This window comes from Pseudomonas sp. 2822-17, from assembly GCF_002742485.1.
In the GTDB taxonomy this organism is placed as follows: domain Bacteria; phylum Pseudomonadota; class Gammaproteobacteria; order Pseudomonadales; family Pseudomonadaceae; genus Aquipseudomonas; species Aquipseudomonas cyclaminis.
This window is the reverse complement of record NZ_LJRZ01000455.1, coordinates 1-226,285: the sequence shown is the minus strand read 5'-3', so window position 1 is coordinate 226,285 and position 226,285 is coordinate 1. Positions and strand designations below refer to the sequence as shown.

The following is a 226,285-nucleotide window of genomic DNA, read 5'->3' as shown; positions in this document are numbered from 1 at the left end:
GTGCGATACTGCCCGCCCGTTGGATTTCACCCCTTCTATATATGACGCAGCGCAAAATCATCCACGTCGACTGTGATTGCTTCTACGCCGCCATCGAGATGCGCGATAACCCGAGCCTGGCGCAAAAGCCTCTGGCGGTGGGCGGCTCGGCGGACCGACGGGGCGTGATCGCTACGTGCAATTACGAGGCGCGGGCGTATGGCGTGCGTTCGGCCATGTCGTCGCGCCATGCCTTGAAGCTCTGCCCGGACCTGACCATCGTCAAGCCGCGTATGGATGCCTATAAGGAAGCGTCGAAGGAAATCCAGACGATCTTTCGCGACTACACCGACCTGATCGAGCCATTGTCCTTGGATGAGGCCTATCTGGACGTGTCCGACAGCCCACATTTTGGCGGCAGCGCCACGCGCATCGCCCAGGATATTCGCCGTCGCGTGTCCAACCAGTTGCATATCACCGTGTCGGCAGGCGTGGCGCCGAACAAATTCCTGGCCAAGATCGCCAGCGACTGGAAAAAGCCCAACGGTCTGTTCGTGATTACGCCGGACCAGGTCGAAGATTTTGTCTCTCAGTTGCGCGTCAGCAAGTTGCACGGCGTGGGCAAGGTCACGGCCGACAAGCTGGCACGTTTGGGTATTGAAGACTGCCTGCAACTGCGCGAGTGGAACAAGCTGGCGCTGGTGCGCGAATTCGGCAGTTTTGGTGAGCGGCTTTGGAACCTGGCCCGTGGGATTGACGAGCGCATTGTGCAGAACGACAACCGTCGGCAATCGATCAGTGTGGAAAATACCTACGATGTGGACCTGCCGGATCTCTCAAGCTGCCTGGAAAAACTCCCTGAGCTGCTGGAAACCCTGGCGGGGCGCATGGCGCGCATCGACAGCAGTTACCGTGCGGGCAAGCCATTCGTTAAGGTGAAGTTTCATGACTTTACCCAAACGACCTTGGAGCAGGCCGGGGCGGGCAGGGATCTGGAGAGTTATCAACAGCTGATGACCCAGGCGTTTAATCGCGGAGGGAAACCGGTGCGGTTGCTGGGGATCGGGGTGCGGTTGCTGGATGTGAGCAATGGCAACGAACAGCTGGAGTTCTCCTGGTAGAAACCGGGAGCAAAATGTGGGAGGGGGCAAGCCCGCTCCCACATTTGGATCTTCACATGGCCTAAGGCTTAGCGTGCGCCGGGATCTGCCACCAGTCGCCCTGCATCCTTGGTCAACGCCTGCAGAAATTCCTGCTGCAACTCTGGATCATTGCGGGTCAGTTCGATCAGGCTTTGTTCCAGTTCACTGGCCTCTTCTTCCAGGCCCAGCTCCGACAGGCGCTTGACCCGGTGCACCCACTGGCTGACTTCGTCATCTTCCAGGTCGTCGTAGATCAGGCCGTGGGCTTCCAGCAGCTTGCCACGCAAGGTGCTGCTGATGGCCAGGGTCGAGTCCGAATGCACGTCGTCCTGGCCATCTTCCACGCTGATCTTCAAGGTCGTGACGCGGTTCAGGTCTTGCTCGGCAAACGGGCTGTCCAACAGGTTCAGGCGCAGCACGCCGTTGCGGTCGGTGGTCAGCTCGTGGATCTTTTTGCCGGCAGTCACCTGTACCGGTCGTTCGCTCCAGGGCAAGCTTGAATACTCCACGCGTTTATCACGCTGGACTTCATCGATACCCGCCAGGTTCTGTTGCGCGCGGCCGTGGGATTGCACGTTCATGAACGGGTTGAGGCCGTCCACGCCGTAGCTCAGCCAGTCGTGGGTCATGCTGGTCGGCAAGTTGCCGAGGGCGAAGATATTCGCCACGTTGGCACCCGCGCCCGCCACCAAAGCCACCGCACCCAGGGGCAGCTCATAGAGTTTGCGCCAGGGCTGGTAGGGCGTGTAGCGGTCGTAACGACGGGTGACTTCGAACTCGGTGACCTCGAAGGTCTTCTGCTCGTGAATGCGAACCCGGCGTTGCGGCAGCTCCAGCACTTTAGGCTCGCCTACATCGATCTGCAGGCTGTGGTCGAGCAACTTACGCTCGACCCGCTCCTCGTGCTCACTGCGTTGTGACATCTGGTTGGCGCAGCCGCTGACCAGCAGGGCGCCGCACAAGGCGGCGCCCCCCAGGGCTCTGGTGTTTCGCTTGAACATGACTTCTCTTGATCTGGTTTTCAGCGACGAATACGCGCCTGAAGGAAAGACAGCACGTCAGCCACCGGCAACGGTTGGGCTTCGGCTTCGGTCCGGCTCTTGTATTCCAGATTGCCATCGGCCAGGCCGCGGTCACTGACCACGATCCGGTGCGGGATGCCAATCAGCTCCATGTCGGCGAACTTGATGCCCGGGCTGGTTTTCTTGTCCCGGTCATCGAGCAACACTTCAAAACCGGCGGCCGTCAGTTCGGCATACAGTTTGTCGGTGGCTTCGCGTACTTGCTCGGTTTCATAACGCAGCGGTACCAGGGCGATCTGGAACGGCGCCAGGGTGTCGCTCCAGATGATGCCTTTCTCGTCGTTGTTCTGCTCGATGGCAGCTGCAACCACGCGGGATACGCCGATGCCGTAGCAGCCCATGTCCAGGGTGATCGGCTTGCCGTTCTCGCCCAGCACTTCGCACTTCATCGCCTTGCTGTACTTGTTACCCAGCTGGAAGATGTGCCCGACTTCGATGCCGCGCTTGATTTCCAGGGTACCCTTGCCATCCGGGCTCGGGTCGCCTGCAACCACGTTGCGCAGGTCGGCCACGGTCGGAACCGGCAGGTCACGTTCCCAGTTAACGCCGAAGTAGTGCTTGTCGTCGATGTTCGCGCCGATGCCGAAGTCGCTCATCAGCTCGACCGAACGGTCGATGATGATCGGCAGCGGCAGGTTCAGCGGGCCGAGGGAGCCGGCGCCGGCGCCAATGGCGTTGCGCAGTTCGTCATCGGTGGCCATGACCAGCGGGCTGGCTACGCCAGGTTGCTGGGCAGCCTTGATTTCGTTGAGTTCGTGGTCGCCACGGATCACCAGGGCGATCAGCTTGCCTTCTTCCTCGGCGCGCACGATCAGGGTCTTGATGGTCTTTTCAATCGGCAGATTGAATTTTTCCACCAGGGCCGCGATGGTCTTGGTCTCTGGCGTGTCCACCAGGCGCAGCTCTTCAGCCGGTGCTGCACGCGAGGTTTCACGTGGCACGGCTTCGGCTTTCTCGATGTTCGCCGCGTAGTCGGAACCGTTGCTGAACGCGATATCGTCTTCGCCGGACTCAGCCAGTACGTGGAACTCGTGGGAACCAGCACCGCCGATGGAGCCGTTGTCCGCTTCAACCGCGCGGAACTTCAGGCCCAGGCGCGTGAACACGTTGCAGTAGGCCTGGTGCATGCGGTCGTAGGTGGCCTGCAGCGATGCCTGGTCAGCGTGGAACGAATAGGCGTCCTTCATGATGAATTCGCGGCCGCGCATCAAACCGAAGCGTGGGCGGATTTCATCACGGAATTTGGTCTGGATCTGATACAGGTTCAGCGGCAGCTGCTTGTAGCTGCTCAGCTCGTTGCGCATCAGGTCGGTGATCACTTCTTCGTGGGTCGGGCCGGCGCAGAAGTCGCGGCCGTGACGGTCCTTGAAGCGCAGCAACTCAGGGCCGTACTCTTCCCAGCGCCCGGATTCCTGCCACAGCTCAGCCGGTTGTGTGCTCGGCATCAACACTTCGAGAGAGCCGGCGGCGTTCATTTCTTCACGAACGATGGCTTCGACCTTGCGCATCACCTTCAAGCCCATGGGCAGCCAGGTGTACAGGCCGGAGGCCAGTTTGCGGATCATGCCGGCGCGCAGCATCAGCTGATGGCTGATCACAACCGCGTCGGAAGGCGTTTCTTTCTGTGTGGCGAGCAAATATTGACTGGTACGCATGGTAGGCCGTTGTCGGTTGCTTGGACTTGAAATGACTTGGGATTGTACGGGCGCAAACTGCTGGAGTACAGGCATCAGAATGCAGAGGGGTGTGCAGGCTAATGTGGGAGGGGGCTTGCCCCCGATTGCGGTGTGTCAGCTATGTATAAGCTGACTGACACTCTGCCATCGGTGGCAAACCCCCTCGCACATTGTCCGGCTGGTGTCAGTCTTCCTGCGGGGGATTCAACCGAATCCGCCGATTTTCCTGATACCAGTGCAGCGCAATCAGCAGCAGCGTCGGCACGCCCAGCATGCAGGTGATCAGGAAGAAGTTGTGGTACCCGAACTTCTCAACCATCACCCCCGAATACCCACCGATCAGGCGCGGCAGCAGCAGCATGATCGAACTGAGCAGCGCATATTGGGTGGCGGAAAACTTGAGGTTGGTCAGGCTCGACAGATAGGCCACAAACGCCGACGTGGCGAGGCCGGAGCTGAAGTTATCCAGGGAGATGGTGAAGATCAGCATCTGCAGGTCCGGGCCCATGTCGGCGAGCATCACGAACAGCAGGTTGGTACCGGCCGACGCCACGCCGCCGATGAACAGGATCGGCAGGATGCCGAAGCGCACAATCAGCAGGCCGCCCATGCCGGCGCCGAGCAGGGTCATGATCAGGCCGAAGATCTTGCTGACCCCGGCGATCTGGTCCTTGGTGAAGCCCTGGTCGATATAGAACACGTTGGCCATCACGCCCATCACCGTGTCGGACATGCGATAGGTGGCGATCAGTCCGAGCAACAGCAATGCCTGCCAGCGGTAGCGCAGGATAAAGTCGTTGACCGGCGTGAGCACGGGCGCCAGGCCGCGACGGCCCATGGTCGAGAGGCACAGGGCGGTGAGGGTGATATAGAGAATGGCGCGCAGGAATGCGCGGTCTTCCATCAGCAGGTCCCACACGCTGGTGTCGTGGAACAGCACGCTAGCGAAGTCGGTGTTGTACAGCTGGGTAAACATGGCGGGTACGGACACCAGCAGCACGATCAGCACAAACACCGACATCAGTTGATGCATGAAGCTGTAGCGCCCGGCCTGCAACTGGGTGCGCAGTGGCACATTCGGTTCGCGCATGAACAGGGTGGTCAGCAGCGCGGGGACCATCAGCACGCCGAACAGCACATAGGTGCCAGTCCACGCCGAGTGTTTATAGTTGAAACCGGTGGAGCCGAAGCCTTCGGCAAAGAACAGCGCGCCCGCCGTGGCCAGCAGGGCGGCGATGCGGTAGCCGGACATATAGCTGGCGGCCAGTGCGGCCTGGCGGCTATCGTCGGCGATTTCCAGGCGATAGGCGTCGACCGCGATGTCCTGGGTGGCGGACGCGAAGGCAACGACGACGGCAATCGCGATCAGCCAGGACAAGTGTTTCTGCGGGTCGCAGAAACCCATGCCAATCAATCCGAGGATCACCAGCGATTGGGCCAATACCAACCAGGAACGACGTCGTCCAAGTTTGCCGAGCAGCGGCAGGCGCCATTGGTCGAGCAGCGGCGACCAGACCCACTTGAAGGCGTACGCCAGGCCGATCAGGCTCGCGTAGCCAATGGTCTCGCGGGCCACACCGGCCTCGCGCAACCACACCGAAAGCGTCGAGAACACCAACATGTAAGGCAGGCCGGCGGCAAAGCCGAGCAACAACAGGACTAACGTCGAGGGGCTGGCATAGGCGGCGAGCGCGGCGCGCCAGGTTTTACGGGGCATGGGCTGGAGTCTGCCTCAGGTTCGCGGAAACAAAGCGCGCACTCTAACCGCTGTGCTCTACCGGGCGCCAGCCATGGCGCTGAATATCCACGCGATTATTGCGGACAGTCACGCCTTCATCGCGCAAACGCGCGCGCTGCTCGTCGCCCGAGACGCTGCCCACCGGCAGACTTATCCGACCACCGGCACCCAGCACGCGGTGCCAGGGCAATGTGGTGCCTTCGGGAAGCTGGCTCAAGGTGCGTCCCACCCAGCGGGCAGCGCGTCCCAAGCCCGCCAGTTGCGCCAGCTCGCCGTAGCTCACCACGCAGCCGGCGGGGACTTGCGCCAAGGTCAGGTACAGCGCGGTGCGGCGCATCTCGGCGGGGCTTTGCGGGGTGTCGGCAGAGAGGTTCACTGAGCAGCTATCCGTTGAAATCGTCTGTCTATCTGTAAGAAACGTCTGTAAACATGGCGATGAGAATTGAACTCAACACAAAACCTTGAGTCAGTCCTAGCTATCTAACACGATAACCGCCCCTTTTCGCCAACCCTGAGCTCCTTATCCGCTTATGTTGTCCAGAACCCTGCTGTGCCTCGCTGTCCTCAGTGCCTCCACGCCCTTGCTTGCCGATACGGTCTGGTTGAAAAACGGTGACCGCCTGACCGGCAAAATCAAGGTCTTCGACGGTGGCAAATTACTGATCCAGACTGACTATGCCGGCGCCATCCCGGTGGACTGGAAGCAGGTCAAGACCCTGGAAAGCGACCAGGAATTGCTGGTCAAGCAGGACGCCTACACCGGCGAAAAGGCGAAATCCCTGAAGGCCGCAGACGATGGCAAAGTGGTGTTGGCCAATGGCGAGGCGCCGAAGACCGTTGACCTGGCCAGCATCCAGCAGATCATCAAGCCAAAGCCTGTGATCGAAGACCTGGTGTGGAAGGGTAATGTCGACCTGGCGCTGGACTACAAGCGTGCCGAAAACGACACCAACGACTACGACATCGACTTCAAGACCACGGCGCGTCATGGCCAATGGCGTCACACCGGCCAGGGCGAATACAACCGCGAGTTTCAGGACGATGTCACCACCACGGACAACTGGGCCCTGGAATACGACCTGGACCGATTCCTCACCGAACACTGGTTCTGGCAGGGGCGCCTGACCTACAAGCGCGACAAGGTTGAAGACCTCGCGCGCCAACGCACAGTCGGTACCGGTCCGGGCTATCAGTTCTGGGATGATGAGCTGGGCGCGTTCTCCCTTGGCTCGCTGGTCAACCGCACCGACTATGAATACGCCACGGGCGGCAAGGACAATTTCTACTCGGTGGCCATGAAGTGGAATTACAACCGCTATCTCGTGGGCAAGACAGTCGAGTTCTTTACCACCGGTGAATTGGGCCGTCCTATCGACGGGCCTGTGGATTATTCCCTGGATGCCGAGATGGGCCTGCGCTACAAGGTCACCGAATGGGCTTCCCTCAATCTCAAGGCCGAGCGCGACGTCATCAGTGGCGATTCGGAAAGCAGCTTGAGCAAGACCCGCTACACCGCAGGCTTCGGCGTGGCCTGGTAACACAGAGCCGCTGGCAACCTGCGCGTATATTGATTACCTTGTGTTGAGATCCATTCCCATATGCTGTGGGCGGCTGAATACCCGAGGAGTCATACGTTGAGCGCGCACGTTGCCAAGAACGCCCGAGAGCTGTTGCTCAAGGAATACCGTGGGGCTCTCGCCACACAATCCAAAGCCATGCCAGGATTCCCCTTCGGCTCGGTCGTGCCGTACTGCCTGGACGAGCAGGGCCGCCCACTGATCCTGATCAGCCGTATTGCCCAGCACACCCACAACCTGCAAAAAGACCCGAAGTGCTCGCTGCTGGTCGGCGAACGCGAGGCCGATGATGTGCAGGCAGTGGGGCGCCTGACCTACCTGGCCGAAGCCGAGAAGCTGGAGGAGGGCGCCGCCATCGAAGCCGCCGCCGAACGCTATTACCGCTACTTCCCCGATTCCGCCAACTACCACAAGGCCCATGACTTTGACTTCTGGGTGCTCAAGCCGGTGCGCCACCGTTACATCGGCGGCTTTGGCGCGATTCACTGGGTCGATCAGTTGAACCTGACCAATCCATTCGCGGGCAAGGCCGAGCGCAGCATGATCGAACACATGAACAGCGATCACACCCAGGCTATCGCCCATTACGTTCAGCTTGCCGGCCTGCCGACTTCCGAGCCCGCGCAACTGGCCGGCATCGACAGCGAAGGCATGCACCTGCGCATCGGCCAATCCTTGTACTGGCTGCCGTTTGCCGAGTCTTGCAACACGCCGACACAAGTGCGCGAAGCCTTGGTTTCATTGGCTCACGCCGACGTCTGGCCGAAAAAAGCCGCGGCTGACGCTTGAATTCACATAATGGCGACGTCATCTAAGGTGGACTGGCAAGGCATTCTTGCGTTGAGGAACCTTTTGATGCGCCCTTTTTTATTGCTCTTTCTGCTGTTCCCGGTGTTGGAGCTGTTCGTATTCGTTCAAGTCAGCAGTGCGATCGGTTTTTTCCCGGCCCTGTTGCTGATCATTCTCGGCTCGATGCTCGGCGTCCTGGTGCTGCGCGTCGCCGGCCTGGCCACGGCACTGCGTGCCCGTGAAAGCCTGAACCGCGGTGAACTGCCGGCCCAGACCATGCTTGAAGGCCTGATGATGGCCCTGGCCGGTGGCCTGTTGATCTTGCCGGGTTTCGTCAGCGATGTGCTCGGGCTGTTCCTGTTGTTGCCGTTCACCCGCAAGCTGCTGGCCGGCAAGATGCGTCAGCGCGCCGAAGAGGCGGCGATCCGCCAGCGTGCGTTTGCCGACGACCTGCAACCCCGTGGCGGCCCGGCTCCGCGCCAGCCGTTGGGGCGTGAAGGTGATGTGATCGAAGGTGAGTTCGAACACCGCGACAGCAAATAACCGCTTGATTGGCACGGCACCTTGGGGTGCCGTGTTGCTTTTATTGCTCGGCAGCTGCAAAAAAATTCCGCCGAGCGCCCTTGTAATAAGCTTACGCGCCCTTATGTAACGGTCACCGCAAGGTTTCTGGTGGCAACACCAGACAGACTTCCGCGTCTTGCCTGGCGAGGCGCGACCGGCACCGCCGGATAACAACCTGCCGGTACTGACACCGGCCGATGAAAAACACAATTAGGAGAGATCGACAATGAGCAAGCTTCGTCCTCTGCACGACCGCGTCGTAATCCGTCGCAGCGAAGAAGAAAAGAAAACCGCTGGCGGTATCGTTCTGCCAGGTTCGGCTGCTGAAAAAGCCAACCACGGTGTGATCGTCGCTGCAGGCCCAGGCAAGACTCTGGAAAACGGTGATGTGCGTGCGCTGGCCGTTAAAGTCGGTGACAAGGTTGTATTCGGCCCTTACTCCGGCAGCAACACTGTGAAAGTTGATGGCGAAGACCTGCTGGTTATGGCTGAGAACGAGATTCTCGCTGTTCTGGAAGACTGATTTCCCCGCTCATTTTCCCGTTACTACAAAGTATTTAAGGAATATCGATCATGGCTGCTAAAGAAGTTAAATTCGGCGATTCCGCCCGTAAAAAAATGCTCACCGGTGTCAACATCCTGGCTGACGCAGTAAAAGCGACCCTGGGCCCTAAAGGCCGTAACGTGATCATCGAGAAGAGCTTCGGCGCTCCGACCATCACCAAGGACGGCGTTTCCGTAGCAAAAGAAATCGAACTGGAAGACCGTTTCGAAAACATGGGCGCGCAGCTGGTCAAAGACGTTGCCTCCCGTGCCAACGATGACGCAGGCGACGGCACCACCACCGCTACCGTCCTGGCTCAGTCGATCGTCAACGAAGGCCTGAAAGCCGTCGCTGCCGGCATGAACCCGATGGACCTCAAGCGCGGCATCGACAAGGCGACCATCGCCGTTGTTGCCGAGCTGAAAAACCTGTCCAAGCCATGCGCTGACACCAAGGCTATCGCTCAGGTAGGCACCATCTCCGCCAACTCCGACAGCTCCATCGGCGACATCATTGCCGAAGCCATGGAAAAAGTCGGTAAAGAAGGCGTGATCACCGTTGAAGAAGGCACTGGCCTGGAAAACGAACTGTCGGTTGTAGAAGGCATGCAGTTCGACCGTGGCTACCTGTCCCCGTACTTCGTCAACAAGCCAGAAACCATGGTTGCCGAGCTGGAAAGCCCGCTGATCCTGCTGGTCGACAAAAAGATCTCCAACATCCGCGAAATGCTGCCAGTGCTGGAAGCCGTTGCCAAAGCCGGCCGCCCACTGCTGATCGTTTCCGAAGACGTTGAAGGCGAAGCCCTGGCGACGCTGGTTGTGAACAACATGCGTGGCATCGTCAAGGTTGCAGCCGTCAAGGCTCCAGGCTTCGGCGACCGTCGCAAGGCCATGCTGCAGGACATCGCTGTCCTGACCGGCGGTACCGTTATCTCCGAAGAGATCGGCCTGAGCCTGGAAAGCGCCACCCTGGAAAACCTGGGTAGCGCCAAGCGCGTGACCATTTCCAAGGAAAACACCATCATCGTTGACGGTGCTGGCGTTGACGGCGACATCCAGTCGCGCATCACTCAGATCCGCGCCCAGGTTGCCGAGACTTCCTCGGACTACGACCGTGAAAAACTGCAAGAGCGTCTGGCCAAGCTGTCCGGCGGCGTAGCAGTGATCAAGGTTGGCGCTGGTTCCGAAGTTGAAATGAAAGAGAAAAAAGCCCGCGTTGAAGACGCCCTGCACGCAACCCGTGCAGCCGTTGAAGAAGGCGTGGTACCTGGCGGTGGCGTTGCGCTGATCCGTGCTCTGGAAGCCCTGGTTGACCTGAAAGGCGACAACGCTGACCAGAACGTCGGTATCGCTGTTCTGCGTCGCGCCGTTGAATCCCCACTGCGCCAGATTGCTTCCAACAGCGGCGACGAGCCAAGTGTTGTGGTCAACGAAGTGAAGAACGGCAAAGGTAACTACGGTTACAACGCTGCAACCAGCGAATACGGCGACATGGTCGAAATGGGCATCCTGGATCCAACCAAGGTGACTCGTTCGGCCCTGCAGGCAGCCGCTTCGATTGCTGGTCTGTTGCTGACCACCGAAGTTGCGATTGCTGACAAGCCGAAGGCTGAAGGCGCTGGCGGCGGTATGCCAGACATGGGCGGCATGGGTGGCATGGGCGGCATGATGTAAGCCAGCCTTACCCGGCTAACCTAAAAGCCCCGCCTGCAGTGATGCAGGCGGGGCTTTTTTTGCCTGTTTTTTGCCAGGCATGACGACGACATCCTGACAGCCTTCGTGTGGGTGCCGGGTGAAGCGATAGTGAAAAACTCGTGAAGCCCTCCAGTTGGTTGAAAAAACTTATAGAGTGGTCGCACCGCCCTAGCCGTAGGCCACACTTGGCCTTAAGCTGCGCGAGCCAACACGGCCGTTACCGCGTACGGAGACACTGCCCATGCGAATTTTATTGGTTGAAGACAACCGCGATATTCTGGCCAACCTGGCTGATTACCTGGGGCTGAAGGGCTACACCGTTGACTGTGCGCAGGACGGCTTGTCGGGCCTGCACCTGGCGGCCACCGAGCACTACGACCTGATTGTGCTCGACATCATGCTGCCCGGTATCGATGGCTACACCCTCTGCAAACGCCTGCGCGAAGACGCACGCCGCGACACGCCGGTGATCATGCTCACCGCTCGCGACCAACTGGATGACCGGCTGCAGGGCTTCAAGTCCGGCGCCGATGACTACCTGCTCAAACCGTTTGCCCTGTCGGAGCTGGCCGCGCGCATCGAAGCGGTGCTGCGCCGTGCCCAAGGCGGCGGACGCCGTGCCCTGCAAGTGGCCGACCTGAATTATGACCTCGACACACTGGAGGTCACCCGTGAAGGGCGTCTGCTCAAGCTCAACCCGGTCGGCCTCAAGCTGCTGGCGGTGCTGATGCAGAAGAGCCCGCACGTGCTGCGTCGGGAAGTGCTCGAAGAAGCGTTGTGGGGCGATGACTGCCCGGACAGCGACAGCCTGCGCAGCCACGTCCACCAATTGCGCCAAGTGATCGATAAACCCTTTGCCAAGCCGTTGCTGCAAACGGTGCACGGCGTCGGCTATCGCCTGGCCGAGGGTCGTGATGGAGTTTAAGCAAAGCCTTGCCCAGCGGATCATCATTGCCTTTGCCCTGATGAGCGCGTTAGTGGCGGGGGCCTTCGCCATGGGCATCGTCGCCACCGTGCATCTGGTGGAAGAGAAGCTGATTTCGGCGGGTTTGGGTGGTGACCTGCAGCGGCTGCTGTTGATGGACAGCGTCGAGGACTGGAACCACCGGCCGGAGCCGGACCAGTTGTTCTACTTCAGCGGTGGTCCGGGTGATTTCGAGTTGCCCAAGGACCTGCGGCACCTGGAGCCGGGCTTTCATGAGGTGTTTCGCGAGTCGCTGTCCTACCACGCCATGGTCGAAGTGATCGACGGCCGTCGCTATGTGCTGCTGCAAGACCAAAGCGATTTCGAAGAGCGCGAGCGCGTGCTGTTCGCCGTGGTGCTGGTGGGCTTTGTGCTCAGCCTGGCGCTGGCGGTATTCCTCGGTTGGGTGCTGGCGCGCAAAGTGATGGCACCGGTGGTGCGCCTGGCGCGCCAAGTGCGGCATCGCGACCAGTTGCTGGGCCTGGCGCCGCCCCTGGCGCCGGACTATGCCGCCGATGAAGTCGGTGAGCTGGCCGTGGCCTTCGATGCCACCCTGGGGCGCCTGCGCCAGGCGCTGTCCCGTGAGCAAATGTTTACCAGCGACGTAAGCCACGAATTGCGCACGCCCTTGATGGTGCTGGCCAGCTCCTGTGAGCTGCTGTTGGAAAACCCAGCCATCGACCAGCGCGGGCGTAACCAGGTGCTGCGTATTGCTCGGGCCTGTGAAGAAATGCGTGAACTGGTGCAGACCTTCCTGATGCTGGCCCGTGCCCAGCATAACGATGCGGCCATGTCGCCTCAGGTCACCCTGACGCAAGTGGCGGACGATTTGCTCGGCATCTGGCGTGAGCAAATCGAGCGCAAGGGCCTGGAGCTGATCTACCAGCCGGGCAACCCGCTGGACACGCGTTACAACACCACCTTCCTGCATGCGGTGATGGGCAACCTGTTGCGCAATGCCTTGCACTACACCGAGCACGGTTTTATCCGGCTCACACTCGAACCCAATGGTTTTGTGGTGGAGGACTCGGGGGTCGGCATTCCCGAAGACAAGCGCGAAGCGATGTTCGAGCCGTTCGTGCGCGGCAGCGAAAAACGCGGTGAGGGCCTGGGGTTGGGTTTGTCACTGGTCCAGCGCATCTGCGAGAACCAGGGCTGGAGCGTCAGCCTCAGCACCATGGAGCCCAATGGCTGTCGCTTTCATGTCGAGTTGAGTCAGGTCAAGGCCTGACCGCTCACCCTGCCGCTATCCTGCCAGACATTCCCGCCATTCGGCGAAGATGGCCCCATGCTACTGAATGTGTCTGTAAAGTCTTGAAATGTATGGGATTGGACAGGACAAGTTTTTCACACACGGTTGACCTGTTGATCACAGTTCGCTGCCTAAGGTGGTAGGCATCAGTCACTGGAGACCTGTGATGTCTGACCCCATCAAGCTCGAATTTTCCGAAAAGTACGACGACGAACACGCCCACGAATATTTGCTCAAGCATCAGGACAATCTGGCCCGCCGGTTGTCCCACAAACGCGACGAGCAATTGGCCCGTGGCGCGCTGGCGATGGCGGGTGAGCCTGGCCTGGTGCTGGACTTGCCCTGTGGGGCGGGGCGCTTCTGGCCGTTGCTGGCGGAAAAACCCAACCGTGTGATTATCGGTGCGGACAATTCGGCATCGATGTTGAAGGTTGCAACCGTCGCCCAACCTGCGGATGTGGTGAAACGGGTACGACCCTTGCAGACATCTGCCTTTGATATCGATTTGCCGGATAACTCGGTCGACAGCATTTTCTGTATGCGCTTGTTGCACCACATTGGTGATCCGGCGCACCGACTGGCGATATTGCGGGAGTTTCAGCGTGTTACCCGCGACAGCGTGATCATTTCGCTGTGGGTCGATGGCAATTTCAAAGCCTGGAAACGCAAGCGCCTCGAAGATCAGCGGCGCAAGAAGGGTGAGCAGGAAGGTTACCAAAACAGATTTGTGTTACCGGCTGCTACTGTTGAAGCAGAGTTTGAGCAAGCCGGTTTCCGTGTCCAGGAGTCCCTGGACTTCATACCGCTGTACGCCATGTGGCGTGTGTATGTATTGCGCAAGAGGTAACAGGATGGCAGTTGAGTGCGTAGCAGGCAGTCACGTAACTCCCGAAGAAAGGTTTGACTATTTCTGGCGCCAACAAGGCGAATGGGTTGAAGAACCCAATCGTCGGCGCGGCGGTGAAAGCGGTGTGCAGCGGGTGATGAGCGCCAACGGGCGTCTGCTCTATAGCAAGCGCCAGACCGGCCATATCTACCGCAGTTGGCTGCATCCGTTTGGGCGCCCCACCGTGCTGCGCGAGCGTGATGCCCTCAAGGGCCTGCGCCTGCTCGATGTGCGGGTACCGGAACTGGTGTTCTGCGAGGCCCGCCGTGATGCCGAGCATCATTGGCAGGCGTTGCTGGTCACGGCGTCTCTCGACGGTTTCGACGAAATTGAAAACTGGTACTCGGTCGGTGGCCGTGAACGCTACGGCGAGCGGGTTCACGAGCGCGTACTCAAGGAATTGGCCGGCACCCTGGCGCGCATGCACAAGGGGCGTTGGCAGCATGGTTGCCTGTACATCAAGCATATCTTTGTACGGGTGACGGGCGAGGGCGACTCGGCCAACGTGGAAGTGGCACTCCTGGACTTCGAGAAGTGCCGTCAGCGAATGACCGCTCATCAGGCGGCATCCCATGACATGCGGCAACTGCGCCGCCATTCGTCGTGGAACGATAGCGACTGGGCAAAACTCAGCTACTTTTACGAGACGGCGTTTGGCAGCGCTATCAAGGGTTTAACCAAATGAAGCTAGAAATAGCACGAGGTGTGTTCCTGGTGGGGGCGTTAGGCGTTGCAGCCTTGGCCCTGGCCGCATGGGAGCAGCCTCGCACACAGGTACTCAGTGCGACGCAGGGCGGGGCGCAATGCCTGTTGCCGCGTGTCGCCAAGGCGAGTACGGCAGCCAAGCCTGATCATGAGTTGCTCCTGTTCATGTTCGGCATGTCTCAAGGGATGAGGCCGCAGAGTTGAAGCGATTGAAACCACCGGGAAAGGGCCTTGCGATGCGAGGCCCTTTTTTTTGCGAATGAATTCCAGCGGGGCGCGGCCTTCAGTCAGATCAGATGCAGGTGGTTATCCCAAAGCCCCGCCGGCAATTCCAACGGTTTCGCGACCAACTGCTTCTGGCGGCAATCGTAGAAACGGCACCGGCCCTGGCCCGATGTGACGACAAACCCATCTGCCACCGCACCGACGCCGGCGCAATCGGGCAACGGCCCGTCCAGGCGCAGTTCGCCGCTGTCCATGTCCCAGATAAAGAAGCGATTGCCACGCGGCGCCGTCAATGCCACCAGGCGCAACTCGCTGTGCACTGCGACGCTGGCGGTGTAATGCCCCATGGCCTGCAACTGCTCATCCGCCACCGGGAACGCCACGAACGGCTGCCCCGGCCGCTTGATCGCCAGCAACTCGGAACGCTCCTGTGACGGCCCCATGAACTGTTGCCCGGTAAGGATGGTGCCATCGCTGGCGATGCCCATATGGCGCACGCTGTTCATCTGCTGGGCCAGGGTTTCCTTGCTGATCAGCGTGCCGTCGCGCTGCATCAACACCAGGCTTGGCTCCATGGCGTTGAGGTTCATTTCCACTCGGCTTTCGGCTTCGGTACGAATGCCGCCGTTGGCCACGATCAGCGTTTCGCCATCGGGCATCCACGACACCTGGTGCGGGCCGATGCCGTGGGTAGAAATCTCGCCGCTGTGCACCAGCCGCTCGCCTTCGAACTTATACACACCGAGCAAACCTCGGCCGGGATCGGACGTGTCGTTCTCGGTGGCGTACAGCCAGTCGCCGCTCTTGTGGATCACCGCATGGCCGTAGAAGTGGCGATTGGCGTTCGAGGTGATGGTTTGCAGCAACGCGCCATCACGCAGGTCGATCAGGTAACTCTCGGTGCCCGGACGACGGGCGACGAACAGCGCAATCGGCAGCGTCGGGTGGTTGATGATGTCGTGGCAGCGTTGGCCGACCTGGGTGGCAAACACTGGCTTGCCGTCCAGGTGATAACCCACGGCGTAGTGCTTGCCGTCTGCATCATCGCGCGCCGACAGCAGCAGCGGGCCCTTGTCTTTTTGCTTGAACAGCGTCCAGCCACCCAGCGTGAGTGCGCTGAGCAGCACGCTGCCAACCGCCAAAGCCTGTCGCCTGAGCATCATCAGTCACCGTCGTTGGCGTTAAAGCCCAGTTGAATGCCCAGCGCCTTGGCCAGTTCGCCTTCGTGCAGGCGGTGGACGACGTTGAGGCTGTCGTAGAGGTCGTTGAGTTGCTGGCGCCCGGCGTCATCGTTCAACAGTTCGTTGAGGGTGCGCTGGTTGCTGGCGAACAGTTTCAGGGACGCGGCGTAGGCGGCGTCGATCTTGTCGGCCAATGGCTTTTGATCCGACGGCAACAGACCACGCAGGCCTTTGTTGTCGACGCCGACCCATACGGTCTGGGCGGCGGCGAGGCTGGCCTCCAGGCTTTGCAGGGACGACTGGCTGCGCCACGCATCAGCCTGGAACGGCTGCGGGATACCCTTGGTCTGGCGACCCATGGGCGTGCCGAGTTTCTTCTTCAGGCTGTCCAGTGCGGTCACTTGGACACGCAGCAGATCGGCGATGGCTTCGTGGGAATCAGCGTAGCGCTGGTTCGGAAACTTGGTCATCTGCGCGAGCATGCCGTCGGTGCTGTTCCAACTGGCCAGGATCTCTTCGGCCAGGACTTTCTGGCGGTCGCCGATGGCCACCAACAGAGGGCAATAACGGGCTTTGTTCGCGTCGTCGGCGAGGTCGGTCTTGGCGTCGTAGAGGATGTATTCGTAGGCCGACAGGCCTTGCACCACCACGCTGGACTTGGCCAGTGCGGCGCCGTCGATCTGCGGCTGGCTGGTGACCAGTTGCTCGACCTGGCGACCGACCAGGTTTTTCTTGTCCGGCCAGAACTGCACTTGCCAGGCACGGTTGCCCTCGGCCAGCGGGCCGATCAGCAGCGGCTGCAACTCGGCCCAGGCTTTTTGCGCGTGGAGGAAGTCGGCGCGGGCGGTGTCCAGGCTCTCCTTGCCCTGGCAGTAGGCAAGGGCGCTGACGGCCAACTGACGGTCGGCTTCAACCCAGCGGCTGTAGGTCGGCAGGATCACTTGTTTGGCGATCGCCGCCGAGGTCACGGCTTGCGGGTCTTGTGGCGAGCAGGCGCCCAGGGCAAGGGCGGCCAGGCTGGTGAACAACAACTTGGGACGGAACATGTCGAGCTCCCTTCGGTAAGTGGGGCGAAGCTTATAAAGAATTCAGGAACGCCAGCAACGCAGCGCGCTGTTCGGCATTAAAGGACAACACATGCTGCTGCGCCGCTTGGGCTTCACCGCCGTGCCAGAGCACGGCTTCGAGCAGGTTGCGGGCGCGGCCGTCATGCAGGAACTGGGTATGGCCACTCACGGTTTGCGTCAGGCCGATGCCCCACAATGGCGGCGTGCGCCAGTCGCGGCCACCGGCCTTGAATTCGCTGCGGTTGTCGGCCAGGCCATCGCCCATGTCGTGCAGCAGCAAATCGCTGTAGGGGCGGATCACTTGGTTGGCCAACTCAGGTTCGGCGGCATTCGCGGCGGTGGTGAACGTCGGCTTATGGCAACCCTGGCAACCGGCCTGGTAGAACAGGTTTTTCCCGGCCAGCACCTGCGGATCCTTGACGTTGCGACGCACGGGCACGGCAAGGTTGCGGGTGTAGAACAGCACCAGGCGCAGGATGTTATCGCTGACTTCCGGCTCGCCATCGGCGCCATTGCCGTTGGGCGCCTGTTTGCAGGCCACTTGGGCGTCGGTGCAGTCATCGAAGGGTCTCAGGGACGTGGTGAGGCCCATATCACCAGAAAACGCGTGAACATTTTGTTGATTGAGGTTGGGTTGTCCGGCTTTCCAGCCAAAACGCCCGAGGACAGTTTTTTGCTGAGCGTCATCCCAGACCTGATTGGCCCGGCCGACGATGGCTTCTTTATCGGCGGTTTTCGGATCGGTGTTGCGCAGGATATCCGCGTCGCTGATCGCTTCGAGCAGGCCCAGGCCGATCATCGGCGGGGCGATGCGCGCCGAGACGCGGGTGTCTGGGTGCATTGGGCCGTAGCCGAGCTGGGTGATCTGCAGGTTTGGCTTGCGCAACTCGACGACGGTGCCGTCCTTGAACGTGACGTTGACCGGCGTGTAGTCGACCCGCACCTTGCCTTCCGGTGCCACGCCCGGCACGGCCATGTCTTGCAGTTGCCCGCCGTAGACGGGCTCGGGCACGACGCCGATTTGCTCGATGAGTTTGGCGTAGGGTGGTGCATCAGGGATCGATAGGCGTACCAGCATCGACACCGCATTGGCCGCATCGGGCAGCGGCGGGTGGCCACGGCCGTCCTTGATATGGCAGTTCTGGCAGGCGTTGGTGTTGAACAGCGGGCCGAGACCATCGCGGGCGGTGGTGGTGGACGGCGCGATCACCCAGGGGTTGCGAAAGAAGCTGTTGCCGACGCTGAAGTCCAGGCGGCGCGTCGGCGACAGGTTGGCCGACGGCAGGGAAAATGCGTTCTGGTCGCGCTTGTTCACCGTCGTCGCGCCGCCGGCCCGCGATTCACCCGGCTCGGCCTTGGTGAATCTGGGGGCGTCATCGCACGCAGTCAGGCCCAGGGCCATGCATGCTACAGACAGACGAAGAAGCGAACGGAACATCAGGTTTCCTGAACGAAGGCGAAAAACAGGGCCACAAAGTTTAACAGGGCCGGGGGGAATGAATAAGAGCAATTATCGTTTGGTGGTAGCCGATTCATTCCCGCTAGAATGGCCATACATTTTTTTCTGGAGGTGGCCAATGCAGGCTCTCGACGCTTTGCTCAACCGTGTTTCCGTACCGCGTTTGCTGGAGCCGGCACCGACCCAGGAGCAGCGCGACGTGCTGTTCGCCGCTGCCATGCGTGCGCCCGACCATGGTCAACTGCGTCCTTGGCGTTTCCTCACCGTAGAAGGCGCCGCCCGTGAGCAGATGGGTACGCTGCTGGCCGAGGCCGCACGCCTGCAAGACGCCGACGCCCCGCAAGCCGCCATCGACAAGGCCCAGAATGGCCCGTTGCGCGCCCCGCTGGTGGTGGTGGTGATTGCCCGTTTGCAGGAGCACTTCAAGGTGCCCAAGTCCGAGCAACTGCTGGCGGCGGCGTGTGCGGCCCATGGCATATTGCTGGCGGCGTATGCACAGGGGATTGGTGCGGTGTGGCGTACCGGGGAATTGTCGTACTCGGCCCATGTGGCCAAAGGTTTGGGGCTGACGGCGGATGAGGAGGTGATTGGCTTCCTTTACCTGGGCACCCCGCAGAACCCGCCGCGTACGGCAGCTAAAGAAGACCTGACGCAGTTTGTCAGTACCTGGACCGGTCTTTAAGACACAGGTGATCCAAATGTGGGAGAGGGCTTGCCCCCTCCCACTTTTGATCTGTGGTGTTTCTTAAACCTTGAACTGATCCATGAGTTTCATCTGTTGGCTGGCCAACGCATTCAGTTGACTGCTGATAGCCGCCGATTCGGTAGCCTGGCCGGTCAGGGTTTCGGTCACCGTGCGAATCGCCGAGACGTTGCGGTTGACCTCTTCTGCCACCGCGCTCTGTTGTTCGGCGGCGCTGGCGATTTGCAGGTTCATGTCGCTGATCACCGTCACCGCATCGCTGATCTTGCCCAACGCCTGCACGGCGTGATGGATCTGCCCGGCATTGCTCTGGGCCTGGCTTTGGCTTGAGTGCATGGTCGCGACCACGCCACGGGTGCCGCTCTGGATGCGCTCGATCACCAGGCGGATTTCCTCCACGGAGTCCTGGGTGCGTTTGGCCAGGTTGCGCACTTCATCGGCCACCACCGCAAACCCACGGCCGGTTTCGCCGGCGCGGGCCGCTTCAATCGCCGCGTTGAGCGCCAGCAGGTTGGTCTGCTCGGCGATGCTGCGGATCACTTCCAGCACCGAACCGATCTGCTCGCTGTTGACCGCCAGGGCTTCGACTTCGCCCACTGCCTTGCTGACCTCTTCGGCGAGGGTGGTGATATCCCGCGTACTCTTTTCAATGATCTGCATGCCTTCACGTGCCGACTGATCGGCGCCGCGTGCCGCGCTGGCGGCATTGGAGGCGCTGTTGGCCACGTCGTGGGCGGTGGCGCTCATTTCGTTGGACGCCGTGGCCACTTGGTCGATTTCACGGAACTGCACCTGCATGCCTTCGCTGGTCTGACGGGCGATGGCTGAGGATTGATCCGCTGTGCCGCGGGCCTCGGTGATGCTTTGCTTGATCTGCGCGATAGTCGGTTGCAGCTTGTCGAGGAAGCGGTTGAACCAGTTCACCAGTTCGCCCAGTTCGTCTTTCTTGGCATAAGCCAGTCGCTGGGTGAGGTCGCCGTCGCCGCTGGCGATGTCCTTGAGCATGGCGGCGACGCTGTTGATCGGGCGGGTCACGCCGGTGGCGGTCAGCCAGATCAGCAGCAGGCCGAGCAGCGCTGCGGCGGCCGCCACCAGCAACGCTTTAAGCGTGCCAGCGGCCTGGGCATCGTCGAGCACGGCTTGCAGCTTGACGTTATCGGCCAGCATCACGGCTTTTGGCAGCTTGATCACCACGCCCCAGGACTTGGCATCGCTGATCGGCTTGACCGGGTACACGGCCCGGATGGTGTCGCCCTGTTCGCGGATCATGCGGCTGTCACTGGCCAGCAGTTGCACGATTTCCTTGCCTTCGGCGCCAAGGGTGTCGATCAGGTTCTTGCCGACCTTGGCCGGTTCGCCACTGTAGGCGGCGATCAAGCCGGTACTGGAGAGAATTTCCAGGTGTGCCGCGCCGTTGAACAGGTCTTTTTGCGCGGCATCGGTAGTCGCTTGCAGGGCGGTGAGGGCGATGTCGACGCCGACAATGCCAATGACCTTGCCGTCCACGATCAGCGGCAGGGAAATAGTGGTCATCAGCACGGGTTTGCCGGCCACCGTGTCTTCATACGGGTCCAGCAGGCAAATGCTGCGGGTGTCGCGTGGGCAGGTGTACCAGATGTTGTAGGGCGTGCCGCTGAGGTTGAGGGCGGTTTTGTTGAGGTCGTCCTCGACCATGATGGTGTTCAGGCCTGCGCCACCGGCCCGGCTCCAGTAGCTGGAGAAACGGCCTTTTTCATTGGACACGCGGGCCTTGTCATCAATGAATTCGCTGTCCTTGCCATCGAGGCCGTTGGGCTCGAACGACAGCCAGATCCCCAGCACCTTATTGTTGCGCTCGAATGCGGTTTTTACGCTTTGGTTGAGTTCTTCGCGCAGGGCTCCGGCGTCTAGGCCGCGATGGGTCCCCAGGTTGCGCAGGTCTTTGATCTGGTCAGCCAGGGCGGTCAACGCCACCTGGCTGTCGCCGAAGGTTTTCTGCAATTGCACGGCCTGTTCGGCGGCCTTGGCTTGCAGCAGCTGTTCCACGCTGGCGGTGAGCATTCGTGAGCTTGAATCGCTGACCAACTGATCGTTCTGGTTGGTGGTGTAGATATTGATGCCGACCACCAGCGCAATCACGCCCAGTAGGCAGAGCCCGGAGAGCAGCACGATTTTCAAGCGGATAGAGAGGGTGTCGAACATAGGTTCACTCACGAATGGACTTGTTGGAATGCACAGCACGGCCAAGTCCATTCAGCGCTATATCCGGAGCATCGGCGCGGTAGGAGGTTTCATGAGAGGGGGGCGATGAGCGGTAGGAAAATGCCTACACGCTGCGTTATACGGGCTGTGCGAGCCGTTCGGGGCGTGACCAGATCCACAGGTTGCCCAGGCCCATCCCGGCCATCGCCAGGTAGATCGGCCAGCCATGGTCGAGCATCACCAGCATCAGGATCGCGCACAGCAGCATGCTCACGGTGGCGCTGACTTTGGCCCGGCGGGCAATGATCTTGCCGTTGCGCCAGTTGAACAGGATGGGGCCGAACAGGCGGTGGTTTTCCAGCCAGGCGCTGAGGCGCGGCGAGCTTTTGGTCGCGGCCCAGGCGGCCAGCAGGATGAATTCGGTGGTGGGCAAACCAGGTATCACAATCGCCACCAGCCCAATGCCCAGGCTGACGTAGGCCAGCAGGCCGAACAGGATCTGCGCGATTTTCGAGGTGGATTGGGTTTTGCCGGTCATGGGTCGGGTATCAAAGAAAATCAGTTTGGAACGAGGGGGAAATGCAGGAGGGGCCTTGCCCCTCCCACAAAGTTGGCAGGCTCAGGCCACTTCAGGGGCGCTAGCGTACGCCTGTTCCAGCAACACGGTGAAGCGCACAAACGCATCCACCGCGCCTTTTTCCACCGCCGCTTCTTCTTCGGCGCTCAATTGCAGGCCGTCGAGGGTGCGGGTAAAGCTCTTCCAGCCTTCAGCACGACCACCGGCCGGCTCACCCAGGTGACGGGCCCCGAAAGTTTCGCTCAGGCCCAGGCCCACCGCACGCTTGATCAGGAATGCGGCGCCCAGCTTGGAACCTTCGGACACGAACAGCCAGCCCAGGGCTTGGGCTTTGCTCGGGTTGCTCACGGCACCGGCCACCGGCGCCGGCACGTCGGTGTCCAGGTCGGCGAGGTCCAGCTTGGCGGCTTCGGCGCGGCAGCGTGCGGCCAGGTCAGGGACGATCTTGATCAGTTCGGGATCGTTGTACAGGGCCACCAGTTCGGACTGGAACAGGTACTGCGCCACCACGAAACGGGCAAAGTTGGCCGGGGTTTCGAACGGGGCGTGGGCCTTCACCAGGGCATCGAGCTTGGTGTGTGGCTCGTTGGTGATCTGGTTCAGGCGCTGGGAGCGCAGGCTTGGGCGTTCAGCGGTAGAAGAAGCGGTCATGAAAAAGTCCTTGAGAAGGGGAGCGCCTTGGTGCCCGAAAGAGAGCTGTTATCAACTAGACGAACAAGAAGACGCGGCACAGTAAAAAATCCTCACCCCGCCGGTGAATAATTCCGGCGCGGCAAGGCGGCTGCCGTCAGATGTCCCAGATCACATTGATCGCAAAGTTGCGGCCGGGCTGGGTCAGGCGGTCGAGGTTGGCCGGGCCGGTCACCGCGGCTTCGCCGACGCTGTCGTAGCTGCGTACGTCGTCCCAGTTCCAGTACTTCTTGTCGGTGAGGTTGTAGAGGCCGCCGTTGAGGGTCACGTCGTTGGTGACTTTGTAGTAGGCCGTCAGGTCGATGACGCCGAAGCCGGGCGTTTTGAAGGGGGCGCTGGTGTCGCCGTCCGGAGCGTGGAAGGTGGAACTGTCAACGCGATTCTGTTTCTTCACCAGGGTCCAGCTCAGCAGGCCGCCGTAGTTGTCTTGATCGTAGCCCAGGCCGAACACGCCTTTGAGCGGGTTGACGCTGTTCAGTGGCTCTCCGTTTTCGTCGTTGCGACCGTAGGCGTAGGAGACAGAACCCTGGGTGTACAGGCCGTGTGGCGCACCGAATGCGTCCAGGTCCAGACGGCCCTTGGCTTCGGCACCTTTGATGGTGGCGCGCTTGATATTGACGGCCTGGAACTGCTCGACAGTGCCACCGACCACGGCGTTGTCTTCGTCGATAAAGTCGCGGTATTTGTTATAGAACACTGCGATCTCGAAGGAACCCTCGTCGAAATTGCCGCGAAGGCCGGTTTCGATGCCTTTGCTGGTTTCCGGCTTGAGGTCCGGATTGGGTTCGACGGTGTAGCCCAGGTTCAGGTTTTCAAATCGGCCGTACAGCGCCTTGGCGGACGGCGTGCGGAAACCTTCGGCGTATTGGCCGAACCAGGTGTATTGATCGGTCAGCGCGTAGGTCAGGCCAAACTTGGGTGTTACGCGGTGCCAGGTTTTTTCCTTGTCGCTGACAGAATCCGCACCGGTAGGGTTCACCGTATTAAGGAATTCCTGGGTGAGTTTGGGCTTGAGCTGGGTGTAGTCGTAGCGTACCGCGGGCAGGAAGGTCCACTTGTTCCAGGTGATCTGGTCCTGTGCAAACAGCGAATACGTGTTGATGGTCGGGTCTGGGAAATCGCTGGATTTCTTCACACTGTCGGTGGCGATTGGGCTGGGTGCTCCAATGGCGGTGCAGCCACTGCCGACGGCCACGCAGGTCGCGCTGCCTTCGCGCGACCCCGTCACTTTTTGTTGCTTGAGCGTGGTGCCGTAGGTTACTTGGTGGCCGGTTTCACCGAGGCTGAACGCTTTGTCCAACTGCGCATCGAAGATCCACTGTTTTTCCTGGTAAAGCGTGTCGCGGGTGCGCAATACGCGACGCCCAGACTGATAGATCTCGGCTGTGGTCTGGTCGGTCTTGGCGATCTGGTAATTGAAACTGGTCTTGATGCGGTCAGCTATGGGGGACTCAAGGACGAAGGTGTTTTCCAGGCCGAAACGTTCACGGGTAATTGTGTCGTTACCCCGACGGTCTCGGTAGAGGTTAAAGCCTCTGCCACCGATAAACGGGCCACCCACCGCGTTCTTCAGGTTGACGTCTCGATCATCCTTGTACTTCTCATAGGTCAGGCCCAGACGGTTGTCATCGCCATAGTTCCAGCCGAGTTTCGCCAGGACATTGGTGGTGCGCGCTTCTTCCGGGTTGGCGCCAGTGCGGTCCAGGCCGGTGGCGTTGTTGCCGTTATAGGATTCGGTTTCATGGCCATTGCGCTGGCTCAGGTGCAACAAACCGTCGAAGTCCTGTACGCGGCCGGCGAAGGTGCCGGAGGTCAACCAGCTTTCGTCGGCGGAGCTGTAACCGGTCTTCAGGCGGGCGCCGACGTCCTGGCCGGGCTTGATGATGTCATCCGGGTCGAGGGTGAAGTAGCTGACGGCGCCGCCGATGGCGCTGCTGCCGTAGAGCGCCGAGGCCGGGCCGCGCAGGATTTCCACGCGCTTGACGATTTCCGGATCGACATAGTTGCGACGGGTCTTGGCGTAGGGGCCGTTGAAGAAATTGTCCGGCACTTCCACGCCGTCCACCTGGGTGAGGATACGGTCGCCATCGATGCCGCGGATGTTGAAGCCGGCGTTACCTGCACGGGTGCCGGCCCCGCCCACCGAGACGCCGGGCTCGTAGCGCACCAGCTCACGGATGTTATTGACGTTCTGGCGGTCCAGCTCTTCGCGCTCATGCACGCTGACGGTGCTTGGTACGCTGTTTACGTCCTGCTCGTTACGGGTGGCGCTGATGGTCACCTGTTGCAGATTGAGGGTGCTGCCGGCTGCGCGCTTTTCCAGCACGATGTTGTTGCTGCCCAGTTTGCGGTAGCTCAGGTTGGTCCCCACCAACAGCCGGTCCAGGGCTTTTTCCGGCGACAACGGGCCGCGTGCACCAGGGGACGACACGCCCTGGCCCAACTCTGCTGGCAGGCCGACTTGCCAGCCGGTCACGGCGGTAAAAGCGTTGAGGGCCGAGACCAGCGGCTGCTGTTCGATGCTGAAGGTGTAGTTGCCCTGGCTGCGCGAAACCGGTTCGGCGGCGGTGGCGGCCATGACCGGCGCGCTGGCCAGCAGGATGGCGGCGGTCAACAGGGATAGGACGGGCGAAGAAGACCGGCGGTTGAAACGAGAGGACATCGAGAGCGCTCCGGGGTACGAATCTTATAGTTGCGAACCGAATCAAATAGGAATCAGTTGCATTGGCTAAGACGAGACGTACCGCCGAAGGTTATCGAGTAAAAATAATTCTCATTTAGTTCAGGATGACCAACGCCGGGTATTCCGACAGCTTGGCCGAGGTGATGTGCGCCAGGGAGCGCACCACGTCCAGCGGTTGATCGAGCCGGTAATTACCGGTGACCGCGACGCTGGCGAGTTGGTCGTTGGTGTTGACGATCCAGCCTGGGTAATAGCGGCGCAACTCGGCGAGCACCTCGCTCATCGGGCAGTTTTCGAAAATCAGCCGACCCTGCACCCAGGCCAGGTCCTTGCTGGCATCCAGCTTGGCCGGCTGGCCGAAGCCTTTGGGGCCGATGCGGATACTTTCACCAGCGCGCAGGCGTACACGGGCGTCATCGAACGTGTTGCTCAGGTCCACATCACCGCGCTGCACCTGCACCTGGGCCTCGCCATTGAGGTAACGCACGGCGAAGGCGGTGTCGCGCACGCTGGCACGCACCGGGCCGGCGTCGATTTCCAGGGGCTGGCCATGACTGGGCGCGATCTCGAAAAAAGCCTCGCCCTGGTACAGGCGGGCGATGCGCTGTTGATCCTTGATGCTGCTGGAAAACGCCGAGTTGGTGTTCAGCAATACTTTCGAGCCATCGTCCAGTTGCAGGCGCTGGCGTTCGCCCACCACGGTCAGGTGATCGGCTTGCAGGCGTACTGGCAGATTGCTGAAACTGAACAGGCCAATCAGCAGCACAGCGGCGGTGGCCAGTGGTTTCCAATGGGGTTTGATCCGGCGCCAGGCGCTGGGCTTGCGTGGCGCGGCCAAAGCCATGGCAGCACTGTGCACGGGCGCGCCACCCCAGGCGGCCTGGGCCTTGGCGAAAGCCTGGACGTGGGCCGTGTCGTGGGCCAGCCAGGCTTCAAACTCGGCCTGCTGCCCGGGCTGCGGGCACTGCAAGGCGATCAGCCAGTCGAGGGCCTGGTCCATAGCCGTGTCTTGCAACACCTCATGAGCCAGCTCATGGGGGCGCAGTTTATTCGGGTCCGTCACGGTGTGCCTCGGGTCTTCGCCACGTTTTATTCATTAATCCTACAGCCTGGGTCGACACTTCTGTCGGGTGCAGCTTAAGGCCGATCCAGCCGTTCGGCCACACCTACGCAGATGGCCATGATCAATTTCAGTTCCTTTTGCACGGTGCTCAAGGACACGTCCAACTGATCGGCGATCTCCTGGTAGCTGCACCCGTGCAGGCGGCTGAGGATGAAAATCTGCTGCTGGCGGGCGCTCAACTGGCCCAGGCTGACGCTCAGGTGTTCAAGCAGTTGCTCGGCCTGGGTCGCATCTTCGGGGGTGCTGATGGGCGCTGCGACGCTTTGCAGGATGTCGAATGGGACATCTTCCTGCAGCGTTCGGGCCTGAATCCTGCGCGAACGCAGATGATCCAACGCCAGATTGCGCGCGGTTTGGTAGACGAAAGGTTCAAGGTGATCGATCGGCCGCTCGCTGAGGGCCCGGGTGACGCGCAGGTAGGTTTCCTGCAACAGGTCCTCGGCGGTGCTGGGGTTATTCACCATCCGCTGCAAGGTGCGTAGCAGAATCACCCGTTGGGTGAGAAAGACTTGATTGAAGCGAGATTGGCTCACAGTGATACCAGACCGATTTGCAGTTAATGATAATGCTTATCATCAACTGAAATGGCAAGTGGCTATTTCTGCAGGCCTGCATCGATCAAATGTGGGGGGGCAAGCCCCTCCCACATAAGCTCATCACAAGACGGGTTTACTCGGCGTTGCACAACGCCAGGCAGTTATCCAGCATGCGGTTGGAGAAACCCCACTCGTTGTCATACCACGCCAACACTTTGAGCAACTTGCCACTCACTTTGGTGTGATTGGCGTCGAAAATCGACGACAGCGGGTTGTGGTTGAAGTCACTGGATACCAGCGGCAGGGTGTTGTAACCGAGGATCTTCGAGTGCTGGCTGGCTTCCTTGAGCAGCGCATTGACTTCTTCGGCGGTGGCTTCTTTCTTCAGTGTAACGGTGAGGTCCACCAGCGACACGTTGATCACCGGCACCCGCACGGCCATGCCGGTCAGTTTGCCCGCCAGTTCCGGCAGCACCAGGCCGACCGCTTCGGCGGCACCGGTCTTGCTCGGGATCATGTTCTGGGTGGCCGAGCGCGCGCGGTACGGGTCGGTGTGGTAGACGTCGGTCAGGTTCTGGTCGTTGGTGTAGGCGTGGATGGTGGTCATCAGGCCGCTTTCGATGCCCAGCTCGCGGTGCAGCACCTGGGCGACTGGCGCCAGGCAGTTGGTGGTGCACGAGGCGTTGGAGATGATCTGGTGGGATTGACGCAGAATGTCGTGGTTCACGCCATACACCACGGTAGCGTCCGCGCCTTTGGCCGGTGCCGAGATGATCACCTTGCGCGCGCCGGCGCTAATATGGGCGGCAGCCTTGTCACGGTCGGTGAATAGACCGGTGCATTCAAAGACCACGTCGATCTTGTGTGCAGCCCATGGCAGGTCGGCCGGGTTGCGAATGGCACTCACGGCAATCCGGTCACCGTTGACGGTCAGGCTTTCCTGATCGTGAGCGACCTCTGCGTCGAATGTGCCATGTACGGTGTCGTATTTGAGCAGGTGGGCATTGATCGAGCTGTCGCCCAGATCGTTGATGGCGACGATCTGCAAATCCTGGCGGTAGCCTTGGGTATACAGTGCGCGCAGGACATTACGGCCGATACGGCCAAAACCATTGATTGCGATACGAAGAGTCATTGGAGAGTGCCTGTCGTCGATTTGTTGTAAGAATTACAAGATTATTCGCATAAAAATAGAAAACAAGCCTTTTTAGTGGCAATATTTTGTTCAATCTACAACGAGTGACCTGAATCAACTGGTCCGATGATTTAAACGACACCCTGCCATCCCATGAGCTGCGGGCGTTTGATCAGCATAGACACTCAGGTCGCCACATCCGTTAGCCTGGAGTTCTACACATGCATCCCCGCGTTCTTGAGGTCACCGAACGGCTTATCGCCCGCAGCCGCGCCACCCGCGAGGCTTACCTTGCGCTCATTCGCGGCGCCGCCAGCGACGGTCCGATGCGCGGCAAGCTGCAATGCGCCAACTTTGCCCACGGCGTGGCCGGTTGCGGCACTGAAGACAAAAACAGCCTGCGCATGATGAATGCCGCCAACGTGGCAATTGTTTCGTCATATAACGACATGCTTTCGGCGCATCAGCCGTACGAACATTTCCCTGAACAAATCAAGAAAGCCCTACGCGAAGTCGGCTCGGTCGGCCAGTTCGCCGGTGGTACGCCCGCGATGTGCGACGGCGTTACCCAGGGCGAGCCGGGCATGGAGCTGAGCCTGCTCAGCCGTGAAGTGATTGCCATGTCCACGGCGGTAGCGCTGTCCCACAACATGTTCGACGCCGCACTGATGCTGGGCATCTGCGACAAGATCGTCCCCGGCCTGATGATGGGTGCGCTGCGCTACGGCCACCTGCCGATGATCTTCGTGCCGGGCGGCCCAATGCCGTCGGGCATCTCCAACAAGCAGAAAGCCGATGTGCGCCAGCGCTATGCCGAAGGCAAGGCCACCCGCGAAGAGTTGCTGGAATCGGAGATGAAGTCCTACCACAGCCCCGGCACCTGCACGTTCTACGGCACCGCCAACACCAACCAGTTGCTGATGGAAGTGATGGGCCTGCACTTGCCGGGCGCCTCGTTCGTCAACCCGTACACGCCGCTGCGTGACGCCCTGACCCGCGAAGCCGCGCATCAGGTCACGCGACTGACCAAAGCCAACGGCAACTTCACGCCGATCGGCGAGATCGTCGACGAGAAATCCATCGTCAACTCCATCGTCGCCCTCAACGCCACCGGCGGCTCCACCAACCACACCCTGCACATGCCGGCCATCGCCATGTCGGCGGGCATCATCCTGACCTGGGACGACATGGCTGACCTCTCCGAGGTAGTGCCGACCCTGTCCCACGTGTATCCAAACGGCAAGGCCGACATCAACCACTTCCAGGCGGCGGGCGGCATGTCGTTCCTGATCCGTGAGTTGCTGGAAGCCGGGTTGCTCCACGAAGACGTCAACACCGTAGCCGGCAAGGGCCTGAGCCGCTATATCCAGGAACCGTTCCTGGTCGACGGTGAGCTGGTCTGGCGCGACGGCCCTATCGAAAGCCTCGACGAAACCATCCTGCGCCCGGTGGCTCGCGCGTTCTCGCCAGAAGGTGGCCTGCGCGTGATGGAAGGCAACCTGGGGCGCGGCGTGATGAAAGTCTCCGCCGTGGCGCCGGAACATCAAATCGTCGAAGCACCGGCTGTGGTGTTCCAGGATCAGCAAGACCTGGCCGACGCCTTCAAGGCTGGCCAGTTGGAAAAAGACTTCGTCGCGGTGATGCGCTTCCAGGGGCCGCGCTCCAACGGCATGCCGGAATTGCACAAGATGACGCCGTTCCTTGGCGTGTTGCAGGACCGTGGTTTCAAGGTGGCGCTGGTGACAGACGGGCGTATGTCCGGCGCGTCGGGTAAGATCCCCGCCGCGATTCACGTCAACCCCGAAGCCCAGAGCGGCGGGCCACTGGCGCGGGGGCGCGATGGCGATATCATTCGTGTGGATGGCGTGACCGGCACCTTGGAGCTTAAGGTGGACGCCGAAGCATTTGCAGCGCGCACGCCTGCCACGGGCCTTCTGGGCAATAACGTGGGAGCCGGTCGCGAGCTGTTTGCATTTATGCGCTTGGCCGCAAGCTCCGCAGAGCAGGGCGCCAGCGCCTTTACCTCTGCCTTGGAGACGCTTAAGTGAAGTTAGCGCTGGTCGGTGATATCGGGGGCACCAACGCCCGTTTTGCAGTGTGGCGAGATTCGGCGCTGCACTCGATCCGGGTGCATGCCACGGCGGATTACCCAAGCCCTGAAGCGGCGATCAAGGTCTATCTGAAGGAAGAAGGCCTGGAAATCGGGGACATCGGTGCGGTGTGCCTGTCGGTGGCCGGGCCGGTGAGCGGCGATGAGTTCAAGTTCACCAACAATCACTGGCGCTTGAGCAAGACGGCGTTTTGCAAGACGTTACAGGTGGATGAACTGCTGCTGGTCAATGATTTCTCGGCCATGGCCCTGGGCATGACCCGCCTGCAGCCCGACGAATTCCGCGTGGTCTGCGAAGGCACGCCGGAGCCGTTGCGCCCGGCGGTGGTGATCGGGCCGGGCACTGGGCTGGGCGTCGGCACACTGCTGGACCTTGGTGCTGGTCGTTACGCGGCGTTGCCAGGGGAGGGCGGCCATGTCGACCTGCCCCTGAGCAGCCCGCGGGAAACCCAGCTGTGGCAGCACATCTACACCGAAATTGGCCACGTCAGCGCCGAAACGGCGTTGAGCGGCGGCGGCTTGCCGCGTTTGTACCGGGCGATTTGCGCGGTCGATGGCCACGCGCCGGTACTGGACACGCCCGAAGCCATCACGGCGGCAGGCCTGGCCGGCGATCCGATCGCCATGGAAGTGTTGGACCAGTTCAGCATTTGGCTGGGCCGGGTTGCAGGCAATAATGTTCTGACCACCGGTGGGCGCGGTGGCGTGTACATCGTGGGCGGGGTGATACCGAGGTTTGCCGACTTCTTTATCGCCAGCGGTTTCGCCAAAAGCTTCAGTGACAAAGGCTGCATGAGCGACTACTTCAAAGGCATTCCGGTGTGGTTGGTGACCGCGCCGTATTCCGGGTTGACCGGGGCGGGTGTGGCATTGGAACAGGCATTTGCTTAGGCAGTGATGGCCCTATCGGGGGCAAGCCCCCTCCCACATTTGGAACGCGTTCAAAATGTGGGAGGGGGCTTGCCCCCGATAGGGCCATCAAGAACACCCATAACAACAAGGAGGACCCCGTGAGCGTAATCAGTAAATCGATTCTCCTCGTCGACGACGACCAGGAAATCCGCGAATTGCTGCAAACCTACCTCAGTCGCGCCGGTTTCCAGGTGCGTGGCGTGCCGGATGGCGCGGGGTTCCGCCAGGCGATGAACGAGGCGCCGTGCGACCTGGTCATCCTCGATGTGATGTTGCCGGACGAAGACGGCTTCAGCCTCTGCCGCTGGATTCGCCAGCATCCGCGCCAGGCGCAGGTGCCGATCATCATGCTCACCGCCAGTTCCGACGAAGCCGACCGTGTGATCGGCCTGGAGCTGGGCGCCGATGACTATATCGGCAAACCGTTCAGCCCTCGCGAGTTGCAGGCGCGGATCAAGGCCCTGTTGCGCCGCTGCCAGTTCGGCCAGGAGCGCAGTGGGAATGCTGATGTGCTGGTGTTCGATGAATGGCGCCTGGACATGATCAGCCACCGCCTGTTTCACGTCGACGGTGAGGAAGTGATCCTCTCCGGTGCCGACTTCGCGCTGCTCAAGTTGTTTCTCGACCACCCGCAACAGATTCTCGACCGCGACACCATCGGCAACGCCACCCGTGGCCGCGACCTGATGCCGCTGGACCGCATCGTGGACATGGCAGTGAGCCGGCTGCGCCAACGCCTGCGCGACACCGAAAAACCCCCGAGGCTGATCCGCACCGTACGTGGCAGCGGTTATCAACTGGCAGCCAGCGTGGTTGCCGGCAATGTCCAATGAGCCGGTGACAGAACGCCGTCGCCGCTTCCCGGTACCGCGCTCGCTGTTGGGGCGCATGCTGCTGTTGACCTTGCTCGCGGTGTTGTTCGCCCAAGCGTTGTCCAGCGTGATCTGGGTCTCGCAGTTGCGCGCCACCCAGCTTGAGGGCCTGGTCACCAGCGCGCGCAGCCTGGCGCATTCGATGACCGCCAGTGTGAGTTACTTCCGTTCGTTGCCCGTGGCCTATCGCCCGCTGGTCCTGGACCAGTTGCGCAGCATGGGCGGCACCCGGTTTGTGGTGACCCTCAATGACCGCCCGCTGGACATGCAGGTCTTGCCCGAAACCCCGCGCAAACAGGCGGTGCTGGTGGCGGTGGACGAAGTGCTGCGCCAGACCCTGGGCGCCGACGTGCATATCTCGGTGGAGTTCGTCAGCGCCGAAGACCTGCGCATCTTCAACGCCGGCCTCAAGCTCGATGAGCTGCCGCGTTCCTGGGCCCATTACGCATTGACCCTGGAACCGGTAAACCCGCCGGTGCTGGTGACCCAGATCCAGCTCGCCCCCGGCGAATGGCTGTACATCGCTTCGTTGCTGCCTGAGCCTTATACCAGTCTTGAAGAACAGGGCCTGCCATCGCAGCAGGTGTGGTTTATCGTACTGACCAGCGGTTTTCTGCTGTTGTTTATTGGCCTGCTGGTGCACTGGCAAAGCCGGCCGCTCAAGCGCCTGGCGCGGGCGGCGCGGGATATGTCCCTGGGCGCCGACGTAGAGCCTGTGGCCGAAGGTGGCGGTAGTGAAGTGGTGGAAGTGGGGCGCGCATTCAATGCCATGCGCGAGCGCATCAGCCGCTACCTGACCGAGCGCAGCCAGCTGTTCAGCGCGATTTCCCACGACCTGCGCACACCGATCACCCGTCTGCGCCTGCGCGTGGAGCTGCTGGAAGACGAGAATCTGCAAACCAAGTTCGGCCGCGATCTGGATGAGCTGGAACTGCTGGTGAAGGGCGCGCTGCAATGCGTGAAAGACACCGATATCCACGAGAACATCCAGCCCGTCGATCTGAACCATGTGCTCGAATGCCTGGTGGAACCTTATGTTGCGCCCAACGGTAACGGCCGCGTGACCCTGGATGGCGCTGCATTGGTGGCCTATCCGGGCAAGCCGCTGGCGCTCAAGCGTTGCATTGGCAACCTGATCGACAACGCCTTGAAGTACGGGCAGAACGCGCATTTGCATGTCGAGGATGATGGCGCGGAATTTGTCCTGCACGTCGACGATGAAGGTCCTGGCGTGCCGGAGCAGCGCTTGGAACAGGTGTTCGAGCCGCACTTCCGCCTGGCCGGGCAGCAGCAGGGCTACGGGTTGGGTCTGGGGATTGCGCGCAATATTGCCCACAGCCATGGTGGCGAGGTGAGCTTGCAGAATCTGCGCGAGGGTGGGTTGCGGGTCACCTTGCAGCTCCCGCGCACCCTGGACTGAAAAACACTGAAGATCAGATGCTTTGGCGCAGTCTGGCTAGATCCCGCAACGGCGGCGCACCAAATAGTCGGCTGTACTCCCGGCTGAATTGCGACGGGCTTTCATACCCCACCCGATAACCGGCTGCCGAGGCTTCAAGCCCTTCGGCAATCATCAACCGCCGCGCTTCCTGCAAGCGCAGTTGCTTCTGGTATTGCAGCGGGCTCATGGCAGTGATCGCCTTGAAGCGGTGATGCAGGGTCGAGACGCTGAGGTTCACTTCCCTGGCCAGGTCATCGATGCGCAGCGGTTGCTCATAGTTGCCATTGAGCCACTTGATCGCCTGGCTCACCCGATGGCTCTGACTATTGGCCACGGCAATTTCATACAGGCGATACCCCTGCGGCCCCCGCAACAGGCGGTAGAGAATTTCCCGGTTGATCAGCGGCGCCAGCATGGCGATGTCTTTGGGCGTATCCAGCAAGCGCGCCAGGCGCAGCACGGCGTCGAGCAATTGGGTGTCGATGCGGTCCACGTACATGCCGCGTGATGTCGGGCGCGTAGGGACGCCCATGGGGCCGGCCTCTGCAATCAGGGCTGTGAGTTGCGCCGGGTCGATGTTGATGCGCACCGACAGGTTCGGATCTTCCGGCGTCGCATCGATGATCCGCCCGGCCACCGGCATCGCCACCGAGAACACCAGATAGTTGAGCGGGTCGTAGGCAAAGATTTCATCGGCCAGGCGCACTTCCTTGCTGCCGTTGGCGAGGATGCACAGCGCGGGCTCCACCAGCACCGGCATAAAGTCGCGCGGTGTGTTGTGGCGGTTCAGGTACAGCGAGGTGATCGCGGTGCCGTAGGAGCCATCTTCCCAGGTATGCCGGTGCACGATACTGGCCAGTTCGGCGCGCTGTTTTTCCATCTCGGCATCGAGGGGAATGGGCTGATGTTCGGGCGACGACATGAAGCGTCCTCTGCAGGCGGCTTTGATGGGGTCAGCTTAGCGGCGGCTTTTCAAAGAGTGTTAGGTCGATTCTGCATAATCCTTGCCTGATCCTGCGCCATGTGGGCAATCAGGCAAGCGCGAGGCCTGTCATCTCCCTGAAACACGGCGTTCGCGCCTGCGTAAAACCGCTGGGCAGAACACCCGGTTTACGCTTCTCGCAGGATTGTGCAATAAGCCGGCAGGAATCGACTAACCGCGTCCACCCCCGCGCCGTTATCGTTGATCCTGTGGCAACACACCCTCACAGTGCTTGCCGAGCATCACTTCTCAACGGGAGAGTCGAACATGTCCACCCCCATTCCCGCGAGCCATATGGCCTTTATCCGTGCCCGCACCGGGTGCAGCACCGAACTCGGTGCACGTTTGAGCAGTTTGATCGAACCAGGGCGTCAGGCTCAGGGTTGTCTGCAATTCTCGTTGCAGCATTCCCAGGTCGACCCCGATGTGTGGCTGGTCTCGGGTTTCTGGAGCAGCGAGCAGGCGATGAGCGCCTACTTCAGCTCGCCGGCGCTGATGATCTTCACCGAGTTGTTGAACGACATGGTGGTGCGCAGCATGGACTTTCAGACCTTCACCGATGCATCCGCCGCCCACGCCTATGGCGAGTACCTGCAACTCGCCGGTTGAACCGGTTTAGAATGGCCGCCTTTCCATTGGCCAGGACCTGCAACATGGCACGTAAACAATTTGCCCACCACGAAGCCGTTTCCGCCGTAGTACCGGGTGAAGGAGGCTACAGCGCCGCCGTCGCCGTCAAGGCACTGGATGGCATGGGCGCACCGCAGTTTCACAAGATCCTCGATGGGCAGACGTTCAAGACCGCTTCGGATGCCGATGATGCGGCGACGCTGCAGCTTGCAGGCTTGGTCGACGTGGATGCAGAGGGTCAACTGATTTGGGCGCCTGCCGCTGACTAAATGTGGGAGGGGGCAAGCCCCCTCCCACAATTGATCGCATTCCGATCAGCGTTGGGTGGCGCCTGGGCGGTGCATCTTGAACAGTGCCTCTGGCCCTAGCTGGAAGTAATCCGCCGGGCCACCGCCGCGCAAAATCGGCTCGGCGGCGGCGGTGTCGTAGACGCCGTCCTTGAGCAGCCACTTGGCAATATGCACCGCAACCACCTCGCCCAGCACCAGCCAACTCGGTACCAACCCTTTGTCGGCGCGTTGCAGCTGGATGATCTGCGTCACCTTGCATTCGAATGACACCGGGCTTTCGCCCACCCGTGGCACGGCGACGATTTTCGAGGCCACCGGCGTCAGGCCTGACAACTCGAACTCATTCACGTCTGGCGCGACCGCTGCGCAACTCTGGTTCATCTGCTCGGCCAGCGGGCGGGTAGCGAGGTTCCACACGAACTCGCCGGTCTGTTCGATGTTGTTCAGGCTGTCTTTGCGCCCGACACTGGAAAACCCAATGATTGGCGGAATGTAGTTGAACGCATTGAAAAAACTGTAGGGCGCCAGGTTCAGGCGGCCTGCGCTGTCGTGGGACGAAATCCAGCCGATAGGCCGTGGGCCGACGATGGCGTTGAACGGATCATGGGGCAGGCCGTGGCCGTTGGCGGGTTCGTAGAAATGGATATCGTCAGACATGGGCCGGGTTCCTGCTACGCAATTCTGGGAGGCGGTCATAGTGCAACCCGTGGCAGCGAATTTCCATTGGCCCATGGAATTTTCATTCATCGCCCACCTATTTTTCACAGCGCCCCGTTCAGTCTGCGCCCAAGGTCGACACCCCCATAAGTCGGCCATCGAAAGACTGAATCTCGGAGCCTTCTACCCCATGAATAAACTTCCTCAGATCACCCTGGCGTTCTGGGTCATGAAAATCTGCGCAACCACCTTGGGCGAAACCGCCGGGGACTTGTTGTCGATGACCCTGAATGTCGGTTATGCGATCAGTTCGATGATTTTGATCAGCGTGTTCCTGGTCACTCTGGTGACGCAACTCTGGTCGAAAACCTACAACCCGGTGCTGTACTGGATCGTGATTTTATCCACCAGCACGGCCGGCACCACCATGTCCGACTTTATGGACCGCACCCTGGGCTTGGGTTACGCCACGGGGTCGATGATCCTGATCGTGATCCTGATGATCATTTTCGCGCTGTGGCACCTCAGCGGTGACTCGCTGAACGTGAACAAGGTGCAGACCTTCCGGGGTGAGTTGTTCTATTGGATGGCAATTCTGTTTTCCAACACCCTCGGCACGGCGTTGGGCGATTTCCTGGCGGACGATTCGGGGTTGGGGTTTGCTGGCGGGGCACTGTTGATCGGCTCGACCATCGCCGCAGTGGTGGCGCTCAAATACTTCACGCAGATTTCGTCGGTGCTGTTGTTCTGGGTAGCGTTTGTGCTGACCCGGCCGTTTGGCGCGACGTTGGGGGATTTCCTGACTAAGCCCCATGAGCAGGGTGGCCTGGATTTTGGCACCATTGGTTCATCGGCGGTGTTGGCGGGAATATTGGTGGTGATGATTGCAGGGGCGTCGTATGCGCAGCGGCGGTATGGGCGTAGTGAGGTGGCGGAACTGCGCTGATTAACTAAGCGATGTAAAGCCAATGTGGGAGGGGGTAAGCCCCCTCCCACATTTTTTAGTCCGTGGTAATGCGCGAATGCTTGCGGGTGTCCTTCATGGTCACGTAGACCACCAGCGACACTGCGATACACGCAGTCACATACCAGTAGTAACCGGTTTCCATGCCGATGCTCTTGAACCACAGCGCGATGTATTCAGCGGTGCCGCCGAAGATCGATACGGTCAGTGCATACGGCAGGCCCACGCCCAAGGCACGGATTTCGGTTGGGAACAGTTCGGCCTTCACCACTGCGTTGATCGAGGTGTAACCGCTGACGATGATCAGCGCCGCCATGATCAGGAAGAACGCGCCCCACCAGGATTGGATGGTGTGCAGGGTGGTGAGGATCGGCACAGTGAACAGCGTGCCGAGGATGCCGAAGGCGATCAGGATTGGACGACGGCCGACTTTATCCGACAGCCCGCCGACGATCGGTTGCAGGCACATGAACAGAAACAGCGTAGCTGCCGAGATGGTGGTGGAGTCGGAGATGCTCATGCCGACCGTGTTCACCAAGTACTTCTGCATGTAGGTGGTGTAGGTGTAGAAGGCCAGGGTGCCGCCCATGGTCAGGCCGACCACGGTCATCAGTTCCTTGGGGTGACGCATCAAGGTGCGCATCGCGCTTTCCTTGGCTTTTTCTTTCTTGGTGAACGACTCGGTTTCTTCCATGCCACGACGCAGGTAAAGCGCGACCACTGCGCACAGGGCGCCGATGGCGAACGGGATACGCCAGCCCCAGGCATACAGTTGCTCGGTGGTGAGCACCTGTTGCAGCACGATCAGCACCGCCAAAGCGATGAGCTGGCCGGAGATCAGGGTCACGTACTGGAAGCTGGAGTAGAAACCACGGCGTTCCTTGGTCGCCATCTCGCTGAGGTAGGTGGCGGAGGTGCCGTATTCGCCGCCGACTGACAGCCCCTGCAGCAAACGGGCAAACACCAGCAGGATGGGCGCACCGATACCAATGACTTCATAGCCTGGGCTCAGGGCAATCAGCAACGAGCCGAAGCACATCAGGTAGACCGAGGCCATCAGTGCTTTTTTACGCCCGACCTTGTCGGCGTACAGGCCCATCAGCCAGCCGCCGATCGGACGCATCAGGAAGCCCACGGCGAAGATCGCGGCGGTGTTGAGGAGTTGGGCGGTAGTGTCGCCTTTCGGGAAAAAGGCTTTGGCGAAGTACAGTGAAAAAGCGGCGTAGACGTACCAGTCGTACCACTCGACCATGTTGCCGACTGATCCGCTGAAGATCGACTTGATGCGGCTGGAAGTGGTGCGTGGTTGTGCCGGCGCGGCCGCCGACCCCAGAGGCAAGGTGTTGGAGTTATCCATTGAAGGATCCTTCATCTAGTTGTTTTTATGGAGCGGCGCGAGCGCTGCCTGGCTGGGGCTGTAGCAGGAGCTGTGCCAGTTAGATGAAGGCCCGGTCTAGAAGGGTTTGTGGTTTTTTTTGAGCGGAATATCGCTGGTTATTCTGGAGTGATGAGCGGAAATCCGCTCATTCATCCTTGATGAACATGTCGCGTGCCAGGCCATGGCGTTGCATTTTTTCATTGAAGGTACGGCGGGGCAGTTGCAATTCCGCCAGCACGGCCTTGATGTCGCCTTTGTGCCGGGTCAGCGCTGCCTTCAGGCAATGGGCTTCGAAGGCTTCTTGCTGTGCCGCGAGGGATTGCCCGGCCTCGATGCCTTCCGGTTCCGGGTCGCCAAGGCCCAACACCTGGCGCTCGGCGACGTTGGCCAGTTCACGCACATTGCCGGGCCAGTCATGGCTGAGCAGGCGCCCCAGCGCCGGCCCGCTCAATGGCTCGGCCGTACGCCCCAAACGTTCAGCAGCGCTCTGGGCAAAGTGCTCGTACAGCAGCGGAATATCTTCACGGCGCTCGCGCAACGGCGGCAGGCGCAATTGTGCGACGTTGAGGCGATAAGCCAGGTCTTCGCGAAACCGCCCCGCTCGGGCCTCTTCCAGCAGGTCCGGCTTGGTCGCGGCGATGATGCGCAAGTCCACGTGGATGCTCTGGTTGGAGCCCAGTCGCTCCAGCTTCTGTTCTTGCAGCACCCGCAACAACTTCACTTGCTGGGCCAGGGGCATGCTTTCGATTTCATCGAGGAACAGCGTGCCGCCGTGGGCGTATTCCAGCTTGCCGATGCGCTTGCCCTGGGCGCCGGTGAACGCGCCGCTTTCGTGGCCGAACAACTCGGCTTCAAACAACTGCTCGGGAATAGCCGCGCAGTTGAGCGCCACAAACGGCTTCTTGGCCCGAGGGCCGAAATCATGCAGGCAGCGGGCAACCAGCTCCTTGCCGCTGCCGGTCTCGCCACGGATCAGCACGTTGACCGGCAAGCTCGCCAGGTCGAGCACCTGGCGGCGCAGGTTTTGCAAGCCGCGGGACACGCCGAGCAGGCTGGATTCGAGCTTCGAACGGTGGTCGGCCTGTTGGTGCAGGCGACGGTTTTCCAGGATCAGCCCACGTTTGTCCAACGCCCGGCGCAGGCTGTTGAGCAGGGCTTCAGGGCTGAAGGGTTTTTCCAGAAAGTCGTAGGCGCCGTCGCGCATGGCTTCGACAGCCATCGGCACATCGCCATGGCCGGTCAGCAATATCACCGGCAAGTCGGCGTCGCGACGCTGCACCTCGGCCAGCAACTCCAGGCCGCTGAGCCCTGGCATGCGTACGTCGCTCAAGATCACGCCGGGAAAGTCCTTGGGCAGGTGTGCCAGGCATTCTTCGGCGCGGCTGAACAGCTGCACCTCAAACCCGGAGAGGCTCAACCACTGCTCTACGGCCGTGCGAATGCTGGCTTCGTCATCGACCACAATCACCGCATTCAGCATAGGTCCGGCGTCTCCAGCGCGATGGGCAGGGTCAGGGTGAATATCGCGCCGTCGCCGTGGTTGCCGGCGATCAGGCGTCCACCGAGTTCATGCACGATAGCGTAAGACACCGCCAGTCCCAAACCGAGACCATCACCCACCGGCTTGGTGGTAAAGAACGGGTCAAACACGTTGTTCAGGTGTTCCTCGGCAATCCCGCCGCCGCTGTCGCTGACGGTCAAAAGCCAAAGCTGCTGGTCGGCGTGCAGGCGGATTTCCAGGCGCTTGCGCGGCTTGTCGGCCATGGCGTCCAGGGCGTTGCGCAGCAGGTTGATCAGCACCTGCTCCAGACGAATCGCGTCGCCGCGCACCCAGGCCGGGCGGGTCAGGTCCATCACCACGCCGATGCCTTCATCGCGCAGGCGTGCGTCGAGCAGGTGCAGGGATTGGTCGACCACCGTGGCCAGGTCCAGGCGTTCGCGCAGGCCGCTGGGGCTTTTGCGTGCGAAGGTCTTGAGGTGGCCGGTGAGCGCGGCCATGCGCGTGAGCATGTCGTCCAGCGGCGTGAGCGCCTTGTAGGCGTCGTCCACGCGGCCGTGATCCAGCAACAGGCGCAGGGTGGCAAGCTGCATGCGCTGGGCAGTCAGTGGCTGGTTGATTTCGTGGGCGAGGGCGGCGGACATTTGCCCCAGCGCCGCCAGCTTGGCCGATTGCACCAAGCCGTCCTGTGCGGTGCGCAGGGCCTGGGTGCGTTCTTCCACCAGTTGCTCCAGCTCTTCGCGGCTGCGCTGGCGCAAGCGGGCCAGGCGCCAGCGTTGGCTCAGGAACAGCACGAGGAACACCAGCGCCAGCCAGGAGCCCGCGGCGGCCAGGCCCGCGTTGCGTTGGTCTTCAAACGGCAATTGCGGTTTGCGCAGCAGGTGCAGGGTCCAGCCTTCTGCCTTCAGCGGCAGCGATTCCCAGATGTACCGGGCACTGCCGTCGGGGCCGTTGACGCGCATCAGGTGGCTGTTTTCGTCAAAGCGCTGCAGGGTTTCGGTTTCCAGCGGCTGCAGTTGTTTCTTGTCGTATTGGCGAGTGGCCTTGAGCTCGGCGAGGTCATTGGCCGATAGCGGCCTCAGATTGCGATAACGCCAGCCCGGCTGGTTGGCAATAAACACGATGCCACGTGCATCACTGACCAGCAGCAAGTCATCGCCCTGGGCCCATTCGCGCTCCAGCTCGGGGAACTCCAGTTTCACCACCATGGCGCCCAGGAACTGCTCGTTTTCATCGAGTACTGCGCTGGAGAGAAAGTAACCCGGAATCCCGGTGGTCACCCCCACCGCATAAAAGCGCCCGGTGCCCTGGCTCTTGGTCTGGCTGAAATACGGCCGGAATGCATAGTTGTGGCCCACATAACTGCTCGGCAGCGCCCAGTTGCTGGCGGCCACGGCGAGGCCGCTGCGGTCCATCAATTCCAGGGTGGACGATTGCGCGGCACCGTTGATGCGTTCCAGTTTGCGATTAAGCACGTCCTGGGTAGCGGCATCCAGCGGGCCTTTGAGCGCGCTGATCATTTCCGAGTCCAGCGCCAGCACGGCGGGCAGGGCGCGGTAGCGTTCGATCAGGGTGTGCAGCGAGTTGGCGTACAGCGCGAGCTGTTGATTGGCGCGTGCGGCATCGTCGGCCAAGGCCTGGCGCTCGGCATGACGCGTGGCCAAGGCAGCGGCCAGCACCGCTCCGGCGATGATCAATAACGAGTAGAAGGTCAGGCGCAGGGGGCGAGGGATCGCGATCATACGGATATGAACAGCTGCAATAAGGGGCGAGCACCATACCATGAGCCATAAAAAAGGCGACTGGGCCATGGGGCCGCAGTCGCCTTTATCCTTGCAGTAAAGTGCTTACTGCACTTCTACCGCCAGGCTTTCACTGATCTTTTTCTGCCAGATGGCAGGACCGGTGATGTGCACGGATTCGCCTTTGCTATCAACGGCAACGGTGACCGGCATGTCTTTGACGTCGAACTCGTAGATCGCTTCCATACCTAGTTCGGCGAACGCGACAACCCGCGACTTCTTGATGGCTTGCGCCACCAGGTAAGCAGCGCCGCCCACGGCCATCAGGTACACGGCCTTGTTGTCCTTGATCGCTTCGATCGCAGTCGGGCCGCGCTCGGATTTGCCGATCATGCCCAGCAGGCCGGTTTGCTCAAGGATCTGGCGGGTGAACTTGTCCATCCGCGTGGCGGTGGTCGGGCCAGCTGGGCCAACCACTTCTTCGCGCACCGGATCTACCGGGCCGACGTAGTAGATGAAGCGACCCTTGAGGTCCACCGGCAGGCTTTCGCCCTTGTTCAGCATCTCGACCATGCGCTTGTGCGCGGCGTCGCGGCCGGTAAGCATCTTGCCGTTGAGCAACACGGTTTCGCCCGGCTTCCAGCTCTGCACGTCTTCCGGGGTCAGGGTGTCGAGGTTGACGCGACGGGCCGACGGGCCGGCTTCCCAGACGATTTCCGGGTAGGCGTCCAGCGGTGGTGCTTCGAGCGACGCCGGGCCGGAACCATCGAGCACGAAATGCGCGTGACGGGTGGCGGCGCAGTTGGGGATCATGCACACCGGCAGCGAAGCGGCGTGAGTCGGGTAGTCCATGATCTTCACGTCGAGCACGGTGGTCAGGCCACCCAGGCCCTGGGCGCCGATGCCCAGTTGGTTGACCTTCTCGAACAGCTCCAGGCGCATCTCTTCGATACGGTTGGACGGGCCGCGCTTGATCAGCTCGTGGATGTCGATGGATTCCATCAGCACTTCCTTGGCCATCACTGCGGCCTTCTCGGCGGTGCCGCCGATGCCGATGCCGAGCATGCCCGGCGGGCACCAACCGGCGCCCATGGTCGGAACAGTCTTGAGCACCCAGTCGACGATCGAGTCGGACGGGTTGAGCATGGCCATTTTCGACTTGTTCTCGGAACCACCGCCTTTGGCAGCCACGTCCACTTCCACGGTGTTACCCGGGACGATGGAATAGTGGATCACCGCTGGGGTGTTGTCCTTGGTGTTCTTACGCGCACCAGCCGGGTCGGCGAGGATAGACGCTCGCAGGACGTTTTCCGGCAGGTTGTAGGCGCGACGCACGCCTTCGTTGATCATGTCGTCCAGGCCCATGGTGGCGCCATCCCAACGTACGTCCATGCCCACGCGCACAAACACGGTGACGATACCAGTGTCCTGGCAGATCGGGCGATGGCCGGTGGCGCACATGCGCGAGTTGATCAGGATCTGCGCCATGGAGTCACGGGCTGCTGGCGATTCTTCGCGCAGGTAGGCCTCGTGCATCGCCTGGATGAAGTCAACGGGGTGGTAGTAGGAAATGAATTGCAGGGCGTCGGCAACGCTCTGAATCAGGTCGTCTTGCTTGATCACGGTCATGAGTCGCGCTCCTCTATAAGGGAACATTCAATAAAGGTGGCTTCAGTGGGGTGTATCGGTCGGCTGAAGCCACCTTTCCAAGGCACGCCAAGTGGTGCAGGCGCGACGCTAAAAAGGCGCGGCAGTATAACCCGACGCGGTGGCCGATACACCCGACTATGGTCAAACTGTCGCAGGCATGATTCCCTGTGCGCCTCCCCTGTGATTGAGCCCTTATATGCCTGAACTGTACGTCGGCGAACGCCATTGGTCGGTAACTGCCGGCAGCAACCTGCTGGATGCCTTGAACCAGGCGGGAGTGGCCGTGCCCTACAGTTGCCGCGCCGGCAGTTGCCATGCATGCCTGGTACGTTGCCGGGGCGAGGTCGAGGACAGACAGCCCGATGCCCTGAGCCCTGCGCAACGCCAGGACGGTTGGCGGTTGGCCTGCCAGTGCCATGTGACGGGTGATCTGCAGGTCGAAGCGTTTGATCCGCAACGCGATGGTCTGGCGGCTCGGGTGGTGGGCGCCGACTGGCTGAACTCGAATGTTGTGCGCGTGCGCCTGCAACCCGAGCGCGGCCTGCGATATCGGGCCGGGCAGCATATGGTGCTGTGGGCCGGGCACGTGGCGCGGCCGTATTCCTTGGCCAGCTTGCCTCAGGAAGATGCATTTCTGGAGTTTCATATCGATTGCCGGCAGCCCGGTCAATTCAGTGATCTCGCTCGGCAGCTGCAGGTCGGCGATCCATTGCGCCTGGGCGAGTTGCGCGGCGGCGCTTTGCAATACGATCCAGACTGGCAATCCCGCCCGCTGTGGCTGCTGGCCTCCGGCACTGGCCTCGGTCCGTTGTGGGGCGTGTTGCGCGAGGCCTTGCGCCAGAATCATCAAGGCGCCATCCGTGTGATTCACGTGGCCCATGATACCGACGGTCATTACCTGGCCGAACCCCTGGCAGCGCTGGCCGCGCAGCATTCAAACCTGTCGGTGGAGTTGTGGACTGCGGCTGAGTCGACCCAGGCATTGGCGCAACTGCGGCTTGTTTCCCGGCAAACGCTGGCCTTACTCTGCGGACACCCCGCGAGTGTCGAGGCGTTTTCCAAGCGCTTGTTCCTGGCGGGACTGCCGCGCAATCAACTGCTGGCCGATGTGTTCCTGCCCCGTGGTTGAGCGCTGAACCCTACAGCCGCGAGACGCACCATGACCGACGCCATCCTGCTGCACCGCGAGCGCGGGTTGCTGACCCTGCAGCTCAACCGCCCGGACAAGAAAAACGCCCTGACTCGCGCCATGTACACCCAACTCGCCGAGGCGCTGGAGTTGGCGGATGCCGATTCAGCGATCAGCGCCGTGCTGATCCAGGGCAGCAGCGAGTGTTTTACCGCCGGTAATGACATCGGCGATTTTCTTGAACAGCCGCCCAGCGACCTCGACAGCCCACCGTTTCACTTTATGAAAAGTCTGCTCAACTGTCGCAAGCCCGTAATCGCTGCGGTGGCAGGAGCGGCGGTGGGGATTGGCACAACCCTGCTGCTGCACTGTGACCTCGTGTATATCAGCCGTGATGCGCGCTTGCGTATGCCGTTCGTCAACCTGGGGCTGTGTCCTGAGTTTGGTTCGAGCCTGATCCTGCCGCGTTTGCTGGGGCATGCGAAGGCGGCTGAACTGTTGTTGCTGGGCGAGGGGTTTACCGGGGAGCAGGCTGCTGCATGGGGGATCGCCACCGAGGCGTTGGGCAGTGGCGAAGCGGCGTTGGCCAAGGCGCGGGAAATCGCCGAGCGCTTTGAAACGCTGGCGCCGGGGGCGGTGCAGGTGACCAAGCAATTGATGAAGAGCGTGGATCGTGAGCAGTTGCGACAGGTGATTGAGGAGGAGGGCGCGTTGTTCGTCCAGCGTTTGAAGTCACCGGAGGCGATTGCGGCGTTATCGGGGTTTATCACCAAACGCTGAGCCACATCAAAAACAAAAAGCCCTGCCATTCACATGGCAGGGCTTTTGTTTTTCAGCGTTTGACTCAGACCATTGGATCGCCAACGTGCAGGATTTTCATGCCGTTGGTGCCGCCGATGGTGTGGTAGCTGTCGCCCTTGGTCAGGATGACCCAGTCGCCTTTCTCCACGACGCCACGCTTGATCAACTCGTCGATGGCCGCCTGGCTGACTTCATGGGGCGGCAACGAAGCCGGATCGAACGGTACGGTGTACACGCCACGGAACATCGCCGCGCGGGCCTGGGTTTCGCGGTGTGGGGAGAACGCGTAGATCGGCACCGAGGAACGGATGCGCGACATGATCAACGGCGTGTAGCCACTTTCGGTCAAGGCGATGATCGCTTTAACGCCCGGGAAGTGGTTGGCGGTGTACATGGCGGCCAGGGCGATGCTCTGGTCGCAGCTTTCAAAGACCTTGCCGATACGGTGGCTGGAGGTCTTGCTGGTCGGGTGCTTTTCGGCGCCGACGCAGATGCGCGCCATGGCCTGCACGGCTTCCAGCGGGTACGGGCCAGCGGCGCTTTCAGCCGAGAGCATCACGGCGTCGGTGTAGTCGAGCACGGCGTTGGCCACATCGGACACTTCGGCGCGGGTCGGCATCGGGTTCTGGATCATCGACTCCATCATCTGGGTCGCGACGATCACCGCTTTGTTGTGGCGGCGTGCGTGCAGGATGATCTTCTTCTGGATACCGATCAGCTCGGCGTCGCCGATTTCCACACCCAGGTCACCACGGGCAACCATCACGGCGTCGGATGCCTTGATCAGGCCGTCGAGGGTTTCGTCATCGGCCACGGCTTCGGCGCGTTCGATCTTCGCCACCAGCCAGGCGGTACCGCCGGCTTCGTCGCGCAGTTTACGGGCGTATTCCATGTCCGCGGCGTCACGCGGGAAGGACACGGCGAGGTAGTCCACTTCCATTTCAGCGGCGAGCTTGATGTCGGCCTTGTCTTTTTCAGTCAGGGCTGGAGCAGTCAGGCCACCGCCGCGACGGTTGATGCCTTTGTGATCGGACAGCGGGCCGCCGATGATCACGGTGCAGTTCAGTTCGGTCGGGGTGGCAGTGTCGACACGCATGACTACGCGGCCGTCATCCAGCAGCAACTCGTCACCGACGCCACAGTCCTTGACCAGGTCCGGATAGTCGATACCCACGACGTCCTGGTTACCTTCGGTCAGCGGATGGCTGGTGGAGAAGGTGAACTTGTCACCGATCTTCAGCTCGATACGCTTGTTGGTGAATTTGGCGATACGGATTTTCGGGCCTTGCAGGTCACCCAGCAATGCGACGAAGCGACCGTGCTTGGCGGCCAGGTCACGCACCAGCTTGGCGCGAGCCTTGTGCTCGTCCGGGGTGCCGTGGGAGAAGTTCAGACGGGCAACGTCCAAACCAGCCAGAATCAGCTGTTCGAGGACTTCCGGCGAGTTGCTGGCCGGGCCAAGGGTGGCGACGATTTTGGTACGACGGACGGACATGCACAGACTCCTGAGTTCAAGCGCTGAGGAAGGCTACTATGCTCTTTGGTTGTAGTCATTGTTCGTTTGCACTACTTATCGACGATTCGCTTGTTTTCGTTCCGATTGAATAGACCAACATCCTTGAAGATTTTCGACGAGGGGTCGATACACTGCACAAGACAGGAGAACCCTCATGCGAATTTTGCTCATTGCTGCCCTGGCCGTCAGTGTTGTCGGCTGCACCCGCTGGTCGATGGACCATCATTTGAACAACGCTTACCGTGCGTACAAGGTCGGTGACTGCGAGCGTGTCACGCTGGAATTGTCCCAGGTCGACCGCGAGAGTCGTACCCGGCGCTATGTGCAGCCGGAGGTCTCGATGTTGCGCGGGCAATGCCTTGAACGACAGAAGCTGTTCGTCGATGCGGTGCAAACCTACCAATTCATCATTAATCAGTACCCGTCGAGCGAATACGCCTACCGTGCACGCGCAAGGTTGGACACCTTGCAACAACTGGGGCATTACCCCGGTGCAAGCGTTGCAAAGCCGCGTCCGGCCTCGTTGTAATGGCGTTCGTCATTTAATAACTGGCCCCTTGCCAGTCTTGGGCTATCCTTTGAATGGGCGTTTGTATAGGTTTTCTATTCGAACGAATGCGGGGCCCGGATTCGGCAGCTGTCTAGTGACAAGGCGTTGTCTTTCGTCACACCGAGATCCAGGGAGAGCGAGCAATTGCGCTCGTTCCGAATTACTGGCACGGCCAGAGTCATGGCCACTGGATGGCGATCTCACCATGTTTACCGACCGACGGATCGAGCGGCATCAACTTCCTTATTTCCTGCAGGTGTTTAACCGCGTCACCGACAAGCCCATCGGATATTTGGGTAACCTCTCTGACGACGGGCTGATGTTGATCAGCCAGTTACCCATGATGGTCGACGCAGAGTTCGAGTTGCGCTTGAAAATTCCTGGGGCTGACGACACCTTCCATGCCATTGACCTCACGGCGACCTGCCTGTGGAGTCATGAAGATATCAACCCGCAGCATTACGATTCCGGGTTCAGCGTGCTTCAGGCGCCCGAGGAATATGGGCAGCTCATCAAGGTGCTGTTGCATTACTTCAGCTTCGATCCCTTGGAGGCCTCGGCCTAGAAGCAGCATGCAGTCGACATGTCCGGGGGAATGGTGCTGTCCCCCAGCAATCGTGCGCTTTTTTCAGAAGACTCCAGCTTTTTTCCAGCCCAGGTAGCGTGTTACCAGGGCGGCGCCCATGGCTGATGGCAGCGTATCCAGCACCGACAGGCCGTGTGCGTTCAAACGGTCATGCAATTCGTCCCGCATGTTGAGGTAGTCGACAGTGCCGCTGTAGGCCAAAGCCTCGGGCAACGTCTGTACGGGAGACTGGCGCAGTAGATCGAGAACTTCCTCCCGCATACTCGCCACCAGCACCCGATGTTGACGGCTGATGCGTTTGACGGCGCTGAGTAGTGCTTCATCGTCCTCATCCCGCAGGTTGCTGACTACGATCACCAATGCCCGCCGCTTTTGCCGGGCCAGCAGTTGGCTGGCCGCCGCCTCGTAGTCGGCAGTTCGGCGGGTGGTGTCCAGGTCATAGACCGCATTGAGTAACAGGTTCAACTGACTACTGCCCTTGACCGGCGCCAGGTAGCGTGGGTGGTCGCAAGCGAAGGTGCACAATCCCACCGCATCGCCCTGGCGCAAGGCTACATAACTGAGCAACAGGCAGGCATTGAGGGCGTGGTCGAAGTGTGACAGTTCATCATCCTGGCTGCGCATGCGTCGGCCGCAATCGAGCATGAACACGATCTGCTGGTCGCGCTCGTCCTGATACTCTCGTGCGATGGGAGTACGTTGCCGCGCAGTGGCTTTCCAGTCGATCTGCCGCAGGCTGTCACCCTCACGAAATTCGCGCAGTTGATGAAACTCCAGCCCCAAGCCCCGTCGTTGGCGTTGACGCACCCCCAGTTGGCTCAGCCAGTTATCCACCCCCAGCAGCTGTGCCCCGTACAGTCGGGCAAAATCCGGATAGACGCGGGTGGCATCCTCGACTTCGATAAAGCGCCTGGCGGACCAGAGGCCCAATGGGCTGGGCAGGTGGACTTCGCATCGACTGAACGTGAAATGCCCGCGCCGTAAAGGCCGTAGCCGATATCCCAGCTCGCTGCGTTCACCGGGGCGTAACTCGATGGACTGGGGCAGGTTTTCCAGGCTCAGCCCGTCGGGAACGTGATCGAACACCTGCACCGTCAACGCTTGTGGAGAGCCATGTTCCAGGACCAGGCGTACTTCGCCCCAGCGTCCCAGCGCCAGGCTGCCGGGCATATGCCGATGCACGTTCGGTGATGGTCTGTGGCGCAGTCGCAGCGCATCCAGCAACGCCAAGAGGAACAGCGCCAGGAGCAGACCCCACGCCACCGAGTGCAGGGTGTCGGGCACCTTGAACTGCAAGGCTGCCGCAGTGCCCAGCAGGATGTTCAAGCCCAGCAGCACGCCAAGCCAGACTAATAACAGACGGGTCGGTTTCATGGGCGCTTCATTGCCGGGGTGCCGGAATCTGGTCGAGCAGTTGCTTGAGCACCTGGTCGACCTCCAATCCGTCGATGTCCAGTTCTGGTGCAAGGCGTACCCGATGACGCAGTACCGCAAGGGCGCAGCTTTTGATGTCATCCGGCGTGACGAACTCGCCCCCACGTAGCAGTGCACGGGCGCGGGCGCCGCGTACCAGGGCGATTGACGCTCGTGGGCCGGCGCCGATGGCCAGGCCTGGCCAACTGCGTGTGGCTCGCGCCAGGCGCACGGCATAGTCGAGTACGTGTTCATCCAGGGCCAGTTCACTGGCGATCTGTTGCAGTTGCAACACGTCTTCGGCCTGCAGCACTGTACGCAAAGGTTGCACATCCAGCATGTCAGCCCGTGACGAGCGCGTCACTTCTCGCACCATATCCAGTTCCTGCTGCGCGTCGGGATAGTCCATGCGTACCTTGAGCATGAACCGGTCCAGCTCGGCTTCCGGCAGGGGGTAGGTGCCTTCCTGCTCGATTGGGTTCTGCGTGGCCAGCACCATGAACGGCTGGCCGATGGGCAGGGCTTCACCTTCGAGGGTGACTTGCCGCTCCTGCATGGCTTCGAGCAGGGCCGCCTGGGTCTTGGCTGGGGCCCGGTTGATTTCGTCGGCCAACAAGAGGTGGGTGAACACGGGACCCTTGCGCAGTTTGAACTGCTCGGTATGCAGGTCGTACACGGCATGGCCGGTGACATCGCTGGGCATCAGGTCCGGAGTGAACTGGATCCTCGCGAAGTCCCCGCCAAAGCAACGGGCCAGGGCGCGCACCAGCAAGGTCTTGCCCAGCCCGGGTACACCTTCGAGCAAGACGTGGCCGCCGGCGATCAGTGCGGTCAGTACGTCATCGATCACCTGATCCTGCCCGATCACCGCCTTGCGCAGTTCAATACGCAGAGCTTGGGCTTGCTTGCTGGCGCGTTGCAGGGGTTCGCCGGTCGAGGCTGTGGTGCTGGGGAAATCGCTCATAGGGCATTCCTGAGGGTTTGCAGGCATGCCACCTGCCGGCTGAAATCGGCGCTGGAAAGCCGTTTTGCCGGGAGTGGGCCGAGGGCCTGGCTGATGACGTGAGAGGGTTGGCGCGTCAGGTGTTCCAGTACCCGCCATTGTTCTGCTGTGTCGAGATGTTCGAAGCCTGGATGGCGACGTCGGGCCGCACGCAGAATATCGTGCTGCAAAGCCTGCAATAGCGTGCCTTGACCGCTGCGGCGCAGCAGAAAGTCGGCGCTGGCTTTCAAGTGCTCCTGCAATTGCCGGCGCGCCTTGGAGGCTGGGGCCTGGATCGGGCCCAGGCGCATCCAGGCCTGCCAGAGTGCCAGGGCTATCAGTGCAATGAGCGCAACCACTGCCTGGGGGAAGTAACGCAACAACAGGGTGAACAGATCATCCACGTTGCTGTTGGACAGCAAGGTGACGGCAGTGCCCTGGTTCAGATACCACAACAGCCAGGCATTATCGTGTTTGCCGATCTCGGGTGTTTTCCACAGTTCGCTGTCGGTGATGACCGTAACGCGGCCTTGCCCGAGGTCAAGTTGCATAAGGTGACTCGACCTGGCGCTATTGGCTGAAAATTGTGCGAGGTGCCTGGGGTCGATAAGGTTGAAGTCGGTATCGAAGCTGAAGTAGGCCGGGGCGGTGTCATTGTCGATATAGAGTTTCGTCAGGTCCGGCGCTTTCTTTTTACTGGCGGGTGCGGGCTCTTCGGGTTCGTCACTCAGCACTTGGTGGATATGCAGGCGATCGAGCAACAGGTCGCCGCTTTTGCCGGTCTCTTCATCCCAGAGTGCTTCGGCCACTAACAACAGATGTCCACCGGACTTGGCCCAATTCAGCAACTGTTCGACCTGGCGTGGCGACATGTTGCTGCGTTCTTCCAGCAGCAACAGACTGTTGCCTGCGGCCGGCAGGGTGGCCAGGCGTTCGAGGCTATTGGCATGTTCCACGGGCAAGCCTTGCTGGCGCAGAAAGTGTTCGGCAGCCAGGTAGGGATTGGCCAGGGCTTGCGGAGCGGGCCCGCGGTCCACCACCTCTTCATAGGGGATCGCCTTGCTCCAGGCATAAAAGCCGCCCGCAGTGATCAGGCATGCCAGCAGCAGTCCTATCCCTAGTAACCATCGGTTCATTGGGCGCCCCCCGAACTGAACAGTGCACGCCAATCGTTGCATAGTTTTTGCTGGGCCGAGGCGGGTGGGAGTTGATGACCGTAGGCCAGGTTTTGCCAGTGTCGGGTCAACTCATCGCTGAACGCCATCAGTTGTGGTTGCTGTAACAGGTGAACGCGTTCCAGCACCTGGCCTTCAGTGTCCGCGCTTTTAAGGGGCAGGTTGAAGTCATGCAGCAAGCGGCTCAGCAGGCCGCGATACAACAGGCCAAGGGCTTCCCGGGGTTGGCTCGACCAGAGTTGCTCGGCAGTGCTGGCGATGTCCCTGGGCAGGCTCTCTGTGCCCAGCTCCAGACCGAACAACTGGGCGGGTACTGGTTTGGCGGCTTTGGGTTTCCCTGGCCCGCGCCGGCTGACAAAAGTACGCAGCCATTCTCGATAACGCCATATCAATAGGACCAGGCCGCCGATCAGTACGCTCCACAACAGCACTTCCAGGCCTTGGGCGACATGCTTGAAAGTATTGCCGTTGAAGTTGTCCAGCAGTGCCTGCAGCCACGCCGGAAGTTTGCCGTCACTGTGTGTCTGGTTTTTAACGGCGGGCTTTTCTTCGCCAAAGCGATAGCGAGTGACGGTCTCCGGGTTTTTGAAGGGGGGCTGGTCCAGAAGCGACTTGATGGATTGGCTTGCGCTTTCATGGCTCAGTGTTTTGCCTTCCTCTGCCATGGCGTGCGGGCTGTATGGCAGGACTGTCAGCCCGAGCGCCAGCAGTAAAAGCGACGCTACGTTGCTCAGGCGCTGGCGCAGGCGGCGGAATACAAGCTCCAGGTCCCACGCTTCCAGCACGGTGCGGCGATTGAGATAAAGGCTGAAACCACAGGCGACATAAATGGGCTCCCAAAACACCAGTATCAAGGCATAGAACGCGTTGCCCAGATGCTCCAGCCACAAGGCTTCGGAACCCGTAGCCAGCGCCAACCGTTGCCAGTCCCAATCCAGTTCAAGTTGCTGCGGAATGAGTAGGTAGAACAGCGCCATGCAGCCAAACCACAGCCCGATTTCCAGGTGCACCCCGACAGTGGTCAACCAGCGCGCGGCACCGGCGTTACGTTGCAGCAGCACGCCCAGGCGTTGTTGACGCGCCTGGCCGTCGAGGCCTTCGAGCTGACTGACCGGCATCACAAAACTGCGGCTGAGGCTTAGCCTGCGCCAGGTCAGGCTGGCCAGCAGTTGGCTGTTAAGCAGTTTTGGCCATTGGCGCACAGCCTGCTTGAGGCTAGGCGTTTCACCGAACAGGGCTTTGGAGAGAATGAATAAAGGCAAGCGGTCGAACGCCGGTTTGAACCACCAGAACAGGAACATGGCCGTGGATGGGTAGTTCCATAGCAACGCGGTGAGCACGGCAAACACCGGCAGGGTCACCAGCGCCCAGCTCCCCATCAACAGCAGGCGATGCTCCCGGGCCATTGATACGCCAAGGTCCATGGCCTCCCATGCGGTTCGCGGGCGAATCGCCACGCTGGCATCACTCAGGCGCATGGCGAGTCCGTCCGGCAAAGGTCAGGTAAGCAGCCACCAACAGCCAAAGTGCAGTGCCCACAAGGTATTTTATCCAAGGGTCGATTTGGGTGGTGGAAGACCAGTAGGCTTCGATAAAGGCTGCGATCAGCAGGAACACCATGACACCGCACAGCAGCTGCACGCTCTTGCGAGCGGCAAGTCGCAAGGATTCGCTGCGTGTCAGTTGCCCAGGCGCAATCAGCGCCCAGCCCAGTTGCAAGCCTGCGGCGCCAGCGAGGGCGATAGCCGTCAGTTCAAATGCACCATGGCCGATGACAAATGACCAAAAGGTCTGCCCATAGCCGATTTCGGTCAGGTGCCCGGAAATCGCGCCGATGATCAGCCCGTTGAATATCAGGAAAAACACACTGCCCAAGCCGAACAGCAACCCCGCGGCGAATGTCTGGAAGGCGATGCCTACGTTGTGCATCACGTAGTAGCCAAACATCATCCAGTCTTCGCTTGACGCCCGTTCGGCGGCGCGACCCAGGCGGCTGGCATCGGGGTCATACATGCCCTGCATTTCGGCTACCTGCTGTGGGCTGACAATGCTGTAGATCAGGTCGGGAAACAGGTAGACCAGCAGGGCAATGCCCAGCAGGCTGCCAAAGAACAGCAGGCTGGCAATCAACACGAAGCGCCATTGTTCCCTTACTTGTCGCGGAAAGTCGGCCAGTAGGAAACTCAGTACATTCGCCGCCAATTGGCTGCGGTGGCGATAGAGTTGTTGATGGCCGCGCAATGCCAATTGTTGCAGCGGGTCCACCAGGTAACTGCTGTAACCACGCTCCTGGGCCAGGGCCAAGTGCTGGCATAGACGGCGGTATTGATGAGGAAAGTCGGCGAGGTCACCGGCCTTGGCCTTGCCTTGTTCCAACTGCTTAAGTTGTTCGGCAAAGGCTTGCCATTGGGGCTGGTAACGGCTTTCGAAGAGGCTCTGTTTCATGTTGGCCCCAGCAGGCCACGGGCCACGCCATTGAGTTGCTCCACGGCACGTGCTGGGGATACTTGCAGCGGTGTCGCGAGGATGGAGGCGAGTTCGTGTACCCGCTCGGGGGACAGCTCAGCCTGGCGTTCGGCGAAACCCAGGATCGCCCGCTGCTCACTCAGGTCCAGGGCAAACGGTAGGCGCAGTGCTGCAGCTTGAGGTATCTGGGGGCGTGCCAGGGGCTGCTCGCGATAGACCACCAAGGTGCCGGCGGCCAGGTCGCCAAGGCGTTTGAAGTGAGGGTGCTGCAGGCAACTGATGGCGCCGAGGAAGTAGCCGAACGGAAGCATGTCGACGAACCGCAGCAGGTTGCGGATCAGTGACGCTGACCAGCCTATGGGCGTGCCATCGTCCTGCACTACCCGCAGGCCCATGACCTGTTTGCCCGGTGAACAGCCCTGGTTGAGGACCTCGAACAGCACCATGTACCACCAACTGACCAGGAACAGCAGCAGCGAGCCCAGGCCGATCCCAATATTGCCGAGCAGGGCTAATGGCACCATAAATACGCCCATGATCACTGCGCGTGCGCCGAGGTCGAAGGCAAATGCCAGCACCCGTGGCACCAGGCCGGCGGGGCGCAGTGGCAGGTCGATGCCCTCTGGGGTTTCGATCTGGTAGCGGGTATCCAATGGGGCTGATGGCATCGCGATCCTTGGCAGTGCAGAGCGGCTGGGTGACACGGATGCTAACAGCGTCGGCGATGGAAGCAACCACTCAAGGTTTTGCTGGATGTTTGTACAGTTGATTTGGTGCTGGCCCCGAACCAGGCCCAGCGCCTAGACTTTGTCGATCTTCAGCACAGGAATAGCCCGTGACCACCATTTTCTGGTACGACTATGAAACCACCGGCATCAACCCGCGCAGTGATCGACCGCTCCAGGTAGCGGGGATTCGTACGGATCTCGAACTCAACGAGGTCGGCCCGCCGGTCAACATCTACTGTCAGCCCAGCGACGATATCCTGCCCCATCCCGCCGCGTGCGCGATTACAGGGATCACCCCCGCCATACTGGCCGAAAAGGGTCTGGCCGAAGCTGATTTCATGACCCGCGTACATGCCGAACTGGCAACTCCGGGAACATGCGGTGCCGGCTATAACACATTGCGGTTTGACGATGAAATGACGCGCTACAGCCTGTATCGCAACTTCTTCGACCCTTACGCGCGCGAATGGCAGGGCGGTAACAGTCGTTGGGACTTGATCGATGTGGTTCGCACCGCCTACGCCCTGCGTCCGGAAGGCATCGAGTGGCCGCAGCAGGACGGGCGTGTGACCCTCAAGCTTGAACGTTTGACGGCTGCCAACGGCATCGATCATGGGCAGGCCCACGATGCGTTATCCGACGTGCGCGCCACGATCGCCCTGGCTAGACTGGTGCGCGAGAAGCAGCCCAAACTGTACGACTGGCTGTTTCAATTACGCAGTAAACAGCGAGTGATGGACCAGGTTCGCCTGTTGCAACCAATGGTGCACATATCAGGGCGGTTTTCCGCCGAGCGTCATTACCTTGGCGTTGTCCTGCCCTTGGCTTGGCATCCGCGCAACCGCAACGCGTTGATTGTCTGCGACCTTGGCCTGGACCCTCAGGGGCTGCTTGACGCTGACGCCGCCACCTTGCGCCAACGCCTGTACACCCGTCGTGATGACCTTGCCGAAGGTGAGTTGCCGGTGCCGCTGAAGCTGGTGCATATCAATCGCTGCCCGGTTGTCGCGCCCTTGCACGTATTGCGGGTCGAAGATCGTGAACGCCTGCAATTGGATATGGACATTTATCAGGCGCGGGCGCTGCGGCTAACTGACGCACAGGAACTGTGGCGCGATAAGTTGGCGGTCATTTATGCCGACGAAGATTTTTCAGGGAATACCGACCCGGAACAGCAGCTTTACGACGGCTTTATTGGCGATCGTGATCGACGCTTATGTGAACAAGTCCGGATGGCAGAGCCCGAGCAATTAGCAAGACAGCAGTGGCCTTTTGATGATCATCGATTGCCGGAATTATTATTTCGCTACCGAGCGCGTAACTTCCCCGATACGCTGAATAGCGAGGAGCTACAACGCTGGAAACTTTTCTGTCAGCAACGTTTGTCCAGCCCTGAATTTGGCGCACCCAATACCCTTGAGGCATTTAATCAGGCGCGGCAGGAGTTGGCTGTTAGTGTGACGCCGTTGCAGCAGCAGGTGCTGGTGCAGTGGCAGGAATATGCCGATGCTTTAGCGGCCCGTGTGAATCTGTAATTAGGTTGTGCAGAATTGACGGCCAATAAAAAACGCCAGCAAGCTGGCGTTTTTAATGTGTTGCGTATCAGGCGCAGGCCTGGCAAAGCTTAGCCCAGCAGGGTAGCCCAGCCTTCAACCACGTCACCGCCCCACTTGGCTTTCCACTCTTTCAGCGTTTTGTGGTTGCCACCTTTGGTTTCAATCACTTCGCCGTTGTGCGGGTTTTTGTATTGTTTGACCTTGCGAGCACGCTTGGTACCGGTAGTTTTCACGGCGCCACGAGGTGCTTTAACTTTCGACTCTGGATCCAGCAGCGCGATGATGTCACGCAGGGATTTGGAGTATTCACCCATGAGGGTGCGCAGTTTGCCTTCGAATTCCAGCTCGGTTTTCAGCTTGTCGTCTTGGGACAGGTTCTTCAAACGGGCTTGCAGCTCTTTGATAGCTTCTTCGGTGGCACGGTATTCGTTGATCAGAGACATGTGGACTACCTTATGTAGAACGCTGATTGACAGGGACAGTGGCCCAATAATAGTCAGGCAGTTTCCCCAAGTAAACATTTAGGTCGCATTTATGTGAATTACTTTGAATGTTTTTAGCACACCTAATGCAATCGAGTTAATTATCACGGTGTAAACCTAAAGATAATATTGCTGACATCAGGGAACAGCCTTGGGGGGACAGTAAATTCATAGTAGCGGTGGTAATCCTTGGGTTGGCGAGGGGGAGGTCGCGGGCAGGTGAACAGAATAAGCGCTAACGAATACTGCAGTTTTCCTGCGTAATCGCTAGAATGGCGGCCTTTGCGAAGTTCTGGAGTTTCCCCCTAATGCGCACTTTTCGGCTGGTGATTGCTTGCCCGGACCGGGTCGGCATCGTTGCCAAAGTCAGTAATTTTCTGGCCTCCCACAACGGTTGGATCACCGAGGCGAGCCATCACTCGGACAATCTCAGCGGTTGGTTCTTCATGCGTCATGAAATCCGTGCCGACACGCTGCCCTTTGGCCTTGAGGCTTTTCGCGAGGCCTTTGCGCCAATCGCCGAAGAGTTTTCGATGACCTGGCATATCACCGACACCGAGCAGAAGAAGCGCGTGGTGTTGATGGCCAGTCGCGAATCCCACTGCCTGGCCGACTTGCTGCACCGCTGGCACAGTGATGAGCTGGACTGCGAGATCGCGTGTGTAATCTCCAACCATGACGACCTGCGCAGCATGGTCGAGTGGCACGGGATCCCGTACTACCACGTGCCGGTCAACCCACAGGACAAGGAGCCGGCGTTCGCCGAGGTTTCTCGCCTGGTCAAGCAGCATGAGGCTGATGTTGTGGTGCTGGCGCGCTACATGCAGATCCTGCCGCCGGAACTGTGCCGCGAATACGCCGGCAAGGTGATCAACATTCACCACAGCTTCCTGCCGTCATTTGTGGGGGCCAAGCCATACCACCAGGCGTCCCTGCGGGGCGTGAAGTTGATTGGCGCAACCTGCCATTACGTCACCGAAGAGCTGGACGCCGGTCCGATCATCGAGCAGGACGTAGTGCGCGTCAGCCATAGCGACAGCATTGAGGACATGGTGCGCTTCGGCCGCGATGTCGAGAAAATGGTGCTGGCCCGTGGCCTGCGTTACCACCTGGAAGACCGCGTGCTGGTACACGGCAACAAGACTGTCGTGTTCTGATCAAGGCGTGCTGATTGAAGAATGAAGGGCCTGGGCGTTAAATCGCTGCAGGCCCTTTTTCTTTGTGTGCCATTGAGGATTGACCGATGAGTGACCCACTGGACAAAGCCACCTCCAAAGCACCTGCGACATTGGGTGAAGGGTGCTTGAGCCGGTACGATCCGGATGACCTGGACAGTGAAGACGGCACCGAATTTCCGGGTGCCGCCGAGCTGTGGGAGCGTGAGCAGGCCAAACCGGATCCCGCTGCTGAATAAAGTAGATCAGATCCGGAAGCTGCCCACCAATTGTTTCAACCGTGCCGCCTGCTGTTCCAGGTCGGTGCACGCGCGCAGGGTGGAGTGCAGGTTTTCCACGCCTTCCTGATTGAGGGTGTTGATCTCGGTGATGTCCATGTTGATTGACTCCACCACCGAGGTCTGTTCCTCCGTGGCAGTCGCCACCGACTGGTTCATGCCGTCGATCTCGCCAATGCGTTGAGTCACGCTGTTGAGGCGCTCACCCGCCAGGTTGGCAATCTCTACGCTGTCATGGCTGTGGCGCTGGCTGTCGCTCATGGTGCTGACCGACTCCCGCGCGCCGACTTGCAGTTCCTCGATCATCTTTTGTACTTGTTGCGCCGATTCCTGGGTGCGGTGCGCCAGGTTGCGCACTTCGTCGGCGACGACCGCAAACCCGCGTCCGGCTTCGCCGGCACGGGCCGCTTCGATGGCAGCGTTCAACGCCAGCAGGTTGGTTTGCTGGGAAATGCTGGTGATCACTTCGAGAATCTGGCCGATGTTCACGGTCTTGCTGTTAAGCGCTTCGATATTGCTGCTGGAGGCGCTGATCATTGCAGACAACTGAGTCATCGCCTTGATATTGCGCTCAACCACCTGTTGACCGTCTTCGGCCAAGTGCCGTGCATCGCTGGCCTGGTTGGAGGCCTGCGCGGCGTTGCGTGCGATTTCCTGGGCGGCGGCGCCCAGCTCGTTGATGGCGGCAGCCACGCTGTTGGTGCGGTTGGCCTGTTCGTCAGAGTTGACCATCGACGAGTTGGACGCGCTGACCACCCGCAGTGCCACTTCATTCACGTGCTCGGTGGCTGAGGACACTTCGCGGATGGACGTGTGAATCCGCTCTACGAAGCGGTTGAAGGCATTGCCCAGAGTGCCGAATTCATCGTGGTTCTGGATGGTCAGGCGGCGCGTCAGGTCACCCTCGCCGTCGGCGATGTCCTGCATGGCACGGGTCATCACATGCAGTGGTTGCAACAAGACACGAATCAGCATGCCCAGCAAGGCAATGATGATCACCACGGCAATGATCGTGGCGATCACCGCCGAGGTGCGGAATTCGCTGAGCATGGCGTAGGATTTATCTTTATCCACCGAAATACCCAGGTACCAGTTCACCGACGGCAGGCCTTTGATCGGTGTGAAGGTCACGATGTTGTCCTTGCCGTTGGCTTCGACTTCACTGAAGTCGCCACTGATCTTCGGCGTATGTTTTGGATACACATCGGCCAGGGTTTTCATCACCAGGTTTTTGTCCGGGTGTACCAGTACTTTGCCGTCGGCGCTGACCAGGAACGCATAGCCCATGCCGCCGAAGTTCAGCGCGCCAATGTTATCCACCAGGGTTTGCAGGCTCAGGTCACCGCCCACCACGCCAATGCTCTGGCCGCCTTTGGCGCTGGGGGTGGCGATGGAAATGATCAATTGCCCGGTAGCGGCATCAATGTACGGCTCGGTCAGGGTCGAGCCGTTGCTGTTCTGGGCGCCCTTGTACCAGGGGCGAACCCGTGGGTCGAAGCCGTCCGGCATCTTGGTGTCGGGGCGAATGGTGAAAGCCCCTTTGCTGTCACCCACGTAGGTCGCCATGAAGGAGGATGTCAGGCTTTTCTGTTCCAACAGGCTGGCAACGGTCGAAGGCTCAGGGTTGATGGCGATGTTTTGTGCGGCGTTTTCCACTAGCGCAATGCGCCCGGTCAGCCAGGTCTGAATGTTGCTGGCGGTGACATCGCCCATTTCGTGAAGGTAATTGTTGAGGTCGTCACGGATAGCGTTACGTTGTAGGTAGTCGTTGTAGAGGGTGAACAGGGCAAAGGCCGCGATGACGATAAGGGAGGCTGCAAGCAGGATCTTGTGGCTGAAGCGCAGATTTTTATTCATAGCTTGAAGGGTCCGCTAAGGTCTTAATATCCGAAGCGCGTCCTTGTGGAACACGCGAAAGGGTGGCGTAAAAAAAGTTTGATATTTCCGTTGGTCCCTGTAGGAACTATCTGAGCGATTTTTAGACTTTATGGGTCTCACATCTTTCTTATCGACCTGGCGACACTAAAGCTTAACCATGGGTGACGAAATGCCTGATTCCACGCAACTCCTAATCGGTGCCGGTCTTGATGGCCAGCCCATTGCCCAGGCCATGCGCCTGGCCAACCGCCACGGGCTGATCGCCGGCGCCACGGGCACCGGCAAGACCGTCACGTTGCAACGCCTGGCTGAAGCCTTCAGTGATGCGGGCGTGGCGGTATTTGCGGCGGACATCAAAGGTGACCTCTGTGGCCTGGGTGCCGCTGCCAATCCTCAGGGCAAGGTGGCCGAGCGTATTGCCGGGATGCCTTTCCTTAATTACACGGCCAAGGCGTATCCCGTTACGTTGTGGGATATCCACGGGCAGTCCGGTCATCCGTTGCGCACTACCATCAGTGAAATGGGGCCGTTGTTGCTGGGCAGTCTGCTGGAACTGACTGACAGCCAGCAGTCGGCCTTGTACGCAGCGTTCAAGGTGGCGGATCGCGAAGGCCTGTTGCTGCTGGACCTCAAGGACCTCAAGGCACTGCTCAACCATCTACGCTATCACCCGGAACTGCTCGGTGAAGACGCGGCGCTGATGACCACCGGTTCCAGCCAGGCGCTGTTGCGGCGCCTGGCTGTCTTGGAACAGCAGGGGGCGGAGGCGCTGTTTGGCGAGCCGGCCCTGCAGCTTGAAGACATCTTGCAGCCCACGGCTGACGGGCGTGGGCGCATCCACTTGCTGGACGCCAGCCGCCTGGTGCATGAGGCGCCGAAGGTGTATGCGACCTTCCTGCTGTGGCTGTTGGCGGAGTTGTTCGAGCAGTTGCCGGAGCGCGGCGACGCGGATAAACCGCTGCTGGCGCTGTTCTTCGACGAGGCACATTTATTGTTTGCCGATACGCCCAAGGCATTGCAAGAGCGCCTGGAGCAAGTGGTGCGGCTGATTCGTTCCAAAGGCGTCGGTGTGTATTTCGTCACTCAATCGCCGGGCGACCTGCCGGACACTGTGCTGGCGCAACTTGGTTTACGGGTGCAGCACGGCCTGCGGGCGTTCACCACGAAAGAGCAGAAATCCCTCAGGGCGGTAGCGGACGGTTTCCGGCCCAACCCGACATTCGATGCCTTGTCAGTGTTGACAGAGCTGGGCACGGGTGAGGCGTTGGTGGGTACGTTGCAGGAAAAAGGCACGCCGGAAGTCGTCCAGCGCGTACTGGTCGCGCCACCGCAATCGCGGATCGGGCCGCTCAGCACGGCGGAGCGCGCCGCACTGGTGGCGAGTTCGCCGTTGCAGGGCCGCTATGACAAGCCGATTGATCGGGAGTCTGCCTATGAAGTGCTGATGGCGCGTAAGGAACTGGGTACCACGGAAGAGGCCAGTCAGCCCGCCGAGGAGCCCAGCTTCACGGACAAGGCGGGTGCGTTCCTCGGAACCGCCGCAGGCAAGGCGCTGAAATCAGCCATGCAGCAGGCAGCCAATCAGATGGGGCGCCAATTGGTACGGGGTTTGTTGGGGTCTTTGCTGGGCGGCAGCAAGCGCAAATAGCGCTTCAGGCCTTGGGCTTGCCATGGGCGGCCAGGCGCTCAAGCGCGGCGCGCAAGCCTGGATCGCTGATGCCGTCGGCCGTGGCCTGAATAGTCTCGGCCGCATTTTCCGACAGGTCCATAGTATGGCCGGCTGCCCCTTGCTGCACGGTCGGTGGTTGTACCTTGAACTGGATGCGGGTCAGGCTGGCGAACTCATCGAATGCCATCAATTGACGCTGCAGACGTTTTTGCTGATAGCGCAACCGGGTGGCCCAATGACCGTCGGTGACAATTAACAGCAAATTACCCTCACGCCACGACGCTACATGGCAGTGCTCGCGGGCGGCGGGTTGCAGTTGGCTTTCGAGCAGGCGTTGCAGGTGGCCCAAGCGTTGCGCATGGCCAAAGATGGCTTTCAACGGCTTGGCTTCGCGAAGCAACACGCTGGGTGCGCGGGCTGTAAGAGGGCGAAATGCCATGATTGGACACCTTAAGTAACAGAGCGGCCATCTTAGCAGAATGCGTCTGCGCGGCCCCGGACAATGCATTGCCGGGGGGGTTCCCATGAAATCAATCGGCTCCATGGGTTGAAGTTCGCGCAAAAGCCCTTATTTTAAACAAGCCCTCTCACAGCACCATGCCAGCGTCGGGGAACAACGCCACTTTCCTCACCCACGATTCCGGGTAGAATGCGCGTTCGCATGCGGCCGTGAGGGCTGCTCGGGCCACTCACGGTGCGCCCTCCATCCCTATGTGTGGAAGAACCTGCCGATATGTTTGCGCCTTTGTTAAAGAAACTTTTTGGAAGCAAGAATGAGCGCGAAGTCAAACGCATGCTCAAGACGGTGCAGCTGGTCAATGCCTTCGAAGAGCAGATGGTTGCCCTGTCGGACGAGCAATTGCGCGCCAAGACCCAAGAGTTCAAGGCCCGCATAGCTAAAGGTGAAACCCTCGACAAGCTGCTTCCCGAAGCCTTTGCGGTCGCCCGTGAAGCCGGTAAGCGTGTCATGGGCATGCGCCACTTCGACGTCCAGTTGATCGGCGGCATGACCTTGCATGAAGGCATGATTGCCGAAATGCGTACCGGTGAAGGCAAGACCCTGGTCGCGACCCTGGGTGTTTACCTCAACGCACTGTCCGGCAAGGGCGTGCACGTTGTGACGGTGAACGACTACCTGGCTCGCCGGGACGCCAACTGGATGCGCCCACTGTATGAATACCTCGGCCTGACCGTTGGTGTAGTCACGCCGTTCCAGCCGCCGGAAGAGAAGCGCGCTGCCTACGCGTGCGACATTACCTACGGCACCAACAACGAATTCGGTTTCGACTACCTGCGCGACAACATGGCGTTCAGCATGGATGAAAAATTCCAGCGCGAACTCAACTTTGCCGTGATCGACGAAGTCGACTCCATCCTCATCGACGAAGCCCGCACCCCACTGATCATCTCCGGCCAGGCCGAAGACAGCTCGCGCCTCTACACCGAGATCAACAAGTTGATCCCGCGTCTGGAGCAGCACATCGAGGAAGTGGAAGGCGTGGTGACCAAAGAAGGTCACTTCTCCATCGACGAGAAGACCCGTCAGGTCGAACTCAACGAGGCGGGTCACCAGTTCGTCGAAGACATGCTGACCCAGATCGGCCTGCTGGCTGAAGGCGAAAGCCTGTACTCGGCGCACAACCTGGGCCTGCTGACCCACGTGTACGCCGGCCTGCGCGCCCACAAGCTGTTCCATCGCAACGTTGAATACATCGTGCAGGATGGCCAGGTGGTACTGGTCGACGAACACACCGGTCGTACCATGCCGGGTCGTCGTCTGTCCGAAGGCCTGCACCAGGCTATCGAAGCCAAGGAAGTGCTTAACATCCAGGCCGAAAGCCAGACGTTGGCCTCTACCACCTTCCAGAACTACTTCCGTCTGTACAACAAACTGTCCGGCATGACCGGTACAGCTGACACCGAAGCGTTCGAATTCCACCAGATCTACAGCCTGGCCGTGATGGTGATTCCACCGAACAAGCCGCTGGCACGTAAAGACTTCAACGACCTGGTGTTCCTGACCGCCGAAGAGAAGTACGCGGCGATCATCAACGACATCAAGGACGGCCTGGCCCAGGGCCGCCCGATCCTGGTGGGTACCGCAACCATCGAGACTTCCGAGCACGTGTCCAACCTGCTCAACAAGGAAGGCATCGAGCACAAGGTCCTCAACGCCAAGTTCCACGAAAAAGAAGCAGAGATCATTGCCCAGGCCGGTCGCCCAGGCGCGCTGACCATCGCTACCAACATGGCCGGTCGTGGTACCGACATCCTGTTGGGCGGTAACTGGGAAGTGGAAGTGGCGTCCCTGGACAACCCGACTCCTGAGCAGATCGCCCAGATCAAGGCTGACTGGCAGAAGCGCCACCAGGCCGTGCTAGAGTCCGGTGGCCTGCAGGTGATTGCGTCCGAGCGTCACGAATCGCGCCGTATCGACAACCAGCTGCGTGGTCGTGCCGGCCGTCAGGGTGACGCCGGTTCCAGCCGCTTCTACCTGTCCCTGGAAGACAGCCTGATGCGCATCTTCGCCTCGGATCGGGTGAAGAACTTCATGAAAGCCCTGGGCATGCAGTCCGGTGAAGCGATCGAGCACCGCATGGTGACCAACGCCATCGAGAAGGCGCAGCGCAAGGTTGAAGGCCGTAACTTCGACATTCGCAAGCAACTGCTTGAGTTCGATGACGTCAACAACGAACAGCGTAAAGTGATCTATCACATGCGTAACACGTTGCTGGCCGCCGACAACATTGGCGAGACCATCGCCGATTTCCGCCAGGACGTGCTCAACGCCACCGTCAGCGCACATATCCCGCCACAATCCCTGCCAGAGCAGTGGGATGTTGCCGGTCTGGAAGCCGCGTTGAAGAGCGACTTCGGTGTCGACTTGCCGGTCCAGCAATGGCTCGACGAAGACGATCACCTGTACGAAGAGACGCTGCGCGAGAAGCTGATGACCGAGCTGTTGGCCGCGTACAACGAGAAAGAAGAGCAAGCGAGTGCCGAGGCACTGCGCACCTTCGAGAAACAAATCGTGCTGCGCGTGCTGGACGACCTGTGGAAAGACCACTTGTCGACCATGGACCACCTGCGTCACGGCATCCACCTGCGTGGCTACGCCCAGAAGAACCCGAAGCAGGAGTACAAGCGCGAGTCGTTCACGCTGTTCTCCGAGTTGCTGGATTCGATCAAGCGCGATTCGATTCGTGTGCTGTCCCACGTTCAGGTGCGTCGCGAAGACCCGATCGAGGAAGAAGCCCGCCTGCGTCAGGAAGCCGAAGCACTGGCGGCGCGCATGCAGTTCCAGCATGACGAAGCGCCGGGTCTGGAAGCACCTGAAGTGTTGGGTGAAGAGGTCGATGTGGCCTTGGCTCAGGCTCCGGTTCGCAATGACCAGAAGCTGGGCCGCAACGAATTGTGCTACTGCGGTTCGGGCAAGAAATTCAAACACTGCCATGGCCAGATCGAATAAGATTTTCGCCTGACGCTGCAATACCCCGCGCCGCGACCGGCCTCTGCCGTCGCGGCGTTTTGCCATTAATTTCACCGTCGATTACGACGGCACAGACATCATCTATTTATAAGGAGCGCGTTCATGGCTGTTGGTCTTGGTCCTTTGCCCACATTGCACCCGGTTGCCGGTTTTGAGCTCGGTATCGCGTCGGCCGGCATCAAACGCCCGGGGCGCAAGGATGTGGTGGTGATGCGCTGTGCCGAAGGTTCGACCGTCGCCGGTGTGTTCACCCTCAACGCCTTCTGCGCCGCTCCGGTGATCCTGGCCAAGCAGCGCGTTGCCGGCACCATCCGTTACCTGCTGACCAACACCGGCAATGCCAACGCTGGCACCGGTGAGCCGGGTTTGGTTGCAGCAGCGCGTACCTGCGCCAAGCTGGCCGAGTTGACCGGCGTGGATGCCAGCCAAGTGCTGCCGTACTCCACCGGTGTCATCGGCGAGCCGCTGCCGGTGGAGAAAATCGAAGGCGCCTTGCAAGCCGCGTTGGACGACCTGTCTGTGGATAACTGGGCGGCCGCCGCCACTGGCATCATGACCACCGATACCCTGCCCAAAGGCGCGAGCCGTCAGTTCGTGCACGACGGTGTGACTGTTACCGTCACGGGTATCAGCAAGGGCGCGGGCATGATTCGCCCGAACATGGCCACCATGCTCGGCTACATCGCCACCGACGCCAAAGTCTCCCGCGACGTGCTTCACAGCCTGATCCTGGATGGCGCCAACAAATCGTTCAACCGCATCACCATCGATGGCGATACCTCGACCAACGACTGCTGCATGCTGATCGCCACCGGCCAGGCCAACCTGCCGCAAATCACCGAGGCCAGCGGCCCGTTGTTCGCAGCATTGAAGCAGGCGGTGTTTGAAGTCTGCATGGACGTGGCCCAGGCCATCGTGCGTGACGGCGAAGGCGCCACCAAGTTCGTGACGGTTGAAGTCAACGGCGGCGGCAATCACCAGGAATGCCTGGATGTCGGCTACACCGTGGCCCACTCGCCGCTGATCAAGACTGCACTGTTCGCCTCCGATCCGAACTGGGGTCGCATCCTCGCCGCCGTCGGCCGTGCCGGTGTGCCGGACCTGGACGTGAGCAAGATCGACGTTTTCCTCGGTGATGTGTGCATTGCCAGCCGTGGCGCCCGCGCCGAGAGCTACACCGAAGCCCAGGGTTCGGCGGTGATGCAGCAGGAAGAAATCACCATCCGCATCGAGTTGGGTCGCGGCGACTGCAGCGAAACCATCTGGACCACCGACCTGTCCCACGAATACGTGAAGATCAACGCGGAATACCGTACCTGAGCCTGGAGGATAAGCGCGGTGAAACGAGTGCATGTAGCAGCAGCGGTGATCCGCGGTGTCGATGGCAGGATCCTGCTGGCGCGCCGCGCCGATACTCAGCACCAGGGCGGTCTCTGGGAGTTTCCCGGCGGCAAGGTCGAGGCGGGCGAGTCCGTCGCTACGGCCTTGTCCCGCGAATTACAGGAAGAACTGGGCATCCAGGTGACCACGGCGCGGCCGTTGATCAAGGTGCAGCATGACTACCCGGAGAAGCAGGTGTTGCTGGATGTCTGGGAAGTCTCGGCCTTTACCGGCGAGCCCCACGGTGCCGAAGGGCAACCCCTGGAGTGGGTGGCACCTCGGGATCTGATCAATTACGAGTTCCCGGCCGCTAACGCTCCAATCGTTGCCGCCGCGCGCTTGCCCGCCGATTACCTGATTACCCCCGGCGAGCTGGAAACCCCGACCCTGTTGCGCGGGATTCAGAAGGCTATCGCGGGTGGCATCAAGCTGGTCCAACTGCGTGCGCCCAACGGTTACGACCCTAAATATCGCGACTTGGCGGTGGATGCGGTGGGGCTGTGTGCGGGCAAGGCACAGTTGATGCTCAAGGGACCGTTTGAATGGTTGGGGGATTTCCCTGCGGCCGGTTGGCACATGACCTCGGCCCAATTGCGCAAATACGCGAGCAAGGGCCGGCCGTTGCCGAAAGACCGTTGGTTGGCTGCGTCCTGCCACAACGCTGAGGAACTGGCGCTGGCAGAAATGATGGACGTGGATTTTGTCACGCTGTCGCCGGTGCAGCCGACCCAGAGCCATCCAGATGCCCAGCCTTTGGGTTGGGAGCAGGCGGCGGAGTTGATTCGTGGGTTCAGCAAGCCGGTGTTTCTGTTGGGCGGGGTTGGACCTGCAGAGCGGGAACAGGCTTGGGAAGCCGGGGCTCAAGGTGTTGCTGGGATTCGGGCGTTCTGGCCTGAGGGTTGATGTTGTCCTGACTGGCCTCATCGGGGGCAAGCCCCCTCCCACACTTGAATGCATTCACAAATCAAAGGTGGGAGGGGGCTTGCCCCCGATAGGGCCCTAAAGGTCGCCCAAAAAACATCAGTGTGGCTTGGCGGCAGCTTGCCACAGCACTTCAGCCACACCCTGGCGCCTGGCGATCACTCGCGCCGCCACAAACAGCAAGTCCGACAGCCGATTGATATACGCCAGCCCCACGCCCTCCAACGGCTCCACTGCATTGAGGTGCTGACAACGTCGTTCTGCAGTGCGCGCCAGGCTGCGACACACATGGGCCTGGGCGATCAGCGCCGAGCCACCGGGCAGGATGAAGTTTTCCAGCGGCCCGACCTCGTCATTCCAGCGATCAATCGCGGCCTCCAGCCGATCCACTTCCGCTGCGTTCAACGCCTTGTACACCGGCATCGCCAGCTCACCGCCGAGGTCGAACAGTCGATGTTGGCAGGGTGCCAGCACCTCGATCACATCTTTCAGTTCTGGATGCTTGCCGCTCTGTTCTTCCAGCCCCGCCAGCAATAGTCCCAGCTGGCTGTTCAACGTATCGACTTCGCCGATGGCCTCCACGCGCGGGTGGTCCTTGGGCACACGGCGGCCGTCGCCGAGGCCGGTTTCGCCCTTGTCTCCGGTGCGGGTGTAAATCTTCGACAGGCGAAAGCCCATGGTCAGTGCTCCAGTTGGGTCAGTTCGTAGGGCGGCAGTTGGCTGCCGGCCAAGGGTAAGCGCAGGGTAAAGCAGGTGCCCTGGCCGAGAGTGGAGTGCACCTCCATCTGGCCTTTGTGGTTGTTGGTGATGATGAAGTACGACACTGACAGCCCCAGCCCGGTGCCCTGGCCGATTTCCTTGGTGGTGAAGAACGGTTCGAAGGTGCGTTTGCGCACGTTTTCACTCATGCCAATGCCGTTGTCTTCCACCTGGATCTCTGCCCACGGCGGGTTGAGACGTGTGCGCAGGATGATGCGCCCCGGTTCGCGATCGTCTTCACGTAAGTGAATGGCCTGGGCCGCGTTTTTCAGCAGGTTGAGCAGCACTTGTTCCAGTTCGTTGGCGGTGCCCGGCACCGGACCCAACTGTGGGTCGAACTGGCGGGTGATCGCCTGGCCCTTGAAGTCGAAGCCGATGGCCAGGTCGAAGTCGTTGCCGGCAATTTCCACGGCCTGGTCGATCAGCGCTGGCAGGTCGCAAGGCGCCATCTGCCGGTTGCTGCGGCGGCTGAAGCTGAGCATATGGGTAACGATCTTGGCCGCCCGCGCTCCAGCCTGCTGGATACCGTCGAGCAGTTGCGGCACCTCGCGGCCTTCAAGGTAGCGGTTGACGATGTCCAGCTCGATACCTGCCTGCTCGGCGTATTCCAGGTTCTTGGGCAGGTCGGACGACAACCGGCGTCGGATGTTCTGCACGTTGTGCAGGATCGCCCCCAGCGGGTTGTTGATCTCGTGGGCCATGCCGGCGGCAAGCCCGCCGACCGAGAGCATTTTTTCCGACTGCACCATCATTTCTTCCAGGGACAGGCGCTGGGTGATGTCGTCGATGCGGATCACCACGCCACGCCCGGCGCCGCCCATCAGTGGGTAGAAGGTCAGGGCGTAATGCTTGGGTTCGTCGTCCTTGATCCAGGTGACGCGCTCGATGCGCTCTACCGTGTGTTGCTCCACCGTGGCCTTGATCTGCGGCAGGTAGGGTTTGAGCGGTTGGAACGCGAGGTAGATCGGCTGATTCAAGGCCTCGTCCAGACGTGTACCGGAAAGCGCGCTGGCTTCCTGGTTCCACTGGGTGACATAGAGCTGCTCGTCCAGGGCGATCAGTGCCGACGGCATCGAGTCGATGATGCTGTTCAGGTAATTCTGAAAACCGGTGAGTTTTTTCTCGATCTTGCTGCGAACCTGGACTTCCAGCTCCAGTTTCCGGTTGGTGTGGCGGGTCTCTTCGGCCAGGCCTTGGGCTTGGTCGTAAGCCGCTTGAGAGTCGTCCCGTGCGCGCTTGAGTTGTTGTTCGCGGGCTTCGATGCGCGACAACATGGTGTTGAAGGCTTCGGCCAGGCTGCCGATTTCATCGTGGTTGCCACGGCCGGCGCGTAGGGCGTAGTTCTCTTCGCGGGTGACCTGGCGTGACAGTTCTTCCAGCTCGTGGATCGGTCGGGTGATCAGGCGTTTGATCTGCCGGGCGATGATCAGCCACAGCAACACACTGAAAATCAGGATCCCCAGGCTCGCCGTCAGCGTACCGGTGTAGAAGGCCACCGGCAGCTCACTGCTGGCCACCAGCAGCAAGTGCCCGGAAGGCTGGCCAGCGCGGGGCAGGGTGATGATCTGGTTGCTGCGAAACTCCGTCACGCGCCACGCCTCGATATGCCGATAGTTGTCTGGCAGGTGCAGGCGGTCACCGTGTTGCATCTGCGCCAGGCGGTTGCCTTCGCCGTCATACAGCGCGGCGGCGCGCAATGGCGAATAGCTGGTCAGCTCACTGAGCAAGGCGTCGGCGTTGGCGGGGGATTCGAGGGCTTCGGCGGCAAGGGCGGGGTTGGAGACCAGGCGACCGATGGCCTGCAGGGCCTGGGGCGCCATGCTTTCCTGGGAGATCCAATAGGCGGCGCTGATAAACGTCAGGTTGGCCACCAGCAATACGGTGGTCAACAACACCAGCAGGGCCGCCAGCAGTTTCTGCCCTACCGGTAGATTTTCAAGACGCTGGCGCAGTGGCATCAGGGTTTTCCCAGGTGATAGACAGGTAGGCAGGGTAGCGCGTGCCTCAGTCGCTGGCCAATCCGTGTGCGCGCAAATACTCGACCAGGCGCGCTTGCAACTGTTGCAGGTGCGGCAACACCAATTGATGGCGGGCCGCTGCCTGGCAGGCGTAGCCCAGCAGGTAGCTGATCTCGGTACGCCGTGCGTTGGCCACGTCCTGGTGCATGGACGAGTAATTGGCCGCCGTGGCCTGGATCACCCGCAGCACTTCGCTGTGCAGGTCCTGTGCGGCGGCGGGCTGGCCGCAGCATTCGAGCAGCTCGGCCAGTTCAGCGCACAAGGTCGCCACTTCACACGCGTGGGCTTGCAAGCCGCCGTTGCGGCACTGGTAAAGCACGGTCAGGGGATTGATGGCGCAATTGAGCGCCAGCTTGCGCCACAGGCGCGTGAGGATATCGCTGGCCCAATCGTGGGGAATGCCGGCCGCTTGCAGGTCGTCCAGCCACAGCGGTGGCGTGGGGTGGCTCGCATCCCCCAGCCAGGTGTAGCCATGGCCGGCAAATACCACCCGCCAGTCGCCTTCGCGAAACGCGCCTTCGGTACTTGAGGCATAGATGCAACGGGCCGACGGCACCTGTGCAGCCACTGCGTCCTGGCTGCCGAGGCCGTTTTGCAGCAGGATCAGTTCGGCGTCGGGCGCCAGTCGAGGTTGCAGCTGGGCAATGGCGCTTTGGGCGTCGTAGGCTTTGCACGCCACCAGCAAGCGATGAATCGGCTCTGGGCTGTCAGGCGTTTCGCCGACTACCGGGTAAGTCTGTTCCACACCCTGCTCGACTAGGGTCAGGCCCTGGCCGGCTTGATAGTCGGTCAGGCGCGCCTCATTGCGCAGGATCAGCCTGACGGGCACGCCTGCGCGCGCCAGGCGCGTGGCCCAGAGTGTGCCCAGGCTGCCGGCGCCGAGAATATGCCAGGGGGTCGCCATCAGTGTGTACTCCATAAGCTCGCCAGCGGTGAACGGCGCGAAAGAACCGCTATAATGCCCCGGCATTTTAGCTCGGGCGCGCTCCATCTCTACTGAACCCGCCCCTTATATTGGAGAAATCACATGCCTTCGTTCGACGTGGTATCTGAACTGGACAAACACGAAGTCACCAACGCCGTCGAGAACGCCGTCAAGGAACTGGACCGTCGCTATGACCTGAAGGGCAAGGGCAGCTTCGAGTTCAAGGAAAAGGAACTGACCGTCAACCTGACCGCTGAAGCCGATTTCCAGCTGGAAGCGATGATCGAGATCCTCAAGCTGTCGCTGGTCAAGCGCAAAATCGACGCGCAGTGCCTTGAAATCAAGGACGCCTACGCCTCCGGCAAACTGATGAAGCAGGAAGCCGTGCTCAAGGAAGGCATCGACAAGGAGCTGGCGAAGAAGATCGTCGCTCATGTCAAGGACGCCAAGCTCAAAGTCCAGGCCGCCATCCAGGGCGAGCAGGTTCGTATCACCGGCAAGAAACGTGACGACCTGCAAGAGGCCATCGCGGCCCTGCGCGCCAAAACCTTCGACATGCCGCTGCAGTTCAATAACTTCCGCGACTGATGGCACCTTGGGGAACCCGTAGGCGATTTTGACGTCCCACGCCCCATACCAGTGCCTACACTTGAGCCCTACGGGGCTCATTTGCGTTTTTAGGCAGTCAATAAAGCCGCACATCCGCCAAACAGGAGAAGCTACATGGATTTGAACGCTGAAATGGATCACTTGATCAAGACCTCACAGTCGTGGATCCCGATGATCATGGAATACGGCAGCCGGGTATTGCTGGCGGTGCTCACGCTGGCCATTGGCTGGTGGCTGATCAACGTATTGACCAATCGCGTGGGGCGTCTGCTGGCCATGCGCAATGCCGATCTTGCGTTGCAACACTTCATCACCAGCCTTGCGAATATCGCGCTCAAAGTCATGCTGGTGGTCAACGTGGCGTCGATGATCGGTGTGGCAACCACCTCGTTCGTCGCCGCGATTGGTGCCGCAACCCTGGCTATCGGCCTAGCGCTGCAAGGCAGCCTGGCGAATTTCGCCGGTGGCGTGCTGATTCTGTTGTTCCGCCCGTTCCGCATTGGTGACTGGATCGAAGCACAGGGCACCTCGGGCACTGTCGACAGCATCCAGATTTTCCACACCGTGCTGCGCACCGGTGACAACAAGACGGTGATTATTCCTAACGGCAGCCTGTCCAACGGCCTCATCACCAACACCAACCGTCAGCCGACCCGCAAGGTGGTGTTTGACGTGGGTGTGGATTACGACGCTGATTTGCAAAAAGCCCGTGAAGTGCTGCTGGAGCTGGCAAAAGATCCACGCGTGCTGACCGATCCGGCTGCGGTGGCGGTGGTTTCGACCCTGGGCGATAGCTCGATCACGGTTTCCCTGCGCTGCTGGACTAATACGCCGGATTATTGGGACGTAGTGTTCATGTTGAATGAACTGGCACGTGATCGCTTGAAGGCCGCTGGGATTGATATTCCGTTTCCGCAACGGGTGATTCGCGTGGTTCAGGAAGCCGCTGTGTAATCAGTCGCATTGTTAACTTGGCCACTCGGTCAGTTATAGCGGTTAAAAACAAGGGGCTTCAGGCCCCTTGTTTGTTGTCAGTCTCTATTTGGTAACTATCAAGTCCTAATTGTGTTGAGTGGCATAATTAGCGAAAGTGACTTGCTTAGTTAGCTTGCTATTTAAGTACTCGATCCCATCAACACACTTTTTATTGGGCATAAAAAAACCGGCGACCTGATCAGGGCGCCGGTTTTTTATTAGCGTTACGCGTTAGCGCAATCAGCTGACCACTGAAATTACAAAATGCTCAGTGGGTATTCTACGATCACACGAGTGTCGATCAGGTTGTCGTAGTTGGTCGCACGGTAGTCGCTGTTGGTGCCGCTGTAGATCGCGTTACGTACGCGGAAGGACAGGCCTTTGGCCGGGCCTTCTTGCAGCACGTACTTGGCTTCCACGTCCCACTCGTGCTCTTTGCCATCGCTGGAATCGGCAACGGTAACGTTGCTACCGCGAGTGTAGCGGGTCATGAAGCTCAGGCCTGGCACGCCGAAGGAGGCCATGTTCAGGTCGTAGCGAGCTTGCCAGGACTTCTCGTCTTCGCCAACGAAGTCGGAGATCTGCACGGAGTTGGCCAGGTAAACGGTACCGCCACCGTCGACGCCGTAGTTGTAACCGGTTTTACCCGAGGACTGCTGGTAAGCCAGGGTGAACTTGTGGGCGTCGATGCTATAGGCAGCTGCCAAGCTCCAGACGCGGTTGTCCAGTTCGCCGGCCAGTTTCTTGCCGTCGTCATTGCTGCGGTAGCCGTTGAAGTCGAAACTCAACGATTGCTTGTCGCTCAGCGGCAGGGTGTAGAAGACGTTGACGTACTGCTTCTTCCAGTAGTCTTCAACATCGGACGCGTGGAACGCGAAAATGAAGTTCTCAAGACCCGAGTAGGTGAAGCCCGCGATGTTTGCTGCGGTCAGACCTGGGTTTTGCTTGCCGGTAACACGGCTGCGACCGTTGATGGTGTCGCGGCCCATACCGGTTTGCGCGCTCAATGCGCTGAAGCGGCCGGCGGTCAATTCCAGACCTTTGATCTCGTTGCTGGTGATCAATGTGCCGGTGGCGACTTCAGGCAGCAGACGGCCGTCGTCGGTGGTGAAAACCGGGCTGGAAACGAATTGGTTGCCATATTTCAGTACGGTGTCGGAGATGCGCAGTTTCGCCGCACCAGCCACTTTGGACTGGGTGGTTTCTGGCTCGCCGGCGCCATTGGTTGCGAACAGGCCGTTACCGGCGCGGTCCGAAGTACCGTCGAGTCTGAAGCTGCCCATTGCCATGGCATCGATGCCGAAGCCGACGGTGCCTTGGGTGAAGCCGGATTGGTAGGTGACCAGCTCGCTGATGCCGGTGTCCTGGCGGTAGCCGCTGACTTTGTCGTCGGTACCGGTGGTGTAGGTACCGTTACCACGACGTACGTTGCCCACGCCGTCCTTGTAGTCACGGTTCATGTACATTGCACGGGTTTTCGCGGTCAGGGTGCTATCTTCGATAAAACCCTTTGCGTCGTCCTGGGAGGACGCGATTGCGAACTGCGAGGTGCCTGCAGAAACAGCCAGGGCGATCATGCTCCACTTCATCACGCGCATCGTGATTTGCTCCTTTGGTTTTCGGAAGAGTACTGCCGTCCCACCTGTATTTTTATCTGGGCGGCTCTTTCTTTTTTGTGTCGGCGCAAAGTTATATCACGCAGACTCTATTGACGATACTTACCAAACTTTCCTTTCAGCTTCTTTACGAGGCTGTCGTAAATTGCTAGCTCCATGTCGCAAATTCACAGCCCTGAATGCAACGGGACTGACAACTTCAATGCTGTTTCCAAACCGCTTTCGAAGTTTGGAATCTTCCTTGGGATGCATTGAAACGCTGGTGTTCTTCTATCGCGAAACACCTGCTTCCAAACGGGTGTCGTTGCCGACGATGTGAGTGTGAATGCAACAAGCGCGCCCAAACCGGTAACCGAATGTCATTTTTTCGTGAAAAACGTGACGGGCGCGTAAAAACCTCATAAGTACGGGCTTTTTACGCCGTTTTGTTTGGCCTTGACGTGCATGTGTTAAGTCCGTTCAGTGGTACTGAAAAGCTGTGCCAGGGAAAAACGTTACCGGTCCACCCTACAAGTGGGTAGTCCGCGGATCCCTTTGATGCACAAGTGGGTCATTTTGGTGCGCCTTTGGGAGGCCCGGATTAGCGTAGCTCAAATAGTTGCCTGCCTCTAAAGGGTGCAGGTTTTTATCGGTTTGCGTTACGTTGCCGCCATTCGCCGTGAAGCCGGGTGCGTTCAACGGTATGCTGGTGCCCTGAACCTGACCTGCCGAACGGAGTGCCCGTGGTGTTCGCCTTAGATCAACGCCTGCAACAAGACACACTGGTCATCGGGGACTTCCCGCTGTGCCGCCTGCTGCTGTCCAATGACGCTAACTATCCCTGGTTCATCCTGGTGCCGCGTATCAAGGATATCAGCGAAGTGTTTCAACTGGATGTCCCCAATCAACACGCGCTGTGGCAAGAGACTACGGCCCTGGCGCAGTGGCTGAACGAGGGGTTTGGCGCTGACAAGATGAACATTGGTGCACTGGGCAACGTGGTCAGCCAGTTACATGTGCATGTGATCGTACGCAAACGTGACGACGCCGCCTGGCCCGCCCCTGTGTGGGGCAAGCATCCGGCCCGGCCGTACACGGAGGAGCAAGTGGCGGCCGTTCGTGCACGTCTGCGTGAATGGCTACCTGCCGACTTTATCTTTACCCAGGGCTGAACCATGGATCTGCAAGACCGCGTCACCGACCTGGAAAGCCGCCTGGCCTTCCAGGACGACACCATCGAGACCCTCAATGACATTCTGGTCACCCAGCAGCGGGCCGTCGAACGCCTGCAGTTGCAGATGACCGCGCTGCTCAAGCGCCAGGAAGAAATGGGTGGGCAATTCGAGTCGTCCGAAGAAGAAGCGCCGCCGCCTCACTATTGATCGGCAGGCTATAAAAAAACCGCGATCCAGCCAGGCTGGATCGCGGTTTTTTGTTGCTGCGATCGCTGGAATCAGCGACGCGGCAATGCTGCGATCACGTCTTCGGCTTGCAGGCCTTTGTCGCGATTCATCACGGAGAACTCCACGCGCTGGCCTTCAACCAGAACACGATGGCCTTCGCCGCGAATAGCCCGGAAGTGGACGAAGATATCGTCGCCCGAATCACGGGAAATAAAGCCGAAGCCTTTGGACGTGTTGAACCACTTGACGGTACCGGTATCCCGATTGGTCATGTCGTAGTTTTGCGACGCGGCCGCTGGGGACGAACGGTAGAAGCTGATGGCCAGGTGAAGAGCAATGGCGACCACAGCAATCACCAGGCTGAGCAGGATGGCCGGATGGCCGCCGACTTCAGGCATAGGTGCCAGGAGGGTGAGGGTTTGTACGACAACGGTCAGTACCAGCAGCGCGCTGACCAGATTTTGCAGTTGATGACGTGTGCCTTTGTTCCAGTAAGGGATTACTGGGGCGAGCGTCAGGTTAAGAAGGCCGAACAAGGCCAGGTACAAAGCATCATGTTGTTGCAGGTAGGGCAGGCTTTCAGGCTGCAGGCTCGGGATAAAGGACAGCAGCAACGCTGCAACGCCCGTTAGCAGGTGGACGATTTTCAACATTTTGATTAACTCACGTTAAGACGGATCGCAAGGAAGAGCTGACTGGCACGGTTCGCTTCTGAACAATGGGAGGCGTTGGGCACGTGCACGGGTATCAGCCTATGCCGCTTGCCGTGGGAAAAAACGACGGCGACACGCTGCCTATTTAACAGCAAAGGCTGTGCCTACTCAAATCCAGCATTTGCACGGTGTGCAGGGAGCAGGGCATTTGCGCGTCAAACGTTGGTCCTAGACGGGTGCAGGTGTTTTTAAAGGACGGCGGTGAAACTCCGGCCGTGCTCAAAGACGTGCCTGCCGGCGAAAAGCGCGTGAAGCGCGGGACCATTTGCCGCACCTTGTCCTCGGCGGGCTGCGCGTCAGCAGCACTCTTGCTACAGTGGTCCTGCACCTGATCAATGAATGCTAGTCAATTGAAGGGGATAAACATGGCAATCGATATCGGTATCAGCGAAGAAGATCGTAAATCCATCGTCGATGGGCTTTCACGCCTGCTTTCCGATACCTATGTACTGTACCTGAAGACCCACAACTTCCATTGGAACGTCACGGGCCCCATGTTTCGGACGCTGCACTTGATGTTCGAAGAGCAGTACAACGAACTGGCGCTGGCAGTGGACTCCATTGCCGAGCGTATCCGTGCCCTGGGTTTCCCGGCGCCGGGTGCCTATTCGATCTATGCCCGTCTGTCTTCCATCAAGGAAGAGGAGGGTGTACCCAACGCAGAAGAAATGATCAAACAGTTGGTGGCGGGCCAGGAAGCGGTCACCCGTACCGCGCGCGGTATCTTCCCGTTGCTCGACAAAGTCAGCGATGAGCCGACGGCGGACCTGTTGACCCAGCGCATGCAGGTTCACGAAAAAACCGCGTGGATGCTGCGCTCGCTGCTCGAAAACCAGTAAACCTCGAACCGGAGTGGCGCCGATCGGGCGCCACTTGCTGGTTTCCACGCATTTCCTGGCGTTGTCCTACGCTTATCAACGTCCCGTCTTCTGGCTGCCTGTCTCGTCCTGCTGTTTTATAGGGCCACTGCCTCATGGGAGACCCCGTGGGCTGCTGTTTGGCAATGGAGTGTCAGGTGTATGTCACGTGGAGTGGATACTGGAGTGATGGAAACCGGTGGTTTTCATAAGATAAACGTCGACCCCTTCGCCAAGGGGTTCGATATGGGGCTGGCCAAGCCATTGTCCCGATCGGTGCGACTCAATGGGTTTTCCACTTGTCTGCGGCTTGAGCAGATCTATTGGAATATCCTCACGGAAATCGCCAGGATCAATGCCTGCTCTGTCAGTGCATTGCTGTCTTATGTCGATCGGGAAGTGCACTTGCGCTATGGAGGCGTGAAGAACTTCAGTGGCTTGGTCAGGGTGGTGTGCGTGGTTCATCTGTTAAAAGGTCGTGCTACGTCGCCAACCCCGGAGTGATTGTTAGGCTTTGGGGCCGGTCCGCCGTCGAGGTGGACCAGGCTCCGGGCAGAAAGCCGGCTGCGCTGCCTCGATTTACCAGATATAATCCCGCGCTTTGCTGCGCGTGCCGAGGCTTTATCTTTTGGGCAGGCGTGGCGCAGTAACGATTTGATCGCCGAGACATCGCCATGCCCATGTACGACTATCAATGTGCTTCCTGTGGTCACCAGTTGGAAGCCATCCAGAAGATCAGCGCCGCGCCGCTGGTCGATTGCCCGGCCTGCCAGGCACCCGAGCTCAAGAAGATGTTGTCCATGCCAGGCTTCCGCCTGAGCGGCAGCGGCTGGTACGAGACCGATTTCAAGACCGGCTCGAAGAAGAATCTGGCCGGCGGCGACAAAGCCGACTGAGTTGAACTCCATGCGCAGGCTCCTGCATTATCCGTCCCCTGCTTAACTGTGCGGTGACGAGGCAAGCCTCCACCGAATTTCGAATTACGAGAAGTGAAACCACGACCATGATGCGCAGCCACTATTGCGGCCAACTGAACGAGACCCTGGATGGTCAGGAAATTACCCTTTGCGGATGGGTTCACCGTCGCCGCGACCACGGCGGGGTGATCTTCCTCGATATCCGTGATCGTGATGGTCTGGCCCAAGTGGTATTCGACCCGGACCGCGCCGAGAGCTTCGCCGCCGCTGACCGCGTGCGCAGCGAGTACGTCGTGAAGATCACCGGCAAGGTCCGCCTGCGTCCGGCCGGTGCCGTGAACGCAAACATGGCGTCCGGTGGCATCGAAGTGCTGGGTTATGAGCTGGAAGTGCTGAACGAGTCGGAAACCCCGCCGTTCCCACTCAACGAATACTCCGACGTCGGCGAAGAAACCCGCCTGCGCTATCGCTTCCTGGACCTGCGTCGTCCGGAAATGGCCGAGAAGCTGCGCCTGCGTTCGCGCATGACCACCAGCATCCGCCGCTTCCTCGACGAAAACGGCTTCCTCGACGTCGAAACGCCGATCCTGACCCGGGCCACCCCGGAAGGCGCACGCGACTACCTGGTGCCTAGCCGTACTCACGCCGGTTCGTTCTTCGCCCTGCCGCAATCGCCGCAGTTGTTCAAGCAACTGCTGATGGTGGCCGGCTTCGACCGTTACTACCAGATCGCCAAGTGCTTTCGCGATGAAGACCTGCGCGCCGACCGTCAGCCGGAATTCACCCAGATCGACATCGAGACCAGTTTCCTCGATGAAAAAGAGATCATGGGCCTGACCGAGCAGATGATCCGCAACCTGTTCAAGGAAGTGCTGGACCTGGAATTCGGCGAATTCCCGCACATGACTTTCGAAGAAGCCATGCGCCGCTACGGTTCCGACAAGCCAGACCTGCGTAACCCGCTGGAACTGGTGGACGTTGCCGACCAACTCAAAGAAGTTGATTTCAAAGTCTTCAGCGGCCCGGCCAACGACCCGAAATGCCGCATCGCCGCCCTGCGCGTGCCTGGCGGCGCGAGCATGCCGCGCAAGCAGATCGACGACTACACCAAGTTCGTCGGCATCTACGGTGCCAAGGGCCTGGCGTACATCAAGGTCAACGAGCGCGCCAACGGTGTTGACGGTCTGCAATCGCCGATCGTGAAAAACATTCCGCTGGACAACCTCAACGCGATCCTGGATCGCGTCGGCGCAGTCGACGGCGACATCGTGTTCTTCGGTGCCGACAAAGCCAAGATCGTCAGCGAAGCCCTGGGCGCGCTGCGCATCAAGCTGGGCCACGACCTGGACCTGCTGACCTGCAAGTGGGCACCGATGTGGGTGGTCGACTTCCCGATGTTCGAAGAGAACGACGACGGCAGCTTCAGCGCCTTGCACCACCCGTTCACTGCACCGAAGTGCTCGCCCGAGGAGTTGGAAGCCAACCCGGCCGGCGCGCTGTCCCGTGCGTACGACATGGTGCTCAACGGTACCGAGCTGGGTGGCGGTTCGATCCGTATCCACCGCAAAGAGATGCAACAAGCGGTCTTCCGCCTGTTGGGCATCAACGAAGCGGAACAGGAAGAGAAATTCGGCTTCCTGCTCGACGCCCTGAAATATGGCGCGCCGCCTCACGGTGGCCTGGCCTTCGGCCTTGACCGCCTGGTGATGCTGATGACCGGCGCCCAGTCGATCCGTGAAGTGATCGCCTTCCCGAAAACCCAGAGTGCTGCGGACGTCATGACCCAGGCACCGGGCGTGGTGGATGCCAAGGCGTTGCGCGAACTGCATATCCGTCTGCGCGAGACGCCAAAGGCTGAGTAAGGCTGCTGCGCGAAAGCGCTATAGGGTTTTACACAGTCAAAAAGGCGCATCCTCGGATGCGCCTTTGCGTTAAAGAGCTGTATCTCGCCTGGGGCGGGATTGATCAAGGTTTCTAGAGAATTTCGGAGTTGTGTTATGGCTGGCCATTCCAAGTGGGCGAACATCAAGCACCGCAAAGAGCGTCAGGATGCCAAGAAAGGCAAGATTTTTACCAAGTGGATCCGCGAGCTGACCGTCGCTGCCCGTCAAGGCGGCGGTGATCCAGGCTCCAACCCGCGCCTGCGCCTGGCGCTGGACAAGGCTCTGGGCGCCAACATGAGCCGCGACATCATCGACCGCGCCGTGGCCCGTGGTGCCGGTGCGGCCGACACCGACGACATGGTCGAGCTGACCTACGAAGGCTACGGCCCGGGCGGTGTGGCGGTAATGGTCGAGTGCATGACCGATAACCGCAACCGCACGGCCGCTGCCGTGCGTCATGCGTTCAGCAAGTGCGGTGGCAACCTCGGCACTGACGGTTCGGTGGCCTACCTGTTTGAACGCAAGGGCCAGATTTCCTTCGCTCCGGGTGTGGATGAGGATGCGCTGATGGAGGCGGCGATGGAGGCTGATGCCGACGACGTTGTCACCAATGACGACGGCTCCATCGATGTGTTTACCTCGTTTGCCAGCTTCTACGCCGTGCGTAATGCGCTCGAAGCTGCCGGTTTCAAAGGTACTGACGCGGAAATTGTGATGCTGCCGACCACCAGCGCCGAATTGGACCTGGACGGTGCACAGAAGGTACTGAAGCTGCTGGATATGCTGGAAGACCTGGATGATGTGCAGAACGTCTATTCCAACGCTGACATCCCCGAGTCCGTAGCCGAACAGTTGGTCTGACGGACGATGTAGATCCAGATGTGGGAGGGGCAAGCACCCTCCCACATTGGATTTTCTCTGTATCAAAATAGTTTTCATCCAACCCGCAGGCGTTATGACTTTAATCCTAGGTATCGACCCCGGTTCGCGCATCACCGGTTTTGGTGTGGTGCAACACACCCCGCGCGGCTGCGTCTATGTCGCGTCGGGTTGCATTCGCACCGGCGCGGGCGAGTTGGCCGAGCGCCTGCAGATTGTCTATCGCGGTGTGCGGGAAGTGATCCAGACCTACGGGCCGGTGACCATGGGCATCGAAAAGGTGTTCATGGCAAAGAACGCCGATTCGGCGTTGAAACTTGGCCAGGCCCGTGGCGCCGCAATCGTCGCCGGCGCCGAAGAGGGCCTGGAAATCGCCGAGTACACCGCGACCCAGGTCAAGCAGGCCGTGGTCGGCACCGGCGCGGCCAATAAAGAACAGGTGCAGATGATGGTCATGCACATGCTCAAGCTGACCTCGAAGCCGCAGATCGACGCCTCCGACGCCCTGGCCATCGCCATTTGCCATGCGCACACCCGTTCCAGCCTGCTGCCGCACGGCTTGGGCACTGCACGCAGTCGTGGCGGGCGGCTGCGTCTCTGATAGCATCGGCGCAATCGAAATGTGCGGTCAGGCCTTGATCTGACCCCCACGCTTTAAGGATCTGAACCGTGATTGGACGTTTGCGCGGCACCCTGGCTGAGAAACAGCCGCCGCACCTGATTCTGGATGTAAACGGGTTGGGGTATGAGCTTGAAGTGCCCATGACCACCCTGTATCGCCTACCGTCGGTCGGTGAGTCGATAACGCTGCACACCCATTTGGTGGTGCGCGAAGACGCGCAACTACTCTATGGTTTCATCGGCAAGCGTGACCGGGACTTCTTCCGTGAGCTGATTCGCCTTAATGGCGTAGGGCCGAAGCTCGCGCTGGCCTTGATGTCGAGCCTGGAAGTGGACGAATTGGTACGTGCCGTTTCAGCCCAGGACACCTCGGCGTTGACCAAGGTGCCTGGCGTCGGAAAGAAAACCGCCGAGCGCCTGCTGGTAGAACTCAAAGACCGCTTCAAGGCCTGGGAGGTCGTGCCGAGCATGTTTGCCCTGGTGCCGAACCAGCCGGACATGCCTGCTGCGCAAGTCGCCAGCGCTGAAAGTGATGCCGTCAATGCGCTGATCTCCCTCGGCTACAAGCCTCAGGAAGCCAGCAAGGCGGTGTCGGCCATCAAGGACAAGAACCTGAGTGCTGAAGACATGATCCGCCGCGCCCTGAAGGGAATGATTTAAGTGATTGAAGCTGATCGTCTGATCGCGGCCACTGGCCCGCGCGACCGTGAAGAAGTCCAGGATCGGGCCATCCGCCCCCTGAGCCTGGCCGACTACATCGGCCAGCCCACCGTGCGCGAACAGATGGAGTTGTTTATCCAGGCTGCGCGCGGGCGCAGTGAGTCCCTGGATCACACGCTTATTTTCGGTCCGCCGGGGCTGGGTAAAACCACCCTGGCGATGATTATTGCCAATGAGATGGGCGTGTCGATCAAGTCCACCTCCGGGCCGGTGCTGGAGCGGCCGGGTGACCTGGCGGCGCTGCTGACCAACCTCGAACCCCACGATGTGCTGTTTATCGACGAGATTCACCGACTGTCGCCCATTGTCGAGGAAGTGCTGTACCCGGCGATGGAAGATTTCCAGCTCGACATCATGATCGGCGAAGGCCCCGCGGCGCGCTCGATCAAGCTCGACCTGCCGCCGTTCACCCTGGTGGGCGCGACCACCCGTGCGGGCATGCTGACCAACCCGTTGCGAGACCGTTTCGGCATTGTTCAACGTCTTGAGTTCTATAGCACGACGGACCTGGCAACCATCGTCAGCCGTTCGGCGAGCATCCTTGGCTTGCCGCTGGACCCGGAAGGTGCGTTCGAGATTGCGCGCCGGGCCCGTGGCACGCCACGGATCGCCAACCGTTTGCTGCGCCGGGTGCGCGATTTTGCCGAAGTGCGGGCCAAAGGGCATATCACCAAAGCCGTGGCTGACCTGGCGCTCAACCTGCTGGACGTGGACGAACATGGTTTCGATCACCAGGATCGACGTCTACTCTTGACCATGATCGAGAAGTTCGACGGTGGGCCGGTGGGCGTCGACAGCCTGGCTGCGGCCATCAGTGAAGAGCGTCATACCATTGAGGACGTGCTGGAGCCGTACCTGATCCAACAGGGCTACATCATGCGCACGCCAAGGGGGCGGGTGGTGACGCGTCACGCTTATCTGCACTTTGGGTTAAACATTCCGTCACGATTGGGTGAGATGCCCGTGGTAGACGAATTCCTCGATGCAGTGGACGATTAAAAGCATCAGTTGAGTCGATTTATTCGAGGTTTGTGCTGTCCCAGTGTCTGGCGTCGTCATTCAGTCATTGGAAATGTTCGCGAGAATGCAAAAACAGTTGCCCAGCCGGATTGGCAACCTCAGGAGTAAGCACTAGAGTATGCGCGCGCAAAACGGGGATCAGTCGTTCGCACATCGCTGTCGCGTTTATTACGAGGACACTGATGCTGGCGGCATCGTTTATTACGTCAATTACCTCAAGTTCATGGAGCGGGCTCGAACCGAGCGGCTACGGGAGCTGGGCTTTGCCCAATCCCAGCTGGCAGGGGAGGACCTGTTATTCGTCGTGCATTCCAGCGAGGCGCGTTACCACGCGCCGGCGCGACTGGACGACGAGCTGCTGGTCAGCGCTGAAGTAATCGAATTGAACCGTGCCAGCCTGCGTTTCAAGCAGCAGGTCAGGCGGGCCACGGATGCAACGCTGCTCTGTGAGGGGCAGTTCCTGGTGGCGTGTGTGCGCACCAACAGTTTGAAACCTCGGGCCATTCCCGAAACTCTACGTGCGGCCTTTGCCGCCGTGAGCGGCGCGGGTAAACAATCAAAGCAGGAGATTTAGCGTGGAACCTACCGTCGTCGACCATTCCTCCATGTGGAGCCTGGTCAGCAATGCCAGTGTTGTGGTTCAACTGGTGATGCTGATCCTGGTAGCCGCATCGGTTACCTCTTGGGTCATGATTTTTCAGCGCAGCAACCTGCTGCGTGCCGGTCGACGTGCCCTGGAGAGCTTTGAAGAGCGCTTCTGGTCGGGTATCGACCTGTCCAAGCTCTACCGCCAGGCCGGCAGCAACCCGGACCCGGACTCAGGCGTGGAGCAGATCTTCCGTGCCGGCTTCAAGGAATTTTCGCGCCTGCGCCAGCAGCCGGGTGTAGACCCGGAAGCGGTGATGGAAGGCGTGGCCCGTGCCATGCGCGTCGCCATCTCCCGCGAGGAAGAGAAGCTTGAGCAAAGCTTGCCGTTCCTTGCCACCGTCGGTTCGGTCAGCCCCTACATCGGTCTGTTCGGTACCGTGTGGGGGATCATGAACTCCTTCCGTGGCCTGGCCCAGGCCCAGCAAGCGACCCTGGCCACTGTGGCCCCCGGCATCGCCGAAGCCCTGATCGCCACCGCGATCGGTCTGTTCGCCGCTATCCCGGCCGTTATCGCTTACAACCGTTTTGCCGCACGCGGCGAGAACCTGATAGGCCGTTACTACACCTTCGCCGATGAATTCCAGGCGATCCTGCACCGTAAAGTGCACACCAGCGAAGAATAAGCAGGTACTCCCCGATGGCTTTAATCACTCGAGCTCGAACCAAGCGCAAGCCGGTCGCCGAGATGAACGTAGTGCCTTACATCGACGTGATGCTGGTGCTGCTGGTGATCTTCATGGTGACCGCGCCGATGCTCAACCAGGGCGTGAAGGTTGATCTGCCCAAGGTTTCCAGCGAAGCCTTGCCCCAGGACAACAACACCCAGGTACTGACCATTTCGATCAAGGCTGACAAGACCTATTACTGGAACCTTGGCAGCGAAGTCGACACTCAGAAGCAGCAGGACAAGGCCCTGACCCTGCCGGCGATGACCGATGCGGTGACCAAGATCATTCGCTCCGGCAACGAAGGCGGCAAGCACACGCAGGTGTTCATTCGCGGCGACAAGTCGGTCGACTATGGCTCCGTCATGGGCGCCATGGGCGGGCTGCAGAAGGCCGGCGTCGGTAACGTTGGCTTGATTACCGAGGCGCCCTGATGCAGCAACAGCGAGAGCCGTCCGCCTCGGAAAGCTACTTCTGGCCTAGCGTCTGGGCAATTGCCCTGCACGTCCTGGTGTTTGGCATGCTGTTCGTCAGCTTTGCCATGACCCCGGACCTGCCGCCAGCCAAGCCGATCGTGCAGGCGACCCTGTATCAGCTGAAATCGAAGAGTCAGGCCACCACCCAGACCAATCAGAAGATTGCGGGTGAGGCCCAGAAGTCGGCTGCGCGCCAGACTGAAGTCGAACAGATGGAACAGAAGAAGGTCGAGCAGGAAGCGGTGAAGGCTGCTGCGGAACAAAAGAAAGAAGAGGCGGCTCAAAAGGCCGAGGAATCGAAAAAGGCTGACGAAGCGAAGAAGGCCGACGAGGCGAAAAAGGCTGATGAAGCCAAGAAGTCCGAGAAAGCTGCCGAAGCTAAAAAAGCTGAAGAGAAACAATTGGCTGATATAGCCAAGAAGAAATCTGAAGAAGAAGCGAAAAAAGCTGCCGAAGAAGAGGCCAAGAAAAAGGCCGCTGAAGAAGCCAAGAAGAAGATAGTCGAAGACGCGAAGAAGAAAGCCGCCGAAGACGCCAAGAAAAAAGCTGAAGCAGACGAGGCGAAGAAGAAGATCGCCGACGACGCGAAGAAGAAAGCTGCCGCCGATGCCACCAAGAAAAAGGCCCAGGAAGCAGCGCGTAAATCCGCCGAAGAGAAAAAGGCCCAGGCCTTGGCAGATTTGCTCTCCGACACGCCGCAGCGTCAGCAAGCCTTGGCCGATGAACGTGGTGATGAAGTCGCGGGCAGTTTCGACGACCTGATTCGGGCACGGGCAGCAGAAGGCTGGACACGTCCACCTTCGGCACGCAAAGGCATGACAGTAGTGCTGCAGATCGGCATGTTGCCGGACGGTACGGTGACTTCGGTCAGCGTGGCCAAGTCCAGTGGTGACGGTTCGTTCGACAGTTCGGCGGTTGCCGCGGTCAAGAACATTGGCCGGTTGACCGAGATGCAGGGAATGAAACCAAGCGACTTCGCTCCCTATCGTTCATTCAAGATGACATTCACACCTGAGGATCTAGCCTTGTGAGAAACCTTCTTCGAGGAATGCTTGTCGTTATTTGCTGTATGGCAGGGATAGCGGCGGCGGATGAAAAAAACATCCTGGTAACCAGCGGTAGCGACCGGGCCACCCCGATTGCTGTAGTTCCGTTCGGTTGGCAGGGCGGTAGCGTGCTGCCGGATGACATGGCCCAGATCGTCAGCGACGACCTGCGTAACTCCGGTTACTACGCGCCGATTCCGAAAGGCAACATGATCAGCCAGCCGAACCAGGCCAGCGAAGTCGTGTTCCGTGACTGGAAAGCCGTTGGTGCCCAGTACCTGATGGTCGGCAACATCGTGCCGGCCGGCGGTCGCCTGCAAATCCAGTACACCTTGTTCAACGTGGCCACCGAGCAGCAGGTCCTGACCGGCAGCGTTTCGGGCACCACCGAGCAACTGCGCGACATGGCCCACTACATCTCGGACCAGTCGTTTGAAAAACTCACCGGTATCAAAGGTGCGTTCTCGACACGCCTGCTTTACGTAACGGCTGAGCGTTTCTCTGTAGATAACACTCGCTACACCCTGCAGCGCTCGGACTACGACGGCGCACGTGCCGTGACCCTGCTGCAATCGCGTGAGCCAATCCTGTCGCCGCGCTTCGCGCCGGACGGCAAGCGTATCGCCTACGTGTCTTTCGAACAGAAGCGTCCGCGCATCTTCGTCCAGCATATCGATACTGGCCGTCGTGAGCAGATCACCAACTTCGAAGGCCTCAACGGTGCGCCAGCCTGGTCGCCGGATGGTTCGCGCCTGGCGTTCGTGCTGTCCAAGGACGGCAATCCGGATATCTACGTGATGAACATGGCTTCGCGCCAGATCAATCGTGTGACCAGCGGCCCGGGTATCAACACTGAACCGTTCTGGGGCAAGGATGGTTCGACCATCTATTTCACCTCTGACCGGGGCGGCAAGCCACAAATCTACAAATCGAGCGTGAGTGGCGGCGGTGCGGAACGAGTGACCTTTATTGGTAACTACAACGCCAACCCTAAGCTTTCGGCTGATGAAAAGACGTTGGTGATGATTCACCGTCAGGATGGTTTCACTAATTTCCGGGTTGCGGCCCAGGATTTGCAGCGCGGAACCGTAAAAATCCTCACAGATACCAACCTTGATGAGTCAGCTACTGTTGCGCCCAACGGCACCATGGTAATCTACGCCACCCGCCAGCAGGGCCGGGGAGTCTTGATGCTCGTGTCCATTAATGGACGCGTAAGGCTCCCGCTTCCTACCGCTCAAGGCGAAGTCAGAGAACCGTCCTGGTCCCCTTACCTGAACTGACGCGGCGCTACAAAAAGAAGTACTTAACACACTGGGGTTCATTAGGAGTTTCACGATGGAAATGCTGAAGTTTGGTAAGTTTGCTGCTCTGGCTCTGGCTCTGTCCGTAGCCGTTGGTTGCTCGTCTAAAGGCGGCGACAATGCCGGTGAAGGCGCAGCTGTTGATCCAAACGCTGGTTACGGCGCTAACACTGGTGCAGTTGACGGCTCCCTGAGCGAAGAAGCTGCTCTGCGCGCTATCACCACTTTCTACTTCGAATACGACAGTTCGGACCTGAAACCAGAAGCCATGCGCGCTCTGGACGTTCACGCGAAGGACCTGAAAGCTAACGGCGCTCGCGTTGTTCTGGAAGGTAACACCGACGAACGTGGTACTCGTGAGTACAACATGGCACTGGGCGAGCGTCGTGCGAAAGCCGTTCAGCGCTACCTGGTACTGCAAGGTGTTGCTCCAGGCCAACTGGAACTGGTTTCCTACGGTAAAGAGCGTCCAGTTGCTACTGGCCACGACGAGCAGTCCTGGGCTCAAAACCGTCGCGTCGAACTGCGTAAGTAATTCGTCATGCGAACGTGCCGTCGTGCTCTAACTGTATTGGCTCTCAGCTTTGCACCGCTTGCGGTGTGGGCTGCGGTTCCTGTGGAAGATAGCAACTCTGGCTATAACAATAGCGGGAGCAGCTATCCGCCAGCAGGTTATGGCACGAACGGCGCCTATGCTGGGGGGGCGGCTACGTCCGCCCCCTCGGCACAGGGCGAACTGTTCAACCAGCTGCAACGCATGCAGGATCAATTGGCGCAGCAACAAGGCACCATTGAAGTTCTGCAGAATGAAGTGCGTCAGCTGAAGCAAGAAGGCCTGGAGCGTTACCAGGATCTTGATCGACGTATAGGAGCCGGTGTTACACCTGCCGCTACTCCTGATAATTCTTCTGCCGGTGGTGCGCCAAGCGCCGCTGCCGGTGGTGCAGCAGCAGGGGCCGCAGCCGCGAGCCAAGCCCCCGCAGCCAGCAGCGAACCGGGTGATCCGGCGAAGGAAAAGCTGTATTACGATGCAGCCTTCGACCTGATTAAAGCCAAGGATTTCGACAAGGCCAGCAAGGCCTTCACCGCATTCCTGGGCCGTTACCCAAACAGCCAGTACGCGGGCAACGCCCAGTACTGGTTGGGTGAGGTGAACCTGGCAAAAGGTGATTTGCAAGGGGCGGGCCAGGCATTTGCCAAGGTCAGCCAACTGTACCCCAAGCACGCCAAGGTGCCGGACTCGCTGTACAAACTCGCTGACGTAGAACGCCGCCTCGGTCATGCCGACAAGGTTAAAGGCATTCTGCAGCAGGTTGTTGCCCAATACCCGGGCACCTCTGCCGCACAGTTGGCCCAACGGGATCTGCAACGCTTGTAAGCGATGCCGCCCGTTTAGAAGAAACCCGCGCCTGGCGCGGGTTTTTTCGTTAGAATCCACGCCCTTTTATGACACCCGCTTCCTGGGGCCTACGCGTTGGCGGGGTTTCTTGAAGTGCCTGACGGAGGCGGACAGCCTGTTTAGCTGTTACGCCCGTGGCGACTATGCAAGACACATTACGCATCACCGAAGTTTTTTACTCGTTGCAGGGTGAAACGCGCACCGCCGGCCTGCCCACAGTATTTGTGCGCCTGACCGGCTGCCCGTTGCGTTGCCAATACTGTGACAGCGCCTACGCCTTCAGTGGCGGCACCGTGCGCACTCTTGACGACATTCTTGAGCAAGTTGCCAGCTACCGGCCGCGCTACGTCTGTGTGACCGGCGGCGAGCCCCTGGCCCAGCCCAACGCCATTCCTTTGCTCAAGCAGTTGTGTGACGCCGGTTACGAGGTGTCCCTGGAAACCAGTGGCGCCCTGGATATTTCCGCGGTAGATCCGCGTGTGAGCCGAGTGGTCGACCTCAAGACCCCTGGTTCCAAGGAAGCGCACCGCAACCTTTACGAGAACATCGAACTGCTGACGCCCAACGATCAGGTCAAGTTCGTTATCTGTTCCCGTGAGGATTATGACTGGGCCAACTCCAAGCTGATCCAGTACGGCCTCGACCGCCGTGCCGGTGAAGTGCTGTTCTCCCCCAGCCACCATGACTTGAACGCACGCGATCTGGCCGACTGGGTAGTTGCCGATAACTTGCCCGTACGCCTGCAATTGCAGCTGCATAAATACCTGTGGAACGACGAGCCAGGGCGCTGAGATGACGGATCAAAAGCGTGCAGTCATTCTGCTGTCCGGTGGTCTCGACTCCGCCACGTTGGTGGCCATGGTCCGAGCACAAGGCTACAGCTGCTATTCCATGAGTTTCGACTACGGGCAGCGTCACCGCGCTGAATTGAACGCGGCTGCGCGTGTCGCCCGCGACCTCGGTGTGGTTGAGCACAAGGTGGTTGGCCTGAATCTGGGGGGCATGGGCGGTTCGGCCTTGACTGACAGCACCATCGGCCTGCCAGAGGCGCCCTCGGAAGGCATCCCCGTCACTTACGTACCGGCACGCAACACAGTGTTTCTATCCCTGGCCCTCGGCTGGGCCGAAGTGCTGAACGCCCGCGACATCTTTATCGGTGTCAACGCGCTGGATTACTCCGGTTACCCGGACTGCCGCCCGGAGTACGTCGAATCGTTCGAGCGCATGGCCAACCTTGCGACCAAGGCCGGTGTGGAAGGGCAGGGGTTTCGTATCCAGGCGCCGCTGCAAAACATGAGCAAGGCCGATATCGTGAAGGCTGGCGTAGGACTTGGCGTCGATTACGCGCTGACTGTTTCCTGCTATCAGGCAGACGAAGGCGGTCGTGCTTGTGGGAAATGCGACGCCTGCCGACTGCGTGCAGAGGGCTTCCAAATGGCCGGAATTACGGACCCAACGCGTTATTTCTGATTTATTTCAAATAAGGTGTTGAATAATCCTTAGAAATCAGTATTATACGCGCCACCACACAGCGGGTCGTTAGCTCAGTTGGTAGAGCAGTTGGCTTTTAACCAATTGGTCGTAGGTTCGAATCCCACACGACCCACCATTTTTGGCGGTTTAGAAAATCCGGAAGGCCCACGCAAGTGAGGATTTCCGGGTTTTTTTTTGCCTGCGTTTTGGGGCTTACCTGCCGGTGCGCAATGCACCCAAGCTATACCAGCATTTGGCAAACCTCCCTGTTGACTCTCCTGTTACGGGCACACCCTATCCTGGCCGCTCGACTTTTCAGGATGAAGTGATGATGAGCAAGCGAGTACTGGTGATTCTGGGGCACCCCTCAACCGACAGTTTCTGTGGGGCATTGACCGACACCTATGTGAAGGCGGCCACAGAGGCCGGGCACGATGTGCGTCTGTTACGCCTGGATGCACTGCGGTTTGATCCAGTGCTGCACGATGGCTACAAACAGGTTCAGTTGCTGGAGCCCGATCTGCTCAAGGCCCAGGCCGATATCACGTGGGCTGAGCACCTGGCGTTTGTCTATCCCATCTGGTGGGGCGGAATTCCGGCCCTGATGAAAGGCTTCTTCGATCGGATATTCCTTCCCGGATTTGCCTTCAAGTATCGCGAAGGCAAAGCCTTTCCCGACAAGCTTTTGAAGGGGCGCACGGCCCACCTGCTGGTCACGATGGATACCCCGCCGTGGTACTACAAGTGGGTCTACTGCATGCCGGGCCTGCACCAGATGCGCAAGACTACCCTGGAGTTCTGCGGCATCAAACCATTGAAGACCCTCACGTTCGGGCCGATCCTCGGTTCCGGCGACTCCCAGCGCGAAGCCTGGCTCAAGCAAGCCCAGGCTATTGCTTGCCGCTGACATAGCCGTTGCACAGCATCGCCTTGCAGCAGGCGATGCCGGCTTTATCCCTGCCAATTACACTGCCTTTTGCCACCTTCGGGTTTCCGACCCCGTAGACATGTGTGAAGATGCGGCGCGCCAAAGTACGCGCCTCTTCTGCGCCATAAAAAAGGACTTTTACATGTATATCGGCAAAGCTGCCCAGTTGTCGGGCACGACAGTCAAGACGATCCGCCACTATGAAGACATTGGTTTGCTGCCGCCGCCGGTGCGCGAAGGGAAGTATCGGGTCTATAGCCAGCAAAGCGTTGAGCTGCTGACGTTTATCAAATGCGCTCAGCAGTTGGGCTTCAAGCTCAAGGAAATGCAGGCGATCCTTCAGGATCACCGGGGCCAGGAGCTGCCGTGGGATTTGGCCAACCAGGCGATTGCGGATAAAAAGCTGGAACTGAAAAACCAGATCGAAGGCTTGCAAAGTATCTACGACGGCCTTGAACAGTTCGAGAGCAGCCTCAAGGACGCCCAGTATCAATGCCAGTTTGAACATCTTTCCAAAACGGCCTGAACGAACGTGCTGCATGACCTCATGAAGCGTTGTGTGCTGTTCGGAAACGCCGGCAACCCCTGGTTACTCAATGGCTATGGCCGGCGTCGTCCGTTCCAGCCTCTAGCTCAAGGCGCCCTCGCGTCCTGGGTGCTCGCGTTCATCAGTGCGCTGCTCGGGCACAATGGCTGCAAAGAACCACGGAGATATCAAGGTCACTAACAGGATGGTCATGACGCCGCTGGAGAAGAGGGCCAGCGCTACCAGTGTTCCCAAGTCAATGACCGGCTTGTAGGCGGAAAACAGCAGGGCAAGGAAGCCCACCGAGAAAATCACCACGTTGACCACTGTCGAACGCCCGACACTGTGCATCGCCGTCAGGATCGCCTCGTCCACGTGGATACCTTGCTGAACCAGCAGCTTGATGCGCGACAGCAGGTGCACCGCGTAATCCACCACACCCACGACCAGGAACGTCACCAGCGTCGTGCCGATATTCAGCTCGATGCCCAACAGGTACATAAAGCCATATACCGTCACCGACGTGGTCAGCAGCGTCAGCATGCCCAGAATGCCCAGCCGGACGGACTTCAGCCAGAACATCATCATCAGCGTGACCACCAGCAACGCGAGCGAGAAGCTCAGGACCTGGCCCTGGGTGATCTCGGCCAATATGCCGGTCCATATTTTTGGCGTACCGGCATGGGTAACCTGCAGATTGGCCGGCTTGTTTACCAGCAGCCAGGCGTCCAGGCGATCGAGCATGGCCTTGTAGTCGCTGGCCACCGAAGAGGTCATGGTGTAGAGCGTCAAGGCCTTGGAGTAGTCGGCATTCAGTACGTTCTGCAAGTCTGAACCACCGCCGTTCTCGAACATCATGATGTGTTGCTCGATAAGCGAGTTACCGTCGACCTCAAAGGTTTCCGTCTGCCCCTCATCGTTGACCGATGTCACCTGCTCCAGGGCCTGTGGGACCCGCAGGTACTCGGGGTTCATATCATTGAGCACCAGGTTCATGCGCTTGACGTAAGCCGCCACCGAATAGGTGTAACTGACGTTTGGCTGAGACTTGAGAAAATGATCGAGCTTGTCGAGGAACTGCACGGTCTCCGTGGTCAACGCCCCACGCGGGGTCTTGGTGTCGAACGCTATCCAGCCGGGGGACGTGCCCGCGATCCGGGAGCGGTTGATGAACTCATCGGACACGCGCACCGGGCTGTCTTTCTTGAAGTATGCGATGCCCGAGTCTTCGATATCGACCATGAAGGTAAACACCGTCATCAGTGCCAACAACGGCAAGCTGACCAGCAGCACCGGTTTGCGCCAGCGGATCAGGCGGGCACAGAAAGCTACCAGGTAGCGCGAGATGATCGACTCTTTGTGCACGGTTTTACGCGGCGGCTGATCTTTGCCCCAGATGGAAATCCACGCCGGAATCAACAGCAGCGAGATGATCAGGGCGGCCGTCAGCCCGATGGACATGAACACCCCGAAGTTTCGGATGCTGACGATGTTGTTGGTGGTGGAGATCATAAAGGTGGCGATGGTGGTCACGGTGGTCAGCACCACCGGTACGACCATGCGGCGCATGGTCTCGCGGTTGGCCTCGCGGTACGTCTTGCCGGCATTGAGTTGCTCATAGTACTCAGCCATCACATGTATCGCGTCGGCGCAGCAGATGGTGAACAAAAATACCGGCAGCACACTGGTGAGCAGGTCGATGGGCACTTTTAACAAGGCCATCAGCCCCAGCGTCCAGATCGTGCAGAAGAGGATATTGAACAGCGGCAGGAACACACCCAGCGGCTTGCGAAAGAAAAACACCAGCATGGAAGTCACAAGCAGGAACACGATAGGAAACAGCAGCGCCAGGTCGTGATCGATGATCTCTTGTTGGGCTGCGATGAAGATCGGCGTCCCGGCAATAAACACTTCATCGGTGAATTGCGGATGTTTGCTCTGATAGTCCGCGACGATCTGGCGTACCTGCTGGTACGCCCGCAGTTGCGCCTGGGCGTCGTCCTGCTTGGTGCCCAGCTCGGCCACCACCACCGCGACTTTCTTGTCAGGGGAGACCACCCCGCCAACCATTTGCTCGTTGCCCATGATCTGCGCTTCGACGACCTGCGGGTCCATGTCCAGGCCGTGCAGGGTCTTGTGAATCCACAGTTCGCCATCGGCGCTCAGGCTGATGTTTTCCAGGTCGGCCATCGAGGCCATTTCCTGGATGGGGTTAATCCGCTCCGCCAGGAACGTCAGAAACTGCTGGTCTCGTTCTGCCCAGCCCTGGTTGCGGGCGTGATCGCGCAGAGCTTTGGCTTGGGCATAGTCGTTTTGGTTAAACCCGCCGCCGAGGATATCGCTGGCCAACAGTTGGGCGCGGCTGTCGTTTTCGTGCTGGCCGACAACACGGCGCAACTCGACTTCATCGTCGGCATTGGCCAGCATCAGCCGTCGAAGGGCCTGGGAGATTTCGAACTGCGCGTTGAGCGACTGCGTGTTAAATACACTGTGCGCATTGCTCTGGGCCACCATGACCGAGTCATAGGTGCCGGTGAACTCGTGCTGCAGGTCGATAATGGTTTTGCGCGCCGGGTGGCTTTCCTTGAGCAAGTAGGGGTTGGTGTCCGACATCAGCGAGCCGAGGGTATAGGTGAAGTAGGCCGTGATCGCCACCAGCACAAATACAATCGTGCGCGCATAGCGCTCAACGAAGTTCAGGTATCTTTCCATAGTTCAATCGGTTCCACGAAAGGCAGGCGCAGTATTCAGCGGGCGGATACGGCAAATTCAGGCAGGTCGCCGGTTTTCAGGCCGCGCTTGATTGCGGTCTGGTTGAACAGCCAATCGTCCAGTTCGACGTTGTACTGCAACTGGTTGAACCGCAGTTGGGAGCGCGTGCCGGCGATGAAGTCTTCGGTTTCGCTGAGGGTGATGCTGTCGATTTGATCGACCGTCTCGACTTTCAGCGTACGCATCTGCTTGAACATCACGCCTTTGACGTCGAAGAAATCCTGGCGCATGACCAGGTTGTTTTGCTTGTCGATCCACACCTTGAGCTGGTTGTAGCCAGTCTTGGCGAGAATCTGCGCAGACACCGGCGTGCGCTCGATGACGTAGCACTCGCGCCCGCCCATGCTCTCCTCGCCCATCAGTGTCTGGCGGTAGTCTTCGGCGCGGATCTTGTCCAAGTCCGCGTAGGAGTAATCGCTGCCCATAAACGCGCCACGCTTATCGGTGGTCGAGATCCGACGGGTCTGTCGGCTGACCGGCAGGTACATCCACTGGCTGTCCTCGGCATTCAGTGCTTCGTGGGGGTTTTCGATGTGGAAGGCGACGTTGCGCACATCGTTGGGCGCCGAGAAGTACATGGTGAACTTGTCACTGTCCGGGTAATCCTTTTGCAGGTAGCTGAACTCCCGCACCCGGCTATTGCCTTGCTTGTCGAGCAGGATCAACGACACCTGCGACATGAAACTCTTGCCGTCATTGCGGTCACGGGCCTGACGAATGATGTCGTCGGCGTTCGGGGCGGCCAATGCCCCCATGCTGGTCAGCATCAGGAGGCTGGCGGTCAAGACCTTGAGGGGCGGCAACATAGAATTTCCTTTTCTTGAAGAGGGTTTTATTGAGATCAGTTCAGGGCTCAGAACAGGTAGCCGGCGGACACGCGCAGTTGATCGCGTTGGCGGTACTGGCCAAAAGTGCGGTCTTCCTTGCCAAAAAACACATCCACCTCCAGGCCCAGCTTCAGCCAGTCCACTGGGGTGTAGGTGAAGATGCCTTGCAGCAAAGCGTCGTCTTTGGCAGGCGGTGACATGGCCAGGACCAGGCGGGACTTGAGGCGGTCACGCAGGTGATTGCCCTCGGCGGACAGGGTGAACAACGGCTGGCGTTTGTCCTGCACCATGCCCATTTGCCAGTCCAGTAACTGCTGCTCCTGCCATTGCACGGAAATCAGCCAGTTGCGCAGCAGGTAGTCGACCCCCAGCAATGACTTGAACATCGGGCTCTGGCTGCTGCCGTGGGTGCGGTAGGGGTTGGTGACGTGCCAGCGATCGAAGTAGGCCACCTCGCTGCGCACCACGAAGCTGTGGCCGGCATCGATCGCCAGGCCTGCGCCGCCCATGCTGTAACGTGGGAACTGGCGCTCCAGGAGCACGCGCTGATCGTCGGCGATGCCTTCGACCGCATACACCGGGTCCTGCTGGCGGGCGTTGAGGGCGACAAAACTGGCGTCCACCGAGCCGATCCTGCCGTTGGCGCTCATGCCATAGGAAAAACCTTTCTGCCCGCTGTAGTCCGGCTTCGAATCGATCACGAACAGGTCCGGGTCCGGGACTGCGAACAGCGGTGCGTCGAACTCGCTGCCCTGGGCCGGTGCCTGGTTTTTCAGGAAGTCGGTGATCCACAGGGCTTCCACTTCCCACTCGCCCACGGGCTGGGTCAGGCGCACCATCGGCACGGCGATGCGGCTGTCTTCAAGCAAGGCCGTGACCCCTTCGCGATAGTCGATGGGGTTGACCTGGTCCAGCACCCGCAGCTCGTCGGCGCGGCCCCAGACCACTTGCTGCCAACCTACGGTGACTTCACCGTCGCCCAGGTACTGGCCCCAGTAGAGGTGTCGCCAATCGGCACTGAAGCGGTAGTCATCCCGTGCCTCCTGGCTGTAAGGGTTATGCCCGTCATAGCGCGCGTCGTAGCGCACCCGGCCCTTGGCCTTGTAGTAGCCGCTGTCCCAGTTGTCTTCCAGGTTGGCCTTGAAATACGCCGCCTTCTGGGTGACAGGATCGTCGCCGTGCAGGCGCAAGGCACTGGCCAGTCCTACTTCCGCATCGGCATGGGCGGGCAACAGGTCTGCACCGGCCAGTCGCGGCGCCAGCGATACCAGGCCGAGCAACAGGCTGCGCGTGAACAATGCTGTGCTCATGACTACATCCCCAACCCGGCGCCGCCATCGATCATCAGGCTCTGGGCCGTGACCCCGGAGGCCTCAGGGCTGACCAGGTAACGCACCATGGCGGCGACTTCATCGGCCTGGATAAAACGGCGCAAGGGCAGCTTTTTCTTGGCATTGCGCAGGATCTGCTCCTGGCTGATCCCGGCAATACTGGCTTGCGTTGCCAGCTCGCCCTGCAGCATCGGCGTATCGATCCAGGCTGGCAGAATCGCGTTTACGGTAATTCGGCGCGGCGCCAGGTCCAGTGCCAGAGCCTTGGTCATGCCGATAATGCCGTGCTTGGAGGCACAGTACGCGGTGTTGCGGACCTTGCCGATGCGACCAAGGATCGACGACAAGTTGATGATGCGGCCGCGATCCGCCAGCAGTGGCAGGCACAGCGAGGTGACATAAAAGGTGCCGTTCAGATTGACGGAAATCACCTTGTGCCAGTTGTCCAGGTCCTCTGGTTCATTCTCGTTGCAGACCCCGGCGCTGTTGACCAGTACATCGATAAAACCGAGGCGCGCCGACAGGTCGTTGAATAACCCCTGCACGCTGGCAAGGTCAGCGATATCGACGCCATGGGTCTCGACGCTCGCGGCAAAGGTTGCGGCGCCGACCCAGTCCTGCAGCGATGCCACGTCACGGTCCACCAGGATCAGGCGGTGGGCCGGGTCGTTGGCGAAATGTTCCGCCACTGCCCGGCCGATACCGTTGGCGGCGCCGGTAATCAAAAACGTTCTGGGTGTATTCATGGCATTTTCAGCCCGCCGTTGACCGACAGTACTTCGCCGGTCACATAGGTTGCGCGCTCGGCGAGGTACAGCACGGCTTCGGCAATGTCCCCCGGCACGGCAAAACGCTTGATCAACAGTCGCGACTGCACTTCCTGCTCGTGGGTTTCGAGCAAGGCGGCGGTCATGTCGGTGCTGACGATTCCCGGTGCGACCGCGTTGACGCGGATATTGCGCGGTGCCAACTCAACCGCCAGGGCGCGTGTCAGCGCCTCCACACCGCCCTTGGCGGCGGCGTAGCTGCTTTGCCCTTTGCCAGGCTTTTGCGCAGCTACTGAACTGAGGTTGATGATGCAGCCTTGACGCTGGCGCATCATGCCGGGCACCACCTGCTGGCAGCAGAGCAGAGTGCCGATCAGGTTGGTCTGGATCACCGCGCAGATGGCCTCGGTGGAGAGTGTCGCCAGCAATCCATCGCGCGTGATGCCGGCGTTATTGACCAGCAGGTCGATGCGCTCGAAGCGCTGTTCAACCTGTTCGAAAAACACCTTGATGCTGTGGGCGTCACTGATGTCGCACTGCGCCGTGAAGCATTCGCCACCGAGCTTTTCGACTTCATCACGTACCGCCAGGGCCGCCGCCTCGTCACGCACGTAGTTGAACGCGACCTGGTAGCCGGCCTCGACCAGTGCCAGGACGACCGCTTTGCCGATGCCGCGACTGCCTCCGGTGACTACCGCTGTTTTAGAAGACATGGCCGTTCCTTAGAGTGAGTTGTGGGTCTTGAACTGCGCCAGGCCAAAGCCATGGATCGCCGCCAAGGCACGAATCTGCTGCACTTGCTCGCGGCTGATGTCGCCGTAGGAGTAATGCTGGGTGATCCCCGCCAGGCCCATGAGCACAGACTCGGCCATGCAGGCATACAACTGGCCCTGTTTCAGGTAGGCCCGCACATTCGGCGCCAACCCATCGTCGAATGGCGTCTGCACGATGCCGCCGTGCATGTACAGCACGTCGCTGCGCTGGCTATTGATCGCCTGATCAACGTTCAACGGCACGGCGATGTCACAGATCACGCTGTGTTCGGCAAAATGCCCGGCGTCGAGAAACGGCTGCGCCGCGTTTGCCGCACACAGGACGATGCGCGCCTGCTTGAGGGCATGCAGGTCATCGGTGACGGTAATGAAGGCGTTGGCACCCAGTCGCTCCTGCACCAAGCGCGAGACCTGCAACCCCAGCTGTGTGCTGTTGCCGTATTCGCTCAGCAGTGCACGGATACCGTCGATTTTGAGCAGGCGCTGCGCCAGCAGATCCTCGGTGGCCGTGCCCTTGATAATCGAGCGGGCAGCGTCGGCGTAGATCAGTTGAGCGGTTTTTTCCAGGCGGCGTACCGAGCCATCGCGGCCGCTGCCGATCAGGATCAAGTGGTCGACCGTGGCTGACAGCAGCGACGCATAGGTCGACGCCACGTTGCCGGCCGCGCCGACCACGGCCGCCGTCTGCGCCTGCAGCTCCAGCCCCTGTTGCTTGCAGCCTTGCTCGATGGCTTCCAGGCCCATGCCGATGGTCAAGGCGTTGCCGGAGGTCAGCGCCATGTCCGGGATTTTCAGGGCCTGGCAGTTGTTGGTCACGATGGAGGTATACATACCCAGGCCCGCGACGCGGTAGCCATCGGCGCGGGCATCCAGGATGCGATTGCCGACTTCTTTGCGAATCACGTCGAGGTCGCCACTGATGATGTAGTCCGCCATGGCGTTGGAGTCCATGCACAGCGGGTACAACGTGAACTCTACGGCCATGCCCAATTGCGAGCGGATCACCACCGGGCCCACGGGGGCTGCCCGGCGTTCCGGCGCAGTGCGTTGCATGAACACACGTTTTTGCTCGGTGCTCAGTTGGCCAAGGGAAGGGTCGACATCACCGAGGATGTCGGCATCGATCAAATGATTGATAAAGGCCACGCGGGCGACGATGGGGGTGTCCTGCGGGGCATTGGCATGGGCGGTGACCTGGAAGCCGGTGTCGCGGGGCGCCACAGCGGGGATCAAGTCATGACAAATGGTGGCGGCCAGCGGGAATGCATCCCCGCGTTGCAACAAGTCACAGACCTTCTGCAAGGCTTTGATCAGCCCGTCGATCTCGGCGAAGCTGATGCAGGCGGGCGGTTCCAGGCGGATCACATTGGAGTTGCTGCCCGACGGCGCCACGCGCAGGGCTTCGAATTGCAGCAGGTAGCCGGCAATCAGGTAACCCAAGGCATCGTTGTATTGGGCCGACGCCTGTACCAGCGAGCTGTTGGTGCTCTGGTCGTGCAGTTCAATGCCGAGCAACAGCCCGCGACCTCGCACGTCGGCGATCACCCCGGGGTAGGCCGCCTTCAACTCAAGCAGCGAGGCCTTGAGGTATTCGCCCTTGGTGTGCACGTCCTTGAGCATCGCCTGGTCATCGGCGAACAGACGATTGAGCGCCGCCAGGGCGATATGGCAGGAGGCGTCGTCTTCGGCGAAGGTCGAGCTGTGGATATAGCTGAAGTCTTTCTCATAGTGGCTGCTGCGAATCACGGTGGCCGCAATCTTCATCAAGCCACCACCCAGAGCCTTGGACAGGCAGTAGTAGTCGCCTTGCAGATTGAAATGACTGCTGGCCAGGAAGGTGCCGGTACGACCGAAACCGGATTGCACCTCGTCGATGATCAGCGGGCACTGCTGCTCATTGCACAGGCGGCGCAGGGCTTTATAAAAATCGGCCGCGAACTCGATGATGCCGCCTTCGCCCTGGATAGGCTCCATCAATACGGCGGTGATTGCGCTGAACGCATCACGCTTGACCAGCAGTTGATCACCGCACCATTGCACGTTCAGCCAATGGCGGGTGTGGCGCCCCGGCAGCTCCTGGAGTTGATGGGGTTGCTGGGGGTCAATGAACTCCACGTTCAGGCCGAAGCGCGCGAACGGCTGGCGATACTGTCGGCCATAGGTCAGTTGTACCGTGTTGACCAACTTGCCGTGAAAACTGCCGCGCAACGCGACGAACACCGGCTCGACGTGCAGCTCGGCGAGGTTGTGCTGACGCACCGCCTCAACCACCTGGCGCACCGTGGCCGTGGTCAGGTGGGCAGGCAGCAGGCCTGCCGGCAAGTCGAGGTCAGTCACATCCACTTCGCGGTAGGCGCGGTCGCTGGAGGTCAGTTGGGCCAGGGTAAAGTCCAGTTCGTCGAACTGGCGCTGCAGGTTTTTCTGGCGGCGAAACTCGGCGTGCTTGACGGCAATTTCTACTGCTTCGGCACCGCTGTTGGAAAAGGTCGAGATGTACGGTTCGTTGTTCTTCAATTCACGATTGAAGGCTTCGCTCAACGCGCGTCCCAGCGTACCGGCCGTGGCGCGGACCGACATCTGGGCGTTAAAAGGCACGTCATTGCGCAGCAGTGTGCAGAGCTGTTCGACAAACTGCGGGTCGTTATGGCCAAACAAGGCCGCGCCGTAGCCCCCGAGGAAATCGGTGACGGTCACTTCGTCACCTTGGCGGTTGCGGTAGAACAATTTGCTGCCCAGTGCCCGTTTGAACTCACACTCAAGCCCCAGGGCCTGAAGCAGATCGACAAACTTGGGGCGAACAAAATCACGGTAATCCATCACAGCCATGTCCTTTAAAAGAGGGAGGGGGGTACACACACGTCAGGCGCTGTTGGCCTGTTCGCTGTACTTCAATTGGTAGCAAGCGCTGAAACCGTTGTCGTCGCGGTTGAGCACCAGGCCATCGTCGAGCCGCGTCGAGCAGGGAGCCCCCAGCACAAACGGCAACTGCGCGGCCACGGGTTGGCTTAATCCGGCAATCGGTGGCACACGCTGGGCGAGCAGGGCGCAGCGGGCCAGGATCAGGTCCGCCAGGCTGGGAGCCGCACTCAGCAGGCCGGTCAGCGTTACGCCACTGGTGATGTGGGCGGCGCCGGTTCGGGCCAGTGTGTGGCTCAACTGTCGGTCTTTGTCGGGCGTGCCGGTGCCGCTGCACACCAGCACGTCGACTTGCTGGTCTGGCAAGTTCAAGTGCTCGATCGCGGCATCGGCGGTCATTGTCTGCAGGCAGACCTGGGGTTCATCGCCCAGATCCTCGCGACGGCGCAGGACCAGGGCCGCCGCGCCTTCGCCAGCGATACCGCCGGTGCCGTGCGCATCGAAAGCGCGCAGGGTGTCCGAACCGTCGGCGCTGATCGTGCCGGCCTGCACCAGGGCGCTGAGTGCCAGCGCATCGAGTTCGCTGCCCGCACCGACGATGATCGCCACGTCAATTCGTCCGCTCTGCAACGCGGCGCACGCTTCACGCAAGGCCGCCAGGTTGCCGGAGACCCCTTGCATGTAGGCGTTGCATTCACACTCAAGCTTGAGCGCCAGGCTGACCACGCCCAGGAGGATATTGCTCAGGCCCTTGAGCACCAGGAACGGGTCCTGTGCCCGCTCGTGCAAGATACGCCGGGCCAGGTGCTGCATGTCGGCACCTTCGCCCTGGCGGCATTCGTGGAGCAACTCGCCGTAGGACGCCAGTGACGGGTGGGTATAGCCACCCTGGCAGCAATAGAGGCCGTAGGTCAGGCCGTCGGCGCCCGGCGTCAGTTGGGCTTCGGCCAGTGCCTGTCGAACGGCGCTGACGCCCCAGATGACGGCGGGCGTGCAGTAACGTTGCAGATTTTGGGCGAGGTCCTGGCGACTGCGCTGGTGATCGTCATAGTGAATCTGCCCGAAAGCCGTGACCCGTTCACTGTGAAACTGCAAAGAGCGCAAGGGCTTGATCCCGCTGCGCGACTCACAGGCCGCCGACCAGAAGGCGTCCACGCCCCAGCCGCTGGCCAGGACACAGCCGCTGCCGGCAATGGCGATGGGGGGCGGTACGCCGCTCATTGCGCGTGCTCCTGGTATTTGCCCAGCACCAGGCAGGTATTGAGCCCACCGAAGCCGAATGAATTGCTGAGTGCCACATCGACCCGGCGGTTGACGGTCTGATGGGCGCAGTAGTCCAGGTCACAGTCGTCGGCGGCACTGTGCAGGTTGAGGGTCGGGGTAATCCTGTCCTGTTGGCAGGCCAGTGCGGTGACGATGAATTCGGGGGCGCCGGCGGCCGCGATCAAGTGGCCGAATTGGGATTTATTGGCGCTGATCGCCAGCCGTCGATAGTGCTCGTCCTGGGCGAACACCGACTTGATCGCCAGGGTTTCGGCGGCATCGTTGAGCGGGGTGGAGGTGCCGTGGGCGTTGATCAGGTCCACCTGTTGCGGGCGGATGCCGGCGTCGTGCAAGGCGGTCTGCATCGCCAGGGCGGCGCCTCGCCCTTGCGGGTCGGGCGCGGTGACCTTATAGCCGTCCAGGCTGCTGCCGAAACCCAGCACTTCGGCATAGGGCACGGCGCCACGGGCAAGTGCCCGCTCGAGGGTTTCGAGCACCACAAAACCTGCGCCCTCACCGGCAACCAGACCGCTGCGATGGCGATCGAACGGGCGGCAAAGCCCGGTGCCCCAGCGTTGCTCGCTGCTCGCCGCACCCAATAGGTAAAGCGCGGTCATGGTGTCCAGGCTCAGCACCGAATCGGCGCCGCCAGCGATAGCGACGTCGACTTCTCCCCGGCGGATCATCTGGAATGCGTTGCCGATGGCCTGGGAAGCCCCGGCACAGGCGCTGCTGATGTTGATCACCGGGCCTTCGCAACCTATGTCGTCGGCGATCACCCGGGCCAGGCGGTCATTGCTCTGGCACAACGAGTGGGCGGCATCGACCTGCTCAGCCTTGGCCATCAAGTAGCGCCAGGCCGGAGGGGCATTCGGCTCATCGGCGACGGTCAGCAGCATGTCCTGGATCTTGTGCGCCGGTGCGCCGGAAGCACACAGCACGGCGGCATCCCGCAACTGCGCGGGGCTCAGGCCGCTGTCGCTGATGGCTTGGCTGGCCGCCACCCAACCCAACTGGCTGCGTTTTTCCAGGGGCGTCTGCCAGGCGCGGTGACCTTGCAGGTAGTCCGGTAGTTGGCGAGTGTCCACCGGCGCCGCGTAGCGCACCGGGAAGGTGCCGTCGGCCACGCCTTCGGGCTGCCAGGGGCGGATGCAGTGCTCACCGAGCAGCATCTGCGCCCACATGGTTTGCCATTCGAAACCGAAACCGGTCACGGCACCCAGGCCGGTGATCACAATCCTTGGTGGACTCATGCCTGTTTCTCCATGGCTTCATTGACCAGTAATACGGCGCCCCAATGGCCCGTACGGCTGTGATTGAGCAGCAGCGTGTAGCCATCGTGTTGATCGTGAAAGGCCAGGGCAATTTCAGTCAGCAGGGCGCTGGCGCCCAGGTTGCCGGTCATGGGCTGGCAGCTGTGGAGAATCGCCTGGGTGTCTGTGAGTAGACGCGCCAGGGATGGGGTGTCAGGCGCGGCGACAATATGGGCTACGTCGCGCAAACCCAGTTTTTCTCTGCTTAATGTCTGTTGGATGACCTTGCTCGCCACGGCGTGGGAACGTTCGGGCGAGGCGCTGTAGCCACGGGCGAAGCCGGCGATGCGCAGGGCGCGTGCACCGTTTGCAGGAGGGCAGGCGGTCAGCAACAGCGCTGCGGCGCCTTCGCCGTAAACGTCCGGGGTCGCGAGAGGAGGGCGTTCGGTGGTGTCGCGCAGGTACAGGGCCGGCGAGAGATTCGGGCTACTGCTGACCACGACCCCTGCATCGGCACGCCCCTCGGCGATATGTTCGAAGGCCTCGATCAGCGCGTCGACCCCGGCATTACTCTGTGAGCAGAAACCGCCCATCGGACCATTACAGTGCAACGCTTCGGCGACATAGGCCATGACACTGCTGTTGAGCATCATCAATGCATGCAGCGGCGGGGTATAGGCAAACAGTTGCGTGAGCAGCGCATCCGGTTGCTCGGCGATGGCCTGCACGGCCTCCCAGCAGGAACTGGGGCCGTCCACTTCCGGGATGGCAGCCATCAGCGTCACCCGCTCGCCAGGCAGCTGCAAGTCCTTCAACGGGCCGGCAATCTGCCCGGCGCAGTACAGCAGCCGAGCGCCCTGAGGTTCGACACTGCGTTGAATCTTGCGGTCGAACACCGTGGTCGGCAAGCGCGGTACGCTCACGGGGTACGCCAGCTGGTCCGGGGCAAAATCCAGCGGTTGTGCCGCCTGCACCGGGCCGTGCAAGTCGGTGCACTCAGTGCCGGCGTGGTTGAACACCGAAGCGGCGATCAGGTAGACGGGTTTTGCTTGAAGGCTGTTCATCTCATGCTTTTCCCAAAACCAGCGAACTGTTGACGCCACCGAAACCGAACGAATTGGACAGCACCACATCGATGGGCTGGCGCTGCGTTTCGGTCAGGAAATTCAACTCAGGGAACTCGGCGTTTGCCGGGTCATAGTTAAGGGTGGGTAGCAGCACGCCCTGTTGCAGGCTCATCAGTGACAGCACCGCCTCGATCGCGCCGCTGGCCGCAAGGGAGTGGCCGATCGCCGATTTGTTGGCTGTGAAGGTCATCGTGCTTACGCCGGTGTCGAATACCTGCGCAATCGCCAGGGCTTCACTGCGGTCATTAGCCTGGGTCGACGTGCCATGGGTATTGACGTGATCGACCGCGTCGCAGCCCAGGCCTGCATGGGCGAGTGCTGCCTTCATGCAATGGGCGTAATGGCTGCCATCGCGGCTGCTGGAGGTGATCTTCTGCGCTTCGCAATAGTTGGCGTAACCCAGGACGCGGCCGATTGGCGTGGCCTTGCGGCGCTCGGCATGTTCCCTGGACTCCAGCACGATCATCGCCGCACCTTCGCTGAGGACGAACCCGCAACGGTCGTTCATGAACGGGCGGCTCTGTTGTTCGGGCGCGAGGTCGGCACGTTGGCAAATGGCGCCCAGGCCGTCGAAGCTGTAATACGACAGTTCATGGGCCATCAACTCGACGGCGCCACATAGGGCCAGGTCGATGTCACCGCGCTCAATGGCGCGAAACGCGGCGCCGATTGCCATGGTACCGGCCGCGCAGGCATCGGAGTGGGTGCTGATATGGTCGCGAATGCCGAGCAGGCGGGCGATGTGCACCGTCTGCTGGTCGATCCGACGAGCGAATGGGCCGCCCACCAGGGTGTGGTTATCCAGGTAGCGATCCAGGTCGACGCTGCCGACGTCGTCCATATAACGGCTGGCCTCTTGCAGGTCACGGCTTACACAATGCTTGTTGGCGCCGAGGAACACGCCGCTGGGCACGCGGGCGAAGTCGGCGCGAACCAGGCCTGCCTGCTGCAGCGCCTGCCTGGCCACGAACTCGGCGAGCAGGCTCTGGCGCGGCAGGGTTGTGTCACCCGTCGCCACTTGTGCGCTGATGGCTTGCCATTGAACGGGGTCAATGTAACCCGCGGCGCTCGCCGCAAAACCCAACTCGGCAAACACCGGGTGTTGGCGAATGCACGAACGCTTTGCGCCGATCTGCGCAAACAGCGTTGCAGCGTCCAGTGCCGTGGGCGCTACCAACCCATAGCCCGTGACTAAAACCTCTCGCGGCCCCATGAAGAAACTCCTAGACCGCTTCCGGCAAGCGGGACGCGGCAAACTGCTCAACCAGCTGGCGAGAAATGTCGTCGCCTTCCATCGGCGTCAAGCGCGCGCTGCAACCGCCGCACACCACCTGGCGACGCTCATTCAGACGCGCCTGGTCGGCATTGCATTCAGGGCAGGTCGCGGGCAGGTGGTCGAACATCCGGTAGCATTGCACGGCCCAGTTACGCACCGTCGTGGCCGCGAACACGTCCGCCGGCTGCATGCCGGCGTGCAGTTGCCCGGGTGCAAATGCGCTCAGGCTCTGCTCCAGGAGCGCTACCCCAGCTTGGGTGATACGGCCTTTTTCGACCAGTTCGCTGACGTCGCCAAACACGGCTACCGCATGGTCCAGCACGCTGGTTTTAGGCAGCGTGCAGCCATAGTTACGGCCAAGCTGAAAACTCAGGTCGACGATATCCAGGGAGTCGGCATTCAGATCCTCCACGATGCTGCTGTGCTCATCGACCTCTGCGAGGTCCATCACCAATAGCTGCGCGAGGATTTCGCGGGTGGTGGTGATGACGCTGTCCAAGTCCAGTGGATTGTTCAAAGGTTATTTCCCTATAACGCATAAATGAAGGGTATGAGCATTGGCCCTGACGGGGATTTGCTTGAGGTGATTTTTGACGGCGGGTAGCGTAAACCCTCCTGCCAGGGGGAGAGTCAATGTGCTACTACTGTTTTTATCGCTTGCCCTGTGCCGGGCTGGTTGGATTTAATCAAGGCAGTTCAACTCAAGACAGGGATCGTCATGACTACGCTTTCGCCTATCAGCTCCGTCAATACATTGGTTATCCGGCCTGCTGAACCTTCCACCGTCGGTCTTGCGCAGACCACCTCTACCGCCGTTGTACGACCCTCTTCGGTCGTCAGCCTGGGCAATGTGACGTCTGATATGCTTGCCGACACCTACTCGCGTCGCGGCCAACTGCCTGGCCAGGAGGTCGTGCGAGCGTGGGAGAGCGACAGCCAGGACGCCCTCAGCAAGGCGATCAATACCAATTTCAATTCATTGTCGACAGCCAATCGCTTCAATGGCCTGGGCGCCGGCCTTGTGGAGCTGTTCGCCAAGAGCGGTACGAACATTTCTCAGTCTGTGCTCTACGCGAGCGCCGACCGCGCGCAAAATGCTGGTGAGATCAAAGTCGACCAGACGCTGCTGCACAGCAGCGCCGACAACTTGGTCAGCCTCAGTATCAAGACCGCCAGCGGCAAGACCGTCACCTTCAGCCTGTCCAGCCAGAGCGACGGCCTGGGCGTGCAGGCAACGGTGGAAGGGGGCAGCCTGACCGACGACGAACTCAAGGCGGTCGGCCAATTGGGCAGCGCCTTCCAATCAGCGATCGATGGCCTTACCGCAACGCCGCCTAAAATTGATCTGGGTAACCTGACCAGGTTTGACCCCAAGGTACTGGCCTCGGTTGATCTCAACGCTAAAGTGAAGACGCTGGACGGTCAGAACCAGACCTTGGCCTTCCACGCCGACGCCCAGCGCCGCACTACGCGCATGAGTGGTCCGGGCGGCGAAGTGAACGTGGCGGTAGACCTGAAAAACGCTGCGATCCTGGGCAATGCCCAGCAGCAGGCCAAGGCCCTGAAAAGCTACCTGGCTCAGTTTGACCGGGCGCAGGAGCGTGGCAATGCCAAGGCGGACCTGATGACGATGTTCAAGGACGCGTTCAGCGCCATGAACAGCAACTACCCACAAGGTATAAGCCTTCCTGACGCGCTGACCCGTAACCCGACTGACCAAGGCCTGCTGACCGGCCTGGCGGACTTCAAGGCCTCTCTCAAGCAAGCCAGCGAATCCTCCAACCCGATACGCCCCTCTGAAATCGACAGATTTGCCTACAGTGTGTCGCAGAAGACCCGTGTCAGCGGCAGCAGCGCACTGGACCGCAGCGTGACTCAGGACCAGCAATCGAGCCTTTCGGCCAGTTATCACAAGGGCCTTGATGGCAGTAAAAATCCGGGGCTGACTCGCGATGAAAACTCGCAAAACTACCTTTATGTGCAGGTTGAGGACAACGCGAGCAGTTCGGCCAACCTCGCCTATAAGGATGGCCTGCTGACCAACGCCTCTGTTTCGCAAGAGGCCAGCCAGTCCACTCGCACGCAGAAATACGTGTTGGGCAAGTTGGTCGACGAGACCTTTGTGCCCAAGCAAGCCTCGGTCCAGCGCGACTATTTGGTGCTGCTGGAGTACGCGGCGACGCAAAGCAAGAAGTCCAAGGACGCGCTGCAAGAGTCGACCTTGAAGGACGCCCTGGCGAACATGCATGAATCGGTGATGTTGCAAGAAGATCCCTCTGCACTGATACGCTGACGGCCGTCGTAAAATACGGGAAACCCCACTGTCGGGGTTTCCCGTTTTTTTGCCCGACGGACGCACTCGCGAATGCCAGATTAGGCTTTTGAAACCATTGGATATTCTGTAGCCTTGCGCAGCTTCACCTTTACCCGTGCTTGATGAACACAATCACTTCGTCCGGCGGCGCCCGAAGGGCTCCAGAGCCGGTGGTACACTCGACTTTCGCGCAACTGCGCCTGCAGGTCTTGCGAACATGACGCAGATATCTGAACGCCTACTGGTTCAAGCCCACCTCGACGCCAAGCAGCCCAAGGCCCTCAGCGCCGATGAAGAGGCGAGCCTGCGTGCCGCCATCGCCGCCGAGCTGAAAGCTCAGGACGCGGTGCTGGTTGCCCACTTCTATTGCGATCCGGTGATCCAGGCCCTGGCCGAAGAAACCGGTGGCTGTGTCTCCGACTCCCTGGAAATGGCCCGCTTCGGCGCAGCCCACCCGGCCAAGACCGTACTGGTCGCCGGTGTACGTTTCATGGGCGAGACCGCCAAGATCCTCACCCCCGAAAAACGCATCCTCATGCCCACCCTGGAAGCCACCTGCTCCCTGGACCTGGGTTGCCCGGTGGATGAGTTTTCGGCCTTCTGCGACCAGCATCCCGAACGCACCGTGGTGGTGTACGCCAACACGTCGGCGGCGGTCAAAGCCCGGGCCGATTGGGTGGTGACCTCCAGCTGCGCGCTGGAAATCGTCGAAAGCCTGATGGACAACGGCGAGACCATCATCTGGGGCCCGGACAAGCATCTGGGCACTTACATCCAGCGCCAGACCGGTGCCGACATGCTGCTGTGGGACGGTGCGTGCATCGTCCACGAAGAGTTCAAGTCCAAGCAACTGGAAGACATGAAGGCGCTGTACCCGGATGCTGCGATCCTGGTGCACCCGGAATCGCCGACAGCGGTGATCGAACTGGCGGATGCCGTGGGCTCTACCAGCCAACTGATCGCTGCAGCGCAACGCTTGCCCAACAAGACCTTTATCGTCGCCACCGACCGCGGCATCTTCTACAAGATGCAGCAGCTGTGCCCGGACAAGGTCTTCGTCGAAGCGCCTACGGCCGGTAACGGCGCCGCGTGCCGCAGTTGCGCGCACTGCCCGTGGATGGCGATGAACACGCTGGAACGCACGTTGCAGTGCCTGCGAGAGGGGAGCAACGAGATCTTCGTCGAGCCTTCGGTGATTCCTCATGCCGTGCGACCACTCAAGCGCATGCTGGACTTTACCCACGCCGCGCGCCTGAAGCTGGCCGGCAACGCCTGAGCCAGCTGTGAATACAGTCCAAATGTGGGAGCGGCAAGCCCCCTGCCACATTTGGATCTTCAGTGTTCCTGGGATTACTTTTTCTGCTTCGGAACCCGCACCAGTTGCGTGTTTGAGTAGATGTCATGCCAGCCGCGTTTCTGCTTGTCGAACAACGCCCAGATAAACCCCAGCCCCACGCACAACCACGACGCAATCGACACCACAAAGCGCAACAGCGCCTGCCACAGGCTGATGCGCGAGCCGTCGGCGTTCTGTACGCGCACGCCCCATACCTGCATGCCCAGGGTCTGCCCGGAATGGGTCCAGAACTTGGCGAAGAAGCCGAACAGCACAAAAAACAGAATCGTCGACAGCAGCGGGTCCCCATCCAGGGCGCCGGACTCGGTGAGGGTGCGCATCCTGGCTTCGCCCAGGAACGCCACCCACACCAGCTTGTAGATAAACGCCGTGACGATCAGCAGGGCGGTGCACAACAGGAAGTCATAGAACATCGCTGCCAGGCGACGGCCCAGGCCAACGGCGGGGAATTCGCCTTGGGGGCTCAGCAAGGGTTTGGACATGGCAGGACTCTCTGAGGAAAAAACGCATTTTACGGAATCGCGCCCATAAAAAAGCCCCTGATGTCATGTCAGGGGCTTTTTGTCGCAGGAAGGATCAGGCTTCTGCTTGTACTTCGTCGGCCTGCATGCCTTTTTGGCCTTGCACAGCAATGAAGGTCACTTTCTGGCCTTCCTTGAGGCTCTTGAAGCCGTTGCCCTGAATGGCGCGGAAATGCACGAACAGATCCGGACCGCTCTCCGGCGTGATAAAACCAAACCCTTTCTCGTCGTTGAACCACTTGACGGTACCGCTCTGACGTTGGGACATTTTCTTCTTTCCTTTGACGCTAAAATTAATGACAGCCCCTTTCACATGAAAGAGTACTGGGCTGGGTTGCAGGAAAGTAAGAGACGTCGAACGGGTTGTAGCACAACTACTTCAGCTACTGCCCAGGTCCAGGTTCCAAGCGACCCATGCAAACACAGTGGGCAAACTCTACGCCAACTAATAGAGAAAAAACAACCCCTGCCAAAAGCCCAGGTTTTGCTGGGCCTGATGACACTTCGCTGAGTAATGTGGAATCGGCTTATTCGATAGAAAGTGTCACTCGTTATAGGTTGATTCCTATAAAAATGACTATCGTCCCTGCACTGTTTTATGGCGGTTGCGTTACAGATTAGTGCGCGTTAACGCAACCGCGTTACTTATAGGAACAGTCAATCAACCACGGTAGTAACGCTGTGGCACGAATGGCATTTTACTTACACGAAGTGGCACCTTTTTCCCACGCACCAACGCAGAGACTTCGGTATCCAGTGCGATAAACGCACTGTCTAGATAACCCATGGCCAACGGGCCGCCGAGGCTTGGGCCAAAGCCGCCGCTGCAGACGCTACCGATCACCGTGCCCTGCGCGTCGACAATCTCGGCGCCTTCGCGTACCGGGGTGCGTTCCTGGGGTAGCAGGCCGACGCGCTTGCGGCTCACACCGGTCTGCTGCTGGGTGAAGATCTGGTCGGCACCCGGGAAGCCGCCGGCACGCGGGCCATCGGCGCGACGGGCCTTGGAGATCGCCCACAGCAGGCTGGCTTCAATCGGCGTGGTCTCGGTGTTCATGTCATGCCCGTACAGGCACAGACCGGCTTCCAGGCGCAGGGAGTCGCGGGCGCCCAGGCCGATGGCCTGTACTTCGCTTTCGGCCAGCAGGCTGCGCGCCAGGCTTTCGGCATTGGCGGCAGGCACGGAGATTTCAAAGCCGTCTTCACCGGTATAACCGGAGCGGCTGACGTAGCAGTCCACGCCCAGCAGGCGCAGGGAGGCGAACTGCATAAAGGTCATCCCGGTCACTTCCGGCGCCAGGCGCGCCAGCACCTTCACTGCCGCCGGGCCTTGCAGGGCGAGCAGGGCGCGTTCTTCGAACAGTGGCTCGATGGTGCACTGATCGCCAATATATTTGCGCAGGTGCGCCAGGTCCTGGTCCTTGCAGGCGGCGTTGACCACCAGGAACAGTTCGTCGTTGCCCAGGTTGGCGACCATCAAGTCGTCGAGGATGCCGCCTTGCTCGTTGGTGAACATCGCGTAGCGCTGCATGCCCACCGGCAGGTCAATGATGTCGACCGGCACCAGGGTTTCCAGGGCCTTGGCAGCATTGGCGCCGGTGAGGCGGATCTGGCCCATGTGGGAGACGTCAAATAACCCGGCCTGTTCACGGGTGTGCAGGTGTTCCTTCATCACACCCAACGGGTACTGTACCGGCATGTCATAGCCGGCGAAGGGCACCATACGCGCCCCCAATTCGATGTGCAGGGCGTGCAATGGGGTTTTCAACAGGGTTTCGGTGGACATATTCAGCTCCTGAAAAACGTGCTGCCGCGCCTTGGGCGTCAGCACTCGATAATGTTGACCGCTAAACCGCCACGGGCGGTTTCCTTGTATTTGCTTTTCATATCGGCGCCGGTCTGGCGCATGGTGCGGATGACCTTGTCCAGCGAGACGAAATGCTGACCGTCGCCGCGCAAGGCCATGCGCACGGCGTTGATGGCCTTGACTGAGCCCATGGCATTGCGCTCGATGCAGGGCACTTGCACCAATCCGCCAATCGGGTCGCAGGTCAGGCCGAGGTTGTGTTCCATGCCGATTTCGGCAGCGTTTTCCACTTGGGACACGCTGCCGCCCAGCACTTCGCACAAAGCGCCTGCGGCCATGGAGCAGGCTACGCCGACTTCGCCCTGGCAACCGACTTCAGCCCCGGAGATCGACGCATTTTCCTTGTACAAAATCCCGATGGCGGCGGCGGTGAGCAGGAAACGCACCACGCCGTCTTCGTTCGCGCCCGGGATAAAGCGCATGTAGTAATGCAGCACCGCCGGAATGATCCCGGCCGCACCGTTGGTGGGCGCCGTCACCACGCGCCCGCCATTGGCGTTTTCCTCGTTGACCGCCAGCGCGTACAGGTTGACCCAATCGAGCACCGACAACGGATCGCGCAGCGCCGATTCCGGGTGCTTGCACAGTTGGCGATGCAACGCGGCAGCGCGGCGTTTTACCTTCAAGCCGCCGGGCAGGATCCCTTCATTGCGGCATCCGGCGTCGACGCAGTCCTGCATCACCTGCCAGATCTTCAGCAAGCCGGCGCGGGTTTCGGCTTCCGGGCGCCAGGCACTTTCATTGGTCAGCATCACCTGGCTGATGGACAGGCCGTAGGTGGCGCAATGACCGAGCAAGTCCTTGGCGTGCTTGAAAGGGAAGGTCAGCGGCGTGGCATCTTCGACAATCCGGTCGGCGCCGGCGGCGTCTTCATCCACCACAAAACCGCCGCCCACCGAGTAGTACTCGCGGCTGCGGATCTGGATGTTGGCGGCGTCGAAGGCACGGAAAATCATGCCGTTGGGGTGGTAGGCGAGGGGTTTGCGAATCATCGCCAGGTGTTCTTTCTCGTTGAACGCAATGCTGTGTTCGCCGAGCAGGTTCAGGCGGCCGTCCTTGCGCATCTGCGCCAGGCGGGCGGCCACGGTTTCAGTGTTTACGGTGTCCGGGTGTTCGCCTTCGAGGCCCAGCAGCACGGCTTTGTCGCTGCCGTGGCCTTTGCCGGTGGCGCCGAGGGATCCATAAAGCTCCACCTTGATGCCGCAGGTGGTGGTCAGCAGGTTGTCGCGCTTGAGGCCTTCGACGAAGCGGGCAGCGGCGCGCATCGGGCCGACGGTGTGGGAACTGGAGGGGCCGATGCCAATCTTGAACAGGTCGAACACGCTTAAAGACATGAGTTGTTCTCCGGTTTCTTATTATTGAGGTGGTCAAATGTGGGAGGGGGCAAGCCCCCTCCCACATTTTGACTGAGTGCGTCCTCAGATTATGCGTAGCTCTCGATTGACGGGCACGCACACACCAGGTTGCGATCCCCAAACACGTTGTCGACCCGGCCAACCGGCGGCCAGTACTTGCCTTCGATCAGCGAGGCAACCGGGTACACCGCTTGCTCACGGCTGTAGGGGTGGCTCCATTCGCCCACCAGTTCCGCCGCCGTGTGCGGTGCGTTCTTCAGCGGGTTATCGTCCTTGTCCAGCGTGCCGTTTTCCACTGCGCGGATTTCTTCGCGGATGGCGATCATGGCGTCGCAGAAACGGTCCAGTTCTTCCTTGGATTCACTTTCGGTCGGCTCGATCATCAAGGTGCCGGCCACCGGGAACGACATGGTCGGTGCGTGGAAGCCGAAGTCGATCAGCCGCTTGGCCACGTCATCCACACTGATGCCGCTGCTGTCTTTGAGTGGGCGCAGGTCGAGGATGCATTCGTGCGCCACCAGGCCGTTGCTGCCGGTGTAGAGCACGGGGTAGTGCTCTTCCAGGCGACGGGAGATGTAGTTGGCATTCAGGATCGCCAACTGCGAAGCGCGCTTGAGGCCCGCGCCGCCCATCATGCTGATGTACATCCAGGTGATCGGCAGAATGCTCGCACTGCCGAACGGTGCCGCGCAGACCGCGCCTTCCTTGCGTGCCATGGCCGCGTGGCCCGGCAGGAATGGCGTGAGGTGGGATTTGACACCAATCGGGCCAACGCCCGGGCCGCCACCGCCGTGGGGGATGCAGAATGTCTTGTGCAGGTTCAGGTGGGACACGTCGCCACCGAACTTGCCCGGTGCGCACAGGCCAACCATGGCGTTCATGTTGGCGCCGTCGATGTAGACCTGGCCGCCGTTGTCGTGGATGACGCCGCAGATTTCGCGGATGCCTTCTTCGAACACGCCGTGGGTGGACGGGTAGGTGATCATCAGCGCGGCGAGGTGCTCGCGGTGCTCGATGGCTTTGGCGCGCAGGTCTTCGATGTCCACGTTGCCACGGGCGTCGCAGGCGGTGACGACGACGCGCATGCCGGCCATGTTGGCGGTCGCCGGGTTGGTGCCGTGGGCCGACGAGGGGATCAGGCAGATGTCGCGGCGTTCTTCGCCACGGCTCTGGTGATAGGCACGGATGGCCAGCAGGCCAGCGTATTCACCTTGGGAGCCGGCGTTCGGCTGCAGCGAGATCGCGTCATAACCGGTGGCTGCGCAGAGCATGGCTTCCAAGTCGGAGGTCAGTTGCAGGTAGCCGGCGCTTTGTGCGGCTGGGGCGAACGGGTGCAGGGCACCGAATTCGGCCCAGGTCACCGGGATCATTTCGCTGGCGGCGTTGAGCTTCATGGTGCACGAGCCCAACGGGATCATGGTGCGGTCCAGGGCCAGGTCTTTATCCGCCAGCTTGCGCAGGTAGCGCATCAGCTCGGTTTCCGAGTGGTAGCGGTTGAACACCGGGTGGCTGAGGATCGGCGACTGGCGCAGCAGCGCGGCTGGCAGGGTGCTCTCAGTGGCGGCGAAGGCGGGCAGGGCCTTGCCGTCGGCAAAGATCGACCACAGGGTTTCGATATCGGCTTGGGTGGTGGTTTCATCCACCGACAGGCCGACACGCTCGGCATCCACCACACGCAGGTTGATGCGCTGGGCGCGGGCCTTGTCGTGCAGCGCGGTGGTGTTGGCGCCGGTGTTGAGTGTGAGGGTGTCGAAGAAGTGTTCCTGCTCGACCTTCAAGCCCAGGGCGGTCAGGCCCTTGGCCAGGATCGCGGTCAACTGGTGAATGCGCTGGGCAATCTGAGTCAGGCCTTTGGGCCCGTGGTACACGGCGTACATGCTGGCGATGTTGGCCAGTAGCACTTGGGCGGTGCAGATGTTGCTGGTGGCTTTCTCACGGCGGATATGTTGCTCGCGGGTCTGCATGGCCAGGCGCAGGGCCGGCTTGCCGAAACGGTCAACGGACACACCGACCAAACGGCCCGGCATATCGCGCTTGAACGCATCCTTGGTGGAGAAATACGCCGCGTGCGGGCCACCAAAACCCAGCGGCACGCCGAAGCGTTGCGCGCTGCCGATGGCCACGTCGGCGCCGAATTCACCCGGCGGGGTCAGCAGGGTCAGGGCCAGCAGGTCGGCAGCCACGGCCACCAGGGCGTTGGCGGTGTGGAAGCGCTCGGTCAGCGCGCGGTAGTCGAATACGTCACCGTTGCTCGCCGGGTATTGCAGCAGGGCGCCGAAGAACGGGCTCACGTCGGTCAGTTCACGCTCGTCGCCGACTACCACCTCGATACCCAGCGGCTCGGCGCGGGTGCGCAGCACGTCGAGGGTCTGCGGATGGCTGTGCACCGAGGCGAAGAAGGCGTTGCTGCCTTTGTTCTTGCTCTGGCGCTTGCAGAAGGTCATGGCTTCGGCGGCGGCGGTGGCTTCGTCGAGCAAGGATGCGTTGGCAATCGGCAGGCCGGTGAGGTCGCTGATCAGGGTCTGGAAGTTCAGCAGCGCTTCCAGGCGGCCTTGGGAAATCTCTGGCTGGTAAGGCGTGTAGGCGGTGTACCAGGCCGGGTTTTCCAGGAGGTTGCGCAGGATCGGCGATGGCGTGTGGCAGTTGTAGTAGCCCTGGCCGATGTAGGTCTTGAACAGTTGGTTCTGGCTGGCAATGGCCTTGATCTTGGCCAGGGCCTCGGCTTCGCTCAGGCCGTCTTCCAGGCCGAGCACGCTGGTGCCCTTGATGCTTTCCGGGATCACGCTGGCGCTCAAGGCTTCCAGGGAGTCAAAGCCCAGGCTGGCGAGCATTTGCTGCTCATCTTCCTGGCGCGGGCCGATGTGGCGGGCGATGAATTCGTTGGCGGTGCTCAAATTAACAGTCATGGCGCGCTCCTCAGGCTTCAGCGTTGGCTTTGATCAGGCGGTCGTACGCATCCTGATCCAACAGTTTAGCTACAGCCTCGGCGTCGGCCGGTTTAAAGCGGAAGAACCAGCCTTCGCCCATCGGGTCTTCGTTGACCAGCTCCGGGCTGGCGTCGAGTTTGTCGTTCACTTCCAGCACTTCACCGTCCAATGGCATGTACACGCCGCTGGCGGCTTTTACCGATTCCACGGTGGACGCTTCAGCGCCCTTGGCGTAGGCCTGCAACTCCGGCAGTTGCACGAAAACCACATCACCCAGCGCGTTCTGCGCAAAAGCGGTGATACCCACGGTGACGCTGCCGTCAGCTTCGGCGCGCAGCCATTCGTGATCTTCAGTGAAACGCAACTCGCTCATGGAAACTCCTCGGGGCCAGATTCGTCTGGTGGACGGGATTGAAATAATGGGAAGTTGCTTAGCAAGATCGCGGCCAATCCAGATAAATTGTTATAAATCAAAAGGTTAACAAATAGGGTTATAAGCCTATGCGTTTTGGCTGTAGCGATTTCGCTACAGCCGGGCCGGGTAAAAAAAGCCTATGTGGATCAAAGTGTTGCATGGCGTGCAAAAACTAGGGTTGTAGCGAAATCGTTACGCTGTAGCGCTTTCAGTACGGGTCGGCGTCGCTTTTGGCGCTGCCAAGGAGATCTATCTACCGTAATGCCCGCCTGCCCGCGTTTTAACGTGCACTCATCTCGTTATCAGGATGCGATCCATGCGTGCTTCAACTGCAAATCCCCCGGAGGCCACCCAGGCCCGGAAGTCCCGCGATTACTTATCCAAACTGTTTGCCCACCGCCTGAGCCTGACTCAGGTGGCCCAATCAATGATTCAGGCGTGGATAGGCGAGTGGTTTACCGAATCCCGTCTGCAGGCGAGCAACAGCTGGATCGGTGTGATACAGCCAGGCGGTCGCTACACGCAGCTCATCACCTTGAGCGATGCGCTGATCAAACGCTGCATGAGCGGCGAAGCGTTGAACTACACGCCAGGCCATCATCAGTTGTTGATCCGCTTGGGAGAGGAGGTGTTCCAACCGGTGACCCAAGTCATCAGCGTGGACGACATCGAATTGATGCTCAACACCCTGGCCCCCGGCGTGCTCGTGGGGTTTGGCCAGCGGTTGGTGGACTATTGGAATGCCCGCGTGCCTCACGATCCGGCCCGCAGCCGTTGGAACGCGGTTGGCAGCCAGTTGCGAGCATGCCTGCTCACGGCGCGGCAAAATCCACCGCTGCTGCCCGAGCACGCGCGGTCGTTGCTGGGGCTGGGTGTCGAGGAGACCGTGCTATGGGGATATCGGGCGGATCGAGAGGTGGTGGGCAGCCCCGATGCGCTGCATATCTATCAGGTGTATGCCGTGCAGGCAGAGCGCGCGGGCGAGTGGTTGCCACTGCTGGTCCTGCAGCGTCGGGTTCAGGGGCAACAGATCAGCCTGGTTTACGTCCCGGCGATGAACCTGCTGAAGCTCGATACCCTGGACGCGTTGGGTAACCTGTTGCCTCGCTATATGAACCACTACCGGCCTGGCGTGCCCATCAACTGGGTGCTTCGTGAGCCCGACGGCAATGTGTTCGATGCCTTGGCCCAGACCTTGCTCGAGCGTCAGCTTCGCAACGTTTATCGTCTCGACTGGTCGGCACTTCCCTACATCAGCAGCTATGAACAGCTGTTCATCAAACTCACGTCGCCGTTGGCCTGGTTCGATCCCGATTACCTCCAGCAACCTCATGAAGAACAGTTGCCTGTCTGGCTGCAACTGGCCAACCGTGCTGATCGCCTGGTTTATGGCCAGTGGCTCGAACGCCTGGAGCACCTGCAGCGAGCCACCGGTGGAGCGTCGTTCCTGGAGGGCCTCGACCCTATCGATGTGTATGCACGCAAAGCGCTGCAACGGCAAATGCGCCTGGACTACCCCACTCAAGCGCCCATCAACCCGGACGATTACCTCCTGACCTTCGAGCGCACCCAGGGCGCCACCGTCGGCTGGACGCAACGCACCTCCAGGACCTTGACCCAATGGTCGTTGGAAAACCCCTTCGCCACGGCCTATGCCCGTGTGCAGATCAGCAACCAGGCCATGCCGGGCCAGGTGCCCGGCCGGATCACCCCGGCATACCTCAAGCACCTGATCGAAAGCGTGGATGTGGGTAAGCACTACCCCGCGCTGCTTGAGCACGCGTTGATCGCCGACCCGGCGGAGTCCGCACGGCGGCGGCGATTGTTCGTTGATCAGATGGCGATCCAGTTGCCGATGCTCGCCTTTGAACACAGCCTGCGCCAGCGCTACGGTTTTACCCGCGCTGGCGCCTTGGTGGTGCAAGCGATGTTGCAGGGCGATCCGCAAAAGCGCGTGATCGACGGTGAAGTGATAGTGGCCCGGCCTCTGGCGTTCCTGGTGCATGCCGGGGGGCGTGCCCATCAAACGGACAACCTGTATGTCATCGGCCCGCGTGACAACGGCCAGTTGCCGCACATTCTTTATCGCCCGGATCACACCGAAGCGGTTTTACAACAGTTTGCCAGTCGCCAGGCGTTGCTCGACGAGATCGCGCGAGTGGGCAGCGACCTGCAATGCCTGGTGCTGCAGCGTTTGCCGGATGACAGCCGGGCCATGTTTGGCAATGGCGGCTTTCTGAACCCCCATGTTCAGCGGTTTCTTCAGGGCGATGAATACGACGCGCTGCCCGGATCTAGCCCGGCGCTGCTCAGCGATGCATTGGTGCAGGGCGATTTTCTGACGACCGTCTTCAATGAAAACGCCAAAAGCCTGTGGCAGCTTGCCATGAAGCAATCTGCTTCCAACGAGGCATTGCGCTGGACCGTGTTCAAGAATGATCTCTGGCAGTTGTTCAATGCGCTGTTGCCCATGATCAGAGGGCCTGTGGCGGTAGCGGGCTGGCTGTTCCAAACCTTCAGGACCTTTCGCACAGTGCTGGCGTTACCGGCCCAGGCCAGTCGGGAAGAGACTACCAATGCCCTTGCCGAGCTGATGGGCAGTGTGGCCGGCCTGCTTATGAGCCCCGTGGTCACGCTGGATCAGCGTTTACGCCTGGACGCGATCAAAACCGTGACGACAGGTGCGGCCCAAGGCTCGGAGGTGATTCCGGTCAGCCACACGCTTGAACCCGTGTGGAAATTCGCCTGGCAGCGTTCACACGCAGATATCACGGCCATGGATTATGCCTGGGCCAACTCTCGGCTCAAGCTTGACACGGCGCAGCGAGCACAGCTCGAAACCTTCCAATGGTCGCCAGGACCGGGGGAAACCTGGCCTGCAAACCCCAGCGTGATCTCGACAGACAGTCCTGTGCGCGGTCGGGTGAGGGTGCAAGGCCGTCATCAGGATTACACGCTGATAGACAGCAAGCTATATGGCGTCAAGCCCGATGGCGATCGCTGGCGGATCGCTGACTTGAGAAACAACCAACGCTTGGGCCCATGGCTCAGGCAAGACTCAAAAGGTATCTGGAAGATTGACCTGGGCCTGCGATTGCTCGGCGGGCAGCCAAAAAAGACCACGGCCGCCGAGCGGCGTCTGCACCTTCAGAATGAAAACCGCAGACTGGAGGGTGACTACGACCGCGCGTCAGCCAGGCTCGCTGAGGTCCTGTCTCGGGTGGCGCAGGCCCAGAAGCGTTACAAAGAGGCTCACGCTGCGGGCGCCACTACGTTCACTGATCACCAACGGCGCGACATCAGCACCGAGTATTTGATCGAGTTGGAAAACGAATACCGGCTGCAGTGCGACAGGATAAATGCGTTGAATTCACTGAACATCCACAAACCTGTGAGTGCTTTCGAGCGGGAGAAGATGAAGCAGCTGGAGGCCATGATCGAGAACTTGCGCGACCAGATGACGGTGGTGATCAACGTGCGGGCAGACGCAATTCTTCCCGATGAGCGTTTGATTGAGTTGGACGCGCAAATGGATGGCGCCGACGAGGTTATTGCCCAAGCGGCCCATCGCACCTTTGTTCAATCCTCGCGGACGATCGCAGGGTACAACGTTCAACTGATCGAACTGAGTACGCTGGAGCAGAATGCCCGTGAGCGATTGATGGGCGTGCCTGGGTTTGAGCCGTATGCGCATTTAAAGGCCCCCTCGGATATGGGCACGCCTCTGGACTGGCAGTCCATGCAATTAAAGGCTTTATATGGGGCAGTGCTGCGCCGTTTGCCGTCCTCTGAAGAGTCTGCGCCCTTTGAGCAGGTTCACGGGTTGCTAGGTGAGGCGATCCAATCGATTCAGTCGCAAAAAACCCTGCAAGAGCCCGGTTTGCTGAGCATGCAGCAACGAATCAATGGGTATGAAGCGATTGCCAGGGAGTATCGCCGGTCTCAGGCAGGGGTGCGGGAGTACGGTGATATGGCCGCTGACGTGGTTGACGAGCGTGTTATCGAACAACTGAGCCGTTTGCTCGAAGAGTTGGGGCAGCAAGCGGCGCAGTCTTTGTCGGGGCTGCTTCGCGAACAGGAGGAACATTGCGCGCCTCAACCAGTGTCGGTGCTCAGTGCCGACAAACGTTTGTTTCGCGACCGGAAAAATCGCTATCAGCTCGGGAAGGTAAGGGCCCGCACGCCCGAATCGGATGATGAGATCGTGGATATCCTCAATCCCATCGATAAGCGCGTACAGACCAGCTTTCGGCGTAGCCCCAGCTCCAATGATTTTGAACCGGTTATCGAGGCGACGGCGCCCGTACCACGCCCGACACGCTCACTGGAAAACCTCAAGGGCGACGCCCGTCGGTTGTTGGACAGGGAACCCATCGTGTTGCAGCAGGCGCGTGCCGAGGCTCTTGGCTCCAGTCTGCCGGACAGTGTCGAGACGCGGTTGATACGTCAATCCACGACTATCCAGGCGGTTGCCGAGAAAATTCGCAAGGCGTTGCCCTCAACCCCCGATACCGCGTCCCAGGTGCTGCTCGATGAGTTGGAGCAGGCTGCGCGCCGTTATCTGGAGGCGGGACGTCGGATGCGTATCGACATGATCAAACGTCTGCCGCCCGATGAGGACGGGATTGCCTGGCTCCAGGCCCAGGATCAGGTGCAGATACTGCGCATTGAGGGCCGTATCGCACTCAAGCGTGTCGATGATTTTTTGCAGGAGTATGTGGTCAAGGACAAGCAAGGCAAGGTTCTGGCGTATGCGCATTTTCATTACTCGACGCCCACCGCACCTGACACCGCCTACAACGCCGGCCATTTGAAACGGCCGGAGCAGCGTTTCATGAGTTTCCGCAGCCTCGCGGACAAAACCGACAGGGATGTTATCGAGATCTACTATTCGCGCATCAGTGCACCTAAGGCCGCGCAGTTGTTCTTCAGCACAACGGGCTCGGTCAAGCACCGCGGGCGGCGCTCGTTCTGGTGATGAGTGGGTTCAGGGTTTGCCGGGAATGCCGTACTTGCGCAAGCGGTGGGCGATGGCGGTGTGGGAGGTCTGCAAGCGGCTGGCCAGCTGTCGTGTGGAGGGATAGCTGGTGTAGAGCTTCTCCAGCAGGCTGCGTTCGAAGTCTTCGACGGCCTGTTCGAGGCTGTCGATTTCACCGTCGCTTTGGCGGGCCACCGAGGTCCCGGCGATGTCCAGGTCGCCGATGTCCACCAGGCTGCTTTCGCAAATGGCGGCGGCGCGGAAGATGACGTTCTGCAACTGGCGCACATTGCCCGGCCAACGGTTGCCCAACAGCGCTGGATAGGTACCGGGCGCCAGGCGGCACACCGGGCGCTGGATCTGTGCGCAGGCCTGCTGCATGAAGTAGCGGGCCAGCAACAGGATGTCCTGGCCGCGTTCGCGCAGGGGCGGCACCTCGACGTTGAGCACATTGAGGCGATAGAACAGGTCTTCACGAAAGGTGCCTTCGCTGACCATTTTTTCCAGGTTGCGGTGGGTGGCGCTGAGGATGCGCACATTGACCTTCACTTCGCGGTCGCCGCCCACCCGGCGGAAACTGCCGTCGTTGAGAAAACGCAGCAGCTTGGCTTGTAAATACGGCGACATTTCGCCGATTTCATCGAGGAACACTGTGCCCTGGTTGGCCAACTCCATCAGCCCCGGCTTGCCGCCGCGCTGGGCGCCGGTAAAGGCGCCGGGGGCGTAGCCGAACAACTCGCTTTCGGCGAGGTTCTCCGGCAGCGCGGCGCAGTTCAACGCCAGGAACGGCGCACTGTGGCGCGTACTGATGGCATGGCAGGCCCGCGCCACCAACTCCTTGCCGGTGCCGGTTTCGCCCTGGATCAACAGCGGTGCATCCAGCGCGGCCACCCGTTGCGCGCGGGCCTTGAGGGTACGGATCGCCGGCGACTCGCCCAGCAGTGCGTCAAAGCCTTCGGCATGGTCATGGTGCAGCGCCGAGAGTTGTTCACCGATGCGGTTTGGCTGGTAAAGGGTGAGCAGGGCGCCGGCATCGGTGATCGGTGTAGCGTCCAGCAGGAGGGTCTGGCCGTTGACGCTGATCTCGCGCAGGGGCAGGCGAAAGCCGTTTTCCAACAAGGTATCGAGCAGCGCCGGGTCGTTGAACAGCTCTGCGATGCTTTCCCCGGCCGGTTCACGCCCGTACAGGGCAATCAGCGCCGGGTTGGCCAGCAGGATCGTGCCCGCGCTGTCCAGGGCCAGCACCGGGTCGGTCATGGCCGCCAGCAGGGCGTCGAGTTGCAGGTGGCGGCGTTGGCCGGGGAGGATGTCCACCACCTTCACCGCCCGCACGCCGTGTACGCTGAACAGTGCATCGCGCAGCTCTTCGAGCACCTCGGCGCTGAGCGTCGGGGCGTCGATGTAGACGTTGGGCGGTACCATTTCCACCGCATCCAGGTTGAGATTGCGCCCACCAAGCAAGGCCAGGACTTCCTGGGTAATGCCGACGCGGTCGATGAAGCTGACGTGGATACGCATGCAGTGGCTGACGATTCTGAGGTGCGAGAGGCCGCAAGTATGCCTGACAGGCGATGCAGATCAAAAAATGTGGGAGGGGCGAGCCCCCTCCCACACTTGTTCCGCGTTACTCCAGGTGTTCGGGTTTGACCGGATCACCGGATTTCATATCCAGTTGATGCCGCACATCTTCGAACATCATGTCGTAATGCTTGTGTTGCGAGCCGACGCTGCTGTGGGTCTTGGGAATGCCGTATTTCTCGACGATCTTGGTCACATTGCTGGCGAAGTTGTAAGCCTGGTCCTTGGGGAGGAAAAAGGTTTCCTTCATGTCCTTGCCCTGGATATTGCCGTGCAGGGTGAATTGCATGCCTTTGCCTTCCGCCTCATGTGTGACGACTTCGTAGTCCAGGCAAAGGTCGTAGCTGACATCGTTATTGTTGAGCGCGTGACGTTCGATATGCAGGTGACCGGGTTCAAAGGTGGCCATAGGCGTATCTCCTCTACTTCACAGATAGGTGATGCCAGGTGTTGCCGTGCTGATGCGCGTGCCGGCGCTGCCCTGGACGATGGCTTCGATGTCCGAGAGTGAACCGATCACTGCGGTTTTGCCAGTCTGGCGGGCGAACTCACAGGCGGCCTGGACCTTGGGGCCCATGGAGCCGGCGGCGAAGCCGAGTTTTTCCATTTCGTCCGGGTGCGCCTGGCCGATGGCTTTCTGGGTCGGCTTGCCGAAGTCGATAAAAGCGGCGTTGACATCGGTGGCAATCACCAGCAAATCGGCGTCCAGTTGCGAGGCCAATAGCGACGAGCACAGGTCTTTGTCGATGACAGCTTCGACGCCGCGCAGTTTGCCGTCTTCGCCGTACAGGGTCGGAATCCCGCCACCGCCGGCGCAAATCACGATGCTGCTTTTTTCCAGCAGCCACTTGATCGGGCGAATCTCAAAGATGCGTTTGGGGCGTGGGCTGGCTACCACCCGGCGGTATTTATCGCCATCGGGGGCAATCGCCCAGCCTTTTTCGGCCGCCAGCTTTTCCGCTTCGGCCTTGGAGTAGACCGGGCCGATCGGCTTGGTCGGGTTTTGGAATGCCGGGTCCTTGGCGTCCACTTCCACCTGGGTCAGCAGCGTGGCGAACGGCACCTCAAAGTCCAGCAGGTTGCCCAGTTCTTGTTCGATGATATAGCCGATCATGCCTTCGGTTTCGGCGCCCAGCACGTCCAGTGGATACGGTGAAACCTGGGTGTAGGCGGCGGCTTGCAGCGACAGCAGGCCGACTTGCGGGCCATTGCCGTGGGCGATCACCAGCTCGTTGCCGGGGTGGATCTTGGCAATCTGTTCGGTGGCGATGCGGATGTTGGCGCGTTGATTGTCCGCCGTCATGGGTTCACCACGGCGCAGGAGGGCGTTGCCGCCCAGGGCTACGACGATGCGCATAATACGATCCTTCTAGAATTCAGCTTTGTGGACACAAGGCACAATGTGGGAGGGGGCAAGCCCCCTCCCACATTTTTATTGTGTTCCGACAGTGAGAGTTAGATATCCGCCAGCGCCGACACCAGGATCGCCTTGATGGTATGCATGCGGTTTTCCGCTTGCTCAAAGGCGATGTTGGCCGGCGACTCGAAGACTTCCTCGGTCACTTCCACGCCGTTTGCCAGGTTCGGATACCGCGCGGCGATGTCCTTGCCGACCTTGGTTTCGCTGTTGTGGAACGCCGGCAGGCAGTGCATGAACTTCACCCGAGGGTTGCCCGAGGCTTTCATCATCTTGGCGTTGACCTGGTACGGCAGCAGTTGCTCGATGCGCTCGTCCCATGCCTCCACCGGCTCGCCCATGGACACCCAGATGTCGGTGTGGATGAAGTCCACGCCCTTCACGGCTTCTTTCGGGTCTTCGGTGATGGTGATGCGTGCGCCGCTTTCCTCGGCAAATGCCTGGCATTGCTTGATGAAATCGTCATGGGGCCACAGGGCTTTCGGTGCGCCGATGCGCACGTCCATGCCGAGCTTGGCGCCGATCATCAGCAGCGAGTTACCCATGTTGTAACGGGCGTCGCCCAGGTAGGCGTAGCTGATGTCATGCAGCGGCTTGTCGCTGTGTTCGCGCATGGTCAGGGTGTCGGCGATCATCTGCGTCGGGTGGAATTCGGCGGTCAGGCCGTTGAATACCGGCACCCCGGCGAACTTGGCCAGTTCTTCGACGATTTCCTGCTCGAAGCCACGGTATTCAATGGCATCGAACATCCGACCGAGCACGCGGGCGGTGTCTTTCATGCTTTCCTTGTGGCCGATCTGCGACGACACCGGGTCGATATAGGTGACGTGGGCGCCCTGGTCATGGGCCGCCACTTCGAACGCGCAGCGGGTGCGGGTCGAGGTTTTTTCGAAGATCAGCGCGATGTTCTTGCCCTTCAGGTGCGGACGCTCGGTGCCGGTGTATTTGGCGCGTTTGAGGTCGCGGGACAGGTCCAGCAGGTAGTGCAGCTCGCGCGTGGTGTGGTGCATCAGCGACAGCAGGCTGCGGTTGCGCATATTGAAAGCCATGATGGAATCTCCTTAATAGTCGATAGGGTCGCGGATGATCGGGCAGGTCATGCAGTGGCCGCCGCCACGGCCCCGGCCGAGTTCACCGGCACTGATGGTGATGACTTCCACCCCGGCCTTGCGCAGCAGCGTGTTGGTGTAGGTGTTGCGGTCGTAGCCGATCACCACGCCCGGCTCCACGGCCACCACGTTGTTGCCGTCGTCCCACTGCTCGCGTTCGGCGGCGAAGGCGTTGCCACCGGTTTCCACCACGCGCAGTGCCTTGAGGTTGAGGGCGGCGGCCACCGTCTCCAGGAAGTTGGTTTTCTCCCGTTGGATATCGATACCGTGCGGCTTGCTTTCGTCAGGGCGCAGGGTGAAGGGCACGATCTGGTTGACCACTTCGGGGAAGACGGTGACCAGGTCGCGGTCGCAGAAGCTGAACACGGTGTCCAGGTGCATTGCCGCGCGGGATTTCGGCAAGCCGGCGACGATCACCCGTTCCACGGCTTTGTTTTTGAACAGGTTGCGCGCCAGCTGGCCGATGGCCTGGTGGGACGAGCGCTCGCCCATGCCGATCAACACCACGCCATTGCCAATCGGCATCACGTCGCCGCCTTCCAGCGTAGCGGCACCGTGTTCCTGGTCGGGGTCGCCGTACCAGATCTGGAAGTCGGCGTTGGTGAATTCAGGGTGGAATTTGTAGATGGCGCTGGTCAGCAGGGTTTCCTGGCGACGCGCCGGCCAGTACATCGGGTTGAGCGTCACGCCGCCGTAGATCCAGCAGGTGGTGTCGCGGGTGAACTGGGTGTTGGGCAACGGCGGCAGAATGAAACTGGCGTGGCCGAGGAAATCGCGGAACATCTCGATGGTCTTGCCACCGAAGCTGCTCGGCAGGTCATCGGCCGATACGCCGCCGATCAGGTACTCGGCGATCTTGCGCGGCTCCAGGCTGCGCAGCCACGAGCTGACTTCCTCGACCAGGCCCAGGCCCACGGTGTTGGCGGTGATCTTGCGTTCAAGGATCCAGTCCAGGGCCTCGGGGTTGGCAACGATGTCGGTCAGCAGGTTGTGCATTTCCAGCACATCAATATCCCGCTCGCGCATCTTGGTCACGAAGTCGAAATGGTCGCGCTTGGCCTGGGCCACCCACAACACGTCATCGAACAGCAGTTCATCGCAGTTGTTGGGGGTCAGCCGCTGGTGGGCCAAGCCTGGGGAGCACACCATGACTTTGCGCAGTTTGCCGGCTTCGGAATGTACGCCGTACTTCACTTTTTCCGTGGTCATTACAGATCCTCCAAGGAGCAACAATTACAGAGTCAGGAAGCCGTCGTAGAGGCCATAGGCAGCCACCAGGGCGCCAATGACTACCGCGGCGAAAATCAGCTTCTCGACGTTGGTGAAAATCGGTTTGCCCAACTCACGCTTGGCCTTGGCGAACAGGATTGCGCCGGGGGCATAGAGCAGGGCGGAGAGCAGCAGGTATTTGGTGCCGCCGGCATAGAGCAGCCACACCGCGTAGATCAGCGCGACGGCGCCGATGAACAGGTCTTTCCTGCGCTCTTTAAGGGCGTTTTCGTAGGTCTCGCCGCGCACCGCCAGCAGCAGCGCGTAGGCCGCCGACCACAGGTAGGGCACCAGGATCATCGAGGTGGCGAGGTAGATCAGCGACAGGTAAGTGCTGGCGGAAAACAGGGTGATGATCAGGAACAGTTGCACCATGGCATTGGTCAGCCACAGCGCATTGACCGGCACGTGGTTGGCGTTCTCCTTGCGCAGGAACTCCGGCATGGTGTGGTCCTTGGCGGCGGCGAACATGATCTCCGCACACAGCAGCACCCACGACAGCAACGCCCCCAGCAGCGAGATGATCAAGCCGACGCTGATCAACACCGCGCCCCAATGGCCGACCACATGCTCCAGCACCGCAGCCATCGACGGGTTCTGCAACTTGGCCAGTTCCGGTTGGGTCATGATGCCGAGGGACAACACATTCACCAGCATCAAAAACAGCAGCACGGTGATAAAGCCGATCACAGTGGCCTTGCCCACGTCGGAGCGTTTTTCCGCACGGGACGAGAAGATGCTCGCGCCTTCGATGCCGATGAACACCCACACGGTGACCAGCATCATGTTGCGCACCTGGTTCATCACGCTGCCCAGGTCCGGGTTTTTCACGCCCCAGATGTCAGCGGTGAAGATCTCCAGCTTGAACGCAAACAGCGCGATCAACACGAACAGCACCAGCGGCACGACCTTGGCGACGGTGGTCACCAGGTTGATGAACGCCGCTTCCTTGATCCCGCGCAGCACCAGGAAATGCACGGCCCACAGCAACACCGAAGCGCCAATCACAGCCGCGGGGGTGTTGCCTTCGCCAAAGACCGGGAAGAAGTAACCGAGGGTGCTGAACAGCAGCACGAAGTAGCCGACGTTGCCCAGCCAGGCGCTGATCCAGTAACCCCAGGCCGACGAGAAACCCATGTAATCACCGAAGCCGGCCTTGGCGTAGGCGTAGACGCCGCCATCGAGGTTGGGCTTGCGGTTGGCCAGGGTCTGGAATACGAACGCGAGGGTCAACATGCCAATGGCAGTAATCACCCAACCGATCAATACCGCACCGACGTCGGCGCTGGCGGCCATGTTTTGCGGCAGGGAGAAGATCCCACCGCCAATCATCGAACCCACGACAAGTGCAACCAACGCGCCTAATCGAAGTTTTCCCGGAGATTCAGACATTGCATAACTCCAATGCAGGAGAAGAGAGACCACAGAATAATTCCGTGTGCTAATCAAACAGCTGACTCAGATCACTTCATTGGCACATTCCATTGTGAATTAATGACTTAGGGTGGGAACTCGTGGGCGATAAGAATCCTCGGAAACACGCTGTGCAGAGCGGTTACGCCATTGGAATTAATTATTTAGCCAGGGCTATGGACGTTTGAAGCTAGACCGTTTTTGCGGATGTGCAAACTTTTCAGCGTCGCTTCACGTATTGGCTATAAAGGTTAAAGGTGATGCAGTATTTAAAATATAAATAAGCCTGAATAGCGTTGAGTTGACATGCCATTAGGTTATGAGTGTGCCAGTTTTATCGCTGTCTCTAATAACCGCTACACTCGCTGAGTTAATTAGTTGAGTGCACGGTGGTCAGCTAAAACTGTTAATTCTTCAGGAGCGTTCATGTCCCAACCGGCCCAGAAACTTCGACTCAGCGCCCTGATCGCTTTGGTGGTGGGTTCTATGATTGGCGGGGGGATCTTCTCCCTGCCGCAAAACATGGCCGCCCGTGCCGAGGTCGGTGCCGTCCTGATCGGCTGGGCAATCACTGCCGTCGGCATGCTCACCTTGGCGTTTGTGTTCCAGACCCTGGCCAATCGCAAACCCGAGTTGGATTCCGGGGTGTATGCCTACGCCAAGGCCGGTTTTGGCGATTACATGGGGTTCTCGTCGGCCTGGGGTTATTGGATCAGCGCGTGGATGGGCAACGTCGGTTACTTCGTGTTGCTGTTCAGCACCCTTGGCTACTTTTTTCCGGTGTTCGGCCAGGGCAATACGCCGGTGGCCATCGGCTGTGCCTCGGTGCTGCTGTGGGCCGTGCATTTTCTGGTGATGCGCGGGATCAAAGAGGCGGCGTTCATCAATCAGATCACCACTGTGGCGAAGATCGTGCCGCTGCTGATGTTTATCGTGATCGCAGCGGTGGCGTTCAAGGCCGATATCTTCAGCCGCGATATCTGGGGCCTGGGCAACCCGCAGCTCGGCAGCGTGGTGGACCAGGTGCGCAACATGATGCTGGTCACGGTGTTTGTGTTTATCGGCATCGAAGGCGCCAGCGTCTATTCGGCGCGGGCCGAGAAACGCTCGGACGTGGGCCGGGCCACGGTGATCGGTTTTCTTGGCGTGCTGGCGCTGCTGGTGCTGGTGAATGTGCTGTCCCTTGGGATCATGAGCCAACCGGAACTGGCCAACCTGCAAAATCCCTCCCTGGCGGGCGTGCTGGAGCATATCGTCGGGCCTTGGGGCGCGATGCTGATCAGCCTCGGCCTGGCGGTGTCGCTGTTGGGCGCGTTGCTGTCGTGGGCGCTGCTCTGCGCGGAAATCCTCTACGCGACTGCCCAGGACAAGACCATGCCTGCGTTCCTGAAGAAAGAAAACGTCAACCAGGTGCCGGTCAATGCGCTGTGGCTGACCAATGTGATGATTCAGGTCTTTCTGGTGATCACGCTGTTTTCCCACAGCACTTACACCACGCTGATTTACCTGGCTTCGTCGATGATCCTGGTGCCGTACCTGTGGTCGGCGGCCTACGCGGTGCTGTTGAGCGGGCGCGGCGAAACCTATGAAGGTGCCCAGCGTCAGCGATTCAAGGATCTGTTGGTGGGCGTGATTGCCCTGGGTTACGCGGTATGGCTGCTCTACGCCGGGGGGTTGAAGTATTTGCTGCTGTCGGCGCTGCTCTATGCGCCGGGCGTGATCCTGTTTGCCCTGGCCAAGCGTGAACAGGGGCGGCCGTTGTTTACTCACATGGAGAAAGGCATTTTCAGTTGCGTGATCGCCGGTGCCGGGCTTGCGGCGTATGGGCTGTACAGCGGGGTTCTTTCGTTATGATTGGGTTGGCTGTACTTGCCCCATCGGGAGCAAGCTCCCTCCCACATTTTGATTTGTGAACACAGTCACATGTGGGAGGGGCGGTGCGACGGTTCGACTTGCCCCCGATAGCGGCCGCCAGATCACCACTGTGCTCGGTGCGAGCCTAATTCCCCGGCCGGCAAATCCCACTGCAATGGCGTACCGCTGATGGTCAGCGGGGGGAGCAACCGGTGGGCCTGGCCCCAGGGGGGCTGTTCCACGACCAGACCTTGATCACACGGCTCTTCGGCCCGCAACGCTGGTTGCTCCGGCGCTTGTCCCGCTTCTACCAACAACGTTGCCGTGCGCGCCAAGGACAACCGCGCCGACCCACCACGGCCGGATTCCAAACGCTCGCTCAAGGCCTGGATCGCGCTGGCCGCCATCAAATACCCGGTGGCGTGGTCCAGGGCCTGCAACGGCAGCGGCACCGGTTTATCCGCTTGTTTCCAGGCCATGCCCGCGTCGGCGATGCCGCTGCTCATCTGCACCAGGCTGTCGAAGCCTCGGCGGTTGCGCCATGGGCCGCTCCAGCCGTAGGCGTTGAGGCTTACGTCGATCAGGCGGGGGGCGAGGGTTTGCAGTGCACTTGGGGTGTAGCCCAGTTGTTCCAGGGCATCGGCGCGGTAACCGTGCAACAGGATGTCGGCTTCCTTGAGCAGGCTTTCGAAAATCTGCCGGTCTTCGGGGTTTTTGAGGTCCAGTCGGGCGCAGCGTTTGCCGAGGGTCATTTCCGGCACCACGCCGGGCTCGTTCCAGGTGGGCGAGTCGATTCGCAATACATTGGCGCCCAGGCCCGCGAGGAAGCGGCTGGCCACGGGACCGGCCAGTACGCGGGTCAGGTCGAGCACCTTGATGCCGGCCAGCGGACGGGCGACCGAGCCGAGCCAGGGCGTGTCACGGCTGGTGTCGAAGGTCTGGCGCTGTATCAGCGCTTCAGCATTCACCGCCAACCCCTGCGGATGGATTTGCCAGGCCTGCCACGTGCGCATCTGCGCCGCGCAACCACCGGCATCGACAATCGCCTGTTCCAGCTCTGCGGCATTCCACGTTGAGACTTTGGCTGCCATCTCGGCGCGATCTGCGACGTTGCCCAGCACCTGTTCGGCGGCGGCACGGTGATGGGGCGCGTTGGTGTGCAGGCGAATCCAGCCATCGGCGCTGGCGTAGTCGCCAGCCACCGGGTCCCACAGTGGCGGCACTTGCCAGCCCAGCGGGCGAATTGAGGAAGAGAACCAGAACGACGCGAGGCGGCGGTCGACACTCACGCTGGGTAAACGTCCGGTCTGTTGTTGGATCAATCCGGCGACGGCCTGTCCGGCGGCGCCGATGCTGGCGCTGGCCAGTTCGGTAACGGCGAAAATCGAGGGCAGGGCGCCAGCCTCGGTCAGGGTCAGCGGTGTTTGGGGCAGATCGAGTGCGGCTTGGATGGGAGTCAGCAGGTCAGTCATCAAAGGCCCTCCATAGGAGAAGGGCCACTATAAAAGAACATCACACCGGTGTGACAACCCCAGGTTCCAACGGCAGGTCGATGCTGGCGATAAAGCCACCGCCGGGGTGATTGGCCAGAATCAGGCTGCCGCCATGGCGTTCGGCTGCACGCCGCGCAATCGCGAGGCCCAGGCCGTGGCCTTGGGCGGTCTGGCCGGGCGCGCGGTAAAACGGCTCGCCCAGTTGGCTGAGGTGCTCGGCGTCCACGCCGGGGCCATGGTCGCGCACGCTGATCAGGATTCGTTCGTCGTGGCGCTGCGCCCGCAATTCGATGGCCTCGCCTGGCGGGTTGAACCGTTGGGCATTGCGCAGCAGGTTGTCGACGGCGCGTTCGATCATGGTCGGCCAGCCCTTGAGGTGCAGGTCGTTTTCGCTGGTCAGTTGTACCACCTGGTCGGGCGCGCTGAGCTGGGCGTCTTTTTGCAGGGTCTTGAGCAGGGGATTGAGGTCGACGTTTTCGGCGCTGGCGTTATCGGCATCGACGCGGGCCAATACCAGGATCTCGCTGATCAAGGCCTCCAGGCGGTCGCATTCGCGGGTCAGGCGAGGCCAGAGTTTTTCCCGCTCTTCGGGGCTGGCGCGTTCGGCCAGGGCCAAGGCTATCCGCAGGCGCGCCAGGGGCGAGCGCAGTTCGTGGGACACGTCGCGCAGTAATTGGCGTTGACTGCCGATCAGGCTTTGCAGGCGTGCACCCATGCGGTTGAAGTCGGTGGCGAGTACGCCGAACTCATCACGACGGTTGGCCAGGCGCGCCAGGCTGTTTTGCTGGTAGGTGGCCTGGCCAAGGTCATGCACCGCACCGCGCAGCCGGCTCAGCGGGCGGGTGATGGATAGGGTGACGAACAGGCTGAACAGGGTCAGCACCACCAGGGCAATCGCTAGGGCGCTCAATGGCCACGTGAGGCTGCTGCGGTGCCATTCGTCGAGCTCGGGGTGGGCGATGCGGTAGATCAGCAAGTACGTGTCGCCGGTTTTCTCGCTGGTGTACTCGGCGGTCAGGCGGCGCCAGGGCAGGTGGCCTTCCTTGCTGTCGTTTTGCCGTGCTTCAAAGGCGGCGGCGCGGCGCGGGAAGGTGCCACGCACCACGGGCTCGCCGCTTTCGTTCAGCACTTGCACATCGATGTGGTACTGGCGCTTGCGCTGTTGCAGCAATTCCTGGGCAGCGTCTTCGCCCTGGGTTTCGTAGAGTTGGGTCCACTCTTGCGCCAGGTTTTTGAGGCCGGGGTGGCGGCTGAGAATCCAGGCATCTTGATTGAGCATATGCCCAAGCAGGATCGACAACCCGGCAACCAAGGCGATGGCCAGCCAGAAACTGGCCAGGATGCGCCAGAACAATGAACGCACAGGAAACCCTCAAACAGGAAAAGCCCAGTGGCGGGGGCCACTGGGCTGGGAGCGTTAACGCGGGGGCATTATTGCGCTTTTTGCGGCTGTTGCGCTTTCCATGCCTGGAATTCCTTCCATTCGGCGCGGCGCTGTTCCTGCTTCTTGATGATCTCGTCGAACTGCTTCTGCTGGTCAGGCTTGAGCACGGCCCGGATATCGGCCTGGGTCTTCTGCTTGCCGGCGGCGATTTCATCCTGCATGGCTTTCTGGTCAGCGGCCGGGAGTTTGTCCAGGTACTTTTTGGTCAGGTCTTTGCGAGCGTGCCATTGGTCGCCCATCAGCTTGCCGATCTGCTGGCGCTGTTCCTTGCTCAGGTCCAGCTGGCTGAAGGGGCCGCCTTTGCCACGCGGACCGTGTTCACCGCCGTGGCCCGGGCCGCCCATCATGTGGCCTTCAGGACCGCCCATCGGGCCTGGGCCTTCAGGCATCGCGGCCATGGCAACGGTTGGCAGGGCTGCGGCGAACATCAAAGCGATAAGGGTCTTGCGCATGGTGATTCTCCTGTCTCTATTCCGGTGAGTCCGGATGTGAGTAGATTACCCAGAGCAAGGTCAGCGGCGGTCAGGGGAGCGTAAAGCTTGGGTAAAGAGGTTTTTGATGCGAGCTGACAAAAGGTTCGCGAGCGCAGAGGTAAATGGTGGGAGCGGGCTTGCCTGCGATGGGCATGTGTAGCGTGCGTATTGACACCCCGCGATCACCGAGACCCCAACGCAGCCTCGCTTGCGCTCGGCAGCTGCTACACATGGGGCTTGCTCAGGGGGGCGGGGATGCTTAGAGGCTGTAGTAATAGCCACGACTGCGCAACGCCACGATCCGTGGCCGGCCATCCGGGTGCGGGCCGATTTTTTTGCGCAGGTTGCTCACGTGCATGTCCAGGCTGCGGTCGTACAGGGTCAGCTTGCGGCCCAGGGCGATCTGCGCCAGTTCCTGCTTGTCCAGCGGCTCGCCGGGCTGGCGCAGCAAAGCTTCCAGCAGGCGGCTTTCGGAGACGGTGAGGGTGAATTCCTGTTCATCGATACTGACCACGCCGCGTACCGGGCTGAAGCACAGGTCGCCCAGCTCAAGCTGGCTGGACACGGCGGCCGGGTGGCTGCGGCGCAATACGGCGCGCAGGCGGGCGGTCAGTTCCCGTGGGTCGCAGGGTTTGGCGAGGTAATCGTCGGCGCCCAGTTCCAGGCCGAGGATGCGGTCCAACGGTTCGCCCCGTGCCGAAAGCATCAGCACCGGCAATTCAGGGTGATCGTTGCGCAATTGCTTGAGCAGCTCCAGGCCACTGCCGTCGGGCAGCATCACATCGAGCACCACGGCGGCCGGAGCGCTGTCGGCCAAGGCCTTGCGCGCGCTCAAACCGTCGTGACAGGCATGCACCTGAAAGCCTTCCTGGCTCAACCAACTGGTCAGCAGCTCACAGAGCTCCTGGTCATCATCTATCAGTAACAGCTCGCTCATGACTCACTCAATTTAGCCATTGTCGACGGCGACGGTGCCCACCGCTGGCGAAGATCCCGCACAGCAAGGCGATCAGTGCGACGGCCCCGCCGGTGACAAACCATTGCTGTTGCTCGGTCAGCCATCGGGTCAAGGCACCGCCCTGTGAATCTTTGAGTTGCTGGGCCAGCTTTTGGTTCTCTTGACGAAGGCGACTCAATTGAGCGCTTTCGCGGGCAGCATCCGCGTTTTGCAGTTGCTTGTTCAGTTCTTCACGCTGGCGCTCGCTTTCTTTCAAACGTTGCTGCAACTCGCTGATCTGGCTGCCGGCACTCAAGGACAGCGGCGTGGAACTGCCGGTGTTCGAGGTTTCTTCAGCATGGGCCGTAGCCCCGATCGTTAACACTGCCAACAGACACAACTGACGTAAGCGCATCGGAACTCCTGATTCCACACGAATATTCAGACTGTTGTCGGCCGGTTACCGAGAATAATGAGCAATTAGCAGCGCGCCGAACGCAATGTGTCCGGCGCAGCACGGGTCACGGCAGGACTTGCTTGAACGGCTTGATCACGACATCGGCGTAAACGCCGGCCGCGACATAAGGATCAGCCTTGGCCCAAGCCTGGGCATCGGCCAGGGAGGCAAACTCGGCGACAATCAGACTACCGGTGAAACCGGCGTCGCCCGGATCGTTGCTGTCCACGGCCGGGTGCGGGCCGGCCAGGACGATGCGGCCTTCGGCTTGCAGCTGCTTGAGGCGCTCGACGTGGGCCGGGCGTACGGACAGGCGTTTTTCCAGCGAGTTGGCAACGTCAGTGGCAATGATTGCGTAGAGCATGTCAGTCCTCGGTTTTCGGCGTGGTGGGCTCGGCGTCATGCAGGTGGCGCGACAGGTAAATGCCCTGGGCGACCAGGAACAACACGGTCATGCCCAGGCTGCCGAACACTTTGAAGTCGACCCAGTATTGCTGGAAGGTAAAGGCCACGAACAGGTTGGCCGCGCCGCAGAAGATAAAAAACACGATCCAGGCCACGTTCAGGCGTACCCAGACCGGTTCCGGCAGGGTCAGCGCGTGGCCCATGATCCGCTTGATCAGCAGGCGGTCGCCGATGAAGTGGCTGCCGATAAAGGCCAGGGCAAACAGCCAGTTCACCACCGGGGCTTTCCATTTAAGGAAGGTTTCGCTGTGAAAAGCCAGGGTCAGGCTGCCGAAAATCAGGCACGCGACCAGGGTCAGCCATTGGCTTTTTTCCAGTTTGCGCTGGGAGATGAAAATCGCGCCGTAGACCACGACAGAGCTGATGATCAGCACGGCAGTGGCGCTGTAGATGCCGCCGACAGTGAGCTCATGGCCGGCCAGATCGACGACCCGAGGGTCGAGTTTGTAAACGATGAAGAACAGCAACAGCGGGATGAAGTCGATGAATTGTTTCACAGTAAGAGCCAGAAGCTGGATGTGGCGGCATAATAACAAACATCCTTGGTTGCGAAAGCGCCAGCTGACTTGAGGTTACACACTCCCGTGAATGTTGATTTGCACTGCCACAGCACGGCCTCCGACGGCGCCCTGGCGCCCGCGGTACTGGTTGCGCGTGCGTTTGAAAAAGGCGTGCGAGTCCTGGCGTTGACCGACCACGACACCCTCGAAGGCCTCGACGAAGCGCGTGTAACCGCCCATTCGTTGGGCATGCAGTTGGTCAACGGCGTGGAATTGTCCTGCACCTGGGGCGGCGCGACCATTCATGTGCTCGGCTACGGCTTCGATCAGAAAGCCCCGCCGCTGGTGGAGGCTATCGCGCAATTGCACGACGGCCGCTGGCTGCGGTCCGAAGAAATAAGCCGCAAATTGGCCCTCAAAGGCATGCCCAATGCCCTCGACGGCGCCCGCGCCATCCAGCAGGAACTGGGTGACAGTGGCAATGCACCGGCCCGTCCGCACTTTGCCGACTGGATGGTGCGTGAAGGTTTTGTCAAAGACCGCGCTGAAGCCTTCCGCAAATGGCTGGGGGCTGGCAAGTTGGGTGATGTGAAGCAACATTGGCCGACCCTTGAGGACACCGTCGAGACCCTGCGGGCCTCCGGGGCCTGGGTCAGCCTGGCGCATCCCTGGCATTACGATTTCACGCGCAGCAAGCGTCGCAAGCTGATCAGCGACTATATTGGAGCGGGCGGCCACGCGATCGAAGTGGTCAACGGGCATCAACCCGCCGAACAGGTCGGCAGCCTGGCGATTCTTGCCCGCGAATTTGGTCTGCTGGTCAGTGCCGGCAGTGATTTTCATGGCCCAGGCGGCTGGTCCGAGATCGGCGAGTACCGCGCGGTCCCGGAAGATTTGCCGCTTTTGTGGGGGCGATTCAAGCATGACCCCATTATTGCCACCGTCTGAACAGGTAGAACCCGTGAGTCAATTCTTCCAGATTCATCCGGAAAACCCCCAGGCACGCCTGATTAAACAGGCCGTGGAGATCATTCGCGCCGGCGGCGTGGTGATCTACCCAACGGATTCGTCCTACGCCATCGGTTGCCAGATCGGCGACAAGGGCGCGGTCGAACGTGTGCGCCGTTTGCGTCAATTGGACGACAAGCACAACTTCGCGCTGATCTGCAGCGACTTGTCCCAACTGGGCCTGTTCGCCAAGGTCGACACCGGCACTTTCCGCCTGCTCAAGGCGCACACGCCGGGCCCGTATACCTTCATTCTCAACGCCACCCGCGAAGTGCCGCGCCTGCTGTTGCATCCGAAGAAGCGCACCATCGGCCTGCGTGTGCCGGAGCACCCGATTGCCCTGGCGTTGCTGGCTGAGTTGGGTGAGCCGCTGATGAGTGTGTCGTTGATCATGCCCGGCGACACCGAACCCCTGGAAGACCCGTACGAAATGCGTCAACTGCTGGAAAAGCAGGTGGACCTGATCATCGATGGCGGCTTCGGCGGCGGCAAAGCCTCCACCGTGATCAACCTGGCCGATGGCGATCCAGAAGTGATCCGCGTGGGTTGTGGTGATCCGGCGCCCTTTATGGTCGAGGCCTGAATGTCGTCAGTGGAAACCGTCGACCCTCAGGCAGGCGCCCAGCAGGAACTGCCGTTTGCCATGGTGTACGGCCAGGCCGTGCTGGAAATGCCCCTGGATCTGTACATCCCGCCGGACGCGCTGGAGGTCTTCCTTGACGCCTTCGAAGGCCCGCTGGACTTGTTGCTGTACCTGATCCGCAAGCAGAACATCAACATTCTCGACATCCCGGTGGCGGAAATCACCCGCCAGTACATGGGGTATGTCGAGCTGATGCAGTCGGTGCGCCTGGAACTGGCCGCCGAGTACTTGGTAATGGCCGCCATGCTGGCCGAGATCAAGTCGCGCATGTTGCTGCCGCGTTCGGAGACGGTCGAAGCCGAAGAAGACGACCCACGGGCCGAACTGATCCGCCGTCTGCAAGAGTACGAACGCTTCAAGGCCGCCGCCGAAGGCATCGACGGTCTGAGTCGCGTGGGCCGCGACGTGGTGGTGCCCAAGTTGGATGCTCCCGAAGCCCGCGCGCGCAAACTGCTGCCAGACGTGAGCCTGGAAGAATTGCTGATGTCCATGGCTGAAGTGCTGCGCCGTGGCGATATGTTTGAACACCACCAGGTCAGCCGCGAGGCGCTGTCCACCCGCGAGCGCATGAGTGATGTGCTGGAGCGCCTGAAGGGCGGTGGGTTTGTGCCGTTTGTCGAGCTGTTCACCAAGGAAGAAGGGCGCCTTGGGGTGGTGGTGACCTTTATGGCGGTGTTGGAATTGGTCAAGGAGTCCTTGGTCGAGCTGGTCCAGAATGAGCCTTTTGCGGCTATCCACGTGCGGGCGCGAGCCGAATAAAGAGCTGAATCGATGAATCTGACTGAACCCCGCGAACTGGCGCCCCTGCTGGAGGCCTTTCTCCTGGCCTCGGGCAAACCGCAATCCCTGGAGCGCCTGTTCGAACTCTTCGAAGAGGCCGAGCGCCCCGAACCGCCGGTGTTCAAAAAGGCGCTGGAGATTTTGCGCAAGTCCTGCGAAGGCCGCGCCTTTGAACTGCGCGAAGTGGCGTCGGGTTATCGCCTGCAAATCCGTGAGAAATTTTCCCCGTGGGTCGGCCGTCTGTGGGAAGAGCGCCCGCAGCGTTATTCACGGGCGATGCTGGAGACCATGGCACTGATCGCCTATCGCCAGCCGATCACTCGTGGCGAGATTGAGGATGTGCGGGGCGTGGCGGTCAACAGCCATATCGTCAAGACGTTGCTGGAGCGCGAGTGGATCCGCATCGTCGGCTACCGCGACGTGCCGGGCAAACCGGCGATGTTCGCCACCACCAAGGTATTCCTCGACCACTTCAACCTGAAAAACCTCGACGACCTGCCGCCGCTGGCCGAATTGCGCGAGATGGAAGCCGAGCCGGTGCTGGACTTCGACGACGCCCCGGTGCCGGCAAGCCTGCAGGAACTGGCCGATGCCAGTGCCGAGCCGGAAGAGCCCAAGGACGAAACCAGTTTCCACACGTTGTTGCTGGAACTGGACGACATGGAGCAGGGCATCAAGACCGACTTTGACGATCTGCTGCGTGATGGGGTGGCGGAGCCGGAAGCCCCAGAGCCTGAGGTCGAATCCGAAGAAGACGCCCTCGGCGTCGCCGATGCCCGCGAAAAACTCCTGGCCGCGGTCGCCGCCCTTGAACAACCGCCACTGAGCGACGAAGAAGACGAAGCCCGCGCCCTGGCCGAAGCCATCGAAAACGAACGGCGCCAGTTCGAAGACTGACACGGGCCCATGTGGGAGGGGGCTTGCCCCCGATGGCGGTGGTTCAGTCAGTACATTTGATCCTGACACACCGCAATCGGGGGCAAGCCCCCTCCCACATTGGTTCTCTTGTGCTTTGGGCGCCACCGGCCGGCGGAAAAACAAATGACTTGGCGCATATCGACTAGTCTCTGATGCGCAACGCTCACCATGAGCGTATGATTCGCGACCCTTTGCCGACCTATTCGGCCAAAGCCCCGTTTTCAACACTCTTCAGGCCACGCCTGAATCGACCCACCGGGAGGTGCTTAAGATGAACGACAAAGACCAGAACGACAGCCAGGAAATCGGCCCAGCAGGTGAAAAACTGCAAAAGGTGCTGGCGCGTATCGGCGTGGGCTCGCGCCGCGACGTCGAAGCCTGGATCACCCAGAAGCGCATCAAGGTCAACGGCGTCGAGGCCACGCTTGGCCAGCGCGTCGACCTGCACGATGCAATCACCATTGATGGCAAGGTCATCAAGCGTGAAGAGGCCGCCGAATCGGTGCGCCGCGTGATCATGTACAACAAGCCCGATGGCGAGATCTGCACCCGTGACGACCCTGAAGGCCGTCCGACCGTGTTTGACAAGATGCCCAAGCCTAAAGAAGGCCGCTGGATCAACATCGGTCGCCTCGACATCAACACCACCGGCTTGCTGATGTTCACCACCGACGGTGAACTGGCCAACCGCCTGATGCACCCGTCTTACGAGATGGACCGTGAATACGCGGTACGTGTCCGTGGCGAAGTCGATGACGAGATGATCGAGCGCTTGAAAGCCGGCGTCGTGCTGGAAGACGGCCCGGCCAAGTTCACCGATATCAAGCAGGCTCCAGGTGGCGAAGGTTTCAACCACTGGTACCACTGCGTGGTGATGGAAGGCCGTAACCGTGAAGTACGTCGCCTGTGGGAGTCCCAGGGCCTGGTGGTCAGCCGCCTGAAGCGCGTGCGTTTCGGTCCGGTGTTCCTGAACTCCGACCTGCCGATGGGCCGCTGGCGCGAAATGAGCCAATACGAAGTCGACATCCTCAGCGCCGAAGTGGGCCTGACGCCGGTCGCCATGCCGCAGATGAACGCCAAGAGCAAAGACAAGCTTGAGCGTATGCAGCGTAAATCGTCGCGTCCTGTGGCCCGTACCGAGCGTGTGGCGCGTACCGTACGCCCGGCGCTGGATGCCCCGGCGACCGGCGGGCGTATCTCCCGTCAGCCGCATATCGAAGGTGAGCGCCGCCCAACGGCCCCATCGCGTCAGGAAGGCGAGCGCGCACCGCGTACCCCGCGTCCTGCGCCGGCCGGTGGTCGCAGCAACCGTGGCGAGGCAGATCGCCCAGCCGACAACGCCAGCACCAAGCGCCCAGCCAAGCCGGCGGCGAACAAGCGCCCCGGCCCGAAACTGGTGGCCGACGAGCCATCGGGCAAGCGCCGTGGCGCTCCGGCGGGTTCGGGTCAGCGTCCGGGTTTTGGGCGCAAGAAGCCGCAGTGATGCGCTAAGCGCTGCGCAAAAACGCCAACCCTCGGGTTGGCGTTTTTTTTAGATCTGGATTTGAAATGCATTCAATTGCGGGCAAGCCCGGCTCCCACAGGGGGACTCGTCATCCTGATGTCCTTCTAAAACGCGAAAGTGCCATCAAACACCGGCTTGTCGTCGAGTGCCAATACCCCGCTGGCAAAGATCAGATCCAGGTGATGGCTGCCTTTCTGCCCGCCGCCCAGGCCCAGGTGCAAGCCGCAATGGCGCTCCTCAAACCCGGCATTGCGTGCATACAGGTCCTTCACGCCTTCATTGGTACCAATCCCCAGTTCTTCCACACGCCGGTTCGACGGGTTGGCGTTCAGGTACTTATTGAAATCATCCACCAGCCCCGGCACATCGCTGGCGACGCTGCAGACGGTCGAGTTCTCGATCCACAACTCCAGCGGCGATTGCAGCACGCCGTATTTGCGCGCAAACGGGATGGTGCTGAGAAAAGTGCCGACAAACCGAACCTGGCCGTTGATGGCTTCGCTGTGGGTGGCGATCTCGCCGGGGGCCAGGTCGTGGTTACCGACGCCGTTGATATTGGTCCACTTCTTGATGCTGCTCAGTGGCGCCTCAAGGCGCGAGCCATGTTTGTCGGTAAAGCTGAGCACATTGGCCTGGCCCATGCGCCGGATCAGCGTGGCGTTGAGATCGGCAATACGCTGCGGCTCCACGCTGAAGGTGTCGTAGAAGTAATCGCCGTAATCCTTGAACAGCAGGGACTTCTTCCAGTGCTCAGCCATTACACCCTGCAAGGCGCGGATAAAGTCCGGGCCTTCGGCGCGTGGGTTTGGCAGGGTCGAGGAGTCGTAGAGAAACAGGTACAGGTCACAGGTTTCGATGGAGTGGGCCAAGGTATCGCTGGCGGTCAGGTCCAGGCGCTGTACCTGGAAGTTGAAGCGGGCGTCGCTGCTGTGGGTGATGGCCTGGGCAATGGCGTCGTAACGCTCGGTATGGCCCAGCAGCACGGTGGGGCAGTTCAGGCCGCTGAGAGCCGGGTGGTGGGCGAGGTAGTAGAGAAAGTGTTCGACGGCGCGGGCCTTGTCCATGACGTGTGTCCTTGTGTGCCTTGGGAAAGGGGGCAGGCGCCGTGCACAGCACCTGCCGGATGCCTGCCGGTTAGAACGGCCACATCGCGGTGCCGAACGGCACCACGGCATCGGCTTGCATCATTTCAACGGCGGCCTCGTGGGTCGGTGCTTCAAACCAGTCGTCGAGTTGCAGTTCGGTTTCCAGGTCGTTTTCCAGTACTTGCATGGTGTATCTCCTAGAGGACGGTGTTTGAGTACGGCCTGCCAACGGGCTTCGCTGGCAAGTGGAATGAACCTAGGAGAGGCTGTTACTTAATGCAAAATATTTATTGACACGGTTTCATTTGGATTTTTTCTTCTGTTTTTTTAGCGCGCATTTTTTCTGAGAAAAAACAGTGAGCTGGCAGCCTCTTGTTGACGGAAACTTCGGATCGCCAATTTTCCCAAAGATGACAGCTGTAACGCAGGTTTTCCGCGATGTAACGATTAGTTTACGACTAAACGGTGGCGTTATTGGGCGACTCGAAGCTGTAAGGAATCCCTGACAGATCGTCGCATGCACCGTTCGGGGGCGGGCGTAAGCTGTCGAGCGGTGTACAATGCGCCGCGTTTTACTGTGACCCCCTTTGCGTAACCCGCAAAAGGCCAAGACCTTGGGGTTTGCCGACCCCGATCACTCCGCCCGGCCACGAGCCTGGCGGGTTCGATTTCGTCACAGATAAAAACAAACAGGTGACGCATGACCATTAGAAAGACGCTGTACTCCTGGTGCCTGCGCTGGGGTTTGAGCGGCGCTGCTTGAGTCGAGATTCCAGGCAGCAACCTGCATTCAATATCCTCAAACCTTGCGTGAGACCCTTTTCATGAGTGGACCCCATTCCCCTTCAGGCGAGCTGAAACGCGGCCTGAAAAATCGGCATATCCAGTTGATCGCCCTCGGTGGCGCCATCGGCACCGGCTTGTTCCTCGGCTCGGCCGGGGTGCTCAAGTCCGCCGGCCCGTCGATGATCCTGGGTTATGCAATCTGCGGCTTCATCGCCTTCATGATCATGCGCCAGCTCGGCGAAATGATCGTCGAAGAGCCGGTCGCCGGTTCCTTCAGCCACTTTGCCCACAAGTACTGGGGCGGTTTCGCCGGCTTCCTGTCGGGTTGGAACTGCTGGATTCTGTACATCCTGGTGGGCATGTCCGAGCTGACCGCCGTGGGCAAGTACGTGCACTACTGGTGGCCGGAGATCCCGACCTGGGTCTCGGCGGCGGCGTTCTTCGTATTGATCAACCTGATCAACCTGGCCAACGTCAAAGTCTTCGGTGAAGCTGAGTTCTGGTTCGCCATCATCAAGGTCGTGGCCATCGTCGGCATGATCGCACTGGGCAGCTACCTGCTGGTCAGCGGCAGCGGCGGCCCGCAGGCCTCGGTGAGTAACCTGTGGGAACACGGCGGCTTCTTCCCCCATGGCGTGGGCGGTTTGGTGATGGCCATGGCGATCATCATGTTTTCCTTCGGTGGCCTGGAAATGCTCGGCTTCACCGCCGCCGAAGCCGACCAGCCACGCACCGTGATCCCCAAGGCCATCAACCAGGTGATCTACCGCATCCTGATCTTCTACATCGGCGCCCTGGTGGTGCTGTTGTCGCTGACGCCGTGGGACAGCCTGCTGGCGACCCTCAATGCGTCCGGCGATGCCTATAGCGGCAGCCCGTTCGTGCAGGTGTTTTCGATGCTGGGCAGCAACATCGCTGCACACATCCTCAACTTTGTGGTCCTGACCGCAGCGTTGTCGGTCTACAACAGCGGCACCTACTGCAACAGCCGCATGCTGCTGGGCATGGCCGAGCAGGGCGACGCGCCCAAGGCCCTGGCCAAGATTGATAAACGCGGCGTGCCGGTGCGCTCCATCCTCGCCTCGGCGGCAGTGACCCTGGTGGCGGTGCTGATGAACTACTTCATCCCGCAACACGCGCTGGAACTGCTGATGTCCCTGGTGGTGGCCACGCTGGTGATCAACTGGGCGATGATCAGCTTCTCCCACTTCAAGTTCCGCCAGCACATGAACCGCACCGGTCAGGTGCCGCTGTTCAAGGCGCTGTGGTACCCGTACGGCAACTTCGTTTGCCTCGCGTTTGTGGTGTTTATCCTGGTGATCATGCTGATGATTCCGGGGATCCAGGTGTCGGTGTACGCGATCCCGGTGTGGGTGGCGTTTATGGCGGTGTGTTACTGGCTCAAGAACAAGCGCAGTGCTGAAGCCGCGTTGAACACAGCGAGTGCTGCGTTGAAGTAAACAGATGCACGTCCACAGAAAACCCCGCGTCCTGTATTCCTCTATCGGGAACTCAGGACGCGGGGTTTTTGAGTTTTCAAGTCGTCAATTTTTTGAAATCACGCCGCTCATGTATTCATTCAAATCGCGAAAGTCCTTGACGGTCCAGGCATGCGGCGCGACCTGCACCCCGTTCTCGCGCAGCGTTTTCGGGATCAAATCTCCATTCGGGCGAAGTATGACCGAAGACACAATAACGCCCGGATAAGCCGCCAGCCGTTTTTTGAAGGCGGGCGTTGTAAGGTCGGGTGTAGGCGGGTTGCTTTTCTTGGCCAACGGCCCCGTGGCCTTGAGGTCTGGCCCGTGGCACATGGCGCATCGCTGTGAATAGAGGTTTTTGCCATTGGCATTATCTGCAAAGGACAGTGATGTTTGAATGAGTGATAAGGTGCCGAGCAAAGTGATCAGTAGTGTTTTCATGTTCATGCGTCCTTGTTGATGTTGTCCGAATTGGGCGTGTCCGTTGCCTAAGGTTTTTGATTGATGCTGGTAATTTCCAATAACGTCCACCTGCCCGACGCCGAGATCGAGTTGACCGCCATTCGCGCCCAGGGGGCGGGTGGGCAGAACGTCAACAAGGTGTCGAGCGCGGTGCACCTGCGTTTTGATATTCCGGCGTCGTCGTTGCCGGACTTCTACAAGGAGCGCTTGCTGGCGCTGCGCGACAGCCGCATCACCAGCGAAGGGGTGCTGATCCTCAAGGCCCAGCAATACCGCACCCAGGAACAGAACCGCGCCGACGCGCTGGAGCGCCTGGTGGAGTTGATCCTCAGCGCCACCAAGGTGGAGAAGAAGCGCCGTCCGACCAAGCCGACCCTGGGCTCGAAGAAACGCCGTCTCGAATCCAAGACCAAGCGCGGCAGCATCAAGGCCGGGCGCGGCAAGGTCGACTTTTAGTCAGTCGCCACGTGCCTCGCGGGCCTTGGGTGCCTGTCGGTACAGGTACACGCTCAGCAGCAAGCCGCCGAGGGCGGCGAGAGCGGCGAACAGGAAGATCGAGGCAAAGCCGAAGCCAGCCGCCACAGCCCCGGCCAATGGGCCGGTGATGCCCAGCGACAAGTCAATAAACAACGAGTAGGCCCCCACGGCGGAGCCTCGGCTGGACGCCGGCACCAGGTTGACGGCCTCCACGCCAAGCGCCGGGAACACCAGGGAAAAGCCAAAGCCGCTCAATGCGGCGCCAGCCAGGGCCAGGTTGGCGTCCGGCGCCAGCCACAGCAACAGCAAGCCGAGAATCTCTACTGACAGGCAGGCAATCGCCACGCGAAAGCCGCCGATGCGGTTGATCAAATTGCCGAACAACAACCGTGCACCGATGAAGCTGGCGCCGAACAGGCTCAGGGCCCACACCGCGTTATCCCAGTGCTGCGTGGTGTAATACAACGTGATAAAGGTGGCGATGGTGCCAAAGCCGATAGAACCCAAGGCCAACGCGCAGCCGTGGGGCAGTACGCGGCCCAGCACGTTCATGAACGGCAGGCGCACGCCGGCCACAATCGGCGCGGCGACCTTGTTCCAGGCCAGCAGCAGGCCGACGATGGCCAGCAGGATAATACTGACGCCCATGCTCCACAGGCCGAAACTCTTCACCAGTACCACGCCCAGCGGCGCGCCAACGGCCAGCGCGCCATAGCTGGCAATGCCGTTCCAGGAGATGACCTTTGCCGTATTCGCCGCGCCTACCCGGCCGATGCCCCAGCCGATGGCGCCCGAGCCCACCAGGCTTTCCGCGCTGCCCAGTACCAATCGACCGACAAGCAAGCTGCCCAGGCTGACGGCCGGCAGGTTTGAAAACCACGCTGCGAGCAGCATGAACACGCCACTCAGGCCGCAGCCCGCCAGGCCGATCAGCACGGCGCGCTTGCTGCCCAGGTTATCGATGATTTTGCCGGCGTAAGGACGGCTCAGCAGGGTGGCCAGGTATTGCACGCTGATCACCAGCCCTGCGATCACCGCGCCATAGCCCAGCTCACTGTGGACATAGCCCGGCAATACAGCCAGGGGAATGCCAATATTCAGGTAGCCGATAAAGGTGAACAACACGATGGAAACAACTTGCAGCGTGACCGCCATGGGGCGCTGGGTATCTGGCATGGGGAGAGGTCCACTGTCGCAGCAGGTAAAGATAGGCTGCTAATGATACCGGGGCTTTGGCGTGCGCAGGGCGGTAAAACGCAAAAACGTCAGATCAAAAAGACGTCAGGTTTTGGCAGGCGCCAGTAATTGGGTGGTGACCAGGGCCGCCAAGGCGTTTTCCTGGGTGCCGAAGCGCTTGAGCAGCACGGCTTGTTTGTCCGCGCTGAGACGGTTCCACACGTCGACCATTTGCAAGGCAGCATCGAGTACGGCGGTGTCGGGGGGGGGGTCGGTCATGATGGGGAATCTCGGGTGATTCAGGCAGTGTGGAAAGCGCTCAAAGCTGCGCTTTCCACACGGTCTGGTACGGCGTCAGTCCTGGCTTTTGCTGTCGACTGGTTTTGCTTCTTTGGCCTCAGGCTGCTTGGCGCTGGCCTGCTGCGGTGTTGGCTGCTCAGTTTCGTGCAGGCTTGGGAAGGGGAGATTAGGTATCTCGTGCATCGTCGTCGCTCCTCGCAAGGTCTGTTTTTTCAATCGCAGGTGATTCCGCGCTCTCAAAAAGCCTTGGCAGGATACAGCACTGTAAATGACAAAAAGACTTTTATATCGACGGATGCACGAACCTTCATGGTTTTTACGCAAGTGACAAGAGGTCACACCGTTCAGAACGGCACTTTGCCCAGGATCATGTCGCGGTACATCACAAAATCGCCTATCAAGCTGTAGAACGGGTGCTGAAAGGTGGCCGGGCGGTTCTTTTCGAAGAAGAAGTGGCCAATCCAGGCAAAGCTGTAGCCCGCGATAGGCAAGGCGATCAACAGGCCCAGGGAGCCCCGGCCGATGGCATACGCCAGGATCCCGATCACCAGCGTTGTGCCGATAAAGTGCAGGCGCCGGCAGGTGCTATTGGCGTGCTCGGCCAGGTAATAAGGGTAAAACTCGGCGAAGCTCTTGAATCGCTTGACGTTTTCCACGGTGATCGGCCCTTTGGTTGTTATGCCGCCCAACAGGTGTTCGGCGGGGAGCTTATTTGAGTCTAGAGTGATCAGTGGTAACAGCCAGTGACATTAGATGCCACTTTAGTATCCTTGGCTTCCTGGCTGCCGTTTTGAGCCTGCTTTATTAAGAAGACGCCATGAGCGAACGAACAACTTCTGCAAGCTGGGCAATGGGGATAGTCAAGGCACTGGAAATGGATGGCCTGGATTGCCGCGCTCTGTTCAAACAGCTGGGCCTGGACTACGCCGCCCTCAACGACCCCGACGCGCGGTTCCCGCAGGATTCCATGACCCGCCTGTGGCAGCGCGCAGTGGAGCTGTCGGGCAACCCGGCGATTGGCCTGAACATGGGCAAGGTGGTGCGCCCGGCGTCGTTTCATGTGACCGGTTATGCGTTGATGTCCAGTAACACACTGGCTGAAGGTTTTATGCGGCTGGTGCGTTACCAGCGGATCATCGCCGAAAGCGCCGACTTGAGTTTCCGACTTTTACCTGAAGGCTATGCGCTGATTCTGACGGTGCATGGCGACCATCTGCCGCCCACCAGGCAAAGCGCCGAAGCCTCCCTGGCCTGTGCGTTGGCGCTGTGCGGCTGGCTGACCGGGCGCACCCTGCAACCGCGCAAAGTCCTGTTGCAAGGTGAACAGCCGGCTGACCTGGGGCCCTATAAGCAAGCGTTTCATGCCCCGTTGGAGTTCAACGCGGCCTATGACGCGTTGATTTTCGAGCGCGCCGACATGGACGCGCCGCTGCCCACGGCCAACGAGGCCATGGCGCTTTTGCACGACCGGTTTGCCGGTGAATACCTGGCGCGCTTTTCCGAGAGCCGCGTGACCCACAAGGCGCGCCAGGTGCTGTGTCGCCTGCTGCCCCAGGGCGAACCCAAGCGTGAAGTGGTGGCCCAGACGTTGCACCTGTCCCAACGCACCTTGCAGCGGCGTTTGCAGGAGGAGGGCACGAGTTTCCAGACCTTGCTCGACGACACCCGCCGCGAACTGGCCGAGCAATACCTGGCGCAGCCAAGCATGACGCTGCTGGAGATTGCCTACCTGCTGGGCTTTGCCGATCCCAGCAACTTCTTCCGTGCGTTCCGCCGCTGGTTCGATGCCACGCCCGGCGAATACCGGGCGCGGTTGCAAGACACGGCGCCCGTCAGTGACGCCAGAACGCCGGGATGCACAGAACAAAGACTGTGATGATTTCCAGACGGCCCAGCAGCATGCCCAGGGACAGGATCCACTTGGCCGCATCCGGCAAGCTGGCGAAGTTGCCCGCCGGGCCAATGGTTTCGCCAAGGCCGGGGCCGACGCCGGAGACGGTACTGGCGGCGCCGGTGAGTGCGGTCATCCAGTCCAGGCCCAGCAGCGACAGGGCCAAAGCGATCGCGCAGATGGTGATGGCGAAGAAAAACGAGAAGGTCAGGATCGACCGTACGATTTCTTCGTCGAGACGGTGGCCGTTGTACTTCTGCTTGATCACGGCACGCGGGTGAATCAGCTGGTTCAAGTTGGCCTTGAGCAGGATGTAGGCAACCTGGAAGCGGAAAATCTTGATCCCGCCAGCGGTGGAGCCCGAGCAACCACCGATAAAGCCCAGGTAGAAGAACAGCATCAGTGAGAAGTTGCCCCAGAGGCTGTAGTCCCCCAGTGCAAAGCCGGTGGTGGTCACGACTGACGTGACGTTCAACGCCACGTGGCGCAAGGCATCCAGCCAATGCAAGTTGGTGGTCCACCAGTACCAAGTGCCGAGCACCAGCCAGGTCACCACCAGCAAACCGAGCAAACCCTGTACCTGTTGGTCGCGGATCAAGGCCTTGCGATTACCGCGCAAGGTGGCCACGTACAGGGTAAACGGCAGGCTGCCGAGGATCATCACCACCACCGCCACCCAGTGCACCGCCGGTTGTTTCCAGTGCGCGAGGGATTCGTCGGAGGTGGAGAAACCACCGGTGGAAATCGCCGACATCGCGTGGTTGATCGCATCGAACAGGCCCATGCCGGCCCACCAGAACGCCAGGCTGCCCAGAATGGTGATGCCCACATACGCCGCCACGATCAGCCGCGCCACCATGTGCGAGCGGGGCATGACCTTTTCCGAGCGGTCCGAGGACTCGGTCTGGAACAGGCGCATCCCACCAATGCGCAGCAGCGGCAGGATCGCCACCGCCATGCCGATAAAGCCGATACCGCCCAGCCAGTGCAGCAGTGAACGCCACATCAGGATGCCCGGCGACATGCTGTCCAGGCCGCTCAGTACCGTGGAGCCGGTGGCGGTGATGCCGGACATGCTTTCGAAAAACGAATCGGTGTAACTGATGTGCTGAGTCAGCAAAAACGGCAGCGCAGCGAACACGCACACCACCACCCAGCTGGTGACCGTGAGCAGGTACATGTCGCGTGGGCGCAGGTGCACATGTTCGGGACGGCCTGGGATAACCAGCGCCAGCCCCGCGATAAAGGTGATCAGGCTGGCCCACAGGAACGAGGGCAGGTCGCTGGTGCGTTCGAAGATCACCAGGGTGGCCATGGGCACAACCATGGCGATCGCGAGTGTGATCAGGAAGATGCCGATGATGAAACCGATGATGCGCAGGGTCGGCAACGCCATGAAGTGAACTCGAAATAGGGCAGAGGCGCCATTCTACCTGGGGTGCGGGGCATGTAAACCCGGGGCTGGCGGTGCGCCGCGAGTCTCATCGTTCCGGTTGCGCAAGACAACTATGTAATTCATCCGCGGCCCTTGATCCAAGCAGCATGGAGGCTTCCCAGTCAATGGCTCCAAGGTGGTCCCATGTCCTCTAATCACGTGCCGCTGCATCCCTCGATCAGGCGGCGATTGTCGTCGATCGATACGCCGCTCCAGGTTTCCCAACTGAACGACCTGGTGGCGCTGAATGTCACGATCCGACGTTTTTTCCAGCAACAGCCAACGTTCCACGGATTTGTCCAGGACGCACTGGAACAGGCGTTCCCCGCGTTGGGTTCCCACAGCGATCCTCAAGCGATCTTCATCCGCGAGGGCAACACCAACCCGTTGTTCGACCGTGACCACACCCACAACCTGCCTGCCCATGTGTTGGATGCCGTGGTCCGGCGAATTGTCCATCAGCAGCCGTCGGACTATGCCAAAGGCAAGACTGCCTTTGAGCGCCGGACCGGAACGGGGGATGCCACCACGCCGGTGACCGAGTTGACCCCCGCCACTTTCGATCGTTTTCTGGACGCCTTGGCGGGCGAGCTGCCGGTGCGTTATGAGCGTTATCTGCAGCATTATTGGTCGAGCCCGGTCGGCCTGACCGACACTCGAACGCGCAAGGCCTGGCTGATCGCCCAGAGGTCCGAGCAACTGCGGCTTGAGGCCGAGTTGCTCAAGAGCGATGGCACCTTGAGCGACGGTGCCTACGTGCTGCTGACTAAAATCCTGCGCTATCCCGATAACGCGTCCCGGCAGCAGCACCTCAAGGGCTACCGGCCCTCTGTGTTCAGTGTGGCGCTCAAGGGTGAGGGCGCCGCGCCGAATTTGCTGCTGCACGGTGCGTTGGTGCTGACTGCCAGGGAGCCCGGCGGTCAATCCGCCAGCTCGGCACCAGATCGTGAGTTGGCGAGTGATGCCTCGGTCGGCACGGTTGTGTTGTTCACCCCGGAAAGAGGGCTTGAAGGGTTTGAAACGCTGGCGCAGCTGGATCAGGAGCTGCATCGCCGATTGAGCGCCGAGACGACCTTCGAAGAGCTGTTGATGATGATTGCCCAAAAGCACCACATCCGTGGGATGGGCACGCACAAGCAGGCGAACGCACAGAACCAGTGGCTGTACCGGGAAATCACCGACTCGGCCTGTGCGGCAAGCGTTGAGGCGCAATGTGAGCGACTGCGTGAGGACTTCGTCACCCAGATCGAGCATTTTCGCGGTCGTGAGTTGTTTGACGGGATCAGTGACCTGCCCGATAGCCTGAACCGCGTCACTGATTTGGGCGATACCTTCGGCCTGCAATCCATTGAGCTGGCCCGAGAGCCCAAGCGCATCGCCGGGCGACTCAAGGCGTTCCTGAAGTCGGCATCACCGGCCGAGCAAACCGCATGGACGAGCGCTTTCACACAGTATCAACACGAGCTTGCGCGTGTGCTTGAATGGGACGGCTTGCCCTCCCTGCAGCAGTTCGGTGACAAGGCGACGTTGCTGGCCTACGCCAATGAGCAACTGCGCAACGCCTTGAAAGCCGAGCATGGGCTTGAGGTGGACCCCGATCACATCAAGGTCCAGACCAGAACGCCACGCCTACCTTCGGCGGTGTATGGCGCCGGCGCCAGGCCGGTTATACCGGATGAAGGACCGCGCCACCTCACGCACACCCGCAGCTTGACCCACGTGGCCCTGGAAAACGTCGGCGGGTTGGATTTCAACTTCGTCAATTTCTCCACGATCACCGATAACCAAGGCAAACCCTACGAGGGCCTGAGCGCTTCCCAGGTCAAGGACCTGGTCCGAGGCCTGAACATCGGTGAAAAATATGATGCCTTTCTCAAGGACCGCTTGCTGACATCGCCCGCAGCCCTTGCCCAGCGAGACAGTTACGCGACGCTCATGCAATACCAGGTACGTGTGGATGCCGTTGAGGCAAAGATCGCCGGGGATTTCCTGCCCAATCGACACGACCGGGGATTCAACTGGGTCAATTGCGCTCTGGACCACCCTGAAGATACCAGTGAGCGTGCCCTGGTCGAGGGCCATCGCATTTTGGTGCGCAGCCTCAAACTGCGCGGTGCCCGGGTGCGTGGTGTGTGGGTGTTCAGTACAGCGTCGGAGTCTGTCGGTTCGCTGGTGATGTATATGCCCCAGGCGCCTTTGGGGCGTGTGTTTTACGAGTTCAGCGATCGCGCTGCCTTTTATCGCGAGGTGATCAATCACAGCGCCTGGCACGACTACCTGGTGAGTCGCGTCAGTCGAGATGAACAGTCGAGCGTGCGTAACCTGTTGAAGACGCCGGTGCCCGGCACGCTGGTGCATCTGGCCAGGATTGCGGACAACATCTTTCTGGAGGCTTACGAGATCGAAGCCTCGGCGGCGATCAATTCGGCCGCCGCCCAATCGACCACGACCCAGGAAACCAACATCGACACGGTGTCTGGTGTGACTGAAGTGGCGCTGGATGTGGTCATGGCGATCCTGCCGATCAAGGTGACCATGGTGATCGGTTTGGCCAGGAGCCTGTATTCACTGGTCAAGGCCATCGAAGCGGCGAAACAGGGGGACCGGGAGGTGGCGGCCCATGGCTTTGTCAGAGCTTTCGCCGAATTGGTTGGCACGGTGTTTGACGGCTGGATGGGCCATGCACCGTCCCGCAAACCCTCCCAGCCCTGGGGGTTGAACAGCAAAATGGCGCAACGCACAGTGCCTTCGCGGTTAACGCCATTGAAGGGCTGGGAGCGCCAGAACGTGTTCACCCAGGCGCCCGTAAACGGTGGTTTGGCGAGGCACTTTCTGAAGGACGCCGGGCATTGGTACCTCGTCAAGTACGACGCCGATGTGCACGTCTGGCGCGTAATCGATGCACGCACGCCGTTCGCTTTTCATCATGCGCCGATCCGCCGACATGCCTTGGGGCATTGGGAAATCGCTGCACCGGCCATTGGCTTGAAAGGTGGTTTCCCCGTTGAGCGGACATTGATGAATGCCTTTCCCTATTTGTCTCGAACCCGTGCGCGGCAAGTGCTCGACTCGTTCAGCTTCCCTCAGGGGCGGGTCCTGGAACTGGAGTTGGAGTTTGCGAGGGAAATAAGTACCTGGCGTGAGATCCCCAGCCGTTTTCAGGCCTACCTGAACCGCCCCGTGGATGATGTGTGGGACTTGTTGAACGGCTACCAACCGCTTGGCGCGTCGACCGTCACGGTCAGCGAACCTGCCGTCGTGGTGCCAGGCCCCGGTTTCCCCATAGTGCCAAGTGTGTTGCCGGGCAAGTACGTATGGTCTGGCTGGAGGCTGGAGCTGGATGCTTCGCAGTTGACCCCCAATGCATCTCGTCCTCACACGTTCAAGGTACCTCAAGCGTCAGGCGTTGCAGCCGCAGATGTCATCCAGGTGGAGCAGCAGTTCTATCCAATCCTGCCCAAGGGGGACAGTTTTCCCGACAATTGGGTTCATATCTATGATCCGCGCTTGCCGCCGAGTGTCACCGCTGACATTGACGTGATGGTGAGCCGCAACATCTTTCAACAGCCTCGCTTGGCGTGTTTCGATGTGTCTAGCAATCAATGGCTGATCGATAGCAGTCGGCACTTTAAGCGAACTCCAGCTGGCTATGCGATGGAGGCCTTTCCGGTCTTGACCACACGCGCCGCTAAAAAATTGGTCGGTGCGCTGTCCGATTACTGCAATCCTGGCGGCGTTGTCAGCTCAAGCGGGCTGACGGCGTTCCTGGCTCAGTTGAACAGATGGCGTGCAAAAGGCATGGGGCTGGGGCTTGATCCATTGATGCTGCTTCAGCCTTTATCGATTATCGACAACCAAGCCCTTTCAGGGTTTGTAACGCTGAATTTCAACTTGCCCAAGACGTACGGGAATAATCTGCTGGACCCATGGGGTGCAGTCCAAGCCAGAGCAGTGCTGAAGGGCCATTTGGGCGCGATGGGCTACCAGTTCATTGCCGACGGAGGGCCGAGCCCGGAGTTGTTATTTCGATGGCCGCAAGGTGACACGGTGTACTGCATGATTCCGAGGGGCGGCGTGTCCTCGGCGCGTCACTTCGTCCCAGGTGCGCCATCGCAGTTGAGCCTGAATGTTCTGGATGAGGTGAGCAAAACGCTCATCAGGCAAAGTCAGGACAGCGGGAAGTTTGTAGTGCTGCAGGGCGGGCTGATCAATCGTTATAACAGCGCTATTGCTTCCATCATCAGGGGCTGACGCAAAGGCGGGAGACTTGTGACCAGGCACCGCAAGCATTGCGCTTGCGGTGCGCTGCTGATCAGAACTCGTGATCAGCGTTATCCGGATTGAGGTCGCTGATGCCCAGCTTGCCCGCTGCGGCTTCGATCGAACCGGTCTGCTTGACCAGCGAGGCGATCGCGTCGCGCACGATCTGGTTGCCTGCGTCATTGCCGGCCGCGATCAACTGGTCGTAGTGCTCACCCTTGTTGGCGTGATCAACGATGACCTGCATCTTGGCTTCGGTCGCAGCCAGGTCTGCCTTCAGCGCGGTGTCGGCAGCCGGATCGGCCTTGGCCACCAGGGATGCCAGGCTCGCGCCGGTCATCTTGGTGCCGTCGACGCGGGTGTACTCGCCCAGGTAGACGTTGCGGATGCCCTTGGCGTCATAGAACTGCGAGTTGTGGGTGTTATCGCTGAAGCAATCGTGTTCGTCTTCCGGCGAGTTGGCTTCCAAGGAAACCTTCATGCGTTCACCGGCCAGTTCGCCGAGGGACAGGCTGCCCATGCCGAACAGCATTTTGCGCAGGCCGTCGGTGGCAGGTTCTGCCTCCAGGGTGGCGCGGTAGTTGTCTTCGACGTTGGGTTTCCAGTTGCCGACCATTTCCTGCAGGTCGCTGACCAGCAGTTGGGTCACGGCGCTCAGGTAGGCACGGCGGCGCTCGTTGTGGCCGCCCGTGGCGCCATCACCGGTCAGGTAGTCCGACGCAGGACGGTTGCCGGCGCCAGGGCCGGTGCCGTTCAGGTCCTGGCCCCAGAGCAGGAATTCGATGGCGTGGTAGCCGGTGGCGACGTTGGCTTCGGAACCGCCCAGCTCATTGAGGCTGGCGAGTTTTTCCGGAGTGATGTCCTTCACGTCGATCTTGTCTTCGCCGACCTGGATCTCGGTGTTGGCGATGATGTTGGCCGTGGCACCTGGGTTACCCAGGGCGTGCTCGTAGGATTTGTCTACGTAGTCGATCAGGCCTTCGTCCAGGGGCCAGGCGTTAACCTGACCTTCCCAATCGTCGATGATGGTGTTGCCGAAGCGGAACACTTCGCTCTGCAGGTACGGCACACGAGCGGCAACCCAGGCGGCACGGGCGGCTTTCAGGGTTTCGTCGTTCGGTTTGGCGAGGAACGCGTCGATAGCGGTCTGCAGGGTTTTCGCCGTGGACTCGGAATCGCTGTACACCGCGAATACCATGTCGGCGTAATGCGCGACCACGGCCTTGGCAGCCGCTTCGTCGACCTTGCCGGCAGGAGTGGCAGCCGCTGGAGCGGTAGTGCTGGCAGCCGGGGTCGGCGCCTGGGGCGCTGCGGCCTTGTCTTTACCTTCGCCGCAACCGGCGAGAGAAATGGCAATGGCCAGCAGACTGGCGGTGGCCAGGGGCATACGAATCATGGCGAACATCCTGCTTCGGTTGTTGATAGGGCGCGCGCGAGAGCGCAAAAACTGCGACATAATGCGAAAGATTTGCATTTTGTGTAAAGGGTTAAACGCGGGAAATATTCAGTATCGTTTTGCCGCGTCAGAGAATGGCTGCGTTATTGCGCTCGGCCTGCTTCAAAAAAACCGCCAGCTCCCGGGCCTGCAGGGGTTTGCTGTAGTAGTAGCCCTGACCTTCATGGCAGCCCTCGGAGATGATGTAAGCCTCCTGCTCGGCGGTTTCCACGCCTTCGGCGATGACCTGCATGCCCAGGCTTTTGCCCAGTTGGATAATCGCCCGCACGATCGTCGCATCGTCGTCATCGTCCAGCAGGTCCTGGACGAAGCTCTTGTCGATCTTGATCTTGTCCAGCGGCAGGCTCTTGAGATAGCTCAGCGATGAATAGCCGGTGCCGAAGTCATCGATGGCGATCAATGCCCCGGAACGGCGCAGGCTCAGCAGGTGCTGGGCGGCCGTGCTGATGTCTTCCATCAGGCCGGTTTCGGTGACTTCCAGCTCCAGGCTGCGCGGCGGTAGCCGGTAGATTTGCATCAGGTTATTGACCACCCGTGGCAACTCGGCGTGGTGCAACTGCACGGTAGACAGGTTGACCGCCATGCGCAGGTCGGTGAAGCCCTGGTCATGCCATTCGCGCAATTGCCGGCAGGCCTGGTCCAGCACCCATTCGCCAATCGGGATGATGGTGCCGTTCTGCTCGGCCAGCGGAATAAACAGGTCCGGCGGCACCAGGCCGTGTTCCGGATGTTGCCAGCGGATCAGCGCCTCTACACCCACTACATGTTGGTCGCGATAGCTGATTTGCGGCTGGTACACCAAGTGGAACTGCTCACGGCCCAAGGCGTCGCGCAGGTCTTTTTCCAGCTCGCGGCGACGGCGCATTTCGCTGTCGACGCTGGCGATATAGAACTGATAGCGGTTGCGCGAACGGCTCTTGGCCAGGGTCATGGTCTGTTCGGCTTTTTGCAGCAACTTCTCGGTGCTGTCGCCGTCTTCCGGGAACAGGGTGATGCCGATGGTGGCGCGCAGGCGAATTTCCTCATGATCGAGGGCAAACTCCGCTTCCAGGTCGTCGAGGATACTTTGCGCCAGCTCCGCCGCTTCGTAGGGCTGGTCAATATCGGCCTGTACCAGGGCGAATTGGTCGCCGCCCAGGCGGGCGAGGGTGCCGAGGCGGCCGCTGTGGGCACGCAACCGGTCTGCCAGGGCCAGCAACAATTTGTCGCCAGCCTGGTAGGTGAACTGCTCGTTGACGCTTTTGAAGTCATCCAGCCCCACGCACAACACCGCCACGCGGCGCTGGCGGCGGCCGGCGTCGATGAGGATCCTGTCCAGTTGCTCCTGCAGTTTCTGGCGATTCGGCAGGCCGGTCAGGAAGTCGTATTGAGCCATGCGCAACAGGCTGCTTTCTGCTTCATGGCGCAGGTGGGTGTTGCGCTCGATGGATTCGAGCAACTGGTTGGCGGTGTTGATCCACAACCCCAACTCGTTGTGCTCGTGGCCCTTGAGTTGCGGGATCTTGTGCTCGCTAGGGCGGTCCGGGTTGATCGACGTCAGGTGCTCGATAATCCGCGAGAGCGGCTTGGTCAGCAGCCAGTGGTAAACCAGGTACAACACCAGGCCCATGGCCAAGGCACGTAACACCCCGGAAATAAAGATGATCACCGAGCTGACAATAAAACCTTTGCCATAGGTGGCCGTGTCCAGAGTGATGCTCAGGTCGCCGTAATACTCGCTGTAGGGGCCCTTACCGACCAATGCGGTGGTGAAGGTGCGTTCCCGTCCCAGGATCAGATCGGTCAACCAGCGGCTGGAGGATTGCTGCAAGGCACGGCTTTTTTCCGCGAGCATGGTTTCGTTGGGATGACCGATGGAGGCCATGCGCACGGCGTCGTCCTGAAACAGCCCTTCGATCACCTGCATACCCATCTCGCGGTCCAGGCTGTAGACGGCCTGGGTCGAGGGGTCGCGAAACATGTCGAGGATGCGCTGGGCATCGCCCGCAACGGCCTGGCGCGTCTTGTACGCATCGAAAACGATCTGCGCCACGCTCAGCGCCACGCCCACGATCAACGCCGACAGCAGCACAACCCGTAGCAACTTCACCGACAAGCTGTTCTTGAGTTCCAGCTTCAAAGGGGCATTCCTTGTCTCATGCGGGTGGCCTTCACTATGCCATGAGTATTGGCAATCTGGTGATGGCAGTCAAAGGGACATTGGGCCATCCGTAAAAAGTTACGAAAAACGGAACCGAAGACTCGGAACTGGCCACCCAAGTCATGAAAGGAATACCCCTTTCACACATTTCGGAGTATTGACGGATGATCGCAGCAGGAGCAGGAATGGCAGCAGCATCGGCGCTGGCCCCTATGGTTCTTCCACTGGTGGGCCAGGCGGCAAGCATGGCAGCGGACCTCGCAAAAACCGTGTTGAGTGGCTCAGTGGGTTCTGCCGGCGGGAGTTCGAGCCAGCCGCCGCAAATCACATTCTAATGGCGCAGGCCTGGTGCCCGCGCCGAAAAGCCCTGAGTGAGGGGGCAAGCAAGACTGCTTGCCCCCTTGAGCTACCAGCGTCTTCTTGTTTATTGCGAGAACGTGACCGTCATCTTTTCAGCCTTTGGCGCGGAAAAATCTACGGGTTTGTCTGAAGCCTCAGTGTCCTCGCCTCCAATTTTCTTTGCCATCGCATCCGCAAAGGGTTGAAGCAGTGGCGCAATCGCCTTGACCACATCTCCCACGACGGGAATGGCTGCTTTCAACAGGTCTCCAACCACCGGAATTGCTGCCGTTGCACCATTAATCATTGTTATTTCTCCGACAGGTAGTAGAGGAAAATTCCTCTCGCTGATTGCGTGGCAAAAACTGCCTGTTGGGTTCCGCCTTTTTTACAGCATAAAAAAGCCCGGCAATCGCCGGGCTCTTTTTACTGCAAGGGTTGCTTAGGCAGTGAAGGTCTTGCCTTCGAACTGCTCAGCCACGAACTTCCAGTTGACCAGGTTCCAGAACGCTTCCACATACTTTGGACGCACGTTGCGGTAGTCGATGTAGTAGGCGTGTTCCCATACGTCGCAGGTCAGCAGCGGGGTGTCGCCGCTGGTCAGCGGGTTGCCGGCGCCGATGGTGCTGGCCAGGGCCAGGGAACCGTCAGCCTTTTTCACCAGCCAGCCCCAACCGGAACCGAAGGTGCCGACGGACGTCTTGGTGAACTCTTCCTTGAACTTGTCGAACGAACCGAACGCAGCGTTGATGGCTTCAGCCAGTGCGCCGGTCGGTTGGCCGCCGGCGTTTGGCGCCAGGCAGTTCCAGTAGAAAGTGTGGTTCCAGACCTGAGCGGCGTTGTTGAAGATGCCGCCCGAAGAGGATTTGACGATCTCTTCCAGGGTCTTGCCTTCGAACTCGGTGCCAGGCACCAGGTTGTTCAGGTTCACGACGTAGGTGTTGTGGTGCTTGTCGTGGTGGTATTCCAAGGTTTCCTTGGAGATGTGCGGCTGCAGGGCATCGTGTGCGTAGGGCAGCGGCGGCAATTCGAAAGCCATGATGATTCTCCTAATCAGGTCAGTTGCGGTGAGCGCAAGGCCGATCACGGGCGGCCAAACAAGCGCCGGGGAGTTTGTACTCTTTGCGGCGCAGGGGCAGGATCATAGCACCGGGGGTGCGGCAAAACCACGCAACAACTGTGTGGAATAGAGGTTCCAGAGCCTTTTGGAATAAGTTCATGGCGCGCTTATTAATTGGTAGGCCACGCTGAACATCATCACCGCCACCAGCAGGTCCAGCAGGCGCCAGGTGGCGGGGCGTGCAAGCCAGGGTGCGAGCCACGCCGCGCCGAGCGCCAGGGTGGTGAACCACAGGAATGATGCGCTTGCGGCCCCGGCGACATAGGCGCCAGGTTCGGTCTGTTGTGCGCCGAGCGAGCCGATCAGCAGCACGGTGTCCAGGTAAACGTGGGGGTTGAGCAGCGTCACCGCCAAGGCACTGAGCAACACGGCGCGCAACGAGCGCACTTTCAGGTTGCCGCCTTGTTCCAGGCTCTGCGTGGAGAACGCCCGACGCAGTGCCAGAGTGCCGTACCACAACAGGAATGCCGCGCCGCCCCAGCGCGCAATCGCCAACAGCAGCGGGTTTTGCGCAAGCACCGTGGCCAGGCCGAACACCCCGGCGGCCACCAGTAGCGCATCACACACCACGCACAATGCCGCCACGGGTAAGTGATGTTCGCGGCGCAGGCTTTGTGCCAGGACAAAGGCGTTCTGGGTGCCAATGGCCATAATCAGGCCGAGGGCGACCAGCAGCCCGTTCAGATAGCTTTGCCACATAGGATTTACTCCGCGTCCGCCGCCAGTTGCCGCAGCACGTGCATTGCGCGCTCGGCATCGGCGCGGCCGACAAACAGATGATCGTGGTAGTAGCCGGTCGGGATCCGATGGTCGGGCAGGGTGCAGAACACGTAGTCACCGTCATTGAGGTGCGGGCTCATGCTGCGCAGCAGGGTTGCCAGGGCGGTTTCGCCAGCCATGGGAGGTTCCTTATAGAGGTAAGCAATGCTGGTCATTCTCACGGGCGAGGCTGTATAAGAAAAATCAATATTGCTGATCGCTCATTAGAGAAACTGATGTTCGACTATAAATTGCTTTCCGCCCTCGCGGCGGTGGTGGAACAGGCTGGCTTCGAACGCGGTGCCCAAGTGCTCGGGCTGTCGCAGTCGGCCATTTCCCAGCGCATCAAGTTATTGGAAGCGCGTATCGGCCAGCCGGTGCTGGTGCGCGCATCACCGCCCACCCCCACCGATATCGGGCGGCGCCTGCTTAACCATGTGCAGCAAGTGCGGTTGCTGGAGCGCGACCTGCAAAGCCAGGTGCCCGCGCTGGACGACGAGGGCATGCCCGAACGCCTGCGCATCGCCCTCAATGCCGACAGCCTTGCGACGTGGTGGGCCGAGGCCGTCAGTGACTTCTGCGCCGAACAGCATTTGTTGCTGGATCTGATTGTGGAAGACCAGACAGTCGGCCTCAAACGCATGCGCGCCGGTGAAGTGGCGGCGTGTATCTGTGCCAGTGAACGCCCGGTGGCCGGAGCCCGCAGCCTGTTGCTGGGCGCCATGCGATATCGGGCGCTGGCCAGTCCGGCCTTTATTGCTCGTCACTTCCCGCAAGGCGTGCGCGCCGATCAACTGGTTCGCACCCCGGCGCTGGTGTTTGGCCCGGATGACTTCCTACAGCACCGCTACCTGGCATCCCTGGGCGTGGACGGCGGTTTCGAACACCATTTATGCCCATCTTCCGAAGGCTTTATCCGCCTGGCGGAATCCGGGCTTGGTTGGGGCCTGGTGCCCGAATTGCAGGTGCGCGACCAACTTGAAAAGGGCGTGCTGGTGGAGTTGTTGCCAGATAAGCCCATCGATGTACCGTTGTACTGGCATCATTGGCGCAGTGGCGGGCAGTTGTTGGGCCTGCTGACCGACCATCTGGCCAAGGCATGTGGCCAATGGTTGGTGCCGTTGGACTGATGGCGGTCGTCAAGGCAGCAGCGATGAAAAACGAAAGAACACGGGGTAATACATGAAGATTCTGGTCACCGGCGCAAGCGGCTTCATCGGCGGGCGCTTTGCGCGTTTCGCCCTGGAGCAGGGCCTGGACGTGCGGGTCAACGGGCGGCGCGCCGAGGGTGTGGAGCACCTGGTACGGCGCGGTGCCGAGTTTATCCAGGGTGATCTGAATGACGCCGACCTGGTGCGCGACCTGTGCCGCGATGTCGAAGCCGTGGTGCACTGCGCCGGTGCCGTGGGGCTGTGGGGGCGTTACCAGGACTTTCACCAGGGCAACGTGCTGGTCACCGAAAACGTTGTCGAGGCCTGCCTTAAACAGCGGGTCGGGCGCCTTGTGCACCTGTCGTCGCCGTCGATCTATTTTGATGGCCGTGATCATTTGGGCCTGACCGAAGAACAAGTGCCCAAGCGCTTCAAGCATCCCTACGCCGCGACCAAATACCTGGCGGAGCAGAAGGTGTTCGGCGCCCAGGAGTTCGGTCTCGAAGTGCTGGCCCTGCGCCCGCGTTTCGTCACCGGCGCCGGGGACATGAGCATCTTCCCGCGCCTGTTGAAAATGCAGCGCAAGAAGCGCCTGGCGATCGTCGGTGACGGCCTGAACAAGGTCGACTTCACCAGCATTCACAACCTCAACGAAGCCCTGCTCAGCAGCTTGCTGGCGCCCGGCTCGGCGTTGGGCCGGGCCTACAACATCAGCACCGGCGCGCCCGTGCCGGTGTGGGATGTCGTGAACTACGTGATGCGCCAAATGGAATTGCCCCAGGTCACCCGATATCGGTCCTATGGTTTGTCCTACAGCGTGGCGGCGCTGAACGAGGCCGTCTGCGCGATGTGGCCTGGGCGGCCGGAACCCGCGTTGTCGCGCCTGGGCATGCAAGTGATGAACAAAGATTTCACCCTCGACATCAGCCGCGCCAGGCATTATCTGGATTACGAGCCCAAGGTCAGCCTGTGGACCGCCCTCGACGAGTTCTGCGGTTGGTGGAAGGCCCAGGATCCAGGGTTCAAGTAAGGTCACACCAGGCAACACATGGGGAACCGAATTCGCGGTTCCGAGTCGATCAGTGCGACGGGGCTGCGGTTTATACTCCCGTCGTTCGGCGTTCCAGCCACTTCAGCGATTCAGGGTTGATTCATGCGTAACGATGCTAAAGACGACTTCGACAACGTTCCCAGCCTGCGGGCCGATACTGGGGATGACGACGATTTCGAACCTTCCCCGGCCACCTCGGTGCGTTCGCGCAACACGCCAGTGGTCAAGGTCAAGGGCGCCAACACCGGCCCGCTGTGGGCATTGATCGGCGCGCTGCTGATCGCCTTTGCCGGCCTGGCCTGGTGGAGCTTCCAGCAGATATCCCTGATGGGCCAGCAATTGGTTGCCACCCAGGAAAGTTTTGCACGCATCAGCGAAGAAGCGGCGGGGCGCCTGCAGGATATTTCCGGCAAGGTCGTCGCCAGTGAAGCCAGCGTGAACAACGGCAGCGAAGCATTGAAACTGCAGATCAAGCAGTTGGAAAGCCAACTGCTGGAGCAGGGCAAGCAGCAGCTCGGCGTCGCCGGCCAGGCCACCGAACTGGACAAACGCCTCGCCCAAATGACAGCCAGCACCACCGAGCTGTCGAGCGCCAACGCCAAGCTGCAAGGCCAGGTCCAGGCCCTGACCGACGCGGTAGCCACGCTCAAGGCGGCACAGGGTGATGCGGGCAAGCGCGACACAGAGATCAAAGAGCTGGTCGCCGACGTTGCTGCGTTGAAAAAACAAGGCAACCCAAGCGCCGCCATCGCGCGTCTTGAGCAGGATTTGGTGGTGCTCAAAAGCGCGCAGGACAACCAGCCGGCCAATAGCGATGCGCCGACCAACAAAGAGTTCGACGTGTTCCGCATCCAGACCACGCGCAATATCACTACGTTGCAAAGCCAGGTGCAGAACCTGCAGCAACAGCTCAACGCGCCGGCGAAGGTCACCCCGCTGGGCCAATGACGTCTGGCATCCGGGGTGACTGACCCTTGTGGTGAGCCCGCTCACCACTGGAGTCATCTGTCCTTTTGCAATGTCACCACTTGGTGACATTTCCCATCCCCTTCGTTACTTGCCCACCTCCCGCCCTTGTTTAGACTCCGGTCATCCCACAAAAAATAATAAGGGCCACCCATGACCATGCAACCACTGCCTGCCAGCAGTTGGCTTAACGCGCCTGCCCACCATGCCTGGCTCGCTGCCGAAGGCCAGCGCCTGCTGTCATTTGCCAAGGCGTCGCGCCTGCCAGAAGGGTTTGGCAACCTTGACGACAAAGGCCAACTGCCGGCCAATGCCCACGCCGAAACCATGAACACCGCCCGCATGACCCACAGCTTCGCCATGGCCCACGCCATGGGTCTGCCGGGCTATGCGGAGCTGGTCGAGCACGGGGTCGCGGCCCTCAGTGGCCCTTTGCGTGATAGCAAGCACGGCGGTTGGTTCGCCACGCCCCAGGCCCAGGATGGCAACACCGGCAAGGCCGCCTACCTGCATGCGTTCGTCGCCCTGGCGGCCAGCTCGGCCGTGGTGGCGGGCGCGGCGGGTGCACAAAACCTGCTCAATGACGCGACCCACATCATCGACCAGTTTTTCTGGAGCGAAGAAGAGGGCGTGATGCTCGAATCCTTTGCTCAGGACTGGAGCGGCGTCGAAGCCTATCGCGGCGCCAACAGCAATATGCACGCGACCGAAGCCTTCCTCGCCCTGGCCGATGTGACGGGCGATACCCGCTGGCTGGACCGTGCGCTGCGGATCGTCGAGCGCGTGATTCACACCCATGCGGCCAGCAACCAGTTCATGGTCATCGAGCATTTCGACCCGCACTGGCAACCGCTGCTCAACTACAACGAAGACAACCGCGCCGACGGCTTCCGCCCCTATGGCATCACCCCCGGCCACGGTTTTGAATGGGCGCGGCTGGTGCTGCACCTGGAAGCCGCTCGCCTGCAAGCCGGGCTTGTCACGCCAGAGTGGCTGGTGAGCGACGCCGAGGGCCTGTTCGCCAGTGCCTGCGAATATGCCTGGGCCGTGGATGGCGCCCCCGGCATCGTCTATACCCTGGACTGGCACCACCAGCCGGTGGTGTGCGAACGCCTGCATTGGACGCACGCTGAGGCCAGCGCTGCAGCCCAAGCCTTGCTTAAACGCACGGGCGAACTGCATTACGAGACCTGGTATCGGCGCTTCTGGGAGTTCTGCGAAACCCACTTTATCGACCGTATCCACGGCAGTTGGCACCACGAACTCAATCCGGACAACCAGCCCAGCAGCAACATCTGGGGTGGCAAGCCGGACCTGTACCATGCCTGGCAAGCGGTGGTGCTGCCTGCACTGCCCTTGGCGCCGAGCATGACCAGCGCGTTGAGTGCTGGGCGCTATGTCACCAAGTGGTGACATTTGTGCATCCCTTTGTTACCTGCGCTCGAAAAAACCATGTTTAAACTCCGTGCAGCGCAAGCCCTAGACTTGCATGCATAACAACAAGAAAAGGTATTCAGATGAACGCGATTAATCGCCTCGCCGTAGCTATTTCCGTTGCCTCGTTGTTTCCCCTCAGTGCATTTGCCGCCGACTCCAAAGGGACGGTTGAAGTTGTGCATTGGTGGACCTCGGGTGGCGAAAAAGCGGCTGTAGATGTCCTGAAGGCCCAAGTTGAGAAAGACGGCTTCACCTGGAAAGACGGTGCCGTCGCAGGTGGCGGTGGCGCCACGGCCATGACCGTGCTGAAAAGCCGCGCGGTCGCCGGCAACCCGCCCGGCGTTGCCCAGATCAAAGGTCCCGACATCCAGGAATGGGCGTCCACCGGTCTGCTCGACACCGACGTGCTCAAAGACGTCGCCAAAGCAGAAAAATGGGATTCTCTGCTCGACAAGAAAGTCTCCGACACCGTGAAGTACGACGGTGACTACGTTGCCGTACCGGTCAACATCCACCGTGTGAACTGGCTGTGGATCAACCCGGAAGTCTTCAAGAAAGCCGGCATCACCAAGAACCCGACCACCCTCGAAGAATTCTACGCAGCCGGCGACAAGCTCAAGGCCGCAGGCTTCATCCCGCTTGCCCACGGTGGTCAGCCTTGGCAGGACAGCACCGTGTTTGAAGCGGTCGTGCTTTCGGTGATGGGTGCCGATGGTTACAAAAAAGCCCTGGTCGACCTGGACAACGCTGCGCTGACTGGCCCGGAAATGGTCAAGTCCCTCACCGAGCTGAAGAAAGTCGCGACCTACATGGACGTCGATGGCAAAGGCCAGGACTGGAACCTCGAAGCTGGCAAAGTCATCAACGGCAAGGCCGGTATGCAGATCATGGGTGACTGGGCCAAGTCCGAATGGACCGCCGCCAAGAAAGTCGCCGGCAAGGATTACGAGTGCGTAGCCTTCCCGGGCACCGACAAAGCCTTCACCTACAACATCGACTCCCTGGCAGTGTTCAAGCAGAAAGACAAAGGCACCGCCGCCGGTCAGCAGGACATCGCCAAAGTCGTGCTGGGTGAAAACTTCCAGAAGGTGTTCAGCATCAACAAGGGCTCGATCCCTGTTCGTACCGACATGCTCAACGAAATGGACAAGCTCGGCTTCGACTCCTGCGCCCAGACTGCCGCCAAGGACTTCCTGGCAGACGCCAAGTCCGGCGGCCTGCAACCAAGCATGGCGCATAACATGGCCACCACCCTGGCTGTGCAAGGTGCGTTCTTTGATGTCGTGACCAACTTCATCAACGACCCGAAAGCCGACCCGGCCGACACCGCCAAGAAGCTCGGCGCTGCGATCAAGTCAGCCAAGTAACAGCTGACCTTGTGAGGGGGACCCCTGACCCCTCACAAGGCCTGTTTCTGTAGTCCTTTTTTCCCTGTATTGGATTTTCCCATGAGTTCTGTTGCTGTGTTCAGCAAAGCCTCGCCGTTCGATGCACTGCAGCGCTGGCTACCCAAATTGGTGCTGGCGCCCAGCATGTTCATCGTGTTGGTGGGCTTCTACGGCTACATCCTGTGGACGTTTGTGCTGTCGTTCACCACGTCTACGTTCCTGCCGAGCTACAAGTGGGCGGGCCTGGCGCAGTACGAGCGTTTATTCGACAACGATCGCTGGTGGGTGGCGAGCAAGAACCTGGCGCTGTTTGGCGGCATGTTTATCGGCATCACCCTGGTGATCGGCGTGACCCTGGCGATCTTCCTCGACCAGAAAATCCGTCGCGAAGGCTTCATCCGCACTATTTACCTGTACCCGATGGCGCTCTCGATGATCGTCACCGGTACCGCCTGGAAATGGCTGCTCAACCCGGGCATGGGCCTGGACAAACTCCTGCGTGACTGGGGCTGGGAAGGCTTCCGTCTCGATTGGCTGATCGACCCGGACCGTGTGGTCTATTGCCTAGTGATCGCCGCTGTCTGGCAAGCCTCCGGTTTCATCATGGCAATGTTCCTTGCCGGTTTGCGTGGCGTTGATCAATCGATCATCCGTGCCGCCCAGATCGACGGCGCGAGCCTGCCGCGCATCTACTGGAGCGTGGTGTTGCCTAGCCTGCGTCCGGTGTTTTTCAGTGCGGTGATGATCCTGGCGCACATTGCGATCAAGAGCTTCGACCTGGTGGCGGCCATGACCGCGGGTGGTCCGGGCTATTCGTCCGACCTGCCGGCGATGTTCATGTATTCGTTCACCTTCAGCCGTGGCCAGATGGGCATGGGCTCTGCCAGTGCCATCCTGATGCTCGGTGCGATCCTCGCGATCATCGTGCCTTACCTCTACTCCGAGCTGAGGACCAAGCGTAATGACTAGTCTCGCTAACAAACCGGCCATCAGCCTGAGCCGCGTTGCGATCTACGCGGTGCTGATCCTTGCGGTGCTGCTGTATCTGGTGCCGCTGGTGGTGATGCTGCTCACCAGCTTCAAAACCCCGGAAGACATCACCAACGGCAACCTGCTGAGCTGGCCCACCGTGGTCACCGGCATTGGCTGGGTCAAGGCCTGGGACACCGTCGATGGTTACTTCTGGAACTCGATCAAGATCACCGTTCCCGCCGTACTCATTTCCACCGCCATCGGCGCATTGAACGGCTATGTGCTGTCGTTCTGGCGCTTCCGTGGTTCGCAGCTGTTCTTCGGCCTGCTGTTGTTCGGCTGCTTCCTGCCGTTCCAGACCGTGCTGCTGCCGGCGTCGTTCACCCTCGGCAAGATGGGCCTGGCGAGCACCACCACCGGCTTGGTGTTCATCCATGTGGTCTACGGCCTGGCGTTCACCACGCTGTTCTTCCGTAACTACTACGTGAGCATTCCGGACGCGCTGATCAAGGCCGCGCGCCTGGACGGTGCGGGATTCTTCACCATCTTCCGTCAGATCATTCTGCCGATGTCGACACCGATCATCATGGTCTGCCTGATCTGGCAGTTCACCCAGATCTGGAACGACTTCCTGTTCGGCGTGGTGTTCTCCAGTGGCGACTCCCAGCCCATCACGGTGGCGCTGAACAACCTGGTCAACACCAGCACCGGGGCCAAGGAATATAACGTGGATATGGCGGCGGCGATGATCGCCGGGCTGCCGACCCTGCTGGTCTATGTGATCGCAGGCAAGTATTTCGTGCGCGGCCTCACGGCCGGCGCGGTCAAGGGGTAATCATGGCTACGCTTGAACTTCGCAATGTAAACAAGACCTATGGCGCCGGCCTGCCCGACACCTTGAAGAACATCGAACTGTCGATCAAGGAAGGTGAATTCCTGATCCTGGTCGGTCCTTCGGGCTGCGGTAAATCCACGCTGATGAACTGCATCGCCGGCCTTGAGACCATCACCGGCGGCGCGATCATGATCGGTGATCAAGACGTCAGCGGCATGAGCCCCAAGGACCGCGACATCGCTATGGTGTTTCAGTCCTACGCGCTGTACCCGACCATGAGCGTGCGCGAGAACATCGAATTCGGCCTGAAGATCCGCAAGATGCCTCAAGCCGACATCGACGCCGAAGTCGCGCGCGTGGCCAAGCTGCTGCAGATCGAACACCTGCTCAACCGCAAGCCGGGCCAACTCTCCGGCGGCCAGCAGCAGCGCGTGGCCATGGGCCGGGCGTTGGCGCGTCGGCCGAAGATCTATCTGTTCGACGAACCGCTCTCCAACCTCGACGCCAAGCTGCGCGTCGAGATGCGCACCGAAATGAAACTGATGCACCAGCGCCTCAAGACCACCACGGTCTACGTGACCCACGACCAGATCGAAGCCATGACCCTGGGCGATAAAGTGGCGGTGATGAAGGACGGCATCATCCAGCAGTTCGGCACGCCGAAAGAGATTTACAACAACCCGGCCAACCAGTTTGTGGCGAGCTTTATCGGCTCGCCGCCGATGAACTTTGTGCCGCTGCGCCTGCAACGCAAGGACGGTCGCCTGGTGGCTCTGCTCGACAGCGGCCAGGCGCGTTGTGAGCTGGCGCTGAACGTGACAGATGCCGGCCTGGAAGACCGCGACGTGATCCTGGGCCTGCGCCCGGAGCAAATCCTGTTGGCAGCGGGCGAGGGCGACAGTGCGTCGAGCATTCGTGCCGAAGTCCAGGTCACCGAGCCGACCGGGCCGGACACCCTGGTGTTCGTGCAACTCAACGACACCAAAGTCTGCTGCCGCCTGGCGCCCGATGTGGCACCTCAGGTGGGCGAGACCCTGACCCTGCAATTCGATCCGGCCAAGGTGCTGCTGTTTGACGCCAACACCGGTGAGCGTCTGGGCACGGCTACTTCAGTGCCGACACAGGGGCACGCCGATAACGTGGCCCAATTCAAGGGTCGCTGAACGAGATAAGTTGTTGTTTTAGTTAAAAAATGTAACCCGCGTTAGATAAAAACAGTTTAATAACAATAAAGACGAGGATGTAGGGATGAAAAAGCAACACAACAACACCCGGCTGATCTGCCAACTGTCAGCTGCAGCAGCCCTTGTATTGTCCGCCAATGCGATGGCGGCCGATGCGTTCAGCGCCGATTCCAAATGGATGACCGGCGATTGGGGCGGCGAGCGTACCAAGCTGATCGAGCAAGGTATCGATATCAAGGCCGACTACGTAGGGGAAATGGGCTACAACGCCCACGGTGGTTACAACAACGACAAGACCGGTCGCTACGCTGACCAGTTCGGTCTGGGCGTTGCCCTGGACCTGCAAAAACTGTGGGGCTGGGACAACACCCAGGCCAAGATCCAGTTCACCAACCGTAATGGCCAGAACATCTCCAACGACCGCATTGGCGACCCGCGTGCCGGCACGCTCAGCTCGTCGATGGAAGTCTACGGCCGTGGCCACATGGTGCGTCTGACCCAGTTCTGGATCCAGCACCAGATGTTCGACAACAAGTTGGACGTCAAGCTCGGCTATTTCGGTGAAGGCGAAGACTTCAACACCTTCCCATGCGACTTCCAGAACCTGTCGTTCTGCGGCTCGCAAGTGGGTAACTACGTCAGCACCTGGTACAACTGGCCGGTCAGCCAGGCCGCGATCCGCGTGAAGTACAACATCACGCCTGAGCTGTATGCGCAAATCGGCGCGTACAACCAGAACCCGTCGCAACTGGAGCACGGCAACGGCTTCAAGCTGAGTGGCAGCGGCACCAAAGGCACTGTGATCCCGGTGGAATTGGTCTGGTCGCCGAAGGTTAACAATCTGCCGGGCGAATACCGTGTGGGTTACTACAAGAGCGCCGCTGACGCCAGCGACGTTCGTGAAGACGTCAACGGTAACGATGCTGCCACTACTGGCGCAGACTACCGTACCCGCAGCAGCAAAAAAGGCTACTGGTTTGTTGCCCAGCAGCAACTCACCAGCCACAACGGTGACTCTTCCCGTGGCCTGAACATTGCCGCCAATGCCACGTTCCACGACAAGGAAACCAACACCGTCGACAACTACCAGTCGATCATGCTGGTGTACAAAGGCCCATTCGATGCGCGTCCAAAAGATGACGTCGGTATTGGTGCCGCGCGTCTGCACGTCAACGATGACGTGAAGAAAGACGCCGAACTGCTCAATGTCTCCAACGGCGTGAGCGACTATGACAACCCGCTGTACCGGCCGATCCGCGAGACCGAGTACAACTTCGAAATCAACTACGGTTTCCACGTCACCAACTGGCTGACCGTGCGTCCCAACCTGCAATACGTTGTCCAGCCGGGCGGCGTGGATAAAGTCGACAACGCGCTGGTGGCTGGCCTGAAAATTCAGTCTACGTTCTAACGCTGTTGCGATAAGCTCCTTCTCTCTGTGCGCATTTGCGGGTAGCCATGGCTATCCGCTTTTTTTTGGGCTGCACTGTGATATTCAGGACCGTGGCACATGCATGAGCATCCGCTGCAACGCTTTTTCAAATCCCTGCGCGAGCGTCCGGTGTTCGCCTGGGAGCGCTTTCAGATGCGCGATGTGTTGGTGATTGACCACCCGCTGTGCCAGGCGGTGTTCAGCCGCCAGGGTGCGCAACTGTTGCATTTCCAACCCCGTGGCCAGAAACCCTGGTTGTGGTGCGCGGCCAAGTGGCCGCAAGTCGGCGCCATCCGTGGCGGCGTGCCGGTGTGCTGGCCGTGGTATGGCCGCCATCCGAGCGAAAACGCATGGCCATCTCACGGCTGGGCGCGGTTGATCGACTGGAAGCTCCTCGACAGCAGCACCGACGACGACGGCGTGCGTCTGCACTGGCAATTGCAGCTGTGCGACTGGCAGGTCGACCTGCACGCGCACCTGGGCGACACCCTGGAACTGCGCCTGAGCACCGAGCATCAGGACGAACTCCCGTGCCAGTTGAGCCATGCTTTGCACGCTTACTGGCGTATTGGTCACGTCGACGAGATAGCGCTGTCTGGGCTCGACGGTGCGCAAGGTTATGACCAGCTCAGTCGCCAGGTTTGCCAGCAGGAAGGCGAATTGCGGGTGGACGGTGGGTGTCAGCGGGTGTTCCAGCACGAGGGTGAATTGCAGCTCAAGGATCATGCTTGGCAGCGTGAACTGTGCATCGACACGGGTGACAGTGCGGACACCGTGGTCTGGCATCCGGGCAGCCGGCCGTTGCTGGGCGTGAGCTTCAACGAGGCGTCGGGGTTTGTGTGTGTGGAATCGGCGATGGCCGGGGCCAGTTTGGCGCCGGGGGAGAGGGCGCATTTGAGTTTGCAGGCTCGGGCTGGGGTTTAGCGGTGTGGCTGATGGCCCTATCGGGGGCAAGCCCCCTCCCACACTTTGACCTGTGAATACATTTCAAATGTGGGAGGGGGCTTGCCCCCGATAGGGCCAGTAAAGCCAACACACATGCTGGCTTAGTTAAACTCATCCCCCACCGGATACCGGCTGTCATTCAAGCTCTCTTTGATCTTGCGCAAATGCGGCTGGAAATCCACGCCTCGGCGCAAGGTCATGCCGGTCGCCAGCACATCCAGCACCGTCAATTGGATGATCCGCGAGGTCATCGGCATGTAGATGTCGGTGTCTTCCGGCAGCGGAATGTTCAAACTCACGGTGCTGGCCTTGGCCAGCGGTGAGTTCTCTGCGGTGACACCCAGTACTGACGCACCGTTTTCCCGCGCAATACGCGCCACTTCCACCAGCTCGCGGGTACGCCCGGTGTAGGAAATAATCACGAACAGCTCGCCCGTATGCGCCACCGAGGCGATCATGCGTTGCATCAGCACGTCGGCATGGGCGGTCACTGACAGGTTGAAGCGGAAGAATTTGTGCAGCGCATCCATGGCCACCGGCGCCGAGGCGCCCAGGCCGAAGAAGTGGATCTGCCGCGCCTGGATCAACAGGTCTACGGCCTTGCTGATCAGGTTCGGGTCCAGGGCCTGGCAGGCGCTGTCCAGGGAGGCGATGGCGCTGCCAAAGATCTTCTGGGTGTAGGCCTCGGGGTTATCATCGGCTTCCACTGCGCGGCTGACATACGCCGCGCCGCTGGCCAGGCTTTGCGCCAGCTGCAATTTAAGTTCAGGGTAACCGCTGACGCCGAATGAACGGCAGAAACGGTTGACCGTCGGTTCACTGACCGAAGCGGCCTGGGCAAGGGCGGCGATAGAGAAGCGGGTCGCCTGCTGCGGGTTGAGCAGGATGACCTCGGCGACTTTTTTCTCGGCCTTGTTTAATTCTTCGAGGCGGTTCCGGATCTGTTCCAGAAGATTTCGCACGCGGTCCATTCAGTCTTTCCTTCGGGCGACGATGCAAATAAAGGGCGGTAGCCAATCGACGAGTGGCATTTCGCGGTGGCCTATCCTACTGAGGGTAGCTGAACACCACCACTCGGAATGCGTATTTCGGGAAAATGTTGTGGTTATTACTACATTTTTCCTTGAGTGATGCCTTGAAAAAAGGTATTTGTAGCTTAACTTGATAAAAGAACAAACATCATGCCTTCGATAACCGTAGAACCCTGCACCTTTGCCCTCTTTGGCGCCTTGGGTGATCTGGCGCTGCGCAAGTTATTTCCTGCCCTCTATCAACTTGATGGCGCCGGGCTGCTGCACGACGACACGCGCATCCTGGCCCTGGCCCGTGAAGCCGGTTCCGAGCAACAGCACCTGGCCCATATCGAAAAAGAACTGCGCAAGTACGTCGGCAAGGAATTGGACGAAAGCATCGCCCAACGTTTCCTGGCGCGCCTGACCTATGTCCACGTCGACTTCATGAAGGCCGACGACTACGTGGCCCTGGCTGAACTGGCCGGCACCGAGCAATGCCTGATCGCCTATTTCGCCACGCCGGCGGCGGTGTATGGCGCGATCTGCGAGAACCTGTCCAAGGTCGGCCTGGCCGAAAACACCCGCGTGGTGCTGGAAAAACCCATCGGTTCGGACCTGGAGTCCTCGCGCAAGGTCAACGACGCCGTGGCGCAGTTTTTCCCGGAAAACCGCACCTACCGCATCGACCACTACCTGGGCAAAGAGACCGTCCAGAACCTGATCGCGCTGCGTTTCGCCAACAGCCTGTTCGAAACCCAGTGGAACCAGAACTACATCTCCCACGTGGAAATCACCGTGGCCGAGCAGGTAGGTATCGAAGGCCGTTGGGGCTATTTCGACAAGGCCGGCCAACTGCGGGACATGATCCAGAATCACCTGCTGCAACTGCTTTGCCTGATCGCCATGGACCCGCCGGCCGACCTGTCTGCCGACAGCATCCGTGATGAGAAGGTCAAGGTGCTCAAGGCCCTGGCGCCGATCAGCCCGGATGGGCTGACTACCCAAGTGGTACGTGGCCAGTACATCGCCGGTTACAGCGCCGGCAAGGCCGTGCCGGGTTACCTGGAAGAAGACAACTCCAACACCCAGAGCGACACGGAGACTTTCGTCGCGCTGCGTGCCGATATCCGCAACTGGCGTTGGGCCGGGGTGCCGTTCTACCTGCGTACCGGCAAACGCATGCCGCAAAAGCTGTCGCAGATCGTTATCCACTTCAAGGAACCGTCCCACTACATCTTCGCCCCCGAGCAGCGCTTGCAGATCAGCAACAAGCTGATCATCCGCCTGCAGCCGGACGAAGGGATTTCCTTGCGGGTGATGACCAAGGAGCAGGGCCTGGACAAGGGCATGCAACTGCGCAGCGGGCCGCTGCAACTGAATTTTTCCGACACCTATCGCAGCGCACGCATCCCCGATGCCTACGAGCGGTTGCTGTTGGAAGTGATGCGCGGCAATCAGAACCTGTTTGTCCGTAAAGATGAAATCGAAGCCGCGTGGAAGTGGTGTGACCAGTTGATCGCCGGGTGGAAAAAATCCGGTGATGCGTCCAAGCCGTACGCGGCGGGTTCCTGGGGGCCGATGAGCTCCATTGCACTGATCACGCGGGATGGGAGGTCGTGGTATGGCGATATCTGAATTGAAACTGCCTCGGGGCGTAACGGCCCACGAGTACCGCACCCCGGTGCTGTTGGCCGAAGGCCTGGCCCTGGATGTAGCCGAACAACTGCGCGCGGCCATCAGTGCCCGTGGCGAAGCAACGTTGGTGGTATCCGGTGGCCGCAGCCCCGTGGCGTTTTTCCAGCACCTGGCCAAGCAAGGCCTGGACTGGTCCAACGTCACCATCACCCTCGCCGACGAGCGCTGGGTGCCAGTGGAACATGCCGACAGCAATGCTGGCCTGTTGAAACAGCACCTGTTGCAAGGTCCTGCGGCCAAGGCCAGGTTCCTCAGCCTGTACAGCGCCGCAGCCAATCTCGAAGACGCTGCCGAGCAGGCCGATCGCCTGCTGGCCGAATTGCCGGCAATTGACGTACTGGTACTGGGCATGGGCGATGACGGCCACACCGCCTCGCTGTTTCCCAACAGCCCGAACCTTGCCCAAGCGTTGCAGGCCGACGGTACCCGCCGTTGCTGGCCGATGCTTGCGCCAACCGTGCCACACCAGCGCCTGACCATGAGTCGTGCGCTGCTGGCCACGGCCAAGTACACCGTGCTGTCGATTTCCGGCAGTTCGAAATTGACCACCTTGAGCGCCGCCCTGGCCAGTGACGACGTTGCTGCCATGCCGATTCGCGCGTTTTTGCAACCTACATTAGAGATTTACTGGTGCCCATGAGCCAAGGATCAGCCGCTATGAAAAGCCCTCAACCGACCGTGTCCATGGCGGATAAAGTTGCCTTGATCGACAGCCTCTGCGCCAAGGCGCGGATCCTGCCGGTGATCACCATCGCCCGCGAACAGGACATCCTGCCGTTGGCCGATGCCCTGGCAGCCGGTGGTTTGACCGCATTGGAAGTGACCCTGCGTTCCGAGTTCGGCCTCAAGGCCATTCAGGTGCTGCGCGAGCAGCGCCCTGAACTGTGCACCGGTGCCGGCACCGTGCTCGACCGTCACATGCTCGAAGCAGCCGAGGTTGCCGGCTCGCAATTTATCGTCACCCCCGGCATTACCCGCGACCTGCTGGAAGCCTCGGTGCACAGCCCGATCCCGCTGTTGCCGGGCATCAGCAATGCCTCGGGCATCATGGAAGGCTATGGCCTGGGTTATCGCCGCTTCAAGCTGTTCCCGGCGGAAGTCAGCGGCGGCGTGGCGGCCATCAAGGCCCTGGGCGGCCCGTTCGGCGAAGTGAAATTCTGCCCGACCGGCGGCGTCGGCCCGGCCAACATCAAAAACTACATGGCGTTGAAAAACGTGATGTGCGTGGGCGGTAGCTGGATGCTTGATCCTGAGTGGATCAAGAACGGCGACTGGGCCCGCATCCAGGAAGTCACCGCCGAGGCGCTGGCGCTGCTGGATTGATCTGATTTACCGAATCGTTGTTGCTGTGCTTAACGGCATTTTTGCGGTGCACTTGGTCGGTGTACCGCTTTTTTTTGCCTGCAAAAAACCGTGAGGCCACCACATTTTCAGTCTGTGCTCAGTTCGGTAATGGCGTTGACCAGCACATCAATGTCCGCCTTTGATGTGAGCAACCCCGGCGTCACCCGGATGCACGTACCAAACGCCGCCCCGGTGCGCGTGGTGGTGAACAGGCCGTAATCCTTGAGCAACCGATCCACCATCACCTGCTGGTCACGCCCGCTGAATTTGAATGCGGTAATCCCGCAATACAGCCGTGGATCATCCGAAGTCAGCACCTCAATGCCTTTGAGGGGGCGCGCCTGGCTTACCCACAGATCGCGCAGGTAATTGACCCGCGCACCTTTGGCCGCCGCGCCCCCCAATGCCTGATGTTCTTCAAACACCAGTGGCAAGGTCATCAAGGCCGGAAAGTTTGGCGTGCTGTAGGACGTGCGTGCGCGCACGTCCGTGATGGGGTAGTGGAACTCACCCATGTCCGGGTCGATATCTGCGAGGCGTTCCGGGGCGATGTACAGAAAACCCAGGGTCAGCGGCGCGCCGATCCATTTATGCAGGTTAAAGCCAGCGAACTGGATGCCCAGCTCGGCGAGGTTGAAGTCGATCTGGCCCAGGGCATGGGCGCCGTCGAGAATCACGTCGATACCCTGTTCACGCGCCGCCTCGGCGATGGCTGCAATGGGCATCACCAGGCCTGTGCGGTGGGTGACGTGGGTCAGCGCCATCAGCTTTATACGCGGGTACTCAGCGAAGGCGGTGCGATAGGTCTGCAACAGGTTGTCGAAACTGGCCGGGTGCGTGTGGGAAAGCTCAATCACCTCGACACCGCGAACCCCGGCCAACCAGCGCATGGCGCCCTTGACGGTGTCGTACTCCAGATCACTGATCAGCACTTGGTCGCCCGGTTGCAGGCGGTTGTAGTTGCGAATCAGCGACTGCAAGGCTTCGGTGGCGTTGCGGGTGAAGGCGACCGACTCCGGGTCCACATCGATCAACTCGGCCAATTGGCGGCGGATCTCGACGTTTTCGCCTTGTTCGAAGCGCTGGCGCACGTGTAACGAATTGCTGCGGTTGATAAACGCCACGTGGTCCAGGTACTGCGCCTGGACTGCACGGCTCATGCGCCCGAAGTAGCCGTTTTCCAGATTGATCGGACCCGGTTCCAGGTCGTAGCGCTGGGCGATGGCCTGCCAGTGCAGTTCGTTGTCAGCATTGCGTGGCATGGCGACGCTCCTGATTAATGACGCGGGGCAGGCTTGCCGTGCTTGGCGCGCAAGGGGTCGAGCAGTTCCGACAAACCGTTGTGGTCGATTTCCTGCATCAAGGCCAGCAAACCGCCCAGCTCGCCGTGGGGGAAACCCTCACGGGCAAACCAATTCAGGTAAGGGCCCGGCAGGTCAGCGATGATCCGGCCCTTGTATTTGCCGAAGGGCATTTCGCGGGTGATCAGCAATTCGAGTTTTTCGGGGTTCATGGGGACGTCAGTGGCGTGAGTCGAGACTTCGGAAAATACAGGCATTCTGCATGAAGGCCAAATGACAGATCATGCAAATAACGTACATACAGATGGTTCAAATATTTTTAAGTTGTTGAAATTAAACATAAAAACTGTTTTTCAAAACCTGGCACGAGCGCTGCAATCATTAAGACAACCCTTCGTAACCTGCCTGAGGAATTGAAAAATGACTGACATCAATAAAGAATCGATCTCCGTACTCAACGACCTGATCGAGACCAGCATCGACGGCCAGAAAGGTTTCAAAGAATGCGCAGAAGACATCAAGCACCCAGAACTCAAGGCGCTGTTTGCCAAGCGTTCCGCTGATTGCGCAACCGCTGCCGCCGAGCTGAAAACCGCCGTACGTGCACTGGGCGGTGATCCGGAAGACTCCGGCAGCATGGCCGGCGCCCTGCATCGTGGTTGGGTCGATGTGAAGTCGATGCTCACCGGTAAAGATGAAGAGGCTGTGCTGAACGAAGCCGAGCGCGGTGAAGATCACGCACTCAAGGCTTACAAGGAAGCGATCGAGAAGATCAACAAGCACAACCTGCTGGGCATCCGTGACCTGGTTGAGCGTCAGTACCATGGCGTACAGCGCAACCACGACCAGGTGAAAGCCCTGCGTAACCAGGCTCGCGCTCAGTCGTAAGTCGAATGCGGTAAAAAAATGTGGGAGGGGGGAAGCCCCCTCCCACATTTGTGTTGTGTGGGCCTTGAGTCAGCCGATGCTGATTGGCGGCAGCTCGGTCAACGTTACAACCTGCTGCTTACGCGGTGCGAGAATCTCGGCTTCGCCATCCACCACCAGCTCATCGCGCTGGTTGAACACGCGAGTGGCAATACGCACGCGGAATTTCGGCAGTTTTTCAAGGATTTCCAGGCGCACCGTCAGTGTGTCGCCGATCTTGACCGGCTTCTGAAAGCTCATCTGCTGGCCGATATAGATAGTGCCCGGCCCAGGCAGCTCGCAGGCCACCGCTGCGCTGATCAGCGCACCGCTGAACATGCCGTGGGCGATACGCTCCTTGAACATGGTCGCCTTGGCGTATTCGGCGTCCAGGTGCACCGGGTTGTGGTCGCCGGACATGGCGGCGAACAGCTGGATATCGCGCTCTTCTACAAGTTTGCTGTAGCTGGCGGTCTGGCCGACTTCCAGGGCTTCGTACGGGGTGTTGGTTACCTGTGTCATCTAAAGGTGCATCCTGTGGCTAATCGGTAATTATCGGCCGATTTTAAACGGCTGATTTTAAAAGAAAAGTTATTCGCAGTGAGCCGGCCTGCGCAAGGTCAGGGCCTGGTCGAGCCACGTCAGTACATCCGCGATAACGGCATCGCGGTTGGTTTCGTTGAACACTTCGTGACGCGCCTGCGGGTAGATATTCAATTGCAGATGCTGACAGCCGGCCTCACGTAGCGCATGGGCCAGGCTTTTGAGACGCTTGCCCTCACTCACCGGATCACATTCGCCGCCCATCACCAGGATCGGCAGCCCCGGATCGATCTGGACGAGATTGGACGCTTTGCTGATTTGCTGCAAGCCGCCCAGCAGGTCGATCCACAGTTGGTTGGTACACCGGAAGCCGCACAGTGGATCGTTGATGTACTTGTCTACTTCAGCCGGGTCACGGCTGAGCCAGTCGAACGCCGTGCGGTTGGGCTTGAATGCTTTGTTGAACGAGCCAAATGACAGGAACTCGATCAACGCACTGCGCCCGCGCGCACCCTGGCGCAAACGCTCGGCCCGCGCGATCACCCGTGCGGCGCGGTACAGCGCCACCGGCTGGAAATTCGAACCACTGAGAATCGCCCCGTGCAGGCTGGCGCTGTGATGCAGCAGGTAGGCCTGGGCTATATAGCTGCCCATGCTGTGGCCCAGCAGGATAATCGGCAGCCCCGGTTGCTGCTGGCCGATGTGCTGATTGAGGCTGGCCAGGTCGCCCACTACTTTGTTCCAGCCATCCTTTTCGGCGTAGAGCCCCAAGGTACCTTCGTCGGCGGTGCGGCCGTGGCCACGCTGGTCCGGTGCATACACGCCATAGCCAGCGCCACATAACGCTTCGGCCAGCCGCGCATAACGCCCGCTGTGCTCAGCCATGCCGTGGGACAGCATGACCACGGCGTGAACCGGGCCTTCAGGCATCCACTGATTGACGTACAGGCGACTGCGGTCATTCGCGGTCAGCCAGAAGGTGCTGTGGTTCATGGCGCTTCCTTTCTTCAAGGTCTGCTCGGGGTCGTTGCAGTGTATAGCTCATCTGCCGAGGGCCGGGGTATCTGCCTACGCATCAGCGGCAAGATTCATACAATCAATGACACGATTTAGCGTATTTGCCTGTTTGGTCATAGCTGCTAACGTCCCCAAAGCTCCGCTTTTTTTAAGCGGCCGGACACACTCAGGTAAGGGGACAAGAATAATGCAACCTGGTTTCTGGAATGACAAACGCGCGGCGGGCGTTCCCAATGATATCGACCTCACGGCCTACAAGTCGGTGATCGAAGTCTTCGAACGCTCGTGCAAGACCTTCGCCGACCGTCCGGCCTTCAGCAACATGGGCGTCACCCTGACCTACGCCGAGCTTGAGCGCCAGAGTGCGGCGTTCGCCGGTTACCTGCAACAGCACACCGACCTCAAGCCCGGCGAGCGCATCGCCGTACAGATGCCCAACGTGCTGCATTACCCGATTGCCGTGTTCGGCGCCCTGCGCGCCGGGCTGATTGTGGTCAACACCAACCCGCTGTACACCCCGCGCGAGATGCGCCACCAGTTCAAGGACGCCGGCGTGCGTGCGCTGGTCTACCTCAACCTGTTCGGTGCGCGGGTGCAGGAGGTGTGCAGCGACACCGAGATCGACTACCTGATCGAAGCCAGGATGGGTGACTTCCTGCCCGCCGCCAAAGGCTGGCTGGTCAACACTGTGGTCGACAAGGTCAAGAAGATGGTCCCGGCCTACAGCCTGCCGCGTGCGGTGTCGTTCAAGCGTGCGCTGCGCATGGGCGCCGGCCTGGGGATCACGCGTCATCCGGTGACCCTCGATGACGTCGCCGTGCTGCAATACACCGGCGGCACCACCGGCCTGGCCAAGGGTGCGATGCTGACCCATGGCAACCTGGTGGCGAACATGCAGCAGGCCCGTGCGTGCATGTCCCAGGTTGGCGACGACGGCCACCCGTTGATCAAGGAAGGGCAGGAGGTGATGATCGCGCCGCTGCCGCTGTACCACATCTATGCCTTCACCGCGAACTGCATGTGCATGATGGTCACGGGTAACCACAACGTACTGATCACCAATCCACGGGACATCGGCGGGTTTATCAAGGAGCTGAAAAAGTGGCGCTTTACCGGGTTGCTGGGGCTTAACACACTGTTTGTGGCATTGATGGACCATCCGGAATTCAAGACGCTGGACTTCTCCCACCTCAAACTCACCAACTCCGGTGGCACGGCACTGATCAAGGCCACAGCCGAACGCTGGCAGCAAATCACCGGCTGCACCATTGGCGAAGGCTACGGCCTGACAGAAACCTCGCCAGTGGCCAGCACCAACCCTTATGGCAATAAATCGCGCCTCGGCACCGTGGGCATCCCCGTGCCGGCTACCGCGATGAAAGTGATTGATGATGAAGGCGTCGAGTTGCCGCTGGGCGAACGCGGCGAGCTGTGCATCAAGGGCCCGCAGGTGATGAAGGGTTACTGGCAGCAGCCGGCTGCGACCGCCGAGACCCTGGACGCCGAGGGTTGGCTCAAGACTGGCGACATTGCGGTGATTGATGAGGACGGCTTTGTACGTATTGTCGACCGCAAGAAAGACCTGATCATCGTCTCGGGTTTCAACGTGTACCCCAACGAAATCGAAGACGTGGTGATGGCGCACCCGGCGGTAGCCAACTGTGCGGTGATCGGCGTACCGGACGAGCGCACGGGGGAGGCCGTGAAGCTGTTTGTGGTGGCACGGGCCGAAGGCGTGAGCCTTGAAGAATTGAAGACCTACTGCAAGGCCAACTTCACGGGGTACAAGGTGCCCAAGCAGATTGTGTTGCGCGATTCGTTGCCGATGACGCCGGTGGGCAAGATCCTGCGGCGGGAGCTGCGCGACATCGCCTGATCTTGAATTGAAATGTAATTCAAATGTGGGAGGGGGCTTGCCCCCGATGGCAGAGTATCAGTCACTGCATCTGGTGACTGGTCCGCTGCCATCGGGGGCAAGCCCCCTCCCACATTTATTTAATGTTGTTCTGGAAGCCTTGTTCCAGAGCCTTCTGTCGGGGGATTTCAGCTACGATTAAAGTGTGACTAAATATTGTAGGACAGTCATGTTTATGACTGTCGAGCCCTCTTTAGGCTCTAGTCGGCCCTTGGCAAAGCTGCTACTCTCGGCGCGCTTTGTGACGTCTAGGCCTGCTTGAAAGCGCCAGATTCACCTTAAAAAAACATACACCAATAATAATCGCATCAAATGCGATGATGAATTCGCGTCGCTGACGTCGCTGAGGAGTGGGCTTCCATGAACGAAGACTTTTGGAAGGATAAGTACCCCGCCGGGATTGCTGCACAAATCAATCCAGACGAGTATCCGAATATTCAGGCGGTACTGAAGCAGTCCTGCCAGCGCTTCGCCAACAAACCGGCCTTCAGCAACCTGGGCAAGACAATCACCTACGGTGAATTGTACGAACTGTCCGGCGCCTTCGCCGCGTACCTGCAACAACACACCGACTTGAAGCCCGGCGATCGAATCGCTGTGCAACTGCCCAACGTCCTGCAATACCCGGTCGCGGTATTCGGCGCCATCCGCGCCGGCCTGATCGTGGTCAACACCAACCCGCTGTACACCGCGCGGGAAATGGAACACCAATTCAACGACTCCGGTGCCAAGGCCCTGGTCTGCCTGGCCAACATGGCCCACCTGGCGGAAAAGGTCGTGCCCAAGACCGCCGTCAAGCATGTGATCGTCACCGAAGTCGCCGACCTGTTGCCGCCGCTCAAGCGTCTGCTGGTCAACAGCGTCATCAAGTACGTGAAGAAAATGGTCCCGGCGTATCACTTGCCTCAGGCGATCAAGTTCAACGACGTGCTCGCCAAGGGCCACGGTCAACCGGTCAGCGACGCCAGCCCGGCCAGCAGCGACGTGGCCGTGTTGCAATACACCGGCGGCACCACCGGCGTGGCGAAGGGCGCGATGCTCACCCACCGCAACCTCGTCGCCAACATGTTGCAGTGCAAGGCGCTGATGGGCTCCAACCTCAACGAAGGCTGCGAGATCCTGATCACGCCGCTGCCGCTGTACCACATCTATGCCTTCACCTTTCATTGCATGGCGATGATGCTCATCGGCAACCACAACATCCTGATCAGCAATCCGCGCGACCTGCCTGCTATGGTCAAGGAGTTGTCGAAGTGGAAGTTCAGCGGTTTTGTCGGCCTGAACACGTTGTTCGTGGCGCTGTGCAACAACGAAGGCTTCCGCAAGCTGGACTTCTCCGCGCTGAAAGTCACCCTGTCGGGCGGCATGGCCCTGCAGCTGGCCGCCGCTGAACGTTGGAAGGCCGTGACCGGCTGTGGCATCTGCGAAGGTTACGGCATGACCGAAACCAGCCCGGTAGCCACCGTCAACCCGATCCAGCATATCCAGATCGGTACCATCGGCATTCCGGTGCCGTCTACCGTGTGTAAAGTCATTGCCGACGACGGCACTGAGTTGGCGCTGGGTGAAACCGGCGAGCTGTGCGTCAAGGGCCCGCAAGTGATGAAGGGCTACTGGCAGCGCCAGGACGCCACCGACGAGATGCTCGACAGTGAAGGCTGGCTCAAGACCGGCGACATCGCGATCATCCAGCCGGACGGCTACATGCGCATTGTCGACCGCAAGAAGGACATGATCCTGGTCTCCGGTTTCAACGTGTACCCCAACGAGCTGGAAGACGTGCTGGCAGGCCTGCCTGGCGTGCTGCAATGCGCGGCCATCGGTGTGCCGGACGAAAAATCCGGGGAGATCATCAAGCTCTTCATCGTGGTCAAACCGGGCGCCACCCTCACCAAGGACCAGGTGATGGAGCACATGCGCGCCAACGTCACTGCCTACAAGGTGCCCAAGGCGGTGGAGTTCCGTGATGCATTGCCGACCACCAACGTGGGCAAGATCCTGCGTCGTGAGTTGCGTGATGAAGAACTGAAGAAGCTGGGCCTTAAAAAATAACCCGCCAAATAGAAATGCAATCCAATGTGGGAGTGGGCTTGCTCCCGATAGCACTGGTTCAGTCAACACATACTGTGACTGACCCACCGCCATCGGGGGCAAGCCCCCTCCCACATGTTTAACCGTGTTTTACAGCGCGAAATGCGCGAAGCTTACGTTAGCGCCTGAGGGGCGCACGTCTTTCAAGAACGAATCCTTGTCTGCGCTCAGCTCCAACGTAATCTCCGGCTTGCGCTTGCCCGCATTGCGCACCACCAACCCTTCGATGTGCTCGCGCAGAAACGCCGTCGGCACCTTCAGGTGCAGCAACTGGTCGGTCTCGGCGTTGTGCATCAACAGGTGGATCCACTCGTACTGGCCGACGGCAATGCGGCCCAGCGGCAGGTCGAACCACCAGATATTGCGCTTGCGGTCCAGGTCGGTGAAGTGGCAGTTGTTGACGCCGAGTACGGCACCGCCCAGTTCGGTATTTCTGCGGGCAATGGCCTGTGCTTTATTGAGTTTCATAACCTTCCTACGGGATCTGTTATCCAGCGTTATAGCCTGAATGTGCCGGGCATTCTCGTGGGTTGGCTCCCAAACATAAAGCCAAACCTGCCGCTTTCGACGAAATGCCCGCCGAAAATAATTGAAACTCTGCCGAAGGGCCCCGGGTCAATCTCTAGGTAATCACCAAAACCCTTGATTGTTCTTTCGGAGAAACACCATGAGCAGCACATCGGATAAGGCAAAAGGCTTGGCGAACGAAGCGGTCGGCAATATCAAGCAAGGCGTCGGCAAAGTCACCGGCAACGACAAGCTGCAAGCGGAAGGTGTGATCCAGGAAAAGAAAGGCGAAGTGCAGAAAGCGGTCGGCGATACCAAAGATGCGGTAAAAAAAGCCACCAAGTAAGCCTGCGTCACTGGCTGTGTTCCTACAGCCCCGCGGCCATCCACGGATGGCCGTTTTTGTATCTGACGATGCAACTAAACTTTCGTAATTGTTTCAAAGTCGCCAAATGGGCTACTTTGATGTAGAAAACGGCCCCTGAGTCGCCCACGAACTTAACCTTTTTGCGGCGAAAGGAGACGCTATGATCTTTCCGGTTCTCGATGGTCTCAAGCTGCACAAAGTGCTGATACGCACCGTCAAGGAATTCGTCGACGACGAAATGCCCACCTACGCCTCGGCACTGGCCTACCAGATGCTGTTCTCGCTGTTTCCCTTCCTGCTGTTCCTGATTGCCCTGATCGGTTTCCTGCACTTGCCCGACTTTTTCACCTGGCTGCGCCTTCAGTCGGAACTGGTGTTGCCGCCCCAGGCCCTGGAGCAGGTCAACCCGGTGATTGACCAGTTGCAGCAATCCAAGGGCGGCCTGCTGTCGGTGGGTATCGTGATTGCGCTGTGGACTGCTTCGGCGGGCGTGCGGCTGATGATGAGTGCGATGAACGCGGCCTACGACGTGGTGGAAGGCCGGCCGATCTGGAAGCGTTTTCCGCTGTCGATTTTCTACACCGTGGGCATCGCCGGCATGCTGCTGGCCGCTGCTGCCTTGATGGTGCTCGGCCCACAAGTGATGGAATGGGTGGCGGGGCAGATCGGCATGCAGGAGTTCGTGGTCACCTTGTGGACCATTCTGCGCTGGCCGCTGATTGTGATTTTGCTGATGTTCGCCGTGGCCCTGATGTATTACGTAATGCCCGACGTCGAACAGAAATTCCGTTTTATCACCCCAGGTTCGGTACTCGCGGTGGTGGTCTGGATCGTGGCCTCACTGGGCTTTGGCTATTACGTCAAAACCTTCGCCGACTATAACGCCATGTATGGCAGTATCGGTGCGATCATCGTGTTGCTGCTCTATTTTTACATTTCCGCTGCTGTGCTGCTGCTCGGTGCTGAGATGAATGCGGTGATCGAACACATGTCGGCCGAGGGCAAGGATCCTGGTGCAAAAGAGTTCGACGAACCCGGCCACACCGATGAAAAACAGCATGTCTCTGGCCTCGGCCGTGACCACTCCAAGCCCACTCCCGTTGAGCCTGATCAATGATCCGTGAAATCCTGAAAATGGGCGACGAGCGCCTGCTGCGTATCGCGCCACCGGTCCCGCCGGAGATGTTCGACAGCCCAGAGCTGTGGCAATTGATCGATGACATGTTCCAGACCATGGAACACGTCGGCGGCGTAGGCCTGGCAGCGCCGCAGATTGGCGTCGACCTGCAATTGGTGATCTTCGGTTTCGAAGCCAGCGAACGTTACCCGGACGCGCCGCCGGTGCCGCAGACCATCCTGATCAACCCGTTGATCACGCCCCTCAGCCCCGTGCTGGAAGAGGGTTACGAAGGTTGCTTGTCGGTACCCGGCCTGCGCGGTGCGGTGGATCGTTACCAGCAGATCCGCTACGAGGGTTTCGATCCCAAGGGCGAGCCGATCGTGCGCATTGCCGACGGTTTTCATGCGCGGGTGGTGCAGCACGAGTGCGATCACCTGATTGGCCGGTTGTATCCGTCGCGGATTACCGACTTCAGCAAGTTCGGGTTTATCGAAGTGATGTTTCCCGACATGGACCCCACGGCTGACGACTAATCTCACTCTACCGGGCGATCACACATTATCCGAGGTCGACCTCACCAACGGTTCTAAGCCCATGGCAATCATCGGTTTGTTGCGCTTGTAACGCACCAGCCGTTCGCTGAGAGATTGGGGCAGGATGGTGTCCTGGCTGAACCCCATGCGCTGATACAGGCGTTCCAAGTCTGGATGGCACAACAGCCATACTGTGCCTTCCACTTCCGCCACTGCTTGATGCACCAAGCGCGCCGCCAACCTCTGGCCGCGATACTCCGGCGCCACAAACACCCCCGTCAGCCACTGACCGCCTATCACCGGCGTCAAGCACAAGCCGGCGACAATCTCGCCCTCGCGTACCACCCATAAACGTCCGCCTTTGAGCGCCTTCATCGACGAGTTGTGGCTGCGGTAAAACTTGTTCAGCAGCGGCCACAAAGGCTCTGCCAGCAGATCGATGGACAACTCAGTCATTGTGTTCAGACAGGCGTGATAAAGGGGCGGGGATTATAAACCCCTTCTGCCGGGTGATCGGTGTTATACCCAGTGCTACATCCCCTTTCAGTGGAGCACGCATCATGGCCAAAGGTATGGATTCAAAGAAAGCCGCGAAGAAAAAACCGGCAAAGACCGCCGATGAAAAACGCGCCGACAAGAAAACCAAGAAATCCGAGAGCGGTTTGTTTGGGCACTGATCACCGTCCAGCCCATGGATCTTCAGCGGCTTTTAACCCCTGTGCGGCTTAGATCGCTGCCAGGGTCTCTTTTACGCTATGCGCCGGATCAGTGGCTTTCGCCGCTACCTGCTGCTCTTGCTGCTGCTTCAGCCGCTCGGTCACTTGCTTGGAAATCGCGTCCTGTTTTTCCTGGGACATGTTCTGTACGTCCGCCTCGGTCAAACCCTGCTCCTTGAGCAATTGCTCACGGATGCGCTCGGCCGGGGATTTGCTCATGTACTCAGTGAATTCCGAGCGCGCGCCAGTGGTGGACGTGGTGGCGGGCGTTTCGGTCGAGGAGGCGGTGGCGGTCGTGGAGGCTTGCAACTGCACACGAGTCTTGGCAAAGGCTTCGTCGATGCGGTCGGTGGCTTTGTCCAGTTCCTTCTGCGCGACGGGCACAGTCACACTTTGTTGTGCGGCTTGCACGGCGCCGCTGTACAGCGCGCTGGCGGCGGCGTTGGCGGGGTCCATGTCGGGGCGCTTGAGCTGTTGGACGGTCGATATAGCTTGGGTGTTGTTGTTAACCAACATGATCGGTCACCTGGGAAAATGTACGGTGCGACAGCTGGAGCAAATAGCGTGCCGGGCGTAAAAGCCCAGGTTTTACTGGGGCTGGCCCAGCTGCAGCGGCAATGGCTGGCCCTCAACGGCCAGCCGTTGCCGCCTAAAGCGGGGGCGAATACATGCACAGCATCACGCGCATGTCCTCAATTGTGACCGTCGAGGGCGAAGGTCTGGAAGCCCGAATGCTGGCTGAGGCGTTCGTAGTACGCCGCGATGGCGGCGTAGCGTGGGTGTTCCATCGGGGTCATCTGCCAGCGGTGCACCGAGAGCCCGATAAGGATGTCGGCGAGGGTGAATTCGTCGCCGGCGACGTAGGCATTTGTGCGAATAAGCTGCTGTTCCAGCAGGCCCATCTTGTCGTTCCAGGCCTGTACGCCGGCGGCGAGGCGGTGCGGGTCCTGGTAGTCCGGGTGCTTGCGTACCAGCGCATGAAACGCATAGCCCCATGAAGGGTTGAGCTCGGTGGCCTGCCAGTCCATCCATTGCTCCACCCTGGCCCGTGGCGCGGGTTCGGCGGGCAAGAGGTCGTGGCGTTGGTAGAGGCTGACCAGGTAGCGGCAGATGGTGTTGGACTCCCACAACACGCCGTGGTCGTCGATCAATACCGGTATTTGCGCATTGGGGTTCAGGGCAAGGAATTCGGGGGATTGGGTGGGGGTGTAGCCGATGCCCCAATCTTCACGCACGTAGTCGATGCCCAGTTCGTGGCAGGTCCACAGGACTTTGCGCACATTGATCGACGAAGTACGGCCCAGAATCTTCAGTGAGTGTCCCATGGTGCTTCCCTTGCATTTGGAGAGCAGCCAATCTAGCAGGGGTCGCAATCGACGGCGATATTTCCAGGCGGGAGCGGTAAAAAAATGCGGGTCTCAACAGCGCGGTGTGTGCTGGTCCATGGCCTTGCCAACCAGCAGGACCGAGAGCTCACTCAACTGATGAATAGCCAATGCCACATCACGCTGTTTTCCGCTGAGGTCATCGGACAGGTCAAGCAACAAGGTGCTGACCGAACATACGGTTTCGTAGCTGTTGATCAATAGTGTTTCGGTGGAGACATCGGGGATTACGGTGAAGAGCGTGCCTGATGGTTTTTCGACGGATTTCAGCATTTCAGTGCTCCTGGTCCAGGGAGTCCAAAGGAGGGCTTCTAAACCCGATCACCGAAACATTCAGCGACCGGTAAACCTTAGAGACCGCCACCCAGGTGCACAAGCCAGCTGATTCTGACGTAAGTGTAGGCAATCGGGCGTAGTGCTCACAGCAATGTCAGTCCGGTCCTACAAGCGTCCTACGTGCTTTCCCGCACCTGCAACTCAAACCCCATATCAACCACCGGCTTTGCGATCTTGTTGCCCGCCATGATCGTCAATAAATGCTCCGCTGCACGTCGACCAATCGCCTCACGTGGTGTGCTGATGCTGCTCAAGCGCGGCACCATAAAGGACGACGCGGGCAGGTCGTTGAAGCCCAGCACCGCCACGCGCTCTGGCACCTTGATGCCATGGCGCATGGCTTCGAGCAGCGCGCCCTGGGCCAAGTCATCGTTGCCGAAGAAAACTGCATCCACGTCCGGATGGGCAGCCAGTAACTGCAGGAACAACTCGCCGCCCAGGCCCACGGAGGAAGGACGCGGCGTCAGCAGTTCCAGCGCCGGGTCGTACATCCCCGCCTGTTGCAGGGCGCGGCGGAAGCCTTCGCCACGCAGCAGGGTGCGTTGGTCCAATTGTGCGCCGATGTAGGCCAGACGCTTGCGGCCACGGGACAGCAAATGCGCCGCGGCTGTTTCGCCGGCGGCCAATTGCGAGAAGCCCACGCAGTTCACGCCTGCATTCGGGTCCAGGTCCATCATATAAACGCAGGGCACATTGCTCGCCTCGACCATTCGTCGGGCGCTTTCGGTGCGGTCGAAACCAGTCAGCAGCAAACCCCGTGGCTGGTAGGCCATGTAGTTGCGCAGCAGGTTTTCTTCTTCATCCCGGGAATAGTGAGAGTTGCCGATCAGCACTTCGAAGCCCTTGGGCCGCAGCACCTGGTGGATGGCTTCGAGGGTTTCGATAAACAGCAGGTTGGACAACGACGGCACCAATACCACCACCGAATGGCTCTGAGCCGAGGCCAGGGCGCGGGCGGCGGGGTTGACCACGTAGTTGAGTTCGGCGGCGGCATGCTGCACTTTTTCTACCAGTTCAACGGCCACGGTGCTGATGCCGCGCAGCGCGCGTGAAGCGGTAATCGGGCTGACGCCAGCCAGACGGGCGACTTCGTTGAGGGTCGGGCGACCCGTAGTGCGCGTATTTTTATCGTTCTTAGAGGTCATCAGGCGGCTTGCCAAACAAAAATCGAGGCACTAAGGTAGCGCTGTCTCCAAATGGCTGCAAATTATTGAATGCTGGGTTGCCTGATCCGGTTCAAATGATTGGAGCGGATGCACGCGTCACTCCATAAAAATGACAAGACGGCGCGGGAAAAGCCTGTTTTTGCACTAGCCTTACAGCGTGCAAAGGTAGCGCTATCTGCGTCCTGAGGTGTTTCATGAGTCAACCTGTTACTGCCCTGGTCATCATGGGTGTTGCCGGCTGTGGCAAGACCAGTGTCAGCGAGGCCCTGTGCCGGCTGAACGGCGCCACCGCGATTGAAGGCGACAGCTTTCACCCTGCCGCGAACATCGAAAAGATGAGCGCCGGCCACCCTCTCAACGACGACGACCGCGCCGGCTGGCTCGACATCCTGTGCGCTGAACTGCGCCGCTCGCTCAAAGCGGGTGAACATCCGGTGCTGACCTGTTCGGCGCTCAAGAAAAAATACCGCGACCACCTGCGCGAAGCCGCGCCGGGCCTGGGTTTCGTATTTCTTGAGCTGACCCGCGAAGTGGCCTCCGACCGTGTGTCCCATCGGCCCGGTCATTTCATGCCGGCAAGCTTGATCGACAGCCAGTTCGCCACCCTTGAATCGCCCGTGGGCGAGCCGCTGACCCTGGCCCTCAACGCCAGTGAAGACAGTGTCGAGGAACTGGCCGAGCAGACCAACGCCTGGTGGCTGCAACACGGTTTTGAACGAACTCAATAATTTTTTGCCGGAAAAGATAGCGCTATCCCCGGCGATAAATTGAATACCCGCTTTAATAACAACAACAAACAGGAGAGACCCCCCATGTTTGGCATGTCCCACGAGTCGTACCTGCTACTAGACGCAGTCGTCACTATCATCGGGTTGATCGTTCTGATCACCAAGTTCAAGGTCCACCCGTTCATCGCACTGATCATCGCGGCCGGTTTCCTCGGCCTGACCTCGGGCATGCCCGTGGACAAGATCATCAAGGCCTTCCAGGACGGCTTCGGCGGGGTGCTCGGCTTTGTCGGCATCATCCTCGCGCTGGGCACCATGCTCGGCAAGATGATGGCCGAGTCCGGCGGCGCCGATCAGATCGCCCAAACCCTGATCCGCGCCTTTGGCAAAGAGAAGGTCCAGTGGGCCATGATGTTCGCCGCGTTCCTGGTGGGCATCCCGCTGTTCTTCGAAATCGGTTTTGTACTGCTGATCCCGCTGGTGTTCATCGTGGCGCGCCGCACCGGCGTGTCGCTGATCAAGATCGGCATCCCGCTGCTCGCCGGCCTGTCGGCAGTGCACGGCCTGGTGCCGCCGCACCCTGGCCCGTTACTGGCCATTGGCGTGTTTGGCGCGGACATCGGCAAGACCATCCTGTACGGCCTGATCGTCGCACTGCCGACCGCCATTATCGCCGGCCCGATCTTCGGTACGTTTATCGCCAAGTACATTCCGGGCAACCCGTCTCAGGAACTGGTCGACCAACTGGCCCGCGAGACCGATAACAAGTCGCTGCCGAGCTTCAGCGTCACCTTGATCACCGTGCTGCTGCCGGTGTTCCTGATGCTGCTCAAAACCTTCGCCGACATCGCGTTTGCCGAAGGCAATGTGGTACGCAACTGGATGGACATGATCGGTCACCCGATCAGCGCGCTGCTGTTGGCGTTGCTGCTGTCGCTCTACACCTTTGGCACGCGCCAGGGCATCCACTCCAAGCAAATCCTCAAGCTGCTCGACGCCAGCCTCGCGCCGACCGCCGCAATCATCCTGATCATCGGTGCCGGTGGTGGCTTCAAGCAGATGCTGGTGACCAGCGGCGTGGGTGACGTGATCGGCCATATGGCGGTGAACGCGCAGATCAACCCGATCCTGCTGGCGTGGCTGGTGGCGGCGGTGATTCGTATCGCCACGGGTTCGGCGACGGTCGCCACCATCACGGGCGCGGGCATTGTGGTGCCGGTGGTGGGGATGATCCCAGGGGTCAACCGCGAGCTGCTGGTGTTGGCGACGGGGGCGGGTTCGTTGATCCTGTCGCACGTCAACGATGCAGGGTTCTGGCTGGTGAAGCAGTATTTCAACATGACCGTGGCCGAGACCTTCAAGACCTGGACGGCGATGGAGACCATCCTGTCGGTGGTGGCGCTGATCTTCATCATGTTGCTGTCGTTGGTGGTGTAAGCCACACCGCCAGACAAATGTTGGAATGCAATCAAATGTGGGAGGGGGCAAGCCCCCTCCCACATTTTGATCGCGTCAAGCTACAGGTTTTTGCACCGCCCCATCCGCCCTGAACATACCGCGAATCCCCCGCACCGCCTGGCGAATCCGGTCCTGGTTTTCGATCAGCGCAAAGCGCACATGGTCATCGCCATATTCGCCAAAACCAATCCCCGGCGACACACACACCTTCGCTTCCAGCAGCAGCTTCTTGGCAAATTCCAGCGAGCCCATGGCCGCGTACTGCTCGGGAATCTTCGCCCAGACGTACATCGACGCCTTGGGATTCTCCACCATCCAGCCCAATTCATGCAGGCCTTTGACCAGCACATTGCGGCGCTGGCGGTACTGCTCGGCGATGTCTTTCACGCACTGTTGATCGCCTTCCAGCGCAGCAATCGCCGCCACTTGCAGCGGGGTGAAGGTGCCGTAATCGTGGTAACTCTTGATCCGTGCCAAGGCGTTGACCAGTTCCGGGTTGCCGACCATGAAACCGATGCGCCAGCCGGCCATGTTGTAGCTCTTGGACAGGGTGAAAAACTCCACCGCAATGTCTTTGGCGCCGGGCACCTGCATGATCGACGGGGCTTTCCAGCCGTCGTAGACGATATCGGCGTAGGCCAAATCGTGGATCACCAGCACGTCGTACTGCTTGGCCAGCGCAATCACGCGCTCGAAGAAATCCAGTTCCACACACTGCGCGGTGGGGTTGGACGGGAAACCGAGAATCATCATCTTGGGCTTGGGGATCGAGCCGCGAATCGCCCGTTCCAGCTCGGCGAAGAAGTCCACGCCCGGCACCAGCGGCACCGAACGCACTTGGGCGCCGGCAATCACGGCACCGTAGATATGAATCGGGTAGCTCGGGTTGGGGACCAGCACGGTATCGCCTTGGTCCAGGGTGGCCAGCATCAAGTGCGCCAGGCCTTCCTTGGAACCGATGGTTACGATGGCTTCCGACTCGGGGTCGATGTCCACTTCATAACGGTCTTTGTACCAGCGCGAAATCGCCCGGCGCAGACGCGGAATGCCTTTGGACGTGGAGTAACCGTGAGTGTCTTCACGCTGGGCGACTTGTACGAGTTTCTCGACAATGTGCGGCGGCGTGGCGCCGTCGGGGTTGCCCATGCTCAAGTCGATGATGTCTTCGCCGCGCCGACGCGCAGCCATCTTCAGCTCGGCAGTGATATTGAAAACATAAGGGGGGAGTCGATCTATGCGCGCAAAGCGGCGCGGCGAACCTTGGTCGGCCATTGTTGCCTCGAAGTACGTAAGCGCCCGGAACCGTCCGAGCGACGTCGGCCACTGCGGTGGCCTGCGGGGCAGACAATACGACCCGTGATGGCCAGTTGTCCAGATGTGTAGGAAAATTTTCTGCGTGGAGCGAAGCCTGGATATGCCCCTATACTCGATGCGGGTTTGTTCCCTTATAAGAAGGAGACTGTTCGTATGGATCAGCAGACAAAACAACCGTTAGAGCCACGCATGGAAGCCGGCAAGGCGCTGGTAATCGCTGGGGTGAAAGGGCGTTATGCCAAGGCGACGGTGGGCGATATTCCCAGGTTGTGGGAACTGTTCGACACCTGCATCAAGGACATCAAAAAACGCATCGGCGGGGGGACCTACGGCGTTTGCCATAACCCCCAGCACGGCGAATTCGACTACATGGCCGGCGTGGAAGTCCCCAGCAAAAGCGACGTGCCAAGCAACTTCGAAGTGATCGAAATTCCACCGCTCAACTACGCCGTGTTCGCGCATTACGGCCCGGTGCAGGCGTTGGAACAGACCTACGAGCGCATCATGTTCGAGTGGTTGCCGCACTCGGGCTACAAGGTAATGGGGGCGGATTTCGAGCGCTACAGCGCGGATTTTGATGCGAGGAAAGGCACGGGAACAGTGGAGATCTGGCTGCCGGTTGGAGAGAGGGGCTGACTGCTCTCATGGAGGCGCTGGCTTGCTGGCGCCCGCAGAGGCGCGTCAGCCGCCAAAGCTGCGTTGGTACACCTCAGCCAAACACCCAACTCAAACGCCGCTCATAGCCAACTCGCGCTTTGTAAGCCTCCCCGCAATCTACCCACCCGAGCCCCAGATACAAGCCCATCGCCGCCACATTCTCCCTGTCCACCGACAACTCCAGCCCCTTGATCTGCGGCCACGCCTCAAGCGCTACCGCCGGCAGCGCCTGCAAACACGCTTTACCAAACCCCATGCCCTGTTGCCGCCGATCCACCTGCAGCGCATGCAGCGTGGCGCTGTGTTCATCCGCCCAATGGGGCAGGCAGGGCGGGCGTTTGAGCAAAAGGAAGGCGACCGGGATGTCATCGGCCAGCAGGGCAAAGCCTTTGACGCCAGGGCTGGGCTTGGCCAGCAGCGAATTGAGCGCGCAATACATGTCGCCGCAAAACGGCAGTTGCTCAGGGTGGACTTCGATGGCGCTGACTTGCTGTTGTTGCACGGCATTCAGCGCCTCATAGGCGACAAGACAGGTTTGCATCGGAACGTCCGAACGGCTGCAAATAAGGGCGCAGTCTATCGGGTTTACCGAAGGCAAAATTATTTTTCAGTGGGCTGTCGATTTGCTCCGAGCACTTTCGACTAAGGGTGTCTTCGATGATTTTTCCCCCCAAGGAGTATCGCCATGAGCACTGCAATCAATACCCTGATCGAACAATGGAAACAGGCCGTCATCGGTGCGGATATCGATAAAATTGTCAGCTTTTACGCCGACGATATCGTCTCGTTCGATGCCGTCACTGCCCTGCAATTCAAAGGCAAGGCGGCCTACCGCGCACACTGGGAGGAATGCATGAAGCATTGTCCTGGCCCCGGCATTTTCGAGTTCCACGAACTGCGCATTGTTGAGGCCCAGGACAGCGCCTTCGCCCACTGGCTGGCGCACTGCGGCGGTGCAGACAAGGCGTGCTGGATGCGCGTCACCGCAGGTTACCAGCGCTTCGGTGGCGAATGGAAAGTGGTGCATGAGCACTGGTCGGCCCCCTTCGACATGCAAAGCGGCACTGCGCTGTTCGACCTGAAACCTTGAGCGTCGCGAACTATAGTCAGTAGTCCAAAACGGAGAACGCCATGAAATACCTGTGCCTGATCTACAGCAACGAACAGGTGCTGCACACCTCGCCTGACAGCCCGGCCGACCCGGAGTGCCTTGCCTACGCCCAGTCGGTGCAGGCCAGTGGCCGCATGCTCGCCGCCGAGCCGCTGGAATCGGTGAGCACCGCCACCACGGTGCGCATGCGCAACGGCAAGCTGTCGATCACCGACGGGCCGTTTGCCGAAACCAAGGAGCAGCTCGCCGGGTTTTACCTGATCGAAGCCCGTGACTTGAACGACGCGATCCAGGTGGCCGGTGGCATTCCGGCCGCCAGGGTCGGTAGTGTCGAAGTACGCCCCGTGCGTGAATTGAATCTCTGACAACAACAAAACCACTACTCAGGAGGTTTATCCCATGTCCCAGCAACCTGCCGAATTTGAACTGTCCATCAGCCGCTTGATCGATGCCCCGCGCAGCCGGGTGTTCCGCGCCTGGACCGAGCCCGACTTACTGCAACGATGGTGGGGCCCCCACGGCATGACCACCCCCGAGTGCGAAATGAACCTGTGGGTCGGCGGACTGTTTCGCACCCTGATGCGCGCACCGGATGGCAGTGAGTACCCGACCCAAGGCGTGTTCCTGGAGATCGACGCGCCCAATCGCCTGGTGTTCACCGATGCCTTCCTGCCGGGCTGGATCCCGTCCGGCAAGCCGTTCATGAGCGCCGAAGTGACCTTTGAAGAACAGGCCGGCAAAACCCTCTACACCGCCCGCGCCATGCATTGGAATGCCGAAGACAAACACGCCCACGAAGCCATGGGTTTCCATGATGGCTGGGGCCAGAGCCTGGACCGCTTAGTGCAACTGGTGACCGAAGAGATGCGCGATTGACGCCGCAGATCGAGGCGATCTACCGCAGCGAATCGCGGCGTGTGCTCGCCACCCTGATCCGCCTGCTCGGCGATTTCGACCTCGCCGAAGAAGCCTTGCACGAGGCGTTCTTCGTCGCGGTCGTGCGCTGGCCGCACGACGGCGTGCCGAGCCATCCACGGGCCTGGCTGGTGTCGACCGGGCGCTTCAAGGCCATCGACCGCCTGCGCCGCCAGGCACGGTTTACCCCGTTATTGCAGGCGCAGGCCGACGCATTGGAGGCCGCTGATTGGAGCGATGAGGATGTGGAAGACGACCGCCTGCGCCTGATCTTCACCTGCTGTCACCCGGCGCTGGCGGCCGATGCCCAGGCGGCGCTGACCTTGCGTGAGATCTGCGACCTCACCACCGAGGAAATCGCCCGGGCTTTCCTGGCCACGCCCGCTACCATTGCCCAGCGCATCGTGCGGGCCAAGGGCAAGATCCGTGAGGCCGGAATTCCCTATCAAGTGCCATCACTGGCCGAATTGCCAGAGCGCCTCGACAGCGTGCTGCGGGTGATCTACCTGGTATTCAACGAGGGCTATTCGGCGTCCATCGGCGCAGATCTCACCCGCGAGGACTTAACCCGCGAAGCCATTCGCCTGGCCCGCTTGCTCATGGAGTTGCTGCCCGAGCCGGAAGTGATGGGCCTGCTGGCGCTGATGCTGCTGCACCAATCGCGGCGGGCGGCGCGCACCTCGGCCAGCGGCGAACTGGTGTTGCTGGAGAAACAGGATCGTTCGCTGTGGGACAAGTCCTTGATCGCTGAAGGCTGCACGCTGGTGGAACAGGCGCTTACCACACAACGCTTTGGGCCGTATTGCCTGCAAGCCGCGATTGCCGCAGTGCATGCCGAAGCGCCGAGCGCCGGGGCGACCGATTGGCCGCAGATTGTCGGGCTCTACGACGTATTGCTCAGGGCGTGGCCGTCGCCGGTGATTGAGCTCAACCGTGCCGTTGCCGTTGCCATGCGCGATGGCCCGCTGGCGGGATTACAGGAGGTGGAGGCGATTCTGGCGCGGGGCGAGTTGCTGGATTACCACCTCGCGCATTCGGCGCGGGGCGAGTTCTGTCGGCGCTTGGGGCGGGGCGAAGACGCGCGAGTCGCCTACGAAAAAGCCCTGTCCCTGACCCAGCAGATCCCCGAAAAACGCTTCCTCGAAAGCCGCCTGGCCGAACTCGAATCTTCCTCCCGGCATTAATCTCCAGTGTCGCCAGGGCGGGTTCGTCATTCCAGCATCTTGCCCAACAACCAACTCCCCGCCGGCCCCGGTGGGTGGTGGCGTGACCACAGTGCATCGACGGCCACCGAGCGCGGCCAACCACGCGCTTTGAGCTCCACCAACTGGCCTGCGTCAAACCGCTCCACCAGCCAGCGCGGCAGGGGCGCCCAGCCGAAACCCAGCTGCGCCATCTCCATCAGCATCAGGTAACTGGGGGCTGACCACACGCGGCCGCTGGCGCGGGTTTCATTCGGGTTGATGATGCTGGCCAGGCGCAGTTCGCGGTGTTGCTGCAAGGTATCGGCGGGAATGCTGTCCAGTCGGGCCAACGGGTGGCTGGGTGCCACATACAGCGCGATTTCGGTGCGCTCTACCACCGGTGCGCCGGTGAGGTCGGGCGGATAGGTGTCTTGTTGTTCGATAAACGCAATCTGCGCTCGGCCGCTCTGTACCAGGGCGATCAAGTCTTCGCATTCGGCAATCAGGCATTCAAGTTCAAGGTCCGGGTAGCGCTCGTCGAACGACCGCAGGGCGATCTCGAAGCGGTCCGACTGGTAGGTATCGGACATGGCGATGGTCAGCTTCGGCTCCAAGCCTTGAGCCAACTGGCTCGCCGCCAGCTCCAGGCGGCTGCTGGCCTCCAGCACCTGCTCGGCCCGTTGCAGCAATACGTGGCCGGCCTGGGTCAGCGTCGGCTTGCGGCTGCTGCGATCAAACAGCACCACATCCAAGTCAATCTCCAGGCTGGCGACTGCCGCACTGACTGTGGATTGGCTTTTGCCCAGCTTGCGCGCCGCCGCCGAAAACGAGCCTTGGGTGGCCGCCTGGACAAACGCCTGCAGCACTTCATTGGAGGCCATGACTATCGCCTTGATCGATGGTTATTGGTTATGAAGTATCGAGTCAAAGGGTAATGATGGCAACCATCCTCACTCACGGAGATGGCTCATGAGCCCTACCAAATCCCTCACCGAACGCGTTTGCCAGGCCATTGGTTTCGAGGCCCTGGCGTTGTTGATCTGCACCCCGTTGCTGGCGTGGATCATGGACAAACCCGCCCTGGAAATGGGCATGGTCACCCTGGCGATCAGCCTGATGGCGTTGGCCTGGAACGTGATCTTCAACGGCCTGTTCGACCGCCTCAAGGCACGTCTGCAACTGGCCAACAACGGCTGGACCCGCGTGCTGCACGCGCTGATGTTTGAAGGAGGCCTGATCCTGGTGTGCGTCCCGCTGATTGCGGCGTGGCTGAATATCAGCCTGATGCAGGCGTTTATCCTCGACATAGGTGTGCTGCTGTTTTTCCTGCCGTACACCTATGTGTATCACTGGGGCTATGACGTATTGCGCGACAAGCTCCTACAGAAACATACCGCCCGACGCCTCGATGCGTTGCCCGGTGATCCACTGGCTGCCGTCTGCCAGCAGGCTGGCAATCGCACCACCGATATCGTCCGGTAAACCGGCGCGGCCCAGGGCGGTGTTGTTCGCGACCATCGCGTTGAGGTTGGCGTTGTCACGCACGGCGCCGCCGCCGAAGTCGGTTTCAATCGCACCCGGGGCCAGGATGTTGACGCTGATCCCGCGCCCACCCAGCTCTTTGGCCTGGTAGCGGGTCAGCACTTCCATCGCGCCTTTCATCGCCGCGTAGGCGGCATAGCCAGGCAGGCTGAAACGCGCCAGGCCACTGGAGACATTGAGGATGCGGCCGCCGTCACGGATCAACGGCAACAGCTTCTGCGTCAGGAAAAACGGGCCCTTGAATTGGATCGCCACCAGTTGGTCGAACTGGGCTTCGGTGGTCTCGGCAAAACTGGCGTGAATGCCAATCCCGGCGTTGTTGATCAGAAAGTCGAAGTGTTCCCGTGCGAAAACATCCTTGAGCACGCCGGCAACGTCGCCGACAAAACCTTCGAACGTCGCGCTTTGGCTTACGTCCAGTTGCAGCATGGCGGCGCGGCCACCCAATTGTTCGATGTCGGCCACCAATGCCTGCGCCTCGTCGGCCTTGCTGTGATAAGTGCCAATGATGTCCACGCCTTGCGCCGCCAGGTGCAAAGCGGCGTTTCTACCCAAGCCACGGCTGGCGCCGGTGATCAATGCGATTTTACGGGTCATGGTGCAGTCCTCTTCAGATGTGAGCGTGGGATTGAGTGTATTTGTCCGCCGCTAACGTGATAAACAGGGCTAGGCCGGAATAACTGGCCGGATAAGGCGAACAATCCCATGAACAAACTTGAGCTGCTGCGCACCTTCGTGCGGGTCACCGAACTGTCGAGTTTCACCCAGGCGGGCGAGCGCCTGGGGCTGCCGCGCTCCACCGTGTCCGAGCATGTGCAGGCGTTGGAAGAACTGCTCGGCGCGCGCCTGTTGCAGCGCACCACACGCAAGGTGCAGGCGACCCAGGATGGGCGTGTGTTGTACGAGCGCAGCAAGGATCTGCTCGCGCATATGGAGGAGCTGGAAGGGCTGTTTCGTCAGGACGAAGCGCAACTGAGCGGGCGCGTCCGCGTCGATATGCCCAACGTGATGGCACGTGACCTGATACTGCCGCGCCTGCCGCAGTTCATGGACGCGCACCCGTTGATCGAGCTGGAAATCAGCACCACCGACCGTCAGGTGGACCTGCTCGCTGAAGGCTTCGATTGCGTATTGCGCGTGGGCGCGCAGCCCGACCAGACGGTGGTGGCGCGGTTGCTGTGCAGCATGCCGATGATCAACTGCGTAAGTGCCACCTACCTGCAACGTTTTGGTGTGCCGCAGACATTGGCCGACCTGGCCGACCACCATCTGGTGCACTACGTGCGGCCGTTGGGTTCGCGCTCGGCGGGGTTCGAATACCAGCAGGGCAACAAGGTGCAGCGCATTCCCATGGCTGGGCGGATCACGGTCAACAGCACCGATGGCTACAAGTCAGCGTGCCTGGGTGGCTTCGGGATTATCCAGGTACCGGCGCTGGGCATGGGCGATGAGTTGGCCAGCGGTGAGTTGGTGGCGATACTGCCGGACTACCCGGCACCGTCGCTGGATGTGTCGCTGCTTTACGCGGGGCAACGGCATTTACCGTTGCGGGTGCGTGTGTTTATGGATTGGCTGGCGGATACGTTGCAGTCACAGCTTTAACGCCTTGCCGACAACTGCTGCGGTGCCAGGAATGCATCGTGAAAGTAATCCCGGAACGCCTGCATCGCCGGCGTAAATGCCCGCTCGCGGTGCCATGCCAGGCCGACACTCATGGGCGTGACCGGATCGGTGACCGTCAGGGTTTCGATGCGCTTGCCTTCCAGTGACCAAGGGCGGTGCACCAGGTCCGACAGAATCGCCACGCCGCTGCCATTGGCGACCATGCTGCGCACCGCTTCCACCGAGCTGGTGCGCAGCCGCACCTTGGGCGCTTGCCCGGCCTGCTCCCAGTAGCGCATGGCGCTGTGTTCGGCTTCATCGACGGTCAGCAGAATGTAGGGTTCCTGGGCCACATCGGCCAGGCTCACGGCGCCGCGTTCGCACAACGGATGATGGCTGGGCAGCCACAGGCGACGTTCCGAGTTGAACAGAATCTCGGAAACGATCGCGGGGTGAGTCAGGTTGGCGGTAAGCACCACGGCCATGTCGAACTGGCCGTCGAGCAGGCCTTGCTCGATGGCCTGGCGCTCCTGCTCGAACACCTCGATGGTCACGTCCGGGTGCCAGTGCTCCATGCGCTGCAAGTGATGGGGCAGGAAGTAACCGAGCACCGTGTAACTGGCCGCCACCCGCAGCACGCCGCTGGCGCGGTAGTCGGGCAATGGGCTGTTCAGCGCATCGTCCACACTGCGCGCAATCACATAGGCGCGGTTGAGAAAGTGCCGCCCGGCGTCGGTCAGGTTCATGCCCTGGGCCGAGCGCACAAACAACTGCACGCCGAGCATCGCTTCCAGCTCCTTGATCGCCGTAGTCACCGCTGACTGGGAGATATTCAGGTGGAGCGCCGCCTGGGAAATCTGGCCGATCTCGGCGGTGGCGACGAAGTAGCGGATTTGGCGCAAGGTGAGGGACATCTGCCTCTCCAATACCTAGGGTTATCTGATTTTCAGAAGATAGGGCATCTGATAATAGATCTTCCCAAGGGGTCAAGCGCCAGCCTACTTTTCAGCATGACCTTTTGCGGAGCGACCCCGATGCAGGCAGTAGATTTCAATTCGGACATGGGCGAAGGCTTCGGGCCCTGGACCATCGGTGATGGCGTCGACGCCGAGCTGATGGCCTACATCAGCTCGGCCAATATCGCCACCGGCTTCCACGCCGGCGACCCTGGCACCATGCGCCGCACCGTCGAGCGCGCCAAGCAATTGGGCGTGGCTATCGGTGCCCATCCGGGCTTTCGTGACCTGGTGGGTTTTGGCCGTCGGCATATCAATGCACCGGCCCAGGAACTGGTGGACGACATGCTCTACCAACTCGGCGCCCTGCGGGAAATCGCTCGCGCCCAAGGTGTGAAGCTGCAACATATCAAGCCCCATGGCGCGCTCTACATGCACCTGGCCCGCGACGAAGAAGCCGCCCGATTGCTGGTGCAAAACCTGCAACTCATCGAGCCAACGCTGTTGCTCTACTGCATGCCCAACTCGGTGATCTGGCGGGTGGCCAAGGAACTGGGGCAACCGGTGGTGCGCGAATTTTATGCTGATCGTGAGTACGACCTGACGGGCTCCATCGTGTTTACGCGCAATGTGCGTGCACTGGATCCTGCGACGGTGGCGGCACGTGTCCTGCGTGCGTGTCAGACCGGACTGGTACGCACCGTGGAAGGCGAAGACCTGTTTATCGAGTTCGATTCCATCTGCCTGCACAGCGACACCCCCGGTGCGCTGGAGTTGGTGGAAGCTACCCGTGAAGCGCTGGATCGAGCGGGCATTGAAGTCAAAACCCCCTAATAAGATCGACCCATCAATTTTTGCCTGCCTTTCTACAATGATTCCAAGAGGAACAGACATGGCTGAAACGTCCCCCATCCGCTACAGCTTCGGCGGTGATGAGCACCTGTTTGCCGAGGTCAGCGACAGCATGTCGTTGGAGGCCTTTTTCAAGGGCATGGCGGTGACTCGTGCGGTGGAGCGCCTGGCGCTGGAAGGCGTGCTGGATGTGTGCCTGGCCAACGCCTCGTTCCAGATTCGCTTCGACCCCGACCGCATTGCGCCCCACGTCTTGCTGGATGCCGTACAAAGCGCCGAAGCCCAGGCCGTGGCCGAACGCACCTTGCACACGCGCATCGTCGAGATCCCGGTGTTGTACAACGACCCCTGGACCCACGAAACCCTGATGCGTTTTCGCGACCGCCATCAAGACCCCAGCGGCACCGATCTGGAGTACGCCGCGCGCATCAATGGCCTGGCGGATGTGGACGCGTTTATCGCTGCCCACAGCGGCGCGCCGTGGTTTGTGTCGATGGTCGGGTTTGTCGCGGGCCTGCCATTCATGTTCCAGATGGTCGAACGTGAACGGCAGTTGCAGGTGCCCAAATACCTGCGCCCGCGCACCGACACGCCGAAACTCACCCTCGGCCACGGCGGCTGCTTTGGCTGTATCTACTCGGTGCGCGGCGCGGGCGGTTACCAGATGTTCGGTGTGACCCCGGCGCCGATCTACGACCCGGCGCAGCAGTTGGCCTACCTCAAGGAACACATGGTGTTCTTTCGCCCCGGCGACATCGTGCAGTTCAAACCGATAGACCGTGACGCCTACGACCAGGCTGTTGCCGAGGTGGACGCAGGACGTTTCGACCTGCGCATCCGCCCGGTGGAATTTTCCCTCGACGCCTTTCTCGCCGACCCGGTTGGCTATCCGAAAACCCTGCAGGAGGCGCTGGCATGATCAAGGTCCTCAAACCCGGCCTCGCCACCTCCGTGCAGGACCTTGGCCGTGAAGGCTATTACCACTTGGGCATCCCGCCGTCGGGCGCACTGGACCAGTACGCGCTCAGCGCGGCCAACCATCTGGTGGGCAATCCGGTTGGTGCGGCGGGCCTGGAGTGCACGTTGATCGGGCCTGAATTGGCGTTCCAGCAGGACGCGTTGGTAGCGCTCAGCGGCGCCCTCATGTCGCCGCGCCTGGACGGTGAAGTGGTGCATCAGGACACCGCGTTCCAGGTGCGTGCCGGGCAAGTGCTGCGTTTCGAATTCCCCAAGGCCGGCGCGCGGACATACCTGGCGGTGGCCGGCGGCATTGATGTACCGGTGGTGCTTGGCAGTCGCTCCACTTACACCCTCGGCGCGCTCGGTGGGTTTCACGGTCGGCGCTTGCAGGAGGGCGATGAGCTGCCTATCGGCAAGGCGTGTGGGCAGGGAAGGGCAGGCAGCAGTCTGCCCATGGCCTTGCGCCGCTCGGTGGGCGGCGATATCACCCTGCGCGTCGTGCCTGGCCTGTATTACGAGCGTCTGAGCGCAGCCGCCAAAAGCAGCTTTTTTGCCGAGCCCTGGACCGTGGGCTCCGAGGCGGACCGCATCGGCTATCGCTTCAAGGGCGGCAGCGCGTTGAGTTTTGAACCAAGGGAACAGCCGTTTGGCGCGGGCTCGGATCCGTCGAATATCGTCGACAGTTGCTACCCCATCGGCTCGATCCAAGTGCCGGCGGGGTTGGAGCCGATTGTGCTGCATCGGGACGCCGTGTCGGGCGGTGGCTACGCGATGATCGGCACGGTGATCAGTGCGGATCTGGATTTGATCGGGCAGATGCAACCGAACCAGCGGGCGGGGTTTGTGGCGGTGACGTTGGAGGAGGCCCTGGAGGCGCGGCGTATCTACAAGAAGCGGCTGAAGGCGATGGCTGGTTTGTTCGCAGGCTGAAAATGTGGGAGGGGCTTGCCCCTCCCACATCTGGATTTTTGTTGGGTCAGAAGAGTTTGGTGAACAGCCAGTAGAGGCTGCCTGAAAGCACAATCGCCGCTGGTAACGTCAACACCCACGCCATCGCCAAATTGCGGATAGTCCGCATCTGCAATCCACTGCCATTGGCCACCATGGTCCCCGCGACACCCGATGACAGCACATGGGTTGTCGATACCGGCAAGCCATACATATCCGCCGCGCCGATGGTCAGCATGGCCACCGTTTCCGCCGCGGCACCCTGGGCATAGGTCATGTGGGTCTTGCCGATCTTCTCACCCACCGTCACCACGATGCGCTTCCAGCCCACCATAGTGCCCAGGCCAAGCGCGAGGGCCACGGCGATCTTCACCCACAGCGGAATAAAACGCGTGGCGTTGTCTATCTGTTGCTTGAACAGTTGCAGCTTGTCTTGGGTGTCGGCGTCGAAGTTGCCGACCTTGCCCTTGTCCATCAGGCGAATGGTTTCGCTGGTCAGGTACATGTCATTACGCACGTTGCCGACCGCTTCGGCGGGGACTTTGGCCAGTGAGCCGTAGCCTTTGACTTCTTCACCGATATGCCCGGTGAGCGAGGCGAGGGCCGGTACCAGTTCCGGCGTGGCGTCCTTGGTGCGCACGTAGGTCGACAGGATCGGACGCGGGTCGCCCGGCAAGGTCTGCGGCGCGGTTTTCAGCAGGGCGGCCTGGGTCACTTCGGCCACCGCCGCGAATTGCAACGACTGCTCTGCGGGCATGGTGCGGTTCAGCGCGTAGGCCATTGGCAATGTGCCGACCAGGATCAGCATGATCAGGCCCATGCCTTTTTGGCCATCGTTGGAACCATGGGCGAACGACACGCCGGTGCAGGTGGCGATCAGCATGCCGCGAATCCACCACGGCGGCGGAGTGTCCCCTTTGGGCGCTTTGTACAACGAGCGGTTTTTCACAAAGGCGCGCAGGGCCAGCAGCAACAAGGCCGCAAACGCGAAGCCAATCAGCGGCGACAGCAGCAATGCGTAGCCAATCTTGGTCGCCTGGGCCCAATCCACCCCGCTGGTGCCGTCACGCCCGTGCATCAAGGCATTCGCCACGCCGACGCCGATGATCGAACCGATCAGCGTATGGGAGGACGAGGCCGGCAAGCCCAGCCACCAGGTGCCGAGGTTCCACAGGATTGCAGCGATCAACAGGGCGAAGATCATGGCGAAACCCGCCGATGAACCCACTTGCAAAATCAGCTCTACCGGCAGCAACGCAATGATGCCAAACGCTACCGCGCCGCTGGAAAGCAGCACGCCGAGGAAATTGAAAAAGCCCGACCAGACCACCGCGAAATGCGGCGGCAGCGAGTGGGTGTAGATCACTGTCGCCACCGCGTTGGCGGTGTCGTGGAAACCATTGACGAACTCGAACCCCAGGGCGATCAACAACGCCACGCCCAGCAGCAGGAACGGCGTCCAGGTGGTGACCACCGTGCCCAGTTCGTGCATGTCCTGCATCAGGCTGTAGGCGGTGAACAACAGGCCCATGGCGAGCACGGCGAAGAAAATGATCACGGTGACCAGGCCGGGCTTCTTGTCCAGCCTGGGTTTGGGTTCGGTGTGTGAGGCGGTCAGGGAAGAAGTAGCCATGCAGGAGCATCCAGGTAATGAAGGATGCCGTTCATAGTCATTGCAGAATGTTACAGAGGTGCTGCCGCAGGTCAGTGTTTAGGTCATTGGATTTGCCACTGGTCTACTGACACTGCAGGTCAGAATGCGGGAGGGGCAAATCCCCTCCCGCAATCACTGGCATTTCAATTTGAAAATTTTCGGAACGCCCAGCGCCCGGCAATCAAGGTAAACGTTGCCACCAACGCCACCAGTATCCAGAACCCCTCCGGGTCCTGGGAAAGTGGCACACCACCCACGTTCATGCCAAAAAAACCGGCGATGATGTTGATCGGCAGCGCCAGCACCGTCACCACCGTCAGGGTGAACAGCGTGCGGCTGCTTTGCTCGTTGAGGTTGGCGGCGATCTCTTCCTGCAACAGTTTGATCCGTTCGCCCAGGGCCATCAGGTCGTTGATGATCAGCGCAAACTCCTCGGTGGATTTGCGCAACTCCTTCACGTCTTCTTTTTGCAGCCATTGTGGCGGGCGGTTGAGCAGGCGCAGCAATGAGCCCGGCTCCAGCGCCAGCAGGCGTTGCAGGCGCACCAACACCCGGCGCGCGGCACCGAGTTCGGCGCGGTTGGTGGACAGGCGCGAGGAGAGCAACTGGTCTTCGATATGGTCGACGCTGATGCTGGTCTTGCGCACGATCTGCGTCAGCACTTCGCCCTGATCGCGCAGTAAATGCACCAACAATTCCAGCGGCGAGCGAAAGTGTTCGCCGGCCTTCACCGACGAACGCAGCTTGTCCACCGAGTGCAGCGGTTGCAAACGTGCGCTGATCAACAGACGGCTGCGGGCGCACACCCACAGCGTGGAAATATCCGACGAGACCATGCTGCTGAAGTTGAACACCACATCGTTGACCACCGCCAGCAAGGCCGAGTCGACGTGTTCGATGCGCGTGGAGCGCGAGCCCTCGTGCAAGGCCTCGAAAAACTCTTCCGGCAGTTCCAAGTGCGCCTGCATCCAGCGTTCACAGGCGGCGTGGGCCAGGTTCAGGTGCAGCCACAAGAACTCGTCCGGGTCTTGCGGTTGCTTCAATGCCGCCAGGGCGGCGGCGGAATCAATCTGCTCGCCCTTGACGCCTGGGCGAAAACGAAAACCGTAAAGCAAGCCAAACAGATCGGAGTCCTGATGGCTGTGGTCGAGGCTGTGGTTCATGGAGGCTCGCAGAGAAAAGGCCTGTAGGACATTTCACAGGTCGCGTGGCGAATCATTACAGGGTTGTTTGACATTTTTATGACAGCTTTCTGTTTATTTCGCTTTGGTGACATTTTATTGACCGGCCATCGAAAACCCTTCAAGAAGCCTCTATTCCGGCCGATTCAGCGCATTAACAACCGTCAGGGATGAGCGGTGCCTTTGTCGACACGGCGGTCAAGGCGTGCATGCGCTACTTACTTGTATCGAGGCTTTCCCGATGAATGTTTTGCGAACCTCCTTGAGAGCACAAATTTTGTCGCTGCTCGGCGGCAGCTTGCTGGCGATATTGTTGATCGCCCTGGCCTGTTTCAACTTCCTCTCCAACGGGGTGCAGAGTTACCGCAGTTTGATTGACGGGCCGTTGCTCACTTCGCAACTGATCGACGAAGCCAACCTGCAGTTCAAGGTGCAGGTGCAGGAATGGAAAAACGTGCTGCTGCGCGGCAAACAGCCTCAGGATATGGAGAAGTACTGGGGCCAGTTCCAGGACCGCCAGCGTGATGTGCAAGGTATCCTCGCACGCTTGGTGGCCCAGACCAGCAGTGACGCGCCGTTGAGCCGACGCATCGAAACCCTGCGCCAGGAGCATCAGCAACTGGGCGTGGCCTATCAGAAAGGCCGCGATGCCTATGTGGCGGCGGGCGGGGATGCAACGGTCGGCGACACGGCAGTCAAAGGCGTGGACCGCGCCGCCAGTGAGCAAATGAGTGCCCTGGTCAGCGACCTGCGGGCCCAAGGCAGCCAGCAATCTCAGACCATCACTGCCTATGCCGAGCGCACCGTAATGGTGGGCCTGGCGATCATGTTGCTGTCCGGCGCGTTGATCGGCCTGTTCAGCCTGTGGTTGATCAACCGCAACCTGATCCTGCCGATCCGTGGCTTGATCGACTACGTGACCCAACTCAGCCACGGCCGCTTTGCTGAGCGCGTGGCCAGCCGCCGCCAGGACGAACTGGGCCATCTGGCCGCCGCCGCGAATACGTTGCGCGACTTCCTCGCCGAAACCTTCAGCCGCGTGCAGCGCAGCGCCACCGACCTGGTCAGCGCCAGCGGCGAGTTGAATGCAATCGCCGGACAGATGGCAACCGGCACCCAGGAACAATTCAACCGCACCGATCAAGTGGCCACGGCCATGACCGAAATGTCGGCCACCGCCCAGGAAGTGGCGCACCACGCCGCCAGCGCCTCACGTGCCGCCGACGAGGCGGATCATTCGGCCCGCGAAGGCGGCGAAGTGATGCAAGTGACCATTGCCACCATCGGCCAGATGCGCAATGAAATCCTCAATACCGGCACCATCATCCGCCGCCTGGAAACCGATAGCGTACGCATCGGCAAGGTGCTGGAAGTGATTCGCGGCATCGCCGAACAGACCAACTTGCTGGCGTTGAACGCGGCGATCGAGGCGGCACGCGCCGGCGAGGCGGGCCGGGGTTTTGCGGTGGTGGCCGATGAGGTACGCAGCCTGGCGCAACGCACGGCGGCGTCGATCATCGAGATCAACCAGATCATCCAGGCGGTGCAAACCGGCGCGGTGGATGCGGCCGAGGCGATTGTCAGCGGCCAGTCGTGCAGCGACGAGAGCGTGGAGAAAGTCACCCAGGCCGGTGCGATGCTTGCGCACATCACCCAGGCGGTGGAAGCGATTCGCGATATGAACCGTCAGATCGCGACGGCGGCAGAGGAGCAGACCTCGGTGGCCGAGGATATCTCGCGCAATATCACGCAGATCACCACGGTAGCCACGGCTAACCTCGACAACGTGCGACGTACTGAGGCGGCGAGTCAGAACTTGCGTGGCTTGTCCGCAGAGTTGAATGAAGTGACGGAGCGCTTGGGTGGCTGATCAGGCGGTCGGCAGGCTGAAGATAAAAACGGTGCCTTGCAGGGCGTGGGTGGTCACGCTCAGGTGACCGCCATGGGCATCGGCAATCTGCTTGACGATATACAACCCCAGGCCGAGCCCGGCTTGGGGCGCGTGTGAGGTGGGGCGTGAGTAAGGTTGAAACAGCCGGGGCAGGGCCTGATCGTTGATCTGCCCAGCGTTCTTCACCGTCAGCTCGAACCGATCGTGCTCAACCTTTGCGCTGACTTCCACGGGGCCATCAGGGCTGCCGTGATGGAGCGCATTGGCAACCAGGTTAGAGAGCAGTTGCGCCAACCGATCCCGGTCGCCTTTGACGCCCTGAAGATCGCCGATATCGGCCCGAACCTCGCGTTGCGGGTGCGCGCTTTGCACTTCTGAAACCACATGAAGCAACGCCGCCTGCAGATCCTGGCAGTCGGTGATGCTCAGCGGGATGCCGTTGCCCATTCGGCCCCGCGCAAAATCCAGCACGTCCTCGACCAATTGTGCAGCGCGGCGCCCGCTGGCGAGTATGTGACGTATGAGCGTGTCCGTGGCGGGGTGCGGGTGTTTGCGCAGCAGCCGCTCGGCGCTGAAATTGATCGCGAACAGCGGGTTGCGCAGGTCGTGCCCGAGCACGGCGATGAACTGCTCGCGCAGTTCGGCGGTGCCGCGTTCTTCCTGCAAGTCGGCTTCCGTTTGCTGCTGGTTTTCCTCGGCTTCGATCTGCAACGACAACACACGGGCGAAGGATTCCATGGTCGATTGGATCGTGCTGCTGCGCAATGGCGCCGGCTTGGGATCGAGTGCACAAATGGTGCCGAAAAAACGCCCGTCGGTGCGGAACACCGGCACGGAGATATAGCTTTCAAACTGGTAGAGACGCGGAGTGTGGTGGTCGTGGTAGATCGGGTCTTCGCTGGCCTTGTCGATCACTACGGAAATGTGGGAACCACGAATCTCGTGGCAGATGGTCGTGGTGAGGTCCAGCTCGCCGCCGACGCCGAGGCCGAAGTCCAACTGGTCGAGCACGGCGCAGGCGGTCCAGGTGTCGTCGGTCACCCGCGCAACGGCGGCAAAGCGCAGGCCAGTCATGTCGCTGATCACTTGGAGCATTGCGGGTACAGCACTGATTCGGCCGATGGTGGCAATGTCGGCGGCTTTTTGCTCCATGGCGTGATCTCGGTGTGCTGTGCAATGGCGTAATGCCCTGGCTGATGCTGGGAAGTCTAACGACCTGGAATTGAGTAGGGGAAATTTGATTCATCGCGGCCACGCTTTTTTCGGACATTGCCGACGAGCGCCCACAAAAAAACCGCGCCACCCGAAGGTGGCGCGGTTTTGGGGGATTCAACTCAGGTGTCTTGTTTGTTTTCCAGTACAGCGCCGGTCTTGGCGTCGAGCTTGACTTCAAACCGCTTGCCAGCGGTATCAGTCAGGTCCACTTCGTAGACGTATTGATTGGCTACACCGTGTTTGTTGTCCAGCTCAGTGTCGGTAATCGTTGCGCCAGGGTGAGTGGCTACGGCAGCGGCGTTGAGCTTGTCGAAAGACATCACTGCGCCGGATTTGACCAGGCCTTCAATATGATCCGGACGAACATCTGCCTGGGCCAGGCCGGCAGTCAGGGTCAGGGCAGTGGCGGCGAACAAAGTGGTCAAGGTTTTCATGGTGTGTCCTTCTTGGGTGAGCTGTTTAAGTGGGTTCAGATTAATCGTCGCAACTTAATTCACCCTTAATTAGTTCAAGCAGTTGCGCAGTTCGTTCAATTCGAGCAACGCGGAAAATTTCATGCTGAGGGCTCACATGATGGGAGACTCGGATGAAGCAGTTAGTGAGCGGGATCTATGCGCCTGTGTTCTGGACAGGGTTTATCGGCTGGGCACTCGCGCAGCCAGACTGGCTGGTGCTGGTGTTTGCGACGGCGGTGGTGGTGTCATTTGCCATGGAGCAGTGGTTGCCCTACGAGCCGCAGTGGAATCGCAGCCTGGGTGATCGCTGGCGTGACAGCGTGCATGCCTGTGTCAATGAAGGCCTGAACGTCCTCGGCTTGCTGGTCCTGCCGGGGCTTACGGCGTTGCTGGCGTTCGACGGGATTTGGCCGCGTGGCTGGCCATTGTGGGAGCAATTGCTGCTGGCCATCGTCCTCGCCGATGCAGGCATCACCTTGATGCATTACGCCAGCCACCGCATAGCGCCGCTGTGGCGCTTGCATGCCGTGCACCACAGCGTGCAGCGGCTCTATGGGTTCAACGGGTTGATGAAGCATCCGTTGCACCAGATGCTGGAAGCCACGGCAGGCCTGCTGCCGTTGATCCTGCTGGGGATCCCGCTGGAGGTGGCGCAGTTGCTGGCCCTGGCCATCGGCATTCAATTGCTGTTGCAGCACTCCAATGTCGATATGCGCCTGGGACCGTTGCGCTGGGTGTTCGCCTGGGCGCCGGTGCATCGGTTTCATCATATGAAATACGGCCGTGCCGGCGACGTGAATTTCGGGCTGTTTTTCAACCTGTGGGATTGGCTGCTGGGCACCGCGTTTTATCGCGAGGGTTATCGCATGGGGCCTGGGGATTTGGGCATCGGCAGCCGGCCGGATTTCCCCGTGGCGTATGGGGCGCAACTGCGTGATCCATTTGTGCCGGTACGCGTGGGCAAGGAACCGCCGCTGCCCGACGATCTACGCTAGCAGTTGCACCTCCAGCTGACGTAACGACGCAGCGGCCGTCACGCCGAACAACTGCTTCATGGTCCGCGAAAAGTGCGCCGAATCGGCAAAGCCCGCAGCGTGGGCGGCCTCGGTCAGTGTGCTGCCGGCGAGGGCCCATTGCAGCGCGACACGTAATCGCCGCCACAGCACCAGGCGGCGTACGGGCAGCCCGAGTTGATCGGTGAACAGCCGCTCCAGCTGGCTCAACGACAGGTGCGCCACCTCGGCGAGTGCCTGGGCCGACACTTTGCCGGTGAGGCGCTGATCAAGCGCACTGAGGGCGCGTTCCAGGCGAGGGTCGACAAGCTGGCGCCTGGGGAGCTGCTGCACGGCTGTCAGGGACAAATCGCCAGCGCTCGACAGGTGCTGCAAGGCGGCGATCTCAAAGACTGCAGGTTCGGCATACAACACGCTCACTTCACCGTGTGTATCGAGAATGGCGTGGGTTTGTCGCGAAGGAATCAGCAGGCGATGGGCCGTGATGACTTGCCCCTCCAGGCTGACCGTGATGGGCTCGCCCAGGCACTGCATCAACTGATGGGCGTAGTGCGCATGGGGCGCGGTGCGCCCCAGCTCGCCGATGATCAGGCCGTAGTCAGGCCCCAACCACAGGCGGCCTGACCATTCGGGCTTCACTCAGTACTTATGGTCGTTGAGCAAATCCTGCACGCTGGACGAAGGCCAGCGCTTGTAGAACTTCAGCAGTTCGGCGGCGCGGTTAGTGAAGATGCCGTCGACGCCGGCTTTCATCACTTTCTCGAAATCCACCGGCTCATCCACGGTGTACACATGCACCAGCAGGCCTTTGTCGTGGGTCAGCTTGTTCATTTCGGGCTTCACCAGGTCCGAATAGCTCTGGTCGCCGTGGTCGGTCAGCTCGGCCGAAGGGCCAGTGCCGATGGCGCCGAGGCTCTTGGCTTCGTCGACCCACTTTTCGAACTCGGCGGCGTCTTTCGGCTCTTGCTTGGCGTAGTAGGCGGCCTTGGTCGGCTCGCCGGATTCGGCGAAGGTCTGCTTGGATTTCGGCTCGATGCTGCCTTCACCCACCCACAACAGCAGGATCTTCGGGGTGTTCGGCATTTCTTTCTGCAGCTCTTTGAGGCTGGCGGTCTCGAAGGTTTGCAGCACGACGCGGCCCTTGCCCTGGCCGACGCCGGTGTTGCTCTTGCCCAGTTTGGAGCCGGCGGAACTCAACCAGCCTTTATCCAGCAACTTGTTTTTCAGGTCGGCTTCGATGCCCGGGAACTGCTTGGGCTCCTTGGTCTCGATGTACAGGCCGGGTTTGTGCTGCGGGTTGCCTTCGGCGATCTTGATGATGTCGTCCAGGCTCAGGATCTTCAGGCCGACGAACCCTGGGCGCGCACGGTCCGGGTAAGCAGCGTTGAACCAACTGCCGGCGTCGAGGCTTTGCAGTTCTTTCCAAGTGAATTCGTTGGCCGGCGCGTCTTTGCGCTCAGGGAACTTGGTGGCCACGTCGGTGGTGCGCTGCAGGTTGTTGTCGTGCAGGGCGAACAGCACGCCGTCCTTGCTGCGCTGCAGGTCCAGTTCCAGGTAGTCGGCACCCAGGTCGCGTGCGACCTTGTAGGCAGCGGCGGTGGACTCCGGCGCGTCGTAGGAGGCGCCTCGGTGTGCGATCACGGCAGGGTAGGGAATGCCTTCGTTAGTTGCCAATTCAGCCGGGCTGATCGGGTCGGCAGCCTGCGCCTGGCCAAGGCCGAGCATCAGGGCCAGCAGCAGGGCGCTCTTGGTAAACGTGACAGGCATATGCGAAGTCCTTTCGTGGAGGTAGCTTTGAGAAGGCCTCCTTTTTAACAATTGATTGCGAAAGGCGCTATCACCAAACCGACATTAACGTGCGTACCCGTCAATTTTCTCGGTTGTTTTGCCAGGCATTGCAGTACTCTTGAACGCAGCCGCCCCGCTAGAGGGCAGTACTTTCCGCCACGCGTGTAAACCATCTTTCCAGTCCCTGTGGGACTTTTCAGTGAGGTTTACCATGCGCATCACTTCCGAGCTTATCTGCCAGGCCGCCGACCAACTCCACGGGTTTGTGGGCCTCAACCGCAAGACCGGCCAGTACATCGTACGTTTCAGCGAAGACTCTTTCGGCATGGACGTGGCCGATGACGGCATCATTCCTACCGCCGAATTTGTCTGGCTGCCTGCCCCCGAGCAGACCATGACCCTGTCCCGTGAACGCATCCAGTTGCTGTTGGACCAGAACATCGACGACCGCATCAATATCACTGAGCCGCTGCGGGTATATATGCGCCGGGTGGAGATTCCACAGATCAGTGCGTTGCGCAGTCTGGTGAGCTAGTTCGCTTCAAAACCGTAGGCCCGCTCCACCTTGCACACCCGTGTCTGAAACGCCGAGTACCAGGTGGCGCGGCCCTGCTCGCGCACGTCGCGGTGCTCGGCCTGCTGCTTCCACGCCAGGATCGCCGCTTCGCTGCTCCAGTACGACACCGTAATCCCCAGGCCATCTTCCCGCGCCGACTCCACGCCGAGAAAACCAGGTTGTTGCCGCGCCAGTTCCAGCATGCGTGTGGCGGCCTCGCCGTAGCCGTGATCGCCGTCGGTGCGCAGTGAGCTGAAAATGACCGCGTAGTAAGGCACCGCGGGAGTCTTGGCGATCATGCCGATTGCTCCTGGCAGGCCTTGAGCAGCGCGAGTGCCAAGGGTGGTGTGATGCCCTCGAGCGCTGCGCGTTCTGGCTGGAACAGGGTGGCGACGAAGAACGGATGGTCGAGCAATTCCACCGCACGCAGGTCGCCTGCGCTGTCGTGGCCGCTGGCGATCAGATCGCCCTCCAGCAACGCGCTGGCAAATTCGGGGTTCATCCCATAGCGGCAGCGATATCCTTCTTCAAGATCATGGGTGCCGTAGGCGTCGGCGATGCGCGTGTAAGGCACTAAACGTACGGTGTCGGTGGCTTCCACCAATGCGCAGGTCAAGGGTGTGATCACGGCGCGTTTTGCGTTGGGGACCATTTCGCCGTGTTCGGCGTCGACCCAGCCCAGCACGTTGCGGGCATATTCCAGCAGCGCATGTTGAAAACCACCGCAGGTGCCAAGGAAAGGGCGGCGCTGCTCGCGGGCAAAGCGGATGGCCCGCAGTGCGCCGTCGGTATCCCGGTAAGGGGTGGCCGGTACGCACCAGAAACCGTCGAAGTCGTGCAGGGGTTCGGGCAGGGTGTCGGTGTCGAGCCATTGCATATGAACCGTGAGGCCGAGAATGTCAGCCGCCCGTTGCAGGGCCACGGGGATCGCCTGGTGCGCGGTGACGTCCGGGTTGTAATCGCCAATCAAGGCGAGGCGTAGGGCATTGGCTTTCATCGTGTGCGTTCCATGGCTTGTTGGGGGCTGAGGCGCACTATAGATTGGCGTCCACGCAATCAATATTGGCGTTTGCCCACATGCTTAATGCACCGACGCACTATTCAATGGATTACCCCGATCTCTCGCTGATCCTCGCCCTGGTGCGCGGCGGCTCTCTGGCGCGGGCGGCGGCGCTGCTGCGGGTGGATGTGTCCACCGTGTTCCGTGCGATACGGCGCCTGGAGGCGGCACTGGGCCAGACATTGTTTGAAAAGAGCCGCGCCGGTTACCTGCCCACCAGCCTGGCCAGCAACCTGGCACAGCAGGCAGAGCGCGCAGAGCTGGCTCTGGAAGCGGCGCGTATCGGAGTGGAGCAGGGCGGCGAAGTGATCAGCGGCACGGTGCGCCTGACCTGTACCGACTCAGTGCTGCAAGGCTTGCTGCTGCCGGCGTTGGCGCAGTTCATGCCGGACTACCCGGCGCTGATCCTGGAACTGAGCACCTCCAATGATTTTGCCAACCTCAGCCGCCGCGACGCGGATATCGCCCTACGCCTGACCAAGACACCGCCGGAGCATCTAGTAGGACGTTGCCTTGGCACTGTGTCGTACCAAGTCTGTGCGAGCGCCGACTATGCCCGCCGCCATACAGGCCGTGAGCTGGCGGACCTGGCCTGGATCGCACCAGACGACTTCCTGCCCGACCACCCCACCGTCGCCTGGCGCCGCGAACACTTGCCGGGCGTGCGGCCCGGTTATCGCTGCAACAGCATGTTGTCGGTGACCGAACTGGTGCGGGCGGGACTGGGTGTGGCGGCGTTGCCGGATTTTCTACTGGATGACGGACTGCAACCGCTGGGCCCTGCACTGGCAGGGCATGACACCGCGCTGTGGTTGCTCACGCGTCCCGATTGCCGCGCATTGCGCTCGGTGGTGACGTTGTTCGATGAGTTGGGCCGGCATGTGCGACTGCCGAGTCGTTAGGTTTTTCGTACGAGCTGCTCATGCATTTCGCACGTCCGGCTTTCGAGCGAATGACCCAAGCGCTGCTTAACGGCCGCCACGGTCATTGGCAAACGCACTCACCGCCTGTAACGCCTCGTTAGTGCCTTGGCGAATTTGCAGGATCACGGTGCCGGCGCGGTTGGCCAAGTCCACGCCTTGGGCTGCGCGGTCGCGGGTGCCGTCCATGCTATCGATGGCCTGGCGGGTTTCGTCCTGGATCATCGCGATCATGCTGGAAATTTCTGCTGTCGAACCACTGGTGCGCGCCGCCAGTTGCCGAACTTCATCGGCCACCACGGCAAACCCACGCCCTTGCTCACCTGCGCGCGCGGCCTCGATGGCTGCGTTGAGCGCCAGCAGGTTGGTCTGGTCGGCAATGCCACGAATGGTGTTGACGATGGTGGTGATCTGCTGCGAACGCTCACCCAGCCTGGCGATCAGTTGCGATGATCCGTCAATGTCGGCGGCTATTTCGCGCATGCCGCTGGCACTTTGCTGAATCACCTCGGCGCCTTTTTCCGCGATGTCCTGGGTGTTCAAGGAAATGTGATACGCCTGCGAAGCGCTCGCTGCATCGGCGGCATGTTGCTGCACCTTGGCGGTCACGTCCGAGGCGAATTTGACTACTTTGCACAAACGTCCGCTGGCGTCATACACCGGGTTGTAGTTGGCTTCCAGCCATACTGTCCGGCCGTTTTTATCGACGCGCTCGAATTCGCCGCTGAACAATTCGCCTTGGTTGAGGCGCTGCCAGAACTCGCTGTAGGCCGGGCTGCTGGCCAGCTCCTGTGTACAGAACAGACGATGATGCTTGCCCTGGATTTGCGCGAGGCTATAGCCCATGCGCTGCAGGAAGTTGGCGTTGGCGGTGATGATGGTGCCGTCGAGGTTGAACTCGATCACCGCCATGGCCCGACCGATCGCCGCCAATTTGGCGTTGGCCTCGCTCTCGGCTTGCAGACGCGGGGTCACGTCCATGGCGAACTTCACCACCTTGATCACCTGGCCTGCTTCATCACGTACCGGGTTGTAGCTGGCTTCCAGCCACACCGATTCACCATTGCTCGCTTGGCGCTCGAATGTACCGGATTGAAATTGGCCATTGCGCAGGTTCGCCCACAGCTGTTGATACTCGGCGCTGCGGGCGAACGCTGGTGTGCAGAACATTCGATGGGGCTGCCCCATCACCTGCTCGGCGCGATAACCCATGGCTTTGAGGAAGTTGTCATTGGCCCGCAGCACATTGCCTTGCGGGTCGAATTCGATCACCGCCATGGACCGTTCGATGGCATCCAGCATGCTGGCCTGATGGGCCACAGTGTGTTGCAGGGTGTTGATGGTTTTTTTATGGGCGTTGAATAGCATGGTTGGGGCTCGGGCAGGCAGCATCGGGGGTTTTCCATGTATGGGCGCTTGCCCCGTTCGGCGCCTGGCCTACGGTTGACGTGCTCATTGTCGGCTTCCTGATGCCGACAGAGGGAGTTGGAACAAGGTGTTCAGAGTGATCAGCCTGACAAGAAGTTCGCCCCAAGGGCAGGACCTTTTTTGGGTAGGCGACAAATGGTGGCTCTGTGCTATCTCTGCGGGCTGTATCAGGCCGAATAAGCCACTCTTTCGTCGCTCATATTCACCCGGTTACGCCCGGTATCTTTCGCTGCATAAAGCGCCCGGTCCGCCGCGTTCAGCCACATGGCCGCGTCCTTGAAAGAGGGCTGGAAGTCCGCCAGGCCGATGCTCAGGCTCACGCGCAGCTCGGGGATGTTCGGGGCGCGATAGTTGCTGAACGTTTCGCGCATGCGTTCCATGACCCGTGCGGCTTCGTGCTGGGTCATTTGCGGAAGAATCACACAGAACTCATCGCCCCCGTAACGCCCAGCCAAGTCGTTTTCCCGCAGGTTGCGCCTTAATTCCAGGCTCAATTGGCGCAATACGGCGTCGCCGACAATATGCCCATGGGTGTCGTTGATCTGTTTGAAATGATCGATATCGATCAGCGCGATCGTGGCGTGGGTGTGTTGTTGCTGGCACTTATGGAACTTGAGGTGCAGCAAGTCTTTCCAGGAGCCGTGATTGAGCAACCCCGTGAGGCTGTCGATACGGCTCAAGGCACTGAGGGCGCGCTTGTGGTCGGATAGTTTGATCGCCAATTGATAGCAGATCATGCCGATGGACATGGGGTAGAACGTCAGCATCGGCAGGCACGCGTAGACCTGAGCCAGGCTGATGCCGGGGTTGAAGTGCAGGCCAAACAGCAATACCGCGACCCCGGCACCCAGCAGTTGGGCCAGTGCGCCACGTATCAGCAGGCGTTTGCCGCCGGCGGCGACGTTGTTCATGGACACCATCGACAGCAACGTCACGGTGGTCAGGGGCGCGAACTGCAACGTCGCAGCCCAGAAACCACTGAATAAAGCGTCATACACCAGGTTGCGTCGTTCGGCGTCGTAGGGGACTTTGGCACGGGTTGCCAGTTGATACGCCAGGTGCGGCCAGACGAAACCATTGACCAGCAGCGCTGCCCAGATCCACCCAGGCGCATTCATTGGATATAAGGCGGCGATCACACTGATGCTGCACAGGGCAGAGCCGATGATCCTGGGCCTGTAGATGCGCTTGGCAAACGAGAGACCCTTGCCTTGTCTGTTTTCCATAAAGTCCTGGGTGAGCTGCTTTTTATACCTATACGGCGGCGCCCGTTCACTGGATGAACCGTTGATCGGAAAAGGCTTATGAATATTGTCAGTTATTCCCGTGGGAATAATCAGTGGCCTTCCAGGCCATTTACGCAAAACAGAGGGCGAAAGCGTCAAAAACGACCATAAGTGTCGCTTAGGCAACAGGCATTACGGTGCAGGCATGGGCCTGACTTCGTAGCCAGCCAGGAACAGGTCAATGGCGGACTCGATCACACGGGCCTGGTTCTCGACATCCAGTGTCGGCTGGCCGAGGGTGATCTGCGGCCAGAACGCGAAGGCTTTGAGCAGGCTCTGGATCTGGTGCGCGGCAAACGCCGGGTCGGTACAGGAGAGGCGGCCGTCTTCCTGGGCGGCGCGTACCCACTGGGTGAAGCCTTCTTCGCGCTGGCTCAGGCGGGTGACCATGTCTTGCGCACGTTCCGGCGAATGGATGGTGGCGGCGATGGCGACTCGGGCGAGGTCAAGGAAGTTGGCGTCCGCCATCATCTTCATCTTTGCCTCCAGCAATCCGCGTAATTGCTCACGCAGCGGGCGGTCACTGGCGTAGCAGACATCGAGTTGGGCGACGCTGCTCGCCCAGAGCTGGTGAAGAATTTCGGCGAACAACTCTTCCTTGCTGGGAAAATGGTTGTACACCGTGCGCTTGGAAACCCCGGCGGTGGCGGCGATCTTGTCCATGCTGGTGACCTCGAAACCGTTATCGCGAAACTCAGCGATGGCCGCCGCCACGATGGCTTGGCGTTTGCGGTCAGTGAGGCGTTGAGGGGCAGTCATGGATGGCGCTCGGCTCTTGAAGGAAAATTACACTCGGTAGTTTACTTGCTCCCGGTTTTGTTGCAATCTTGAAACTACACTGTGCAGTGTAATTTATGCGCGGACCTAGGAGTCAACCTGCAATGGCCACCCACTCACCCCGTGTCGACCGCGCGCCTACAGCGCTCAAGCCTGCCGAGCAGGGCAAGACGCATTTCAGCAACGAGGCCCCTGTACAACACGGCGGGCTTGGCAAAACGTTGCGTATCTTTTGGAACATGTTGTTTAACAAACCACGCACCACGCGGCCGGTGGGGACGATCCCGGTACAACCGCTGACCCGCGAGCAACTGCTGGCGGCACCCGATCACAGCGTGTTTCGCCTGGGGCATTCCACCGTATTGCTGAAAATGCGCGGCAAGTTCTGGGTGACCGATCCGGTATTCGCCGAGCGTGCCTCGCCGTTCAGTTGGGCCGGCCCCAAGCGCTTCCATCAGCCGCCGATCAGTCTTGAAGCGCTGCCTGATCTGGAAGCGGTGATTCTTTCCCACAACCATTACGACCATCTTGACCGCAGGGCTGTCGTCCAATTGGCCGCCAAGACCCGTTACTTTCTCGCGCCGCTCGGCGTGGGTGACATTCTGGTCAAGTGGGGCGTCGACGCCAGCAAGGTTCGCCAGCTGGACTGGTGGCAAGGGGTCGAGGTTGAGGGCATCCGTTTTGTGGCAACGCCGGCGCAGCATTTTTCTGGGCGTGGCTTGTTTGATGCCAACCAGACCCTGTGGTGTTCATGGGTGATGATTGATGGCGCACGGCGGATCTTTTTCAGCGGCGACACCGGTTATTTCGATGGCTTCAAGCGCATCGGCGAGCAGTACGGCCCGTTCGATCTGACGTTGATGGAAACCGGTGCTTACAACGTTGACTGGCCCCACGTGCACATGCAACCGGAACAAACCCTGCAAGCGCATATCGACCTCAAAGGGCGCTGGCTGCTGCCGATCCACAACGGTACGTTCGACCTGGCGTTTCATGCCTGGCATGAACCGTTTGACCGCATCATGGCGCTGGCTTGGGAGCGCAATGTGTCGATTACTACGCCTGCCATGGGCCAGGCGTTCAGCTTGAATCAGCCTGAGCGTGGGTCTGCCTGGTGGCTGGAAGTAGAGACGCGAAAAGATTCACAAGAGCACCTTTTGAGCTGATGGAGGAGGTGTGGGAAAAAGGAGTTTTCAGGTTGTTTCAGGGCTGCGACACACGCCAGCGAAGGATGCGATGATCCCCGGAAATTGACGGTTCTGGGGGCGTTCTGATGGAAAGCAAATGTAGTAAAAATCCGCGAATGGCGGCGACTTGCCTGCTGGGGCAGCCGGTGGCTGCGCTTACGGATATGGCAGGTCGGGCGCCGGCCTGTTCCCCCCCGCCCGCCGATCAAACCCCTCCCCGCAGCATCGCTTTTGGTGGCGATCAACACCTTCAAGTCCATCCCAAGGATGGTGTTTTGATACCCGGCTATAACGTACCGGCACTCCCTATCAAACCCTTGCGCGACCCCGCGTTGACGCTGATTGCCTTGAGTGGCATCGAACCTGAGGGGCCGGTAATGGTAGAGGTGCCTCTGGTGCAGAACAACAGCACCTTTACCCCCGACAGCGCGCTGGCTGGTCGACGCGTTGGTTTTGCCGACCGGTATGGGCGCGGCGGTGAACATGAACCCATCAAGCACCGGGCACCGTTCACGCGAGCGTTGGCACTGTTACGACAGGCCGGGGTGCTGCTGCTGCCGGTGCCAGCACAACGGGTCGATGACTCGCTGCAATTCGACCTGCACACGCGCAATGAAATCGATGACCTTATGAATGAGTACCGGCTGGATGCGCTGGTGTCTGACAGTCAGAGTGCCGCGTTTCATGGGGCCTGCTGGAGTGGATACCCGAGGCTGGGTGAGCCATTGGGGGAGGGGACTACGTTGTGGTTCTACGGGGCGCGATGGTCGAAGGATTCACTGGCTACCCTGGTGCAGGGCTATCGCAGTGTGCGTGGCCTGGCGGATGCACAGTAGGGGCTACCTGCGGTGATGAACAATCCTACGTGATGAGTTACCTGCGTCATGCAGGCTGGGCTGAGGGAAGTTTTTAGACTGGCGCAAGGGTCAACGGTGATCCTGCGTTATTTCAGATTCTTCCCTAGAGGTCGTTCATGTTTGGTATTGGTTATGGTGTGAGCAGGTTCGTAAACCACGCAGCCTCCTGGATGGTGCTTCAGTCGACAGATGTGGCGCCAAAACCGGTGCCGCCAGGAACGGAATACGCCAGTGTTCGCGAGCTCAGTGAACACATGGCCCGGCCAGGTGGGCTGACCTCGCAAGACCTGGTCAGTTTTCTGCAAACGCGTATTCGAGAACGCGACCCTGCATTAAACGCGATCATCGAACTCAACCCCCAAGCGCTGGAGATTGCTCGCGAACGGGACCTTGAACGTGCCAACGGCAAGGTGCGGGGACCACTGCACGGCATTCCGGTGCTCCTCAAGGACAATATCGAGACGGGCGACACCCAGCAAACCAGTGCAGGCGCTTATGGATTGGTGGGCGCCGCTGCGACTAAGGATGCGTTCATCGTCGAGCGCCTGCGTGAGCAAGGCGCAGTTATCCTGGGTAAAACCAACCTGACTGAACTGGCCGGCTTTCGCGGCTGCCCCGATGGTTTCAGCCAGCGGGGCGGGCAAACGTTCAATCCTCATCAGGCGGATGCAGAGGTCGGTGGGTCAAGCTCAGGCTCGGCTGTCGCGGTCGCCGCGGGCTTTTCACCCTTGGCCGTTGGGACTGAAACCAATGGTTCGATCATCGTACCGGCGGCGTTTAACGGCGTGGTCGGTTTGAAACCCAGCGTGGGCTTGTTGAGCCGCAGCGGCATCATTCCGGCCAGCCATCGACAGGATACGCCGGGGCCCATGACGCGCTCGGTATTTGATGCTGCGCTGATGCTCAACGTCATGTCAGGCAACGACCCTCAGGATGCGCAGAACGCGAATGCCCCAACAGCAATTGACTACACGGCGCTGCTAAAGCCTGGCGCCTTGAAGGATAAGCGCATCGGTTTTCCCTCGACCTTTTCCGCGAATGGTGAAAGCTCGGCGGTGGACGATAGCCCACAGTTCAAGAAAACCCTCGAAGTACTTCGCGCACAAGGTGCCGTACTGGTACCGGTGAACTTGCGGATAGCGGACTCCACAGGTTATGACGAGTTGCTGCTCGCCGATGTAAAGGATGAACTGAATGAATACCTGGAAAAGCGCAATGGGTTGCCGGTCAAGTCAGTGTCCGAGTTGATCCAGTTCAATGAGCAGCATGATGGCACCGAGACTGACCACCAGCCTGTACTCAAGGATATCGATGCGTCCACCTTGACGGCCGAGGAACGCAAGCCTCTATGGGATGCCCTTATCCAGGGTTTTCGAAGCACCGTGGATGAGTTGATTGACGGGCAAAAGCTCGACGCCATGGTGTCGGACTTCGAAACGAACAGCTACTTTGCGGTTGCCGTCGCCGGCTATCCAGGGATTTCGGTCCCTTCCGGCAAGGATGAGCGGGGCGCGCCAACCAGTGCGTACTTCTTTGGGGCCCGCTGGACCGAACCCACGCTGCTGGCCGTGGCCCATGGTTACGAAGAGGCCGCGAAAGAACATCCCAAGGTCGGACGCTAAGTCTCGGTATTGGCTTGCCCGACCCTATGCACCATTGGGTTGGGCAGTGGCCGAGTCGATTGATACGCTGGTTGAACTCATCAACCGAGACATGATGCCCCGTGCCATGGGTTCAGCTGGAGCGGTGTCAAAGCGGCGCGCACTCATTCCCCACCCCGGCGCAAAACCCGGGAAAAACACCAGCCCTTCCGCTTCCAACCGAAACGCCAGGATCAAACGGGTTTCATCATCCACCTCGCCCTGGCTTTCAAGCTGCTGAACCAACTCCACAGCCACGCCCGCGTGACGGGCCAGGTCTTGCCTGCTCCAGCCCAGCATCGCGCGGGCCTGTGCACTGTGCTTGGCGGTGAATTGGTGCAGGACGATCTGCTGTTCTACGAAAGAGCTCATTGCCAGGGAGGACATGGGGTTTCTCCAGGGTTCGACGGGGGAGGACAAACTATACTGTGTTTTTGTACAGTTGTTTTGACCGCTCATCAACTGGATTTTTTTGCTGTCCTCTGTGCGGGCTTTTACCCAGCGCTGGACTGAGGGGGGGGTTGAACATCGCATTGAAGCGGCGTTCACACTGAATGTGCTGATGCCTTCAGAGTCCCGGCGCCTCTCGAATAATCAGATGATCCAGGTTCTCGATATTCGCGCTGAACACCCCGAACGTCTGCTCGGGGTTCTTCTTGCTGGGCACGTGTTTCAGCTCCGGCGTCACCCCGTAGAAGAAGCAATACAGCGTCCGCTCACTGTCCACCGCCGCCTTGATCTGCTCCAGGAACGCCGTGCGCTTGCGGTAGTTTTCGATAAGTTTTTTGCTCAGGTAGACATTGACCGAGTAGGGCTTCTTGTCGAGCCATACCTTCTTCTCGAAGTCGATGCGAAAGCTGCTGGTGTAATCCTTGATCGCCTTGATCTTGCCCCAGTAGATCAGACCCTTGTTGTCTTGCAGGTATTCGATCTTCTTGAAAAACGTCCAGTAGGTCGCGGTGTGCTCGCCGATTTTCAGCGGCATGCGCTTGAGCGTGTCTTTGTCGTCGATATTGGACACAAAGCATTCCACCGGGTGGGCGAATACGCTGGTTTTGTCCGGGGTGGTGTCGCTACTGCTGGCAGATGGGCCGGCGAGGTTTGAAGGAGTTTTCGCCGGCCCCTGTGGGATCTGCGCCTCGGCGCCGGCCACCGGCGTGCTGCGCGGGTACGTCCGTCGAGTCAGTAAAAATTCCGACGGGAAATGGTCCTCGCGCTCGTCATCGGTTTCATCGGTAGCGCCCTTGTGCGTGCTGGCGTAGCGGCACCCTTCGATATGCCGGGTGCTGGTCTTGTTCTTGAAATGCGGCGTGCGCACGTAGTTGACGTTTTTCGCATTGAACGTGCTCAACGCATTGCCCGTATCGAATGCCGCTCGGCACGTATCGTTGGGGCAGAGGAAGTTGTCCTTGTCTGAGTCGTAGGCAGCGGTCTCGTCGAAATTCAGGTCTCGTACGTCGTAGATCGACAGCTTGTCATCGAGACTCAGGCTGTAGGCCGTGTCGAATTTCATGGGGCTCGGGTCCGTGAGAAGTTTCGCTATTAATAGCGGGATCCCACGTAAATATCAGCAAGAACCTGCACCCCGCCGCCCACTCAGAAACATAAGGTGCCACCCACCGCCGTCAATGCACCCAACGCATAGAACATGCTCGTGGGCGCCGCATTGATCAGCAAGTAACCACAAATCACCGGACTCATCGCCCCGCCAAACGCCGCCAGGTTCTGGGCGCCGTAGTAACTGCCGCGCACTGTGCTCGGAACAGGTTCACCTGAGCACCGCCTTCAACCTGATCCTGCGCCACAACGCGCCGCGCAGCCCGATCGTAAAAGCCTTTGCGACGGCGTTGGGCGTAGAGCTCAAAGCCTCTGTTTGATCAACCTGTGGTGAGCGGGCTTGTCCCGCGCTGGGCTGCGTAGCAGTCCCAATAAAAACGCCGCATGCTGTCAGACAGAATGCGGCGTTTGGTTTTAGGGCCGGTACGCGCCCCAGCGCGGGCAAGCCCGCTCACCACAATGGTCAGCGCAGCACTTTCGCCCGCTTCTTCTTCGCATGAAAATGCCGAAAATGCGCATCCTGCGCCGCCGCCAGCAACTCCCGATCCCCACGCGTGTCGCCCCAGGCCCGCAGCCGATACTCGCCCAAGTCGCCATACACCGCTTCAAGCCGCAACACCTTGTTCTCACACCGGCAATTATTCCCGGTGAGCTTGCCGGTCAACACCCCGTCGACCACCTCAAGCTCAGTGCCAATCAACTTGATACCCAGCCGATCCGCAAACGGCTGCAACACCAATGCCGGCGACGCCGAACACAGCGTCACCACGGCGCCCGAACCCAGCTCCTGCTCCACCGACAACACCCCCGCCGGGCGCATCAACCGCGCCCAATTGCGCTGGCAATACTCCTCGGCCTTCTGCTGCACCCACGCCTTCTCCACCCCAGTCATAAAGGTGCGGATCAACTGAGCCTTCAACTCATCCCGGCTGATCTGCCGCACTAAAAAGCGCAGCCCCGGCACCGCCAGCTTGACCATCCGGCCATAGAACTCGCCGGGGCCAAAGGCAAACTTGAGGAAGGGTACGAAACTGTCGTGGTGGGTCAGGGTGCCGTCGAAGTCAAAGACGGAGAGTACTTTGGCGTCGATGGGGCCGGCTTCGAGCATGTCTGGGTTCACGGGTTGGCCTCGGTCCTATCTAGTATTTTTTAGTGCGCATCAGCTATGACAGCAGGAGCCTACTCCCGTGCCAATCTTCCGATTTTGGCGTAAAGCCCTTCGGTGAAAGCTTCTCGGTCACTCGACCGGTGACAACGCTGATGGCAATTGGGGCACAAGGCTACAGCATTGGAGGTTCGATCCGAACCCTTCTGGGCGAGGTGCTTGATGGGATGTACTTCAAGAAATGCCAATTCACTGAGCATAAAAAAGCCCTGATCAGGTCAGGGCTTTTATGGTGACAGTCGCTAAGGAATTAATCCCAGCTCAACGCGCCGCCAGTCTGATACTCAATCACCCGAGTCTCAAAGAAATTCTTCTCTTTCTTCAAATCCATAATCTCACTCATCCACGGGAACGGATTCGTCGTCCCCGGATACTCTTCCTTCAACCCAATCTGCGACAGACGACGGTTCGCGATGAACTTGAGGTAGTCCTCCATCATCGCCGCGTTCATGCCCAACACACCGCGAGGCATGGTGTCGCGCGCGTATTCGATCTCCAACTGAGTCCCTTGCAGGATCATCTGGGTCGCTTCTTCCTTCATCTCGGCATCCCACAAGTGTGGGTTTTCGATTTTGATCTGGTTGATCACGTCGATACCGAAGTTCAGGTGCATCGACTCGTCACGCAGGATGTACTGGAACTGTTCCGCCACGCCGGTCATTTTGTTGCGGCGGCCCATGGACAGGATCTGGGTGAAGCCGCAATAGAAGAAGATGCCTTCCAGCACGCAGTAGTAGGCGACCAGGTTGCGCAGCAGCTCTTTGTCGGTCTCGACGGTGCCGGTTTCGAACTTCGGATCGGAGATGGAGCGGGTGTATTTCAGGCCCCAGGCTGCCTTTTTGGCGACCGATGGGATCTCGTGGTACATGTTGAAGATCTCGCCTTCATCCATGGC

General features: G+C 60.3%; 214 protein-coding genes, 1 tRNA gene and 3 pseudogenes. 106 read left to right on the top strand and 112 right to left on the bottom strand.

Annotated elements, in window-relative coordinates; all coding sequences use genetic code 11:
• The first annotated feature begins 41 nt into the window (after positions 1-41).
• Complete coding sequence (gene dinB / locus AOA60_RS17770; RefSeq protein WP_099585561.1) at positions 42-1,100, top strand: DNA polymerase IV; 1,059 nt, start codon at positions 42-44, stop codon at positions 1,098-1,100.
• A gap of 68 nt (positions 1,101-1,168) precedes the next feature.
• Here dinB and AOA60_RS17765 read toward each other — a convergent pair whose 3' ends face one another.
• The 4 genes from AOA60_RS17765 to AOA60_RS17750 all read right to left on the bottom strand — a co-directional run bounded on the left by AOA60_RS17765 (position 1,169) and on the right by AOA60_RS17750 (position 5,993).
• Positions 1,169-2,122 (bottom strand): hypothetical protein, encoded by a 954-nt coding sequence (locus AOA60_RS17765; protein WP_099585560.1) that lies wholly within the window; start codon positions 2,120-2,122, stop codon positions 1,169-1,171.
• Positions 2,123-2,142: 20 nt separating this feature from the next.
• Positions 2,143-3,858, bottom strand: a complete 1,716-nt coding sequence (locus AOA60_RS17760) for a proline--tRNA ligase (RefSeq protein WP_099585559.1) — start codon at positions 3,856-3,858, stop codon at positions 2,143-2,145.
• Positions 3,859-4,063: 205 nt separating this feature from the next.
• Entirely contained in the window at positions 4,064-5,596 is a 1,533-nt protein-coding gene (locus AOA60_RS17755; RefSeq protein WP_099585558.1) for an AmpG family muropeptide MFS transporter, read from the bottom strand.
• A 43-nt stretch (positions 5,597-5,639) separates the two neighbouring features.
• Positions 5,640-5,993, bottom strand: coding sequence for an MGMT family protein (locus AOA60_RS17750; RefSeq protein ID WP_099585557.1), 354 nt, complete (start codon positions 5,991-5,993; stop codon positions 5,640-5,642).
• Between the two features lie 154 nt (positions 5,994-6,147).
• On the opposite strand from AOA60_RS17750, the gene AOA60_RS17745 reads away from it, so the two are divergent.
• The 10 genes from AOA60_RS17745 (at position 6,148) to AOA60_RS17700 (ending at position 14,796) form a co-directional block, all read left to right on the top strand.
• The gene (locus AOA60_RS17745; RefSeq protein ID WP_099585556.1) at positions 6,148-7,155 is read left to right on the top strand and encodes a DUF481 domain-containing protein; all 1,008 of its coding nucleotides are present in this window, start codon (positions 6,148-6,150) and stop codon (positions 7,153-7,155) included.
• 96 nt (positions 7,156-7,251) lie between these two features.
• Positions 7,252-7,983, top strand: coding sequence for a HugZ family protein (locus AOA60_RS17740; protein WP_099585555.1), 732 nt, complete (start codon positions 7,252-7,254; stop codon positions 7,981-7,983).
• Positions 7,984-8,049: 66 nt separating this feature from the next.
• Complete coding sequence (locus tag AOA60_RS17735) at positions 8,050-8,526, top strand: FxsA family protein (RefSeq protein ID WP_099585554.1); 477 nt, start codon at positions 8,050-8,052, stop codon at positions 8,524-8,526.
• 247 nt (positions 8,527-8,773) lie between these two features.
• On the top strand, positions 8,774-9,070 hold the full coding sequence (gene groES, locus AOA60_RS17730; RefSeq protein ID WP_003175874.1) for a co-chaperone GroES: 297 nt from the start codon (positions 8,774-8,776) through the stop codon (positions 9,068-9,070).
• 50 nt (positions 9,071-9,120) lie between these two features.
• On the top strand, positions 9,121-10,764 hold the full coding sequence (gene groL, locus AOA60_RS17725; RefSeq protein ID WP_099585553.1) for a chaperonin GroEL: 1,644 nt from the start codon (positions 9,121-9,123) through the stop codon (positions 10,762-10,764).
• A gap of 262 nt (positions 10,765-11,026) precedes the next feature.
• Complete coding sequence (colR, locus tag AOA60_RS17720; RefSeq protein WP_027605482.1) at positions 11,027-11,710, top strand: two-component system response regulator ColR; 684 nt, start codon at positions 11,027-11,029, stop codon at positions 11,708-11,710.
• On the top strand, positions 11,700-12,980 hold the full coding sequence (locus AOA60_RS17715; RefSeq protein ID WP_099585552.1) for a HAMP domain-containing sensor histidine kinase: 1,281 nt from the start codon (positions 11,700-11,702) through the stop codon (positions 12,978-12,980). The genes colR and AOA60_RS17715 overlap by 11 nt, the downstream gene beginning before the upstream one ends.
• Positions 12,981-13,167: 187 nt before the next feature.
• Complete coding sequence (locus tag AOA60_RS17710; RefSeq protein WP_099585551.1) at positions 13,168-13,848, top strand: class I SAM-dependent methyltransferase; 681 nt, start codon at positions 13,168-13,170, stop codon at positions 13,846-13,848.
• 4 nt (positions 13,849-13,852) lie between these two features.
• The gene (locus AOA60_RS17705; RefSeq protein WP_099585550.1) at positions 13,853-14,572 is read left to right on the top strand and encodes a lipopolysaccharide kinase InaA family protein; all 720 of its coding nucleotides are present in this window, start codon (positions 13,853-13,855) and stop codon (positions 14,570-14,572) included.
• Positions 14,569-14,796: a hypothetical protein gene (locus tag AOA60_RS17700; protein ID WP_099585549.1), complete on the top strand. Its 228-nt coding sequence runs from the start codon at positions 14,569-14,571 to the stop codon at positions 14,794-14,796. Before AOA60_RS17705 ends, AOA60_RS17700 begins: the two co-directional genes overlap by 4 nt.
• Positions 14,797-14,879: 83 nt before the next feature.
• On the opposite strand, the gene AOA60_RS17695 is transcribed toward AOA60_RS17700, so the two are convergent.
• The 3 genes from AOA60_RS17695 to AOA60_RS17685 are packed head-to-tail and all read right to left on the bottom strand — an operon-like array spanning position 14,880 to position 18,503.
• Positions 14,880-15,977 (bottom strand): DUF1513 domain-containing protein, encoded by a 1,098-nt coding sequence (locus AOA60_RS17695; protein ID WP_099585633.1) that lies wholly within the window; start codon positions 15,975-15,977, stop codon positions 14,880-14,882.
• Between the two features lie 2 nt (positions 15,978-15,979).
• Positions 15,980-17,044 carry an imelysin family protein gene (locus AOA60_RS17690; protein WP_099585548.1) on the bottom strand — a complete coding sequence of 355 codons (1,065 nt, stop codon included), beginning with the start codon at positions 17,042-17,044 and terminating at the stop codon, positions 15,980-15,982.
• Between the two features lie 31 nt (positions 17,045-17,075).
• Positions 17,076-18,503: a di-heme oxidoredictase family protein gene (locus AOA60_RS17685; protein ID WP_099585547.1), complete on the bottom strand. Its 1,428-nt coding sequence runs from the start codon at positions 18,501-18,503 to the stop codon at positions 17,076-17,078.
• A 139-nt stretch (positions 18,504-18,642) separates the two neighbouring features.
• Here AOA60_RS17685 and AOA60_RS17680 point away from each other — a divergent pair, with 139 nt between their 5' ends.
• Complete coding sequence (locus tag AOA60_RS17680) at positions 18,643-19,206, top strand: NAD(P)H nitroreductase (RefSeq protein WP_099585546.1); 564 nt, start codon at positions 18,643-18,645, stop codon at positions 19,204-19,206.
• 63 nt (positions 19,207-19,269) lie between these two features.
• On the opposite strand, the gene AOA60_RS17675 is transcribed toward AOA60_RS17680, so the two are convergent.
• From AOA60_RS17675 to gap, 7 genes are all read right to left on the bottom strand, one after another.
• Positions 19,270-21,408, bottom strand: a complete 2,139-nt coding sequence (locus AOA60_RS17675) for a methyl-accepting chemotaxis protein (protein ID WP_099585545.1) — start codon at positions 21,406-21,408, stop codon at positions 19,270-19,272.
• 136 nt (positions 21,409-21,544) lie between these two features.
• The gene (locus AOA60_RS17670; protein ID WP_099585544.1) at positions 21,545-21,946 is read right to left on the bottom strand and encodes a YbaN family protein; all 402 of its coding nucleotides are present in this window, start codon (positions 21,944-21,946) and stop codon (positions 21,545-21,547) included.
• A gap of 81 nt (positions 21,947-22,027) precedes the next feature.
• A complete protein-coding gene (locus AOA60_RS17665) occupies positions 22,028-22,636 on the bottom strand; it encodes a biliverdin-producing heme oxygenase (protein WP_099585543.1) in 609 nt (202 codons plus the stop codon).
• A gap of 136 nt (positions 22,637-22,772) precedes the next feature.
• A complete protein-coding gene (locus AOA60_RS17660; protein WP_099585542.1) occupies positions 22,773-25,337 on the bottom strand; it encodes a TonB-dependent receptor in 2,565 nt (854 codons plus the stop codon).
• Between the two features lie 115 nt (positions 25,338-25,452).
• Positions 25,453-26,421, bottom strand: coding sequence for a FecR domain-containing protein (locus tag AOA60_RS17655; RefSeq protein WP_099585541.1), 969 nt, complete (start codon positions 26,419-26,421; stop codon positions 25,453-25,455).
• Between the two features lie 74 nt (positions 26,422-26,495).
• A complete protein-coding gene (locus AOA60_RS17650; RefSeq protein ID WP_099585540.1) occupies positions 26,496-27,014 on the bottom strand; it encodes an RNA polymerase sigma factor in 519 nt (172 codons plus the stop codon).
• A gap of 136 nt (positions 27,015-27,150) precedes the next feature.
• Positions 27,151-28,152 (bottom strand): type I glyceraldehyde-3-phosphate dehydrogenase, encoded by a 1,002-nt coding sequence (gene gap, locus AOA60_RS17645; protein WP_099585539.1) that lies wholly within the window; start codon positions 28,150-28,152, stop codon positions 27,151-27,153.
• 221 nt (positions 28,153-28,373) lie between these two features.
• Here gap and edd point away from each other — a divergent pair, with 221 nt between their 5' ends.
• The 4 genes from edd to AOA60_RS17625 all read left to right on the top strand — a co-directional run bounded on the left by edd (position 28,374) and on the right by AOA60_RS17625 (position 33,466).
• Entirely contained in the window at positions 28,374-30,200 is a 1,827-nt protein-coding gene (gene edd, locus AOA60_RS17640; RefSeq protein WP_099585538.1) for a phosphogluconate dehydratase, read from the top strand.
• Positions 30,197-31,153, top strand: a complete 957-nt coding sequence (locus tag AOA60_RS17635; RefSeq protein ID WP_099585537.1) for a glucokinase — start codon at positions 30,197-30,199, stop codon at positions 31,151-31,153. The genes edd and AOA60_RS17635 overlap by 4 nt, the downstream gene beginning before the upstream one ends.
• Before the next feature lie 119 nt (positions 31,154-31,272).
• On the top strand, positions 31,273-32,007 hold the full coding sequence (locus AOA60_RS17630) for a response regulator (RefSeq protein WP_099585536.1): 735 nt from the start codon (positions 31,273-31,275) through the stop codon (positions 32,005-32,007).
• Positions 31,997-33,466, top strand: a complete 1,470-nt coding sequence (locus AOA60_RS17625; RefSeq protein WP_099585535.1) for an ATP-binding protein — start codon at positions 31,997-31,999, stop codon at positions 33,464-33,466. Before AOA60_RS17630 ends, AOA60_RS17625 begins: the two co-directional genes overlap by 11 nt.
• A 13-nt stretch (positions 33,467-33,479) precedes the next feature.
• Here the strand turns inward: AOA60_RS17625 and AOA60_RS17620 are convergent, their stop codons facing one another.
• Complete coding sequence (locus tag AOA60_RS17620; protein WP_099585534.1) at positions 33,480-34,409, bottom strand: AraC family transcriptional regulator; 930 nt, start codon at positions 34,407-34,409, stop codon at positions 33,480-33,482.
• A 327-nt stretch (positions 34,410-34,736) separates the two neighbouring features.
• Between AOA60_RS17620 and AOA60_RS17615 the strand changes: the two genes are divergently transcribed.
• Complete coding sequence (locus AOA60_RS17615) at positions 34,737-35,078, top strand: antibiotic biosynthesis monooxygenase family protein (RefSeq protein ID WP_065930419.1); 342 nt, start codon at positions 34,737-34,739, stop codon at positions 35,076-35,078.
• A gap of 44 nt (positions 35,079-35,122) precedes the next feature.
• Positions 35,123-35,368, top strand: coding sequence for a hypothetical protein (locus tag AOA60_RS17610; protein WP_099585533.1), 246 nt, complete (start codon positions 35,123-35,125; stop codon positions 35,366-35,368).
• Positions 35,369-35,413: 45 nt separating this feature from the next.
• Here AOA60_RS17610 and AOA60_RS17605 read toward each other — a convergent pair whose 3' ends face one another.
• The gene (locus AOA60_RS17605; protein ID WP_099585532.1) at positions 35,414-36,046 is read right to left on the bottom strand and encodes a flavin reductase family protein; all 633 of its coding nucleotides are present in this window, start codon (positions 36,044-36,046) and stop codon (positions 35,414-35,416) included.
• 190 nt (positions 36,047-36,236) lie between these two features.
• Here AOA60_RS17605 and AOA60_RS17600 point away from each other — a divergent pair, with 190 nt between their 5' ends.
• Positions 36,237-36,992 carry a hypothetical protein gene (locus AOA60_RS17600; protein WP_099585531.1) on the top strand — a complete coding sequence of 252 codons (756 nt, stop codon included), beginning with the start codon at positions 36,237-36,239 and terminating at the stop codon, positions 36,990-36,992.
• Between the two features lie 55 nt (positions 36,993-37,047).
• Here AOA60_RS17600 and AOA60_RS17595 read toward each other — a convergent pair whose 3' ends face one another.
• The 4 genes from AOA60_RS17595 to AOA60_RS17580 all read right to left on the bottom strand — a co-directional run bounded on the left by AOA60_RS17595 (position 37,048) and on the right by AOA60_RS17580 (position 43,257).
• On the bottom strand, positions 37,048-38,367 hold the full coding sequence (locus AOA60_RS17595) for an MFS transporter (RefSeq protein ID WP_099585530.1): 1,320 nt from the start codon (positions 38,365-38,367) through the stop codon (positions 37,048-37,050).
• 166 nt (positions 38,368-38,533) lie between these two features.
• Positions 38,534-39,868 (bottom strand): sigma-54 dependent transcriptional regulator, encoded by a 1,335-nt coding sequence (locus tag AOA60_RS17590; protein WP_099585529.1) that lies wholly within the window; start codon positions 39,866-39,868, stop codon positions 38,534-38,536.
• Positions 39,862-41,628, bottom strand: coding sequence for an ATP-binding protein (locus AOA60_RS17585; protein ID WP_099585528.1), 1,767 nt, complete (start codon positions 41,626-41,628; stop codon positions 39,862-39,864). Before AOA60_RS17585 ends, AOA60_RS17590 begins: the two co-directional genes overlap by 7 nt.
• A gap of 105 nt (positions 41,629-41,733) precedes the next feature.
• Positions 41,734-43,257: a fumarate hydratase gene (locus AOA60_RS17580; RefSeq protein ID WP_017529248.1), complete on the bottom strand. Its 1,524-nt coding sequence runs from the start codon at positions 43,255-43,257 to the stop codon at positions 41,734-41,736.
• 217 nt (positions 43,258-43,474) lie between these two features.
• Here AOA60_RS17580 and AOA60_RS17575 point away from each other — a divergent pair, with 217 nt between their 5' ends.
• Together AOA60_RS17575 and AOA60_RS17570 are read left to right on the top strand one after the other, a co-directional pair.
• Positions 43,475-44,407: an iron-sulfur-binding ferredoxin reductase gene (locus AOA60_RS17575; RefSeq protein ID WP_099585527.1), complete on the top strand. Its 933-nt coding sequence runs from the start codon at positions 43,475-43,477 to the stop codon at positions 44,405-44,407.
• A 30-nt stretch (positions 44,408-44,437) separates the two neighbouring features.
• Complete coding sequence (locus AOA60_RS17570) at positions 44,438-45,187, top strand: enoyl-CoA hydratase-related protein (protein WP_099585526.1); 750 nt, start codon at positions 44,438-44,440, stop codon at positions 45,185-45,187.
• Positions 45,188-45,251: 64 nt separating this feature from the next.
• On the opposite strand, the gene pyk is transcribed toward AOA60_RS17570, so the two are convergent.
• Positions 45,252-46,703: a pyruvate kinase gene (gene pyk, locus AOA60_RS17565; RefSeq protein ID WP_032890873.1), complete on the bottom strand. Its 1,452-nt coding sequence runs from the start codon at positions 46,701-46,703 to the stop codon at positions 45,252-45,254.
• Between the two features lie 175 nt (positions 46,704-46,878).
• On the opposite strand from pyk, the gene AOA60_RS17560 reads away from it, so the two are divergent.
• Entirely contained in the window at positions 46,879-47,253 is a 375-nt protein-coding gene (locus AOA60_RS17560; protein ID WP_099585525.1) for a hypothetical protein, read from the top strand.
• A 226-nt stretch (positions 47,254-47,479) separates the two neighbouring features.
• On the top strand, positions 47,480-47,839 hold the full coding sequence (locus AOA60_RS17555; protein ID WP_099585524.1) for a PilZ domain-containing protein: 360 nt from the start codon (positions 47,480-47,482) through the stop codon (positions 47,837-47,839).
• Between the two features lie 63 nt (positions 47,840-47,902).
• On the opposite strand, the gene AOA60_RS17550 is transcribed toward AOA60_RS17555, so the two are convergent.
• The 6 genes from AOA60_RS17550 to AOA60_RS17525 are packed head-to-tail and all read right to left on the bottom strand — an operon-like array spanning position 47,903 to position 54,564.
• Entirely contained in the window at positions 47,903-49,234 is a 1,332-nt protein-coding gene (locus AOA60_RS17550; protein WP_099585523.1) for a DUF58 domain-containing protein, read from the bottom strand.
• A 7-nt stretch (positions 49,235-49,241) separates the two neighbouring features.
• Positions 49,242-50,237 (bottom strand): MoxR family ATPase, encoded by a 996-nt coding sequence (locus AOA60_RS17545; protein ID WP_099585522.1) that lies wholly within the window; start codon positions 50,235-50,237, stop codon positions 49,242-49,244.
• Entirely contained in the window at positions 50,234-51,391 is a 1,158-nt protein-coding gene (locus AOA60_RS17540; protein ID WP_099585521.1) for a DUF4350 domain-containing protein, read from the bottom strand. Before AOA60_RS17540 ends, AOA60_RS17545 begins: the two co-directional genes overlap by 4 nt.
• Entirely contained in the window at positions 51,388-52,908 is a 1,521-nt protein-coding gene (locus tag AOA60_RS17535) for a DUF4129 domain-containing protein (RefSeq protein WP_099585520.1), read from the bottom strand. The genes AOA60_RS17540 and AOA60_RS17535 overlap by 4 nt, the downstream gene beginning before the upstream one ends.
• Positions 52,895-53,875, bottom strand: coding sequence for a stage II sporulation protein M (locus tag AOA60_RS17530; RefSeq protein ID WP_099585632.1), 981 nt, complete (start codon positions 53,873-53,875; stop codon positions 52,895-52,897). Before AOA60_RS17530 ends, AOA60_RS17535 begins: the two co-directional genes overlap by 14 nt.
• Entirely contained in the window at positions 53,872-54,564 is a 693-nt protein-coding gene (locus AOA60_RS17525) for an RDD family protein (protein WP_099585519.1), read from the bottom strand. Before AOA60_RS17525 ends, AOA60_RS17530 begins: the two co-directional genes overlap by 4 nt.
• A 167-nt stretch (positions 54,565-54,731) precedes the next feature.
• Between AOA60_RS17525 and sbcB the strand changes: the two genes are divergently transcribed.
• Positions 54,732-56,159, top strand: coding sequence for an exodeoxyribonuclease I (gene sbcB, locus AOA60_RS17520; protein ID WP_099585518.1), 1,428 nt, complete (start codon positions 54,732-54,734; stop codon positions 56,157-56,159).
• Between the two features lie 89 nt (positions 56,160-56,248).
• Here the strand turns inward: sbcB and mvaT are convergent, their stop codons facing one another.
• Entirely contained in the window at positions 56,249-56,623 is a 375-nt protein-coding gene (mvaT, locus tag AOA60_RS17515) for a histone-like nucleoid-structuring protein MvaT (RefSeq protein ID WP_003175830.1), read from the bottom strand.
• Between the two features lie 347 nt (positions 56,624-56,970).
• Here mvaT and purU point away from each other — a divergent pair, with 347 nt between their 5' ends.
• Positions 56,971-57,819 (top strand): formyltetrahydrofolate deformylase, encoded by an 849-nt coding sequence (gene purU, locus AOA60_RS17510; protein ID WP_015885632.1) that lies wholly within the window; start codon positions 56,971-56,973, stop codon positions 57,817-57,819.
• Positions 57,820-57,905: 86 nt separating this feature from the next.
• Positions 57,906-58,076, top strand: a complete 171-nt coding sequence (locus AOA60_RS33065; RefSeq protein ID WP_177411569.1) for a hypothetical protein — start codon at positions 57,906-57,908, stop codon at positions 58,074-58,076.
• A gap of 6 nt (positions 58,077-58,082) precedes the next feature.
• On the opposite strand, the gene AOA60_RS17505 is transcribed toward AOA60_RS33065, so the two are convergent.
• Entirely contained in the window at positions 58,083-59,972 is a 1,890-nt protein-coding gene (locus tag AOA60_RS17505; protein WP_099585517.1) for a methyl-accepting chemotaxis protein, read from the bottom strand.
• 190 nt (positions 59,973-60,162) lie between these two features.
• Here AOA60_RS17505 and AOA60_RS17500 point away from each other — a divergent pair, with 190 nt between their 5' ends.
• Complete coding sequence (locus AOA60_RS17500) at positions 60,163-61,641, top strand: helicase HerA-like domain-containing protein (RefSeq protein WP_099585631.1); 1,479 nt, start codon at positions 60,163-60,165, stop codon at positions 61,639-61,641.
• A gap of 4 nt (positions 61,642-61,645) precedes the next feature.
• Here the strand turns inward: AOA60_RS17500 and AOA60_RS17495 are convergent, their stop codons facing one another.
• Entirely contained in the window at positions 61,646-62,101 is a 456-nt protein-coding gene (locus tag AOA60_RS17495; protein WP_099585516.1) for a DUF721 domain-containing protein, read from the bottom strand.
• A 294-nt stretch (positions 62,102-62,395) separates the two neighbouring features.
• On the opposite strand from AOA60_RS17495, the gene secA reads away from it, so the two are divergent.
• From secA to AOA60_RS17480, 3 genes are all read left to right on the top strand, one after another.
• Positions 62,396-65,131, top strand: coding sequence for a preprotein translocase subunit SecA (secA, locus tag AOA60_RS17490; protein WP_099585515.1), 2,736 nt, complete (start codon positions 62,396-62,398; stop codon positions 65,129-65,131).
• 123 nt (positions 65,132-65,254) lie between these two features.
• The gene (gene argJ, locus AOA60_RS17485) at positions 65,255-66,472 is read left to right on the top strand and encodes a bifunctional glutamate N-acetyltransferase/amino-acid acetyltransferase ArgJ (RefSeq protein ID WP_099585514.1); all 1,218 of its coding nucleotides are present in this window, start codon (positions 65,255-65,257) and stop codon (positions 66,470-66,472) included.
• A gap of 18 nt (positions 66,473-66,490) precedes the next feature.
• Positions 66,491-67,435, top strand: coding sequence for a Nudix family hydrolase (locus AOA60_RS17480; RefSeq protein ID WP_099585513.1), 945 nt, complete (start codon positions 66,491-66,493; stop codon positions 67,433-67,435).
• A gap of 117 nt (positions 67,436-67,552) precedes the next feature.
• On the opposite strand, the gene AOA60_RS17475 is transcribed toward AOA60_RS17480, so the two are convergent.
• Genes AOA60_RS17475 through AOA60_RS17465 form a run of 3 tightly spaced genes read right to left on the bottom strand, consistent with a single transcriptional unit; the run spans position 67,553 to position 71,134 of the window.
• Positions 67,553-68,131, bottom strand: a complete 579-nt coding sequence (locus tag AOA60_RS17475; RefSeq protein ID WP_099585512.1) for a cob(I)yrinic acid a,c-diamide adenosyltransferase — start codon at positions 68,129-68,131, stop codon at positions 67,553-67,555.
• Positions 68,132-68,133: 2 nt separating this feature from the next.
• Positions 68,134-70,170 carry an ATP-binding protein gene (locus AOA60_RS17470; RefSeq protein WP_099585511.1) on the bottom strand — a complete coding sequence of 679 codons (2,037 nt, stop codon included), beginning with the start codon at positions 70,168-70,170 and terminating at the stop codon, positions 68,134-68,136.
• Between the two features lie 46 nt (positions 70,171-70,216).
• The gene (locus AOA60_RS17465) at positions 70,217-71,134 is read right to left on the bottom strand and encodes a putative 2-dehydropantoate 2-reductase (RefSeq protein WP_099585510.1); all 918 of its coding nucleotides are present in this window, start codon (positions 71,132-71,134) and stop codon (positions 70,217-70,219) included.
• Between the two features lie 123 nt (positions 71,135-71,257).
• Here AOA60_RS17465 and AOA60_RS17460 point away from each other — a divergent pair, with 123 nt between their 5' ends.
• Together AOA60_RS17460 and AOA60_RS17455 are read left to right on the top strand one after the other, a co-directional pair.
• Positions 71,258-71,743, top strand: a complete 486-nt coding sequence (locus AOA60_RS17460) for a YajQ family cyclic di-GMP-binding protein (RefSeq protein WP_003209785.1) — start codon at positions 71,258-71,260, stop codon at positions 71,741-71,743.
• Positions 71,744-71,878: 135 nt separating this feature from the next.
• Complete coding sequence (locus tag AOA60_RS17455; protein WP_099585509.1) at positions 71,879-72,718, top strand: mechanosensitive ion channel family protein; 840 nt, start codon at positions 71,879-71,881, stop codon at positions 72,716-72,718.
• 278 nt (positions 72,719-72,996) lie between these two features.
• Here the strand turns inward: AOA60_RS17455 and AOA60_RS17450 are convergent, their stop codons facing one another.
• Positions 72,997-74,337, bottom strand: a complete 1,341-nt coding sequence (locus tag AOA60_RS17450; RefSeq protein WP_099585508.1) for an OprD family porin — start codon at positions 74,335-74,337, stop codon at positions 72,997-72,999.
• Between the two features lie 743 nt (positions 74,338-75,080).
• Here AOA60_RS17450 and AOA60_RS17445 point away from each other — a divergent pair.
• Entirely contained in the window at positions 75,081-75,506 is a 426-nt protein-coding gene (locus AOA60_RS17445) for an HIT domain-containing protein (protein WP_099585630.1), read from the top strand.
• A 3-nt stretch (positions 75,507-75,509) separates the two neighbouring features.
• Complete coding sequence (locus AOA60_RS17440) at positions 75,510-75,716, top strand: SlyX family protein (RefSeq protein ID WP_017847119.1); 207 nt, start codon at positions 75,510-75,512, stop codon at positions 75,714-75,716.
• A gap of 71 nt (positions 75,717-75,787) precedes the next feature.
• Here the strand turns inward: AOA60_RS17440 and AOA60_RS34170 are convergent, their stop codons facing one another.
• The gene (locus tag AOA60_RS34170) at positions 75,788-76,390 is read right to left on the bottom strand and encodes a cold-shock protein (protein WP_032890906.1); all 603 of its coding nucleotides are present in this window, start codon (positions 76,388-76,390) and stop codon (positions 75,788-75,790) included.
• A 425-nt stretch (positions 76,391-76,815) separates the two neighbouring features.
• Between AOA60_RS34170 and AOA60_RS17430 the strand changes: the two genes are divergently transcribed.
• The 20 genes from AOA60_RS17430 (at position 76,816) to AOA60_RS17335 (ending at position 91,812) form a co-directional block, all read left to right on the top strand.
• A complete protein-coding gene (locus tag AOA60_RS17430; protein ID WP_099585507.1) occupies positions 76,816-77,289 on the top strand; it encodes a Dps family protein in 474 nt (157 codons plus the stop codon).
• A gap of 180 nt (positions 77,290-77,469) precedes the next feature.
• The gene (locus AOA60_RS17425) at positions 77,470-77,811 is read left to right on the top strand and encodes a ribbon-helix-helix domain-containing protein (RefSeq protein ID WP_099585506.1); all 342 of its coding nucleotides are present in this window, start codon (positions 77,470-77,472) and stop codon (positions 77,809-77,811) included.
• Positions 77,812-77,981: 170 nt separating this feature from the next.
• On the top strand, positions 77,982-78,203 hold the full coding sequence (locus AOA60_RS17420; RefSeq protein ID WP_010208103.1) for an FmdB family zinc ribbon protein: 222 nt from the start codon (positions 77,982-77,984) through the stop codon (positions 78,201-78,203).
• A 107-nt stretch (positions 78,204-78,310) separates the two neighbouring features.
• A complete protein-coding gene (aspS, locus tag AOA60_RS17415; RefSeq protein ID WP_099585505.1) occupies positions 78,311-80,086 on the top strand; it encodes an aspartate--tRNA ligase in 1,776 nt (591 codons plus the stop codon).
• A gap of 135 nt (positions 80,087-80,221) precedes the next feature.
• Positions 80,222-80,968, top strand: coding sequence for a YebC/PmpR family DNA-binding transcriptional regulator (locus AOA60_RS17410; protein ID WP_099585504.1), 747 nt, complete (start codon positions 80,222-80,224; stop codon positions 80,966-80,968).
• A 94-nt stretch (positions 80,969-81,062) separates the two neighbouring features.
• A complete protein-coding gene (ruvC, locus tag AOA60_RS17405) occupies positions 81,063-81,587 on the top strand; it encodes a crossover junction endodeoxyribonuclease RuvC (protein ID WP_099585503.1) in 525 nt (174 codons plus the stop codon).
• Between the two features lie 68 nt (positions 81,588-81,655).
• The gene (gene ruvA / locus AOA60_RS17400) at positions 81,656-82,267 is read left to right on the top strand and encodes a Holliday junction branch migration protein RuvA (protein ID WP_099585502.1); all 612 of its coding nucleotides are present in this window, start codon (positions 81,656-81,658) and stop codon (positions 82,265-82,267) included.
• Entirely contained in the window at positions 82,268-83,326 is a 1,059-nt protein-coding gene (gene ruvB, locus AOA60_RS17395) for a Holliday junction branch migration DNA helicase RuvB (RefSeq protein WP_099585501.1), read from the top strand.
• A 139-nt stretch (positions 83,327-83,465) separates the two neighbouring features.
• Positions 83,466-83,921 carry a tol-pal system-associated acyl-CoA thioesterase gene (ybgC, locus tag AOA60_RS17390; protein ID WP_032890914.1) on the top strand — a complete coding sequence of 152 codons (456 nt, stop codon included), beginning with the start codon at positions 83,466-83,468 and terminating at the stop codon, positions 83,919-83,921.
• Position 83,922: 1 nt separating this feature from the next.
• Positions 83,923-84,618: a protein TolQ gene (gene tolQ, locus AOA60_RS17385; RefSeq protein WP_032890916.1), complete on the top strand. Its 696-nt coding sequence runs from the start codon at positions 83,923-83,925 to the stop codon at positions 84,616-84,618.
• A 23-nt stretch (positions 84,619-84,641) separates the two neighbouring features.
• Entirely contained in the window at positions 84,642-85,094 is a 453-nt protein-coding gene (tolR, locus tag AOA60_RS17380; RefSeq protein ID WP_160384999.1) for a protein TolR, read from the top strand.
• Positions 85,094-86,167 (top strand): cell envelope integrity protein TolA, encoded by a 1,074-nt coding sequence (gene tolA, locus AOA60_RS17375; RefSeq protein WP_032890917.1) that lies wholly within the window; start codon positions 85,094-85,096, stop codon positions 86,165-86,167. Before tolR ends, tolA begins: the two co-directional genes overlap by 1 nt.
• A gap of 17 nt (positions 86,168-86,184) precedes the next feature.
• Positions 86,185-87,465 carry a Tol-Pal system beta propeller repeat protein TolB gene (gene tolB / locus AOA60_RS17370; RefSeq protein ID WP_174244834.1) on the top strand — a complete coding sequence of 427 codons (1,281 nt, stop codon included), beginning with the start codon at positions 86,185-86,187 and terminating at the stop codon, positions 87,463-87,465.
• 55 nt (positions 87,466-87,520) lie between these two features.
• The gene (pal, locus tag AOA60_RS17365; protein WP_003209827.1) at positions 87,521-88,021 is read left to right on the top strand and encodes a peptidoglycan-associated lipoprotein Pal; all 501 of its coding nucleotides are present in this window, start codon (positions 87,521-87,523) and stop codon (positions 88,019-88,021) included.
• Positions 88,022-88,027: 6 nt separating this feature from the next.
• Complete coding sequence (gene ybgF, locus AOA60_RS17360) at positions 88,028-88,864, top strand: tol-pal system protein YbgF (protein ID WP_099585499.1); 837 nt, start codon at positions 88,028-88,030, stop codon at positions 88,862-88,864.
• A 164-nt stretch (positions 88,865-89,028) separates the two neighbouring features.
• Entirely contained in the window at positions 89,029-89,676 is a 648-nt protein-coding gene (queE, locus tag AOA60_RS17355; RefSeq protein WP_099585498.1) for a 7-carboxy-7-deazaguanine synthase QueE, read from the top strand.
• Between the two features lies 1 nt (position 89,677).
• Complete coding sequence (queC, locus tag AOA60_RS17350) at positions 89,678-90,355, top strand: 7-cyano-7-deazaguanine synthase QueC (RefSeq protein WP_099585497.1); 678 nt, start codon at positions 89,678-89,680, stop codon at positions 90,353-90,355.
• Between the two features lie 63 nt (positions 90,356-90,418).
• Positions 90,419-90,494, top strand: a tRNA-Lys gene (locus AOA60_RS17345).
• Positions 90,495-90,686: 192 nt separating this feature from the next.
• Positions 90,687-91,265, top strand: coding sequence for an NAD(P)H-dependent oxidoreductase (locus tag AOA60_RS17340; RefSeq protein ID WP_065925899.1), 579 nt, complete (start codon positions 90,687-90,689; stop codon positions 91,263-91,265).
• Between the two features lie 163 nt (positions 91,266-91,428).
• A complete protein-coding gene (locus AOA60_RS17335; RefSeq protein WP_074847541.1) occupies positions 91,429-91,812 on the top strand; it encodes a MerR family transcriptional regulator in 384 nt (127 codons plus the stop codon).
• A 102-nt stretch (positions 91,813-91,914) separates the two neighbouring features.
• On the opposite strand, the gene AOA60_RS17330 is transcribed toward AOA60_RS17335, so the two are convergent.
• Genes AOA60_RS17330 through AOA60_RS17280 form a run of 11 tightly spaced genes read right to left on the bottom strand, consistent with a single transcriptional unit; the run spans position 91,915 to position 106,574 of the window.
• Positions 91,915-94,524 (bottom strand): RND family transporter, encoded by a 2,610-nt coding sequence (locus AOA60_RS17330; protein ID WP_099585496.1) that lies wholly within the window; start codon positions 94,522-94,524, stop codon positions 91,915-91,917.
• Between the two features lie 35 nt (positions 94,525-94,559).
• Positions 94,560-95,390 carry an outer membrane lipoprotein-sorting protein gene (locus AOA60_RS17325; protein WP_099585495.1) on the bottom strand — a complete coding sequence of 277 codons (831 nt, stop codon included), beginning with the start codon at positions 95,388-95,390 and terminating at the stop codon, positions 94,560-94,562.
• Between the two features lie 47 nt (positions 95,391-95,437).
• Positions 95,438-96,721, bottom strand: coding sequence for a DUF1302 family protein (locus AOA60_RS17320; protein ID WP_099585494.1), 1,284 nt, complete (start codon positions 96,719-96,721; stop codon positions 95,438-95,440).
• 2 nt (positions 96,722-96,723) lie between these two features.
• Positions 96,724-97,488: an SDR family NAD(P)-dependent oxidoreductase gene (locus AOA60_RS17315; RefSeq protein WP_074847537.1), complete on the bottom strand. Its 765-nt coding sequence runs from the start codon at positions 97,486-97,488 to the stop codon at positions 96,724-96,726.
• On the bottom strand, positions 97,485-98,222 hold the full coding sequence (locus AOA60_RS17310) for a 3-oxoacyl-ACP reductase family protein (protein ID WP_099585493.1): 738 nt from the start codon (positions 98,220-98,222) through the stop codon (positions 97,485-97,487). Before AOA60_RS17310 ends, AOA60_RS17315 begins: the two co-directional genes overlap by 4 nt.
• Before the next feature lie 9 nt (positions 98,223-98,231).
• Positions 98,232-101,099 carry an aminotransferase class III-fold pyridoxal phosphate-dependent enzyme gene (locus tag AOA60_RS17305; protein WP_099585492.1) on the bottom strand — a complete coding sequence of 956 codons (2,868 nt, stop codon included), beginning with the start codon at positions 101,097-101,099 and terminating at the stop codon, positions 98,232-98,234.
• Positions 101,100-101,141: 42 nt separating this feature from the next.
• Positions 101,142-102,359, bottom strand: coding sequence for a beta-ketoacyl synthase N-terminal-like domain-containing protein (locus AOA60_RS17300; protein ID WP_099585491.1), 1,218 nt, complete (start codon positions 102,357-102,359; stop codon positions 101,142-101,144).
• A complete protein-coding gene (locus AOA60_RS17295) occupies positions 102,356-103,654 on the bottom strand; it encodes a beta-ketoacyl synthase (RefSeq protein ID WP_099585490.1) in 1,299 nt (432 codons plus the stop codon). Before AOA60_RS17295 ends, AOA60_RS17300 begins: the two co-directional genes overlap by 4 nt.
• Positions 103,651-104,718, bottom strand: coding sequence for a beta-ketoacyl synthase (locus AOA60_RS17290; RefSeq protein WP_256592847.1), 1,068 nt, complete (start codon positions 104,716-104,718; stop codon positions 103,651-103,653). The genes AOA60_RS17295 and AOA60_RS17290 overlap by 4 nt, the downstream gene beginning before the upstream one ends.
• Before the next feature lies 1 nt (position 104,719).
• Positions 104,720-105,994, bottom strand: coding sequence for a beta-ketoacyl-[acyl-carrier-protein] synthase family protein (locus AOA60_RS17285; RefSeq protein WP_099585489.1), 1,275 nt, complete (start codon positions 105,992-105,994; stop codon positions 104,720-104,722).
• Between the two features lie 10 nt (positions 105,995-106,004).
• Complete coding sequence (locus AOA60_RS17280) at positions 106,005-106,574, bottom strand: acyl carrier protein (protein WP_099585488.1); 570 nt, start codon at positions 106,572-106,574, stop codon at positions 106,005-106,007.
• A gap of 201 nt (positions 106,575-106,775) precedes the next feature.
• Between AOA60_RS17280 and AOA60_RS17275 the strand changes: the two genes are divergently transcribed.
• Positions 106,776-108,350 (top strand): lactate dehydrogenase, encoded by a 1,575-nt coding sequence (locus AOA60_RS17275; protein ID WP_256592846.1) that lies wholly within the window; start codon positions 106,776-106,778, stop codon positions 108,348-108,350.
• Between the two features lie 238 nt (positions 108,351-108,588).
• Positions 108,589-109,647: a quinolinate synthase NadA gene (gene nadA, locus AOA60_RS17270; protein WP_099585486.1), complete on the top strand. Its 1,059-nt coding sequence runs from the start codon at positions 108,589-108,591 to the stop codon at positions 109,645-109,647.
• A 74-nt stretch (positions 109,648-109,721) separates the two neighbouring features.
• Here nadA and AOA60_RS17265 read toward each other — a convergent pair whose 3' ends face one another.
• The 6 genes from AOA60_RS17265 to gcvH all read right to left on the bottom strand — a co-directional run bounded on the left by AOA60_RS17265 (position 109,722) and on the right by gcvH (position 116,771).
• A complete protein-coding gene (locus AOA60_RS17265; protein WP_099585485.1) occupies positions 109,722-110,210 on the bottom strand; it encodes an RDD family protein in 489 nt (162 codons plus the stop codon).
• Positions 110,211-110,304: 94 nt separating this feature from the next.
• A complete protein-coding gene (locus tag AOA60_RS17260) occupies positions 110,305-110,517 on the bottom strand; it encodes a cold-shock protein (RefSeq protein ID WP_007977299.1) in 213 nt (70 codons plus the stop codon).
• 393 nt (positions 110,518-110,910) lie between these two features.
• A complete protein-coding gene (gcvT, locus tag AOA60_RS17255) occupies positions 110,911-112,035 on the bottom strand; it encodes a glycine cleavage system aminomethyltransferase GcvT (RefSeq protein WP_099585484.1) in 1,125 nt (374 codons plus the stop codon).
• Positions 112,036-112,073: 38 nt separating this feature from the next.
• Complete coding sequence (locus AOA60_RS17250; RefSeq protein WP_099585483.1) at positions 112,074-113,450, bottom strand: L-serine ammonia-lyase; 1,377 nt, start codon at positions 113,448-113,450, stop codon at positions 112,074-112,076.
• An 89-nt stretch (positions 113,451-113,539) separates the two neighbouring features.
• Positions 113,540-116,377 carry an aminomethyl-transferring glycine dehydrogenase gene (gene gcvP, locus AOA60_RS17245; protein WP_099585482.1) on the bottom strand — a complete coding sequence of 946 codons (2,838 nt, stop codon included), beginning with the start codon at positions 116,375-116,377 and terminating at the stop codon, positions 113,540-113,542.
• Between the two features lie 10 nt (positions 116,378-116,387).
• The gene (gene gcvH, locus AOA60_RS17240; protein WP_099585481.1) at positions 116,388-116,771 is read right to left on the bottom strand and encodes a glycine cleavage system protein GcvH; all 384 of its coding nucleotides are present in this window, start codon (positions 116,769-116,771) and stop codon (positions 116,388-116,390) included.
• Positions 116,772-117,129: 358 nt separating this feature from the next.
• Between gcvH and AOA60_RS17235 the strand changes: the two genes are divergently transcribed.
• Positions 117,130-121,791: a DUF6543 domain-containing protein gene (locus AOA60_RS17235; RefSeq protein ID WP_099585480.1), complete on the top strand. Its 4,662-nt coding sequence runs from the start codon at positions 117,130-117,132 to the stop codon at positions 121,789-121,791.
• A 9-nt stretch (positions 121,792-121,800) separates the two neighbouring features.
• Here the strand turns inward: AOA60_RS17235 and AOA60_RS17230 are convergent, their stop codons facing one another.
• The 6 genes from AOA60_RS17230 to arcD (AOA60_RS17205) all read right to left on the bottom strand — a co-directional run bounded on the left by AOA60_RS17230 (position 121,801) and on the right by arcD (AOA60_RS17205) (position 128,556).
• Positions 121,801-123,309, bottom strand: a complete 1,509-nt coding sequence (locus AOA60_RS17230; RefSeq protein ID WP_099585479.1) for a sigma-54-dependent transcriptional regulator — start codon at positions 123,307-123,309, stop codon at positions 121,801-121,803.
• Between the two features lie 106 nt (positions 123,310-123,415).
• Entirely contained in the window at positions 123,416-123,778 is a 363-nt protein-coding gene (locus AOA60_RS17225; RefSeq protein WP_099585478.1) for a DUF5064 family protein, read from the bottom strand.
• An 18-nt stretch (positions 123,779-123,796) separates the two neighbouring features.
• Complete coding sequence (gene arcC, locus AOA60_RS17220; protein WP_099585477.1) at positions 123,797-124,726, bottom strand: carbamate kinase; 930 nt, start codon at positions 124,724-124,726, stop codon at positions 123,797-123,799.
• Positions 124,727-124,824: 98 nt separating this feature from the next.
• On the bottom strand, positions 124,825-125,835 hold the full coding sequence (locus AOA60_RS17215; RefSeq protein WP_099585476.1) for an ornithine carbamoyltransferase: 1,011 nt from the start codon (positions 125,833-125,835) through the stop codon (positions 124,825-124,827).
• 12 nt (positions 125,836-125,847) lie between these two features.
• Positions 125,848-127,104, bottom strand: a complete 1,257-nt coding sequence (gene arcA / locus AOA60_RS17210) for an arginine deiminase (RefSeq protein WP_099585475.1) — start codon at positions 127,102-127,104, stop codon at positions 125,848-125,850.
• 24 nt (positions 127,105-127,128) lie between these two features.
• Positions 127,129-128,556 (bottom strand): arginine-ornithine antiporter, encoded by a 1,428-nt coding sequence (gene arcD, locus AOA60_RS17205; protein WP_099585474.1) that lies wholly within the window; start codon positions 128,554-128,556, stop codon positions 127,129-127,131.
• Positions 128,557-129,003: 447 nt separating this feature from the next.
• Between arcD (AOA60_RS17205) and arcD (AOA60_RS17200) the strand changes: the two genes are divergently transcribed.
• Complete coding sequence (gene arcD / locus AOA60_RS17200; protein ID WP_099585473.1) at positions 129,004-130,431, top strand: arginine-ornithine antiporter; 1,428 nt, start codon at positions 129,004-129,006, stop codon at positions 130,429-130,431.
• Between the two features lie 122 nt (positions 130,432-130,553).
• On the opposite strand, the gene AOA60_RS17195 is transcribed toward arcD (AOA60_RS17200), so the two are convergent.
• The 7 genes from AOA60_RS17195 to AOA60_RS17165 form a co-directional block, all read right to left on the bottom strand.
• A complete protein-coding gene (locus tag AOA60_RS17195) occupies positions 130,554-131,903 on the bottom strand; it encodes a CoA transferase (protein WP_099585472.1) in 1,350 nt (449 codons plus the stop codon).
• A 40-nt stretch (positions 131,904-131,943) separates the two neighbouring features.
• Positions 131,944-133,287, bottom strand: coding sequence for a HAMP domain-containing sensor histidine kinase (locus AOA60_RS17190; RefSeq protein WP_099585471.1), 1,344 nt, complete (start codon positions 133,285-133,287; stop codon positions 131,944-131,946).
• A 68-nt stretch (positions 133,288-133,355) separates the two neighbouring features.
• A complete protein-coding gene (locus AOA60_RS17185) occupies positions 133,356-133,820 on the bottom strand; it encodes an LTXXQ domain protein (protein WP_099585470.1) in 465 nt (154 codons plus the stop codon).
• Positions 133,821-134,100: 280 nt separating this feature from the next.
• Positions 134,101-134,778 carry a response regulator transcription factor gene (locus AOA60_RS17180; protein WP_099585469.1) on the bottom strand — a complete coding sequence of 226 codons (678 nt, stop codon included), beginning with the start codon at positions 134,776-134,778 and terminating at the stop codon, positions 134,101-134,103.
• Positions 134,779-134,785: 7 nt separating this feature from the next.
• A complete protein-coding gene (locus tag AOA60_RS17175; RefSeq protein WP_099585468.1) occupies positions 134,786-135,193 on the bottom strand; it encodes a translation initiation factor 2 in 408 nt (135 codons plus the stop codon).
• Positions 135,194-135,299: 106 nt separating this feature from the next.
• Positions 135,300-135,599, bottom strand: coding sequence for a YciI family protein (locus AOA60_RS17170; RefSeq protein ID WP_015885584.1), 300 nt, complete (start codon positions 135,597-135,599; stop codon positions 135,300-135,302).
• Position 135,600: 1 nt separating this feature from the next.
• Entirely contained in the window at positions 135,601-136,197 is a 597-nt protein-coding gene (locus AOA60_RS17165; RefSeq protein ID WP_099585467.1) for a septation protein A, read from the bottom strand.
• 87 nt (positions 136,198-136,284) lie between these two features.
• On the opposite strand from AOA60_RS17165, the gene AOA60_RS17160 reads away from it, so the two are divergent.
• The 5 genes from AOA60_RS17160 to rluB all read left to right on the top strand — a co-directional run bounded on the left by AOA60_RS17160 (position 136,285) and on the right by rluB (position 141,032).
• A complete protein-coding gene (locus AOA60_RS17160) occupies positions 136,285-137,148 on the top strand; it encodes a PHP domain-containing protein (protein ID WP_099585466.1) in 864 nt (287 codons plus the stop codon).
• A 13-nt stretch (positions 137,149-137,161) separates the two neighbouring features.
• On the top strand, positions 137,162-137,791 hold the full coding sequence (locus tag AOA60_RS17155) for an L-threonylcarbamoyladenylate synthase (protein WP_099585465.1): 630 nt from the start codon (positions 137,162-137,164) through the stop codon (positions 137,789-137,791).
• 120 nt (positions 137,792-137,911) lie between these two features.
• On the top strand, positions 137,912-138,610 hold the full coding sequence (locus tag AOA60_RS17150) for a ScpA family protein (RefSeq protein WP_174244890.1): 699 nt from the start codon (positions 137,912-137,914) through the stop codon (positions 138,608-138,610).
• 12 nt (positions 138,611-138,622) lie between these two features.
• Positions 138,623-139,528: an SMC-Scp complex subunit ScpB gene (gene scpB / locus AOA60_RS17145; RefSeq protein WP_099585463.1), complete on the top strand. Its 906-nt coding sequence runs from the start codon at positions 138,623-138,625 to the stop codon at positions 139,526-139,528.
• A gap of 292 nt (positions 139,529-139,820) precedes the next feature.
• The gene (rluB, locus tag AOA60_RS17140; protein WP_099585462.1) at positions 139,821-141,032 is read left to right on the top strand and encodes a 23S rRNA pseudouridine(2605) synthase RluB; all 1,212 of its coding nucleotides are present in this window, start codon (positions 139,821-139,823) and stop codon (positions 141,030-141,032) included.
• A 125-nt stretch (positions 141,033-141,157) separates the two neighbouring features.
• On the opposite strand, the gene AOA60_RS17135 is transcribed toward rluB, so the two are convergent.
• Complete coding sequence (locus AOA60_RS17135) at positions 141,158-142,117, bottom strand: leucyl aminopeptidase (RefSeq protein ID WP_099585461.1); 960 nt, start codon at positions 142,115-142,117, stop codon at positions 141,158-141,160.
• A gap of 70 nt (positions 142,118-142,187) precedes the next feature.
• The gene (locus AOA60_RS33060) at positions 142,188-142,325 is read right to left on the bottom strand and encodes a hypothetical protein (protein WP_034100099.1); all 138 of its coding nucleotides are present in this window, start codon (positions 142,323-142,325) and stop codon (positions 142,188-142,190) included.
• Between the two features lie 637 nt (positions 142,326-142,962).
• Between AOA60_RS33060 and AOA60_RS17130 the strand changes: the two genes are divergently transcribed.
• On the top strand, positions 142,963-144,384 hold the full coding sequence (locus AOA60_RS17130) for an amino acid permease (RefSeq protein ID WP_099585460.1): 1,422 nt from the start codon (positions 142,963-142,965) through the stop codon (positions 144,382-144,384).
• An 84-nt stretch (positions 144,385-144,468) separates the two neighbouring features.
• Here the strand turns inward: AOA60_RS17130 and AOA60_RS17125 are convergent, their stop codons facing one another.
• Positions 144,469-144,843, bottom strand: a complete 375-nt coding sequence (locus tag AOA60_RS17125) for a cytochrome c (protein WP_099585459.1) — start codon at positions 144,841-144,843, stop codon at positions 144,469-144,471.
• Between the two features lie 63 nt (positions 144,844-144,906).
• On the opposite strand from AOA60_RS17125, the gene arfB reads away from it, so the two are divergent.
• On the top strand, positions 144,907-145,320 hold the full coding sequence (gene arfB, locus AOA60_RS17120; protein WP_088426440.1) for an alternative ribosome rescue aminoacyl-tRNA hydrolase ArfB: 414 nt from the start codon (positions 144,907-144,909) through the stop codon (positions 145,318-145,320).
• Here the strand turns inward: arfB and AOA60_RS17115 are convergent, their stop codons facing one another.
• The 4 genes from AOA60_RS17115 to AOA60_RS17110 form a co-directional block, all read right to left on the bottom strand.
• Positions 145,321-146,517 carry an MFS transporter gene (locus AOA60_RS17115; RefSeq protein WP_099585458.1) on the bottom strand — a complete coding sequence of 399 codons (1,197 nt, stop codon included), beginning with the start codon at positions 146,515-146,517 and terminating at the stop codon, positions 145,321-145,323. It abuts the gene before it with no gap.
• 105 nt (positions 146,518-146,622) lie between these two features.
• Positions 146,623-146,796, bottom strand: coding sequence for a hypothetical protein (locus AOA60_RS33055; RefSeq protein WP_178075372.1), 174 nt, complete (start codon positions 146,794-146,796; stop codon positions 146,623-146,625).
• A gap of 75 nt (positions 146,797-146,871) precedes the next feature.
• Entirely contained in the window at positions 146,872-147,000 is a 129-nt protein-coding gene (locus AOA60_RS33950; RefSeq protein WP_024077105.1) for a hypothetical protein, read from the bottom strand.
• 161 nt (positions 147,001-147,161) lie between these two features.
• On the bottom strand, positions 147,162-147,473 hold the full coding sequence (locus tag AOA60_RS17110) for a DUF962 domain-containing protein (protein ID WP_099585628.1): 312 nt from the start codon (positions 147,471-147,473) through the stop codon (positions 147,162-147,164).
• A 161-nt stretch (positions 147,474-147,634) separates the two neighbouring features.
• Between AOA60_RS17110 and AOA60_RS17105 the strand changes: the two genes are divergently transcribed.
• A complete protein-coding gene (locus AOA60_RS17105; protein WP_099585457.1) occupies positions 147,635-148,693 on the top strand; it encodes an AraC family transcriptional regulator in 1,059 nt (352 codons plus the stop codon).
• On the opposite strand, the gene AOA60_RS17100 is transcribed toward AOA60_RS17105, so the two are convergent.
• Complete coding sequence (locus AOA60_RS17100) at positions 148,650-150,104, bottom strand: TrkH family potassium uptake protein (RefSeq protein WP_099585456.1); 1,455 nt, start codon at positions 150,102-150,104, stop codon at positions 148,650-148,652. The two genes, AOA60_RS17105 and AOA60_RS17100, sit on opposite strands and share 44 nt — an antisense overlap.
• 183 nt (positions 150,105-150,287) lie before the next feature.
• Here AOA60_RS17100 and AOA60_RS17095 point away from each other — a divergent pair, with 183 nt between their 5' ends.
• Positions 150,288-154,394, top strand: a complete 4,107-nt coding sequence (locus tag AOA60_RS17095) for a DUF6543 domain-containing protein (RefSeq protein WP_143522458.1) — start codon at positions 150,288-150,290, stop codon at positions 154,392-154,394.
• A gap of 61 nt (positions 154,395-154,455) precedes the next feature.
• Here the strand turns inward: AOA60_RS17095 and AOA60_RS17090 are convergent, their stop codons facing one another.
• From AOA60_RS17090 to AOA60_RS17065, 6 genes are all read right to left on the bottom strand, one after another.
• The gene (locus AOA60_RS17090; protein WP_099585454.1) at positions 154,456-155,799 is read right to left on the bottom strand and encodes an imelysin family protein; all 1,344 of its coding nucleotides are present in this window, start codon (positions 155,797-155,799) and stop codon (positions 154,456-154,458) included.
• A 127-nt stretch (positions 155,800-155,926) separates the two neighbouring features.
• Positions 155,927-157,978: a bifunctional diguanylate cyclase/phosphodiesterase gene (locus tag AOA60_RS17085; RefSeq protein WP_099585453.1), complete on the bottom strand. Its 2,052-nt coding sequence runs from the start codon at positions 157,976-157,978 to the stop codon at positions 155,927-155,929.
• 445 nt (positions 157,979-158,423) lie between these two features.
• Entirely contained in the window at positions 158,424-158,645 is a 222-nt protein-coding gene (locus AOA60_RS17080; protein WP_099585452.1) for a hypothetical protein, read from the bottom strand.
• Positions 158,646-158,780: 135 nt separating this feature from the next.
• Positions 158,781-159,377: a superoxide dismutase gene (locus tag AOA60_RS17075; RefSeq protein ID WP_003212997.1), complete on the bottom strand. Its 597-nt coding sequence runs from the start codon at positions 159,375-159,377 to the stop codon at positions 158,781-158,783.
• A 177-nt stretch (positions 159,378-159,554) separates the two neighbouring features.
• Positions 159,555-160,157 (bottom strand): LysE/ArgO family amino acid transporter, encoded by a 603-nt coding sequence (locus AOA60_RS17070; protein WP_099585451.1) that lies wholly within the window; start codon positions 160,155-160,157, stop codon positions 159,555-159,557.
• 5 nt (positions 160,158-160,162) lie between these two features.
• Positions 160,163-160,357, bottom strand: a complete 195-nt coding sequence (locus AOA60_RS17065; protein ID WP_099585450.1) for an ACT domain-containing protein — start codon at positions 160,355-160,357, stop codon at positions 160,163-160,165.
• Between the two features lie 96 nt (positions 160,358-160,453).
• On the opposite strand from AOA60_RS17065, the gene AOA60_RS17060 reads away from it, so the two are divergent.
• The 10 genes from AOA60_RS17060 (at position 160,454) to AOA60_RS17015 (ending at position 171,557) form a co-directional block, all read left to right on the top strand.
• Positions 160,454-161,347, top strand: coding sequence for a LysR family transcriptional regulator ArgP (locus tag AOA60_RS17060; RefSeq protein ID WP_099585449.1), 894 nt, complete (start codon positions 160,454-160,456; stop codon positions 161,345-161,347).
• A gap of 52 nt (positions 161,348-161,399) precedes the next feature.
• Complete coding sequence (locus AOA60_RS17055) at positions 161,400-162,398, top strand: NAD(P)-dependent oxidoreductase (RefSeq protein WP_099585448.1); 999 nt, start codon at positions 161,400-161,402, stop codon at positions 162,396-162,398.
• A 123-nt stretch (positions 162,399-162,521) separates the two neighbouring features.
• Positions 162,522-163,367: an ATPase gene (locus tag AOA60_RS17050; RefSeq protein WP_099585447.1), complete on the top strand. Its 846-nt coding sequence runs from the start codon at positions 162,522-162,524 to the stop codon at positions 163,365-163,367.
• Between the two features lie 171 nt (positions 163,368-163,538).
• Positions 163,539-164,798 (top strand): AGE family epimerase/isomerase, encoded by a 1,260-nt coding sequence (locus AOA60_RS17045; RefSeq protein WP_099585446.1) that lies wholly within the window; start codon positions 163,539-163,541, stop codon positions 164,796-164,798.
• Positions 164,799-164,902: 104 nt separating this feature from the next.
• Positions 164,903-166,189: an ABC transporter substrate-binding protein gene (locus tag AOA60_RS17040; protein ID WP_099585445.1), complete on the top strand. Its 1,287-nt coding sequence runs from the start codon at positions 164,903-164,905 to the stop codon at positions 166,187-166,189.
• Positions 166,190-166,270: 81 nt separating this feature from the next.
• A complete protein-coding gene (locus tag AOA60_RS17035) occupies positions 166,271-167,179 on the top strand; it encodes a carbohydrate ABC transporter permease (protein WP_003175732.1) in 909 nt (302 codons plus the stop codon).
• Positions 167,172-168,017 carry a carbohydrate ABC transporter permease gene (locus tag AOA60_RS17030; RefSeq protein WP_099585444.1) on the top strand — a complete coding sequence of 282 codons (846 nt, stop codon included), beginning with the start codon at positions 167,172-167,174 and terminating at the stop codon, positions 168,015-168,017. The genes AOA60_RS17035 and AOA60_RS17030 overlap by 8 nt, the downstream gene beginning before the upstream one ends.
• A gap of 2 nt (positions 168,018-168,019) precedes the next feature.
• On the top strand, positions 168,020-169,180 hold the full coding sequence (locus tag AOA60_RS17025) for an ABC transporter ATP-binding protein (RefSeq protein WP_099585443.1): 1,161 nt from the start codon (positions 168,020-168,022) through the stop codon (positions 169,178-169,180).
• Between the two features lie 85 nt (positions 169,181-169,265).
• Positions 169,266-170,612: a carbohydrate porin gene (locus tag AOA60_RS17020; protein ID WP_099585442.1), complete on the top strand. Its 1,347-nt coding sequence runs from the start codon at positions 169,266-169,268 to the stop codon at positions 170,610-170,612.
• A gap of 99 nt (positions 170,613-170,711) precedes the next feature.
• Entirely contained in the window at positions 170,712-171,557 is an 846-nt protein-coding gene (locus tag AOA60_RS17015) for a D-hexose-6-phosphate mutarotase (RefSeq protein ID WP_099585441.1), read from the top strand.
• 122 nt (positions 171,558-171,679) lie between these two features.
• Here AOA60_RS17015 and AOA60_RS17010 read toward each other — a convergent pair whose 3' ends face one another.
• On the bottom strand, positions 171,680-172,540 hold the full coding sequence (locus AOA60_RS17010) for a MurR/RpiR family transcriptional regulator (RefSeq protein WP_169851198.1): 861 nt from the start codon (positions 172,538-172,540) through the stop codon (positions 171,680-171,682).
• A gap of 219 nt (positions 172,541-172,759) precedes the next feature.
• Between AOA60_RS17010 and zwf the strand changes: the two genes are divergently transcribed.
• From zwf to AOA60_RS16995, 3 genes are read left to right on the top strand one after another with little or no spacing between them, the layout of a single operon-like run.
• On the top strand, positions 172,760-174,226 hold the full coding sequence (gene zwf / locus AOA60_RS17005; RefSeq protein WP_099585440.1) for a glucose-6-phosphate dehydrogenase: 1,467 nt from the start codon (positions 172,760-172,762) through the stop codon (positions 174,224-174,226).
• Positions 174,213-174,926: a 6-phosphogluconolactonase gene (gene pgl, locus AOA60_RS17000; RefSeq protein WP_099585439.1), complete on the top strand. Its 714-nt coding sequence runs from the start codon at positions 174,213-174,215 to the stop codon at positions 174,924-174,926. Before zwf ends, pgl begins: the two co-directional genes overlap by 14 nt.
• A gap of 17 nt (positions 174,927-174,943) precedes the next feature.
• The gene (locus AOA60_RS16995) at positions 174,944-175,609 is read left to right on the top strand and encodes a bifunctional 4-hydroxy-2-oxoglutarate aldolase/2-dehydro-3-deoxy-phosphogluconate aldolase (protein WP_099585438.1); all 666 of its coding nucleotides are present in this window, start codon (positions 174,944-174,946) and stop codon (positions 175,607-175,609) included.
• 107 nt (positions 175,610-175,716) lie between these two features.
• On the opposite strand, the gene AOA60_RS16990 is transcribed toward AOA60_RS16995, so the two are convergent.
• Together AOA60_RS16990 and AOA60_RS16985 are read right to left on the bottom strand one after the other, a co-directional pair.
• Positions 175,717-176,892 (bottom strand): aminotransferase class V-fold PLP-dependent enzyme, encoded by a 1,176-nt coding sequence (locus tag AOA60_RS16990; protein ID WP_099585437.1) that lies wholly within the window; start codon positions 176,890-176,892, stop codon positions 175,717-175,719.
• A 14-nt stretch (positions 176,893-176,906) separates the two neighbouring features.
• Positions 176,907-177,143, bottom strand: coding sequence for a DUF3820 family protein (locus AOA60_RS16985; RefSeq protein WP_099585436.1), 237 nt, complete (start codon positions 177,141-177,143; stop codon positions 176,907-176,909).
• 208 nt (positions 177,144-177,351) lie between these two features.
• Here AOA60_RS16985 and AOA60_RS16980 point away from each other — a divergent pair, with 208 nt between their 5' ends.
• Positions 177,352-177,819 (top strand): PA2169 family four-helix-bundle protein, encoded by a 468-nt coding sequence (locus AOA60_RS16980; RefSeq protein WP_099585435.1) that lies wholly within the window; start codon positions 177,352-177,354, stop codon positions 177,817-177,819.
• A 69-nt stretch (positions 177,820-177,888) separates the two neighbouring features.
• Here AOA60_RS16980 and AOA60_RS16975 read toward each other — a convergent pair whose 3' ends face one another.
• Both AOA60_RS16975 and AOA60_RS16970 read right to left on the bottom strand, forming a co-directional pair.
• Positions 177,889-178,359: a MaoC family dehydratase gene (locus tag AOA60_RS16975; protein WP_010208208.1), complete on the bottom strand. Its 471-nt coding sequence runs from the start codon at positions 178,357-178,359 to the stop codon at positions 177,889-177,891.
• Between the two features lie 69 nt (positions 178,360-178,428).
• Positions 178,429-179,373: an alpha/beta hydrolase gene (locus AOA60_RS16970; protein ID WP_099585434.1), complete on the bottom strand. Its 945-nt coding sequence runs from the start codon at positions 179,371-179,373 to the stop codon at positions 178,429-178,431.
• Between the two features lie 211 nt (positions 179,374-179,584).
• Here AOA60_RS16970 and fadD2 point away from each other — a divergent pair, with 211 nt between their 5' ends.
• The gene (gene fadD2, locus AOA60_RS16965; protein WP_099585433.1) at positions 179,585-181,273 is read left to right on the top strand and encodes a long-chain-fatty-acid--CoA ligase FadD2; all 1,689 of its coding nucleotides are present in this window, start codon (positions 179,585-179,587) and stop codon (positions 181,271-181,273) included.
• 399 nt (positions 181,274-181,672) lie between these two features.
• Positions 181,673-183,364 carry a long-chain-fatty-acid--CoA ligase FadD1 gene (gene fadD1, locus AOA60_RS16960; RefSeq protein ID WP_099585432.1) on the top strand — a complete coding sequence of 564 codons (1,692 nt, stop codon included), beginning with the start codon at positions 181,673-181,675 and terminating at the stop codon, positions 183,362-183,364.
• A 129-nt stretch (positions 183,365-183,493) separates the two neighbouring features.
• Here fadD1 and AOA60_RS16955 read toward each other — a convergent pair whose 3' ends face one another.
• Entirely contained in the window at positions 183,494-183,871 is a 378-nt protein-coding gene (locus AOA60_RS16955) for a hypothetical protein (protein WP_099585431.1), read from the bottom strand.
• A 199-nt stretch (positions 183,872-184,070) separates the two neighbouring features.
• Between AOA60_RS16955 and AOA60_RS16950 the strand changes: the two genes are divergently transcribed.
• The 3 genes from AOA60_RS16950 (at position 184,071) to def (ending at position 185,930) form a co-directional block, all read left to right on the top strand.
• Positions 184,071-184,256, top strand: coding sequence for a CsbD family protein (locus tag AOA60_RS16950; protein ID WP_099585430.1), 186 nt, complete (start codon positions 184,071-184,073; stop codon positions 184,254-184,256).
• A 181-nt stretch (positions 184,257-184,437) separates the two neighbouring features.
• Entirely contained in the window at positions 184,438-185,394 is a 957-nt protein-coding gene (locus AOA60_RS16945) for a YihY/virulence factor BrkB family protein (RefSeq protein ID WP_099585429.1), read from the top strand.
• Positions 185,391-185,930: a peptide deformylase gene (gene def, locus AOA60_RS16940; RefSeq protein ID WP_099585428.1), complete on the top strand. Its 540-nt coding sequence runs from the start codon at positions 185,391-185,393 to the stop codon at positions 185,928-185,930. Before AOA60_RS16945 ends, def begins: the two co-directional genes overlap by 4 nt.
• Positions 185,931-185,948: 18 nt before the next feature.
• Here def and AOA60_RS16935 read toward each other — a convergent pair whose 3' ends face one another.
• The 5 genes from AOA60_RS16935 to AOA60_RS16915 form a co-directional block, all read right to left on the bottom strand.
• Positions 185,949-186,386, bottom strand: a complete 438-nt coding sequence (locus AOA60_RS16935) for a GNAT family N-acetyltransferase (RefSeq protein WP_099585427.1) — start codon at positions 186,384-186,386, stop codon at positions 185,949-185,951.
• 269 nt (positions 186,387-186,655) lie between these two features.
• Positions 186,656-187,162: a hypothetical protein gene (locus AOA60_RS16930; RefSeq protein WP_099585426.1), complete on the bottom strand. Its 507-nt coding sequence runs from the start codon at positions 187,160-187,162 to the stop codon at positions 186,656-186,658.
• Positions 187,163-187,338: 176 nt separating this feature from the next.
• Positions 187,339-187,971: a glutathione S-transferase family protein gene (locus AOA60_RS16925; RefSeq protein ID WP_099585425.1), complete on the bottom strand. Its 633-nt coding sequence runs from the start codon at positions 187,969-187,971 to the stop codon at positions 187,339-187,341.
• 93 nt (positions 187,972-188,064) lie between these two features.
• The gene (locus tag AOA60_RS16920; protein WP_099585424.1) at positions 188,065-188,304 is read right to left on the bottom strand and encodes a DUF6124 family protein; all 240 of its coding nucleotides are present in this window, start codon (positions 188,302-188,304) and stop codon (positions 188,065-188,067) included.
• A gap of 179 nt (positions 188,305-188,483) precedes the next feature.
• A complete protein-coding gene (locus AOA60_RS16915; protein ID WP_178075374.1) occupies positions 188,484-189,515 on the bottom strand; it encodes a LacI family DNA-binding transcriptional regulator in 1,032 nt (343 codons plus the stop codon).
• A 212-nt stretch (positions 189,516-189,727) separates the two neighbouring features.
• On the opposite strand from AOA60_RS16915, the gene AOA60_RS16910 reads away from it, so the two are divergent.
• On the top strand, positions 189,728-190,261 hold the full coding sequence (locus AOA60_RS16910) for a gluconokinase (protein ID WP_099585422.1): 534 nt from the start codon (positions 189,728-189,730) through the stop codon (positions 190,259-190,261).
• A gap of 84 nt (positions 190,262-190,345) precedes the next feature.
• Positions 190,346-191,698 (top strand): GntP family permease, encoded by a 1,353-nt coding sequence (locus AOA60_RS16905; RefSeq protein WP_099585421.1) that lies wholly within the window; start codon positions 190,346-190,348, stop codon positions 191,696-191,698.
• A 75-nt stretch (positions 191,699-191,773) separates the two neighbouring features.
• Here AOA60_RS16905 and alaC read toward each other — a convergent pair whose 3' ends face one another.
• On the bottom strand, positions 191,774-192,991 hold the full coding sequence (gene alaC / locus AOA60_RS16900) for an alanine transaminase (protein ID WP_099585420.1): 1,218 nt from the start codon (positions 192,989-192,991) through the stop codon (positions 191,774-191,776).
• 195 nt (positions 192,992-193,186) lie between these two features.
• On the opposite strand from alaC, the gene AOA60_RS16895 reads away from it, so the two are divergent.
• Positions 193,187-193,669: a GyrI-like domain-containing protein gene (locus AOA60_RS16895; RefSeq protein ID WP_099585419.1), complete on the top strand. Its 483-nt coding sequence runs from the start codon at positions 193,187-193,189 to the stop codon at positions 193,667-193,669.
• 73 nt (positions 193,670-193,742) lie between these two features.
• On the opposite strand, the gene AOA60_RS16890 is transcribed toward AOA60_RS16895, so the two are convergent.
• Entirely contained in the window at positions 193,743-194,231 is a 489-nt protein-coding gene (locus AOA60_RS16890) for an N-acetyltransferase (RefSeq protein ID WP_099585418.1), read from the bottom strand.
• A 144-nt stretch (positions 194,232-194,375) separates the two neighbouring features.
• Here AOA60_RS16890 and AOA60_RS16885 point away from each other — a divergent pair, with 144 nt between their 5' ends.
• From AOA60_RS16885 to AOA60_RS16870, 4 genes are read left to right on the top strand one after another with little or no spacing between them, the layout of a single operon-like run.
• Complete coding sequence (locus AOA60_RS16885; RefSeq protein ID WP_099585417.1) at positions 194,376-194,780, top strand: nuclear transport factor 2 family protein; 405 nt, start codon at positions 194,376-194,378, stop codon at positions 194,778-194,780.
• Positions 194,781-194,821: 41 nt separating this feature from the next.
• A complete protein-coding gene (locus AOA60_RS16880; protein WP_099585416.1) occupies positions 194,822-195,166 on the top strand; it encodes a YciI family protein in 345 nt (114 codons plus the stop codon).
• 34 nt (positions 195,167-195,200) lie between these two features.
• Complete coding sequence (locus tag AOA60_RS16875) at positions 195,201-195,677, top strand: SRPBCC family protein (RefSeq protein ID WP_099585415.1); 477 nt, start codon at positions 195,201-195,203, stop codon at positions 195,675-195,677.
• Positions 195,674-196,900, top strand: coding sequence for an RNA polymerase sigma factor (locus AOA60_RS16870; protein WP_099585414.1), 1,227 nt, complete (start codon positions 195,674-195,676; stop codon positions 196,898-196,900). Before AOA60_RS16875 ends, AOA60_RS16870 begins: the two co-directional genes overlap by 4 nt.
• A gap of 26 nt (positions 196,901-196,926) precedes the next feature.
• Here AOA60_RS16870 and AOA60_RS16865 read toward each other — a convergent pair whose 3' ends face one another.
• Positions 196,927-197,781, bottom strand: coding sequence for a LysR family transcriptional regulator (locus AOA60_RS16865; protein ID WP_099585413.1), 855 nt, complete (start codon positions 197,779-197,781; stop codon positions 196,927-196,929).
• Positions 197,782-197,869: 88 nt separating this feature from the next.
• On the opposite strand from AOA60_RS16865, the gene AOA60_RS16860 reads away from it, so the two are divergent.
• Complete coding sequence (locus AOA60_RS16860) at positions 197,870-198,382, top strand: multidrug/biocide efflux PACE transporter (protein ID WP_099585412.1); 513 nt, start codon at positions 197,870-197,872, stop codon at positions 198,380-198,382.
• Here the strand turns inward: AOA60_RS16860 and AOA60_RS16855 are convergent.
• Entirely contained in the window at positions 198,281-199,039 is a 759-nt protein-coding gene (locus AOA60_RS16855; RefSeq protein ID WP_099585411.1) for an SDR family NAD(P)-dependent oxidoreductase, read from the bottom strand. The two genes, AOA60_RS16860 and AOA60_RS16855, sit on opposite strands and share 102 nt — an antisense overlap.
• A gap of 108 nt (positions 199,040-199,147) precedes the next feature.
• Between AOA60_RS16855 and AOA60_RS16850 the strand changes: the two genes are divergently transcribed.
• Positions 199,148-200,044: a LysR family transcriptional regulator gene (locus AOA60_RS16850; protein ID WP_099585410.1), complete on the top strand. Its 897-nt coding sequence runs from the start codon at positions 199,148-199,150 to the stop codon at positions 200,042-200,044.
• Here the strand turns inward: AOA60_RS16850 and AOA60_RS16845 are convergent.
• Entirely contained in the window at positions 200,041-200,958 is a 918-nt protein-coding gene (locus tag AOA60_RS16845) for a LysR family transcriptional regulator (RefSeq protein ID WP_099585409.1), read from the bottom strand. The genes AOA60_RS16850 and AOA60_RS16845 overlap by 4 nt on opposite strands.
• 120 nt (positions 200,959-201,078) lie before the next feature.
• On the opposite strand from AOA60_RS16845, the gene AOA60_RS16840 reads away from it, so the two are divergent.
• The 3 genes from AOA60_RS16840 to AOA60_RS16830 are packed head-to-tail and all read left to right on the top strand — an operon-like array spanning position 201,079 to position 203,742.
• Positions 201,079-201,834: a 5-oxoprolinase subunit PxpA gene (locus AOA60_RS16840; protein ID WP_099585408.1), complete on the top strand. Its 756-nt coding sequence runs from the start codon at positions 201,079-201,081 to the stop codon at positions 201,832-201,834.
• Between the two features lie 58 nt (positions 201,835-201,892).
• Positions 201,893-202,771 carry an allophanate hydrolase subunit 1 gene (locus tag AOA60_RS16835; RefSeq protein ID WP_099585407.1) on the top strand — a complete coding sequence of 293 codons (879 nt, stop codon included), beginning with the start codon at positions 201,893-201,895 and terminating at the stop codon, positions 202,769-202,771.
• The gene (locus tag AOA60_RS16830; RefSeq protein WP_099585406.1) at positions 202,768-203,742 is read left to right on the top strand and encodes a biotin-dependent carboxyltransferase family protein; all 975 of its coding nucleotides are present in this window, start codon (positions 202,768-202,770) and stop codon (positions 203,740-203,742) included. The genes AOA60_RS16835 and AOA60_RS16830 overlap by 4 nt, the downstream gene beginning before the upstream one ends.
• A gap of 46 nt (positions 203,743-203,788) precedes the next feature.
• Here AOA60_RS16830 and AOA60_RS16825 read toward each other — a convergent pair whose 3' ends face one another.
• Both AOA60_RS16825 and AOA60_RS16820 read right to left on the bottom strand, forming a co-directional pair.
• The gene (locus AOA60_RS16825) at positions 203,789-205,393 is read right to left on the bottom strand and encodes an inorganic phosphate transporter (protein WP_099585405.1); all 1,605 of its coding nucleotides are present in this window, start codon (positions 205,391-205,393) and stop codon (positions 203,789-203,791) included.
• A 164-nt stretch (positions 205,394-205,557) separates the two neighbouring features.
• Entirely contained in the window at positions 205,558-206,577 is a 1,020-nt protein-coding gene (locus tag AOA60_RS16820) for a transporter (RefSeq protein ID WP_099585404.1), read from the bottom strand.
• A gap of 259 nt (positions 206,578-206,836) precedes the next feature.
• Between AOA60_RS16820 and AOA60_RS16815 the strand changes: the two genes are divergently transcribed.
• Complete coding sequence (locus tag AOA60_RS16815; protein WP_099585403.1) at positions 206,837-208,465, top strand: methyl-accepting chemotaxis protein; 1,629 nt, start codon at positions 206,837-206,839, stop codon at positions 208,463-208,465.
• Here AOA60_RS16815 and AOA60_RS16810 read toward each other — a convergent pair whose 3' ends face one another.
• Complete coding sequence (locus AOA60_RS16810) at positions 208,466-209,638, bottom strand: GAF domain-containing sensor histidine kinase (RefSeq protein WP_099585402.1); 1,173 nt, start codon at positions 209,636-209,638, stop codon at positions 208,466-208,468.
• Positions 209,639-209,820: 182 nt separating this feature from the next.
• A complete protein-coding gene (locus AOA60_RS16805) occupies positions 209,821-210,135 on the bottom strand; it encodes a PepSY domain-containing protein (RefSeq protein ID WP_099585401.1) in 315 nt (104 codons plus the stop codon).
• Positions 210,136-210,287: 152 nt separating this feature from the next.
• Here AOA60_RS16805 and AOA60_RS16800 point away from each other — a divergent pair, with 152 nt between their 5' ends.
• The gene (locus AOA60_RS16800) at positions 210,288-211,151 is read left to right on the top strand and encodes a sterol desaturase family protein (RefSeq protein ID WP_099585400.1); all 864 of its coding nucleotides are present in this window, start codon (positions 210,288-210,290) and stop codon (positions 211,149-211,151) included.
• On the opposite strand, the gene AOA60_RS16795 is transcribed toward AOA60_RS16800, so the two are convergent.
• Positions 211,143-211,808, bottom strand: coding sequence for a helix-turn-helix domain-containing protein (locus AOA60_RS16795; RefSeq protein WP_099585399.1), 666 nt, complete (start codon positions 211,806-211,808; stop codon positions 211,143-211,145). The two genes, AOA60_RS16800 and AOA60_RS16795, sit on opposite strands and share 9 nt — an antisense overlap.
• Positions 211,809-212,936: a glycerophosphodiester phosphodiesterase family protein gene (locus AOA60_RS16790; RefSeq protein WP_099585398.1), complete on the bottom strand. Its 1,128-nt coding sequence runs from the start codon at positions 212,934-212,936 to the stop codon at positions 211,809-211,811.
• 232 nt (positions 212,937-213,168) lie between these two features.
• On the opposite strand from AOA60_RS16790, the gene AOA60_RS16785 reads away from it, so the two are divergent.
• Positions 213,169-213,492, top strand: a complete 324-nt coding sequence (locus AOA60_RS16785; protein WP_032891062.1) for a DUF2025 family protein — start codon at positions 213,169-213,171, stop codon at positions 213,490-213,492.
• Here the strand turns inward: AOA60_RS16785 and AOA60_RS16780 are convergent.
• Positions 213,489-213,812, bottom strand: a complete 324-nt coding sequence (locus AOA60_RS16780) for an antibiotic biosynthesis monooxygenase (protein WP_099585397.1) — start codon at positions 213,810-213,812, stop codon at positions 213,489-213,491. The genes AOA60_RS16785 and AOA60_RS16780 overlap by 4 nt on opposite strands.
• Positions 213,809-214,510, bottom strand: a complete 702-nt coding sequence (locus AOA60_RS16775; protein WP_099585396.1) for a CTP synthase — start codon at positions 214,508-214,510, stop codon at positions 213,809-213,811. Before AOA60_RS16775 ends, AOA60_RS16780 begins: the two co-directional genes overlap by 4 nt.
• An 80-nt stretch (positions 214,511-214,590) precedes the next feature.
• On the opposite strand from AOA60_RS16775, the gene AOA60_RS16770 reads away from it, so the two are divergent.
• Complete coding sequence (locus tag AOA60_RS16770) at positions 214,591-215,475, top strand: LysR family transcriptional regulator (RefSeq protein ID WP_099585395.1); 885 nt, start codon at positions 214,591-214,593, stop codon at positions 215,473-215,475.
• Positions 215,476-215,541: 66 nt separating this feature from the next.
• On the opposite strand, the gene AOA60_RS16765 is transcribed toward AOA60_RS16770, so the two are convergent.
• From AOA60_RS16765 to AOA60_RS16755, 3 genes are all read right to left on the bottom strand, one after another.
• Positions 215,542-216,861, bottom strand: a complete 1,320-nt coding sequence (locus tag AOA60_RS16765; RefSeq protein ID WP_099585627.1) for a PAS domain-containing methyl-accepting chemotaxis protein — start codon at positions 216,859-216,861, stop codon at positions 215,542-215,544.
• A gap of 227 nt (positions 216,862-217,088) precedes the next feature.
• Entirely contained in the window at positions 217,089-218,147 is a 1,059-nt protein-coding gene (locus tag AOA60_RS16760; RefSeq protein ID WP_099585394.1) for a diguanylate cyclase, read from the bottom strand.
• A 192-nt stretch (positions 218,148-218,339) separates the two neighbouring features.
• Entirely contained in the window at positions 218,340-218,966 is a 627-nt protein-coding gene (locus AOA60_RS16755) for a TetR/AcrR family transcriptional regulator (protein ID WP_099585393.1), read from the bottom strand.
• Positions 218,967-219,088: 122 nt separating this feature from the next.
• On the opposite strand from AOA60_RS16755, the gene AOA60_RS16750 reads away from it, so the two are divergent.
• The 3 genes from AOA60_RS16750 to AOA60_RS16740 all read left to right on the top strand — a co-directional run bounded on the left by AOA60_RS16750 (position 219,089) and on the right by AOA60_RS16740 (position 222,650).
• Positions 219,089-220,150 (top strand): MBL fold metallo-hydrolase, encoded by a 1,062-nt coding sequence (locus AOA60_RS16750; RefSeq protein ID WP_099585392.1) that lies wholly within the window; start codon positions 219,089-219,091, stop codon positions 220,148-220,150.
• 296 nt (positions 220,151-220,446) lie between these two features.
• A complete protein-coding gene (locus tag AOA60_RS16745; RefSeq protein WP_256592845.1) occupies positions 220,447-221,007 on the top strand; it encodes a hypothetical protein in 561 nt (186 codons plus the stop codon).
• 137 nt (positions 221,008-221,144) lie between these two features.
• Positions 221,145-222,650, top strand: a complete 1,506-nt coding sequence (locus AOA60_RS16740) for an amidase family protein (protein WP_099585391.1) — start codon at positions 221,145-221,147, stop codon at positions 222,648-222,650.
• 24 nt (positions 222,651-222,674) lie between these two features.
• Here the strand turns inward: AOA60_RS16740 and AOA60_RS16735 are convergent, their stop codons facing one another.
• The 3 genes and pseudogenes from AOA60_RS16735 to AOA60_RS16725 form a co-directional block, all read right to left on the bottom strand.
• Positions 222,675-223,055 carry a transcriptional regulator gene (locus AOA60_RS16735; protein WP_099585390.1) on the bottom strand — a complete coding sequence of 127 codons (381 nt, stop codon included), beginning with the start codon at positions 223,053-223,055 and terminating at the stop codon, positions 222,675-222,677.
• A 181-nt stretch (positions 223,056-223,236) separates the two neighbouring features.
• Positions 223,237-224,181: a hypothetical protein gene (locus tag AOA60_RS16730; protein WP_099585389.1), complete on the bottom strand. Its 945-nt coding sequence runs from the start codon at positions 224,179-224,181 to the stop codon at positions 223,237-223,239.
• Between the two features lie 54 nt (positions 224,182-224,235).
• A pseudogene (locus tag AOA60_RS16725) lies at positions 224,236-224,420 on the bottom strand (MFS transporter); the annotation flags it as partial.
• Between AOA60_RS16725 and AOA60_RS33945 the strand changes: the two are divergent.
• Positions 224,414-224,545 (top strand): annotated as a pseudogene (locus tag AOA60_RS33945) (LysR family transcriptional regulator); the annotation flags it as partial. The pseudogenes AOA60_RS16725 and AOA60_RS33945 sit on opposite strands and share 7 nt — an antisense overlap.
• A 143-nt stretch (positions 224,546-224,688) precedes the next feature.
• Here AOA60_RS33945 and AOA60_RS16715 read toward each other — a convergent pair.
• From AOA60_RS16715 to AOA60_RS16705, 3 genes and pseudogenes are all read right to left on the bottom strand, one after another.
• Positions 224,689-225,333 (bottom strand): HAD-IB family hydrolase, encoded by a 645-nt coding sequence (locus AOA60_RS16715; RefSeq protein WP_099585388.1) that lies wholly within the window; start codon positions 225,331-225,333, stop codon positions 224,689-224,691.
• 71 nt (positions 225,334-225,404) lie between these two features.
• Positions 225,405-225,572, bottom strand: a pseudogene (locus tag AOA60_RS16710) (HNH endonuclease); the annotation flags it as partial.
• A 68-nt stretch (positions 225,573-225,640) separates the two neighbouring features.
• Positions 225,641-226,285 (bottom strand): ribonucleotide-diphosphate reductase subunit beta (locus AOA60_RS16705; protein WP_143522454.1); only part of this gene is annotated, 645 nt, incomplete at its 5' end.

Bases quoted from the DNA above. Each gene is read 5' to 3' on its own strand.
- AOA60_RS16995 (WP_099585438.1), top strand. From the start codon at position 174,944: ATGAAAAGCCCTCAACCGACCGTGTCCATGGCGGATAAAGTTGCCTTG.
- queE (WP_099585498.1), top strand. From the start codon at position 89,029: ATGCAAGACACATTACGCATCACCGAAGTTTTTTACTCGTTGCAGGGT.
- AOA60_RS17680 (WP_099585546.1), top strand. From the start codon at position 18,643: ATGCAGGCTCTCGACGCTTTGCTCAACCGTGTTTCCGTACCGCGTTTG.
- AOA60_RS16980 (WP_099585435.1), top strand. From the start codon at position 177,352: ATGACTGACATCAATAAAGAATCGATCTCCGTACTCAACGACCTGATC.
- AOA60_RS17130 (WP_099585460.1), top strand. From the start codon at position 142,963: ATGAGTGGACCCCATTCCCCTTCAGGCGAGCTGAAACGCGGCCTGAAA.
- AOA60_RS17540 (WP_099585521.1), bottom strand. From the start codon at position 51,391: ATGAACCGATGGTTACTAGGGATAGGACTGCTGCTGGCATGCCTGATC.
- AOA60_RS17325 (WP_099585495.1), bottom strand. From the start codon at position 95,390: ATGTTGCCGCCCCTCAAGGTCTTGACCGCCAGCCTCCTGATGCTGACC.
- AOA60_RS17455 (WP_099585509.1), top strand. From the start codon at position 71,879: ATGGATTTGAACGCTGAAATGGATCACTTGATCAAGACCTCACAGTCG.
- AOA60_RS17550 (WP_099585523.1), bottom strand. From the start codon at position 49,234: ATGAAACCGACCCGTCTGTTATTAGTCTGGCTTGGCGTGCTGCTGGGC.
- ruvC (WP_099585503.1), top strand. From the start codon at position 81,063: ATGACTTTAATCCTAGGTATCGACCCCGGTTCGCGCATCACCGGTTTT.
- AOA60_RS17430 (WP_099585507.1), top strand. From the start codon at position 76,816: ATGGCAATCGATATCGGTATCAGCGAAGAAGATCGTAAATCCATCGTC.
- AOA60_RS17195 (WP_099585472.1), bottom strand. From the start codon at position 131,903: ATGACTGACCTGCTGACTCCCATCCAAGCCGCACTCGATCTGCCCCAA.
- AOA60_RS16715 (WP_099585388.1), bottom strand. From the start codon at position 225,333: ATGCTCGAAGCCGGCCCCATCGACGCCAAAGTACTCTCCGTCTTTGAC.
- AOA60_RS17115 (WP_099585458.1), bottom strand. From the start codon at position 146,517: ATGCCAGATACCCAGCGCCCCATGGCGGTCACGCTGCAAGTTGTTTCC.
- AOA60_RS16790 (WP_099585398.1), bottom strand. From the start codon at position 212,936: ATGCCTGTCACGTTTACCAAGAGCGCCCTGCTGCTGGCCCTGATGCTC.
- arfB (WP_088426440.1), top strand. From the start codon at position 144,907: ATGCTGGTAATTTCCAATAACGTCCACCTGCCCGACGCCGAGATCGAG.
- AOA60_RS17080 (WP_099585452.1), bottom strand. From the start codon at position 158,645: ATGATTAATGGTGCAACGGCAGCAATTCCGGTGGTTGGAGACCTGTTG.
- AOA60_RS16730 (WP_099585389.1), bottom strand. From the start codon at position 224,181: ATGAAATTCGACACGGCCTACAGCCTGAGTCTCGATGACAAGCTGTCG.
- dinB (WP_099585561.1), top strand. From the start codon at position 42: ATGACGCAGCGCAAAATCATCCACGTCGACTGTGATTGCTTCTACGCC.
- AOA60_RS16845 (WP_099585409.1), bottom strand. From the start codon at position 200,958: ATGTCCCTCACCTTGCGCCAAATCCGCTACTTCGTCGCCACCGCCGAG.
- AOA60_RS17260 (WP_007977299.1), bottom strand. From the start codon at position 110,517: ATGTCCCAACGTCAGAGCGGTACCGTCAAGTGGTTCAACGACGAGAAA.
- AOA60_RS16735 (WP_099585390.1), bottom strand. From the start codon at position 223,055: ATGTCCTCCCTGGCAATGAGCTCTTTCGTAGAACAGCAGATCGTCCTG.
- ybgC (WP_032890914.1), top strand. From the start codon at position 83,466: ATGCGCGCGCAAAACGGGGATCAGTCGTTCGCACATCGCTGTCGCGTT.
- purU (WP_015885632.1), top strand. From the start codon at position 56,971: ATGCGCACTTTTCGGCTGGTGATTGCTTGCCCGGACCGGGTCGGCATC.
- AOA60_RS17675 (WP_099585545.1), bottom strand. From the start codon at position 21,408: ATGTTCGACACCCTCTCTATCCGCTTGAAAATCGTGCTGCTCTCCGGG.
- AOA60_RS17585 (WP_099585528.1), bottom strand. From the start codon at position 41,628: ATGATCGCGATCCCTCGCCCCCTGCGCCTGACCTTCTACTCGTTATTG.
- AOA60_RS17670 (WP_099585544.1), bottom strand. From the start codon at position 21,946: ATGACCGGCAAAACCCAATCCACCTCGAAAATCGCGCAGATCCTGTTC.
- AOA60_RS17100 (WP_099585456.1), bottom strand. From the start codon at position 150,104: ATGGCGTTGCCGACCCTGCGCATCATCGGTTTCATCATCGGCATCTTC.
- mvaT (WP_003175830.1), bottom strand. From the start codon at position 56,623: ATGTCTCTGATCAACGAATACCGTGCCACCGAAGAAGCTATCAAAGAG.
- AOA60_RS17340 (WP_065925899.1), top strand. From the start codon at position 90,687: ATGATGAGCAAGCGAGTACTGGTGATTCTGGGGCACCCCTCAACCGAC.
- AOA60_RS16775 (WP_099585396.1), bottom strand. From the start codon at position 214,510: ATGAAAGCCAATGCCCTACGCCTCGCCTTGATTGGCGATTACAACCCG.
- AOA60_RS16765 (WP_099585627.1), bottom strand. From the start codon at position 216,861: ATGCTATTCAACGCCCATAAAAAAACCATCAACACCCTGCAACACACT.
- AOA60_RS33060 (WP_034100099.1), bottom strand. From the start codon at position 142,325: ATGCAAGTACTGGAAAACGACCTGGAAACCGAACTGCAACTCGACGAC.
- AOA60_RS16990 (WP_099585437.1), bottom strand. From the start codon at position 176,892: ATGCCACGCAATGCTGACAACGAACTGCACTGGCAGGCCATCGCCCAG.
- AOA60_RS17410 (WP_099585504.1), top strand. From the start codon at position 80,222: ATGGCTGGCCATTCCAAGTGGGCGAACATCAAGCACCGCAAAGAGCGT.
- AOA60_RS16740 (WP_099585391.1), top strand. From the start codon at position 221,145: ATGTTTGGTATTGGTTATGGTGTGAGCAGGTTCGTAAACCACGCAGCC.
- AOA60_RS17760 (WP_099585559.1), bottom strand. From the start codon at position 3,858: ATGCGTACCAGTCAATATTTGCTCGCCACACAGAAAGAAACGCCTTCC.
- AOA60_RS17030 (WP_099585444.1), top strand. From the start codon at position 167,172: ATGACTAGTCTCGCTAACAAACCGGCCATCAGCCTGAGCCGCGTTGCG.
- AOA60_RS17075 (WP_003212997.1), bottom strand. From the start codon at position 159,377: ATGGCTTTCGAATTGCCGCCGCTGCCCTACGCACACGATGCCCTGCAG.
- AOA60_RS17265 (WP_099585485.1), bottom strand. From the start codon at position 110,210: ATGTCCAAACCCTTGCTGAGCCCCCAAGGCGAATTCCCCGCCGTTGGC.
- AOA60_RS17070 (WP_099585451.1), bottom strand. From the start codon at position 160,157: ATGTGGCAAAGCTATCTGAACGGGCTGCTGGTCGCCCTCGGCCTGATT.
- AOA60_RS17425 (WP_099585506.1), top strand. From the start codon at position 77,470: ATGTCACGTGGAGTGGATACTGGAGTGATGGAAACCGGTGGTTTTCAT.
- AOA60_RS17015 (WP_099585441.1), top strand. From the start codon at position 170,712: ATGCATGAGCATCCGCTGCAACGCTTTTTCAAATCCCTGCGCGAGCGT.
- AOA60_RS16880 (WP_099585416.1), top strand. From the start codon at position 194,822: ATGAAATACCTGTGCCTGATCTACAGCAACGAACAGGTGCTGCACACC.
- groL (WP_099585553.1), top strand. From the start codon at position 9,121: ATGGCTGCTAAAGAAGTTAAATTCGGCGATTCCGCCCGTAAAAAAATG.
- AOA60_RS17685 (WP_099585547.1), bottom strand. From the start codon at position 18,503: ATGTTCCGTTCGCTTCTTCGTCTGTCTGTAGCATGCATGGCCCTGGGC.
- AOA60_RS17580 (WP_017529248.1), bottom strand. From the start codon at position 43,257: ATGACCGTGATCAAGCAAGACGACCTGATTCAGAGCGTTGCCGACGCC.
- aspS (WP_099585505.1), top strand. From the start codon at position 78,311: ATGATGCGCAGCCACTATTGCGGCCAACTGAACGAGACCCTGGATGGT.
- AOA60_RS17330 (WP_099585496.1), bottom strand. From the start codon at position 94,524: ATGGAAAGATACCTGAACTTCGTTGAGCGCTATGCGCGCACGATTGTA.
- AOA60_RS16750 (WP_099585392.1), top strand. From the start codon at position 219,089: ATGGCCACCCACTCACCCCGTGTCGACCGCGCGCCTACAGCGCTCAAG.
- arcC (WP_099585477.1), bottom strand. From the start codon at position 124,726: ATGCGCATCGTCGTAGCCCTGGGCGGCAACGCCCTCCTGCGCCGTGGT.
- AOA60_RS17215 (WP_099585476.1), bottom strand. From the start codon at position 125,835: ATGGCTTTCAATATGCGCAACCGCAGCCTGCTGTCGCTGATGCACCAC.
- AOA60_RS16800 (WP_099585400.1), top strand. From the start codon at position 210,288: ATGAAGCAGTTAGTGAGCGGGATCTATGCGCCTGTGTTCTGGACAGGG.
- AOA60_RS17530 (WP_099585632.1), bottom strand. From the start codon at position 53,875: ATGAAACAGAGCCTCTTCGAAAGCCGTTACCAGCCCCAATGGCAAGCC.
- AOA60_RS17170 (WP_015885584.1), bottom strand. From the start codon at position 135,599: ATGCTCTACGCAATCATTGCCACTGACGTTGCCAACTCGCTGGAAAAA.
- AOA60_RS16865 (WP_099585413.1), bottom strand. From the start codon at position 197,781: ATGGCCTCCAATGAAGTGCTGCAGGCGTTTGTCCAGGCGGCCACCCAA.
- AOA60_RS16975 (WP_010208208.1), bottom strand. From the start codon at position 178,359: ATGACACAGGTAACCAACACCCCGTACGAAGCCCTGGAAGTCGGCCAG.
- AOA60_RS17225 (WP_099585478.1), bottom strand. From the start codon at position 123,778: ATGGCCACCTTTGAACCCGGTCACCTGCATATCGAACGTCACGCGCTC.
- AOA60_RS17310 (WP_099585493.1), bottom strand. From the start codon at position 98,222: ATGTCTTCTAAAACAGCGGTAGTCACCGGAGGCAGTCGCGGCATCGGC.
- alaC (WP_099585420.1), bottom strand. From the start codon at position 192,991: ATGGCCGACCAAGGTTCGCCGCGCCGCTTTGCGCGCATAGATCGACTC.
- arcD (WP_099585474.1), bottom strand. From the start codon at position 128,556: ATGTCTGAATCTCCGGGAAAACTTCGATTAGGCGCGTTGGTTGCACTT.
- AOA60_RS17525 (WP_099585519.1), bottom strand. From the start codon at position 54,564: ATGCCATCAGCCCCATTGGATACCCGCTACCAGATCGAAACCCCAGAG.
- AOA60_RS17055 (WP_099585448.1), top strand. From the start codon at position 161,400: ATGAAGATTCTGGTCACCGGCGCAAGCGGCTTCATCGGCGGGCGCTTT.
- AOA60_RS17040 (WP_099585445.1), top strand. From the start codon at position 164,903: ATGAACGCGATTAATCGCCTCGCCGTAGCTATTTCCGTTGCCTCGTTG.
- AOA60_RS17025 (WP_099585443.1), top strand. From the start codon at position 168,020: ATGGCTACGCTTGAACTTCGCAATGTAAACAAGACCTATGGCGCCGGC.
- AOA60_RS16955 (WP_099585431.1), bottom strand. From the start codon at position 183,871: ATGAAACTCAATAAAGCACAGGCCATTGCCCGCAGAAATACCGAACTG.
- AOA60_RS16890 (WP_099585418.1), bottom strand. From the start codon at position 194,231: ATGCAAACCTGTCTTGTCGCCTATGAGGCGCTGAATGCCGTGCAACAA.
- AOA60_RS16950 (WP_099585430.1), top strand. From the start codon at position 184,071: ATGAGCAGCACATCGGATAAGGCAAAAGGCTTGGCGAACGAAGCGGTC.
- AOA60_RS17275 (WP_256592846.1), top strand. From the start codon at position 106,776: ATGACTACGCTTTCGCCTATCAGCTCCGTCAATACATTGGTTATCCGG.
- arcD (WP_099585473.1), top strand. From the start codon at position 129,004: ATGTCCCAACCGGCCCAGAAACTTCGACTCAGCGCCCTGATCGCTTTG.
- AOA60_RS17440 (WP_017847119.1), top strand. From the start codon at position 75,510: ATGGATCTGCAAGACCGCGTCACCGACCTGGAAAGCCGCCTGGCCTTC.
- AOA60_RS17335 (WP_074847541.1), top strand. From the start codon at position 91,429: ATGTATATCGGCAAAGCTGCCCAGTTGTCGGGCACGACAGTCAAGACG.
- AOA60_RS16875 (WP_099585415.1), top strand. From the start codon at position 195,201: ATGTCCCAGCAACCTGCCGAATTTGAACTGTCCATCAGCCGCTTGATC.
- nadA (WP_099585486.1), top strand. From the start codon at position 108,589: ATGACGCAGATATCTGAACGCCTACTGGTTCAAGCCCACCTCGACGCC.
- AOA60_RS17105 (WP_099585457.1), top strand. From the start codon at position 147,635: ATGAGCGAACGAACAACTTCTGCAAGCTGGGCAATGGGGATAGTCAAG.
- AOA60_RS16905 (WP_099585421.1), top strand. From the start codon at position 190,346: ATGTTTGGCATGTCCCACGAGTCGTACCTGCTACTAGACGCAGTCGTC.
- AOA60_RS17250 (WP_099585483.1), bottom strand. From the start codon at position 113,450: ATGTCTTTAAGCGTGTTCGACCTGTTCAAGATTGGCATCGGCCCCTCC.
- AOA60_RS17765 (WP_099585560.1), bottom strand. From the start codon at position 2,122: ATGTTCAAGCGAAACACCAGAGCCCTGGGGGGCGCCGCCTTGTGCGGC.
- AOA60_RS17615 (WP_065930419.1), top strand. From the start codon at position 34,737: ATGTCCACCCCCATTCCCGCGAGCCATATGGCCTTTATCCGTGCCCGC.
- AOA60_RS17625 (WP_099585535.1), top strand. From the start codon at position 31,997: ATGTCCAATGAGCCGGTGACAGAACGCCGTCGCCGCTTCCCGGTACCG.
- AOA60_RS17315 (WP_074847537.1), bottom strand. From the start codon at position 97,488: ATGAATACACCCAGAACGTTTTTGATTACCGGCGCCGCCAACGGTATC.
- AOA60_RS17660 (WP_099585542.1), bottom strand. From the start codon at position 25,337: ATGTCCTCTCGTTTCAACCGCCGGTCTTCTTCGCCCGTCCTATCCCTG.
- AOA60_RS16815 (WP_099585403.1), top strand. From the start codon at position 206,837: ATGAATGTTTTGCGAACCTCCTTGAGAGCACAAATTTTGTCGCTGCTC.
- AOA60_RS16850 (WP_099585410.1), top strand. From the start codon at position 199,148: ATGAACAAACTTGAGCTGCTGCGCACCTTCGTGCGGGTCACCGAACTG.
- gap (WP_099585539.1), bottom strand. From the start codon at position 28,152: ATGACTCTTCGTATCGCAATCAATGGTTTTGGCCGTATCGGCCGTAAT.
- AOA60_RS17690 (WP_099585548.1), bottom strand. From the start codon at position 17,044: ATGTTCCGTCCCAAGTTGTTGTTCACCAGCCTGGCCGCCCTTGCCCTG.
- AOA60_RS17495 (WP_099585516.1), bottom strand. From the start codon at position 62,101: ATGGCATTTCGCCCTCTTACAGCCCGCGCACCCAGCGTGTTGCTTCGC.
- pgl (WP_099585439.1), top strand. From the start codon at position 174,213: ATGGCGATATCTGAATTGAAACTGCCTCGGGGCGTAACGGCCCACGAG.
- gcvP (WP_099585482.1), bottom strand. From the start codon at position 116,377: ATGACTGTTAATTTGAGCACCGCCAACGAATTCATCGCCCGCCACATC.
- AOA60_RS17595 (WP_099585530.1), bottom strand. From the start codon at position 38,367: ATGGATAACTCCAACACCTTGCCTCTGGGGTCGGCGGCCGCGCCGGCA.
- AOA60_RS17180 (WP_099585469.1), bottom strand. From the start codon at position 134,778: ATGAGCGAGCTGTTACTGATAGATGATGACCAGGAGCTCTGTGAGCTG.
- AOA60_RS17050 (WP_099585447.1), top strand. From the start codon at position 162,522: ATGCGTAACGATGCTAAAGACGACTTCGACAACGTTCCCAGCCTGCGG.
- AOA60_RS17290 (WP_256592847.1), bottom strand. From the start codon at position 104,718: ATGAACAGCCTTCAAGCAAAACCCGTCTACCTGATCGCCGCTTCGGTG.
- argJ (WP_099585514.1), top strand. From the start codon at position 65,255: ATGGCTGTTGGTCTTGGTCCTTTGCCCACATTGCACCCGGTTGCCGGT.
- AOA60_RS17320 (WP_099585494.1), bottom strand. From the start codon at position 96,721: ATGAGCACAGCATTGTTCACGCGCAGCCTGTTGCTCGGCCTGGTATCG.
- colR (WP_027605482.1), top strand. From the start codon at position 11,027: ATGCGAATTTTATTGGTTGAAGACAACCGCGATATTCTGGCCAACCTG.
- AOA60_RS16820 (WP_099585404.1), bottom strand. From the start codon at position 206,577: ATGAACCACAGCCTCGACCACAGCCATCAGGACTCCGATCTGTTTGGC.
- AOA60_RS16860 (WP_099585412.1), top strand. From the start codon at position 197,870: ATGAGCCCTACCAAATCCCTCACCGAACGCGTTTGCCAGGCCATTGGT.
- AOA60_RS17710 (WP_099585551.1), top strand. From the start codon at position 13,168: ATGTCTGACCCCATCAAGCTCGAATTTTCCGAAAAGTACGACGACGAA.
- AOA60_RS17755 (WP_099585558.1), bottom strand. From the start codon at position 5,596: ATGCCCCGTAAAACCTGGCGCGCCGCGCTCGCCGCCTATGCCAGCCCC.
- AOA60_RS16825 (WP_099585405.1), bottom strand. From the start codon at position 205,393: ATGGCTACTTCTTCCCTGACCGCCTCACACACCGAACCCAAACCCAGG.
- AOA60_RS17600 (WP_099585531.1), top strand. From the start codon at position 36,237: ATGAATAAACTTCCTCAGATCACCCTGGCGTTCTGGGTCATGAAAATC.
- AOA60_RS17230 (WP_099585479.1), bottom strand. From the start codon at position 123,309: ATGCGTATCCACGTCAGCTTCATCGACCGCGTCGGCATTACCCAGGAA.
- AOA60_RS16780 (WP_099585397.1), bottom strand. From the start codon at position 213,812: ATGATCGCCAAGACTCCCGCGGTGCCTTACTACGCGGTCATTTTCAGC.
- AOA60_RS17035 (WP_003175732.1), top strand. From the start codon at position 166,271: ATGAGTTCTGTTGCTGTGTTCAGCAAAGCCTCGCCGTTCGATGCACTG.
- AOA60_RS17700 (WP_099585549.1), top strand. From the start codon at position 14,569: ATGAAGCTAGAAATAGCACGAGGTGTGTTCCTGGTGGGGGCGTTAGGC.
- AOA60_RS17450 (WP_099585508.1), bottom strand. From the start codon at position 74,337: ATGCGCGTGATGAAGTGGAGCATGATCGCCCTGGCTGTTTCTGCAGGC.
- AOA60_RS17460 (WP_003209785.1), top strand. From the start codon at position 71,258: ATGCCTTCGTTCGACGTGGTATCTGAACTGGACAAACACGAAGTCACC.
- AOA60_RS17715 (WP_099585552.1), top strand. From the start codon at position 11,700: ATGGAGTTTAAGCAAAGCCTTGCCCAGCGGATCATCATTGCCTTTGCC.
- AOA60_RS17500 (WP_099585631.1), top strand. From the start codon at position 60,163: ATGCCTGATTCCACGCAACTCCTAATCGGTGCCGGTCTTGATGGCCAG.
- AOA60_RS17610 (WP_099585533.1), top strand. From the start codon at position 35,123: ATGGCACGTAAACAATTTGCCCACCACGAAGCCGTTTCCGCCGTAGTA.
- pyk (WP_032890873.1), bottom strand. From the start codon at position 46,703: ATGTCCGTCCGTCGTACCAAAATCGTCGCCACCCTTGGCCCGGCCAGC.
- AOA60_RS16895 (WP_099585419.1), top strand. From the start codon at position 193,187: ATGGATCAGCAGACAAAACAACCGTTAGAGCCACGCATGGAAGCCGGC.
- AOA60_RS17300 (WP_099585491.1), bottom strand. From the start codon at position 102,359: ATGAGCGGCGTACCGCCCCCCATCGCCATTGCCGGCAGCGGCTGTGTC.
- AOA60_RS16805 (WP_099585401.1), bottom strand. From the start codon at position 210,135: ATGAAAACCTTGACCACTTTGTTCGCCGCCACTGCCCTGACCCTGACT.
- AOA60_RS17605 (WP_099585532.1), bottom strand. From the start codon at position 36,046: ATGTCTGACGATATCCATTTCTACGAACCCGCCAACGGCCACGGCCTG.
- AOA60_RS16925 (WP_099585425.1), bottom strand. From the start codon at position 187,971: ATGGGACACTCACTGAAGATTCTGGGCCGTACTTCGTCGATCAATGTG.
- gcvH (WP_099585481.1), bottom strand. From the start codon at position 116,771: ATGAGCGAGTTGCGTTTCACTGAAGATCACGAATGGCTGCGCGCCGAA.
- AOA60_RS17175 (WP_099585468.1), bottom strand. From the start codon at position 135,193: ATGCGCTTACGTCAGTTGTGTCTGTTGGCAGTGTTAACGATCGGGGCT.
- AOA60_RS17705 (WP_099585550.1), top strand. From the start codon at position 13,853: ATGGCAGTTGAGTGCGTAGCAGGCAGTCACGTAACTCCCGAAGAAAGG.
- AOA60_RS16840 (WP_099585408.1), top strand. From the start codon at position 201,079: ATGCAGGCAGTAGATTTCAATTCGGACATGGGCGAAGGCTTCGGGCCC.
- tolA (WP_032890917.1), top strand. From the start codon at position 85,094: ATGCAGCAACAGCGAGAGCCGTCCGCCTCGGAAAGCTACTTCTGGCCT.
- AOA60_RS16920 (WP_099585424.1), bottom strand. From the start codon at position 188,304: ATGCTGAAATCCGTCGAAAAACCATCAGGCACGCTCTTCACCGTAATC.
- gcvT (WP_099585484.1), bottom strand. From the start codon at position 112,035: ATGTCCACCGAAACCCTGTTGAAAACCCCATTGCACGCCCTGCACATC.
- AOA60_RS16810 (WP_099585402.1), bottom strand. From the start codon at position 209,638: ATGGAGCAAAAAGCCGCCGACATTGCCACCATCGGCCGAATCAGTGCT.
- AOA60_RS16970 (WP_099585434.1), bottom strand. From the start codon at position 179,373: ATGAACCACAGCACCTTCTGGCTGACCGCGAATGACCGCAGTCGCCTG.
- AOA60_RS17560 (WP_099585525.1), top strand. From the start codon at position 46,879: ATGCGAATTTTGCTCATTGCTGCCCTGGCCGTCAGTGTTGTCGGCTGC.
- queC (WP_099585497.1), top strand. From the start codon at position 89,678: ATGACGGATCAAAAGCGTGCAGTCATTCTGCTGTCCGGTGGTCTCGAC.
- secA (WP_099585515.1), top strand. From the start codon at position 62,396: ATGTTTGCGCCTTTGTTAAAGAAACTTTTTGGAAGCAAGAATGAGCGC.
- AOA60_RS17235 (WP_099585480.1), top strand. From the start codon at position 117,130: ATGCGTGCTTCAACTGCAAATCCCCCGGAGGCCACCCAGGCCCGGAAG.
- AOA60_RS17475 (WP_099585512.1), bottom strand. From the start codon at position 68,131: ATGGGCTTTCGCCTGTCGAAGATTTACACCCGCACCGGAGACAAGGGC.
- AOA60_RS33950 (WP_024077105.1), bottom strand. From the start codon at position 147,000: ATGCACGAGATACCTAATCTCCCCTTCCCAAGCCTGCACGAAACTGAG.
- AOA60_RS17135 (WP_099585461.1), bottom strand. From the start codon at position 142,117: ATGGACAAGGCCCGCGCCGTCGAACACTTTCTCTACTACCTCGCCCAC.
- AOA60_RS16760 (WP_099585394.1), bottom strand. From the start codon at position 218,147: ATGGAAAACAGACAAGGCAAGGGTCTCTCGTTTGCCAAGCGCATCTAC.
- AOA60_RS17745 (WP_099585556.1), top strand. From the start codon at position 6,148: ATGTTGTCCAGAACCCTGCTGTGCCTCGCTGTCCTCAGTGCCTCCACG.
- AOA60_RS17305 (WP_099585492.1), bottom strand. From the start codon at position 101,099: ATGGATTACCGTGATTTTGTTCGCCCCAAGTTTGTCGATCTGCTTCAG.
- AOA60_RS17285 (WP_099585489.1), bottom strand. From the start codon at position 105,994: ATGGGGCCGCGAGAGGTTTTAGTCACGGGCTATGGGTTGGTAGCGCCC.
- AOA60_RS17590 (WP_099585529.1), bottom strand. From the start codon at position 39,868: ATGCTGAATGCGGTGATTGTGGTCGATGACGAAGCCAGCATTCGCACG.
- ybgF (WP_099585499.1), top strand. From the start codon at position 88,028: ATGCGAACGTGCCGTCGTGCTCTAACTGTATTGGCTCTCAGCTTTGCA.
- AOA60_RS17470 (WP_099585511.1), bottom strand. From the start codon at position 70,170: ATGCCACTGCGCCAGCGTCTTGAAAATCTACCGGTAGGGCAGAAACTG.
- scpB (WP_099585463.1), top strand. From the start codon at position 138,623: ATGAATCTGACTGAACCCCGCGAACTGGCGCCCCTGCTGGAGGCCTTT.
- AOA60_RS17420 (WP_010208103.1), top strand. From the start codon at position 77,982: ATGCCCATGTACGACTATCAATGTGCTTCCTGTGGTCACCAGTTGGAA.
- AOA60_RS34170 (WP_032890906.1), bottom strand. From the start codon at position 76,390: ATGTTGAAAATCGTCCACCTGCTAACGGGCGTTGCAGCGTTGCTGCTG.
- AOA60_RS17505 (WP_099585517.1), bottom strand. From the start codon at position 59,972: ATGAATAAAAATCTGCGCTTCAGCCACAAGATCCTGCTTGCAGCCTCC.
- AOA60_RS17045 (WP_099585446.1), top strand. From the start codon at position 163,539: ATGACCATGCAACCACTGCCTGCCAGCAGTTGGCTTAACGCGCCTGCC.
- groES (WP_003175874.1), top strand. From the start codon at position 8,774: ATGAGCAAGCTTCGTCCTCTGCACGACCGCGTCGTAATCCGTCGCAGC.
- AOA60_RS17095 (WP_143522458.1), top strand. From the start codon at position 150,288: ATGTCCTCTAATCACGTGCCGCTGCATCCCTCGATCAGGCGGCGATTG.
- AOA60_RS17465 (WP_099585510.1), bottom strand. From the start codon at position 71,134: ATGGCGACCCCCTGGCATATTCTCGGCGCCGGCAGCCTGGGCACACTC.
- AOA60_RS16855 (WP_099585411.1), bottom strand. From the start codon at position 199,039: ATGACCCGTAAAATCGCATTGATCACCGGCGCCAGCCGTGGCTTGGGT.
- AOA60_RS17695 (WP_099585633.1), bottom strand. From the start codon at position 15,977: ATGCTCAGGCGACAGGCTTTGGCGGTTGGCAGCGTGCTGCTCAGCGCA.
- pal (WP_003209827.1), top strand. From the start codon at position 87,521: ATGGAAATGCTGAAGTTTGGTAAGTTTGCTGCTCTGGCTCTGGCTCTG.
- AOA60_RS17295 (WP_099585490.1), bottom strand. From the start codon at position 103,654: ATGAGTCCACCAAGGATTGTGATCACCGGCCTGGGTGCCGTGACCGGT.
- AOA60_RS17555 (WP_099585524.1), top strand. From the start codon at position 47,480: ATGTTTACCGACCGACGGATCGAGCGGCATCAACTTCCTTATTTCCTG.
- fadD1 (WP_099585432.1), top strand. From the start codon at position 181,673: ATGAACGAAGACTTTTGGAAGGATAAGTACCCCGCCGGGATTGCTGCA.
- AOA60_RS16885 (WP_099585417.1), top strand. From the start codon at position 194,376: ATGAGCACTGCAATCAATACCCTGATCGAACAATGGAAACAGGCCGTC.
- AOA60_RS17060 (WP_099585449.1), top strand. From the start codon at position 160,454: ATGTTCGACTATAAATTGCTTTCCGCCCTCGCGGCGGTGGTGGAACAG.
- zwf (WP_099585440.1), top strand. From the start codon at position 172,760: ATGCCTTCGATAACCGTAGAACCCTGCACCTTTGCCCTCTTTGGCGCC.
- AOA60_RS33065 (WP_177411569.1), top strand. From the start codon at position 57,906: ATGAGTGACCCACTGGACAAAGCCACCTCCAAAGCACCTGCGACATTG.
- AOA60_RS17665 (WP_099585543.1), bottom strand. From the start codon at position 22,636: ATGACCGCTTCTTCTACCGCTGAACGCCCAAGCCTGCGCTCCCAGCGC.
- rluB (WP_099585462.1), top strand. From the start codon at position 139,821: ATGAACGACAAAGACCAGAACGACAGCCAGGAAATCGGCCCAGCAGGT.
- AOA60_RS17065 (WP_099585450.1), bottom strand. From the start codon at position 160,357: ATGGCTGGCGAAACCGCCCTGGCAACCCTGCTGCGCAGCATGAGCCCG.
- tolB (WP_174244834.1), top strand. From the start codon at position 86,185: ATGCTTGTCGTTATTTGCTGTATGGCAGGGATAGCGGCGGCGGATGAA.
- AOA60_RS17185 (WP_099585470.1), bottom strand. From the start codon at position 133,820: ATGCGCAAGACCCTTATCGCTTTGATGTTCGCCGCAGCCCTGCCAACC.
- AOA60_RS17090 (WP_099585454.1), bottom strand. From the start codon at position 155,799: ATGATTCGTATGCCCCTGGCCACCGCCAGTCTGCTGGCCATTGCCATT.
- AOA60_RS17575 (WP_099585527.1), top strand. From the start codon at position 43,475: ATGCCTGAACTGTACGTCGGCGAACGCCATTGGTCGGTAACTGCCGGC.
- AOA60_RS16835 (WP_099585407.1), top strand. From the start codon at position 201,893: ATGGCTGAAACGTCCCCCATCCGCTACAGCTTCGGCGGTGATGAGCAC.
- AOA60_RS17535 (WP_099585520.1), bottom strand. From the start codon at position 52,908: ATGCGCCTGAGTGATGCCAGCGTGGCGATTCGCCCGCGAACCGCATGG.
- arcA (WP_099585475.1), bottom strand. From the start codon at position 127,104: ATGACCACGGAAAAAGTGAAGTACGGCGTACATTCCGAAGCCGGCAAA.
- AOA60_RS16830 (WP_099585406.1), top strand. From the start codon at position 202,768: ATGATCAAGGTCCTCAAACCCGGCCTCGCCACCTCCGTGCAGGACCTT.
- AOA60_RS17735 (WP_099585554.1), top strand. From the start codon at position 8,050: ATGCGCCCTTTTTTATTGCTCTTTCTGCTGTTCCCGGTGTTGGAGCTG.
- def (WP_099585428.1), top strand. From the start codon at position 185,391: ATGATCCGTGAAATCCTGAAAATGGGCGACGAGCGCCTGCTGCGTATC.
- AOA60_RS16935 (WP_099585427.1), bottom strand. From the start codon at position 186,386: ATGACTGAGTTGTCCATCGATCTGCTGGCAGAGCCTTTGTGGCCGCTG.
- AOA60_RS17545 (WP_099585522.1), bottom strand. From the start codon at position 50,237: ATGAGCGATTTCCCCAGCACCACAGCCTCGACCGGCGAACCCCTGCAA.
- AOA60_RS16910 (WP_099585422.1), top strand. From the start codon at position 189,728: ATGAGTCAACCTGTTACTGCCCTGGTCATCATGGGTGTTGCCGGCTGT.
- AOA60_RS16930 (WP_099585426.1), bottom strand. From the start codon at position 187,162: ATGTTGGTTAACAACAACACCCAAGCTATATCGACCGTCCAACAGCTC.
- AOA60_RS17125 (WP_099585459.1), bottom strand. From the start codon at position 144,843: ATGAAAACACTACTGATCACTTTGCTCGGCACCTTATCACTCATTCAA.
- AOA60_RS33055 (WP_178075372.1), bottom strand. From the start codon at position 146,796: ATGACCGACCCCCCCCCCGACACCGCCGTACTCGATGCTGCCTTGCAA.
- edd (WP_099585538.1), top strand. From the start codon at position 28,374: ATGCATCCCCGCGTTCTTGAGGTCACCGAACGGCTTATCGCCCGCAGC.
- AOA60_RS16785 (WP_032891062.1), top strand. From the start codon at position 213,169: ATGCGCATCACTTCCGAGCTTATCTGCCAGGCCGCCGACCAACTCCAC.
- AOA60_RS16770 (WP_099585395.1), top strand. From the start codon at position 214,591: ATGCTTAATGCACCGACGCACTATTCAATGGATTACCCCGATCTCTCG.
- AOA60_RS17570 (WP_099585526.1), top strand. From the start codon at position 44,438: ATGACCGACGCCATCCTGCTGCACCGCGAGCGCGGGTTGCTGACCCTG.
- AOA60_RS16945 (WP_099585429.1), top strand. From the start codon at position 184,438: ATGATCTTTCCGGTTCTCGATGGTCTCAAGCTGCACAAAGTGCTGATA.
- AOA60_RS16755 (WP_099585393.1), bottom strand. From the start codon at position 218,966: ATGACTGCCCCTCAACGCCTCACTGACCGCAAACGCCAAGCCATCGTG.
- fadD2 (WP_099585433.1), top strand. From the start codon at position 179,585: ATGCAACCTGGTTTCTGGAATGACAAACGCGCGGCGGGCGTTCCCAAT.
- AOA60_RS16985 (WP_099585436.1), bottom strand. From the start codon at position 177,143: ATGAACCCCGAAAAACTCGAATTGCTGATCACCCGCGAAATGCCCTTC.
- AOA60_RS17620 (WP_099585534.1), bottom strand. From the start codon at position 34,409: ATGTCGTCGCCCGAACATCAGCCCATTCCCCTCGATGCCGAGATGGAA.
- AOA60_RS17020 (WP_099585442.1), top strand. From the start codon at position 169,266: ATGAAAAAGCAACACAACAACACCCGGCTGATCTGCCAACTGTCAGCT.